A 227,377-nucleotide genomic window follows, 5' to 3' on the forward strand; every position below is an offset into this window, starting at 1 on the left:
GGCGTGTTCGCCCTTGGCGCCGCCCGTGGAGGCCAACACGCCACGAGTCAACGGAATGCGAGGTCCGGGCGTCCTGGCGTGGCTTGGTCGTGCCTGGTCCGGTGTGCTCTCCGGTCGGAGCCGCGCCAGTCCGCGTTCAAGCCTCCGACGGGTCCCTGCTCGCCACGCGTTCTCTGGAGGCCCGCAGCCGTTGGGCGTGGTCTCGATGAGGTTTCAGCCGCCGGCCTTCTTGTGGTCGGCGGCGGAGCCGTCGCCGGGTTTCGGGTCGTGGGGACGGAGGGTGCCGTCCCAGCGCGCAGAAGCATGCCCTGTTCATCGGCGGGCTTCCCGTGGTGGTTGGGCCGCGGGGTTCGGGAAGCGGGATTTTCTTCTGAACATGCTGTAGTCGGGTTTGGCTACAATCCTTCGGTTAGGTGGGGTTTCTCTCGCCTGTGGTGGGCACGCAGTCGCGCTCTGTTTCGCCTGAGTGACAACGCCGCCTCTTCACCAGCCCTCCGTAAGGAGCCTGTCCATGCCGGTGGAACCGGAGCAGCACATCGCCGCGGCGAGGCCTGTGATCGGTGACGCGGAGATCGAGGCCGCGGTGCGCGTGCTGCGCAGCGGCCGGGTCGTCCAGGGTCCTGAGGTCGCGGCGTTCGAGGAGGAGTTCTCCGAGGTCGTGGCCGGACGGCACTGCGTCGCGGTCAACTCGGGGACCTCGGCCCTCCAGTTGAGCCTGCTGGCGCTGGGGATCGGGCCCGCCGACGAGGTGGTCGTCCCCTCGTTCACGTTCGCGGCCTCGGCCAACGCCGTACGGCTGGTGGGCGCCGAGCCGGTCTTCGTCGACATCGAGCCCGGCTCGTTCTGCCTCGATCCGGACGCCGTCGCGGCGGCGATCGGCCCGCGCACGGCGGCGATCATGCCGGTGCACCTGTACGGGCATCCGGCGGCGATGGACCGGATCGGGCCGCTCGCGGAACGGCACGGGCTGGCCGTCGTGGAGGACGCCGCCCAGGCGCACGCGGCTGCTTTGAACGGGATTCCGGCCGGGGCCATGGGGACGGTGGGCTGCTTCAGCTTCTACCCGACCAAGAACATGCACGCCCTCGAAGGCGGCATGGTCACCACGGCGGACGCGGAGACGGCGCGGACGCTGCGGTTGCTGCGCAACCAGGGCATGGAGCAGCGGTACGCCAACGAGATCGTCGGGGCGAACATGCGGCTCACCGATGTTGCGGCGGCCATCGGGCGCGTGCAGCTGGAGAAGCTGGCCGGGTGGACCGACCGGCGCCGGGCCAACGCGGAGTTCCTGGACGCGAAGATCACTGGGGCCGTCACGCCGCCGGTGGCGGCCGGCGCGCGGCACGTCTACCACCAGTACACCGTCCGGATCCGCGGCGACCGCGACGCCGTTCAGAAGCACCTGGACGAGCGGCAGGTCGGCAACGCCGTCTACTACCCGACTCCGGTTCACCGGCTCAAGCCGTACCTGAAGGACGGGCTGCCGGATCCGCGGTGGGACCTGCCCGAGACCGAACGGGCCGCCGCCGAGGTCCTGTCGCTGCCGGTGCACCCGGCGGTCACCGAAGAGGAGCTGGTCCGCGTGGCCGACGCAGTGAACGAGACCGGAGCCGCTTCGTGAGCGTCCGGTTGCGCGCGGGCCTGATCGGGCTCGGCGTGATGGGCCGCAATCACGCCCGGGTCCTGAACGGGCTGGACGGCGTCGACCTCGTCGGGGTCGTGGACCCGGCCGGACGTCCTGACTCCGCGCCGCACGGCGTACCGCTGCTGGCGACGGTGCCGGATCTGCTGGCGCTGGGCATCGACTACGCGGTGGTGGCCTGCCCGACGGCGCTGCACGAGGAGATCGGCCTCCAGCTGGCCGAGGCCGGTGTGGGCGCGCTGATCGAGAAGCCGCTGGCGGAGTCGGTGGAGGCCGCCGAACGGCTCGTGGCGGCGTTCGAGTCGCGGGGTCTGGTCGCGGGCGTCGGCCACATCGAGCGCTACAACCCGGCGCTGCAGAGCATGCGGACCCGGCTGGAGGCGGGCGAGCTGGGCGAGGTGTTCCAGGTGGTCACGCGCCGCCAGGGACCGTTCCCGCACCGGATCGCCGACGTCGGGGTGGTCAAGGACCTCGCCACGCACGACATCGACCTGACGGCGTGGGTGACCGGCGAGGCGTACGTGTCGGTCTGCGCGCACACGGTCGCGCGCAGCGGCCGTCCGCACGAGGACATGGTGGCGGCCGTCGGGCGGCTCACCGACGGTTCCATGGTCAACCACCTGGTGAACTGGCTGAGCCCGCTCAAGGAGCGCACCACCGTCGTGACCGGTGAACGCGGCTGCTTCGTCGCCGACACGCTCACGGCGGACCTGACGTTCTACGCCAACGGCGAGGTGAGCACCGAATGGGAGGCGCTGCGGGCGTTCCGAGGTGTCTCCGAGGGGGACATGATCCGGTACGCGATCCCCAAGCGGGAGCCGCTGCAGGTCGAGCACGAACGATTCCGCGATGCCATGGTGGAGGGGACGGGTGACATCGTGACGCTGCGCCAGGGACTCCGTACGGTCGAGGTCTCGGCCGCTGTGCTGGAGTCGGCCCGACTCGGAGAGACCGTCACGCTGAAGGCGCCGGAGGTGCTCGATGCCGTCTGACCGAGGTCCGGAGCGGAGCGCCAGCGGAGCGGGCGTCGTTGACGTCACTGTGGTCGTGGCCGTTTACAACACGATGCCCTACCTGACCGCCTGCCTGGACTCGCTGGTGGGGCAGAGCATCGGCGCGGACCGCATGGAGGTCATCGCGGTCGACGACGGTTCCACCGACGGCAGTGAGGCCGAGCTCGACCGGTACGCCGAGGCGTACCCGGATGTGGTGACGGTGCTGCGCCAGCCCAACTCGGGCGGTCCCGCCGGTCCCAGCAACCGGGCTCTCGACGTGGCCACCGGCCGCTACGTGTACTTCGTCGGTGCCGATGACTATCTGGGCCTAGAAGCGTTGGAACGGATGGTCGCGGCCGCCGACGAGTACGGCTCGGACGTGCTCATCGGCAAGATGGAGGGCGTCAACGGGCGGATCGTGCAGCCACAAATGTTCGTCGCCAACGAACCCGACATCGACCTGCACGACTCTCATCTGCCGTGGGTGCTGTCCAACTGCAAGCTCTTCCGCCGCGACCTGGTGGAACGGCACAAGCTGCGGTTCCCTGAGGACATGCGGATCGGCAGCGACCAGCCGTTCACCATCGAGGCGTGTGTACGGGCCGAGCGGATCTCGGTGCTGGGCGACTACACCTGTTACTACGCGGTGCTCCGCGAAGACGGCGGCAACATCACCCAGGGTTCCGTGGAGATCTACACCCGGCTGGAGTGCGCCGAGCATCTCTTCGCGTTCGTCGCGCAGCTGCTGGAGCCGGGACCGCGCCGGGACGCGATCGTGCACCGGCATGCCAAGTGGGAGCTGACCAAGCCGGTCCGCGAGAGCCTTCTCGAACTCGACCCTGCCGCGCAGCGGGACGTGTGCGCCCGTGTCGGCGCGCTCGTCGACCGGCACGTGACCGACGAGGTGCTCGGCCTGCTGCCCATCAAGCGGCGGGTCAGGCTGCGGCTGGCGCAGCACGGCCAGGTCGACCGGCTGTGCGCCGCGATCCGGGACGACGCGGCGGAACGGGCCTACCCGATCATGCTCAAGGAGGGCCGGGCCTACTTCGCCTACCACGGTTTCGAGGATCCCGAACTCGCCCTTCCCGACGGCCTGTACGAGATCACCAAGGGCATGCGCCGGCGGCTCACGGAGGAGGCGCGGACGGTCGAGGCGCGGCGGAACGGCGACACCCTGCAGATCACGGTCCGGACGCCGTTCGTGGGCCCCGACCGCGAGGATCCCGCCGTCGCCCGCCTCACGGCCACCCCTCACGGCGGCACGGAGGCCGCGCTCGAGCCCGCCCAGCACCGGCTTCCCGGCGAGCAGGGCATGGAGCTGATCGCCGAGGTCTCCCTGGAACGGCTCGCGGCCGCCTGCCGGAACGGCAGGAGCCGGTACGGGCTGAAGCTGGCACTGAGCGCGGGCGATGAGACCTACGAGGTCGCCGTGCCCACGTCGGTGCCCCCGCTGAGAGAACTCGTCTGGTACCGGAACCGGCCTTACCGGCTGACGGTGAGCGGCGACAAACGGCGGCGAACGGTGATCGACTTTGCCGCGGTCCGCCCGACCCGGGCCGTCGCCCGGCGGATCCGGCGCGTGACATCCCAGCTCGGAGGTAAGTAGCACATGCGGATCTGCGTGGTCGCGCTCGGCAAGATCGGCCTCCCGCTGGCGGTGCAGTTCGCCCGCAAGGGGCACCAGGTGATCGGCGCCGATGTGGACGAACGCGTCGTCGCCGACGTGAACGCCGGGCGCGAGCCCTTCCCCGGCGAGGCGGATCTGGGCCTGTACCTCGGGGAGACCGTCGGAGCCGGGCTGCTGTCGGCGACCACCGACACGACGGCGGCCGTCGCCGAGTCCGACGCGGTCGTCGTGGTCGTCCCGCTGTTCGTGGACGAGACGGGAACGCCCGACTTCGGGTGGATGGACGCCGCGACCCGTTCGATCGCGGCGGGGCTCCGGCGCGGAACGCTCGTCAGCTACGAGACGACGCTGCCGGTCGGTACCACCCGTGATCGCTGGGCCCCGATGCTCGAAGAGGGATCGGGCCTGACCGCGGGCGGCGACTTCCACGTGGTGTTCAGCCCGGAACGCGTGCTGACCGGGCGGGTGTTCGCCGACCTGCGGCGCTACCCGAAGCTCGTCGGCGGCATCGACGGCGACTCCGCCCTGCACGGCGTGGACTTCTACGAGCAGGTCCTCGACTTCGACGAGCGTCCGGACATGACGCGTCCCAACGGGGTGTGGGACCTGGGTTCCGCCGAGGCAGCGGAGCTGGCCAAGCTCGCCGAGACCACCTACCGCGACGTCAACATCGGCCTCGCCAACCAGTTCGCGCGCTACGCCGACAAGGTAGGGGTGGACGTCAACGAGGTCATCGAGGCCTGCAACACCCAGCCGTACAGCCACATCCACAAGCCCGGCATCGCCGTCGGGGGCCACTGCATCCCGGTGTATCCGCGGATGTACCTGTGGAACGACCCGGACGCGACCGTGGTGCGGTCCGCCCGGGACGCCAACACCGCGATGCCGGAGTACGCCGTCGGTCTCCTCGCGGACGCCTACGGGGATCTGACCGGTGCCGGCGTCCTGGTGCTCGGCGCGGCGTACCGTGGCGGCGTCAAGGAGACGGCGTTCTCCGGCGTCTTCCCGGCCGTCGAGGCGCTGCGGGAACGCGGCGCCGTCCCGTACGTGTCCGACCCGATGTACACGGTGGCGGAGCTCCAGGCCCTGGGCCTCCCCCCGCACCGGGACGAGCCGGTGACCGCCGCGATCGTGCAGGCCGACCACGCCGCGTACCGCGCGCTGGGTCCGGCCGACCTGCCGGGCGTCAAGGTCCTGGTCGACGGGCGCCGGATCACCGAGCCCGACCGCTGGGCCGGTGTGGAACGGATCGTCATCGGAGGCCCCACGCGACCGCCCGCCGAAGGGTCGCCGGCCCGGTGAGCGAGGTTCCCGACCGGAGCGTCGCGATCGTGACCCCGTGCTACCCGGTCCCTGAGCGGGTCTTCGCGAGCAGCTTCGTCCAGGCGATGGTCGAGGCGCCGGGGCCGCTCCGGCCGGCCTTCTACTCCGTCACACAGAGCGGAGCCGGCTAGGACCTGGCGGCCCGCATGCCGGCCCCCGCCACAGAACTTTCGCGAACCGAGACCGGACCGTCCGCAGGGCGGTGGAGGAGAACCGAATGCAGGTCGAAGACGGCACCAGCACCGCGTCGCCGCGGGGCCGTATCGTCATGATCGTCGATAACGGGGTCACGGCGGACTCCCGGGTGCAGAAGGCGGCGCAGTCGGCCGCCGAGGCCGGCTGGGAGGTCCACCTCATCGGTCGCGCGCCCGGCAAGAAGCCGAGTTCATGGATGCTGGGCGGTGCCCACGTGAGCCTCGTACCGGTGCCGATGATCCTCTCCAAGCCATGGCACGTGCTCCCGCGCACCCTGTTCCGCCGCCCCTTCGCGTACTCGCACACGGAGATCGCCGAGTACCGCCGGCGGCTGGTCCAGTCCAGGAGGGCCGACCTGGCCGCGCGCCGCGCCGCGTTCACGCTGGAGCCGTCCCGGCGCCCGCTGGGCACCGCCTGGCTGGCGGCGCGGCGGATCGTGGTGAAGGTCCAGGACAAGTGGGTCTCCTTCCGGGAGGGCCGGACCGCCGCCCTGACCAAGGCGAAAACGAATCCGAACTCGCCGATCGAACGGCTCGCCGTGAAGTTCTGGAAGGCGCTGCTGGGTGACCGCTCCTGGCGGGTCCTGGACCGTGGCCTGTGGGACTGGGAGATCCCGTACGGGCGGGCCATCGACAAGCTGCAGCCCGACATCATCCACGCCAACGACTTCCGGATGATCGGCGTCGGCGCCCGCGCGGCGCAGCGCAGGCGCGCCAAGGGCGGGACCGTCAAGCTGGTCTGGGACGCGCACGAGTTCCTGCCGGGCATCAGCCCGTGGCGTGCCGGCCCGCGGTGGCATCCGGCGATGTGCGCGCACGAGGCCGAGTACGCCGGGCACGCCGACGCGGTGATGACGGTGTCGGAGGAGCTCGCCGAGATGCTGGTCGAACGGCACCACCTGCGGGACAAGCCCACCGTCGTCCTCAACGCCCCGATCGCCGTGTCCGAGGAGCAGGCCGCCGAGCCCGTACCGGACCTGCGGGAGCTGTGCGGGATCGGCCCGGACACGCCGCTGGCGGTCTACAGCGGCGCCGCCGCCGCGCAGCGCGGGCTGGACATCATGATCGAGACCCTGCCGCGGACGCCCGGCCTGCACGTCGCGCTCGTGGTGTCCAAGCCGAAGTCGGACTACGTCAGGAGCGTCATCGACCGTGCGGCCGAGCTCGGCGTGGCCGGCCGCGTGTCGGTGCTGCCGTACGTGCCGTTCTACCAGATCGTGCCGTTCCTGTCGGCGGCCGATTTCGGGGTCATCCCGATCCACCACTGGCCCAACCACGAGATCGCGCTGATCACGAAGTTCTTCGAGTACTCGCACGCGCGGTTGCCGATCATCGTCAGCGATGTGAGGGCGATGGGCGACATGGTGCGCGGAACCGGGCAGGGCGAGGTGTTCCGCGCCAAGGACGGCGACGACTACGTCCGGGCCGTGCAGGCCGTGCTCGCCGACCCGAAACGGTACCGCGAGGTGTACGAGAACCGCTCCGACCTGCTCCACGAATGGACCTGGGAGGCGCAGGCCGAGGTCATGGACGACGTCTACGCCGGGCTGCTGCCCGCGGGCTCGGGCTCGCCGGAGCCCGCCAGGGCGACCGTCTGAACCGGATGCCGTGCGGCGCCGTCGCGCGCCCGGTCCTGGCGGATCGGGCGTGCGACGGCTGCGCTAGCGGCTCATCCTGACTTCTCGGTGAGGACGGGCTCGTCCGTTCCGTCTCCGGCGGCGGTCTCGACGTAGACCGCGCCGGTCCGCGGGCACTCCCAGGCGCCCGGCTCGTCCGGCCGCGCCGCCAGCCGGACCCCGGCCCTGCCGACCCAGCCGATCCGGCGGGCGGGGACGCCCACCACGAGGGCGAAGTCGGGGACGTCACGGGTCACGACGGCCCCGGCGGCGACCATGGCCCAGCGGCCGATCCGTACCGGCGCGACGCAGACGCTGCGGGCACCGAGCGAGGCGCCCTCGGCGACGTGCACACCGACGGCCTCCCAGTCACCGCCGCGCTTCAGCTTCCCGTCGGGATCCACCGAACGGGGCGCGCGGTCGTTGGTGAGGACGACGGCCGGGCCGACGAACACGCCGTCCTCCAGCACCGCGGGCTCGTAGACGAGCGCGTGGTTCTGCAGCTTGACGTTGTCGCCTATCCGCACGCCCGCTCCGACGTACGCGCCGCGTCCCACGATGCAGCCCGCTCCCAGCCGGGCGTCCTCGCGGATCTGGGCGAGGTCCCACACCGTGGTCCCCTCGCCGAGTTCCGCGGTCGGGTCGACCTGGGCGCTCGGCGTGATCCGGTGATTCATTCGCCGCCTTCCTTCGCGGGGTGGCCGGCCTCGGTCCGAGGCCGGGGTTCTGGTCCGGTGCCGGGTCCAGCCAGGGGTTCGGTCAGGGGTCCAGCCAGGATAGGCCGTTGCCGCTTCAGAGCAGTTCCTGCAGCGGCGCGGCCGGCGAAAGGACAGCGGCGTGCATGGTCGACCGGGGTCCGGCCGCGGCGAGCGCGTCGACGGCCGTGGCGAACCGCGTCATCGCGTCCGGGTGCTCGGGGCCCAGCAGGTAGTCCCTGAGCTTGCGCCGCTCCTCGGCCAGCGGGTCGGAGCCGCGCGCCTCCGCGACGGGAATGATGCCGGCCAGCTCGGCGCAGTCCGGGCCCAGGAGGTACGCGGCGGACGCGGACGGGAACTCGGCCTTGAAGGCGCTCTCGTCACTCCCGCCGGGGTTGGCGACCACGTAGGGCTTCAGGCTCGGCATGTAGTCGGAGATCACGCTCGAGATGTCGGTGATGAGCATGTCCGACTGGTTGAAGCAGTCGTGCAGCGAGGCTTCCGCCCCGGTGACCACGCGGTGATCGACGCCGCCGCTCCGGTTCGCCTGCTCGATCAGCTTGATGACGCGATGGTGCGCGGCGAGAGCGGCGGCCGTCCGCGTTCCCGTGTACGGGTGCGGCCGGTAGATGACGCGGAACCGGTCGCCCTGCTCCAGCAGCGTGCGAATGATCTTCTCGCCCATCGGGAGCAGGGAGCTGTAGCTGTGGTCGCTGTCCCAGCCCTCCCACGTGGGGGCGTACAGCACGGTCGGCACCGGGTTCCCGGACGGCTCCGCGGTGATGCCGGAGAGCTGGGGGCGTCCCACCTCGACGATGGCCTCGTCGCGTACCCCGGCATCGGAGTTCAGGTAGCGGTCGCGGCCGGCCGGTCCGGCCACCCAGACCTCGTCGAAGACCTTGCTCACCGGGTTGGAACTGGAGTCCTTGTCGCTGTCGCCGTGGCCGATGAAGACATGCTTGATGTCGGGTTCCCGGAGGAGGTGGAGGTTCTTGCCGGTGTTGCCGGTGTAGAGCGCCACCCGCACGGTCGACCAGTCGAAGTTCATGATGTCCTCGCCGCTGGTCACGCAGACGACCGGCAGCGACGTGGGAGCCAGTGCCCCGACGACCTCCGGCGCGCGGACGAGGACCATCGCCTTGCGCTCCAGCCGTTCCATGGTGTTCAGCCACATGTTGGCCTGGTAGGCGTTCACCGCCGTACCGGTGAAGTACAGCAGGACCTCGGGCTTGTAGGCGGTCACCCGGCGCTGCACGTCGCGCGCGACGCGCGCGGAGTCGAGCAGGGGACGCATCCGCCGCAGCCGTCCGGCCTGCCCGGCGAAGATGATCGATGTCCCGACCGCGGTGATCAGCAGTCCGCCGGGCACCAGCGCGGGCACTCCGACGATCACCCCGGCGGCGCCGAGAAGGAGGGGGGCCGCGTCGGCGTGTCCTTCGACCATGCGGAACAGCCACGCCTGCCAGGCGGACTCGGCCGACGGGGTCGCCCACTCGCTCGGGCCCAGGTCACGTGTGGCGAAGGGAAGCCGATTGGTGTTGCGGAGTCCGGCCCCGCTCGCCAGTACCAGGGTACGGAACCAGTCGAGGAGGAAAAAGCCGGTGGCAGCCGCCGCCACCGTCCAGTCGGCGACGTCACCGGCCTGGACGAGCAGCACGACGAACGCGGCCTGCCGCGTCAGCACCCGCATGCCCGGCCCCATCTGCCCGCGGCGCAGCGCCTTGCCGGCGTCGGGCATCCGCTGTTCTACAGCCAGTTCGACCAAGTGGCACAGGATCGCGGCGCCGAGGAACCAGCCGGGGCCACCCGCCAGGGCCGCCGCGAGCAGCAGTCCCAGAGTGACGGGCAGGAACAGGGCCGGGGAATTCTCTAGGAGCGTCGGATAACCGGGGAAGGAGCGCCGCACGGCCGCCTCCGTCTGATCAGCGCGGCTCTGGAGGGAGCGGCGGATACGAAGGGTAACGGACATCTGCCGCCTCCGATGGCGGCAGATGTTCTGCAAGGCGATGGGGGTCAGCCGGAGCGGCCGCCGAAGCCGGCGAGCGGGTCCTCGCGGCGCACGTCGATGACCTGCCCGGTGAAGTCCGAGAGCAGCACGTTCAACGAGGTCCTGGCGACCTGGTCGGCGCTGAGCAGGCTGTTCGGCGGCTCCTGGCCGAACGCCACGGTCCGCATCGGGGTGCTGGTCCGCTCGGGGTTGATGCAGTTGATCCGCACGCCGTCGGCGGACCACTCGTCGGCCAGCGCCTGGGTCAGGTTGACCGTGGCGGCCTTCGCCGAGGAGTACAGGCTGTACTCGGCACGCCCGCGCGTGTAGGAGCTGGAGGTGTAGAGCAGCAGCTGGCCGCCGGTCTTGGCGAGGTACGGGTACGCCGCGCGGGCGATGTGGATCGGCGCGAGGTAGTTGACGCGCAGCGTCTCCTCGATGGCCTCGACGTCGATCGTGTCGAGCCGGCCGATCTTCAGCACGCCCACGGTGTTGACGACGAAGTCGACGCGTCCGGTCGCCGAGTACGCCTGCGCCAGCGCGGCGGCGACGTCGGCGGGCCGCTCGGCGTAGGTACGGGTCGCGCCCCGGCTGTAGCCGAAGACGCGCGCGCCGAACCGCCGGCCGAGCTCGGCGACGGCCTCGCCGATGCCCTGGCTGGCCCCGAACACGACCACGGTCTTTCCGGTGAGCGCCTCGGTGTACTCCTCATCGGCCAGGTCAGGAGCGTTCCACGAGGCCAGCTGGAACAGCTTGTCCGCGACGAACATGTCGACGGGCGCGGTGACCTTCATGTTGTGCTCGTCGCCGGGGACGACGTAGATCGGCGTACCGGGCAGGTACTTCAGCACGACCGAGCAGTCATCGGTCGCCTCGAAGTCCTCGTCCTGCCACGCCTTCTCGTACGCGGCGCGGATGGTGGCGAGCCGGAAGCCCTGCGGGGTCTGGCCGCGGCGCAGGTTCGCCCGGCGCGGTACGTCGACGATCACGTCGCCGTCGACCTGGATGATCGTGTCCGCCGACGGGATGGCCACGTCCACGGCCAGGTGCTCGCCCAAAGCGGCCACGCAGTCGCTGATGATGCGCGGCGACAGAAGGGGGCGCACCGCGTCGTGGAAGAGCACGTTGGTGGTCTCGGCCGGGTGGTCGGCGAGGGCGTCCAGCGCGAGCTGGGTCGTCGCGTTCCGCGAGGTCCCGCCGGTGAGCACGCGGCTGACCTTCCGGCAGCCGGCCTTCTTCACGCACGCGTTCGCATCGTCGAGGAAACCGGGGATCATCAGCAGGACGATCTCGTCGACCTCTGGTGCCCCTTCGAAGACGGCGAGCGTGTGCTCCAGCATCGTCTTACCGCTGATCTTGAGCAGCTGCTTGGGAGTGCTCAGGCCCATCCGCTGCCCGCTGCCACCCGCCAGGATGACGGCAACGGTGCGATGCTCGGCCCGCGGTGCCATGACCACGCATTTGTCCTTTACCTGTGCGGCGGCCGTCCGGCCACCGGGGTTGACCCTGCGATCACCAGTGGGATCGGTGCGGCGCGACTGCGTCGCAGCGTGGAGGGGTGCTCGTGTTGAGCAATGACACGTGCGGGGGCACTGGCGAGGGTTATGGTACCCGTTCTGGGGGTATATGAGGGCTTTTCTTGTTTCCAGCGGCCGGGCCGTGACGGAATGGCCGACCGCCGCCGCGGACAATGCGCCTGGTCAACGGGTAATCACCACAGGCGGCCGGTCAGATGCCGCGGACGCACCGGTGGCGGCGCGTCGCGACCCTCTTGTCACCGCTTGGTGAACAGCGGCCGGATATTGGGCTCGACGGCCCAGCGGGTCACGCGGCAGACCGGGCGAGTGCTCAGCAGTATGCCGATCCCGAAGAACGCGACCACCGTCACCAGCACGCCTGGAACGCTCTGGAGAACGTCGAGCCCGTCCCAGCCCATGTACGTGAACAGCCGGGCGGGGAAGCCGTGCAAGAGGTAGGCGTACAGCGTCGCGGCACCAAGGGCGGTGTACCAGGTGCGGCGGGACGGGACGACGGCGAGAAAGGCGGCGCTGAGCACGAGGGCCAGGACGAGCAGTGCCATCCGCATCAGCGTGCCGGTCAGCTCGTCGACGCCCAGCTCGCCGTTGGCGGTGTCCCAACGGAGCCAGGCCACGTTCATGTGGTCGTAGGTGAAGTAGGCGAGGACGAATCCGCCCAGCAGGATCACGGCGCCCAGGATCCGCGCGGCGGGACGACGGACGATCTCCAGCATCTCGGGCCGGAGCGTGAGCCCGAGGACGTAGAACGGCAGCAGCCCGATGATCCGGTGCAGATCCAGTGTGTTGCCGATATCGCTCATGAACACCAGAAGGGACACGAGCACGGCCGCCGCCACCGGATACCGCAGCCGTCGCCAGATCGGGGTGAGCAGCCGCCACACGAACAGTGCCACCAGGAACCAGCACAGGAAGAACGGGTCCAGCAGGTCGATCTGGAAGGACCGCCCGCCGAGTTGCCAGGCGAAAAGGGCATAGGCGGTCTGGAAAAGCGCGTAGGGGGCGAGGGTCGAGCCGACGAGCCCCACGACCTTGTCGTCGGTGAAGGTGAACCTCTTGGAGAGGTAGCCGCTGACCACCACGAACACCGGCATGTGGAACATGTAGAAGTAGTTGTAGATCGCGGCGCCCAGCGGGACTTCCCGCAGGCCCGCGACACCGTGCCCGGCCACCACGAGCATGAGCGCCAGGAACTTGGCGTTGTCGAGGTGCGGATCGCGCCGGCGCGGAACCGCGCCCTTCGGCTGCTCCGGCGAGCGCTGGGGGGAACGCTCCTCGACGATCTCGCTCGCGACGGGCGGCTCGGAAGTCTGGGTCATAGAAGAATCTGCTTCTTTGGAAGGATTCGGGAGCATACCGGAATGGCCGATCAGTCGTTCGGCGAGCCGGGCAGGCCGGTCGGATCGTCCCGAGAGGTTCACCCGCTCCCTTGAGCACCGCCACCGCGGGCGGTCAGGACCAGCGGCCCAGCAGCACGCTGTTCACCTCGCGCCGATCGTGCAGCTCCGAAGTCGGGCGCCCGCCGGATACCGCGAGAAGGCCCTGCAGCGCGTCGGGTGACTTCCAGTGGCGGGTGAACCGCTCAGGGCTCTGACAAGTCGCGCGCCGAACACGCTCCAGGAACGGCGATGAAAACGCCTCGGCGGCCCTTCAAAATCTTCGCACCGGCCAGGGGATCGACAAAGGAGAACGCGCGAGACCGCACTCCTCTCCGTGGGGCCGGACGCAAAATTCCGCTTCCTCGAAGGGACACTCCAGCCGATGCGAAGACCGTTCCAGCTGATTCTGGCGATGGGCGCGCTCATCGCCGGATTCATGACCATCCCTGCGGTTCAGGCCGCGGCCAATCCGTACGAACGGGGTCCGGATCCGACCGAATCCAGCGTCACGGCCAAGCTGGGCCCGTTCGCGATCGATTCCAAGAAGGTCACCGCGTTCAGCCACCCGGGCATCCGGGAGGGCACGCTGTACTACCCGAGGGACACCAGTCAGGGGACGTTCGGTGCGGTCGCGGTGTCGCCCGGCTTCATCTCGCCCGAGGCACTGGTGTCCTGGTACGGCCCGCGCCTGGCCTCGCAGGGCTTCGTGGTCATGACGATCGAGACCACGACCGGGTTCGACCTGCCCGAGGCACGGGCCGCGCAGCTGCTGTCGGCGCTGGACTACATCAAGAAGGACGCCACCGTCAGGAACCGCGTCGACCCCGCGCGGCTGGCCGTCATGGGCTGGTCCATGGGTGGCGGCGGTACGCTCCGCGCCGCGCAGCAGACGCCCAGCCTCAAGGCCGCCATCCCGCTGGCGCCCTGGGACCTCGGCGTCAACTTCGGTTCGATCACCGTGCCCACCTTCGTGATGGGCGCCGACAACGACATCATCGCCGGGACCGGCGCGCACTCCGAGCCCTTCTACGAGCAGCTCCGCATCGAAAAGGCCTACATGGAGCTGGAGAACGCCGGCCACTTCACCTTCACCAGCGACAACAACACCATCGCCAAATACGCGATCTCGTGGCTGAAGCGCTGGGTCGACGAAGACACCCGCTACAACCAGTTCCTCTGCCCGCCACCCGCCGGTAATAGCTCGACGATTCAGGAGTACCGCGCGACCTGCCCGTACTGACCCATCGACCGAGCGCGGCCGTCCAGTGGACGGCCGCGCTGCGTTCCGGGTCCGTAGTCTCGGCGCATGGATCTTCGCCGGTTGCGCTACTTCCAGGCCGTCGCCGAGGAGCGGCATCTGACCCGGGCTGCCGAGCGGCTCGGGATGCGCGGGACCTCGCTCAGCCAGCAGATCCTCGCTCTGGAGCGCGACCTGGGCGTCGACCTGTTCCGGCGTACGCCCGGCGGGATGGTCCCGACCGCGGCGGCGCTGGCGCTGCTGCCCCGGGCCACCGTGCTGCTGGAGGCGGCCGACCAGGCGGCGCAAGCGGCGCGGGATGCCGCAACGGGACAGCGGGTGCTCCGGATCGGTGTGACGCCTGGGTCACCGCCGCAGATCGTTCCGGCCCTGTGGAAAGCCGCGAAACAGCTGGACGTGGAGCCGCATTTCCTCGATCTGCCCACGTCGCGGCAGCCGGATCTCATCCGCGCGTGCGGCCTGGATCTGGGGATCGTGGTCCTCCCTGCGGACGCGGCGGGCCTGGAGACGGCACCCGTCGGGGACGCGCCGCTCGGAGTTCTGGTCGCCGATTCCCATCCGTACGCGCGTCGCCGGACCCTTGGCCTGACCGACCTGGAGGGTCAGGAACTGCTGTGGTTCGCACGGGAACTCGCGCCCGGCTACCACGACGAGGTGCTCGCCGCGTGCCGGGCAGCGGGATGGACGCCGAGCCGCGTCCGGGAACGCGACGCTAGGGAAGGGCTGTTCGCGGCCGAGCTGCGCTACGAGCGTGACCTCGTCGCTCTGCGCCCCGCCTGGTCGGCGCTCGATGGCACGGTGTGGATTCCGCTCACCGGCAAGCCACTGCGTGTACGCCACGTTCTGGCCCACCGCGACTCCGACCTCGTACGTGACCTGCTGCAGGAGGCGTTCCCTCTCGGGCCGTAGGCGGCACCTCGTGGACAGGACTCCGGCTGATCACCTTGGCTGGGCCCGTACACGAGCACGGGAGGATGGTCCACATGGCCCTCACGCACTGGGGTTTCATCTACACGGCGCCGGGAGTCGATCCGGAGGGCCGGTGGTCGACGGCCGACACCGATGGATGCCGTACGGAGCTGGTCGCGCTCCGGTCCGTCGAGCAGGCACCGGACGCCGCGCGGCGGCTGGCCGACCAGGGCGCGCAGCTGATCGAGCTGTGCGGGGCGTTCGGTCCGGTGTGGACGGCCCGGGTCATCGAGGCGGTCGGCGGCCGTGTCCCGGTGGGTGCCGTCGGGTACGGGCCCGAGGCCGTCGACCAGGTCCACGCGATCTTCTCCTGAACGGACCCGCCGGTCAGGACGCCTGCGCGGGCTCCGTGGTGGCGACGTAGACGGTGTTGGTCGCCGTACCGCCCTGGACGGGGTTGGGGAATTCCACGATGTGCGCGGCCGACTCGTGGAAGACCTCACCGAGCAGGGCGTTGAACGCGGCGTCCGGCGGGGAGTTGGACCACAGGGCGAAGACGCCGCCGGGATGGAGCTGCCCGGCCAGGATCCGCAGCTTCTCGGGCCGGTAGAAGGACTCGTGGCTGCTGTTGAGCACGTGTTCCGGCGAATGGTCGATGTCGAGCAGCACGGCGTGGAACCGCCGGTCGCCGTCCCGCGCCAGGCCGGACGGGGTACCGGCCAGCGCGAAGAAGTCGCCCTCGACCAGCTCGCAGCGGGGATCGGACGTCAGCCGCTCGCCCAGCGGGACCAGCTTCTTGTGGTGCCACTCGATCACCTCGGCGAGCGTCTCGACGACGGCGAGGGAGCGCACGCGGGGATCGTCCAGGGCGGCCTCGGCGGTGTAGCCGAGGCCGAGCCCGCCGACCACGACGTCCAGGTCGGTCCCCGGCAGGGCGGCCAGGCCGAGGCGGGCGAGTTCGACCTCCCCGAGCGTCCACAGGCTGGACATCAGGAAGTCGTCGTCGAGCTTGATCTCGTACACCTCGGTCCCCGACAGGGGATCCCGGCGGCGCCGCAGGCTGACGGCGCCCAGCCGCGTCGGGCGCCAGTCGAGTTCTTCGAACAGTGCACCCATCCGGCTCCTTCCCAAGGTCGAACAGCGACTCTACCCGGGCGTGAGGGTAAAACGAGGAGATAGGCTCGGGAGTCGCCGAGCCGGACGGCTCGCGCCCGGACCGCCGGCACTGGCCGGCACGGACCGGCGCGGACCGGTCTCCGAGGAGATGCGGTGCCCTCCCGGCCCGCGGGCCCTACGGCCCCTCGGCCCGGGAGGCGCGGCCCGGTCGGCGACCTAAACGTACCCTAACGTAAGGGTAGAGTGCTGGGCGCCCAGGGCGGGCCGGCGCGGTGCCGCGCCGGCCGGGCGAGGCGGAGTACGGAGGGAAGCACGGTGACGTCAGGCAACGAGAAGGCCGGCGCGTCCGCGGACGTCGTGGCGCAGGCGGCACGGCGCCGGACGTTCGCGGTGATCAGCCACCCCGACGCGGGCAAGTCGACCCTGACCGAGGCGCTGGCGCTGCACGCGGCGGCGATCGAGCAGGCCGGCGCGGTGCACGGCAAGTCCGGGCGCCGGGGCGTGACGTCGGACTGGATGGAGATCGAACGCACCCGGGGCATCTCGATCACCTCGTCGGTGCTGCGGTTCGAGTACGGCGGCGCGCTGCTGAACCTGCTGGACACCCCCGGGCACGCCGACTTCTCCGAGGACACCTACCGGGTGCTGGCGGCGGTGGACGCGGCGATCATGCTGCTGGACTCGGCCAAGGGCCTGGAGACCCAGACGCTCAAGCTGTTCGACGTGTGCCGCCACCGCGGCATCCCGGTCCTCACGTTCGTCAACAAGTGGGACCGGCCGGGCCGCGAGCCGCTGGAACTGCTGGACGAGGTGGAGCAGCGCATCGGCCTGCGTCCCGCGCCGCTGAACTGGCCGGTGGGGATCGCCGGCGACTTCCGCGGCCTGATCGACCGCGCGAGCGGCACGTACACCCGCTTCCGCCGTACGCCCGGCGGCGCCACCCGCGCCATCGCCGAGGAGATCCCCGCCGAGCAGGCCGCGGCCGAGGAGGGCGAGGCCTGGGAGACGGCGCAGGAGGAGCTGGCGCTGCTGGACGAGATCGCCGCCGACCTCGACATGGCGGCCTTCCACGCCGGGATCTGCACGCCGGTCCTGTTCGGAGCCGGTCTGCCGAACTTCGGCGTGGGCTCGCTGCTGGAGGCCGTGTGCCGGCTGGCGCCGCCGCCTTCGGCCCGTCCGGCGGCCGACGGGACCTCGCGTCCCGTGTCGGCACCGTTCTCCGGCCAGGTGTTCAAGGTGCAGGCGGGGATGGACCGCGCGCACCGCGACCGGCTGGCGTTCGTCCGGGTCTGCTCGGGACGGTTCGAGCGCGGCATGTCGCTCGTCCACGCCGAGACGCGCCGCCCGCTGGCCACCAAGTACGCCCAGACGGTGTTCGGTCGGGACCGTTCGACGCTGGACGCCGCCTATCCGGGCGACGTGATCGGCCTGCCGAACGCGTCCGGGCTGACGGTCGGCGACACCCTGTACGCCAAGACCCCGGTCGTGTTCCCGCCGATCCCGGCGTTCGCGCCCGAGCACTTCATGGTGGCGCGGGTCAAGGACAACGGCCGCGCCAAGCAGTTCCGGCGCGGGATCGACCAGCTCGGCAGCGAGGGGGTCGTCCAGGTGCTGCGCAGCGATCTGCGCGGTGACCAGGCGCCCGTGCTGGCCGCCGTCGGGCCGCTGCAGTTCGATGTGGTCACCGCCCGGATGGAGCACGAGTTCAACGCGCCCGTCGAGCTGAACCGGCTGGACTACACGACCGCCCGGATCACCGACAAGGAGTCGGTCGAGGGGCTGACCGGCAGGCGCGGCGTCGAGGTACTGACCCGCGCCCTGGACGGCTCACTGATCGCGATCTTCGTCGACAAGTGGCGGATGCGCGCCATCGAGCGCGAGCAGCCGGAGCTGACCCTCACCCCCATGCTCGCCGCGGACATCGCCGGCTGACCTCGGCAGGCGGCCGGCCGGCCGCCGGTGTGATCGTCGTCTCGTACGGCATATCCGACTCTCCTGTCACGTTAGAGTAGAGATCGCGGCCGCCGGATACGCGGCGCCTCTCTGCCGCGACCTCCCCGTGTCCGGAGTGCACCGTGTCCGGGCTGCACGGTGTCCGGAGTGCGCGAACCCCCTTGTCTGGAGTGTCTTGTCCCTGCCTGCCGTCATGGCGCGCCGCCTGAAGCCCGCCCATCCGATCACCGCCAAGCTGCTCCGTACCGAGGTGCTGGCCGGCCTGGTGGTGGCGCTGGCGCTGATCCCCGAGGCGATCTCGTTCTCGATCATCGCCGGGGTGGATCCGAGCATCGGCCTGTTCGCCTCGTTCACGATGGCCGTCACCATCGCGATCGTCGGCGGCCGGCCCGCGATGATCTCGGCCGCGACCGGCGCGATCGCGCTGGTGGTCGCGCCGCTGTCGCGCGAGCACGGGCTGGGCTACCTGATCGCCGCCGTGATCCTGGGCGGGGTGTTCCAGATCGTCCTGGGCTCGCTGGGGGTGGCGCGGCTGATGCGGTTCGTGCCCCGGTCGGTGATGCTCGGGTTCGTCAACGCGCTGGCCATCCTGATCTTCATGGCCCAGGTCCCCGAGCTGCGGGACGTCCCGTGGCCCGTCTATCCGCTGGTCCTGGCAGGGCTGGCGCTGATGATCCTGTTCCCCAGGATCACCAAGGTGGTCCCGGCCCCGCTGGTGTCCATCGTCGCGCTGACCGCGCTCACCGTCGGCGCCGGCATCGCCGTCCCGAACGTCGGCGACAAGGGCGCTCTCCCCTCCTCGCTACCGGTCCCCGGCCTCCCGGACGTCCCGTTCACCCTGGACACCCTGACCCTGATCGCGCCGTACGCGTTCGCGTTCGCGCTGGTCGGGCTGATGGAGTCGCTCATGACGGCCAAGCTGGTCGACGACATGACCGACACCCACTCCAACAAGACCCGCGAGTCGATCGGGCAGGGCATCGCCAACGTCGTCACCGGCTGCTTCGGCGGGATGGGCGGCTGCGCGATGATCGGCCAGACGATGATCAACGTCAAGAACGGCGCCCGGACCCGGATCTCCACCTTCCTGGCCGGGGTGTTCCTGATGGTGCTGTGCATCGTCTTCGGGCCGATCGTGTCCGACATCCCGATGGCCGCCCTGGTCGCGGTGATGGTCCTGGTCGCGTTCGGGACGTTCGACTGGCACTCGGTCCACCCGGCCACCCTGAAGCGGATGCCGATCGGCGAGACCACCGTCATGGTCGTCACCGTCGCGGTCGTCGTGGCCACCCACAACCTGGCCATCGGCGTGATCGTCGGCTCGCTCACCGCCATGGTGATCTTCGCCCGGCGGGTGGCGCACCTGGTCAACGTCTCGGCGGTCACCGATCCCGAGGGCGGCCACGCCGTGTACGCGGTCACCGGCGAGCTGTTCTTCGCCTCCAGCAACGACCTGGTGTACCAGTTCGACTACGCCGGCGATCCCGAGCACGTCGTCATCGACCTGACCGGCGCCCATATCTGGGACGCCTCCTCGGTCGCCGCGCTGGACGCCGTCACCACCAAGTACGCCTCCCGCGGCAAGACCGTCGAGATCATCGGCCTGAACGAGGGCAGCGCCCGGATGCACGGCACCCTCAGCGGCGAACTCGCCGGCAGCCACTGAACCACCCCACCCACCGGCAGCCACTGAAACCACCGCACCCGCCGCCAGGAAGTGATGGCAAGCTTGGCCGGACGGAATCGGTCATCGCCCGCCGGTGGCCCCGGAAGGAGCTCGATGGGCGCCACGCGCATGCAGATCGGCGAGGTCGCCGACCGTACGGGGCTGAGCCTGCGCACCATCCGGCACTACGAGGAGGTCGGGCTCGCCCCGCCCTCCGCGCGTTCGCAGGGCGGGTTCCGCCTCTACACCGACGACGACGTCGCCCGCCTCCTCGTCATCAAGCGGATGAAACCGCTCGGCTTCACGCTCGAAGAGATGCGTGACCTGCTCACCATTCTCGACGAGCTCCAAGCCGGGGAGCCCGAGGACACCGACCGTACGGACCTGACCAAGCGGCTCACGCTCTACCGGGCCCTGGTCGAGGAGCGCTGCGACAAGATGCGCACCCGGCTCGCCGACGCCGAGCAGTTCTCCGCCGAGCTGGCGACCGAGCTCCGCCGTCACTCCCCCCAACGTTGACTCGTGGCGTGTTCGCCTCCACGGGCGGCGCCAAGGGCGAACACGCCACGAGTCAACGTAGTTGAGAGCCGGGTGTCAGTAGCCGGGGCCGCTCAGCAGGCCGCCGTCCACGAGGATCTCGGTGCCCGTGCAGTACGCGGACTCGTCGGAGGCCAGGTAGACGGCCGCTCCGGCGATGTCCTGCGGCTGTCCCCAGCGGCCGAGCGGCAGCGCCTTGAAGAAGGCCTCACCATCGATGTTCGTCGCCTCGGAGTTGGCCGGGTCGAGCGCCAGCTCGGTGGCGACGCCGCCCGGGTGTACGGAGTTGACCCGGATACCGAACGGTCCGAGCTCCTGCGCGGCGGCCTTGGTGATGCCGCGCACGCCGAACTTGCTGGCCGCGTACGCCGACAGGCCGCCGGCCGCCGCGTACCCCTCGATCGAGGAGGTGTTGACGATCGAGCCGCCACCGGCCGCCTTCATCGGCTCGATGACCGCCTTCATGCCGAGCCAGGGGCCGATCAGGTTGATGTCGAGGACCTGGCGCAGCTCCTCCTCGGTCATCTCGGCGACGGTACGGAAGCGCAGGATGCCCGCGTTGTTGACCAGGACGTTCAGCTTCCCGTGCAGCTCGACCGTACGGTCGACGGCCGCCGTCCAGGCGGCGGAGCTGGTGACGTCCATCCGGATGAACGTCGCACCGATCTCGTCGGCGAGGGCGGTGCCGCGCTCCTCGAGGATGTCGCCGATCACGACCTTCGCGCCCTCCGCGACGAAGGCGCGGGCGTGCGCCTCGCCGATGCCGCGCGCGCCGCCGGTGATCAGGGCGACCTTGCCGTCAAGCCGTGCCATGGGACCTCATTCGGGGTAGTCGATCTTCACGTGGCCGTCGCGTACCGCCTGCTCGATGGACGCGCGGAGGGCGGCGCAGTGCCGGACCCGCGCCGCGTACTCGCCGCCCGCCACCCGCGCGGCGATCTCCGCGCAGGCGACGGCGGCGTCGCTCGTCCACTGGACGGTGGTGTGCGGCGGGCTGTTCTTGTGGACCAGGACGCGGGTTCCGCAGGTCCGGCAGCCGACCGGGTCCATGCTCAGACCCGCAGCGACCGGGGGATCATGGAGTGCGAGACGCCGTTGGCGACGTTCTCGGCGACCTCCTTCTTGCACACCTCGACGGCCCGCTCGGTGTCGATCTCGAACTCGAACCGGTCGACCATCTCCGGGGCGATGTCCGCGACGTCCACGTAGAACTGCTCGTACCAGCGGCGCAGCTGGTAGACCGGGCCGTCCTGGTCGCACAGCAGGGGGTTGTCGATGGCGGTCTTGTTCTTCCAGATCTCGACGTCCTGCATGAAGCCGAGCCCGACGCCCTCGGCGACCTGCGCCGCCATCGCGTTCGCGTCCTCGTCCGACATCCCGGGGAACTTCTTCACGACCGCGCCCCACTGGAGCATGAAGGCGCTGTCGCTGATCGGGTAGTGGCAGTTGATCAGGACGGTCTCGACGGACATGCCGGCCGCCTCGTTCCACAGGTAGTCGATCATGTAGGACGGGCCGTAGTAGGCCGCCTCCGACCGCTGCGTGATCTGCTGCGTCTCCGCGCCGGGCACCAGGCCGAGGGACGCGTCGTCGCGGGAGACACCGTCGAAGTACTGCGTCGCGACGTGGCCCTCGAAGACGTTCTTGAAGTACGTCGGCAGCGCGTAGTGCACGTAGTAGAAGTGCGCCATGTCCACGACGTTGTCGACGATCTCCCGGCAGTGCGAGCCGTCCACGCGCAGCTGGTTCCAGGTCCACGACGACCACTCGTCGCTGAACGCGCCCTCGATGCGCGGGATGGTCACCTCGGGCGGCGGCGGGTTGCCCTCGGGGTCGTTGTAGACGAACAGCTGCCGGTTCTCCTCCATCGCCAGCCACGCCTTGGTACGCGCCGCACGCGGGACGCGCCGCGCGTACGGGATGCCGGCGCACTTGCCGTCGCCGACCCAGCGCCAGTCGTGGAACGGGCAGGCGATCGCGTCGCCCTTGATGGTGCCCTGCGTGAGGTCGCCGCCCATGTGGGGGCAGTGGCCGTTCAGGACCTTCAGTTCACCGTCGCCGCCCTGGAAGACGACGAGCTTGGTCCCGAACGCCTCCACGGCGTGCGGCTTGCCGTCCTTGAACGAGTCGGCCAGGCCGAGGCAGTGCCAGCCGCGGGCGAACCGGGTGGGCGGCGGCGCGGCTTCGATGACGCGGTGGTTCATGCCGAAACTCCCTGAGCTTTGTGCGTGGCCGCGATGTGGGACGCGGCGACGTAGCCGAAGGTCATCGCCGGGCCGAGCGTGGCGCCCGGACCGGGATAGGTCTCGCCGGTGACGGCGGCCGAGCAGTTCCCGGTCGCGTACAGGCCCTCGATCACCGAGCCGTCCGGCCGCAGCACCCGGGCCTCGGGGTCGGTGACCAGGCCGCCCTTGGTGCCGATGTCCCCGGGGACGACCGGGACGGCGTAGAAGGGGCCCTTCATCGGGCGGAGGTTGGGATTGGGCAGCGTCGGGTCGCCGTAGTAGTTGTCGTAGGCGCTGTCGCCCCTGCCGAAGTCCTCGTCCTTGGCGCGCCCGGCCATCTCGTTGAAGCGCTCGACGGTCGCCTTGAGCCGACCGGCCGGGACGCCCATCTTCCCGGCGAGTTCCTCGACGGTGTCACCGGACTTGAGGAAGCCGTCCTTCCAGTCCTTGGGGAAGGACTGGCCGGGGAAGAGGCCGACCCAGATGTACTTCTTGTGCGCCCACTCGTCGATGATCATCCACGAGGTCATCGCCTTCTCGCCGTGCGCGTACATCGCGTCCAGGAACTCGTGGTACGGCAGCGACTCCCGCGCGTACCGCTCGCCCTCGGCGTCCACGATGACCATGGACGGGATGGCGCGGTCGGCGACGAGGAAGAACAGCCGCCCGTCCGGGGTCGGTACCGACGGCGCTCCCCACACCTTGTCCATCAGGTCGGTCGCGGCCCCGGCCGCCAGTCCGGCGCGCAGCGTGTCGCCGGTCTGGCCCTCCGAGGCGTGCGACCAGTCCGTATTGGTCGGCTTGGGCAGGTGCTCCTCGCGGAGCTGCTGGTCACGGGAGAAGCCTCCGGCGGCGAGGATCACTCCGCCGCGCGCACGGACCCGGACCGTTTTGCCGTTCCGGACGACCTTGATGCCGGTGATCCGGCCGTCCTCGACGACGAGGTCCTCGAACGGCGCGTTCAGCCACAGCTCGCCGCCCGCCTCCTGGAGCGCGAGCCGCAGCCGCGCCACCAGGGCCTCGCCGAGCGACAGCAGCTTCTGGCCGGTGACCAGGGCCTTCACGGCCCGGAGGCCGACGAGCAGGGACGTCCGCTTGCCCTTCCAGGTCCGCATGACCATGTTGAGCTTGCCGAAGTCGGCCGACGTCATGGTCAGGCCGTAGGTCGGCAGGCCCGCGCGGCGCATGTTCGGGAACTCGGGGCCGAGCTTCTTCCCGTTCACGATGCACGGCTCGACCGAGCGTCCCTGCGGCCGTCCGCCGGGCGCCTCCGGGTAGTAGTCGGAGTAGCCGGGCGTGTACATGAACCTGATCCACGAGGTCTTCCGGTCGAAGAACTCGACCATCTCGGGGCCGCGCGCGAGGTAGGCGTCCTTGCGCTCCTCCGGTACGTGGTCGCCGACCGTGGCATCGAAGTATTTGCGGGCGTTCTCGACGGTGTCCCGTTCGCCGGCGCGTTCTAGGTAGACGTTGTTCGGGACCCAGATCGCACCGCCGGACAGCGCGGACGAGCCGCCGTACTTACCGGTCTTCTCCACCACCAGCGCCGACAGCCCGCGCAGCCGCGCGGTCGTCGCGGCGGCCAGGCCGCCGGCACCGGAGCCGACCACCACGACGTCGTACTCGTGGTCCCAGCCGGGCGGGGTCATTTGTGGCCCCAGTACGCGTCCTCGGTGATCTCCTTGACCGTCCAGGTGGCGTCGTCCACGAGGATCGCGTCGTAGCCGTACTCGACCTGGAACGGGCCGGGCGTCGCGGCGTAGAACGACACCATCTTGTCGTTGGTGTGCCGGCCGAGGGACTGCTGGATGTCGTACCCGGCCTGGTGGAACCGGTCGAGACCGCGCCCGACCGCGTCCAGCGTGGTCAGCTCCAGCATGAAGTGGAAGATCATGCCGGGCAGCGGAACCTCGCACAGGCCGAGGCTGTGGTGGCGCGGGTTGACGCCCAGGAAGCGCACCCAGTTCATGTCGCCCTCGGGCCCGCCGAACGCGGCGGCCGGGAAGCGCAGCGAGTCGCGGTGCCGGAAGCCGAGCAGCTCGGTGTAGAACGCGAACGACGCCTCGATGTCGGCGGCCGACAGCACGATGTGGCCGAGGCCGAGCCCGTCGGTGACGAACCGGTTCCCGTACGGGTTGGCCTGCGGCGCGTGGTTCATCGCCGGGGAGTAGTAGATCTCCAGGTGGTTGCCGTTCGGGTCGTCCACGTGGGCCAGGCCCTCGACGCGACGGTCGGCGGCCTCCTCACCCGTACCGGCCGAGACGGTGTGGCCGGCCTTCTCCAGCCGTTCGACCGTCTCCGCCAGCGCCTTGGCGTTGGCGACCTCCCAGCCGGCGGCGAGCAGCCGGTCGGTGTCGCCGGGGACGAACGTGAAGCGGTTGGCGTACTCGTCGTGCCGGAAGTACAGCGCGTCCGCGTCCGGTCCCTCGACCTTCTCCAGGCCGAGGACCTCGGAGCCGAACGCGCTCCACTTGGCGAGGTCGGCGGTCTCGAAGCGCAGGTAACCCAGGGAAGTGATCATGATCGGTGCTCCAGTTCGTCCGGGAGGATCGGCAGGGGTTTCGTGATCACAGCATCACGTCCGTCACCTCGAAGCCAAGGGCGCCCTGGCCGTACATGGCCAGCGCCCGCTCGGGGTCGTTGGCGGCGTGTACCCGGCCGGCGTGGGCGTCGTGCCAGGCGCGCTGGATCGGGTTGCCCGACTTGAGCGCGCGGCCGCCCGCGTTCTCGTACAGCATGTCGACGGCCTTGATCGAACGCTGCGTGGCCATCACCTGGTCGCGCCGGGTGGCCAGCCGCAGCTTCAGCGAAAGGGTCTCGCCGGCCGCGGTCACCCGCAACTGCTCGGCGATGTTGTGGCTGAGCTGGAGCCATGCCGCGTCGATCTCGCTGGCGGCGGTGGCGATGCGGACCTGCGCGTACGGGTCCTCGGCCACCTTCTGGCCGCCGTAGGAGATCCGGATCCGCTCACGGGTCGCCGTCAGGTACGCGTCGAGCGCGCTCTGCGCCATGCCGACGACCGGGACGCTGACCGTGGTGGTGAAGACGGCGGCGAACGGCAGCCGGTAGAGCGGCGCGGTGTTGACCTCGTTGCCCGGGCAGTCCAGCGCGCTGGTGTCGTTGAAGCTCAGCGTCCGGTACTCGGGGACGAACGCGTCCTCGACCACGATGTCGTTGCTGCCGGTACCGCGCAGGCCGATGGTGTCCCAGACGTCGTCGATCCGGTAGTCGGAACGGGGCAGCAGGAACGTCCGCATGTCGGTGGGGACACCGTCGGCGTCCATGACCAGGCCGCCGAGGAAGACCCACTGGGCGTGGTCGCAGCCGGACGAGAAGTTCCATCGCCCGCTGACCCGGAAGCCGCCCTCGACCGGGGTGATCTGGCCGGTCGGCGCGTACGACGAGGAGATCCGCGCGTTCTCGTCCTCGCCCCAGACGTCGCGCTGGGCCTGGTCGGCGAAGAGCCCCAGCTGCCAGGGGTGCACCCCGACGACGGAGGCGACCCAGCCGGTGGAGCCGCAGGCGGCGGCGATCTCCTTGACCGCGGTGTAGAACAGCACCGGATCGGCCTCGTACCCGCCGTACCGCTTGGGCTGCAGCAGCCGGAAGAACCCGGTGCCGGCCAGCTCCTTGATCGTGGCCTCGGGGACCTTCCGGGCCTCCCCGGCCTCGGCGGCGCGCTCGCGGATGGCGGGAACGAGGGCCCGCACGGCCTCAAGAACCTGTTCGCTCAACTCATGCTCCTTGCTCGTGTGCCGCTCGTGCGCCGCTGGGGGAAACTCGTGTGACCCGGCTCACGGACGAGTTGCGTGTACGTTAAGCGGGATGTTCCTATTAGAAATAGGAAAAATCCCGGTGAGCGGGAGACCGGCGCGCACGCCCGCCGACGCGACGAACTGGAGGACGCCATGGCCGTTCCCGCCGCCACCGCAGCGGAGCTGGAGTCGTCGATGCTGGCCAGGGCCGCGCGGATCCTGTACTCGTTCACCGTCGCCTCGCCCGAGCTGTCGATGACGGACGTGGTCCGGCGGACCGGCCTGCCGCGCTCGTCGGTGCACCGGATCATGGACCAGCTCGTCCAGCTGAGGGCCCTGGAACGCGCGGGCGGCAAGTACCGGCTGGGCCTGGGCCTGATCGAACTCGGCGCCCTCGCCGCGCACCAGAACCGGCTCCGCGAGGCCGCGCTCCCCCACCTGCACCGGCTTCAGGCCACCACCGGGGCGCTGGTGCACCTGGCGATCCTGGACGGCCACGAGATCGTCTACCTGGAGAAGATCGGCGGCTCGCCGAACGGCCGGATCCCGTCCCGGCTGGGCGGCCGGCAGCCCGCCTACTGCACTGCCGCGGGCAAGGCGATGCTCGCCTTCGCCGACGAGGACGAGTTGGCCGCCGCACTTGAGGCCGGCACGCCCGCGCGTACCCCGTTCACCATCACCGGCCCGCAAGCACTGCGGCGGGAGCTGGCGCTCATCCGCGAGCGCGGAGTAGCCCTCGACCGGGAGGAGAACTACCGGGGCATCTCCTGCGTCGCCGCACCCCTGCGCGACGCCACCGGACGCCCGGTCGCAGCGATCTCCCTCTCAGGCCCCCCCGAACGCATCAACCCGCGAGCCCTGACCCCGACCCTCCTGACGGCGACCCGCGCCGTATGGCGTGCCCTCTACGTCCCAGCCCGCCGCCGCCCCGCCCTCCACCCCAGTTGACTCGTGGCGTGTTCGCCCTTCCAGGGCGGGAGAACAGGCGAACACGCCACGAGTCAACGTCATGGGCGGCTCGCTTTAGGGGCATATGCGGGACCAGACCCATTTGCCTCCACTGGGGTCGTGTGTATACCCACAGGCTGTGGACAGCGCCTGTACGAGCGGGAGGCCCCACCCGCCGTTGTCGTCGAACGATTCGGCCGAGAGATCGAGATCCTCGAGGGCGAGTTCGACGACGGGTTTGGGCTTGGGCAGCCGCCGGCTGGAGTCCCAGACGGCGATGATGATCCCCTCGACATCGCGGCTGACCTGAAGACGGATCTCGCGGAGCGGGGTCGCCTCGGCGGCATTGGTCACCAATTCTGCGACGACAAGAAGAGCGTCGTCGAGAATGTGGAAATAGTCCCATTTGCGTAGCCGGTGATCGGCCAATGTGCGCGCCAAGCCGATCGCGGCCGGGGTCCCCAGCATCGACAGGAACAGGTCTCCTGTCTTTGGCGTCACCATTGTCGCCTCCTCGACACAGTTTTCGATTTCCATGCCAAGGATCGGGCTTTCGCCTTAACGTTGGGTGTATCAACTGCAACTTCATACACCGGAGGACCGATGACGCTCGTCCGCGACCCCCTCGATCCCAAGATCTCCATGTGGCACTTTCTCGCGTACTACCTGCGGTTCGTCCGCGAGAAGGAGGGGCTGTCACTGGCGCAATGGGGAAAGATCATCGGAATGGCGCGATCAAGTGTTTCAAACATCGAAGCCGGGCGCGCCAAGCTCCAGGTCGACTACGCCAGGCGGCTCGACGTCAAGTTCGAGACCGGCGGGCTGTTCGAGCTGCTCCTCTGGTACGCCCGTATGGCCCACGATCCAAACTGGTTCCGCCAGTACAGCCAGCAGGAGAGGCAGGCGGCCGAGATCAGGGTCTACCACGGGCAGATCGTGCCCCTGCTTCTCCAGACCGACGACTATGCGAGAGCCTTCGGCCGGATCAGCACGGCCCGGGACCGGGAGGCGGTGTTGGCAGGGAGGCTCGCTCGAAAGCGTGAGCTTCTGGAACGTGACGAGCCTCCATACATCTGGGCATTGCTGGACGAAGGCGTCCTGGCTCGCCAGGTCGGAGGCCGAGAGGTGATGAAAGCTCAACTGCAGCACCTGCTGGAACTGTCAGAACGCTGGTACGTGATCCTGCGGATCGTGCCGTTCTCGGCCGGAGAGCACCTGGGGGCCGAGGGATTCTTCCAGCTCATCGGTCTTGAGGACCGGGACGTCGCTTACGCGGGTGCCCAGGGTGGCGGGCGCCTGATCGAAATGGCGGACGAGGTCAAGGCGCTTGCTGATACGTTCGAACGTATCGGCGCAAAGGCCGAATCTCAGGACACTTCGCGCGAGATGATCAAGATGTACTTGGAGAGATACGGATGACCGTGCAGTGGCGCAAGAGCTCTTACAGTGGCAGCGCTAACGATGACGTCTGCATTGAACTGGGGCAGCTTGCGCAGGGTGTGGGAGTCAGAGACTCCAAAAACCCGGCTGGTGGCCACCTGAGCCTGTCCGCTGATCAGTTCGCCGGGCTGCTCGAACAGATCAAGCACCGCACGTCCACCCCCTGACCCCGCCCCAGCCCCGCCCCCCGGTCCGGCCGGCGCCCGCCCGTTGACTCGTGGAGTGTTCGCCTTTCCACGTCCGGGACAGGGCGAACACGCCACGAGTCAACGGGAGGCGGATCCCGGATATGTGGCTGGTCGGTGACTTTGTGTGAAGATTGGGTGTTGTGGATCTCCATTGGCGACAGAACCGGTGGTATGCCACGTCATGGGAACCACGTGCCCGACAAGTTGCTGTCCGGTCCGTTCCGGGGAACGCACGCCCTGCGTCTGGGGATCACCAAGGATCAACTCGCCGGTGGACACTTCCGGCACCTTCACCACGATGTCTATGCGCCGGCGGACATGCCCGACTCGGTGGAACTTCACTGCCGTGCCGCTGACCTGGTGTTACCCGAGGATGCCGTCTTCTGCGGGGTGACGGCGGCACGCCTGTACAGGCTCGCCGTACCGCGGAACGATCAGGGCATCCATGTCGCGGTGCCCGCGAAACTGCCGACGGCGCCCCGCATCAAACGGCTGCGGATCCACCAGTACGCGATCCCGCCCGAGCAGATCGGTACGTACGGCGGCTGGCGGGTCGTCAAGCCCGAACGGCTCTTCCTGGAACTGGCGCACGCCCTGCCGCGCTTCGACCTGATCGCCGCCGGTGATCAACTGCTTCGGCGCGGGCTCACCAGGCGCGAGGCCCTCACCGGCTTCCTGAACGACTGCCACCGCAGGCGCGGCGTGCAGCGGGCTCGGGACGCGGTACCGCTCCTGAACGGGCGCGCGGACTCCCCTCCCGAGACCCGGGCGCGGATCCTCCTGACGGACGCGGGACTCCCCACACCGGCCGTCAACCAGGACGTCGTGAACGCGTGGGGCGTCTGGCTCGCGCGTCCCGACCTCTCATACCAGGACCCCAAGATCGCGATTCAGTACGAGGGCGCCCACCATCAGGAGGACCCCACCCAGTACGCGTACGACATCGAACGCGATGGCCGCCTGATCGACGAAGGCTGGATCGTGATCAGGATCGACAAGGACATCCTCTTCCACCATCCGCACCTGCTGATCAACCGGGTCCGCCGGGCACTCGCGCGGCGTTCCGCCTAGCCGTTGACTCGTGGCGTGTTCGCCATTCCGCTGCGGCGGCGAGGCGAACACGCCACGGGTCAACCGGGTGCGACGGGGTCAGCTTTGGGCGGTTACCTGGTCCAGCATGACCACCTCGCCTGCGGTCCAGCCGCCGTCGACCGCCAGTTCCGCGCCGGTGACGTACGACGCGGCGTCGGAGATGAGGAACGAGACGGCCGCGCCGATCTCGTCGGGGACGCCGACGCGGCCGAGCGCTGCCAGCGGAAACATCCCCTCGCCGACCTGCGCGCCGTGCTGGGACGTCATCGCGGTGTAGGTCATGCCGGGGTGGACCGAGTTGACCCGGATCCGGTACGGGCCGAACTCCAGGGCGGCGATCTTGGTGAGGCCGCGGACGCCCCACTTGGACGAGCCGTACCCGGCCGTCCCGGGCAGCGCCGTCAGCCCGGCCGCCGAGGAGATGTTGACGATCGAGCCGCCGCCGGCCGCCTTCATCGGCTCCAGGACGGCCTTGAGGCCGAGGAAGACCCCGGAGAGGTTGATCTTCAGGACCTTCTCGAAGTACTCCAGGGACTCCTTCTCGATCAGCAGGTTGGAGGCGACCCCGGCATTGTTGACCAGGCCGTCGATCCGGCCGTGCGCCTCCAGCGCCGCCGCGACGACCGCCTGCCAGCTCTCCTCGCTGGTCACGTCGTGCTTGACGAACAGGCCGCCGTGCTCGGCGGCGGTCTTGCGGCCGTCCTCCTCCAGCAGGTCCGCGATCACGATCTTCGCGCCCTGCCCGGCCATGGCGGCGGCTGCCGACGCGCCGATGCCGCGGGCGCCGCCGGTCACGATGACGACCTTGTCCTTCATGGGTGACTCCTTCTGCCTGTGCCTTGAATGGGCTGATCTTGGATGGGCTTAGGGTTGCGGTCATGGCCCGTACCGCCGACTCCGGCAAGCTCCCCGCGACCGCGTGGGCGGTGCTCGGGATCCTGTCCTTCGGTGAGGAGATGACCGGGTACGCGATCCGGCAGTGGGCCGACCACGTGCTGCGCTTCTTCTACTGGAGCCCGGCGATGAGCCAGATCTACTCCGAGCTCAAGCGGCTGGAGCGGCTCGGCTACGCGGTCTCGCGGGCGGCGGTCGCCGACGACGGGCGAGGTAAACAGGTCTACACGATCACCGAGCCGGGACGGGCCGCACTCGCCGAGTGGGCCGCACATGCCCCGGTCGAGCCCCCGGTGCTCAAGCACGGCCCGATGCTGCGCGCCTGGCTCGGTCACCTGTCGAGCCCCGAACTGCTGCGCGAGCAGCTGGAAGAGCACCGGTCCGACGCCGAGCGGACGCGCGCGGAGGCGGAGTACTCGCAGTCGGTGTCCGCGCAGGTCCCCGGCTGGGCGTACCCGGAGCTCGTCACCCGCTGGGCGACCCGGTACTACACCGCCCAGCGCGATCTCGCCGACCGGATGCTCGCCGATCTCGACGACCTGGCGCGGCGCGAGGACGGCCAGGGCGAGCCGGAGCCGGAGCGGATACCGAACGGGTCATGACATCCTCCGGAGTTCCTGCTTGAGCACCTTGCCGCCGGCGTTGCGGGGCAGCGCCTCGACGACATGGAAGCTGCGCGGGACCTTGAAGTTGGCGAGCCGCTCGCGCAGCCAGGCGGTCAGCTCGGCGGGCTCGATCGGGGACCGTACGACCAGGTAGGCGGCGCCGACCTCGCCCAGCCGGTCGTCCGGGACGCCGATGACCGAGGCGTCGGCGACGGCGGGATGGGTGACGAGCACGCTCTCGATCTCGGCGGGATAGGCGTTGAAGCCGCCGACGATGAACATGTCCTTGAGCCGGTCGGTGATCGACAGGTAGCCGCGGCCGTCGAGTACGCCGACATCGCCGGTGTGCAGCCAGCCGTCGGCGTCGATGGCCTGGGCGGTCGCGGCCGGGTCGTCGAGGTAGCCGTGCATGACGTTGTGGCCCCGGACGAGGATCTCGCCGGTCGCCTCGTCGATCCGTACCTCGGTACCGGGCAGCGCTGGGCCGGTCGTGGTGGCGACGGTCTCGGCGTCGGCGTCGACCGGGCAGACCGAGACGACACCGCACGACTCGCTGAGCCCGTAGCCGGTGAAGACCGACGGCACGCCCAGCTCGTCCCGGATCCGGCGGATCAGGTCGACCGGGACGTTGGCGGCGCCCGTCCCGGCGAGCCGGATCGCGTGCGCGGGCCGTTCGGGCAGCTCCAGCAGCGCGTAGAAGATCGTCGGCGGGCCCATCAGCACGCTGATCCGCTCCTCGGCCAGCCGCTCGACGACCCGGGCCACATCGAAGACCGGCTCGGGGACCATCGTGACGCCGTTGAGCAGGCAGGCGAGGATCCCGGCCTTGTACCCGAACGTGTGGAAGAACGGGTTGACCAGTAGGTACCTGTCACCGGGACGGAGCGTCACGACGCTCGACCAGTCGGCGAAGACGCGCAGGTTCTGGCGGTGCGTGGTGAGGACGCCCTTGGACTTGCCGGTCGTGCCCGAGGTGAAGATGACGTCGGAGAAGTCGTCCGGCGATACCTCGGGAAGCGGGATCTCGGAAGCGGTGTACGCCTCGTCCAGCAGCACGATCGTGGCCAGGTCGGGGAGATCCTCGCCCTTGAGCAGGCTCGGGTAGTCGACGCCGAGGAAGCCGTTCACGGTGTAGAGGGCGGTGGCCCGGCTGCGGCGCAGGATGTCGGCCGCCTCGGCGCCCTTGTACCGGGTGTTGAGCGGGACGAGCACCGCGCCGGCGCAGGCCAGGCCGATCGCCTGGACGATCCAGTGCCGCCCGTTCGGTGCCCAGATCCCCACGCGGTCGCCGGGCCGTACACCGCGCGCGACCGCCGCGCGGGCGGCACCGCGCACCTCGGCGGCCAGTTCGGCGTACGTCCAGCGGACGTCGCCGTCCACCAGCGCCTCGCGGTCGCCGTGGGCGGTGGCGGCGTACTCGACGAGCGCCGGGATCGTGTCCGGAACCATGCGTCCCTCTCTCCGTCGCCGGGACATGTCCTTGACATCGAACCACACCACTGCTTCTAATCGGAATATTCCTAAAAGAAATAGTTGGAGGTTCCGGTCATGACGATCACCGCTCCCGAGGTGAACCCGGACGAGATGCGGCGGGTCCTCGGCACCTTCGCCAGCGGCGTGGTCGCCGTGACGGCCCTGCTGGACGGTGCCCCGGTCGGCATGGCGTGCCAGTCGTTCTGCTCACTCTCGCTGGAACCGGCCCTGGTGACGTTCTGCCCCGGCAACGGCTCGTCGAGCTGGCCCAAGATCCGGGCGGCCGGGCGGTTCGCGGTCAGCGTGCTGGCCGCCGACCAGCTGGAGGTGTGCCAGTCGCTCGCCGGGCCGCGCAAGTTCGACGGTGTCGAGTGGGTGGAGGGCGCCAACGGCTCGCCCCTGCTGCCGGGCGCGCTCGCCTGGATCGAGGCCGATCTGGCCACCGAGCTGCCAGGCGGCGACCACAGCATCGTCATCGGGGCGGTCACCGCGCTCACCGCCGAGCGCGACGCCGATCCGCTGCTGTTCTTCCGTGGCTCCTTCGAGAGCATCGCCTGAGCCGGACGGGGAGCCGGTCGGCGTGCCACCTCTCCAGGCCGAGCTTCTCCCCTTCCAGGTCGGGCTTCTACCTCTCCCGGTCGGGGTGCGACTTCTCCAACTCGGGGTGCAGCTTGTCGAGATCGGCGACGGCCCCGGCCTCGGGCTGGGGACGCGGATGCCGCGCGAGGTCGTCCAGGTCGTCGAGCATCTGCTGGGCGAGCTCGCGCTCGGACTCGTAGTACCGCTGCGACCAGCGCAGCACCATCTCGGGATAGGCCCACTCGGGTACCTCGGCCGCGCCCGTGGCGTCCGCCTCGGCGAGCCGACGCATCCGGTCGGCGTAGTCGCGGTGCTGCTCGATCACCTCGCGCAGCCGTTCGGGCCCCATCAGGTGACCGAGCCACACCCGCAGCATCACCCCGTGCTTGAGGATGGGCGGCTCGACCGGGGCGTCCCTGGCCCAGCGGGTGACCGCCTCGCGGCCCGCGTCGGTGATCGCGTAGACCCGCTTGCCGCGCGTGCTCTCGGTCAACTCGACCCGCGAGAGCGCGTACCCCGCCTTCTCCAGCCGCTTCAGCTCGCCGTAGATCTGGCTGTACGAGGGGCTCCAGTAGAAGAACTTCAGGCTCCAGTCGGCCCACTTCTTCAGGTCGTATCCGGACAGCTCCTGCCCGAACGAGAGCAGGCCGAGCACGGCCCAGCTGGTCGGCGGCAGGTTCGGCGGCTCCTGTGTCACACCCGGCAGCGTACCGATGGCGGCACGGCTCCCGACCGTGATATACCTATTAGAAATATACCTAACCGGAATATAATCGCCCCGGAAATCCAGCCCGGCACCCAGGGAGGCTCCCGTGCAGTTCTCGATGATCTTTGAGGCCCAGCTCACCGACCCGACGCCCGAGCGCGAGCGCCAGGTCCTCCTCGACTCGGTCGACCAGGCCGTCTACGGCGAGGAGATGGGCTTCGACCGGGTCTGGGCGGTCGAGCACCACGGCCTGGAGCGGTACGCGCACATGACCGCGTCCGAGATCTTCCTGACCTGGGTGGCCGCGAAGACGTCCACGATCCGGATCGGCCACGGCGTCGTCTGCATGCCGTTCAACTACAACCACCCGGTGCGCGTGGCCGAACGGGTCGGCATGCTCGACGCGCTGTCGGGCGGGCGGCTCGACGTCGGCGGCGGCCGCGGCTCCACCCGGATGGAGATGGGGATGTACGGCGTCAGCGCCGCCGACACGTACCCGCAGATGATCGAGAGCCTGGGCTTCCTGGCCAACGCCTGGCGCAAGGACGAGGTCGACTGGCACACCGAGACGCTCGACGTCGGTCCCGCCAAGATCCTGCCGCGTCCCGTCCAGACCCCGCACCCGCCGCTCTACATGGCCTGCTCCAAGCGCGACACCGTGAAGCTCGCCGCCGAACTGGGCGTCGGCGCGCTGGTCATGGGCTTCGCCGGCCCGGAGGAGGTCAAGGAGATGTACGACCTCTACCACGCGACCGTCCGCACCCGTACGCCCGAGCGGCTCGTCTCCACCGACACCAACGACAAGTTCGTCGCGCTGTGCCCGACGATCGTCCTGGACGATCCCGCGAAGGCCCTGAAGATCGGCGCGCGCGGCCAGCGCTTCTTCGCCGAGGCCATCGCGCACTGGTACGGCAACGCCCCCGCCCCCCGCGAGGACACCGAGGACGACGACAACATCGCCGCCCTCGCCAAGGACAAGGAGGACCTGGTCGCGCGGCTGAACGAGGCCAACATCCCCGCCCGTCCCCAGGACACCGGCGCGTTCAACGCCGAGCACGCCTACGGCACCGCCGACCAGGCCATCGAGTACGTGCAGCGGCTCGCCGACATCGGCGTGGACGAGGTCATGTGCCTCATCCAGATGGGCACCGTCCCGCAGGAGGCCTGCATGGAGACGATCAAGCAGTGGGGCGAGAAGGTCATCCCGCACTTCCGGAACGGCGCCTCCGCGTGACGTCCGGTATCCCGGCGCTCGACGGCAAGGTCGCGATCATCACCGGAGCGGCGCGCGGTCAGGGCGAGGCCGAGGCCCGGCTGTTCGCCGAGGCCGGCGCGAAGGTCGTGCTCACCGACGTCCTGGAGGAGGAGGGCCGCGCCGTCGCCGAGTCGATCGGCGGCAGTGCGGTGTTCGTCCGGCAGGACGTCACCTCCGAGGACGACTGGGCCGCGGTCGCCGGCACCGCGACCGAGCGGTTCGGCGGGCTGGACGTCCTGGTCAACAACGCCGGGATCTGGCGGACGGCCCCGGTCGAACGGCAGTCCCGCGAGGGCTTCGAGCAACTCCTGCAGATCAACCTGATCGGCCCGTTCCTGGGCATCCAGGCCGTCGCGCCCGCGATGCGCGCGGCAGGCGGCGGCTCGATCGTCAACATCTCCTCCACCGCGGGCCTGGTCGGCATCGCGGGGCACGCGGCGTACGGGTCGAGCAAGTTCGGGCTGCGGGGCCTCACCCGTTCCGCCGCGCTCGACCTGGCCGGCGACGGGATCCGGGTCAACACCGTCCATCCCGGCGTCATCGACACCCCGATGATCGCGGAGTTCACCGAACGCAGCGGGGGCAGGACACCGAACGTCCCGCTGTGCCGAGCCGGGATCCCGGGGGACGTGGCGAGCCTCGTGCTGTTCCTGGCCTCGGACGTGTCGTCGTACATCACCGGCACCGAACTCGCGATCGACGGCGGCCTCACCACCGCCTGATCCCTAATGAGGTAACGAAGAGGTAACGGAGCCGGGGCGAGGAAATACCCCCGGGGGGTACATGGTTGGTGTGGTCACAGGCGGAACGATCACATCGGAGGAACCGGCGATGACGACCACGGCGCGCGACACCCACGCAGCCCACACCGACCACGCGGCTCAGACCGGCCACGCAGCCCACGGCGGCGGTACGCCCGGCGGGCTGCTCATCTCGCAGGACGGCTACACGCTCGCGCCCGACACCGCCATCCTGCGGCCCGGGGCCACCGAGTTCAGGTTCCGGATCCTGGGTCCCGGCGGTGAGCCCGTACGGGAGCTGGCGACGATCCACGACAAGAAGCTGCACTTCATCGTCGCCCGCCGGGACCTCACCTCGTTCTGGCACCTGCACCCGGTCGACAACGGGGACGGGAGCTGGTCGGTACCGCTGGACCTGCCGGAGGCCGGGACGTACCGGATCTTCACCGACGTCGCACCCGAGGCGCTCGGCCGCACCCTGACGCTGGGCGCCGACCTGCAGGTCGGCGGCCCGTTCACGCCCCGGCCGGTCCCGGCGCCCGCCAGGGTCGCCGCCGTCGGCCCGTACGAGCTCACCCTGGACGGCGAGCCCACGCACGGCGAGGGCCGCCGGATCACCGTCACCGTCCGCGAGAACGGGCGGCCGGTCACGGACCTGGAGCCTTACCTCGCCGCGTACGGGCACCTGGTCGTCCTGCGCGCGGGCGACCTGGCCTATGTCCACGTCCACCCGGACGGTGAGCCCGGCGACGGGCGCACCGAGCCCGGCCCGGAGATCGGCTTCCACATCGAGCTCCCCGGTCTGGGCACGTACCGGCTGTTCCTGGACTTCAAGCACGGCGGTACGGTCCGTACCGCCGACTTCACCGTCACCACCGGCTGAGCGGGACGAGTCATGAGGAACCTCCCGGCGCTCACCCCCGCTGAAGCGCCCGCCAAGTCCCGCGAACTGCTCGACGACATCATCGGACGGCACGGCGCCGCCGGCGAGATGATCAGCACGATGGCGCACTCGCCGGCCGTGCTGCAGGGCTACCTCGAGTTCTCCCGGGCGATGAAGCGGATCAAGATCCCCCGCCCGCTGAGCGAGAAGATCTCCCTGGCGCTCCAGGAGTGGATCGGCTGCGGTACCTGCTTGGCCGCGCACACCGAGGCCGGACGGGCGGCGGGGCTGACCGAGACCGACATCGCCCTGGCCCGGCAGGGGACCTCGACCGACGCGCGCGAGGCGGCGCTGGTGGAGTTCGCCGTCCGCGTGCTGACCGAGCCGGCCTCACTCACGGGCGACGACGTCGCCGCGCTGCGCGCGCACGGATGGAGCGACCGCGTCATCGCCGAGATCCCCGGCCTGGTGAGCCTGAACCAGCTGACCGGATCGTTCAACCTCGTCGCCGGGATCCAGCCGTCCACCGGATGACGAGCCTCAGGGGAGGCGGGCGACGCCGCACAGCATCGAGACGTCCTCCACCGACGGCCGCTTCTCCGGCGGTACGTCGGGACGCCAGTCGACGACCGAGCCGATGCCGGGAGGAAGCAGTTCGAGCCCGGTGAAGAACCGGGTGAACTCCTCCAGGCTGCGGAGCCGGAACGGTACCCCGCTCCGCGCGTTCGCCGTCTTGCTCTCGGCGTACTGCTCGGGGGTGAGATGGTCGCCCGTCGCGTTCGTCAGCACGATGTGGCTCCCCGGCGGCAGCGCGGCGAGCAGCCGCTCGACGATGCCGTACGGGTCCTGGTCGTCCTCGATGAAGTGCATGATCGCGACCAGCATCAGCGCGACCGGCCGGGACATGTCCAGCGTCCGCAGCAGGGCCGGGTCGGTCAGGATCCGGCCGGGTTCGAGCAGGTCGGCGTGGAGGTAGGCGGTCCGGCCGGCGGGATCGCTCGGCAGCAGCGCGCGGGCATGGGCCAGCACGATCGGGTCGTTGTCGACATAGACGATCCGCGCGGCCGGCTCGATCGACTGCGCGATCTCGTGCACGTTGCCCGCCGAGGGAAGCCCGGTGCCGATGTCGAGGAACTGGTCGATCCCCACCTCCCCGGCCAGATGGCGCACCACCCGTCCGAGGAACGCGCGGTTCTCCCGGGCGGACAAACCGACCGTCGGGAACACCGAGGCGACCGTCTCCGCCGACTCCCGGTCGACCGCGAAATTGTCCTTGCCGCCGAGCCAGTAGTTGTACCGCCGGGACGGGTGCGCCTTCGTCGGGTCGATCCCGGGCGGAACCGGCTCAGTCTCCATGGCGACCTCGATTCGTTGCCCGGTACGCGACCGCGCCGGCAGTCGCGACCGCGCCGGAAGTGAAGATCACAAATCCTATTGTGCATACGGACCCGACCGATACCCGCATCGGGTCCCCGGGTATTCGCCCGTTCACTAAGCGTACAGAACTCCCGGGGACCACACCGTTATCGCGAAAAGGGTGGCGGGCGGTCCGGATAAAGATCAGGATCGTTCCGCAGGTATGTGACGACCCGGAAGGCAGGCATGGATCTCTTCTACAGCCCCTTTGACTTCGCGATCCAGGACGATCCCTACCCGGTGTATGCGCGGCTGCGCGAAGAGTCGCCGGTTTACCGGAACGAGAATGACGATTTCTGGGCGCTGTCCCGGCACGCCGACGTCGTGGCGGCACTGAAGGATTCCAGCCGTTTCTCCAGTGTCAACGGCCTCCGGATCGAAGCCGCCTTCTGGGGACCCGACGCAGAGAAGTTCTTCTCGTTCGTCGCCATGGACCCGCCCCGGCACAGCCGGATGCGCGGGCTGGTGTCGCGCGCCTTCACCCAGAAGCGCATTCAGGAACTCGGCCCCCGCATCCGCGAGATCGCCCGTGCCTGCATCGAGCCGCATCTGGAGAACGGCACGTTCGACCTGATGACCGACTTCGCCGCCCGCTTCCCCACCGACGTGGTGTCGGAACTGGTCGGCGTCCCCGAGTCCGACCGCGCGCTGGTGCGCGATCTGGGGATGGCCATCATGTACCGCGACGAGGCCGCCGGGCCGGGCGACGACCTGCCGCCGGAGGCATTGCAGGCCATCGGTGCCCTGGTCGGCTACTACACCGAGCTGACCATCGCGCGCAGCAAGGAGCGCCGTGACGACCTGCTGTCCGGGCTGCTGGACGCCGCCGAGGACGAGGACAGGCTCACCCCCGAAGAGATCGTCGGCGTCCTGATCCTGCTGGTCGGCGCCGGTATCGAGACCACGATGCTGATGCTCGGCAACGCCTGGCACGCCGCCTGGACGCACCCCGAGGAGCGGGCCAGGGCGTTCGGCGGCCGGGTCGAGGACTGGGTGGAGGAGACGCTGCGGTACGACCCGTCGACCCAGGCGCTCGCCCGTTCGACCACCGAGGAGGTCGAGCTGCACGGCGTCACGATCCCGGCGGACGCGCGTGTCCTGCTGCTGACCGGTTCGGCCAACCGGGACGCCGGCGTCTTCACCGACCCCGACCGGTTCGACCTCGACCGCGACACGAGCGCGTCGCTGGCGTTCGGCAACGGCCGGCACCACTGCCTGGGCGCCAACCTCGGCCGCCTGGAGGCGCGCATCGCGCTCCAGGAGGTCATCGACGTCGTCGCCGACTACGAGATCGACGCCGACCAGGCGAAGCGCGTGCGCTCGTCCAACAACCGCGGCTTCGCGTCCCTGCCCACCCGCATCACCGCCCGCAAGTAAGCCGTCCCGACCGGTACTGTCCCGTACCGGCGCGCGAGCGCGTCCGCGTCCGCGCGCCGGTACGGAGCGGTCACGCGGTGTACGGGTCGTCGCCTGCCAGGAGGCGGTTGGCCATGCCCTTCAGGGTGTCCAGGGCCATGAGGTACGGCATCGGCCCGAACGAGATGCGGGCCACGCCGAGGGCCGCCAAGCGGGCCGGGGTCGCGCCACCGGGGAAGCTGTTGGTGTTGATGGGCCCGGGGATCTCCTTGGCGAGGACGGCGATGTCGTCCTCGGCCGAGACCGCGATCGGGTAGATGCAGTCGGCGCCCGCCTCCAGGTAGAGGCGGCCTCGTTCGATGGCCTCCGCGACCGGCTCGGCGACCTTGTTGACGAAGACGTCGGCCCGGGCATTGATGACCAGGTCGGTGCCGGCGGATTCGGCGGCGGCCCGTACGGCGGCGATGCGCTCGGCCTGCTCGGCGGCGGGGACGAGGGCACCGGTCTTGTGGTCGGTGTCCTCGAGGTTGCAGCCGACGGCGCCCATGGTCACGAGCCGTTCCACCAGCTCGGCGGCGGGCAGTCCGTAGCCGGCCTCGGCGTCCACGGTCACCGGAACGCGCACCGCGCGGACGACGCGGGCGGCGGCGGCGAGCATCTCGTCCGCCGGAGCGCCCTCATGATCGGGGTAGCCGAGCATCGCGGCGATCGCGGCGCTGGCGGTGGCCACGGCCGGATACCCGGCCTCTTCGAGGATGGTGGCGCTCGCGGCGTCCCAGGCGTTCGGCAGGATCAGCGGCTCGCCGGGACGGTGCAGCTCGCGGAGGCGTGCGGCATTGGCGTTGTGGTCGGTCACGGTGTCTCCCTCTGGTGGGCTGCGTCCTGAGAGCCTTCAGCAAGGGGGCTGCCCTGCGGCGCATTTCGTGACAAGAAGCCCGGTGTGACAGCGGGCCCGGGTAACAGGCAGGCAGGCCCCCGGCGGACGGGCATGGCGTGGAGGCGAGTCGCACGCCCCCACGCCACGATCTCGGAGGTCTTACGCCTCGTCCTCGAACGTCTTCTTGCCGCCGAACTTGGCCTGCAGCTCGTCGTCGTACTTGTCGGCCGCACCACTGATCAGCGCGCAGGCCCGCTCCAGCTCCTCCGCCTGCAGGGTGTCGGCGAGCAGATCGGAGCTGAAGATCACCCGGCCGTTGCGGAAGTAGGCCTGGATGCCGTAGATGCCGGCGTTGATCTCGTTCAGCGCGCGGAGCAGCTCGAAGCTCTCCTCGACGCCGCTCAGCACCGTGGACACGATCTCGACGCGGTACGGCTCGGTGCGCCCGATGCGGACGTAGTAGAGCGCGCTGCCACGGCGGATCGGTACGTCGCCCTCCTCGTCGTAGACCACCTCGTCGGTCTCCAGGTAGGCGGCGAGGATCTTGTCGACGTGCGCGACGGACATCTCTCGGCTCATGTACGGCCTTTCCCCGTTCGGTTCCACTCGGTTTCGCGGGCGCCGGCGACCGGACGGACGCGGCGCCAACGGGCGGAGGCTAGCAGATCCGGACCAATCACCACTTGCCGATTGGCGATTCGGCCGGGTGAATTCCGGCACCTCCAGCAATAGTCGTCGCCGGTTCACCGCCATCCAATTAGCCGGATGTCAGCAAAGGCCGCGGCGGCCGTGGTGATCACTTCGGCGGGCGCATCGGTTAGCGTCGGGGGACCGGACACCGTGGAAGGAGCATCGCATGCTGCCCTGGTCCGCCGAACTCGCCGGCCGCGTCGACGAGCACACCGTCGTGAGCGAGACGCTGCGCGGCAACCCGCTGAGCGATCCGCACGAGCGCCCGCTGTGGGTGTACGTGCCGCCCGGATACGACGACGATCCCGGCCGGCGCTACCCCACCGTGTACGTGATCATGGGCTTCACCGGCCATGTCGCGATGTGGCGCAACCGGACCCCGTTCCGCAGGCCCTTCCCGGAGACGGCGGACGAGGTGTTCGCGCGCGGCGACGCGCCGCCCGCGATCGTGGTGTACGTGGACACCTGGACGTCCTACGGCGGCAGCCAGTACCTCGACTCGCCCGGCACCGGGCGCTACCACTCCTACCTCTGCGACGAGATCGTCCCGTGGGTGGACGCGCGGTACCGGACGCTCGCCGAGCCCGCGCACCGGGCCATCACCGGGAAGTCGTCCGGCGGATATGGCGCGATGATCACGCCGATGCTGCGGCCGGATCTGTTCGGCGCGCTGGCCACCCATGCCGGGGACGCGCTATTCGAATACTGCTACCTGCCCGATTTTCCGGCGGCCGTCCGCCATTTGCGGGCCTATGACGGCGACATCGCGGCATGGTGGGACGACTTCAATTCGCGGGTCCCGCTCAGCAAGCAGGAGGACTTCAAGCTGCTGGAGGTCCTCGGCTACACCGCCTCCTATTCCGCGCGCGACGACAGCACTCCCGAGTTGCCGTTCGATCCCGTCACCGGGGTGCTGCGGCCGGAGGTGTGGCAGCGCTGGCTGGACCGGGACCCGGTACGGATGGTCCCGCGCCACGCCGAGGCGATGCGGTCCCAGCGGGCCATCTGGATCGACGGCGGGACCCGTGACGAGTGGTATCTCGACGTGGGCGCCCAGGCGTTCCGGCAGGCGTTGATCGACAACGGCGTCGAGGAGAAGGCGATCCACTTCGAGCTCTTCGACGCCGCGCACGGCGGCATCGACTACCGCTACCCCCTCTCGCTCGCCTGGCTCTGCGAGCGCATCGCGCCCCCAGTCCGTTGAAGTGAACGGTGGCCGCCCTCGGACGGGGCGGGTGTTCGGGCTGCCCAGGCGCCGGTTTCCGGAGTTCGACAGGCCGGATGTCAAAACTTGAAAATCCAGTCTTAAGTGGATTCATTGACACTTCTCGGCCACTGGGTTGCACTTCTGGACAACTCAGTCGGACGTGGTGGCCCCGCACCAACGACATCCCCCAGCCCTCGCGGGGACGCCCCGTCCCAGCCCCCCCCCGTTCACCGCCGGGCGGCCGACCGGCCCCCGATCCGTGGAGCACTCCCACAAGGAACTTCGCGGCACGGAAACCGCCCGGCCCCTGGAAGGAGCTCCCCCCGTGCGACACCAGACCGCGCTGGCGGCCGCGGCGATCACCGCAGGCCTCGCCGTGTCGATGTCCGCTCCGGCCACCGCCACCACCGCCCGTACCGCTCCCCCGTCCCCCTCCCCCTCGCCGAAGGCCGCCGCGGCCTCGGCCGACCGCCTGGTCGCCGCCCGAGCAGCCGCCGTCCACGCCTCACCGAAGGACGACATCGTCCGCCGGGGCGTCACGACCGGGGCCGGCGGCCTGCAGTACGTCGCGTACGACCGCACCCACGCGGGCCTTCCGGTACGCGGCGGCGACTTCGTCGTGACGACCGACGCCGCCGGGAACGTTCTCGGCACGACGGTCAACCAGAGCGCCCCGATCGAGGTCTCGACGACGCCCAAGGTCGCGGCGGCCAAGGCAGGAACGGTCTCCCGTGGCCGTCTCGCCAAGCCCACCCGTACCTCCGCCCCGGCCCTCACCGTCCTGGCCGAGGCCACCGGCACGGGACGGCTCGTGTACGAGACCGTCGTCGACGGCACGAACGCCGACGGGCGGCCGAGCCGCCTGCACGTCCTGGTGGACGCGAAGACCGGCAAGGTCGCCCAGCAGTGGGACGAGGTCCGGGACGTCGACGACGACCGGAGCTACTACCACGGCGGCAGCCAGCAGCCCACGAACATCGCCACCACCGCGTCCGGCGGCACGTTCAGCATGCGCGACCCCGGCCGTCCCGGCATCAGCTGCGGCAACCAGAGCGGCACCGTCTACTCGGGCAGCGACGACGCCTGGGGCAACGCGGGCGGCAGCAACCTCGAAACCGCCTGCGTCGACGCGATGCGCGGCGCCCAGGCCGAGTTCGACATGGCCAAGGGCTGGCTGGAACGCAACGGACTCACCGGCACCGGACGCGGCTGGCCCATGCGCGTCGGCCTCAACCAGGCCAACGCGTACTGGAACGGCAGCTACGCCAACTTCGGCCGCAACAGCTCGGGGACCCGCCAGGCCACGCCCACCGACGTCGTCGCGCACGAGCTCGGGCACGGGATCTTCCAGGTCACCCCGGGCGGTTCCGGCGGTTCCAACGAGAAGGGCGGCCTGAACGAGTCGACCGGCGACATCTTCGGCGCGCTGACCGAGTGGTACCTGAACGAGCCGCGCGTCAGCGAGCAGATCTCCGGGACGACCGCACTGCTGAACTACGACCCGCCCGACTACCTGGTGGGCGAGGAGGTCGACCTGGTCGGGAGGGGCCCGATCCGCAACATGCCCAACCCCTCGGCGATCAGCGGCCACCCCAACTGCTACAGCTCGTCCGTCCCCAGAATGGAAGTGCACGCGGCGGCCGGCGTCCAGAACCACTGGTTCTACCTGCTGGCCGAGGGATCCAACGCCAACGATCCCGGCAACGGCCGTCCCAACAGCTCCACCTGCAACGGCACCTCCATCACCGGGGTGGGCGTGCAGAAGGCCGGCCGGATCTTCATGGAGACCCTCAACCTGAAGACCACGACCTGGACGCACACCACCGCGCGCCGCGCGTCCCTCACGGCGGTGCTCAACCTGGTACGGGTCGGCAAGGCCACCTGCACCGACTTCACCACGACCCGGGCCGCTTGGACCGCTGTCAGCGTCCCGGCCTCGAGCGGTGAGCCCACGACCTGCACGGGCTGACCTCTCGATGGCGGCCGTACGGGGCGCCCTTTCTCGGCCCGCCCCGTACGGCCGCATCTCCTCCCAGAACGGCGGGGGCTGCGGACCCCAGACCGCAGCCCCCGCGCCCCCAGCGGGCCCCGCAGCTCGCACTCCCAGGCAACTTCCAGAGGAGCCCCCCGTGAAAACCCGCCTGCTCGGCTTCGCCGGAGCGATCGCTCTGGCCGCGGCCACCCTGACCCCCATCGCGCCCGCCTCGGCCGCGGCGGCGCCGGACATCCCGATCGCCAACGTCAAGGCCCATCTGAGCCAGTTCCAGTCGATCTCCAACGCCAACGGCGGCAACCGCGCGCACGGCCGTCCCGGTTACCGCGCCTCGCTCGACTACGTGAAGGCCAGGCTGGACTCCGCCGGGTACCAGACGAGCATCCGCTCGTTCAGCTACAACGGCGCCACCGGCTACAACCTGATCGCGGACTGGCCTGGTGGCGACGCCAACCAGGTCCTGATGGCCGGCGCCCACCTCGACAGCGTGCGCTCCGGAGCCGGGATCAACGACAACGGCACCGGCTCCGCCGCCATCCTGGAGGCGGCCCTGGCCGTGGCCCGCAGCGGCTACCAGCCGACCAAGCACCTGCGCTTCGGCTGGTGGGGCGCCGAAGAGCTGGGCCTGATCGGATCCAGCCGGTACGTGAGCAGCCTGACCGCCACCGAGCGTTCCAGGATCAAGGGCTACCTCAACTACGACATGGTCGGCTCGCCCAACGCGGGCTACTTCGTCTACGACGGCGACAACTCCGACGGCGTGGGCTCCGGCCCCGGCCCGGCGGGCTCCGCCCAGATCGAGAGCACGATCAACTCCTACTTCTCGGGGATCGGCGTCACCACCCGGGGCACCGACTTCGACGGCCGATCCGACTACGGTCCGTTCATCCGGGTCGGGATCCCCGCCGGCGGTACGTTCACCGGCGCCGAGGGCCGCAAGACCACCGCCCAGGCCCAGTTGTGGGGCGGGCAGGCCGGAGTCGCCTTCGACCGCTGCTACCACAGCTCCTGCGACACGACGTCCAACATCAACGACACCGCACTGGACCGCAACTCCGACTCGATCGCGCACGCGATCTGGGCGCTGTCGGGTCCCGCCTGAAAGCCGGATGACGAATCGTCGGACCCGTTGGTGACAATGGGGGTATGTGCCGCAGCATCAAAACACTCCGACCCACGCCCACCGCTCCAGAGACCGTGACCCCCGACGAGATCAGGGCGGCCGCGCTCCAGTACGTGCGCAAGGTCTCGGGCTTCCGTGCCCCGGCCGCGCACAACGCCGAGGCGTTCGACCGCGCCGTCGAGGAGATCACCCGCAGCACCGCCGAGCTGCTGGCATCCCTGGAGATCAGGGGAAGACGGAGTGCTTAAAAAGACCCGGCCCAGGATGCTCGCCTGGCGGCTCGCACCCTGACCGGTTCTTGTGCGAGCGCGGCATCGCTTCGCGATCTGCCCGGGTGAGGCTCGCCTTCGGCTTCGCCTCACCCGGGCAGGTCACGCGCTCGCGCGGTGGTTGAGGCCCGTTCGCCCGCGCGGTGGTTAAGGCCGTTCGCTCGCCGGTGAAGGCCCTTGAGAGTGGCTGAGGCCCGTCGAGACAGGCCCTGACCGTGTTGAGACAGGCTTAGGCCGTTTCGGCCGCGAGTTCGGCGGCGACCAGCTCGGCGATCTGGACGGCGTTGAGCGCGGCGCCCTTGCGCAGGTTGTCGCCCGAGCAGAACAGCGCCAGCCCGTTCTCGACGGTCTCGTCCTTGCGGATCCGGCCCACGAAGGTGTCGTCCTTGCCCGCCGCCTGCAGCGGCGTGGGAACGTCCGACAGTGCCACGCCGGCCGCGCCGGAGAGCAGCTCGGCGGCGCGCTCCGGGCTGATCGGCCGCTCGAACCGGGCGTTGATCTGCAGCGAGTGCCCGGTGAAGACCGGGACGCGCACGCAGGTGCCCGAGACCTTGAGGTCGGGGATCTCCAGGATCTTGCGGCTCTCGTTGCGGAGCTTCTGCTCCTCGTCGGTCTCGGCCAGCCCGTCGTCGACGATCGAGCCCGCCATCGGCAGCACGTTGAACGCGATGGGCCGTACGTACACCCGCGGCTCGGGGAACTCCACCGCGTCACCGGAGTGGGTCAGCCGGTCGGCGCCCTCGACGACCTTGCCCGCCTGCTCGTACAGCTCCGCCACGCCCGCCAGCCCGCTGCCGGAGACGGCCTGGTAGGTGGACACGACCAGCGCGGCCAGCCCCGCCTCGGCGTGCAGGGGCTGCAGCACCGGCATCGCGGCCATCGTGGTGCAGTTGGGGTTGGCGATGATCCCCTTGGGCCGTACGGCCACCGCGTGCGGGTTGACCTCGGAGACGACCAGCGGCACGTCCGGGTCGCGGCGCCAGGCGGAGGAGTTGTCGATCACGACCGCGCCCGCGGCCGCGACCTTCGGTGCCAGCTCCTTGGAGCTGGCACCGCCGGCGGAGAACAGCACGATGTCCAGGCCGCTGTAGTCCGCCGTGGCGGCGTCCTCGACGGTCAGCTCGGTGTCCTGCCACGCCAGCTTGCGCCCGGCCGAGCGCGCCGAGGCGAACAGCCGCAGCTCGTCCAGCGGGAACCCGCGTTCGGCCAGGATCCCGAGCATCACGCTCCCGACCTGTCCGGTGGCGCCGACGATCCCGATTCTCATGCCGCTCCCTCTGTCGCCTGTCGCGTACGCGTCGTCCGTCATTCCCGGCCATCGCTGACCTGGGTCAACGAGTCTGCCCAGGTGACGGCCTCACGTCCAATCAAAAATCCTTCCATACAACCTTAAGCACACCTTCACCCTTCCCCGGCACACAAGCCGGGGCGGTGCCCCCTCTGGTCAGCGGAAGGCGTCCAGGCCGGTGATGGCCTTGCCGAGGGTGAGCAGGTGGATCTCCTGCGTGCCCTCGTACGTGAGGACGGATTCGAGGTTGTTCATGTGCCGGATCACCGGATACTCCAGGGTGATCCCGTTGGCGCCGAGGACCGTACGGGCCTGGCGGGCCACGTCCAGGGCCGCCCGCACGTTGGAGAGCTTGCCGAACGAGACCTGCTGCGGGGTGACCTTCCCCTCGTCCTTGAGGCGCCCGATGTGCAGCGCGACCAGGCCCGCCTGGCCCAGCGCGACCTCCATCCAGGCGAGCTTCTCCTGGGTGAGCTGGAAGGCGCCGATGGGCTTGCCGAACTGCTCGCGGGTCTGCGCGTACCGGACGGCCGTCTCGTAGCAGGAACGGCCCGCGCCCACGGCGCCCCAGAGGATCCCGTACCGGGCCTCCGACAGGCAGCCCAGCGGGCCCTTCAGTCCGGTGACCTCGGGCAGGACGGCGTCGGCCGGGAGCCGTACGTCGTCGAGGACCAGCTCGGACGTGACCGAGGCCCGCAGCGACAGCTTCTGGTGGACGTCACTGGCGGAGAATCCGGGCGTCCCGGTGGGGACGACGAAGCCCTTGATGCCCTCGTCCGTCTTCGCCCACACGACCGCGACATCGGCGATCGAGCCGTTCGTGATCCACATCTTGGTGCCGTTCAGCACCCAGTCCGTGCCGTCCCTGCGGGCCCGCGTGAGCATGTCGCCGGGATCGGAGCCCCGGTCGGGCTCGGTCAGCCCGAAGCACCCGAGGGCCTCCCCGGAGGCCATCCGGGGCAGCCACTCCTGCTTCTGCTGCTCCGATCCGTACTTGTAGATCGCCGCCATCGCCAGCGAGCCCTGCACGGACACGAAGCTCCGCAGCCCCGAATCGGCGGCCTCCAGCTCGCGGCAGGCCACCCCGTACGCCACCGCGCTCGCCCCGGCACACCCGTACCCCTCCAGGTGCATCCCGAGCAGTCCGAGTTTTCCCAGCTCGGGGGCCAGTTCGCGAGCGGGGAACGTCCCGTCCTCGAACCATCCGGCCACGTTCGGCTCGATCCGCTCGGCCACCAGCGCCCGTACCGAGTCGCGGATCATCCGCTCCTCATCGGTCAGCCTGTCATCGACGCGCAGCACGTCCATCCGGGGCATCCTTTCGCCGGGGCGGGGTATCGCCGTCAGGGTACGTCGGGGAAACGAGGCTCCCGGGATCAGGGGTCCGCTCAGGGGCGAATCAGGGCGAATCCCGATATCGAAGCCACCATCGATTGGGCAGGATCTAAGCATGGACATGGAGAAGAGCACCCAGAAGCAGTTGCGCCGCACCCACGACGGCCGCATGGTCGCCGGAGTCTGCTCGGGCGCCGCGCGCTACCTCGGCGTGGACGCCAACATCATCCGGCTCGGCCTCGGCATCTTCACGATCTTCGGCGGCGCCGGGATCGGGATCTACGCGCTCGGCTGGGTGCTGATCCCTGAGGAGGGCCGCCCCACCTCGATCGCCGAGGACCTCTTCAAGAAGGCCAACGAGAACCCCAAGGTCCAGGAGACCATCCAGAAGACCAAGGACGGCCTCAACAAGAACACCCAGAAGGACTCCACCCAGGACTCCAAGGACCACATGCACATCTGACCCGTGGATTCCCCTCGGAGCCCGGGACCGGCCGAGCCGGGCGGCTCGACGAGAGCCCGCCCGGCTCCCGAACTCCTCAGGGCGTGGGGCTCAGGGGGCGGGGGCGGAGCGGCGGGCGCCGCGCGGCGGCCTCTCGGAGCCGCCGTCGTCTCGTCCCCCATGCCGTCCGTGCGTGGCGTGGCCACCACCCCTGGCCGGCCAGGGCACCTCGATGTCGGCGTCGAGGTGCGCGTCGACAACCTGCGGATCGCCGTTCACGCCGGTGCGACCATCGGTCTCGGCCACCGTCGGCTCGCTCGACTCGTCCGCCCCTCCTAGGCCGCCCGGACCGGCCGGCTCGCTGGGTACCGGGACGGGTCTGACGGCCTGAGTCGCGCTGTGAGCGGCCTCGGAACGGGCGTACATCGCGGCGATCACCCCGCCGCAGGCCCGGTTCCACGACAGCGTGAGGATCGCGGCCAGCGACAGCCCCAGCGCCCCGGCGAACGCGACGACCGTCTCGGGGCCGAGTAGCTGGGCGGCCGCACCCGCGATCAGGATGCCCAGGCCCTGTCCGGCGAGGATGCCGGACTGCGCCAGCCCGAACGCCTGCCCGCGCCCGGCCGCGGGCACGGCGGCGACGAACGCGGCGTTGGCCGCGAGCTGGTAGGCGCTGCCCGCCCCTGAGAGCGCCCACAGCGCCACCACGGCCCACAGCGGGGGGTGGAGGGCGGCACCGAGCAGCGGGGCGCAGGCCAGCATCGACATCCAGCCCATGGACCGGATCCGGTTGGTCGGCCGGACGCAGCGGCTGAACACGAACGCGCCGATGACCATCCCGGTGGGCATCGCCGACATCAGCAGCCCGACCGTCACCGCGCCGCCGTCGAAGGTCGCCGCGTACGGGGCGGCCAGGCCCTCCGGCACCACGTAGAAGCCGCACAACCACGCGAACGACACCAGCGCGCGCAGCGTCGGGTCGCCGAACACCAGCCGGCCGCCGTCCACGGTGCCCTTCCACAGCCCCAGCGACTCGCGCTCGCGCCGCTTGGGCGCCGGTCTGCGGCGCAGGCCGGCGACCAGGACCAGGGCCGAGACGGCGAACGTGGCCGAGTTGAGTGCGAGGGCCTCGCCGGTGCCGACCATCGCCACGATGGCGCCGCCGGCCAGGAAGCCGAGCATCTGGGCGGCCTGGTGGGTGATGTTGTTGATCGCCGAGCCCGCCACGTACCGGTCGCCGGTCAGCACGTCCGGCAGCACCGCCGCCCGGGCCGCGCTGAACGGGGCGCCCAGCAGGACGGTGAGGAAGACCAGCGCGCACAGCACCCAGAACGGCATGCCCTGCACGGCCATCACCGCCATCAGCCCGGCCCGGATGACGTCGCAGATCACCATGACCCGGCGGCGCGGGAACAGGTCGGCCAGCCCCGACAGCACGGGACCGCCCACGATCGGCGGTATGTAGGTCAGGGCGTAGGTGAGGGCGGTCAGCAGCGCGGAGTTGGTCGCCTCGTACACCAGCACCGCGAGCGCGACCTGCGCCAGCTGGTCGCCGATGAACGAGAGCGCCTGGGCGAGCCAGAGCGCGCGGAACTCGCCTACCGCGAAGACCTCGCGGTAGGTGGCCTGCGACTCCGGTGGGCGACGATGCCGACCCGTCTGCCTCTCAGCCACGCGCGCTCCAGTTCGGTCCGCCCGGTCACGGACGACCTCTCTATTAACTCACGCTGCGTGGCAGTTACGTAACCTACAGTGCCCAATTCATGAAACTCTCTGCGACGGCTCAGTAACCCAGCTCGTGCAGCCGCCGGTCGTCGATCCCGAAGTGGTGCGCGATCTCGTGTACCACCGTGATCCGCACCTCGTCGACGACGTCGCGCTCGGTCTCGCAGATCCGCAGGATCTCGTGGCGGTAGATCGAGATGTGATCGGGCAGGACCCCGCCGTACCAGTCACCCCGTTCCGTCAGGGGTACCCCCTGATAGAGACCGAGCAGGCCGGGCTCGGGCGCGTCGTCCTCAACGACGATGACGACGTTGCGCATGTGCGCGGTCAGCCCGGGCGGGACGGTGTCCAGGGCCTCGCCGACGAGTTCCTCGAACGCCTCTCGCGTCATCTCGATCACGTCATCATTGTGCTTGACGGAAGGAGACATCGTGCTCGTCGCGCACATCCGGACCGTTCTCTCCAGGGTCCGGCTGCCGCGCCTCCCCGAGGGCAGCCCCGCATGGCTTCGCCGCCCGCGACTCCCCCCTCGACTGCGCAGCCGCCTCCACCCGCCCGGTCCCCGTACCCGCCGCTGGGCCGGCGCCCTCGCGGTGCTCGCCGCCGGACTGGCCGGCGGACTGGCCGGCCTCCTGCTCGGCGGGCGCGTCGAGACGCCCGTCGGCCCCACCGACGTCTCCCTGCTGCTGCGGCCCCAATGGGGCGGCGGTACGACGATCCAGATCCCGCCGCTGGGCGCGCTCCACCTCGACACGCACTGGGGGCCGCTCGCCCTTGAGGCCCGCGTCACCGAACTGCGGCCCGAGCCCGCCCGCGAACTGATCGAGAGCGACACCGGCCTGGACCAGATCACCGACCAGATCACCGACCAGCTCCGGCACGGCGTCCTGATCCTGCTGCTGCGCGCCACCGCGCTCGGGCTCACGCTGTCGTTCCTGGCGGGCCTGCTGCTCTTCCGTTCCTGGCGCAAGGCCCTGGCCGGCCTCGGCTGCAGCGTCGCGGGAATGCTCGTCCTGGTCCTGCTCACCTGGTCGACGTTCAATCCGCAGGCCATCGCCGAGCCCCGCTACACCGGGATCCTGTCGAACGCGCCCCAGCTCGTCGGCGACGCCCAGAGCATCGTCGAGCGCTTCTCGGCGTACCGCGCCCAGCTCGCCAAGCTCGTCGGGAACGTCTCCGAGCTGTACGCGGCGACCTCGACCCTCCCGGAATACGAACCCGACCCGTCCACGATCCGCGTGCTGCACGTGTCCGACATCCATCTGAACCCGGCCGCCTTCTCGGTGATGCGCTCGGTCAGTACCCAGTTCAAGATCAACTTCATCGTCGACAGCGGCGACCTGACCGACCACGGCAGCGAGCCCGAGGAGAAGTTCGCCGACGAGATCGAGTCGCTGAAGATCCCGTACGTCTTCGTCCGCGGCAACCACGACTCCCAGGGCATCCAGGACGCCGTCGACGACCAGAAGAACGCCATCGTCCTGGACGACGAGCTCCAGGAGGTCGAGGGCCTGCGCGTCTACGGCACCGGCGACCCCCGCTACACCCCCGACAAGACCACCCGCGACGACCATCTGGGCGTCACGCAGCTCCGTACCCTGGGCTCCCAGCTGGCCCAGAAGCTCCGCAACGCCGGTACGACCCCCGACATGGTCGTCTCGCACGACCCGTTCGAGGGCGAGGGCTTCACCGGAACGACCCCCATCGTCCTGTCGGGCCACGGCCACAAGCGCTCCACCCGGCTCCTGCCCACCGGCACCCGCCTCTTCGTCCAGGGCTCCACCGGCGGTGCCGGCCTGCGCGGCCTCGAACACGAGGAACCCACCCCCATCGAGCTGTCCGTCCTCTACTTCAGCCGCGCCACCCACCGCCTCCAGGGCTGGGACGACATCCGCCTGGGCGGCCTCGGCCTCACCTCCGCCCAGATCGAGCGCCACCTGGAGCCCAAGCCCGACCGCACCATCGGCCCGCCCGCCACGCAGCCCCCGACCAACTCCCCCACGTTCCCGTCGCTGCCCCCGTCCCAGTGGCCCACCGAGAGCCCCACACCCAGCCCATCCGCCACACGCCCACCAGAAGGGGACTAACCGTTTGTGCGTCCGGCCAGCTTGTCCCCTATGCTGGAGCGGTCGCGTGGCAGCCGTCGCTGCCACCCAGGGCCCCCTTCGTCTAGCGGCCTAGGACGCCGCCCTTTCAAGGCGGTAGCGCCGGTTCGAATCCGGTAGGGGGTACATCACAGACGGCTTCATGATCATCGCCAGTCGCGGGCGGTTGGTCGCCTAGCGCGGTGGCCGCTGCGTCCCGCTGGACCTGGATGATCTCGCGTGCGACGGTCACCTGGCAGTGCACCTTCCGAGTCGTGCGGTCGTAGCGCATCTGAAGCCGGAACGCATCGAACAGCTTGCGGAGAACCGGCTCGGGGACCGTGGCCAGATCCACGCTCCCCGCTGGCAGCTGGTCGAGCAGATTCGGACACTGGCGAACGGGCTGTGTGCTCTCCAGCTCCGCGAGACGGGCCCTCTTCTGATCGCGGTCGGCGCTGAGTTGGGCAGCGCGAGCGTTGACGTCCCGGGTGAACTCGGGGTCCGGCACCTCCAGGTGCTCCAGGCTGCCGATCAGGCGTTCTCGTCGCAGGCTGATGTCCTGGACGGCCTTTCGAACAGCGTTTATGGCCGCCTGGTGCTCGACCGCTGCCTGGTTGGCGGCCTCGATCATGAGAACTGACAGCCGCGAACGACGGTGTGGACCGAAGACGTTGCTGGCGAAGAAGTCTGAGAGTCCCTTAAGCAAGAGTTCCTCCCGAACCCAGTAGCTCTTCGGGTGCCCTTCGGGGACGTAGCCCTTCGGCGGCTTGCAGACGTAGTAGGGCGTGCCCGTGGGGTTGGTCTTGCCGAACAGTCGACGGCTGCATTCGTCGCAGGTGATGTAGCTCCGTAGAACGTACGTCCGTCGCGTACCCGCACAGCTGTTGCGTTCCTGGGTGCTTCGTGATCGTTCGCGACGACTGCCGGTCTGGCGCGCTGCCAGGAAGGTCTCCACAGACACCAGGGGCTCGTGAGAGGGGACGCTCGACCAGACCCACGCTTCGGGCGGGTTGCAGCTCCCTCCGTCGGATTTGGTGGCCCGCCGGTTCCACACCATGTAGCCGGTGTACTTGGGGTTGCGGAGGATCTCGCGTACTGAGGAGTGTGTCCATCGCCCCACCGCCCGCCCGGGGTCCACCGGCTGTGGAGGCGGGTAACGGTCGAGGTCGGTATTGAGGCGATTGGCAATGGCCTCGTAGCCCATGCACTCCCCGACCCGCCACTCGAAGAGCGACGTGACGACGAGCCCGCGCTCGGGATCAGGAACCAGCCGATGCTTGGACGCTCCCTCGGCTCGTCGGGCCGGTACGGGATGAGGAATCTTCAGCGCGGCGTAGCCGTACGGCGGCTTGCCGATGTTGAATCCCTGCTCGGTATGAACCTCGGTACCGCCCCAGGACTTCTCCAGGAGCTCTAGGACGTACCACTCGGCGACGCCTTGCTTCACGCGCCGGGTCAGGACCTGCGTCGCCCGGTTGCCGCCGAGGGCGATGGGCTCGTCTGCTGCGAAGAGCGGGACGCCTGCCTCTTCCAGGCGGTTCTCGATGAGAGTTCCGACGTAGGTACGTCGGGCGATGCGCTCGATTGACTCGCAGATCACCGCGTCGAATCGCCGATCTGGTCGAGTGGCCTCCTCTAGCAGATCTTGGATGCCGCCTTCGCGTGGCACGGGGATTACGAACCTTTCGTGCCCCTTGCCCCTTCCCCGGGCAGCGAGGTCCTTCCGCCCCGATTCCACGTCGTAGAAGTGGACGGAGATCACGGCTTGTGCGGGCAGAGCTGCCCGGCAGGAGTTGAGCTGCCGAGGGATGGACAGTGTCGGGTCCTGCTGGTCCTCGGTTGAGACGCGCGCTGCGAAGGCGACCCGCAACGGTCCTGGAGCGCGATGTCCGCCGCCGGGTCCGGTCAGCCGGGTCCGGCGCCCTCCCCGGGATCCGGCTCTGAGGAGATCGGGCGAGATCGGTGCTGCTTTGCTACCCATGCCAGTACCTCGTTGATCGCACGTGCCTGCGCACGTTCCAGTTGAACGGCCACATCGCCTTCAGCAGCCATCACCGTCCAGACGAACTCAGTCGGTTCCTCTGGCTGGATGTCTTGCTTCCGGTCTTCGCGGGTCACCGCTCGCCCCGTGACGAGTCGGTGTCTCGCCGCCACCAGTCACGGTTGCGGGGATGTGTCCCGCCCGCGCGGTGGTGGTCCCGATATGACCGCTCATCTCGGCACCGAAGATCAAGGCTGGGACTCGCCGCCGGTCTTGACGGGATGAGGGTGACGGGCGAGGAGATGTGCTGGGCGTGGCCGGCGGGTGTGGTGAGGTGCCACCAGTCCCCGCACCGGTAGGCATGGAACTTGATTCCCGATGCAGCAAGCTTCGCGGCCCGGCGCGCTTTGCAGCGAGTTCGGTAGCGGGCTCGCCCGCATGCGCCACAGGTCCCGAGTTGCAGGCGTTCGAGGGTCTCAGCGGCTCGGTTTCGTCCCGGTGTGACCTGGAGTCGGCTGATGAGCCGGTGGATCATCGGTGGTCCTCGTTCAGGTCGCGGGCGGGCATGAACAGCAGGAGATCTTCATGGGCTGTGGCGCAGGCCGGGATGCCGCGTTCTCGGGCACGGCGGGTCTCCAACATCTGAAAGAACGAGGCCCGGTTGACCAGTTCGCCATCGCGGAGGCCGCATAGCAGCGCGGCGAGCCGGCCAGTGAGCACTAGCCCGGCTTGGTGGGCGCTGTCGGCGACCAGGCCGGGGAGGTCGATCAGCTCTCCCTTGACCCGGATCGGCCGGACCGTGACCGCGACCATTCCTCTGGGCCGCAACAGCTCGGCGCTACTGGCAAGGATCCGCGCAAACCCCTCCAGCAGTTCGTCCAGGCCCTGGTGAGCTAGGTTGCCGCGGTCGGTGGAGTAGCGGTGGTTCCACTTCTCGACCCGTCCGCTGCCGTCTCGGGTTCCGGAGCGCACATGCCCATGGGTGCGCGGGCCGTACGGAGGCGAGGTGAGAACCAGCGCGGCCTTTCCGCACAGAGGCGCGTAGGCGGTGGCGATGTTGCGGGCGTCTCCGATGGTGAGCTTGGCCGGTCCAGTGGCGCCCTGCCGCTGCGCAAGGAGCACGTTGCCAGCCGCGAGTTCCACCCAACTGGCCTCGTACTCCATACCCGCCGCGTCACGGCCCAGGTGGATCGCCTCGACAAGGGTGGTACCGATCCCGCACATCGGATCGATGACCAGCTCTCCAGGACTGGTGAACGCCTCGATCACACAGGCGGCGATGGCGGGCAGCATCTTTCCGGGATGCCGCATCGACTCGGCGGTGTAACGCCCCTTACGCTGAACCCGCGAGGGCTGTTGCCCAGTCGCCAGCACCGACGACAGGCCTTGACGACGAAGAGCGGCGAAGTGGGATGGCACGCTCACCGGCGACCTTCCTTCGGCTCGTCTGAACCTGTGGCTGGGGCGCCAGGTCGGGTGAACAGGCACACGTCGGCGTGCACACTCACCACAGGCGGCAGAGCCCTGGAACGGACATCACGCAGCTCAGCGAGGTCTGTGGGGCCGCTCTGCACGAGCAGCGCTTCACCTTTCACGGGCACGCGCAGGGCGATGACGTGTTGGCTGTAGCGAAATCCGACCTGGCTGGCCTGCCGAACGATGCGCGGGGCAGGGTCGATCAGGCGCGCGCCGTCATGCCGCGCGGTAGTGATTACAGCGAGGTGACCGCCGGGACGCAGGACACGCCAAGAGGCGGTCAGGAACGCGCCGAGCTGCTGGCCGTTGAGCATCCACAGATCGGCACGGCAGGCAGGGCAATCCCGAGTCCCGGGGCCCTTGGGGACCCGGCCACTGACCTCGTACGAAGGCGGCGCGGCGATGACCAGGCTGACCTGGCCGGCCTGATCGGCCATCCCGCGGTGCATCTGATCCGGTCGGCAAGGGCGCATTGCCACCCTCCGCAGCTGAAGCTCAGTCAGTTCGGTGCGGAGCTGTGGGCCGATGTGCTGGGCGAGCGGAAAGTGCGGCACGCACGCCAGAGCGCGCCGTCCCCGCCGCGCGGCGGTCGCCAGGGTGGTCTCGCTGGTGGTGAACGCCTCGGCGACGGTGTCACCTTCGGCGGTGCAGGTGTCGATCAGGTGGGCGGCCAGCTCCCGTCCGACCGCTTGCTGATGCTGCGGGCACGTACGAGCCGCCGCAGCACGCCCCGCCGCTCCATCTACCGTGGCGCGTCGCCGTGTTCCGATCCGGCGATTCTCATCACCGGAGTCAGGCTTGCTGTCCGAGCACAGCCACACCGTCAACGGCAGTAGCCGCCGGGTCTTCGCGCCCGTGTTGAAGCTGTGCCGGTCTGCGCCGGAAGCTCCTGGGTTGGAAGGCGTGTTGTTCATCGTGGGTGACCCAAGACGGCCACCCGGTCCCCGTTCACCTATAAAGCACCGTGATGAACCCGGATTTCGACAGCAGTCTCCTTAAAGATTCGACAAGCCGCCAGCCCTACCGAGCATCCACCAGGCGTTTCCGCAGGTAGAGCCGCTCATGGGTAGGTCGGCAGCCAGGGCCTCCGGGAGCAGTTGGGTGCCGCCAGGCGGACCCATCGTGATGCTGGGAGCCGGAGAAACCCTCGTCCCGCCGGAGGCTGTTGCCCTGATCTATCGCGGGGCCGAAGTTGTCAGTGGCGCATGCGACGCTACGGACATGCCGTACTGCGAGTGCTGCAAGAACCCCAACGCCATCTTCCAGGCCCCTAAGGTTCCGGATGGTCTACCGGCTAGGTCCACGACGCTGTGCGGCGTCTGTATGCGTCACTGGGGAGACAGCCCAAGGCTGGTCAAGCAACGGGACATCGACCATCACGGCATTTGGCAGGACGAGCTTGAACAGCTGAAGGAACATCACGCTGATGAAGTGGAAGAGCTGCAGGCCATCATCACCGACCTTCGAAACGAGGTCCGTCGCAAGCAAGAGTTGCTGGACAGCCGCCCCACTCGGATCGTAGAGAAGAACCTTGACCAAGAGACTGTTGACGCTGCCTTGGCGGACCAGTGGCGAGCATACCGCGCTCGAGACTGGGCATTTATCCGACTTTGTGAAGTTCATGTTCTGCACCGAGATGTCGGTGATGGCGACTGCAAGTGCGGAAAGAAGATAAGTCGATGCAAGGAAGCCGGGGTCGTTGACGGCTATCGGCAGCTCAAAACCTGGGAAGAGCGTGAGCTGCTGCGGCAACGGCAAGGACTTTCCCACAAGCTTCCAGATGACCACCCGGGGGTAATTAGCCATCGCTGGTCAAGTGGCGTAACAGAGGAAGAAGCAGAGGGATTTGACAATTTGTGGTGATGGTGGCGATACCCACCACAAGGGCAGGTAGGCGGCCAGCCCGCTACCTCGGCTAGGAACACCAAGAGCACTGGGCACATGGAGCCTTGGCGCTTCTTTGCCAAATAGATCCGTAACCAAGCTTCTGCCTAGGTCACGGACGATGTGAGTACTCTTCCTGCCCTTTACTTTAGCTGTGAGCTCCAGCCATCTTGCCGAGTTTGGCCTGGTCAGCGGCGTCCTCAGTAGTCGGCGCTAGCGTCGGCAGTGAGAAGCGACCTACCTGCGTGGCACCGGGGTTCGACTTTCTGGGCGTGCAGATCTGAAGGCGACCGATCCGGCCTCGAGCTTCCCGGGGGTTGCCATGAGCACCAAGCACGTCCGTCCGCACAAGCGTCGCGACGCCGCACCTGCGCGCTGCCCCAGCCTCGTTCCGATGCGTGAGGGCAACGCGTTGTCCGTCGCAGAGTCGACGTTCCAGCTTCTTGCCGAAGGGCCGGGCGCGCTGGCGCTCGACGGCCAAGCGCTCGGACTTGGGTTGCCAGCCCGGCTGATCGACCTGGCTGAGCTCCGCGGTCTTCTCCTGAACGGCGCAACCGATGAGGCCAAGGACGCGGTGTGGGCGGAACTGGTACGACGCGCCCGCACTGGCGATCCGGCCTGGGTAATCGGGTGCGTAGGTGTCGCGATGCCGGGCCTCAAGAACATCTCGGCTCGGGCCATCCGTACGGCACCAGAGCGGCTCGCCGACGACATCGTTTCCGAGCTGATCACCGAGTTCGTCGCCCAACTGCAACGGGTGGATCTGGACCGACGCAACATCGCGCCACGGCTGCTGCTGTGGGCTCGCAAGGGCGCGCTGCGCGTCCAGGGCCGCGAGTCACGCCTCGTCCCGACGGACCCGACAGAAGTTCCCGCCGCCCCTGCGGTGCCCGAGGCCGAGCCCGTTGGGCTGCTTGCGGAGGCGGTCGAGCAGGGCGTCATCACGAGGGCTGAGGCTGCCTTGATCGCCTCGACAAGGTTGGACGGCGTCACCCTCACCGAGCATGCGCGGGCATGCAAGGAGCCAGAAAAGCGGCTCTATAAGAGACGTGAACGAGCCGAGGCGAGAGTGGCCGCAGCTTTGAGGAACGGTCAAGTCTCGGCAATCTCTTCCGTCTCGGCGTCGAAAAACGGCTCCTGAGCGGTGCTTTAAGGGTGCCAGAGGATCACGGGCCGGTGCGGAGTTCGGGCGGACGGTTCACCCGGTCCCCACCGAAGCCACCATCCGTTCTGAGTCCTTGAGGAGGACACCCAGAGCCCGGCCGTACCGGCCCGTGATCCGACCTGGCAGCCAGTTCGCCCGTTCTCAGAATCGGAGACGCTGTCATGCGCCCGCCTTACCGTCCTCGACCCTGGATCCGCTGCACCTATGGGAGCGCCGTCCGCCGACCCTGCGGAAAGCAGCGCAGGAGACTGCATCACCCGAATACCCGCCGCCGTCTGATCGCTTCGGTCCTTTGGACCTGCGGATGTGCGGTAACCGCGTTGATGGTGCCCGGGATCGCCGAGGCCGCCTCGCAACTGGCTGCCCCGGCCTCGCTGAAGCAGGTCATCACCAACCTGCGCAACGTCATCGTTGGGCTTCTGGTTGGGCTGGCCACCTTGTTCGCCACCATCGGTGGTGTCCGGTACATCCTGGCCGGAGGTGACCCTGCCGAGGTCGAGGCCGCAAAGAAGACGCTGCGATACGCCGCGATCGGCTATGGCGTGGCGGTCCTGGCGCCTGTGCTGGTCAAGATGCTTCAGCAGATCGTCGGCGCCTAGCGATGCGAATTCGCCATCTGCGTCTCCGGCGGGTCAGGCCCTGGCTGCTCCTTGCTATGGGCTTGGCCGGAGCCGTCCTGGTCTTGGGGCCGACGGTGCTGATCGACCAGCCGGAGTCACAATCGGTCGCCTCGTTCTCCGGAGCCAGTCCACCACCCGTCCCTGAGCCAGATCCAAGCGGAGCCCAGACACCGCAACCTACGACTACGAGTGGTTCACCAAGGCCTTCTGCATCACCGTCGGCAGGCGGGCAGTGCCCGGGGCGGCAGAAGACCATCATCGCGCCGGGGGCGGCTACACCGGGGGTCCTGTGTGAGGTGTCGCCTGGACGATGGGAACCAGCTCCGACCTCGCCCACCCCGTCGCCGCAACAGAGCCCGGCGCCAGGTACGAGCCCAGACGAGGACTGTGGGTTTACTGACCTGGGTTGTCACGGCAAGGAGGCGGTGAACGACTGGCTTCAGGAGTTGATCGAGGCGGCGGCCCGGCCCGTGTTCAACATGTTGGGCTCCACGGTGCTAGGCACGCCCGAGCTGAAGTCTCAGGACATGGCGCGAGCACGGCAGTTGTGGGGCGTGTCGCAGACCATCGCCAACACGTGCTTCGTGCTGGTGGTCTCGGCCGCCGGGATCCTCATCATGGCCGGGCAGTCCCTTCCCGGGGAGCTCACGCCTCGCCAGTTGCTACCGCGGGTCGTGTTGGCCTTCCTGGCGGCGAACCTCAGCCTGACCTTCCTGGGGTACGGGGTCTCGCTGGCCAATGGCCTGGCCCAAGCGTTCCTGGACGGCGGTCCCGAGAAGATCAATGCCCGGGTGCTCGCCGACACTCTCGTCGGCAGTGTTCTCACATCGGTGGCCACCGGTGGGGCGTTCCTGCCGCTGGTGGCTCTGGTGGTGATCGGGCTCGCGGTGTGCGTGGCCTTCATCTACGTCGCCCGGCTCGCGATCACGATGGTTCTCGTCGCGATCGCGCCGCTGGCCTTGATGTTCCACGCCTTGCCGATGACCGATGGCCTGGCGCGGTTCTGGTGGCGGGGCATCTCCGGAATCCTGGCGATCCAGGTCTGCCAGGCCCTCGTACTCGTCACCGCGGTCCAGTTGCTCTTCACCGAGACCAAGGACACCAGTGGTGACTTCGCCGGTGTTCCGACCAAGAACGACCTGACCGACCTTCTGCTTGCCATCTGCTTGTTGTGGGTGCTGATCCGCATTCCGGCATGGGTGGCGCGAACGATCTGGCGTCCGGCGCAGCCTCGGATGCTCGGCCAGATGGCCAAGACATTCCTGATCTATCGCGGAGTCGGTGCGCTGATGAGCAAGGTCGGCCGCTCATCGGCGCTCAGAAGCGGGGCCGACCAGCGCCCTGGGCGCGGCAGGGCAGTACCGATCGGCACCAGGGAGCGCAAGCGGCGTAGACCTGCCCCGCTTCCCACGAATCCGCGTTCCCCTTCAGCTCCGCAAGGGCCATCTCCCTCCGGCGGCCCTGAGACCACACCGACGCCCGGAGGACGCCCCGTGCAACTGACCTTGCCAATCCCGCACGATTCCGAGACCAAGCCCACCGCCAAGAAGCGGCCGGTGCAGTTGGCTCTGCCGATCCCTGCTCCGCGCGTAGCGCCACGGCCCGCGCCACCACCGCTTCCGACTCGGCCGTCCGTGCGGTCCCGGCAGCTGATGTTCCCCGGCATGCCGAAGCGGCCCGTGCCGCATCGGCAGATGGCCTTGCGGCTCGACCCGCCCAAGCGAAGCCGGGGGAGGAAGCCGTGACCCGTCAAGAAGATGAGGCCCTGACCGCGAAAATTCCGGCCGACGTCGACCAGCCGGACAAGATTCTGTACGGGTTCACCGCCCGGCAGTTGGCCGTTCTAACGAGCACTGGACTCGTCGCCTCGGGCCTGTATCTGGCTGTGCACAGCTGGCTGCCGTTCGCCGCCGTGATCGCCTCCGTTCTTCCTGTCGTGGCGCTCGGATGTGTGGTGACCGTCGCGCGGCGCGACGGCATGAGCCTGGATCGGTATGTCCTGGCGGCTCTCAGGCATCTCCAGCTGCCTAAGACACGGGTCACCACAGAGTCGGAGGTAGTGGAACCCCCGCCTGGATGGTGTCGGGCACGCGGCCGTCTGCCCTCACCGCTTCGTCTCCCCGTACGCGCCGTTCGCCATGACGGCGTCATGGAGCTGGCCGAGGGCGGGCTCGCTGTCCTGGTACGCGCTGGCACGATCCCCTTCGGCCTGCAAACCCCTGCAGAACAGGCCGCCCTGGTGGCGGTGTTCGGGCGGTGGCTGAACTCCTTGGACGTTCCAGTACAGATCTTGGTCCGTACCCGGGCGGTAGATCTGTCCGGCCTGAGCGAGCACTTCGCCACTGCGGCCGCCGGTCTGGCGGAGCCGGCCTTGGAGCGCGCCGCCCATGATCATGCTGGCTTCCTCGCCGAACTGAACCAGGTACGAGATCTGCTGATCCGCGAGGTTCTCATCGTTCTCCAGAGCGGCGCCGGACAACAGCCTTCCGCCGCGCTTCCGTCATGGCGGTCTCGAAGCCGGAAGAGGCTCCGGGATTCCGGTGCAGCCGTGGTGATGCGTCAGGCCGAAGAGGCCGCTCGTGCCCTCTCCGTACTCGGCTTGACCACAGGTGTGCTGGACGCCTCCGAGTGCGTCGGCGTGCTGGCCGAGGCGCTATCCCCAGGCGGGCCCCACCCTGTGGATATCGCTGGCCCCGACGAAGTGATCACCGCCGAGGAGGCCAACTCATGAAGCTCTTCAGCACTCTCCGTTCGGAAGCGCAGCCGCCCGCGGACCTCACCGCCGGATCCGAGACGGAAAGCGCAGCGAGCGCCGAAGGGGTACCCGGACCATCAGCGCTTCGGGTTGGCGCCAAGGTCGTGGAGTTGCCCGGCGGGGTGTGCAGCTCCTTCGCGGTGGCCGGCTACCCGCGAGAAGTCAGCGCGGGCTGGCTGGAGCCCTTGCTCACCTATCCCGGTCGGCTGGATGTCTCGCTTCACATCGAGCCGATCCCGCCACTCGTGGCGGCGCAGAGGCTGCGGCGCCAGCTTGCCCGCCTGGAATCGACGTCCCGTACAAACGCCGAACACGGCCGCTTGGCCGATTTTGCCGCAGAGGCCGCCGCCGATGACGCCGCCGACCTTGCAGCATCTCTCGCGCGCGGCCATGGCCGCTTGTTCCGCGTCGGCCTGTATCTGACGATCCACGCTGCCGACCGCACCGAGTTGGAGGCGGAGTCGCAGCGGGTACGGGCGCTGGCTGCCTCGTTGCTGCTGGACGCCCAGCCCACCACCTTTCGCGCGCTTCAAGGTTGGGTCGCCACGCTGCCGCTGGGGACCGACAGGGTGAAGACGCGGCGCGCCTTCGACACTGCCGCGTTGTCGGCCGCCTTCCCGTTCACTTCGCCCGACCTCCAGCCACGGGTGCAGGAAACGCCGGTGCTGTACGGGCTTAACGCGCACTCGTCGGGGGTGGTGCTGTGGGATCGGTTCGCCCAGGACAACCACAACTCGGTGACGATCGCGCGTTCCGGAGCGGGCAAGTCCTACTTCACCAAGCTGGAGATTCTGCGGCTGCTCTACCAAGGCGTCGAGGTCGCCGTCATCGACCCCGAAGACGAGTACCGTCGTCTGGCCCACGCGGTCGGCGGGACCCACATCGGTCTCGGCGCCCCGCAGGTGCGTTTCAACCCGCTCGACCTTCCGCTCAGGCAGGACAGCGACACCCTGACGCGGCGGACACTGTTCGTCCAGACGCTGGTGGCCGCGATGCTCGGCCAGGACCTGACGCCTGCTTCGCGAGCGGTGCTGGACCGGGCCCTGATCGCCGCTTACGCAGCGCGCGGCATCACCAACGATCCAGCCACCTGGGAACGCCCCGCCCCACTGCTCGCCGACCTGGCCGCCCAACTCGACCTTGCTGTTCAAACGGGCGACCGCGAAGCGGCAGACCTCGCCGCCAGGCTCGCCCCGTACGTCACCGGTTCCTACAGCGGGCTGTTCTCCGGCCCGACCACCACCCAACCGAACGGGTCGCTCATCGTGTTCTCGCTGCGCGACCTTCCGGACGAAATTCGGCCTGTCGGAATGCTGCTCGCCCTCGATGCGGTCTGGCGGCGCGTGGCCAATCCGGCCGACCGGCGCAGACGGCTGGTGGTCGTGGACGAGGCCTGGACCCTCATGCACCACCCGGCGGGCGCCCAGTTCCTCTACCGGCTCGCGAAGTCGGCACGAAAGCACTGGGCGGGCTTGGCGGTGGTCACCCAGGACGCCGCCGACCTGCTGTCCTCCGACCTGGGTCGCGCGGTGATCGCCAACTCCGCGACCCAAGTCCTGCTGCGCCAGGCGCCGCAAGTCATCGACGAGATCGCGGCGGCCTTCGACCTGACCGAAGGGGAGAAGGCGTATCTGCTGGCCGCCGACCGAGGCGAGGGCCTGCTGTGCGGCTCCGGCAACAGCAGCGATCGGGCGGCCTTCTGCGCCCAAGCGAGCGCCTACGAGAACGCACTCGCCACCACCGATCCCGCCGAGCTGGCCGACATGGACAACGATGAAGGAGCCGACCCGCTGTGACCTTTCACTCGCGTTCCCTCACCGGTGCCGGCCCCTGGGTCGACCTCATCGAGGACCTGATCGATGATCCCGGCCACCTGGCCGCCCGCGCTTCCTGGTACAGCCTGGTCCTCATCGTGACGACCTTCACCGGAGCCGCGGTACTCGCCGGAGTACGGTCACTGCTCTGGCGCTGGCGCAACAACCGCCTCACCGAAGGCGCACGGTTGATCGAGATCGCCCTACCGCCGAACGTGGAAGAGAGCAGCGCCGCCGCCTGGTGGTCCCACCTGGCCGGGCTGGCATCACCCTGGTGGAAACGAGCGCTGTACGGCCAGCCGCATTTGGCCTGGGAATTCGTCGCGGACGTCAAGGGCCTGCGCGTCCAGATTTAGGTCCCCGGCACGGTCCCGCCCGGCCTGGTGGAGAAGACCATCCGCTCGGCTTGGCCTGGAGCCACCCTGACCACCACGCCCTCCGCTGCGCCGATCCCGATCGACGCATCCTCGACCGGCGGGCGCCTGGTAGTGGCCCGGCCTGAGCATTTCCCGCTGAACACCGAGCACAAGTCCGACCCGTTGCGGGCACTTCTTGGGGCCGCATCCGGCCTTGAGCAGGGCGAACACCTGGCCGTACAAGTGCTGGCTCGACCGGCCACCGGGCGGCGGTTGTGGCGCGCGCACAGAGCCGCGTCCGCCCTGCGCGGAGGTCGATCGACCGCGCTGCAAGGCGCTGCGTTCGACGTCCTCGTCCCAGGCGGCTCCGGCCATAGGCAGCCGGGTGAGCTGGCTCGGGTACACCCCGAACGCGCCGAGCAGGTACGCGCGATCCTCGCCAAGGCGAGCCAGCCGCGATACGAAGTCCAGATCCTTTACGCGGTGGCGACCAGCCGCCGCCAAGACCGCGCTGCCCAGGGTTGGCTGCGCGGTCACGCACACGAACTCGCCTCGACGTTCGCCCTGTTCACCTCGGGCAACCAGTACCTACGCCGCAGGCGAGTGCACGAGCCCTCAGCCCGCCTCGCAGCCCGCCGTCTGGGCCGCGGGTATCTCCTGTCGGTAGCCGAGCTGGCCGCGCTCGCGCACCTTCCCTATGACCCGAGCGCTCCGGGTGTGACACGCGCGGGCGCTTCTCCTGTCGCGCCGTCACCTGCCGTTCCGTCCACTGGCACCAACGGCCAAGAGGCGGTGCGGATCCTGGGCGATGCGGAGGCCGGGGCGCCTCGGCCGGTCGCGCTCACCGTCGCCGGCGCCCGCCAGCACTTGCACGTGATCGGCCAGACCGGCGTAGGAAAGTCGACCTTCCTTGCCAACCTCATCTTGTCCGACGCTCACGCTGGCCGCGGTGCACTGGTGATCGATCCCAAGGGCGATCTGATCAGCGAGGTCCTCGACCGGCTGCCTGAACGGGCGATAGGGCGGACAGTGGTGTTCGATCCTTTGCAGGCTGGTCCGCCACCATGCTTGAACGTGCTCGCCGGACCCGATCCTTCGTTCGCGGCCGAGTCGATCGTCACCACGTTCCGCCGTTGCTTCTCCTCGGCCTGGGGACCGCGGCTAGACGACCTCATGCGCTCGGCGTGCCTCACCCTCACGCGAGTGCACGGCGACAAGGCGACCCTGGCGCAGGTGCCCCCGCTCCTCACCGACTCCGGATTTCGGCGCGAGGTGACCGGCAAGCTGAAAGACGAACTCCTGTCGGGGTTCTGGGCCTCCTATGACGAACTGTCCCCGGCTGCGCGCGCGGCGGTGGTGAGCCCAGTCATGAACAAGCTCCGCGCGGTCCTACTACGCCCGTTCGTACGCGACGCGCTCTCCGGCACGGCCTCCACCGTGGATCTCAGGCGAGTCTTGGAGGGCGGCGGCCTCGTACTGGCCCGGATCCCCAAGGGCGTCCTCGGGGAAGATGCGGCCCGATTGTTCGGCTCATTGCTGCTCGCCCATGCGTGGCAGGCGATAACGCCCCGCGCCAAGCAAGCGGAGCACGCGCGTAAGGACGTCGCCGCCTACGTCGACGAGGCGCACAACTTCCTCAACCTGCCGGGCTCCATCTCCGACATCTTGGCCGAGGCTCGCGCCTACCGCTTCTCCCTCGTCCTGGCCCACCAGCACCTCTCGCAGTTGCCCAAGGACCTGCGAGAGGCCGTGTCGGCCGATGCGCGCAACAAGATCTACTTCGCCGTGTCGCCCGAGGACGCGGCGACTCTCTCCCATCACGTCTCGCCCTTGATCTCCCAGTACGACCTATCCCATCTGGGTGCCTACCAGGCGGCAGGGCGAATCGTCACCAACAGCGCCAGCTCTGCGGCGTTCACCTTCCGCACCCGTCCGCTGGCCGATGCGGTACCCGCACGAGCCGAGGCGGTAAGGGCCGCGTCGGCTGAACGGTTCGCCGCACGGCCTGAACGCCTGCTGCCGACGGCTCGACCTCGCACGCTCACCGACCGCGCGGAGGAGGAGTAATGCCCAGGCCCGCCAACCGTCTACGAGGTGTTCGGCGCCGTCCGCCCAGAATGACCCCCGAGCTGTTGGCCGATGTGGCCTGTCGGCTCACCAACCGGGATCGAGCCATCCTCGACCTGGTGTGGAAACACCGCGTTCTCACAACGCAGCAGCTCACCGCTTACTTCTTCCCGAGCCAATCTCGATGCCAGCAGCGGCTTCGCGTACTGCACCGGCTCCACACCATGCTGAGGTTCCAACCCTGGGCACCGGTCGGCGCAGAGCCCGCGCACTGGGTGCTGGGTCCGGCAGGCGCTCACATCCTGGCCGTACAGCGCGGGTTCCGCCCGCGCGAGCTGGGCTACCGCCAAGACACCGCCCTTGACATCGCGGTATCTCCCCGGTTGGGCCACCAGATCGGCGTGAACGACTTCTTCGTTCGCCTGCACGCCTACTCCCGGCACCGCGCCGACGGGTCCGCCCTGCTCAAGTGGCTACCTGAACGCGAGTGCGCCTCCGTCCACGGAGATCACGTCCGTCCCGACGCTTTTGGCCGCTGGTCCGAGGTAAGAGACCGCCGGTCGCCGGCCGCCCCGCCAAGGCGATTCGAGTTCTTTCTCGAACACGACACCGGTAGTGAAACCCTTGCCCGGGTCACAAGGAAGCTCGACGGATACGTCTCGCTCGCTCAAGCCACCGGCTCCATCACGCCCGTCCTGTTCTGGTTGCCCAGCCCGGCCCGCGAGGCCAACCTCCGCCAACTCCTCGCCACCCCTCGTATCCCGGTCGCCACCGCCGTACACACCCCTTCAACGTCAGCCGAAGGGCCAGCCGGTGCCGTATGGCTTCCGGCTGGGATCTCCGGGCCGCGACAACGGCTCGCCGCGCTCGCCGATGCCTGGGAGTACGCGCCGAATCCGACCGGCGCCTTCCCTGACGAAGACTGATGCCGCTGATCATCGGCGTCATCGTCGCCGTGTTCCTCCTCCTGGTCGTCTTCATCAGCGCGCTCGGAGCCGTCACCTCGGGCGGCGGGGACTCGATCTGCCAACCCGGACCCGGCAGCGCGGCCACCGACGACATCCCGCCCGCCTACCTGGCGCTCTATCAGAAGGCGGGAACGCAGTACGGCATCGGATGGAACGTCCTGGCGGCGATCGGAGACACCGAGTCCGACCACGGCCGAGGCCGAGAGCCAGGCATCCGATCGGGAACCAACGAGGCCGGGGCGGCAGGGCCGATGCAGTTCATACCGGGTACCTGGCGCGCCTACGCAGTGGACGGCAACGGGGACGGACACGAGAACATCTATGACCCGGCAGACGCGATACCGTCCGCCGCCCGACTGCTGAAGGCCAACGGCGCGCCCGCCCGGATGGAACGCGCGCTCTTTCGCTACAACCATGCGAACTGGTACGTGAAGAAAGTCCTGCGACGAGCCGCCGAGTACGCACGTGACGGTGATTCATCGGCCTGCGCGGGCGGGCTGATCCCCGCCTCGGGACAAGCGAGGGTGGCGGTACAGGCGGCCCTTCGCTGGATCGGAACGCCCTACTCGTGGGGTGGCGGTGGCCCTGGCGGCCCGTCGGAAGGCTTCGGGAGAGGTGCTGGCATTGTCGGTTTCGACTGCTCCAGCCTTGTCCAGCACGCTTGGCACAAGGCGGGGATCTCCATCGCGCGTACTTCTCAAGAACAGTGGCGGACCTTGCCGCACGTGCCGACCGGACAAGCACAACCCGGCGATCTCGTCTTCTTCGCAGGTTCTCTGGGCAGCCGCAACGCGCCCGGTCATGTCGGGATGGTGATCGGTGGTGGCCGCATGGTGGAGGCGCCCCGTACGGGCCTACGCGTCCGTGTCGCCACCATCGGCACCCGCTCTGACCTGGTCGGCTATGCCCGACCCGTACAGCGCCGCTGACGGCCTTACGGGGCCGCCACCGGGGCGGCGCCGGTGCGCACCGCCCAGCCTCGTCAGCGCGCGTACGCGGCGGTCACGGTGCCGGTCTGTGGAGAGCCGGACGGCGCCCGCCGCATCGGGCGGACGCCGACATAGAAGGGGTATTACCAGGCCACCGGCCTAGTAGCGGTACGGCTCCGTCATGTCGCCTTTGGGCTGGTGATCTCATCCAGATGCGCGGTCGCGCGGTAGAAGGCCCGAGTGGCCTCGATCCGGGCGCGCGCGAATTCCTGCTCGATCGGGCACGCATGACGTGGAATCGACTGATCGATCAACGCACGGCGGGCGGCATCACGCGTCCGAGCCAGGGCCTCGGCAGGATCGGCGCCGTCGTTATCGATCAACGAGACGGCCCGCTGCCACCATCCGGCGACCGTGCGCGCGGAAACCACCGTCACCACGGCGACCGCCTCCAGCGGGTCGCCGTTGTCCAACGTCGCGACCAGCCGTGCCTCGGCCTGACCGCGCGAATCGGCCGTCTCGTCGGCGCGGTCACGTACGTACTCCTCGTAAACCGGCATGCCGGTTTCTCCTTTCGGTTCTTCCGTGTGATGGGAACGGGCGGGCTCGGGGCCGCCGCCCGTAGGCGGGGGCTCGGGGACCGCCACGGCGCCCCGTCGGATGCCCGTTCCGATGGGGCCACCGGGTTAGCGCCATGACGCCGTGACGTCCGCTGACATGGCCATACAGGCCCGTCATGCGGTAGGGGCGGAACCGGTCACCGGTCCCGCCCCTACGGTCACGTCAGGCGTCCTGCGCCGCGCGCGTGTCGGCGGCGGGACCGGCCTGGGCGGCGGCGCCGTTCGTTGCGGGTGTGGCGGCGCGGTAACGGGCGGGGCGTTCGTTGGTCAGGACGGCATCGCCGTTCTTGACCAGGGTGTCCAGGGCGTTGGCAACGGCACCGGACGACCGGTCCAGGACTTTGGCGATGTCGCCGGGGGTGAAGTCGGCGTCCGGGTGGGCCTTCAGGTGGGCGATCACCTCGGGCCGCAGCGGGCGGGGGGCGGCACGGTGCCCACCGTTACGGGTACCGCCGTTCCCGCCCCCGTTGCCACCCGTGCTGGTGCGGGCGGGGGTGGCCTTGGACGCGCGCCGGACGTTGCCGGTCTCGGCGAACACGCGTTCCAGCCCGGCCTCGGTGGCCGCGTCATCCCCGGCCACCACCGCCGCGTAAGTGGTGGTGACCGCCGCTAGGAGGTCGGCCAGCGCCCGGCGGGTGTCCTCGGCCGTCCGGCGCTGTGTCAGCTCGGCCAGGACCTTGGCGCGCCGCGCCTCCTCCTCGGCCACCGCTGCGCGCAGTTCGGCCTCGGCAGCCGCCCGCCGTTCGGCCTCTTCCTGCATGATCCGCATCGCTTCCGCGATCGCCTCGGGGGACACACCCGCCGCCGCTTCCTCTGGGCTGTCGGTCTCGGTGTGCTGGTCGCCCGTGTCCGCCGGGGCGGCGGGTGCCCACGTGTCCGGCAGGGCGCGGCCGTTCTCGGCCTTCCCGCCCGCCGTACGCGTCACGTGCCCGAGGGCGTCCAGGGATGCCAGTTCCGACTTCACGACCGCCCGCGTTAGCCCGGTCGTTTCGGCGATCTTCGGAACGGTCGCGCCTGGGTCGGACGCCACGGCGCCCCACACGGCGGCGCCCGTACCGCCCAACCCTGCGGGGGTGGCCGGGGCGGTTGCGGCGCCGTCAGCGGGAACGGTGGCGGCGGCGGTCGCGTCCGTGGCGGTGGTGATGTTCTTCGCGGCCATTTCATGACTCCTTTTCGTTGTACCGGCGGCGGCATTTCCGCCGCCGGTATTCCGTTGCCGTGTTCTGTTTTGTTGTCACCACCATTTCTCGACACGGAATCGACCTCAAGCCCCGCGCCCCGATTTTTACATCACCCCACTGGCTGAACAGCCTTACCGATTCCGCAATTCAAAACCGAATTTACCTAGAGGTCGCATGAGCGCCTTGACATCGCACGCTGGGGCGGATTTGCCGCGCGGCCGCAATCACGACCGACCTTCTTCTCCGCGATCGCGGCACCTTCGACGGCGACCGTGGGACTCGACCCACCTCAGACAGGAGCGGGACTGCAACTGCTCTGAGCGCCGGCGTTGGGGAGGGAGGATGGGAGTGGATGGACAGAAACGACCGCTGCCCGAGGGGAGGGAGCCTGGAGTGTCCCTCGAATCGCACATCACATCGCATTAGGACTCACCTGTATTGGCGAGTCGGGCCCACGGGACGGATACCCAGATGGCCGCCACCCTGCAGAGACGCGGGCCGCCGGGTGTCCTCTTCATAAGGAGGAGCCCGGACAGGAGACCGAAGAGGAGACGGAGAAGGAGACCCGAAAACGAAGATCAGAGGGCCTCGGCCTGCTTCTGCCCACAAGGGGAGAAGCAGCCCAGATAAGGAGAAGGCTCCGCCCGTCTCACTGACGGGCGGAGCCTCGGGGCGGGGCTCGTCTATCCTGAACCCCGAGGACCCAGCCTGGTATCGACAGGCTGGGCCCTCCTATGACACCAGCGAGATCTCCTGGTCGACGTCGGTCTCACCGGTGGCGGTGAGGCTGACGTCAGCCCAGACGGTGTGTCCCAGCTGGGCGCTCCCGTGCGTACCGATCGCCACGGCGAGCTTGGACACGATCAGCAGGCCCTTCCCTCCGCATTGGAGGTCCGTGTCCGTACGCTCCGTGCAGACTGTGGGGACACCCCCGCCGCCCAGGTCGGTGACGCCGATGTACGCCAGCTCGGCCAGCGTGACTTCGAGGCCGAACCAGCCATGATGCTCGCCTGAGCGCGTATGCCGGATGGCATTTGCTGCCAGCTCGGCCACCACCACCGCCACATCTTCCTCACGCCCGCTCCCCGCGAAGAGGGACGCCGCGAACACCCGCGCCGAGGTCACCTGATCAGGCCGCCCCGAGTACGCCCGACGCCACCGCATCGGCTCCGCCGACCACAGCCATTCAGCCGCAGAGCCCTGGCGCCACTTGTGCTGTCGCATTCTCGCGATTCCTCCTTTTCATTGCCGCCCGCCGCCGAAAATCGGCCCGATTGACACGCGCGGCCCGGAATCCATCAACCATCAACTCGCACCGGGAGGTCAAGTCCAGCATTCTCCGGCTTTTCTGCATCACAAGCCAGGCAAACGCAGCTGGCATATCCGCTGGCCTCCCGTTGGAGGCCACGCTTGCCCCTCCTCTACAAGGAATGGTGGCCGAGTGTTCGAGCGACTTGTTCACGTACGAGCTGATCAGGGCTGGCCTATTGGCTCGCCGGGTTCCAGGTGACGTATGAGCCCTACTTCCTCCGTCTGAGGCACCTTCGAAGGAGGGCGAACAGCACTGTTCAAGCCGGAACAGGCTCCAGTTCGGCCCAAACGACTTTTCCGCCCTCCGTAAGGGGGCGGGTTCCCCAGCGCGTCACGAGTTGCTCCATGAGCAGGAGCCCCCGTCCCGACTCGGCGGCGTAGTTCGCGGGCTGGAGCACGGGGAGCGCGTCGCTGCGATCCCAAGCCTCTACCACGGGCTGACCGGCCAGCAGGTACGCCCTGACGATCACGAGGTCGCCTTTGGCGGAGCCGTGCCGGACGGCGTTGGTCGCGAGCTCGCTGATCACTGTTCGCGCGATGTGGTCTTCGAGGCCCCAGGCTCCGAAGACCTTCGCGACGAAGTCGCGGGCCTGCTTGATCGCCTCGGGGATGGCTTGGATCACGATGGATTGCGGTGCGTCAGACGTCTCGATCATGAGGGGCCTTCGGTCGGTCGGCTTTCATGAACATTCAGCCACTCGACCTATGCCCTGCGTCACAAAGCGCAGGTGACACACGACAACCTTGCCGAGGTGAACCTCTCCTAGTTGGTAGCCAGTTGAGTGCGGCTTGAGAGACGATGACGCCATGACACCGCGTCGCAACAGGGCGAAGGTCAGTCACACCCTCCTGGCGTTCGGCCGCCGGTTCCGCAAGTACCGCGAAGCGAAGGGCTGGTCACAGGAGAACGCCGCCAAGCGGGCCAACAACGGGCAGGGCGTGACACCTCAGTACATCGGCATGGTCGAGACGGGCCGGACACGCTGCACCTACGAGTTCGCCGAGACCATGGATCAAGAGTTCGGCGCTGAGGGAGCGCTACTGGATCTGTGGGACGACCTGGTGAAGGACGCGGCCTTCCCGGTCTGGTTCGACTGGCCCAGCATCGAGGAGACGGCCGACGAGCTCGTTTCCTACAGCCTGTCGCTCGTGCACGGCCTCCTTCAGACTCCGGACTACGCCAAAGTCCTGCTGTACGGCGACCAAGAGGCAGTGGACGCCCGCATGAGGCGGCAGGAGATCCTCGTCAGGAAGGAACCGCCCCCGCCTGGTTGCACGTTCCTCATCGACGAGGGGGTGTTGCTGCGCGAGGTCGGCAACCCCAAGATCATGAAGGAGCAGCTCGAGCGCCTGGCACTCGCCCCCGAAGGGTCCGTATCGGTGCAAGTCGTACCTATGCGGGGAGACCACCTCGGTAACATCGGCTCGTTCACGATCGCCAACCTGGATGACCTGCGGGAAGTCGCCTATGTGGAGAGTGTGGCGCGCGGCTTCACCATGGAGGACAGTGACGACCTGTCCACGATGCGACGAGCGCTCCGAGAGATCCGCTCGCGAGCGCTTCCCACGAACATGTCGATTGATCTGATTCGCAGAACGGCGGAAGAACGATGGAGTTGAACAACGGCCAGTGGCGTAAGAGCAGCCACAGCGGCGGCAACGGCGGCGAGTGTGTTGAGCTGGCCGGCCTCCCCCACGTGGTGGCCATCCGTGACAGCAAGGACCCCGACGGTCCCAGGCTCGCACTCGACCGGAACGTCTTCCGGGCGTTCCTGGCACACATCAAGCAGTAACCCCCGTGACAGAGCGCCCAGTCCTCGATAGGGCTGGGCCTCTGCTTCTTTGATCGGTGCCACATTTACCTATGGGCTCGACTCCCTCAGGGGGGTGCATCACCATAGGCGCCATGACCTTGGCGCTGCACTGGTGGAGGCGCGTGGCTACACCAGCATCAGCATGGCTGTTGGTTGCAGTCGGCCTGCTTGTTGCCGTGGTGTTCCTCCCCCGAATGCTCGTCACGATCGACGTGGGAGGCACGCAGGCCACCCAGATGCCTCCAACTGCTAAAGCGACCGCGGTCAACCAAGCCCGTAGCGCCCTCCTGCAGGTGATCGGAGGCGCGGCGCTGCTCGCTGGCGCGTACTTCACCTGGCGGCAACTGCGACACACGGTGAGCGACAGCCGCGATCAGCGCACACTTGAGCGCCAAGCGCACACCACATCGCTGTTCAACAGCGCCGTTGAGCATCTCGGCAGCAGCGAGCCGCAAATCCGGCTCGGGGGGGTCTACGCCCTGGACCGGATCGGGCGTGACTCAACTGCTGATCGCGAGGCGATCGTGAATATCCTGGCCGCCTACATCCGGACGCGGTCACAGTGGCCTCCACCTGCGCAGGACCGCTTCGCAGCCGAGCGTCCCATAGACCAGGTGCCACCCCTGAGGGTCCGCGCGGTGGACGTGCAAGCAGCGCTCGCAGTCCTAGGAAGGTGGGGCCCCGTGGAAGCAGACCATGACGACTGGCCGACCGCCGATCTGACGGATACCGATCTTCGCATGGGCAACCTCGCAGGAGCCCACCTCTGGCGAGTTCGCCTGCGCGGCGCCAACTTGGCTCGGGCCAACCTTCGCGGTGCAGACCTTCGCGGCGCCGATCTGGAAGAAGCGGTTCTTGACGAAGCAGATGTTCGGGATGCCATAGCGGATGAGACGACATGGTGGCCTGCAGGATTCAGCCCAGAAACCGCTGGCGTGCAAATCAACAGCAGGTAGTACGGCCAGCGAGCCGTTGCAAACGCCCTCGTCGTCGACTTCGCCCTCGAACGTGACTCGCCCGTCACTGGCATCGACACCGGGACGATCCGCCGGATGGCTCGCGAGGGGTTCATGACCTTGGCCGCAGCCATCATCCGCTCCCGGCCGATCAGGTGACCTGACTGTCTATCTTGCTCAGGCCGATCCAGCATCCGCAAAGGACCCGATGACACCGTCCGCTCTGTCCTGTTCGCGCGAAACTGTCGGTGTTCACTCGGACCCGTCGGTGCTCGTGTCGGTGTCCACGTCAACCTGTCGTGTGATGACCATGACCTCCGAGCATCGCTGTTGTCGGCGGATCTGTTGTCCTGGGGTTGGCGGACCTTCTGTCCAGTAGTTGGCGGAGTTGTTGTCCGGTCTCCACGAACCTGGCCACGTCGCTTCGAAGCTCGCCACATGCGCGCAACAGCGCGGAGTCTTTGTCAGTGGGTACGCAGACTCGATGTCAGCGATGTGCCGTCGTACCATCCGCGCTCGGCGGTGCGGGCGGACGTTGTGCGGGGAGGATCTCGTCGCTCAACGATTGGTTCGTCAGCGGCGGCCGCTACCGTCACGGGACATGACGGACAGGGAGGCACGCCAGCAGGCGCATCGGGAGTGGACCGCCCGGCTGCGCGCCTGGGCAGACACGCAGGGCATCAGCATCAACCAACGCGGCCGGATCCCCGAGCAGGCCAAGGCGGCCTACATCGAGGCGACCGGCGACGACATCAGCGACATCCTCGCCCGGCTGCCACCGCCGCCTGCACCACCTGCGGCGTACGCCTGGCTGACCGAGACCTTCCACTGGCAGGCCTGGTACGGCGCACAGACCCATGCACTGACCTGGATCAGCGGCGTCGACCCGGCCGAGGTGTTCGCTGCGTATCCCGCCGCCGAGCACCTCGGCGAGCATCGGCTCGCCGACGTGGAAGCCATGCAGGGCCGCGGTCTCGCCGGCGGCGCCCGGATCGGTGATTGGACCTTCCTGTACCTGCCGGGCGAATGGCGAACGGCCTCGCTGGAAGACGCACCCCGCATCAGCCGGGAGCTGGACGCCACCGTCGTCACGTTCTGGCAGATCGGATCCCACCGTGACCGGTTCGGCTACGCCCGCGACGGAGACCTCAAGGTCGAGTTCGACCCGTTGTTCCCCGACGACCGGTACGGAACCGAGCCGAACCTGCTGACCGAGGAAATGAACCAAGCGGGCCTGCTGCCGGTCATCGAGGGCGAACCCCCCAACCACTCACCCCTGAGAGCCTTGGAGGTGGCTCGGCTGATCACCGGAGTGCACATCGACCCCGAGGTGCTCGACGGGCGGTTCCAATGGGCGCTCCTCCTAGCCAACGACAGAGGTGGCCGCTGACGCTCGTTCGAGGCACGAGACTGACGGAATCTCGACGTTCAACACCCATCCTGGTCCGCCTGCCTTGGACCGCGCCTGCCCGACCTGAACGCGAAGGACCCTCCGCGATGAGTTCACTCCTGGCCGCCTCAACGCGCGTCTCCGCGCTTCGGCTCGTCACCATCGACACGTTCGCGCGGACGACGGCGCTCGGCGTTGTTCAGCTCAACCTGTCGGAACTCAGGTCGGCGCATCCCGGCTCGACAGCTTCAACCGGAACGGACACGCTCAACCGCGGAACCGTCCGTCCGGTCCGTTATCTTCCGCACCGAACGGCGCCCTGATCTACCAGCCATGCCACCGACCTTCCCGGAGGAGCCATGCCCGAGGTGACGCGCGACGACGTCGAGTGGGTCGATGACGATGAGACGCTCGGCGAGGTTTTCTGTCTCACCTTCATCAAGGACGTCGACGAGACCGAGGCGCTGTCACGCTTGGGTGCCCTCCCAGACACGCTCCGCCCCCGCACCCTGGAGGAGGCGCGCGAAGCGAATGGCTCCTACGAGGCGGGCTACCCGGAGTTCGCGTTCGCGCTGAACCTCGGCACCTGGACGGTATTGATCGAGCCCGACGGCTGTCTGGGCTCGCTCACCGGGCCCTTGACGGCGCTGTCCCGGGGCACCGAGGCCGTCTCGGTACAGCGGCACGAATACGATGAACACGCCTTCCGCTACGCCGTCGACGGCACGCTGGTCACCGGCTTCGAGCCCACCTGGCCCCATCACCGCTGGGGCAGCGAGCCTGACCGCCTGCTCGGGAAGATGCGCGTGGCAGGCCTGGACCCAGACACCAAAGACGACGCCGAAGACGACTACGTGTCCAGCCCCTACGTCCCGGCCCTCCTCCTGGCGGGCCTGATCACCGGCGCCGTCCCGCATCCGGACGTCCTGGCCGCAGAGCCCCTGTCCGCCGAGATCGAACCCTGGTTCAGCACTGCTCCACCCTCGCTCTCTCTCAGCGATCCAGCCATGATCGCGGCCCTTGAAGCCGCCCCGCCGCACCTGCTCCGCACCGTCGCCGCACGCGAGATCATGCGCCTGGCCACCCTCCTCGACCTCGACGGCACCCCCGGCCTGGCTGAGACTGTCGCCGCAGCCGAGCGCGGCGAGCCCGTCACCGTCTCCCCCGACTCCGAACTCGGCACGCACGTCCGCTCCTGGCTGACACGCTCACGTCAGGCAAGCCGATCACTCAACGACTTCGCCCGCCCCAAGATGAGCGACGACGAGCGGATCGCCACCAACATGCTGGGCTGGTTCGCCGGCGCGTTGAAGGCTGCGTTGTGGCCCGAACCGCACGCCGCTGCCCGCGCCATGCTCTACCCGCTCACCCAGGGCCCTCCCCAACTCCGTGACCCCGCCCAGGAGACCGTCACCCTGCACACCCTCCGCAGCAACCCAGACCCGACGTAGCTGCAAACCCGCTGTCCAAGCCCCCACGCAAGCCCGCGTGCGGGCACTCGGAACGTGGCACGGCGAATTCGTTCATCTTCCGTACCTACGTTGCGATGCACTCGGTCGCAGCGCCGCCAGCCCCCGCCGAATACGACACGGTCGAATACAACAGGGCACCGGTCCGGCGGCGGCGCGGTTGTCGAGCTGGTGGTGCGCGGGCGCGTCGCCGGCGGACGCTGGTCGGCCTCCTGGTGCCGCTCCCGGCCGCCCCGCCGCGCGCCGGAAAATACCGGGACGGACACGAGAAGATCAGCGCGGCGGGGCGGCCCGGGGGCGGCTACGGTGCGCGGACCAGACGGGCGCCGGTGCTCTGGCCGAGCTAGGTCCGACATAACGCATATCTGTTGGCGACGCCTCGTCCGCTGATTCTGGCTGGGACCTGCCCAGGATTCGCGGAACACCCACTGGCTCTGCCTGGCTGACGTCACCCCATCGCGCTGAGCTGTTGGTAGAGGTCTACCGTCCGGCGTTCGGGCTTGGCGGCTCGGTGCTTGAGGACCTCGGATAGCTCGTCAAAGCAGTGATGTACGTCCAGGACGCGTCCGAGATCGGCGTAGAGCTGCATCCGGGAGCGGTAAAGGTGCTCTGCGGTGTCCTCGATGCCCGTTGCCTTCTCCAGATGTGACAGCGCGCGTTCGGGATCGGTCTCGGAGGCGGCCAGCTGGCTCAAGATCCGGACCATGTCGCGGGCTACCCGACGTGAGGCCGCTTGTGCCCAGGCGTGAGGTAGGCCAGCCAGATACGGGCCTGCGTACAACTCGGCGGCGGCCGCGAGCTTCGTGTCCTTCTCGCCGGGGCCGGCGGCGCCCGAGCTGGCCACCAGATCGCGGAACACCCACACATCGCAGGTGATCAACTCGGGATTGAGGCGGTAGCCGTTGGTGGCGATGTTCTGAATCACGAGCTTGCCGTGGCTCGTCGGGCGGCCGAGAGCCTCGCAGATGCGGGCTCTCGCGTCCTTGAGCACGTTCGGGAAGCGATCCGGGCTGAGCTGGACAAGCTCGGGCCAGAGCCGATCCTGCGCATGCGTCCGGGTCACCAGCGTTCTGCGGTTCTCAGCGAGAAGGCCGAGCAGTGCCCGGAGATCCTCACTGCGGGTATGGGCAAGGCCGTTCGGTCCTTCGACCTGGTTCACGCCCATCAGACGGACACGCCCAGGTGGGCTCGGCTCCGCCGTGGCTCCTGCACGCTCCGCAATTTCAGCATCGTCCACGGCGTCGCTCTTCTCGCCGTGTTCTGGTACGGCCACGCGTATGTCTTGCTCGACAGCTGCGCCCATCGCGTGCGGGGTTCGCGGCTCGACGATGCTGGCGTCCTGCTCATCTTCTTCAGGTTCCGTGTCGCGCACATCGTTCTGCTCGGGCTGAACGACAACGGTCCCGGAACGGTCCGCGGGACGACGGCGCCAACCGGTACCGCCGAGCACAATCAGCCCGCGAGAGTTCAGCAGTAGCCAGCTCCCGGCCACCGCGGCTAGGCCGACCATGGTGACCCGGCCAAGTTCGGGCACGTTCTCACCCCTCAGGGCCGAGAACGGTTTCATCCACCCCGCCCCCGGAGCATCCTCTCGCTTGTCCCCAGCGGTGCGAGCCGGAGCCGAGCCAGAAGGGACCGGGGCCGCCCCTGCCGACGAGGAAGGCCTAGGTGACGGCGGAACACCAACTCGGTCCTTACCGTCCCGCCGTGCCTGTCTCTTCTCATGTCCATACGCGTGACCATGTGGGATTGCGGCCTGCCCGTGCGGGCTGGTCCCGGCCGGCCCACGCCGCTTCGGCACGCCAGAACGCCGATTGGTCGAAGCTCGTTGAGAACCGCCCGACGCTCGTTGAGGACGAGTGGAGCGACGAGGTTTCCGGACCGAGTTCCTGGTGGCTGCGCCATAGTCCGCGGGCCTGCCGGTCTGGTGGCTCTTCTTGGTCTCCTGGTCGAGGTTCCGGCACAGCCTGTCCCGGTCATAGAACGTGGCCGCAGCGCCCCCAAGGTTCGGGCACGCGTGCCTCGCCGTCGCACTCGCCTCTGCGGGCGGCATGGCGAGACAAAAGAGCACGCCGCCGACCACAACCCACGAGAGACGCCTCGCCTCAGCCATGAGCTGCACCGGCTCCAGCCCTCACGTCCCCCGCTGGAACGACCACCGGCCGCCTCGGCGGCAGCGCCTTCCCTGATCCCACGGTCACCACAGGGCCCAGCTTCGCCAGGAGCATCCACGATGTGGAGACTGACACACCCTTCTACGGTCCACAGAAGCGCAAATTTCGGGTGGAGCTGATGCGTGTCCTCCGCTGGTAACCACTACTCCCTGGCGTATCGGCGGTGGAGACGGAACCTGGCAGCGGGCCGCAGGCGAGGCAGTGGCCTGCGGGACTGCGGCCCGCGTGGTGCTGGATTCCCTTCTAATGGAGTGGGCTACTCATCGAGGTAGAGCAGTGCGGTGATGGTCTTCTTGCAGATGTCGCAGTGCATCGGGGCTTCCTCGGAGGCGAGGTCGCATTCGACGGTGGTCACCCGGTCGATGACACCCGTCGCGGCCTCGGTGTTCCATGCCTCAGCCCAGCGGCGGGTGTTGGCGAGTAGGTCGTCGACGTAGACGGAGGTCATCTCGTAGAACGCACGGACGCCGTGCTGCTTCATGTAGCGCCAATTGAACTGCAGCGACAGCAGCGCGATCGGGAACGGGTGCTCCACGAGCCCGCGCGCCCACCGTTCGGACACGTCGTCGATGTTGAGACGGGCGGCGCGCTCGTCGAGCAACTGCCACATGCCGCTCTGGTCGTACTCGGCCAGGATGTCATCGAGAAGCTTGCGGGCGGTGGACAAGTTGCCGGTCTTGAGCCGGAACAGCTCGTCGATCGTGGCCGTGGTCTCGGGGTCGGTGCCCTTGCGGGCGGTATCGATGGCCTGTTTGAGCTGGACGGCGTAGGCCGATTCCCAGGACAGACATTCCCCGAAGCTGGACCAGGGGTCGGGGAAGCCTTGCTGCTTGATCGTGGCGAAGATGCGGTCGCCTTGCACACCCATCGGTCACGGACCTCCTGACAGAACTACCCTGTCGGCGCGCACCTCCGGACGAGGTACGCGGCAAGCTCGGCCGCGGGGACCTGCTCCTGTTCACCCAAGTCCAGGTCCTTGACCGCGACAACCCCCGCTTCCCTATCGGCCGCCCCGTAAATCACCGCGAACCGCGCCTTACGGTCGGCGGCCCACTTGAGCTGCTTGGCCAGCTTGCGACTGGCAGCCAGATACACCTCTGTTCGCAGCCCCGCGTCCCGCAGCGCCGAGGCGAACCCCATCACTTCGGCCGCCGTCTCCTCTGCGATCACCGTCAGCGCGACATCCGTTCGCTCAGCCACAACGGCGGCATCTCCCAGCAGCCCGATGATGCGCTCCACCCCCAGTGAGCCGCCGCAGGCCGGAACATCCGGACCGCCCAGAGCGGCGATCAGGCCGTCATAGCGGCCGCCGCTCGCGATCGAACCGGGCATGCCCTCGGCGACCACCTCGAAGATCACGCCGGTGTAGTAATCCAAGCCCCGCACCAGGCTCGGAGTGAACGCGATCCGCGACCGGCCGACCTTGGGGGCAGCCAGCTCCAACAGCCGGCCGATCTCCTCCAGACCGGCCCGGCCATCCTCGCTGTCCTTCAGAACGGCGTGCATCCGCTCCACCGCGTCTTCTGCGGTCAGGTCACCTACCAGCGCCTTGGCGATGTCGGCCGACAGCGACCGGGCCTCGACCAGTTCGGCGGCCACCTTCTCCGGGGCGAGCTTGTCAAGCTTGTCGAGGGTAATCAGCACACCCCCACCCAACTCGGCCGGCACCCCGTACACCTCCAGCAGGCCCATCAGCGCTCGCCGCGAGTTGACCAGCACCTTGAACTCGCCGACCCCGACCGCATCCAGCGCATCGGCAAGGGCGCACACGATCTCAGCATCAGCCAGCGGCGAGGCCGAGCCGACCACGTCCACGTCGCATTGGGCGAACTCGCGGAACCTTCCCCTTCCGGGACGGTCGGCCCGCCACACCGGGCCCATCACGTACCGCTTGTACGGCGTCGGAAGCTGCGAGCCGTAGTTGGCCACCACCCGGGCCAGCGGCACGGTCATGTCGTACCTAAGCGCCAGGTCAGCTTCACCACTGGCCTCGCGCTCGCCCCGGCGCAAGATCTTGAAGATCAGCTTGTCGCCCTCGTCGCCGTACTTGCCGGTCAGCGTCTCCAGCCGCTCGAACGCCGGCGTCTGCAACGGCTCGAACCCGTACCGCTCGAACACCTCACGGATCCGCGCGAACACATGCTCACGCGTCCGCAAGGCACCCGCAAGGAAATCACGGGTACCTGACGGGGGCTCAAACTGTTGTGAAGCCATAGCAACTCCTGACACCGTAACCGAGCATCGTGAAGGCGTCAGTCATGGATACGTCCACATCCGGACGCCCCTGGACCAGCGCCCTTCGATGCTATCTACGCTGTTGGCGGCGTTTACGCTGAACCGCCGCAACATCGACCCTTTACTGGAGAGCAAGCAGGGACCTCGATGAACAGCCGGGCGACCGCGTTACCGTAGGTGCAGACTGCCGACGCCCTGAGCGGCTACGCCCAGATAAGGGCCTTCGTCCTCTTCCTCCAGCGCGCACGTAGCGCGGCAACGGCTGGGCGATCAGCTGCGCAAGCTCTAACCAGACCGCTGCGGGTAAATCCGGAGGACCTCACTCACAGGGCCGGTTGGCGGCGCTCCGCGATCGAACAGGCCGCACCCCTGGCATGGGCCGTACACCTGTGGTGTGCGATCGTTCGCCAGATCTACGCCATCACCGGCAGCGACCTGCCGGGCCCTCCCGTGACCAACACCTTGATCAAGGTCCTTGCGGCCATGGCGTTGCGCCACTATCCACCGCAGCTCCCGCCTCGACCGGGCATCCAGTCGTCGAGATCCAGGACGCTCTTGCCCATCGCGGCCAGTTGACGGACTCTGGCCGAATCGACGCAGGACAATCCATACCTTTCCATCCAAAGCTGATCTTTTCGCTCCAGACTGTCCTCCCCCTGGTCGATACTGGGTTTGCGACTGGTAGCCGGGCCACAAAGCGGGGATGTCGGATGGACGAGCGGGTCAAGGAGCTAGCCGAACGGTCGCCCAACTTCGGGTTTCTGCTGCCGCATGAGCCGCTGCTGGTGGTGTACGGCGCCGGGGCCGAGGCAGCGATCTTCACCGATCCGAACGTCGCCCTGTTCAAGGCTCGCCAGTTCGGCGAGGTACTGGCCACCTACCTGGTGCGCCGCGGCCGGGTCCGGGTCGACGGCGAACGGCAGGTCGATCGGCTCCGTGCGCTCGACCGGGAAGGGTATCTGCACGGCAAGGTCAGCCAGGCGTTCGACCATATCCGGGGCGTCGGCAACCAAGCGGTGCACGCTGGCTTCGCGGTCGACAACAGCCCAGCCGCCCAGCGGACGGCCTTCGAAACCGCCCGGACCTGCTTCCGGTTGGGCGTATGGTTCCATCGGCTGCTGACCGGCTCCCGCGAGCAGATCCCGTTCGTTCCTCCGCAGCCGCCAGATGTGGACGCGGTGGGAAACGCGGCTGAAGCCGCCGACGTCAAGGCGCTCCGCCAAGACATTGAACGCGCTCAGGAGGCACTGGCCCAGGCCCGGCTGACGTACGAGGCGAAGACGTCAAGGCTCCAGGCTGAAGAGGATGCCCGCCGTGCGGCCGAAGCGGAACTGGAGCGGGCGCGCGCCGCGCAGGCCGATCTGACCGTGCTGATCGAGGCCATGCGCGACGAACTGGCCGCCGTTCGCCGCGAGTTTGACCGCAGCAGGCCCACTACGACCCTGGAGCAACGCGAGGAACTGCTTGCCAACGCCGAGAACGCCGCCCGCGAGCCGCTCACCGAAGCGCAGGTCCGCGAGCACCTAGACAGGATGCTGGCGGACGCGGGCTGGTCGGTCCAGAATTCCGGCGTTGGGCTTGACTTGTTCGCGCGCCAGGGCGTCGCGGTGCGCGAGGTCACCACGAAGGTCGGGCGCGCCGACTACATGCTGTACGTCAACCGCAAGCTAGTGGGTGTGATTGAAGCAAAGCGGGAGGGCTCCGACCTTGCCGCCGCCGAGGACCAGGCCGACAGGTACGCGACCAGCCTGACCACCGGCCAGCGGCGGGTGTCCTGGCGACCCGAACTCCCGTTCCGCTATGCGAGCGACGGCGGTGTGACGTGGTTCCGCAACGTCCTCGACCCCAACTCGCGGTCGCGCGTGGTGTCGTTCTTCCATCAGCCGAAGACTCTCGCCCGATGGATGCACGATGCCGACGATGACCCACAGGCACCCACCTACCGGGCCAAGCTACGGCTCCGCCTACCCGAACTGATCACCGCGGACCTGCGTCCCGCGCAAATCGACGCGATCCACGGGTTGGAGCGGTCGCTTGCGATGGGTCGAGAGCGGGCCTTGATCCAGATGGCGACCGGGGCTGGCAAGACCTTCACTGCGGCAACGTTCTCCTACCGTCTCCTGAAGTTCGCCAAGGCGGAACGGATCCTGTTCCTGGTCGACCGCAACAATCTCGGCACCCAAGCCCGCACCGAGTTCGAGAACTACACCACCCCCGACGACGGCCGTAAGTTCACCGAGCTGTACAACGTGCAGCAACTCACCGATAGCGACATGCTGGCCTCCTCCAAGGTGGTGGTGTCCACCATCCAGCGCCTATACCTGGCCCTTTCCGGCAAGACCATCCCGCAGGGAGAGGACCCGGACCTCGACTCCTACGAAGTGGATGACGACCTGGACGTCGCCTACAACCCGCAGTTCCCCCCCGAGGCCTTTGACCTGATTGTCGTGGACGAATGCCACCGCTCCATCTATGGCAAATGGCGGACCGTCCTCGAGTACTTCGACGCGCCGCTCGTCGGCCTCACCGCGACGCCGGTAGCGCAGACCTTTGGGTTCTTCCAGCAGAACCTTGTCAGCGAGTACACCTACGAGCAAGCAGTCGCCGACAACGTCAACGTCGACTTCGACGTCTACCGCATCGAGACTGAGATCTCCGAGTCGGGTGCGCTAATTGAGGCAGGTACCCGGGTACCGGTTCGTGACCGCCGCACACGCATCCAGCGCTACCGCGATCTGGACGACGACTTTCACTACAGCGGTCGCGACGTCGGCGCACGGGTGATCAGCAAGGGTCAGCTCAAGACCGTCATCGAGACGTTCCGCGACCGGCTCTTCACCGAGATTTTCCCGGAACGTGTCAAGGTCCCGTCCGACCGTCGCATGGTGCCGAAGACGCTTATCTTCGCTAAGAACGACGAACACGCTGAGGAAATCGTCACCGCGGTGCGGGACGCCTTCGGCCGCGGTAACGATTTCTGCGCGAAGATCACTCACAAGGCGCGCAAGCCGCACGAACTACTGGCCGCGTTCCGCAACTCGGCGCAGTTGCGGATCGCGGTCACCGTCGACATGATCGCCACCGGCACGGATGTTAAGGCCCTGGAGTGCCTGATCTTCCTGCGGGACGTGCGGAGTTGGGCGTACTTCGAGCAAATGAAGGGACGCGGCGCGCGCACGGTCCCCCTCGCCGAGTTCCAGGCCGTCACCCCCGATATCGGGGAGAAGACCCGGTTCGTCATCGTCGATGCGATCGGCGTCACAAAGAACCCCAAGGTCGACGCTGCCCCGCTCGACCGCGACCCCGCCAAGCGAGAGAGCCTGGCCAAGCTGCTCGCCAAGATCGCGGCTGGTGCCTACACCGATGCCGAGGTCTCCACCCTTGCCTCCCGGCTCTCCCGGCTGGATAAGCAACTGGCCGACCGGCCCACCGACCGCACGGAGATCGAGAAGGTCGCTGGTCGCCCTCTGCACACCATCGTGCGCGGCATGGTCGACGCCGTGTCCGTGGACGCCCAGGAGAACGCAAAGCGTGCCGGCGGAAACGAGGCGGTTCGGAACCTCGTCGAGCAGGCGGTCGAACCTCTCGCCCGAAACCCCGAACTGCGGAAGCGCCTGTTGGAAATCCGCCGGGCCATCGACCTGCTCTACGACGAGGTCAACGCCGACAAGGTCACCCACGCTGGCGCAGTCGTAGATGCCGTGGAAGCCAAGTCGACCATCACGAGCTGGCGAGAGTACCTTGCCGAGAACCGCGACGAGATCACTACTTGGCACGCCGCGTTCGCCCAGCGCGCCAAGCCCCCGCGTGAGGTCTTCGAACAGCTCAAGGCAATCGCCGACCGCATAGCTCGTCCTCCGCGCAGGTGGACCCCCGAACGACTGTGGAAGGCATATGAGCGAGCTGGCCTCGCCGCCCCCCGAGGAGGCGCCCGGCACAGTGTGGCGGACCTGGTCTCCCTGATCCACTTCGAGCTCGGGCTGGACGAGCAGCCGCGCCCCTACGCCTCGGTGGTGGAGGAGCGCTTCGCCAACTGGCTTGCCAGACAGGAGCAATCAGGAGCGCGCTTCACTGCAGACCAGCTGTGGTGGCTGGATAACATCGCCCGGACGACCGCCATGACGGTACGCTTCGACACGGCGGACCTTGACCACGTGCCGTTCAGCAGCCGCGGAGGCACGGACGGCTTCCTCGCCACCTTCGGCGATGACCGGGCTGTGAATATTCTCGATGAACTGGACCGGGACCTGACCGCATGAGCGAACTTCCATATGCATGGACATGGGCAACAATTGGAGAAATTTGCGCAATCAACCCACGCCAATTCAGTGAACCCATTGCCGACGACGAACTCCTCTCTAAGGTCCCTATGGCCGCCGTCCAGGCAGAAACCGGCAAAATGGACGGCACGCAAATCGTCAGATACGCCGACATCAAAAAGAAGACACTAACTCCATTTCAAGAAGGCGATGTACTTTTTGCTAAGGTCACACCGTGCATGGAGAACGGAAAAATTGCTCTCGCTACCAGGCTCCATGGAGGGCGAGGTGTCGGAAGTACCGAATTCTTCGTGCTTCGAAGTCGTGGAAATGTAGATCCGCGTTACATGATGTATTTCCTTCTTCAGCAAGGTGTTCGCAGCGAAGCAGAGCGGAGCATGACCGGTGCCGTGGGATTGCGGCGCGTCCCTAGGCCTTATCTTGAAAACTTGAAGATCCCAATTCCGCCAATGCCGGAGCAGCGACGCATTACTGCCGCAGTCGAAGATCACCTCTCTCGTCTCGATGCAGGGTTGGATGGCGTCGACAGGGCAAAGCGACAGGTGCCTGTGCTTTGGGAGGCGCTGCTACGCCAAGCTGTTGACGGCGAGCTTAGTCAGGTAGCAGATGCTGACGCAGCTGACTACTCTACTGGACAAATCAAAGAAGCCCGCAGGAAGATGGCACGCAATAGTCGACGGCCGGCGGCGCCTGCCCCTATTAGCGATTACTCGCTGCCCGCAGGATGGAGACTGGCCAGTCTGGATGAAATCTCTTATGCCTCTGGATATGGCACTTCGACCAAGTGCGATTATGGTGGCCTAGGTGCACCCGTGCTCCGGATCCCAAACATCCGGAGTGGAGAGATCGAATTCTCTGACCAAAAAAACGCCGTGGATGCCACGCTTGATCTTAGTAGACTGTTTGTCACTCCGGGCGATCTTCTCTTTATTAGAACGAACGGCAGTCTCAATCTGCTGGGTCGTGCTGCGGTAGTACGCGAGGCGTCGGATACCGCTTTTGCCTCATATCTGATTCGCTACAGGCTTCTATCTGAGGTTGTAATTCCCGACTGGGTGAGACTTGTTGTTGACAGTCCAAAGTGGCGACATTACATCATGGATCATGCCGCCTCCTCGGCTGGCCAGTACAATGTCAATCTGAAGGTCCTGGGAGCCATGCCAATTCCGATACCACCACTGGAGCAACAGCGCCGCATTTTGGAAGATTTGAAGAGTCAACAAACTCTCGTAGCTAGGTTCGAGGTGTCAACTCAGCAATCAATCGAGCGGGCGTCTAGCCTCCGTGAAGCTGTCTTGAGGGGGGCATTCTCCGGTAAATTGGTGCCGCAGGATTCGACCGACCGACCTGCGTCAGTGCTCCTTGAGCGGATTCAGGCGAAACAGACAGCCGTACGGCAAGGCAGTCGCAGGCGACACAAAGGAGCCGCGGCACCATCTCAGGAAGAGTTGCCACTTTGAGTGCGTCCCGCGAGCGTGTTGATCCGCGAGGGTTGGTTAACCGGCTATGGAGCTACTGTGAGTTGCTGCGACACAGCGGCGTCTCGACGCTGGACTACGTAGAGCAACTCACCTATTTGCTTTTCCTGAAGATGGCTGACGAGCGGGCCAACCGTCGGCTGAATGCAGAGCGTATATTGCCGGACGGACTTGACTGGCTGAGCCTGATCAACAAATCTGGCGATGCTCTGTTTGACCAGTACGAGCATATAATCGCCCAACTCGGCTACGAGCGCGGCATGTTGGGGGCAATCTTCAAGGGGGCGAAGAACAAGATCCAAGAGCCGGCCATCCTTGAACGGCTGGTGCGGGACCTGATCAATCCGTACCACTGGGGGAGCGAGAACACCGACGCCAAAGGCGACGCCTACGAGGGGCTGCTGCAGCGGGGAGCGGAAGACCGCAAGACCGGTGCGGGGCAGTACTTCACCCCGCGTCCGTTGATCGATGCCATGGTGGAGTGCGTGCAGCCGGGCCCGAAGGACACGATTGTCGATCCTGCCTGCGGGACAGGCGGGTTCCTCATCGCCGCACACGCCTACATCGTCGAGCGACATGGTTCTGAGTTGGACAGCGACCGGCGCAGGGCACTTGACTCCGGGGCCATCCGAGGCATCGAGTTGGTGCATGAGACCGCGCGCCTGGCTTCAATGAACATGCTGTTGCATGGGATCGGCCGGGCGAACGGCCGAGAGCTGATCGAGATCAGGGACGCATTGGCCAAACCCCCAGTGACCCACGCGGATCTTGTGCTGACCAATCCGCCGTTCGGCGTAGGCACGGTCACAGGAGAGAATTACGCCAAGGCGCGACAGGACCTGTGGACAGAGACGACCAACAAGCAACTCAACTTCGTCCAGCACATCTACACGATGTTGAAACTACACGGTCGGGCCGCTGTAGTCGTCCCGGACAACGTGCTCTTCGAGGCCGGAGCTGGCGAGACAGTCCGCCGAGAGCTGCTTCAACGGTGTGACGTGCACACATTGCTACGGCTGCCGACCGGTATCTTCTACGCTGGCGGGGTCAAGGCCAACATACTGTTCTTCGACAAGAAGCCGCCTAGGCCCGATGGCGCCCCGGCCACCAAGAAGCTCTGGGTGTACGACTTCCGCGCTGGCCAGCACTTCACGCTGAAGCAGAGGCCGCTCAGCCGGGAGCATCTAGACGACTTCGTGAAGTCCTATCGCCCTGGTGAACGCCAGGAGCGCATCGAGAGCGACCGGTTCAAGGCCTATAAGTATGCCGAACTGGTCGCCCGCGACAAGGTCAACCTGGATCTGACCTTTGTCCGGGACAGCGCGGAGAGCGAGGCGCTGGAGGAGCCTGACGTCATCGCGCAGGAGATCGTCGATGAGCTGGAAGCGGCGCTGACCGAGTTTTCGGCGATCGCTGAGTCGCTGCGCGCGCTAAAGTCGTCCCATGAGGATACCGACATGTCGGATTAACTCCTTCTGTTGCGATGGCTCCCGGAAGCTCCCAGCGCCAGGAGCTGGACCGTGACTGGCGCGCGACAGATCTTCGAGTCACTCTGGCGCTTCTATGAGCGCAGGCTCAGCGCGGAGAGCGTCTCCGCGTTCGAGTTCGTCGAGCAGGTCACCTACCTGCTCTTCCTAAAGATCGACCACGAGCGAGCGACGCGCCACATCAACCCCAAGCGGGTCGTGCCGGAAGGCCTGGACTGGCCGACGCTCGCCTCCAAGTCCGGGGCGGGGTTGGAGGCGCAGTACACCTACCTCATCGGGCAATGCGGCATGCCTGACCCTCGTGCGCCAGCGGACGAGCTGACCATGCGGACGGTATTCGCTAAGGCCACACCAGCGATTCGGAGCGCGGCCGCGCTGACCGCATTGATCCGGGATGAGATCGGCAATCGTTCCTGGAGCGCTTTGGTTCCGGCCGTGACGGGGCAACTGTACGACCTGCTGTTGAACAAGGCGAGCGCCCAGTTCAGGATTGATGCAGGGCAGACGCTCACCCCTCTTCCGTTCGCCTCCGCGGTGATCGATTGTCTGCGTCCCACCGCGGCGGACAAGGTGCTCGATCCCGCCAGCGGCACCGGGTCGCTGCTGGTCCGGGCTCATGCGGCGATGGCATCGGAACAGACGCGATTGGCTGACGATGCGCTCGTCGGGCTCGACCTTGACGAGCGCATGTGTCGGCTGGCGACCATGAGCCTGCTGCTACACACCGGCCGACCATTCAGCGCCCCACCGTCAATCAAGATGGCTGACTCGCTCGCGGACCAGGCAGATTTGCGGCCGACGCTGATCGTCTGTAACCCACCGTTTCGCAGCACCGCCCCCGCCCCGAGTGGGCGCAGCGATCTCATCGCCACGACCACCAACATCCAGCTCAACTTCCTGCAACACATCGCCAAGACGTTGCCGATCGGCGGTCGGGCCGCAGTGTTCGTACCCGACAACGTCCTCTTCGGTAGCGGGGCAGCGAAGACAGTCCGCTCGTGGCTGTTCCACGCCTGCAACGTACACACGCTGCTGCGTCTGCCCACGGGCGTCTTCGAACGGGGCGGCGTAAAGACGAACGTGTTGTTCTTCGACATGGTTGGGCCAAGGAATGATGGCTCTCCCACAACCGAGCGCCTGGATGTCTACGACTTCCGCACTGGAAAGCACTTCCAGGCCAAGCAGGCTCCGTTGACCCGCGGTGACCTCGATCATTTTGTCGAGTGGTACAACTCGGACCGTACCCCTTCACCCAACGATGCTGGAGAGGAGCGGTGCCGCTCCTTCACTTACGCAGAGCTAGCGGCCAGAGACCTGAACATTGACATCACCTGGCGTCAGCAGGAGGAAGCAAACGTGCTCGTCTCCCCTCGGCTACTCGCCAGGGAGATCGCCGACGAACTTGCTTCCGCTGCCCTGGAGTTCGACGCGCTGGCCGACGCCCTACCAGAGGATCCCGCGCCGACGGAAGACCAATAGTCATGACCGCACCGCAGCAGAAGAAGCCATTCAAGCAGTTTGAGGAGAACATCCGGTATACCGAAGGGCTCGTCACCGGCGGTAGGGCCCTCGAAGGTATCCGAAGCATCTCCGGCCCGAACTTCGGGGACTTGTCGGCGGCCCATCCGGAAGACCTATATCGCGCCGCCTGGAACCAGGCTGTCTCCGCGCTGGACCACTGGCTACACCGCGAGATCATCGACCGCGCGGTCACCCTGATCAGCGATTTGGGAAGGGAACGTCCCGCCGCACTGCAACGTCTTCAGATGCCGTTCGAGACGGTGGAGCGGATGCGCAATGCATCCATGCAAAGAATCTTCCGCGAGCATCTGGAGAACGAGCTTAGCCGGGTCACCTACCAGAGATGCCTGCGGATAACCGAGGGTCTGAGACTGGTGCTGACCGACACTCCCTCCCAACTCTGGAACAAGATCGGCGCGGACCTCGCCATGGCGCCCTCCGATGTGAAAACCCGCCAGGACTCGATCATCGATCGTAGAAACCGTATCGCGCACGAGGCTGACCTGGATGCTCAAGGCAACCGCACCCCAATGACCGCCGGCGAGGCCCAAGACACCATCGCCTGGATCCACAGCTTCGCAACCGCGGTGGCGCAGGTATTGGACCCATAACTCAAATCACCGATCCGCTTTGGCTCAACGGTCCACTTCAGAGGAAGCTAGTCCTTCAGCTGCAATACCAACTCCTGGGGTGACTCTGTCCAGATTTAGATCGGGGCGGTGGCCCCGCATAAGCCAGGGGGCACGTGCATCAGCACCGCTCGGTGGCGCGATGCAGATGAGAGCCGAGCAGGCAGTGCTCAGCGCGCTGATCTCGATCATTCCAGCTGACGTTCCGGGCCGGCCAACTTCACAGAGCGCGCCGACCAATGATTCAAAGAGCGCAGACGTAACGTACAGCCTACGACGGGCTTTAGATCAGTTACACCGACCTGAGCATCGACATGAAAGGACGCGAAACCTACCGTGTCTTCCCGCCGTACCGCTTCTAATCCTGGTTGCGAATCTCCTACAGCCATTCCCTCTGGCTCTGCTCGTAGTCGTCCAGCCATCCCGAGTGCACAATGCACAACAGGTGTGCAATTTGGTGCAACTCATTATCCTGTTCATAGAAGTTGATGTTGGTCTGAGCCGGCCTAGCCGGGGTCATACTTTCCTTGGCGAACCATGGTGTACCTGTAGCTCTGGCCCCTGCTGTCCTCGCTGTCCAGCCAATCCAGGTACCGGTTCAGGCGGTCCCCTAGCTTTCTGACGTTGTGGGTATTGCTCAGCCATGCATCCACCTTAGCGGGGCTCAGATTTTCCTACCCCGAGTCCCCGTCGCGTCGGGCACAGCGCGCTGCCATCTGGATCAACCACTTTAAAGACCGTGCAATGCTGTGTCGGTACAGGTAGGATGCATCACGCTGGGCCGCGATGATCTCTCTGATCTAGTAGTGGGTCCGCCGATCCGTTGGGTCGTACCCATCTGCTCTCGCCAACCGACCGCTTGAACTCCTTTAACACAGACAACACCGGGCGTTACGATTCGTAGATGACCTACATCGTGACGCTGCCAGGGCCAGAGTTGGCATTCATCCGCAGCAAGCTACGGATTGAGCAGCGGTTGACTAAGGCTCTCCCGAAGACGCGCTTCGCTAACGAGGGTCCTCGTATGGTCTTGGTACTAGGCGATCTCGGGGCAGACCCACAACTAGGGACAGCTCAGCGACGGCTGCAGTTGGAATGGATGGGCGTTGTTGCAAAGGTGGGTACGGTCGGCGCGGTCGATGCCAGCATCACTATCTACCCGCTGAGGGAGTGTCGAACGCCGATCGATTTCGACGGTCCTGAAGGATTGCTGAATACCCTATCGCGTCCTATCTACGAAGACTTCAACCAAGCCATCATTCCTGGCAGTGTCGGCCGCTGCGGCCACGAGACTTGGACAGCGGTGGAGACAGCTCTTCGGCAGGAGCGGCCAGATCTGGCAGATCTTCTCGACTGGCTGTTGGCCCAAGCGGTAGCGCCCGGCTTGGACCCCGACGACGCAGCGGAGCTTCGGTGGTTGGAGCAGCAGGACGCGCTGCGCAGTATAATGCGCATCTCCGACTTTCCATTGTCCGCGGCAGCTGCGTGGCGACGCCCGGCATCTCCGGACGCCCCTTATTTGGCGGGTCTAATTCCTCAGCCGGTCGAGCACAGTCTCATCGACCATGACATCCGCATCGCTGGTCAGCCGTTCGAAATGTTCGCCGAGTGGCAGGGCTCTACTCGTACTCGATGTGACGTCCACATTCTCGAAGATGCCCAAGGACGTCGACTGGAAGTCGCTAATGTCAACGCTACACCGGTAGAAGCCTGCTTGGGCACCGACATGATTTACTATCACGAACCGACCCATAGCTTCGTCCTCGTTCAATACAAACGCTTGGATCCCAAGGGCCGGTCGATCCGTGTTACACCCCAATTGAGGCAGCAGATTTATAAGCTTGAACAGGTCGAGAAGCTAAGTAAATCGCCAACCTCACCCAGCGATTGGCGGATGGGCAGCGACGCATGTTTCCTCAAGCTCGCCCATTGGCCTGCCGACACCGCTACCCAGCCGGTCGACGGGCTCGTGCCAGGCCTATATTTGCCGTTGTCCTACATCCAGTTGTTGTTGGCCGATGACCGTACTCGCGGCGTCAGATCTGGGGCTCAGGCGCGTTATCTAGGATATCAGCAGGTGGAGCGACATCTGGTCGGGGCGCAATTTGTGGAGCTGGTCAAACATGGTTTGGCCGGTACGGTCCAAACCTCAGTGGAGGAGTTGCGCGCCCTTGTCGAAGGCAGGTTGGACGCTGGCCAGGGCATCATGCTCGCTGCCGAGCGCAGCGGGGAGTCGGGCAAAACGCGGCAGGCACGCATCCGCAAGAGAGGCTCCAAAGCCCAACGCTACAAGCATGACATCGCTGACCAAGAGAGCCTTTTCTAGGCCCTACGGTTTTCCCGCCCGTGACAACCGAAAGGACATAGGGGACGTGCGGTTGCCTGATTGATCACGGTGTCGGCATACACGGATTTCCAAAACAGGTCGACCGCATCAGCGCTGCGGACCGAATTCGCGGGCCGCTGTACCAGCCAGGTGATGGCATGGACCTGTGGGAAACTGGGACGTTCGCCCCACCGTAGCGCGCTGCAAGCGCTGGTGACGTCGGCCCGAAGCCACGAAGCTTCTTTGGCCGAATACCCGGCGCTGACTGACTACGCACGGGCAAGGTCGAAGCTGCCGGTGATCGTGACGGTGCACCCAAGGGTGGGTTGTCCCAGGGTGCAGCCGTCTGTGATGTACCCCCTAGGGGGTACAGAAGGCATGGGCGCAGCGACGTCCCGGCAGCGACGGCCATGGTGCGCATCTGATCCCCGTGGCCTATGCCTGGGACGGCTCGGCCCTGTATACCGCGACCTTTGCCAAGAGCCGCACCGTCGCCAACATCAAAGGACACCCACAAGCGCGGCGCATGCGTAAAATGCCGTCGAACAGCCGCTGAGGTACTGGAGAGCGGACTTGGGGTCATATGTACCGGACCGCTATACCGACAAGGGCGATCGCGTCACCGTCTGGCTCTGGCGAATCGGTACGCCCTTTGTCGCAGGCCTCGTGCTCATCGCCGCGTCCATGGACGTGGGTTACGCCTACAGGGCGCGATTCGGATCCGGTACGGCGGGCACCTTCACGGCACTGGAACACCACTGCGGCGGACGTGAGTGCACCTGGTCGGGTGACTTCGTCTCCGACGACGGCGGCCGGACGCGCAGGGACGTCCGCCTGATCGGAGCCGGGCCCGAAGATCCAGGGGACAGGGTCGCCGCCGTCGACAGCGGCCACCGCCACAGCGTCTATATCCGCAGCGGCTCGTGGGATTGGCTGCTGATCACGATTCTCAGCATCATCAGTATCGCTTTCCTCGTCGTCTGGGCCTTTTCCCTGATCCTGGCCGTCAGCAGGCGCCGTCGGTAGCGTCGGCGGTACGCGGCGCGGGCGGGTCGATGGTGCTGGCGTTCCGGCCGGCGGTGGTCCAGCCGGGTTCCGCCCATCGGGCCTGGAACACCTCGTGGGGGATGCTGTCCTTCCACCGTCCATGGACGGCCAGTCCGGCGGTCAGCCGCCCGATCTCGTCGGCGGCCATGGCGCCGCGCTCGCCCTCGACGGCGATGACGGTGCGCTCGTCGACCATGTCGATGTAGGGGCGTTCGGTCGGGGTGGCCGAGACCATGCAGGGCCGCGTCCGCGCGGGACCGAACTTCTGGCCGGGCATCAGGTCGCTCAGGACGGCGAGGGCTTCGCCGATGTCCTCCCGGCGGCCGCCGGTACGGACCCATGCGCCGATCTCCTCGGCGGTGTCCAGCGGGTTGTGCAGCAGACTGCTGCCGGCGACCTTCACGTACCACTTGCCGTCGGGATAGCGCAGCGGGGGCATCACGATGCCGCCGAAGACCGCGCTCGCGTCGCGGTACTTGAGGTACATCGTGGCGGGCATGTCGATCGCGTCCGGCCCGTCCACCTCGACCAGGACGATCGTCGCTCCGTAGGTCGGCATCAGTAGCGGGCGGGGCAGCAGGCCGGTGGCGTTGCTGGCGGCTCCGGTGGCCAGGACGACCCGTTCGGCCAGCCAGGACGCCCCGGAGCGGGCGGTCACGCGGACCCCGCCGTCCACCTTCTCGGTGCGTACGACCTCCTCGCGCGCCAGCGTCGCCCCCGCCGCGGTGGCCGCGGCCAGTTCGGCTTCCACCAGCCGGCGGGGGTTGAGGATGAAGGCGTCACGCTGGACCAGGGCGACGTGCTTCGGCTCGAAGGTGAGCGCCGGGTACTGCTCGCGCAGGTCGTCCTCGTCCAGCTCGGACACCTCGACGCCGAGGTCGCGGGCGTTCCGGGCCAGGATGTCCCGGTCGAACCAGTCCGCGCCGGATCCGCCGGCCATCGTCCGGGGCATGACCGACAGCGAGTGGGCCGGGACGGTGAACGTGACGCCGGTGCGCTCGCGCAGGTCCGCGAACCGGCGGATCGAGCGCATCGCGAGCAGGGACGTCATGAGCGGGACTTCCAGTACGTGGGCGAGCCGGCCCTCGTCGTAGTGGCCCGCCCAGAGGCCCCTGTGGTCCTCGAACCCGGCGGGCTCGTCAGGGCCTGTCACCAGGGTCGAGTGCCCGCGATCCGCGAGATGCCGGGCCGTGGCGGACCCGATCGGGCCGGCCCCCACCACGATGACGTCGTACAGGTCGCGCACGTGCTTCTCCTCGTTCGGCGAAAGGGGACCCGTCCGAGGGCGGCCGCCGTCCGGCCGTCGCGGGATCATCGGCCCGGACGTCTAAAGTGGACACTATGTGATGTTAAGGATCTGTTTCAATGGCCTGGAAAAATCTTCGGTCCAGGCCCGGGGCCCGCGCTGGCGCGGGAGTGAGAGGTGAGCACTCTGAGTCCGGACGGCCGGCGCGCTTCCGACGAGGCCCAGGCCACCCAGCCCGCGGGCCGCGTCCGTACCAGGACGGGCGGCCGCAGCGAACGGGTCCGCCGCGCCGTCGGCGATGCCGTGCTGGCGTTCCTGGAGGCCGGAAAGATCGACTTCACCACGGTCGAGGTCGCCGAACGAGCCGAAGTCAGCCGGCACACCATCTACCGGTGGTGGCCGACCCACCACGACCTCCTCGTGGAGGCGCTCTCCCGCCACGTTCGCCGTGTCGAGCCGCCCGATACCGGCTCCTGGGAAACCGATGTGCGCGCGTTCGCGCACACGGTGGCCTCGTTCGCCGCGGAACCGGTCGAGATAGCGATGTCCGGCATCATGGCCGGCCGCCGCTTCCCGGAGTTCAACGCCCTGGTCATCGAGCAGTACAGGCCCGTCCTCGACGCCTGGCGGCAGATGGCCTCGCGCGCCGTGGCCCGCGGCGAGGCCAACGACACCCACACTTCGCAGACCGTCGTGGCCATGCTGGCGTCTCCCCTGTTCCTGGCCCCCTTGATGCTGGGCCACCCGCCCACCGAGGACGAGATCGACAGGATCGTCGCGTTCGTCCTCGCGGCGACCCGTACCTGACCGAGGCCGTTCCCGCTCTGGCGGGACGCCGCTAGGCGGATCTTCTGCGGACGACCAGGAGTGCCTTGTCGTCCGCCAGACCGCCTCGTGCGTACTCCTGCAATTCATGGTGGACGGTCGGTGCGATCTCATCGGGCGGCAGGTGTCTCCAGGAAGCCACGCGCTCGTCCAGCGGGTAGAAGGCGCCGGACGGGTCCCGGGCCTCGGTGACGCCGTCGGTGCACAGCAGGAGTGTGGAGCCGGGAGGGAAGTCGAACCCTTTGACGGCCCGCGGTTCCGGGCTGAGGGAAGCCAACCCGAGCGGAAGGGCCCCCTCCCCAAGGGGCACCTGGCCGGTACGTTCCTCCTCCAGCAGGTAGGGCGGGATGTGGCCGCAGTTGATGGCCTGAACGCGCGTCTCCGGACCGACGCCCAAGATGAGCGCCGTGACGAATCGTGGTTCCTCGCCCGTCTGGAAAGCGAAGGAATTGTGCCGCAGTACGGAGTTCTCCAGGGCGTCCACGACGGCGGGGAGCGTGGGTTCCGCCAGGGCCGCCTCGCGGAACGAACTGAGGACGGCGAAGGCCGCGCTGATGGCGGGCAGGCCCTTGCCCTGGACATCGGCGATGAAGATCCGGCTGCCGTACGGCGTCGGCAGGACCTCGTAGATGTCGCCGCCCACCAGGCTGTCCTCCTCGACCGGCTCGTACAGGCCGTGGACGAGGAGTTCGTCGGTGACGAGGGGGAACGGGCGCAGGATCTGGCGCTGCAGGGCCGCCGCCGCGGAACGGAGCCGGCTGATCTCCCCTTCCTGGCGGACGCGCCGGATCGCCTGGACCACGCTCAGGCCGTTGAGCGCGACGGCGAAGGCGATGACGCTCACGTTGGCCGCCGGGGTGTCCAGGGGGCTGCGGACCAGCGATCCGGCGATGACCAGGGTCGCCCATACGGAGGCGACCACGGTCTGCCGGACGGTACCGCGTCCGGCGATCAAGGTGGGCAGGAAGACCAGGAACGGGGCCAGGCCGGTCTCCCTGCTGAGCGCGATGCCGACCACCGCGAGGACCGTCGTGATCCCCACGAGCCACACCGCCACGACCAGCCAGGTGAGCGGGGTGGCACGTCCGCGGCGCCTCGTGCCGGCGTTCGGACCGTCCGGATCGTTCGAGATGCGCATCCCTCGCCCCACCGAGAGCCATTACTTCCGTGATCATTAGAACACGAACCGTGACCATCGTCGGCCCGTCGGCGGGCCGCCGACGATCTCCCCACCGACTGAGAATCCGCGGTTTCCCAAGCCGTGCCGGGCCGTCACCCTGGCCGTTCTTCCTGCTGAGCGAGATGCCGGCCACCGCGAGCCATCGTTCTCGTGATCATGGGAACACCCACCGTGATCTCACCCGAGGAACGGCTCGCCCAAGACGGCCTGCGTCGCAGGCACTCACGAAGGAAGGCGACACATGAGTTCAGTCAGCCTGCAAGGAAAGTCGGCCATCGTCACCGGAGGCGCCAGCGGCATCGGTGGCGCCATCACGAAACTGTTCGCCGCACGCGGCGCCCGGGTCGTCGTCGTCGACCTGCAGCAGGAGGCCGGGGAGGCGCTCGCCCGTGACCTGGGCGACGCCGTGCTCTTCCTGCGCGGCGACGTCTCGGACCGGGCCGTCGCCGACCTCGCCGTCGCGACGGCCGTCGAGCACTTCGGGACGCTCGATGTCCTGGTGAACAACGCCAGCGTGTCGCGCCAGAAGCCGTTCGAGGAGCAGACGGACGACGACTGGAACCTCGCCATGGACACCGGCCTGTACGCCACCCGCAACTTCATGCTCGCCGCTCTGCCGGAACTGCGGAAGACGGGCAACGCGGCGGTCATCAACTTCGGCTCCGGCGCCGGGCTCGACGGCCAGCCCAACCAGGCGTCCTACGCGGCGGCGAAGGAGGCCATCCGCGGCCTGAGCCGGGTCGTGGCGAACGAGTGGGCACCGCTCAACATCCGCGTCAACGTGGTCTGCCCGATGGCCCTGACGGCGGGCGTGGCCCAGTGGGCCGAGGCGCGCCCTGAGCAGTACGCGCAGTCCGCCGCCAAGGTACCCCTGGGCCGCTTCGGCGACCCCGATCGGGACGTCGCCCCTATCGTCGCCTTTCTCGCGAGCGACGATGCCCAGTACATGACCGGGCAGACGGTCATGGCCGACGGCGGAGCGATCAAGCTCCGCTGACCGGAAGGGTTCGACCGGCCCAAGGCAGAGGACCGAAATCCGAATCCCGCCCGGATAGGCGACCGGGGCGGACGGCCGGACGGCCGGCGTCGTCAACGGCCCCTGCCAGGGCGGCCTCTGCCATGGCGGCGTCTGGACGGTGGCCGCGATCGGATGTCGGGCAACGCCCACGGTGGCCGGCCGTGCCGCAAATTGCCGGCGAAGAGGGATCCGATCTCTTTCGGCGAGAAAGCGGCGTCGTGGATGGCATCCGGGGTGACCTCGATGCCGTCCCAGAAACAGCCACCGGGCGCCGGGGCACCGAAATCCGGAAGGGTGTCGTGCTCGCCGGTGTGCGCGACGAAAACGTGCTCGTCCTCGGCACCGGTTCGGGCTATGTGGATGAGCGCCCCGATCGTCACCTCGGCGTTCAGTTGCCGATGAAGGATGTGCCGCAAAGTGTCGTCGAACGGCTCGTCGGACTCTCCGATCCCGCGGCCGGGCAGCAGATGGCGCCGGCCGCCGTCCGGCATGGGTCGCCGCAGGGCCAGCAGGAGTCCGTCCGGCGTCCTGATGACGGCACTCAGGCGCATGGTCACCCGGTCTCAGTAGTCCTTCAGGGTGATGGCGGTGGCCGCCTTGTGGATCGGCGCGATGACCTTGGCCATCATGCGGTCCTTGCCCGGCATCCGCCCCATGATCGTCAGGAGGATCATCGAGAACCGGACCTGGCCCTTCGAGCGCATCACCATGCGTTTCACGTTGGCCGGCCCGAGCTTCTGGTTCTGCTCGGCGAACGGGCGCATCAGCCGTTCGTACGCACCGTACCCGGCCCGGTGGTCGCCGTCGGCGGCGGCCAGCTCGCCCGCGAGGACGTAGGCGCCGACCAGGGCGAGGCTCGTTCCCTGGCCGGACGCGGGAGAGGCGCAGCAGGCGGCGTCGCCGAGCAGTGCCACCCGGCCCTCCGACCAGCGGTCCAGGTGAACCTGGCTGATGGAGTCGAAGTAGAAGTCCGGCGAGTCGCTCACACCCTTGAGCAGGCGGGGGACCTCCCACCCTTCGCCGGCATAGGTGTCCGCCAGGAGCCGTTCCTGCTGGGCCCGGTCGCGGCGGTCGTACTCCAGCGATTCCGAGGCGAACAGGAACATCGCCTTGGCGCCGGCCTCGCGCGCCGTGCTGTAGGTCAGCGCGGTCCTGCCGGGGCCGACGTAGGTGAGTTCCTCCCGGTCGAGGTTCAGATGGTTGGGCACGGTGAAGATCGAGACGTGGTAGCCGAGGTCGCGGACGAACCGCTCGTCCGGGCCGAAGACCAGCGCGCGGGTGGCCGAGCGCATCCCATCGGCGCCCACCACCAGATCGAACGTGCGCGTCTCGCCACCGGTGAAGGTGACCGTCACTCCGTCGGCGGTCTCCTCGAGTGAGGCGATGGAGTCGTCGAAGCGATACTCGACCTCCTCCTTGGTCCGCTCGTACAGGAGCCGGTGCAGGTCGCCGCGGAGCAGTTCGGCGTCCCCGTGCACGCGCCCGCCGAAGGTGTCGCCGTCCATGCTCGCCACCCGCTTTCCGGCGGCGTTGACGACCGACCCGCTTTGCACGTGGGTACGCATCCGCCGGACGTCCTCCATGAGGCCCATGCGCTCGACCACATCCAGCGCGGCCCCCCGGATGTCCACCTTGTAGCCGCCCTCCCGGATCGCGGGCGCCTGCTCGACCACCGTGGGTGCGAAACCATGGCGCCGCAGCCAGTACGCCGCCGAAATGCCCGCGATACCTGCGCCGGAGATGAGAACGCTCGGGTTCTTCATGGGACTCCTTGCGAATGGTCCGACTTGCAGCCAATCACAGATCTTTGCGAAATTTGCAGCAAAATCCGATCGGCAGGTGACGGCTACCCGGTCTCCACCGTGAAGGAGTCGAAGTCGGCCGCCGCCTCCGGAACGTCGCGGGCGTAGGCGACGACTCCGACGGCGCCCGGCCCCAACGGCGCGGTCCTGTCGGTCACGGTGGCGACCTTCTTGCCGTTGACGGTGAGGACCAGGCGCACCCCGTTCCGCCGGCCCTGGCAACGCGCCTCGATGTGGTTGACGGGCGCGGGCAAGAAGGCGGGACGGAACGGCCGCAGTTCGGTACTCTGCCCGTTCGCGGCCCTTTTCACGATGGCCGCTTCGCCTGTGCCTGCGGCGTAGAACTCGTACTTGGCGAGTGGACGCTTGGCCGGAGTGCCTCGGCACCACACGCCGTACGCGCCCGTTCCGCTCGCCCTCGCGGCCACGACCACGCCGTCGCGGCGGGAGGTGTCGACATTCGCCGAGGCGGGGATTCCGGCCTGGTTCGGCAGGCGGGACGGATTGGAGACCTTCAGGCGGTAACGGCCGTCGACCAGTTCCGCCGACGCGGTGATCGGGGTGGTGTACCGGCCTTCGGGCCACCAGTAGCGGCCGCTGAAATCGTCGTGGCGCAGCAGTTTCTGGGATGACGGCACGAAAAGGACGGCCGAAACGGCGGCAATTGCTGCAGCCACAACGCCCACTGCGAGAAGGGCACGTACGCGGCCGCTCCGCCATCGCCCGGGTACGGGCGGCGCTGGCGGCACGGTCGTGATGGGCGCCGGTGGCGGGACGGTCCGGTCCGGAAGGGCGATCTCCTGGGTGAGCTGGAGGCCCGAGCCGGTCATCTCCTTCAGGAGCTGGGCGACCGACGGGCGCGCTGCCGGGTCCACGGCCAGCGCCGCCCGTACGAGCGGGGTCAGCCGCTCGTCCAGGCCGTCGAGGTCGCGCGGGCTGTTCATGGTCAGGAAGCGGACCGCCTCGGTGCTGCTGGAGCCGAACGGCCAGCGCCCCGTCCCCGCGTACGCCACGACGCAGCCCCAGGAGAAGACGTCCGAGGCCGCCGTCGCCCGCTGCCCCTGGAACCGTTCCGGCGCGATGACCGGCGGCGTCCCGAAGACGAACGGGCCCGTCCTGCCCTCGGTGTTCTCGATCTGCGCGATGCCGAAGTCGATGACCTTCGGGCCGTACGGCGACAGGATGATGTTGCCCGGCTTGAGGTCGCGGTGGACGATGCCCGCGTTGTGGATGGCGCCGAGGGCCACGGCGGTGCCGACGGCCACCGATTCCAGGCGGCCGCCGTCCAGGGCCCCGTCCATGGCCAGGACGGCGGCCAGCGTCTCGCCCTCGATGTACTCGGTGACGAGGTAGGCCGGCTCGCCGAACGAGGCGTCCAGCACCGCCGCCGTACAGAAGCGCGCCACCCGCCGCGCCGCCTCGGCCTCGTCGCGGAACCGTTCCAGGAACTCCGGCTGCGTGCTCCACTGCGTGTGCATGACCTTCAGCGCGACGCGCTTGCCGTCGGGGGCGTGGGCCAGGTGGACCACGCCCATGCCGCCGCTGCCCAGGAGCCGTTCCAGCCGGTACGGCCCGATGCGCTCAGCCACTGCTTGCCAGCTGCTCGGGTCCGGACTTGAGCGGCAGTTCCTGGCCCGCGACGGTCACCGTCTTCTGGCCCGGCTTGATGGGCGGGGCCGGCTGGTTCACCCCGTTGAGGGTGACGGCGCCGACCTGGTCGCCGTTCGGCAGCACCACCCAGCCGGCGACCAGCTGCCCGTTCGGGGACTGGGCCCGGTAGAGCCCGGCGGTCTTGTCGACCGGGGCCGCCTGGAACGTCCGGAGCCGGCCCTCGATCCAGAACGAGCCCATGCCCTGCAGCGTGTTGAAGAAGCCGACGGGCTTCTTGCCGTCGGGCCCCGTCAGCGTCGCGACGCCGTCCTTGCCGACCGAGCCCTCGAACCACGCCTCGTCGTTGTCGTCGCAGACGAAGGCGCGCGCCCGGTCCCCCATGACCGCGATGGCGAGGTAGTTGTCGGTCTCCTTCACCACCCCGGCGAATCCGGCGAACCGCTCGGCGGGCGCCGACCGCCCGGGCTCCGGATCGGCGGCGCAGCCGGTGATCACAAGCGCACTCAGGGCCCCACCGACCAGCAAAGAGCGTCGCATAACACTTCCCCGTGAGAGTTGGTCGTTTACTGGTTAGATGCGGGATCTCACGGAAAAGATGCATTGGCCCCAGGACAGGCGGTGCCGGCGGTGTCCCGTTCCCCCGCTCCGGCGCCGGTGATCAGTGCTCTGAACTGCCCCGATGGCGATCGCCATCGGGGCAGGTTCAACGGAGCGATGGCCGACTGTGGAAGCCGGGAATCGTGCTGCTCACACGGTTTCGTCGAGAACCTCGCGCAGGGAACGCATGACGTTGGACCGCCATCCGCTGCTCATCCCGTGGAACGCGAAGGTCTGAGCCGGGTCGTCGAGGTCGAAGCCCGCGTGCTCGACGAACAGGCGGGTGCCGTGGCCTTCGGAGACCAGCCGCCAGGTGACGGTGGTGTCCAGGCCGCCACCGGCCCAGCTGATCCGCAGCAGTCGCTCCCTGTCGAGTTCGAGGACCTCGCAGGCGATGATCCCGTCGAACTCGACGTTCGGGATCGGCTTGGTGGTGAAGGTGAACCGATGTCCCACGACGGGCTTGAAGTCGTTGGGCATCAGCCAGCGGGCCAGCAGGTCCGGCTCGGTGAGCGCCCGCCAGACCTTGGCGGGCGGATGCGGCAGGAACTCGTCGACCTCGATCGACGCGCGGTCACCGTTCACGTTGCTCTCCGTCCTGGTCACGGGTGTCATCATCGGTCTCCTCGTCCAGCAGTTTCCGCAGGTCGGACAGCTTGTGCCGCCAGAACCGCTCGTACGGGTCGAGCCATTGCGACAGTTCCATCAGAGGCTCCGCCTCCAGCCGGTAGATGCGGTGCCGGCCGCTGCGCTGCTCGGTGACCAGCCCGGCGTCCCGCAGCACCTTCAGATGCTCGGAGACGCTCGGGCGGCTCATCTCGAAATGGGAGGCCAGGTCGTTCACCGAGCGCGGCCCGTCCAGCAGCAGCGCCGTCAGCTCGCGCCGCACCGGGCTGGCCAGCGCCCCGAAGACGTCGGTCGTCCCGGCCTTGGCGGTCATGGCCCGGTCGGACCGGACAGCACGATTCCGTTGCCGTCCGGATCGGTGAACGTGGCCTGCCGGCCCCACGGCAGGTCCTCCGGCCCCTCCACGGCCACTCCGGTACGGCGCAGCCGCTCGCAGTCCGCGTCCAGGTCGGAGCTCTGCAGCAGCAGTCCCTGCACGCTTCCGGGCGACATGCCGGGCAGGTGGTTCGCGAGGACCACGCTCGTCTCGGCGCCCTTGGGCGCCAGCTGGAGCCAGCGCATCGGCCCCATGGACTGGTCGGTCATGACCTCGAACCCGAGCGCTTCGGCGTAGAACGCCTTGGCGGCGTCCTGGTCGGTGACCGGGACGGTCAGCGTCTGTACGTGCGTGATGTTCATAGGGCCGAAGATACGTAGGCGACTCCCTACATGTCAAGCGTAGGGAATCGCCTACACGTCAGCGGAAGTCGTCGGCGTGGTCGGCCGCCCATTCGCGGAACGTGGCCGGCGGAACCCCCGCGACCTCCTCGAACGTCGTGGTGGCCGGGGCCGGATCGTCCACCAGAGAGGCGTAGCCGTCGAGCATGACGTCGATGAACTCCGGCGGCAGACCCTGCGCGGCCTTCTTCCGCCAGGCGGCCTCCCGGGAGATCTCCTCCCAGCGCACCGGGCGCCCGATCACCTCACCGATCGTCCGCGCGTACTCCGCATACGACAGGACCTCCGCCCCGGTGAGCACGTACTTGCTGCCCGCATGCCCGTCCTCGGTGAGCGCGCGTACCGCCACGGTGGCGATGTCCCGCTCATGGATCAGCGGCATGGACGCGGCCCCGAAAATGTCCCGTACGACACCATCGGCACGGATCTCCGGCGCCCAGGCCAGAGCGTTGACCGCGAAGCCTCCCGGGCGCAGGAAGCACCACTCCAGGCCGGACCGTTCGATCGGCCGTTCCAGCTCGGCGTGGAGCGCCCCGATGGGATCGGTCTGCTCCTCGACGTCGTCCCGTACGGCGATCGAGGAGAGCAGCACGACGCGCCGCGCATACCGGGCGATCGTCTCCACGACCGCAGATGCGTCCTCCGTCGTAGGGAACGGCCAGACCAGGAACACGCTCTCCACACCGTCCAGGCACTTCTCCAGAAGGGCGACGTCGGCGTGGTCTCCGCGTACGACATCGACGCCGTCCGGCAGGCCGGCCGTTTCGGGTGAGCGGGTCAGGGCGCGCACGTCCCGGCCCTGCGCCACGAGACCGTCCACCACATGACGGCCGACATTGCCGGTCGCACCGGTCACAAGAATCATCACAGGCTCCTTCGCAACATCTCGCCTTGGTCAGCGGCCGCCGAGGGATCGGTACGGCCGGAACCGCTTGATCCGGCGCGTTCCGGCGTCGCCCTCGGAGGCGTCGAAGGCCTCCTGGGCGGTCCATTCCGAGTAGTCCAGGATCCGGCGGCCGTCCGAGCTCACATGGAGACCGGCGGCGACAAGCCCGGACGGCCTCGCCCGTTCCCGGGCGTCCGCCAGGCCGTCGGCCTTGCGGTAGGCGTCCTCGAGCCCCTCGGCTTCGATGAACTCGGTGACGACGATCCCCGGCTCCGACCGTTCGCCATCGGCGGCGAAACTCCGGTGCAGGCGGTAGAACGCCAGGTCATGGCGCTCGATCCCCGGCACGGCGGCGTCGACCCGATCGACCCGCGGCTTGCGCCCGCTCTCGGTGAAGTCCCGGAAGGCCTGGTCGTCCTGCCACTGGGAGTAGTGCAGCAGCGTGGAGCCGTCCGTACCCAGGTAGAAGCTGTAGGAGTACAGCCCCTCCGGCCAGGACGCCTCCGTCCACACGTCGACCAGGGTCTCTACGGTCGTCCGCTGCCGTTCCGGGGTCCGTACGGTCCACTCGCTGGACATGACCGTCCCGACGCCAGTCCGTGCGATATCAGGCAGTGCGTTCGCTATGTCGTTCATAGGAACGAAGCTACGAAGCCCTGCCCCAACGGGAATCCGTCAACCGACTGGCCCGACAACCGTCCACGCCCAAACCGCCACCTCAAGACGGCCCAGACGGTGGGACACCCCCGCGAAGACACCGAGACAAGGCAGAGGGTGCGCGGGGAACGACTCCCCCTCTTTTCAGGCATGCCACGTCGTGCTCGTTAGGGAGCGAGACATCCTCTCGTAGAGCATCTCGAGTGGCGAGAGCTGCTTGAAAGCGCTCGTGCTGCTCTGGATGGTGGTACGGGCGTAATCCTCGCTCTGCAGCAATCCCGGCACCGTATTGCGAGCAATCGGCAGGATTTTGTTTGGGCGCAATAGCTGAACCTCGTCCGACCGGGGCGCGTTTTCGAGGCCCAAGTCATCGTCCGATAAAGCCAAGTCGTCGTGCGATAAAGCCAAGCCGTCGTCCATGTGCCTTTGGGTCTCATCGCGCTGAGCGCACAGAAGAACGCCCAGCTACATCGCCTGCCGGTCAACCAGGCACATTGACCGTGACCAAGGCGCCGGCGCCCGCTCGTGCCTTTGATGCCGGCAGCCCTACGCGGAGGCGGCGGACCAGGTGATCAGGGGTGGACGTACGGCGGCACACAGCGGCTGTCCCGATGTGTCGGTCAGCCCGAGCCTGGCGACCAGGACGCCGGAACGGGCGGCGTTCTCGAGGATGCCGGGCTCGATGCCGTCGAACATCAGCTTCGCCCGCCGGAACATCGTGAAGGTGTTGTCCTCACCGACCCTGCCCCACGACAGATAGATGAACCGCTCTCTTGGGCCACCCTGGACATGGCGTCCGGTGATGTCGCCGTCCTTCGTGTCGCATTCCAGTGTCCACACCGCAGATGGGGCATCGCCCGGGTGAAGGCCGAGCAGCTCATCTGGACGGCCTCGCGACTGAACACCGATGTGGACGTTCTCCTGCGTACGTCCAGGCAGGTCAGTGGCCTCGATCCGGATCAGCACGTGGTCCTCCCTCCGGCGAGGTGGTGGGCTATGCGGCGTAGTCGGGTGGCGTAGCGGTGCTGGAATTCGGGGGAGTCCGGTGCGAGGCCGTAGACGGTCCGGATCATGTGCGGCATGACGGCGGGCATCGTGACCATGGCCATCGTCAGCAGCATCACGGCCTCGGGCTCCAGGTCGTCCGCCAACTCTCCGGCGGCCTGGCGGCGGCGCAGGTCGGAGAGGTCCTCGCGCTGCTCGTCCGGGATCTCGGCGAGGTCCTCGGTCAGGCCGCGCCAGACGTTCAGCCGGCCGCCGCGGGGGTCGGCCTGCGCGTCGCGGAAGTAGCGGAGCCAGAGTTCGCCGAGCGGGGTCTCGGGGGCGTTGAGCTCGGCCTCGCGTGCGAGCCACTGGCGGCCGATCTCGCGGTAGAGGCCTTCCTTGCCGCCGAAGTAGTAGCTGATCAGCTGCTTGTTGACGCCGGCGCGGTCGGCGATGTCCTGGACGCGGGCGCCCGCGTAGCCCTTGGCCGCGAACTCCTCCAGCGCGGCGTCGAGGAGCAGCCGGCGGGAGCGCTCGGCGTCCAGCCTGCGCTCCTCGGCCTTGGGCGAGCGCCGGGGCGGTCTCGTCGTCCTGTCCACGGCCTCATCGTAGCCAGGAGCTCATCCATCCAGTTGTCTGACAAGTTCATCCGTTTGGTTGACGATGGCGCACAGTCGAACAGAGGAGAAGGCATGATCCTGGTGACCGGCGCCACCGGAACCGTCGGCCGGCCCGTTGTGGCCGAGCTGGTCCGAGCGGGCCACAAGGTCCGGGCGCTCACCCGTACGCCCGCCACGGCCGACCTGCCGAGCGAGGCCGAGGTCGCGAGCACGGCCGACCTGCCGCTGGACGGCATCACGTCGATCTTCGTCAACCCGGCCGTGTTCTGGACGGGCCTCGACGAGCTGCTCGCGCGGGCCGCCGGGAACGGGGTCCGGCGCATCGTGCTGCTGTCCTCGCTCGCGGCGGCGGACAGCGCGCCCGGCAACATCATCGGCGAGCACCATCTGGAGAAGGAGCGCGAGACCGAGGTGGAACAGATCACCGGACGGCCGGGACGTACGTTCGCCGAATGGGCCGCCGATCACGCCGCCGACTTCATCTGACCCCGTGGCCCGGCCGGTCGATCCGATGCCGCTTGTCCCCCGGGAGAGCTACCGCCGGGTGTCCGCTCCAGCGGGATGGCGGGGCCTGCTGCGCTCCGTAACGTCTGGTGTGCCGCTTGGCAGTCGCCGCGGATACCCAGCCGAGAGGATCGGAATGATGGCAAGCACGGACCATTTGGACGGCACGCTTCAGGAGGCCGGACCGTCCATCGGCCGGCGCCGGTTGCGCACGTTCCGCGTCCCCGTTCTCCTGGTCACGCTGATCTTCGTGATGGTGGCGACCGGCGGTGTCAACCAGCTCGTCGCGTCCGTCCCGATCCTCGCGCTGCCGGTGGGCATCGGTCTCGCCGTCGCCGGTCTGGCCTGCTATCGCTGGCTGACCCGGACGGTCGAGCTGCGGACGGCCGTCCCCGAGCTCGAGCCGGCGGGCAGGTGGTCCCTGCTGGTACGCGGGGCGCTGCTCGGGGCGGGCGCGTTCATCGCGTTGATGCTGCTGATCGGGATGTTCGGTGGCTGGAAGGACCTGTCCTGGGGCTCCGTCGGCGGGCTCGTCGCGACCGCCGGCATGATGGCGGGCGTCGCGGTCACCGAGGAGACGCTGTTCCGCGGGGTCGTGTTCCGCATCCTGGAGGAACGTGCCGGGACCGTGGCCGCGCTGGCCGTGTCCTCGCTGCTGTTCGGCGCGATCCACCTGGTCAACACCAACGCCACGCTGATGGGCACGCTCTCGATCGCCCTGACGGGTGGGGTCATGCTGGCCGCCGCCTACGTCGTGACCCGCTCGCTGTGGCTGCCGATCGGCCTGCACTTCGCCTGGAACTTCACCCACGCGGGGATCTTCGGTGTGGTGATCTCTGGCTCGGACATGCCGCCCAACGGCCTGCTCAACACCACACTGTCCGGCCCGTCCCTGCTGACCGGTGGCACGTTCGGGCCGGAGGCCAGCCTGCTGGCGCTGCTGGTGTGCCTGGTGCCGACCGTCCTCCTGCTGCGGCACGCCGCCCGCACCGGCCAGATCCGGCGCCGCCGCACCGAGGCCGTGTCCGCTTGAACGCCCACGATCAGCGGGCGCCGGTTCCCCATCCCGGCAGCAGCGACGGAAGGTCCGCGAAGGGCGGGCGGGGGCGCTCGGGCGCGGAACTCTCGCCGTCGTCACCGTCCCAGTTCCGGCCGTACTGGTCGGGCAATACGCCCCATCCCTCGTACGGAACGGGCCGGCTGGGCATGCCGCCGAGCTCATCGAGCGGGTCGACGCGCTGTTCACTGACGGTGCACAGGTGCGTCCAGTCGTCCCCGAAGTCGAAGACGTAGGCGAACCGCTCGCCGGTCTTCAGGCGGCTCAGCTTGGTCGTGTCGCTGTCCACGGTTCCTTCCGGGGCGTCCCCGTCCCACCACTCCAGGAAGCTGACGTGCGTTCCGCCGGAAAGGGTGAACATGTGCAGGTGTGCCAGGTCCCAGCGGGCGAAGCTCATGTCGATCGCCTCGGCGAGCTGGGCGAACGAGTGGGTACGGGCGGCGGCGAAGACCCGTCCTGGCCGGGGCCAGAAGTCCGCTCCATGGCCGGACACCAGCTCCACACGGATCGACAGCCACGTACGCGCCATCGCCGACGCCCCCTCAGATCAAGCGTTCAGAGTCCAGAGCGAGATTAGTGCGGCCCGTGCCGTACCGGCCATGCGTCTCGATGGACGGGCGGCCTCGCCAGAACCACATTCTGAAAGCGCCCCCGGGGCCGTCCTCGATCTCGGAACAATGTCGGGCATGCCGTACACATTGCCCCTCGTCCTGCCTGATTCCTTGGTGGACGCCCACCAGCTCGATCTGACCGCGCCCTACTCGGCGGGTTGGGGCGTCCATGCGTACGACGTCGTAGCGGCCCCCAACGGGGAGACGTACGCGCTGTACAGCGTGTCTCGGTACACGCCGACCGTCGACAGGAAAGAGCCCGACCCTGCCATTGCGCACTTCACCTACCGGGTCATCACGCGGTACTCGCCGGACGGCGTCCCGCAGGCCACCGCGCTCTGCTGTCCCTGGGCCCCGAACGAGTGGGCGTCGGCTGTGGCCAACGGGAATGACATGACGCTGTGCGTGCTGCCGGACGGCCTGCTCACGGCGAACGCTCACCCGGACCGCACCACGTTCATCGCACCTGATCTGAGTGAGGTGGTCGCCACCTACGAGACGGAAGGACGGCGCTCGTTCGAGGAGTTCGTGCCGGGCGATCCGTTCGCGGGCTCGATCAGCACGACGCCGTCCGGGCGGCTGCTCTGCGTGACCAGCGAGTACGGGGTACGCGGGTACGGCAACTCTCTGCCCAACATCGTCGGGCTCGCGGACGGCGCACTGACGCCGGACCACAAGCCCTCCATCCGGGCGATCGCCTCCCTCGATCCGGAGCCGGCCCGTCAGACCGAGGACGACCTGCGACCCCATGTCCGGTTCGAGGGGCGGCCAGTGGGCCTGGACAACCGGCCGAGACCGTCGCTGACCGAGACCTTCGAGCCGGGGGCGCTGGTCAGCCGCTTCGGCCTGGACCAGCTCGGCCGGCCCGCGCCGCTCTCGGACGACCTGTTCGTGGTGCCGGCCATCGCCCGTCGCGGCAGCAGGGGCGGCTCGTTCGTCTTCGCTCTCGTCAACGACGAAGCGGAGGTGACGGGACCCTTGCAGGGGATGGACAAGTGGGGTGACAGCCCGTTCACGGGCGAGTGCTTCAACGTGGCGGCCGGTCACGGGCACGCCTTCCACCTCAACCGGTACGGCCTCTACGCCTGGGACTCCGATGGGCAGCTACAGACCAAGCTGAGCACGCAGGACAAGGCGTTCAAGCCCCTGAAGAACTTCACGCTGATGACCTGTTCGCCCGCCGGTGAACTGCTCCTCGTCCACGCCAGGCAGCACCTGGTGCTGCGCGTACCCGTACCTGGGAACCTCGATCAGCTGGGAACGGCCGTGGAGGCGGCTCTACGCGGCTACACCAAGGAACGCACGGCCCTGAAGAACCTGTGGGCGCCGACCGAGTGGCACTGGGTCCAGCCGGACGCGCAAGCGCACCGGCTCTAAGGAAACCAGGGCCGAAGAAAAGTCGTCGGTGGCGGTCACATCTGTCTCGTCGGCTTCGTCAGGGGGGTGAACGGATCAACCGGGAGGGACCGAAAGGCCCCGCTCCCCTTTTGCGAAGGAAGCCCATCATGAACGCCTCCCCTGCCACCTCCGACTCGCTCGTCTCGCGGCTCCCCAACCCCCAGCAGCTCGTCCCGGACCTGGGTGCGGTCGCGGGTGCCCTGTTCAAGGCCGTCGGGAACGGCTCGGTCCCGCAGACGACCGTGAGCCTGGTGCAGCTGCGCGCCGGGCAGATCGTCGGCAGCACGTACCTGACCGTTCTGCACACCGGCAACCTGCGCAAGGCCGGCGAGGCGGAGGAGCGGATCACCGCCGTCGCGACCTGGCGGGACGCGCCCGGCTTCACCGGTGCCGAACGAGTCGCGCTGGAACTGGTGGAGGCGGTGCTCACCCCGGCCTCGCACGGTGAGCGCGTTCCGGACGAACTGTACGCGCGAGCGGCCGAGCACTACGAGGACAAGGCGCTGGCCACCCTCATCATGGCCATCGGCCAGGTCGGCTTCTTCATCCCCCTGGCCCTGATCGGCAAGCCGCGCCCGGGTGTGTCGCCCGAGCAGCAGTGGCGCCCGGCCACGGCCGAGTAGCGCACGAGACCGTGTCCCGGGGCGGCTGCCGCCATCGAGCCCCGCCCCGGGACCGCCTTTCTCCTCCTCTCTTTTCCTCCCGCTCGGGACCGGCGCGTGCGTGACCACTCCCCGCGCCGATGACATTTCCGTTCGCGGACTCTCATCGAAAGAAGTGAATTGCTGATGACGCATGCCCTCCGGCGGGGGCCGGCGCTCGCGCTGCTCGCCGCCACACAGTTCGTCCTGGTCCTGGACGCCTCGATCGTCGGTGTGGCGATGCCGTCGATCGGCGCCGACCTGGATTTCGCCCCCGACGACCTGTCCTGGGTGGCCAACGCCTACATCCTCACGTTCGGCGGACTGCTGCTGCTGGGAGGCCGTACGGCCGACCTGGTGGGGCGCCGCCGGATGTTCATGGTCGGCATGGCGCTGTTCACCGCCGCCTCCCTGGTGGGCGGGCTGTCGGTCGACGCCGGGATGCTGGTGGCCGCCCGAGCGGCCCAGGGCGTCGGCGCGGGGCTGGTGTCCCCCGCCGCGCTGTCGCTGCTCATGACGGTCTTCGCGGCCGGGCCCGAACGCAACAAGGCGATGGGCGTGTTCGGCGCGGTCGCCGGGGCGGGCGGCGCGGCCGGATCGATCCTGGGCGGCATGCTGACCCAGTGGCTGGGCTGGGAGGCCACCCTGTACGTCAACGTCCCGATCGGGCTGGCGGCGATCGCGCTGGCACCGCGGTTGTTGCCGGAGGCGTCCGACCGTACGGCCCGCGGGTTCGACGTGCCCGGCGCACTGACCGCCACCGGCGGCCTGGCACTGCTGGTGTTCACCCTGGTGGAGGCCAATGACGCCGGATGGGCCTCGGCGCGCACGCTGGGCCTGGGCGGGCTGGCGCTGGCGCTGGTCGCACTGTTCTTCCTCATCGAGACGCGGGCCGAGCAGCCCTTGGTGCCGCTGCGCGTGTTCCGTCAGCCGACCCTGCGCGGCTCCAACATCGTCGCGCTGCTCGCCCAGATGGCGATGGCTCCGCTGTTCTTCTACCTGACCTTCTACATGCAGCAGGTACTCGGCTTCGACGCCGTCCCGGCCGGGCTGGCGCAGTTGCCGCTGGCGCTGGGCATCGCCACCACCGCCGCCACGGCGGGCACCCTGATCGCCCGGCTGGGGCTGCGGACCACGATGGCGTCCGGACTAGTGGTCACGGCCGCCGGGTTGGCCTGGTTCTCCCGCATGTCGGCGGACGGCTCCTTCACCGCCGACGTGCTCGGCCCCACGCTGCTGATCGGAGTCGGCGCGGGGCTGGTGTTCGTCACCACCACGGTCGGCGCGACCTCCGGTACCCGCCCCGAGCAGGCGGGGCTGGCCTCCGGCCTGTTCACCACCGCCCAGCAGTTCGGCGGCGCGCTCGGGCTGGCCGCCGTGGTCGCGATCTCCACCGCCCGTACCGCCGGCGCCGGAGGTGCCGCGACCGTCGCGCTCACCGAGGGCTACCGCACCGGCATGCTCACCGCCGCCGCGTTCGCCCTGGCAGCGGGCCTGCTCGCCGCCCTCCTCATCCCGGGCCGTTCCGCCACCCCCGCCAGCGACTCCCAGCCCGGTAGCGACACCCTGCCGGCACCCGAACCCGTCGCCAGCTGATCCACCGAACGAACAGCCGACTCGGCGGCCGGATCGCCTACCCCGCAAGGGCACCGATCCGGCCGCCGAACGACTCCGGCACCCCGCCATCCGTGGCCGTGCCCGGGGCGTTGACTCGTGGCGTGTTCGCCTGGAACGACATGGCCAGAGGCGAACACGCCACGAGTCAACAGAAGCGAGCGGCACGGCGAAGGACCGTGGTCACCGCACTAGGGAGGAGGGACCGAGTGGATCAGCGATCATGCAGGAAAAGGTCGGCGGTCCCGGACGGCCGGCGGCCCGGCCGGGTAACGCTTCGGGCGTCCTCCGGCCGGGCCGGTGTCGGGGCCCCGCCTGCGCCTGGCGACCCGGTCCAGGACCGGGCCGTGCGGTCGGGGTCAGGGTTGCAGGTGGGTGAGGTCGAGGGCGGCCAGCCGGTCGGGGTCGGACAGGATGTCGATCTCGGCGATCCGGCCGTCGGCGACGGTGAAGCACATGATCGAGAAGAGGTCGCCGTCGATGGTGTTGACCAGCCCCGCCGCCCCGTTGACCAGCGCGGGACGGGCGGTCGCCGCAGTGGCCATGCGCTGGAAGACCGCCAACTGGCCCGACACCGCTGCCACGCCGTCCAGCACCCGCATACCGCCGGGCACCAGCGTGCCTGCGTCGGCGCGCAGCACGACATCGGGGGCCAGAACGGAGACCAGTGCCTCCATGTCGCCGCCGCGCGCGGCGGCCAGGAAGGCGTCCACGACCCGGCGCTGGACGACCGGGTCGGGATCGGGCACCGGGGCCGTGCCCTGGACGCGCTGCCGGGCACGGCTGGCCAGCTTCCTCGCCGCGGCCGGGCTGCGGTCGACGATCAGGGCGATCTGCTCGAACGGCATCCCGAACATGTCGTGCAGCACGAACGCGAGCCGTTCGGCCGGGTTCAGCGACTCCAGCACCACCAGCAAGGCCAGCCCCACCGAGTCGGCGACCAGAGCGTGCCGTTCGGGATCGGCGCTCTCATCGCTGACGACCGGGTCCGGCAGCCGAGCCTCCAATGGGTGCTCACGCCGCTGCCGCCGCGAACGCAGCATGTCCAGGCACACGCGGCCCACCACCGTGGTCAGCCAGCCGCCGAGATTGTCGATGTCATCGGAAGGCGAGGCCGCCAGCCTCAGCCAGGACTCCTGAACGGCGTCATCGGCTTCGGACAAAGACCCCAGCATCCGATAGGCCACCGCCCGCAGGTGCGAACGGTGTTCCTCGAACAGGCCGGCCAGAAAGTCATGCTCTTCCACGGTCACTCCTCAGACAGACGACGCTCACCTCGATGACGAATGGAACCGGAGCGATGTGACCGCAGCCCGTCCCGCTCCCCATCGACGCCGCGCCCGAGCCCGAGTCCGGCGGCATCGCCGGCTTCACCGGCCCGGCGGTCACCACCACCCGAGACCGGCAGGAGCCGTTGACGGCCGAGGCCGGCCGCGAGGGGTCGTCAGCCGAGCTGCTCGGACAGCCCGATGATGATCCCTTCGGGGCCTCGGATGAAGCAGAGCCGGTAGCTGTCCTCGTACTGGGCCACCTCGCCGACGAGTTCGGCTCCGTGCGTGCGCAGGCGGGCGATGACGTCGTCGATGCCTTCGACGAGGAACATGATGCGGCGCAGGCCCAGCGTGTTCGATGGTGCGTTCCGCGGCTCGCTGCTGACCGCCGCCGGCGAATGGAACCTCGACAGTTCGACCCGCCCGTGGCCGTCCGGGGTCCGCATCATGACGATGTCGGCACGGACGCCGTCGAGCCCGATGACACGGCCGGCCCAGTCTCCCTCGACGATCGTCTTGCCCTCCACCTCCATGCCGAGTTCGGTGAAGAACGCGATAGCGGCCTCGAGGTCGTCGACATTGATGAGGATGTTGTCCATCCGCAGGATCGTCATGGTGATTCCTTCCTCGTCGCGCGGCCGTCGTGGCCACTGATGTAGCTAGGACGGAGCCGACGCCGCAATCTCGACACGGGAAGCGTGCTGATGTTGGGACCTGCTTCTGGCCGTCACCGCCTGGGCTTCCCCATGCTGCCGGACGAGAACACGCCGGCACACCTATCCCCGGTGATCTGGGACGAGGTGGTGGAACGACCTGTCAGGCGTCGGCCCGCATGGGCTCCCGCGCCAGGCGCTCCACGTCGGGACGCAGCGGCATGTCGAGAACGCGGTCGGGCGCGAGCCCGACGATCAATCCGGCGGCTCGACGGTCGGTCCGGCGGCTCGATACATCCTGTGCTTGGAGCGTGGCTCCCGGCACATCCAGGATCGCAAAAGGTACCCGTATCCAGGTGAGTACGGGTACTCAAGCGCATCGTCGCCCGGCGCGCGACGATGCTATGCATGGAATGGAATGGCTTTCCGCCGCTGTGGGCCGATATCGCGGTCGCGGTCGGGCTGCTCGCCGTCGATGCCGTGTTCCTCCTGGGTCCCGTGATCGCCTTCCTTTTGAACCTGGGCTGGTTCCCCTCGAAGATCCGCGTTCGGGAGTTCCTGCGGTTCAACTGCGGGTTCGCTTCGGCTTCTGGTGCCGCCGCCGTGGTGACCGGCGGTGGAATGCTGGCTCTGGGTTTCTGGATTACCGGCATCGTTCAGATCGCCCTCTTCGGCGGCCTTGCATTGTGGGGTGCCGTTTCCATTCCCTTCAAGCTCTGGGACTGGAGAAAGAGCGAACGACCTCGTTCATCCTGACCGAACGCCAGGCCGCGGGAGAACCCGGATGGGCCGGGCCAGAGCCCCCGATGCCCTCCCTCAGCAGGTCGGCCCGCGCGGCGATCTCTTCGCGGAAGCGGTCGGGCGTGGCGTCCCAGTAGGGGTCAGGCGTGGACTCGCATGTGCTCCCGCGCCCATTCCTCGAAGCTGGTGAGCGGGATGCCGAGGTCCCTCGCGTACTCCGGGCGGCCCGGCTGGCCTGCCACGTTCAGCCACTCGTGCGAGGCACCCATCGGTGGCATTCCGGCGGCGAGGGCCTCCTCCTCGGTCATGTCCGGCGCGGACAGCCGCGTACCCAGAGCATGGGAAAGGACCTCGGCGATCTCCGTCATGGACAGGTGCTCGCTCGCCAGTTCCAGTTCGATTCCGTCGAATCGCTCCGGCGCGGCGATGGCCGCGGCGGCCGCCGTGCCGATGTCGTCCACCGCGACCAGGGACAGCCGGGTCTCGGGGTTCAGGACGCTGACCAGGCCGCCCTCGATGCCCCGCGGGAACAGGAACGCCATGGACGGAAGGAAGTTCTCCATGAAGAAGCCCGGCTTGAGGAGCGTCCAGTGGGGGAAGCCGGCCGAGCGGAGCCGGTCCTGGATCGCGCTCTTGGCGGTCATGGTGGGTTCCATCGAAGCCCAGCGGCCTTCGGCCCAGCCGGGAGTCTCCGTGTGCCGGCCCGCGCCGGTGACGGACGTGTGCACGAACTGCGGCACACCGGCGGCCTTCGCGCCCTCGATGAGGTTGACGCCCTGGGCCACCTCCCCCGCGAAATCGAAGCCTTCTGTGGTCATGCCGGGCATTTGCACGGAGAAAACGGCGCGAGCGCCTGCGGCCGCCCGGATCACCGAATCGCGGTCGTGAAGGTCGCCGGTGACCACTTCGGCGCCGAGCGCCTCGACGGCCTTCGCCCGTTCGGTGGCCGGGTCGCGTACCAGTGCACGGACGGGTACGCCCGCCGCTCGCAGGGCACGGGCGGTGGCCCCGCCCTGCTTGCCGGTGGCGCCGGTGACCAGGACGGGTGCGGAAGCTGCGGACATGGCACTCCTCGGGACGGGACAGCTAAACGGCGGGGCCCGCCGTTTCTGTTCGGGTACGATATGGCGGGCCCCGCCGTTTAGCAAATCTGGAGGTGACGCCATGCCCGAGCGCCTGCGCTCCGACGCCCGGCGCAACTACGCGCGCATCCTCGCCGTGGCCGAGGAGGAGGTCGCCGCCCATGGCTCCGGCGCCTCCCTCGAACAGATCGCCCGCACTGCGGGGGTCGGCTCAGCGACGGTACGGCGGCACTTCCCCAGCCGCCACGCACTGCTGGAAGCGGTCTCCAGAAAGCGCATCGATGCCCTGTGCGTCCGCGCCCACGACCTCACCGGGAAGGGCGATAGCCGGGACGCGCTCCTGGAGTGGATGAGCGACGTCGTCGCCTACTGCGTCGCCGCCCGTGGGCTGGCTGCCGCGCTGTCCTACGACAGCGCCGGGTCCGACCTCGTGCACGAGAACTCCTGCTCGGCGGCACTGGAACAGGCGGCGGAACCTCTACTGCGCCGCGCCGTACAGGACGGCGCGGTGGCGGAAGGCGTCACCGTCGCCGACCTGATCACGCTGGCCGTCGGCATCACCCTCGCCACGGAGCACCACCCCGACCCCGCCGCCCAGGCGGACCGGCTGTTCCGGCTGGCCGTGGCGGGACTGAGCCCGCAAACCTGACCAAGGCGCACGCACGGCCGGCAGAGCCGAGGACGGGCCGCATTCGCCATCTCGCCCAGGCGAAGAAGGCGCGAGGCGGAGCCTTCCCCGATCGGGACCCGACGTTCCACTGAAGCCGACACCGCTTACCCGTGCAGATAAGACAGATACCCCAGGATTTGCGCCTTCCAATAGTCAGGCCATGGCGATCGCAGCGGGCATTGTGCTTCTCTGGTTTGGCCGGAAAAGACCAACACATTTGCCGTTCGATCGAAGCGGGGCCCGACACTCCGGCAGCGTCGGATACACCGCTCCTCTGACGGGGAAGGAGTCGCCGGGATGCGCAGCGCCAAAGAGAGGTTTTCGCTGACGAGGAAGAGGGCGACCGTTTACACCCTGGGAGCCGCCGCCACTACCGTCCTGGTGGGAGCGTCAACGATCGTCCCAGCACAGGCCACGGCACCACTGCCCACACGGGCCGTCGCGTCCGGCGCCCAGGCGCTTCCGTGCCGGGTGGCCGCTTCGAGGCTCGTTTTCTTCAGGGCGCTGGAACTGTCGAAATGCAGCGACGGATACTACGGAAGCTGGAACGGGATCCCGGGCGATCAGCTCTACCTCAGAAGCGCCAATGGCACGATAACCCGCCTGATGACGGTGACCAGAAACGGCATCTCTGACACTTCTCCGGCCGTTGGCGACTATGGAGGGCCATGGGCGGCCTGCGCCTACCTCCCGTCGCTCAGGCAGACGCATTGCACCGCGCACGCCTGGTGACTCCAGCGATCATGGCGGCCGGTGCATCAGGCTGGTGACGTGCTCGTGGGACCGCTCGACGAGCAGGCGGCTCGGCTTCGACCGGCTGAGCGGTCACACCTGCCGGCGCGGGATGGTCGTGATAGTCGCGTGAGGCCACGATCTCCTGCCCGTCTCCCTGCGAGATGAGGGGAACGGTGATCAGTCCGGTGCCGTAACGATCGGTCCGAGCGGGGCCGGGAGCGCCGCGAGGTCGCGAAGCCGTTGGGGAGGGAAGTCCGTCCACTGGTCCTGCGGGTCGCGGGCCGCGTGCAAGTGCCGGTCGAGGAATCGCTGCCAGCGCCGTAGCCCGTCGATGGCAGCGCCGATATCGAGTTCGCCCGCTTCGATCGCGTCCGCGAACTCGTCCAGGTCGAGCAGTCGCTGATGGCGTCCATCGGTCGGGACCATGACGTCGATGTACAAATCCCTGACGATGATCGAGTCTTCTTCTGCGCTGACATGGACGAGGTCGACGTACCAGGTATCGGGTCCGCTCTTGTCCCGGTCGACGCCCCCTGTGGAACGCCAGGCAGGCTGCGACATGCTCACACCGAGGTCGAGCAGCACGAATACACGTTCAAGACGGGTACGGCCTGGCCACGGCGTGAAGCGGGCCGGCAACTCGAACTCGTAGGCGAGCGTGTCGTCCAGGCGAGCACCGGGCAGCGGCCCGAACAGCGGGTCCGGATCCCCATGGCGGCCCCGCCACACCTCAACCTGCTCCACGAGTCCTCCTCGGGTCCGTTGGGCTCGGCCGCGACGCTCAAGCGGTCGCTCATCCTCCGCAAGTCCGGGTGCTCACCCAGCCCGCATCCCTGCCACCTGGCCGGACGAGCTCACTGATCACACGCAGTCCCAGTAGAAACGCCCCTCGCGCCCGTCGGGGCTGAGGAAGGCGTAGCCGGTGCCGCCGCCGAAGTTCAGGGCGTACGGCTGGCCGTCCCACCCCTCCTGCCCGTGGAGCTGGAAGAAGAATCGCCATGGTGACGGCACCTCTATCCGGGGCTGCCAGAGGTTGGGTCGCCCGCCGAAGTAGCTACGCGGCGGGAAGATATCGGTCTCCGGGAGATCGATGAACTCACCGGCCCGTTCGGCTTCCCAGCAGGCGATCTCTTCTTCCAGCACTCGTTCCTCGGCTGGATCCAGCGGGGAGGTCTCGATGTGCAGCTCGACCGGCACATGCTCGTCCCAGCTCGTACCGCGTCGCCAGAGGGAGGGGCCTGTCTGCGCGTCGGTGACGTTCAGGAATTCGGGGATCCTGCCGCCGGGCTGGACGAGCAGGGCGTTGTCCCCGCCCTCGGGGGCGAAAGTGGCCGCGGTGCCGTCATCGTCGGCGACGAACAGATAGGCCATCCGCTTCTCATCGCCCGGAACCGGGAACTGCCCGACGAACATCATGGGAGTGCCGTACGCGCTGGACGACGGCCAGCAAGGATCGTCCAGCCACACCGGTTGCCCGCCCAGTTTGGCGGCCGGCTCGCAGATCGGCGACGCCGCAGGTCGGAAGGCCATTTGCAGTCGTGGTGAGAGCCAGGCATCACCGGGGCCAGAGGCGTCGCGAAGCTCTTGCCGCCTCTGGCTTACGTTCCCCTGCTCGTCCACTGGTTCCGTCTCCCTTAGAGCGCTCGACGAGTAGTGGATCTTACTTGCGGTGGCGCCTTTCCGGTGGCTTGTGGCGAGGAGCGGTGAAGGGCGCCGAAATAAGTTGATCTCCAAAGTGGTGTCGGACAGGCTGCTTGCCGGAACGGCCTGGCCGGGTGGCCGGGCGTCCGAGCACGACGGAGGTCAGGAGCCGTGTCGTACCCGAAGATCCCGCAGCGGTTCGGCGACAGGCCGTTGCCCGGCGGGAACTGGGTGGCCGAAGAGAAGATCCACGGCGCGCATCTCGCGCTGGTCGGTGACGGCCGTACGGCGCGAGCGGCCGGGCGACGCGGACTGCTGGACGAGGATCGGCTCGAGTCGTTCTTCGGGGTGACGCGCTTGTGGCCGGTGCTGGCGACAGCGACGGCGGCAGCGGCCCGTGCGACCGGGCACGAGGTGGTCTTGTACGGGGAGCTGGCCGGCGGCGGATATCCGCACCCGCAGGTACCGCCGGTCGAGGGCGTCAGCCCGGTGCAGGCCGGCGTTTGGTACGGCCCCGACCTGGTGTGGTTGGCGTTCGACTGCGCCGTCCGTACACCGTCGGGACCGCGCTGGATGGGCCGCGCCGAGCTGGCGGACCTCGTGGCCGAGGTGGGCTTGGCATGCGTGCCGCTGCTGGGCCAGGGCCGACGGCAGCAGCTCGGAGATCTGAACGTGGACTTCCCGACGCTGGTGCCCCGCACGCTGGGACTCCCCGACCTGCCCGACAACCGCGCCGAGGGCTATGTCCTCAAGCCCGCCGGATCTTGGGAGGCAGGGGAACGGGGACAACGGCCGGTAGTGAAGGTGAAGCATCCCGACTTCGCCGAGGACGCCCGCTACAACGGCGCCCGGCCGTTCGTGCCGCCGCCTGGCGGCGTCACGGGCGTACCGGCCTGGTTGCTGACAGCCGCAGTCGACCGGCTCACCCCACCACGAGCGGACGCCGCCCGCAGCAAGCTCGGCCCAGGCGCCAACGCCGCCGAACTGACCGCCGAGGTGGTGGCCGACCTGCTCAGCGATCTCGATGACGACCTGGGCGGCCTGCCCGAGCCCGACCGCGAACGCCTGGCCGCCGCGCTCACACCCGCGGCCCACACGCTGGTCACACTCCAAGGTGGTCCGCCAGCCGGTGCGGCTGTCCTATCCGGTGAGCTCTGAGAGCGCGGGCCACACCTGCACGGCCGCGAAGGCGCCGGGGAGGGAGGACACCAGCCGGCCGTCCGGGGCGAAGGTCATGGTGCTCATCGGGAACCAGCCCGGCCCTGGCTCCGGCCCCATCACCGCGAACGGTCGCCCGCCCTGGTCCAGGAAGAATGCGCGTCCGCCGTAGTCGACGGCGACCGTCCCGTCCGCTGGGTTCACCGCTGCCAAGCAGGTGTGCACCATGTCCTTGCTCGGAATCATGTTCACTCTTTCGTGCCGCGGGATCGTTCCCCAGCTCGCAAGGCGGCGACCGTTCTCAAGACCGCCCGCGCACAGGTGGCCGTCGGCCGCCAGCACGCGATCGCGCGCGGAGTCCACCAGCACGGACCGGATCCAGACCCCGCGGTCGCTTGCGGGCGACCTCAGGGCGGGTACCTCGCGGTCGGCGTCGCGCAGCGTCCGGATCGGTGTGCCTTGGCGCAGGTCCCACACCACGACCGAACGGTCCCAGGCCATCGTGACCACCCGGCGCTGGTCGGGGGTCACCGCGATCCACTTCACCTCCTCGGTGCCCGGCAGCACGAACCTGCAGTAGCCCGTGTCCAGATCCCACACCCGCGTACCGTCCCTGGCCGCCGTGACCACGACCTGACCAGCCGCCGAGATGGCCTGGATCGGGTGGGCGTGCCCGGGCAACTCCGCGATCACCGTCCAGTCGGCCGTGCCCCAGATCCGGATGCCGTACTGCCCGAAGGCGTGCATGCTCGTGGCCAGCCGCCCACCGTCCGGCGTCAACGAGGTCAGACCGACCCCCGGCGCGCCCGCTTCCACCCGGGCCTGCTCACTGGTGGACAGCGAAACGGTGAACAGCCGGCCGTAGGCGTCAACGACCACGCAGGTATCCCCATCAGGGAGAACCGCACGTGCCTCGGGGATGTACGCCCGCCGGATCTTGATCGTGCGACGTGGTGTCAGGACTTCGATCACGGCCGGCTCTCCAGGGTCAGTGTCAACGCGCCGACCGCTGAGACGTCCGGCGCCCGCCAACGATCTGACGATCAAGGCCCGCCGACCATAACGGCCGAGATCGACCGAGGCCCCGGGTTCATCGACATCGACTTGCAGGCACCCTCGGACGCCTCGAACTCGATGGCGAGAAGCGGCTGATGCCCGCCCGCTCAGCGTGAGGCATCACAGGCCAGAGCGTTCCGCTGCCTCGTCACTGACGAGGGAGCCTGAGCCGGAGGCGAGTACAGCCGTCGAGCATCTGCCCGTCCGTCCTCGCCCATTCGGGCCGCCTGGCGGCGTCACGGGAGTACCGGCCTGGTTGCTGACAGCCGCAGTCGGCTGGCTCACCCACCAAGAGCGGACGCCGCCCGCAGCAAGCTCGGCCCGACCGCCGACACCACGGAACTGGCAGCCGAGGTGGTGGCCGACCTGCTCAGTGACCTGCCTAACGCGACTCTTCACTTCAGCCAGCCGAGAGCCCGCGCTGGCTTCGCAGGGCCAAGACCGCCCTGCTCAGTCGAGAACGTCGCCCTTGAGGCGTACGGGGGCTTCGGAGGACGAGCCGGAGAGATGACCAGCCGCAACGCTGACCCGACCCCTACAGCCCCTTTGCCCGTTACTCGCCTGGGCGGGACAGGTTGTCGGCTGGCTGGAGTCCTTCGATGAAGGCGCGAAAATCTGTGGCGAGGTGCAGCTCGCTCTTCATTTCATTGTCGATCCAGGTGACGTGTGGCTGGTGATGGGCGCGGTAGTCCAGGGCGATCCAGCAATGGCCGTCGCCGGACAGCAGTACGAGCCCGGGCGGCAGGCCCCATTCCTTGACCAGGTAGGGGGTGTCGAGGAGTGCGACGGTGTGTTCGGCGCGCCCGATCCCGAAGAGATCGGTGAAGGGGACGTGGTCAACCGCCCAAAAAGTGGGTTGGCTGGTAGGAAAGGCGTCCCACCTGTCGCTCACCGGTCCACCGTTACGAATGCGTAGCAACTCCAGCAGTTCCGCAGGGAGGGCGACGCCGAGGTGTCGTTCCGCCTCCTGCACCAGGTACTCGGTCAGCGGTGGCTGAACGCCGTCAGTACCGCTTCCCCAGAAAGAGGCCTTAACCTGCTCGAACGGCGTCATGAGCCGCATCCTATGCATTGTCGCGGGAGGGGCGGTGACGAGCGTGGTGAACAGCGGGATCGTAGGGCGTGCCGTTCCTGAAGCAGGTGTGGATGACACGGAGCCACCCGCGGCCGAGAATCCGTGCTCCAGCCACGGGCTCGATCTCACGTCTGGATCATCACCGCATGCTTAGCGGATGGCGGTGTCGTCCTTGATCTCCTCGAAGAACGCCTTCCATTCTGCGCGGCTGAACGCCAGCACCGGGCCGGACGGGTCCGTACTGTCCCGTACGGCCACATCTGCGAGACCGAGCCCAGCCACCTCAACGCATTCTCCCTGGTGGCCACTGTGGGAGCTCTTCCGCCACGCGAGAGCAGACGGGTCATGAATCAGGGGCATAGTTCGCGCTCTCCATAGACATGTCACAGGTCTTCTACTGTTGCGGCAATCAAGTCGAGGGTATCCCGAGGACTGAGGGCAACAGCGTTCAGGCGACGAAACGCCAGCTGATAGTGGCGCACCTCCTCCGGCTCTTCAAGGAAGAGTTCGCCAGCGATCGTCTCTACGTAGACCGCGTCCGGATCCGAGTCCTCCAGGAACGACAAGATCGAAAATGCACCGGTCATGCCTGGATGCGCTCCCGCCGCGTAGGGAATCACTTGGAGGGTCACCCGGGGAAGCTCCGTCATGGCCAGCAGATGCTGGAGTTGCGCACGCATCACCTCCCGTCCACCGATCTGCCGCCTGATCGCAGCCTCGTCGATGACGCCCCAGAGCTGTGGTGGCTGCGACCTCGTCAGAAGTTCCTGACGTTCGGCACGGATCTCAATCTTGCGTTCGACCTCCTCAACAGTGGCCTCGTCAGGCCCTCCGATGATCAAGGCGCGAGCGTAGTCAGCGTTCTGGAGAAGACCCGGAATCAGCAGCGGCTGGAACGTGAGCAGCGATGACGCTTCGACCTCTAGGCCGATGTAGGTGCTGTACCGCTCACTGAGCATGTCCTTGTAGGCGTGCCACCACCCGCGCTGGCGCCCCTGCCTCGCGAGCAGAACCAGCGCCTCCCGCTGCCGCTCGTCAGCGACCTCGTACACGTCCAGCAGGTCAACGATGTCCCGCGGATTCGGCCGCTGCCACTCTCCACGCTCCATACGAGTGAGCTTGCTGGTCTGCCAGTCGAGTCGCTTGGCCACCTGCGTCGCCGTCAGTCCCGCTTCGTCGCGCAAGCGCCGAAGCTCAGCAGACAGGCGCCGGCGCCGCAACGTCGGACTGTGCCGGCCATCTGCCATGCAACCTCCTTGGGTCAAGCGGTGAGCAGATCGTAGAGCACATGGCTGATCGCGGAGCGAAACCACTCATCAACAGACTTATAGTACGCGAACCAAAATAGGTATTGCGAATCGAGCGACCTCGCGCAAGGATGCGGATGAGTAGTCCACAGCAGTGGGGCCTGGCCATGCACCACCACGGACAGTAACGACCTGAATCCGGACCAGGCTTTGTACGTCGTCACCATCGGCGTCCCTGACTGCTGACCGATGCCCCCGTCCGCTCGCTCTGGAGACGACATGCCTTCACTCCCGTTCGACGCCACCTCCCCTGCCAATGGCAAGCCACCGAGCCTTCCTTACGGCGGGGCGTACGGCTGGCAGCTCCCAACAACAGCGGCATGCGCGTCCCAGGCACGGTCCGCTCTGGCTTCGGCCATGACGGTCCTGGGCTACTCCCATGACGTGATCGACGACGGGATGCTCGCGGTCAGCGAGCTGGCCACGAACGCCTACCAGCACGCCGCCCGCGTCGGCCCGTACGGCGCCATCACCACCCCTGAGCTCTGGATGTGGGCACGCACCCGACCTCAGAACGAGCTGGTGGTCACGGTCTTCGACGCCTGCCGGAACGCCCTCCCGCAACCCAACGGGCGCGAACTGCTGGACGAGCACGGCCGCGGGCTCGGCATCATCGACGCCCTGTCCTCCTGCTGGGGCTGGCACCCCTCCCGTGCCTGGATCGGCTCACCACAGACACAGGGCAAAGCGTCCTGGTTCGCACTCCCGCTACCGGCCCGCTGGCCGATGACAGCTCGGCCAATCCCACCGGCGACAGCAGCGGAGCGCCTTCTCCTCGTACTCCGCTCACGCCACGTCCGCTGCGTCCGCCGTAGCGACGACATCGGCATCTCGCTCCTCACCGCGGGCACCCTGAACATCTGGGTCAAGCCGGCCTCGTTCTCCTGGCGGCTGAACGGCGACGACTACGCCTCCCACCCCCTCATCGACGTGCAGGAAGCCGCCGAACACATCGTCCAGACCCTCGAAGAGGCCGAGCGTCCCGTCCCAACGTGACCGCCACCGGGCCCACCAAGCCGAAAACCCTTCATGCGCAGCCGAGGTGCGCTCCCCAGCCGCCACCAAGTCCCCCTACATCAGGCATGGAGACCAGAGTGTCCACAGCAGCCAACCTCTACGTGAGAGACCCCCGCCGCACGCGCGTGAACGCGCATATCCTGCTCCTCTTCCTCCGCCACCTGTTCCCGGGCTGGGAGTTCAGCCTCGACCACCACGGCGTCTGGCGCGCCAACGGAACGATCCTCATCAGCGCTACCAGCGCCGACGACCTGCTCGAATGCCTCGCCGTCGCGGCACCCGACGCCTACACCCGAGCGCTCAGCATCTTGAACGACGCGGACGCGTAACCGCGCAGCATCTCAACAGCCCGAAAATTCGGTCGGTCGCCACACAAAGCCCTACATAGGACACCGCACAAAATGTCATCAGAGGTCAGCCGTACTCGCAGCCCGGGCTCCCCGAACACCGCAATGCAGCCTCTACTCGCTCTGTACGACGTATCCTCCAGCCGCCATTACGGAACCATCGACGCGATTCGCTGACCCCTTGCTTTCGAACTTCCGAGTTCTACAAACGCAATGGTTGCCACTGAACGAGCGGTGATCCGTCACCACGTACTCCGAACGACGGTCGCAGACCAATGACGCATTCGGGGACGATCTCCGGGCCCCTGCCGATGGCACCGTGTCTGATGGAAGACTGGCGAAGCCACCCTGTTCGCCTATTCCACTGGCCGGGCTCGCGCCCAGCATCCCGGCTCGGGAGGGACGCCCCCCATGCCCCTCAAGCCACGGTTCCGTCAGGTCGGCGCGCTGCATCGCCGGTTCGTGGATCGGGAGTCGCTGCTGGAGGCGTTCATCCAGGAGCTGCACAGGCCCGGCGGCTCCCCGCGCGTGTTCAACACCTTCGGCGTCGGTGGCATCGGCAAGTCCCGGCTGCTCCTGGAGTTGCGACAGCGCTGCACCGAGACGCACCGTACGGCGGTCATCGACCTGCAGGTCCCGGCGATGCGCCAGCAGGAAGACGCGTTGGCCGTACTGCGGGTCGAGCTAGGCCGCCAAGGCGTGAAGTTCGACCGGTTCGATATCGCGTACGCGGTGCTCTGGCAACGTTTGCACCCCCACCTCCGGCTCTCCCGGAACGAGCTGCCTTTCGCGTCCGAGAGCGAAGCGCTCTCTCAGATCCTCGACGGAGCGGCCGGAGTCCCGGTGTTCGGTACAGGGGTCGGGCTGGTACGGCTCGTTGAGAAGGCGTCGACCGGAGTACGGCAACGGCGCCGGATCAAGGTGGACGAGACGCTTCGTACGCTCGATGACCTCACCAACACCGAGCTGACCGATGCGGTCACCTACCTGTTCGCCGAGGACCTCCGCGAATCCTGTGCGGATGGAGACCATCCCTACGTGGTCTTCGTGGACGCCTACGAGGCGCTGGTTCCGCTCGCCGGGAACTCGGGACGCGCGGCGGCTCAGGATGTCTGGCTTCGTGATCTGATCGCCCAGCTAGATCAGGGCCTGGTCGTGGTGGCCAGCCGGGAACCCGTCGACTGGCAGGCACATGACCCCGGGTGGGCAGAGGTGATCCGGCACCATCCGCTCAACGGCCTGCCCATGCAAGCGCGGCTGGAGTTGCTCCACGAGGGCGGGATCGCCGACCGCACCGCCCAGCACGCGATAGCCGTCGCCAGCCAGGGGCTCCCCTTCTACCTGCACCTGGCCGTCGACACCCAAGTCACCGCCCGCGAAAGCAGAGTGGTGTCGTCCGAGGAGATTCTTCAGCGGTTCCTGCAGCATGTCGCCCCGGACGAGATCCGTACCCTAGAGCTCCTCAGCATCGCCCGGATCTTCGACTTCGAGATCTTCCAGACCGTGGCGGACGCCTTCGACCTTCCCCACCACCGGCCGGCTTGGGAGTCGCTCACCGCGTACTCGTTCGTCTATTCGGCTGGGACGAACGGACGCCGCCTGCACCAGTTGATGCGCGCGGCCCTAAACCAGCGGTTGTCAGAGGCCACCATCCGCGACGTACAGACCATCCTCCAGCGCGTATGGGATCGCCGTACCGACCAGGCCTCGGCCCCCGCCTCGGCGGACGGAACCACCACTCAAGCTCGTGCCGTCCGGGAAGCGGCGTTCTGCGCCCTTCACACCGGCACGCTCGACGGCGCTGGTGTCCTGACGTACGCGGACCGCGCCATGACTCGTGGTGGAAAGCAGGCCTCGGACGGGGTGCTGCGCGACCTGCAGGAGTACTTGCACGCGGGCTCCGGAGACTCGGACCTGGCACAGGCGGCCTACTGTCTGGAGGCCGAAACCGCGGTCGTCCTAGGGGACGCCGACACAGCCAACCGGCTGACCCCGGTCATCGACTGGCCCCTAGACCATGTGGTTGGAGCCCGCCTTGCTCTTGCAGGGGCACACGGACGCCGCATCGCCGGAGCCACCAGCCAAGCCCAGCACCTCTTCTCCAAGGTGTGGCGAGAGCACGCCGGGCCCGTACGCCTGCGGGCCGGCTACTGCATGGCCGACCTGGACATGTGCCAGGGCCGCTTCCGCGCCGCACAGGCCACCGCTGAACAGATCCTTGCGAACGCCCCTGCCGAAGACCTCGTTCTCCAGGGCGACGTCGTACGACTGCAACATCTCGGCCACCGCTTCGCGCTCGATATCGACTCTTCCTGGCGTGCTCTGGAACGGGCCGCGCTCCTGTACGAGCGGGCAGGGGCCGTTATGGAGCAGGCCAACGTCAAGACCAATCGAGCCGAACTCCTCGCTTGGAGCACCCCGCTCCGTGCAATCGACGCAGCGGCCGAGGCCATCGAGGCGCACTCGGAGCTCGGTGTCCAACACGAACTCGGCAAGGCCTACACAGCCCTAGCCATCGCGCAGCTACGCCTACGCCAGCACCACGAAGCCGCGGTCTCGTTTCAGACCGCTGCCGAAGCACTCGAACGCGCCCAATATCGCTCAGGACGCGCTCGCGCCGAACTGTTCCGCGCGTTCCTGTACGTGCGGACCAATGACCTTGAACGGGCAGCCACGTCGGCTCGCTGGGCGGTCCACGAACTACTCGAAGCCGAGGTCTACCCCACATTGGTCATGCTGGCCGCACAACTTCTGAACGCCATCGGTGCCCCCGACGAGCACGTCACCATCGCCGCGCATTCCGCACGCGGGCAGCTAGACCCCCTGGACTCGACAGCCGCACTCGAAGCCCGTACGGAAGCCTTGGTGATGGCCCTGCTGGAGGACAGATGACGTGGGTGGACCTGTACGAACGAGCCCGCGCTCGCCCTGATGCGGCCGCTGGCTACTACAACCACAACATCCGCATCGACACCGCTGACGGGCCCGTCATCGTACGGATTCCCATCCACGGCGCCGACATGATGGACCTCCGGCTGTGGCCTGAGGATGAGGTTCTCGCAGCTATCGCGCCGTACGTTCAGCACGCCCCACGTCTGCTGCATGCCTCCACCGACCCGCCGTTCCAGGTCCACGAGTTCATTGATGGCGACCTCCTCAACGACATCGCCCCTCGCGGCACCGCCGTCCCGTCCCATGTCCCGGCTGACGTGGCCCAATTCTTCGTTCAGCTAACTCACGTCCCCAGGGAAAAGCTCCCGCCCTCCCCAGAGGGCTGGCCTCCCGACGGCGACACCACTGCCTTCGCCCAGCAGCTCTCCACCTTGACCCAACGGGTGTACGACACGTACCGCGGTGACTACGCCGACCTCTACGCCTCGTTCGGCATCCCGACCGATCCGCTGGCTCCCATGGACGCGCTCTGGCACAGCCTCACCCGACGCCCCTTCGTCTGCGTCCACGCGGACGTCCACCGCCGCAACATGATCGTGAACGGCGGAACGAGCAACATCCTCGACTGGGAACTCGCGCTGTGGGGCGACCCTGTCTACGAGTTGGCCGTCCACCTCCACAAGATGGACTACCTACCTGCCGAACGCGACGCCCTGCTCGCCCACTGGCTCAATCACATGCCGGCCGAGATCATCGTCGGTTGGGAGGAGGACCTGGACTGCTACCTCACCCACGAGCAGATCAAGTCGGCCATCGTCGACTCCGTCCGCTACGCCCAACTCTTCGCCCAGGGCGGCCCGTACCCGTACCCGCCCGACCAGCTCGTGGCCTCAATGACCGCCAAGCTCAACGCCGCCCGCCCCCACTGGGACATCCCGGTACAGCTCAGCATCGATGTGGTGAAGACGTCCCTTCTCGCCTGACCCACAGCACCTACTTATAGAACTAACCGGACAAGCCGGAACAGCTTCCCAGATACCAGCTTTTGCGGAAGAATCTGGCCATGGCACCCTCAGCAAGGCTCGCTATTGGTCAAATCGTGCGATACCCCGACCCGCCTGTCGTCGATCCCGAGTACATCGATGAATACCGCAACTTCTTCAACCTGACCGCTGCACCGAACACACCACGGCTCATCATGAACCGTGGGATTGACCGTCCAGCCTTGACAGAAGCATCGGACGGAAAAAGAAGAGCCGTAATTCTCATTCGTTCAAACCCGATTCAGGCTGGAACGACTAAGACTCCGTGGCATGATGTATTCAACATGCGCGAGAGGCGCCTAACTTATTACGGGGATCACAAAGTTAACACGGTGCAGCCACTGGGAAGCACCCTGGGAAACGCCTCCTTGCTGGAAACGGCGGAAGCGCATGAAGCCAACTCCAAATCAGCTCGGAGTTTGGCCGTACCCCTGCTGGTCTTTAGAACAGTCGAGGTTGGAAATCAAACCAAGGGATATGTAGAGTTCTGTGGCCTAGGGGTCATTGAGCAGTTTCAGGCTATTCAACAAGTTGATCCGCCCACGGGAACACAGTATCCGAATTACGTGTACGAGATCAGGTTCTTGGACTTGGCCGCTGAGGGCGACCAACTTGATTGGCGATGGATAAACGCGAGGCGAGACCCGAGCCTGTCCATTGAGCAGGCGAACGCACTGGCTCCCTCATCCTGGCTGGCATGGGTAGATACGGGACAGGTTCGATTCGAAAAGAACGGGCAGCCTGATCCTGACGACACAGAGAACAAACCAAAATCACCCGACTGGGCATGGGATGAAATCGTCTTGGCGTGCGCACTTACATACAAAAACGACTGGCGCGAGGTCAAGAGAAGCGACCCACGAGCCATGGAACTTTCAGACCTGCTTCAACTGTTGCCCGTACACCCACACTGGGCACGCGGGGATGATTTCCGAAATTTCAATAGTGTTCAGCGCAAAACAGCAGATATCGCCACGGCCCATCCGTCCTACCGCGGAAAGGCCACCAGAGGTGGCCAACTAACGCGGCAGGTAGTGAATGAATTTATCAAAAACCCCGAGCGAATGCTGGCGACGGCGGATCAAATCAAGAACACCATTGCATCAGAAGACACTGCTCTTATCGAGAAAATCGCTCAGACGAGCACAGCCGAGGAGGATGTTTCCGCAGACGAAGGCCAGGTACTGGAACGTTTGCATCGCGTGCGGGAACGTGATCCCGGTCTAAGGAGAGCAAAGATACGCGCCTCCGCCACGCTGGCATGCGAGGCCTGCGATTTTGACTTTTCAAAGCAGTACGGAACCCACGGTGAGGGCTACATCGAGGTACACCACATAGTGCCACTCCATCAGGCTGGACCGTCCAAAACAAGACTCGCGGACCTCGCCCTGCTCTGTTCAAATTGCCACCGAATGAGCCATCGACGCCTGAACAGCACAGGCGCATGGCCTACTCCTCAGGAGCTGCGTCACATTGTGGCTGTTCAGGTTCGAACTCCACGTTCAACCAGCGATTAGAACAGCGGAAGGTTAAAGGTGAGCAAGTACACCCGATTGATTGTAGCCTGGTTCATCGAGTTCGCGTTTACGACGACCGTGTGCGGCTTTTCCCCATCGTGCCGCTCAGGGCCAGAGACATTTATCGTGTACGGCGCCACTGCTCCTACCTCCAGGACGATACCGGTCAGGCGTTCGCCGAATCCTCGGGCGCACCAGCCGGGAGCGTGTCCAGGAGATACTGGCCGGCCAACTCGTGCAGGCGCATGAGTTGGGCTGGGTTGATGGTCTTCAAAGACAGGCTACGGGCTCCGTCAGCAGCATCTCGGCGTGCTTGAGCTGTGCTTCAAAACTCTACCCGCCGATGACTCGGTGGCCATCGCCTTCAGCCCGGCGACGTCATCACGTGGATCCCCTCAGGGCACGACCGGAACGATGGTCACGTCCGCCCCACGCTCACAGAACCACGCTTGAAGGTCAGCGTCGGCGAGCCGCTGATCCTCGGCGACATCGCTCGGCCCGACCAGCGTTCCGGTTGCTCCCGCGAGTTGAACACCAAGGATTCGACTCGAAATGAAGAGGGTCCGCTCAAATTTGGCACTGCGGAAGTCAGCGCCTTCCAGGTTGGCACCATCAAAGCCTACGCCACGGAGAGAGGCCTGTTGAAAGTTCGCTTCCCTAAGATCGGCGTTCAACGCTTCAAGGCCGGACAACCAAGCATTGACGAACGTCGCCTTCTTTCCGAGCACGCCGTACAAATCCGCTCCTATCATCTCCACATCGTCGAAGCACGCGCCCTGGAGGGAGGCATCGGTAAAATCAGCACGATTCAGCGTACAACCACGGAACGAGACACCATCGAGGCAGGCTTCAGCGAAATTGGCACCATTCAATTTAAGCACTTGGAGGATCGCTCCGCGAAAGTCGAGCCTGTAGCCGTCGAGCTTACTTTCCTCGCCGTGCTCGAGTCGTTCAAGGTGGGCGCGTAGCGCCAACGCGGCCGACTCGTTGTCCGGCCAACGATAAACTCCGGATTCAGGCGCCGACATCTTTATCGTGGACGGTCGCGCGCGATCTATTCCATGGCTGCAAGCGATAATCAATGGTTGTTCTGCTCATAGTTTCTTCGCACCTTTTTGTAGGCCTTAACAAGGTGCTCCCCAGCCCTGTCTCGAACGGCGAGCCTGAGCACGCTCAATGGCACCATGGACACGGAATCGCCTTGAGCGGCATATGACTTGATGTACGGGTTCTTGTGATACGGGTTATCGACGGCGTTCTCAACTTCCTGGTCTTGATACCGCCAGAAGGCGTAGCCGGGACGAACCAGGGATTCACCCAGGTACCTGATCGCACCTTGAATGAAAGCGCTCTCCTTTTGTTCCGTGACCTCTTCCCGGGTTTGGAACCGCTCAAGCACGATTTTTTCCAGCTCTTCAAGAGACCCTCGAGAGAAGTCGAACCTGAAGACACCTGGAAGGTGGCGCCCGCGCCACGCGGAGAGTTCGGCATCCATGCCGGTCTTTCAACGTTCGAGAAAGAGAGCCTCAGCGTCGTTGAGTTTGGGCTCGTTGAGTTGTCCGGGACTGGCAGCAGCGGTAGCCGGGACCCGCTGCTTCCCATGGTGGGACACGTACTGCTGGGCGGTGCCGTCGAAGACTGAGGTCAACTCATGGCCTGTGCGCCTTGAAGCGAGAGAAGCTACCAGATATAGGGGGGCTACTGGAACGTCGGTGCCATCGTCGTTGACCAGGTGAGGTACACCCGCGAAAATAGCGTCCCGGTCAGTGTGGTAGCGCCACTCTCCACCGAAGTTCCGGATCAGCGTTTCGCCGATATATCGCGCACATCGATCAAGGAAGTCTCGGTGGTTGACCGCATACACAGATCGCCTTTCTGCGAATGTGTCGAGCAGGATTTCCTCGAGGCGAGCCAGCGAACCCCGCGAATAGTCGAACGGAAAGTCCCGTGGCAGGAGGAAGTCTGCCAGGCCGGCCAGCCTGGGGTGCATCGCCTCCAGCCACTCCTGGAAGACCCCATGGCCGGCGAGCGGAGCGTCCTGGCAACCACCATCTGACGCTTGGCCCTGGCCAGGAGTCGAGTTTGTCATGCACAGAATCCTCTACGGCGTAGACCCGTACTGGTCAGGTACTGCTGGTCTCCAAGTCCTCGCGCATGCCGTCGTAGTCTTCGGTGAACGTCTCCCCTGTGCGCTGCTCGACGGCGACCTGGATGGACCATAGGGGGACGCAGTCAAAGGGCTCATCGGGTGGCGGAACGTTAGATAGGACGTAAGGAATGCGGTGGTACACGTTCTCTGCCGGAGCGTCGTCGCCCCAGTCTTGGTAGTGCCAGTGCGCGAAGCCGGCACGGACGAGGGTCTCGCCGAGATAGCGGACCGCGCCCTCAACGAAGTCCGCGTTCGACTCATGAGTGACTTCATCCTCGTCGCGGAAGCGGTCAAGAACGACCTGCTCCAAGGCCGCGAGCGAGTCCTTGCTGAAGTCGAGTACGATATCTTCTGGAACGAACCCCGCGCGCCACTGCTCCAACTGCTCCGGCATCTGGCGCTGCCAACGCTCCAGGAAGGCACGAGCCGCGTCGGAGAGGTCTGGTGCCTCCGCCGTGCTTTCTTTAGCAGGTCCCTGTACGGGATCCGTTCCCGCCTTCGCCTGGTAGGCGTCGTAGTACTCCTTCGTGCCGTCGAAGACGTGCGCGAGTTCGCCGCCTGTACGTCGCGTGAGGAGCGATGTGATCAGGTGCAGGGGAACCACGCCGACGTCCGTGCCGTCGTCGTTCACCACATAGGGATACCCCGAAATCGCGGAATCAGAATCCGTGCTGTAGCGCCATTCGCCACCGAAGTTGCGGATGAGGCTCTCGCCGATATAACGAACGCATCGGTCCAGGAAGTCCTTGGATTCGGCGGCGTAAACGGCTTCCTTGTCGGGGTACTCCGACAGAAGGATCCTCTCAAGATAGACAAGCGATTCCCGTGAGTAGTCGAATGGGAAGTCCGCCGGGAGCGAGAAGTCCTCCAGGCCCGCAAGGCGGGGGGACATGGCGGCCAGCCACTCGTCGAAGACCTCCCTTGGGGTGATCGTCTCGGGCGTGGGCCGCTCGGGAAAGTCCGCCATGACACCTCCTTGGAACTCCGGTCGTCAGGCCACGGACACGAGGCCAGCATACCCAGATCAGGGAACCGGGCTGCCCTGTCCATGCCATACCTGGTAGGGGATGCCGGCTTCGTTCAGTTTCTTGATGTCCGCCGCGGAGGGCGGTTCGCCGAAGATATAGACGATCTTCCAGCCCTTGGCGGCCAACTGCTTGTCCTTGTCGAGCTGTGTCAGCCCGGACGCGTCTTTCTTCGGATCGAGCGAGTTTCCTGACTTGAGTTCGTAGGCCAGTCTTTCCTCTGGATTGACGATATCGTAATTGCGCTTGACGCCGGTCAACTCCTTCAGGTCCGTGTTGGTCACCCAGCCATCGGTATCCTTGAAGCCGTGGTCGCCATAGAAGGCATTCTCGTACGCGTCACCCTTGGGCTTGCGGCCCAAGTTGTCGATGTAGTAGTTGTCGCGCCAGAAGTCCCAGGACTTGGCATTTGTCGGATGACTCTTGAGGTATTCTTTCCAACGGGCCAGCATGTGCTCGCGAGTGCCGGGCTCGTAATTCTTGTGGTTCTTGATGCCCCGAAGGTCCTTGGGATCCGGCTGAGGCTCATTGCGGAACTGCTCGGCGGGGTTCTTCCATGAGTATTTGCGTGGGTTGTCGGGAGTTCCTCCCTTGAGTGGGTTGCCATCCATGCCTGGCGGCTTCTCACTGTTGGGCGTGGACTTCTTGCCCTTGCCGAAGAGGTCGTCGACCCACTTGCGGAGCTGGGGGCCGAGCCTCTTGAGCAGGGGCGCGAGGAGGCGGCCGATGCCGGCGCCGACCAGGCTGAGGGCGGCGCCGATCAGGCCCTGGGTGAACAACTCCTTACCGCTGATCTTGCCTTCGGCCCAGTCGACGGTGTTGCCGAGGAAGTCGCCCGCCCCGAACAGGATGGCGCCGGCGGCGAAGATCCCGCCCAGGGGTAGCTCGGCGAGCCAGCCGAGGACGGGGATGAAGGCTGCGGCGATCATGGCGACGGCGGCGATGGCCATGATGGCGCCGCCGACCCATTTGAGGGCGGTGGCGATGAAGCGGAAGACGTCGGCGTGCTCCTTGATGAAGCCCTTGATGTCCTGGATGCGGTCGCCGATCCAGTTGCCGGTCTTCTCCAGGCCGCGCTCAAGCCAGTTCTGGTCGCTGGTGGGCGAGGTGCGGCCTGCCGCTCGGATGGCCTGGCCGGCCCGGGTGGCGGCTTCGTTGGCCTGGTTGCGGAGGGCGGCCGCCTGGGTGAGGTGCTGCTGCCAGTTCCCTTCCAGGCCGGAGAGTCGACCGTCCAGCTGGGCCTTCTGCTGGTCGTAGGCCGTCTTGGCCGTCGGATCGTCCTTGGTCTGGGCTTCGGTGGGTTCCTTGAGGTTGGATTTGGCGTTCTCGGCGGACTTCAGGGAGCCGAAGGTCTGCTGGGCGTCCGAGCGCAGGGTGCCCATCCGGGACTTGAGGGAGTCGAGCTCGTTGGCGAAGCCCGTCAGGGCTTGGGAGACCTGGCCGAAGGCGGTGTGGGCGGTGTCGTAGTGCGGGGGAAGCTGTGCCACACCGGTGCGGAAGAGGTCGCCCTCGCTGCCGATCCATTCACCTGAGGACAGGTTGCGGATGTCGCTACTGGCCTGACCTGCCGCGGTCGAGAAACGGCCGTATTTTCGGGCGCTCTCTCGAATTGTTTCGGGCTCGCCCTCAACCTCGAAGGCCGCCGCGGGGAAGTTGAGAACCGTCATGGCACGTACCCCTTGTGCACAGGAACGGGAATGGTTCGGATGATAACCTAGATGGTGACTATCCTGACTTCGGTTTGTGTGCCAAAGGGGGTGGTGATGGCCTCGTCGTACTTCAGCGTGCGTCTGTCGACGTTGCAGCACTTGGGAAGCAGGCTGCAAGAGGTCGGCAAGACGGTGAACTCGGGGGCGACTTTCGGAGACGCCAACGGTGCGGAGAGTTACGGAGAGATCAATTCCGCGCTGGGCGACTTCAAGTCGGACTGGGAGAATGCCACGAAACGCCTGGTAGAGAAGACCGGGACGTGGGGGCAGAAGACCAGTGCCGTCGGTCAGTTCATGGGCGAACATGATCAGGCGATCGCGGCGGCCTTGCGAGGCGAGAAGGCGTGACCGCTTCCGGCCACATCCATCGGCCTCCGTTCGCTTTTCGTGTCGAGGTGCCCGATGACTGGACGGTCTTCGATACCGCACCAGAGACGTGGCGGCACAGTGCGAAAGCGCTGGTCAGTGGTGGGGAGTTGACCCCTGCTCAGCGTCGCGGCGCGATGCGGATCCTGCAGGATGTGGCCGAGTCCGCCCAATTGGTGGGCGTCTGCGTTTCGGCGGTGAAGCTGGCCAGAGATCGGGAGCGCCGGATTTTCTGGGGGACGCTCTCGCTGACCTGGTACGACTCGAAGCCGATCGAGCCGGATCTCGCCTTTCTCGAGATCGTGGTCGGCAAGCGGGATCGGCGGCAGATCTTCGAATGTGATCTCGCGGCGGGCCTGATCATTCGCGGCCGAACGGTCTGGGCGGATCCGCTACCCGGAATCATGACCGAGGGTCGCACGTACGACACGCAGATCTATCTGCCCATGCCCGGCACCACATGGACCGCGCTGTTCAGCGGGAGTACGGCCGCGGCCGCTCATGCCGATCTCATGGAGAAGCTGGTCAGGCGAATGGCGCTCTCACTGAAACCGGATCTCCCCGTACGCAACCCCAAGAGCGGTCCTGAACGTATATCAGAGGGAGCGGACGCCTTGCGCGAGCGGCTGCGGTCGGCGACGCACGGCGATAAGCGATCTTGAAAGGAGTCTTCGTGGGAACCAAGTTCTCGATCACCGGCAACGCCGTCAACAAGCACGCCACCAATCTCGATACCTCGGTCAACAACCTGAACGCCAATCTTCGCCAGTTCCTGTCGGCGATCGAAGGCCTGCCCACGGTGTGGCGGGGCGCGGCCTTCCAATCGTTCAACCAGTTGTCGAACCGCTGGGCGCTCGCCTCGCGCGACCTCAACGGCGCACTCACCACGATCCGAGGCCGGGTGGGCAACGCCGGGCATCTGTACGACACCTACCACGCCGAGCAGGCGAGCAACCTCAACCGGACGATGGCAGGAGCCAACTGGGACGGCGCCAAGTTCCGCGCCTGACGCGCCCGCGCGCCCGCCGCGCCTGGGCACGACCGACGAGCTTGAGAGGAAGAACCGTGGGAGAAATCTACAGTTATGACTCCGGGGTCGCGCGTGACTCCGAGGGCGGGCTGGCCGCGACCATCGCGGCCCTGGAGGGCAACCTGGCCGAGCTGGGCGGGTTCGTCGCCAGTGTTTCCGCGAACTGGGAGGGCGACGAGCAGGGCATCTACCGCAACGTTCAGAACCAGTGGGACAACGGCGCCAACCAGATCAGGGAGATCCTCGCCCAGGTCAAGACGGCGCTCGGGCAGACGACCGAGTCCGTGGACACGATGCGGGGGCGGGTGCGCACCACCCTGCAGGCGTGATGGATGGATGATCGGCAGAGGCTGGAAGAGCACGGCCTCGGGCGGCAGCGGCTGGTGGCCGGTACGGTCCATGGATCATCGTGGCGCGACCGGCGGCGGCGTGGGGCCGTGCGGCCCGTTCTGGGCGGTCTGCTCCTGGCCGTGCTCGTCGCGGTGGGATTCGGGGTGGCCGCGTATGTCGCCGATCAGCTGGAGAAGCAGCGGCGTTCGCGGTCACAGTCGATCGTCCAGGTAGGCGGTCTGGACGAGCAGCGGACGCCGGCCGCGACGTACGAGGGCGCCGCGCCCGGGAGGTTGTTGCGCGGGGTAGACGCCGGGCCAGAGCTGCCCTTCCTGACGATCGCCGCTCATCACGAACCCGGTCGCGCCCAGTTCGCGCAGGCGCTGCAGGAACGGCTCGAACAGGGCTCGGCCCACGCCGCCGGCGTGCCGGGCGAGGAGGAAGTGCAGACCGATGTCGCGGGCCTGCGGGAGGAAGTCCATCAGGGGCGCGAGCGGGTTGCCTGAGCCGCTGGGAAGCAATTCGTAATCGTCGATGACGACGACGATCTGTGGTCCCTGCCACCAGGAGCGGTCACGGAGCTGCTCGGGGGTGACGTCCTCCGGCGGGAGGCGGTTCTTCAACTCGCTGCTCAGCCCCACGGCGAGGCCGGAGATGGCGTCGGGCGTTCCGGCGTAGGCACCGAGGTACGCGTCGGGAACGAAGCCGAGCAGGGAGCGACGCGGGTCGAAGACGGCGAAGACGACGTCGCCGTCGGTATGGGTGTCGATGTACGACCGCACGACGCATTTCAGCAGCGAGGTCTTGCCGCTCCGCCCCTCGCCGAAGATGAGCAGATGCTCGTCCACTCCGAAGAGATCGATGTTCACCGGGCGGAGGTCGGTCTCTCCGATGCCCAGCATCAGCCGCCCGGAGATGAAGTCGACACGCGGCGGCAATAGGCGAACCGGTGGTACACGGGGTCCAGGCCAGGTGTGGTTGATCTGGCTCGCGGCGTCGAGCAGCGCGTCGTACAGGCCGGCGGTACGGGCGTCTCCGTCGAGGCGGGGCAGCGCGATCTGGGCCAGGTTGCGGTCTGCGGTCAGGCAGCGGCCCGGCTGGTCGGAACGGATGTTCTCGACATGCTTACGCGAGATCATGGAGTCCATCGGGTCGTTCAGCCGGAGCTCGATCCGGCCACCGATCGCGGGCTGCAGGTTGGTCCGCAGATCGTGCCAGCGCGGCGCGGTGAGGATGAGATGCACGCCGTACGCGAGGCCGCGGGCGGCGATGTCGGCGAGCACGTCCCCGAGATCCTCGTAGTCGCTCTTGATGGTCATGTAGTTGTCGATCACCAGGAAGACGTCCGCGACCTCCAGTTCGGGCAGCTCGCCCGCCTGCCACATGCGCCGCATGGTCTCGGGTGAGTCGATGCCCTTGGCGCCGAAGATCCGCTCGCGATCGTCCAGTAGGACGGCGGCCTCGCCGATCGTCCGGCGTACTCGTTCGGTGTCCAGACGGCCGCAGACCGTGCCGACGTGCGGCAGGTCCGCCAGCCCGGCCAGCGTCCCGCCGCCGAAGTCGACGCAGTGGAACGCCACCTCGCCCGGGGTGTGTGTGAGAGCGGCGGCGAGGATGAGCGTACGGAGCGCGGTGCTCTTGCCGCTTTGCGGCGCGCCCAAGATGGCCAGGTGCCCGCCGGCGCTCGAGAAGTCGTGACACAGGTCGTTCTGGCGCTGCTCGGCCGGTACGTCCAGTAGCCCGAGGGGAACGCGCAATCCGCCGTAGCCGTGCGCGCGGAGGCCCAGCCGGGGGTCGTGTACGGGCTGCCCGGTGATGGCGTCCAGGGTCAGCTCTCTTGGCAGGGGCGGGAGCCAGACCTGGTGTACCGACCCGCCCATGGCGGCTAGCCGCTCCACGGTGACGCCCAGAACGGTCGGTTCGTCGCCGTCGTCGTCGAACTCGCCCTCCTCGCTCTCCAAGGCGGACGGTTCGCGAAGGGGCTCGTTCCCGGGATATGTGGGGAACGCGACGAGGGGCACCTCTTCGTCGTCGGTCGCCATCTCCACGCCCCGGTACGGGCCGGAGACATAGGCGCCCTTGAACCGTTCGAACATCGTGGTGTCGACCTTGAGATACCCGGAGCCCGGCACCGGGGGCAGTTCGTAGGCGTCCGGTGCGCCGAGGACGGCCCGGCTCTCCTCGGCATTGAAGGTCCGAAGTGCCAGCCGGTACGAGACGTAGCTTTCGAGGCCGCGCAGGCGTCCTTCCTCCAGGCGTTGGCTGGCGAGCAGCTGGTGCATCCCGATGGAACGCCCGATGCGGCCGATCGCGATGAACAGTTGGATGAAGTCGGGCTTGGCGGCCAGCAGCTCGGAGAACTCGTCCACGATGACCAGGAGGTTCGGCAGGGGCTCCAGGCGCTGTCCCGAGTCGCGCCGCCGGTTGTACTCGGCGACACCGGACAGGTTGCCCGCGTCCATGAGGATCTGCTGGCGCCGCTTCAGCTCGCCGAACAGTGCCTCGTGCATGCGGTCGACCAGGCCGAGATCGTCCGAGAGGTTGGTGATGGATCCGGCCGTGTGCGGCAGGCCCTCCAGACCGGCGAAGGTGGCACCGCCCTTGTAGTCCACGAGGACGAAGGCGAGCCGTTCCGGAGAGTGGGTCATCGCGAGGGCGAGCACCAGCGTGCGCAGCAACTCGCTCTTGCCCGCTCCGGTGGCGCCCACGCACACGCCGTGCGGTCCCATCCCGCCCTGCGCCGATTCCTTGAGATCGAGGATCAGTGGGGTGCCGTCGGCGGTCACGCCGATCGGGACCCGCAGGAAGTCGCGGGTCGTGCGCGGCAGCCAGGAGATCGGCAGATCGCCGATGTCCTGCGCGCCCAGCAGCTTCGCGAGATCGAGGTCGGCGACCAGCGGTTCGTCGGCGCCCGCCGTCCCATGGACAAGGCGCAGCGGCGCCAGGGCACGGGCAAGGGCCTCGGCCTCCGCGCCGCTCATCTCGTCCAGGCGAGCGGTGAGCGCGGGCCTGCGGTCGGCCGCGTCGTCGCCGAGGTCGTCTCTGAGGTCGTCGACCTCGGCGACCTCGTCGATCGACACCCGGACATCGACATGGGACGGCTCGGTTTCCCGGTCCGGTACGAGGTGGACGACGCAGACTCCGAGATCACCGAGGGTCAGGGACGCCTCGGGCGAGCGCAGTTCGGCGCGCCCGTCGAGGCCGTTCTCGTCGACGATGACGACCAGGCGCTCGCGCGGTGGCGTCTTGGCCCCGAGGCGGACCGACCGGTTGACATACGCGGTGCGCTCGGCGAGTTCGCGTTCCAGAACCGTGCGCAGCGCGTCCGCGGAGTCGGCCAGGTAGCGGCGTGGGTCAGGGCCGCCCGTGGCGGGAGCGAGGCAGTGGGGCAGCCACTTCACCCAGCGCCAGAGCGGCTCGGCTTCACGGGCGAAGCACAGGGCGAGCCGTACGTCGTCGGGGGCGTGCAGCGCGGCGGTCTGCGCGATGAGGAGCCGGGCGACCTCGCGTGTCTCCTCAGGAGAACCGACGACGGAGACCGTACCGCCGATCCCGAGCGGGACGGTGATCGGCTGGTTGTGCAGGACGGTGTAGTTCTCGACCAGCCGCTCGGCAGCGCGGTGGCAGATCGCGTCGGGGACTTCCAACGGGTTGCCGCTGGGGCGCAGCGTCGCGCGGAGGGCTCGCTCGACCGTTCCCAGGCCGATGCGTACGTGGAGGAAGTCGGCGTCGCCGGGGCGGCGTTCCCAGCGGCGGGCGTTCTGGCGGGAGAAGTCCAGGAGCGCGCCCGGCGGCGGATGAGCGAAGGCGGCGGCCTCGCTCTGGGCCCGTGCCGCCTTCCGCAGTTCCTCGCGCAGATCTTCGAGGTAGGAAAGGTAAAGCTCGCGCGTGCTCGCGGCCTGACGGCGTGCGCCGGTGCGCTGGCCGATGAACATCAGTACCCCGCCCGCGACCATTGCCGTGATCATGACTATTCCGGCCAGCAGGAAAATGGGATTTCCGCCGGCGATCATGAACATGACCATGCCGAGGCCGCCGAGCGCCGGCAGCGCCACCTGCATCGTGCTCTGCAACGCGCTCGGCGGGCTCGGACGCTGCGGGATCGCCGCCAACTCCCGCCGGCCGGACGGAACGGCGGGCGGACGCGTCCGCGCTGGACGATGTACGACGACGTGGCCCATAGGTCCCCAAGAATGCGTCACTAACTCATGCCGTCATGGCCTCGATGGGAACATGTCATATTAGCGACATCCAATGTCATGTCAGGCGATATGTGAGGTCCAGGTGAAACGGTCATGACCGGGGCGTTCACGCGACTCACCGTGGCCGGCCCCGCGGCACGAGTGGACATGTCCATTCCCGGTGACGTCACGGTCGCCGAGACACTGCGTCTGATCGGCGCCCCGGACGCGGAACGGCCGCGCCGGTGGGTCCTCGAACACCCGGTCAAGGGTCCGCTGGCGCCCGACAGTTCGCTGAGCGCGGCCGGAGTCCTCGACGGCGAGACGCTCTACCTGCGGCCGGACGACGACGGGCCGCTCGCCCCGTACTCCGAGGACGCGGCCGAAGACGCGGCGGCGCTGGCCGACGCGGCGCCGGGGGCCTGGAGTCCCGCACTGACACAGGCGACCTCGGCGGCGATCCTGGCCATCTGGCTCGGGCTTTTCGGGCCGGTGCTCATCTGGAGATACGGCGCAACGACCCAGGTGATGACCGCGATCGGCACCGTCGCCGGGATCGCAGCCGGCACCGCCGTCTCAGCGCGCCGGCTGCTGCGCATCCCGTTCGCGACCGGGCTCGCGTACGGCCTGATCGTCCTCGTCGTCTCGTTCGCGGTGGCCGCCGCCGAGTTGATCGGTCTCGAACGATCGGGCGCCGTCTGCGCCGGCGCCCTGGCCTTGGTCGTCGCCGTCGTACCCGCGTTGTGGCTCGGTCCCCCGCTGGCGCCCGTGACAGCGGGGACGGGATGCGCTGCGCTGTTCGTCGCGGCGTGGTCGGGGCCCGTCGCGCTCGGCCTGCCGGTGGTACGCGGCGCCGCCACCACGGTCCTGCTCGGGATCGTGGTGGCCGGATTCCTGCCGCGGGCGGCCGTCGAGGGAACGGGGCTCGGGCGGATCGCCGACCAGGTCATGGCGGGTGGCGCCGTCCGCCGCAACGATGTCAAAGCGGCCGCGCGGCATGCCCGTACCACGCTGGCCTGGACCTTGGCCGGCCTCGCCGTTCCCTGTGCCGTCGCGCTCGCCGTCCTGGCCGGCGCGTCCGGACTCTGGCCGCTCGCGACCGCGGTGACGTTCGCGTCGGTCCTGTGGCTGCGGGCTCGTACCTTCGGCCACGCGTCCCACATCCTGGTGCTCACGGCGGCGGCCGTCATGGGCCTCCTCGCCGTCGCCTTCGCCCAGGTCCAGCACGTACCGGGTCCGGCGCTCCCCACCGCGATCGCGCTGGCGGTCGGGCTCGTACTGACGATCTGCGCGGCCGTACGACTCCCGGAGATCACCCGCATTCGCCTGCGGACGATCCTCGACCGGGTCGAGTTGCTGGCGATGATCGCCTGTGGCCCGCTGCTGCTGGGTGTCTTCAATGCCTACGCCTGGGCGGCCGGGCTCGGCGGTTCCTGAAAGGCAGGCCATGGGCGGTGTGGACCGGACGACCGGCGACGTTCCGTCGTTGTTCTCCATCCTGACCGGCGCCCTCGACGCACGGGACGCCGGCTTCGACGCGAGCGCGGTCAGCGATGGCTACGCACCCGATACGACGATCGCGCCTCAGGCGGCCGAGCCCGGGCCCGCGCTGAACAAACCGGCCGGACCCGGATCTGGACCCGGAACCAGCAGACCGGCCGCACCTGCACCCAGCAGACCGGCTGCGGTCACGGACGTCCTGCTCATCGGTCCGACCGCCCGGCCGCCCGCGGCTTCCGTGGGGACTCGGGCGCCTCGCCTCCCCGATCCCCGCCGGGCCGAGTACGTGAGAAGGATCAAGGCTCCGGTCGGACATCACCGGCGGGTCATCGTCCTGGGCGTTCGGCCCCGGTCGGGAGCGACGACCCTTGCCTATTGCCTTGGAGACCTCCTGGCGTCGCTCCGCGACGATCGAGTGATCGCACTGGAACTGTGTCCCGGCGATCGTGGGCTGGTGCGCGGGCACGTTCCGCGCGCCTCGCGTACCGCCCAGGACCTCGCACGGTACGGCGCCATGGTCAGGGAACCGCTGGATGTGCAGCACTTCACGTCCTCGACCCCGCACGGGCTGGATCTCCTCCGCACCGGCTCCACGAGCGATCTGCACCCCACCGAGTACGACACCCTCTCCGCTCTCGTCGAGCGTTCTCACGCCATCAGCCTCATCGACGCCGGTTCAGGCAGGACACCCGTCGCGCTCACTCGAGCGGCCGAGATCGCTGATCGGATGGTGGTCACCGGCCTGCCGACGGCCGTTCAGCGGATGCCGCTCGTTCTCGACTGGCTCAGAACCATCGGCCGCGCCGACCTGGCCGCGTCGGCCATGGCGATCCTCATGCCGGAGAGCGACGAGCAGATGCGAGCGCGGCTGCGGGCCACCTTCCCCCACGTCCTGGCGATGCCGCACGATCCCCATCTGGCCCAGGGTGGTGTGGTCGACCCTGCGCTGGTCAGCGTTCCGGTCAAGGACATCTTGCTAGAGATCGCGGCGGTGCTCCTTTAGAGAAGATCGCTGGTCATCTCGTACAGGCGCATGGCATTGGTGGGGTTGAGGGTCTTCAGGGACGGGTCTACGGGCTTGCCGCGGTCGTAGGCCAAGAGGCGGCTCTCTGGCGGGTTGGCGATGAGATCGATGATGGGCTCGATGGCTTTCGCTGGGGACTTGGCGGCGACGCGGGCCAGGAGCTTGATGGCGGTCTTGAGGGGCTGGCTGAGGGAGTCGGTGCCGCTGTCGGTGAAGCCCGGGTGGAAGAGCAGGTAGCGCGTACGGCCGTCTGGGTGGAGCTGGGGGTACGCGACGCCTTGGAGCTCCGTGGCTCGGCCGCCTTGGAGCATGGCTCGGAGGGCTCCGTAGTTGTTCTTCAGGGTCAGGTCGTCCCAGTGGATCTCGCCCTTGGTGACGCCGAGGCCGCAGATGTTGACGATGACCGGGTCCGCCCCGTTCTCCAGCAGGTCGGTGAGGCCGTGGCTGAGGAGGAAGCGGCTGACGTAGTAGAGCGAGAAGACTCCTTCGTAGCCGTCCGGGGTCTCGACGCGCTTGGGGAAGTGGCGCATGGCCGACAGGACCAGGGCGTCCAGGGAGTCGTGGCGGGCCGTGACCTCCATGATGACCCGGCGGTTTTCGGCGACGGAGGTGAGGTCGGCCTGGATGAACGCGGCGCGGTCGGTTGAGGCCTCGTCCAGGAAAGCTTGGCCTTTGGCGGGGCTGCTCCCGATGACCGATACGCGGGCGCCCTTGGCCAGGTAGTGCAGGGCCAGGGCTCGTCCCATGCCTGTGGTGCCGCCGGATACGACGAGGTCCTTCATGCGGGCTCCTAAGTCATCGATCGCTGACTTAGGACGCTAGCACCATGCCCCGCTACTATGTCAACGGTCGATGACTAGGAGAGTTCATGACGCGGAAGCGGGATCGGGCCGCTACCCGGGAGCGGCTGCTGGAGGTCGCGCGGCTGCGGTTCGCTCAGGGCGGGTTCGACGCGACCAGCGTTCGGGACGTGGCGCGTGAGGTCGGGGTCGATCCGACGTTGATCTTTCGGTACTTCGGGTCCAAGAAGGGGCTGTTCGACGAGGCCATGGCCGGGGACGAGCCGGATCTGCTGGACGGGCCGGCGGAGGAGCTCGTCGCTCGGATGGTCAGCACCGTCATCTTCAAGGACTGGTCGAGTCATGGGGGCGAGCACCCGCTGGTCGCGATGTTGCGGTCGAGCGCCCATGAAGATGCCCGGCTGCGCATCCGTGAAGAGGTCTGCAACACCTACGTGAAGGCCTTGGAAGAGCTCGCCGAGGGGCCGGACGCGGAGCTGCGGGCTGAGTTGTTGAGTGCGTGGTTGGTCGGACTGGGGATCTTGCGGTCGGTGGTCGGCACACCCGCGTTGAGCGAGGCTGAGGCCGGTGACCTGGCTCCGCATGTTGAGGCTGTCGCCAGCGCCTTGCTAGGACGGCCCATGTCGGGGAGTGCTTGAGGCCCCGGGTCAACCGATCTGGACGGCCATTCGTGCGGCCGCGGCCACTTGGGCGGGATGGGTGAGCTGGGGGTTGTGGCCGGCTCCCGGGATGGTTGTCACCACGGCGGCGACGACGTCGTGGGTGAGCGGGTCGAGCTCTCCGGTGATGATGCGGATCGGCACCGGGCAGGTGGCGAGCAGTGCTTGTAGCTCGGCGCGCTCGGTACGGCGTTGTGCGCGGTCGAGCCATCGCGCGGTGCGGCGGGCGACACCTGGACGCCGTAGTTGTGCGACTGCTTCGTTCAGCGCGGGGATGTCGGTGGCTGCGGAGCCGAGCAGGAGCTTGGCGAGCCGCTGCGGTGAAGCCGTCCGGAGTACAGGGCCGACGAGCGCGGGTGTGCGCAGGTGCCACCGGGGGCGGCGCTGGAGGAAGTACGGCGAGACGAGGACCAGGCCGGCGACCCGTTCCGGATGGGCGTGTGCGTAGCGCAGGGCCGGTGCGGTGCCTGCCGAGTGGCCGATCAGGACCGGCCGGGTCTGTACGGGAGCAAGCAGCTCGGTGAGCCAGTCGGCTGAACGTGGGGACGGGGACGGGGACGACCGGCCGAGCCCTGGGAGATCCGCGATCAGGGCGGTGCCGTCCAGCTCAGGCAGTACGCCTTGCCACGCTTCGGCGTTGAGTGGCAGGCCGTGGAGCAGGACGTACTCGGGAGTGATGCGATCACCGGCGAGATAGGTCTGCGTTCCGGAGATGGCGTGGAGTGCTCCGTTCAGCGGCGGCTGGGCGCGGCCGAAGCGTTCCGCGACGAGCCGGTCTGCCCACCGGCGAAGTGCGTCCTGAACGGGCGGGTGGCTGAGTCCCAGGGCGTCGGCGGACGAGGTGTCGTAGCGGTCGTCGGACAGGAACGGCAGGGTCTCGGGGTCCAGCTTGGTGAGCGCGCGGGGCAGCCGTCGTACGAGGCCGGTCGGCACGACCAGGCGTGGCGCACGCACGCCGAGGTGCTGGGCCAGGAGCGCGATCAGGTCGGGCAGATCCGGCGTCGCGTCGTCGAGGACCCAGTGCGCGCGGTACGGCTCCTGGTCGTGCTCGGGTACGGCGGCCAGGAAGCGGGCGAGGTGATCGACCGTCACCACGGGGATGAACGTACGCCGCGTGCCGGCCAGTGCCGGGAGCCGTCCGTTCCAAAGCTTCTCGACCATGTCGGCCAGGCCGATGTACTGCCCGGCCTCACCGGTGACCGAGTGCCCAATCACGGTGGCGGGGTTGACCACGGTCAGGGGGATCGCTTCCTGCGCGGCCGTGGCTTGAACTGCGGCGTGAGCCTCGCGCTTGGACGCCTCGTACGCGCCGTAGCGTCGGTAGAGCTTGCTCAGCTCCTCCTCGGAGTCAGGGAAGGGAACGGCCTCGTCCATCCCGACGCGGTAGCCGGATATGTGGACGAGGCGCCGAAGGTGTGGGCGCGTACCGGCCCAGCGCAGAACGTTCAGGGCGCCGTCGACATTGGCTTGCCGGGCCTCGTCGCGTCCCAGGCCGAAGCGGTACACGCCGGCGACGTTGAAGACGTCCCGTACGGAACCCAGCTGGTCCTGGTCGCCTGGGGCGAGTCCGAGCTCCGGCTGGGTGAGGTCGGCCGTGATGACGGTGAGCGCGTGCGTGTCGATGCCGTGCTCACACAGCCAGGTACGCAGTTCATCGCCGCGGGCGGGCCCGCCTCGGATCGTCACGGCGACGGAGCGTCCCTGTGCGAGTAGCTCCGCCGTCAGCCATCGGCCGATGAGGCCTGTGCCGCCGACGACCAGGGTGTCGGGTTCGTTGGCCATGAGGTTCTCCTAATAGACCGGTCTGCATATTTTGTAGACGTGCGAAGACGAGGGCCTTCATAACGTGGGATTCAGGCGCCGAGCAGGACGGCCGCGGAGCGTCGGGCCCGTTCGATGGGCACCCGGCTACGGCTGGCACGGGCCAGGACGAGCGCTCCCTCGATCAGCGCGAGCAGGGAGCAGGCCAGGTCATCGGCATGATCGGGGGCGTGGCCATCGACGACCAGGCGATCGGCGAGTGCCCGCTGCCAGGCTTCGTACACCTCCGCGCAGACCTTCTGCAGCGGGTCATTGGTGGCCGCCACTTCCAAGGCGACCGTGGCGATCGGGCATCCCTTGGCGTAGCCGGCCTCTTCCATCCGGTCGGCCAGCGCGTCCAGCACCGCCTCGATCAGGTCCGTGGCGCTCGGGGCGTCGTCCGCGAGGCTCCGGACCAGGGTGTCGATCTCCTCACCCGACACCGCGAGGGCCTCCGCGATCAGTTGATCCTTGCCGCCGGGGAAGTGGTGGTAGAGCGAGCCGCGGGGCGCCTTGCCCGCCTGGATCACCTCGTTGAGGCCCGTACCGAAGTAGCCCCGCGTCTCGACCAGCGAGCGCGCGGCGTCGATCAGCCGCGCCCGTGTCTGATCTCCCTTGACCGCCATGCGCTCAAATTAGACCGGTCTGCATAATTTGTCCAGCCGGACCCACCGGCACCGCGAGAGCCAAGCCGGTCACTCCATGCCCTTCTTACCTGGAGTCCAGAACGGCTTGGTGAGGACTGACCGCCTGTCCCAGCCACGATCGTTGACGAGATGTGCCCGTACAGCCTGAACGGTACGAGCCTCGCCCGCGACGTACGCGATACCAGGCTCGGCAGGCAGAGCAAGGTTCCGGACGGCTTCGACCAGGGGCTCCGACGACGCGGCCGAGGCGCCTTCGCGGTAGAGCCATTTCACGTCCTTGAGAGGCAGGCACTCGTCCGGACTGTCCACCTCGATGACGGCATGAACAGGCGAGCCCTCAAGCGAACGGAGCATCGGCCCGAACGCGACCGAGGCCGTCTCCTCCCCCACGAACAGGTGGTACGGCGCCGGGCGCGGGATCATGGAGCCTTCGGGCTTGGTGAAGATGAGTTCTTGGCCCGGCTCCGCCGTACGAGCCCAGCGCGCCCCCGGGCCGTCACCGTGGTCCAGGACGCACAGCTCGAGCCCGTCGTCGTCGCCGTCCCAGATCGAGTACGAGCGGCGGGTCATCAGGCCGTCCACACTGATCCGGATCTGCTGGCCAGGTTTCCAGGACTGGGCAGGACAGGCGATCCGCAGCCGGCGCATCCGGCCGGCGAGGAAGCCGGTGCTCTCGATGGTTCCGGTGACGAAGAACAGGTCGCGCAGGCGCACGGCACACCCTCCAAGATGCGATATGTCGCGTAACGAAAAGTCACGATACATCGCGTCTTACCGCCAGGCCAGGGCCAGTCCGCAAACGTCTCCGCCGGCGAAGGCGTCAGCGAACGCCGCGCGGGCGGAACTGGATGCTGATCCGGGGTCCGGTGGCGCGGGTGCTCTTGGGTACGGCGTGGTCCCAGGTTCGCTGGCAACTGCCGCCCATCACGATGAGATCCCCGTGCCCGAGTTCATGCCTGATCGCCGGGCCGCCGGAACGGGGCCGCAGCAGGAGAGCGCGTGGGGCGCCGACCGAGATGATCGCGACCATCGTGTTCTCGCTCTTGCCGCGCCCGATCCGGTCGCCGTGCCAGGCCACGCTGTCGCGGCCGTCCCGGTAGAGGCAGAGGCCGGCGGTACGGAACGGCTCCCCCAACTCCTCCTCGTAATGCGCGTTGAGAAGCTCTTTCGCCTGGTCGAGCGAGGGGTCGGGAAGCGGGGCGTCCTCGTCGTAGAAGGAGAGCAGGCGAGGCACGTCCACGACCCGGTCGTACATCCGGCGGCTCTCGGCCCGCCACGGCACCGTCTCCGACAGCCGCTCGAACAGGGCGTCGGCGCCCGCCATCCAGCCGGGACGGGTGTCGATCCAGGCTCCATGGGACAGCGTGGTCCGCTGGACGGTCGAGCCGAGCTCGCGCGGGCCCGTCTCATCGTCCCAGCAGTCGAGCAGCGAGCCCTGGAAAGCGCCGTTCATGACCCCACCCTACCCACCGAGTCAAACATACGTTCGATCAAATGCCCGCCAGGTCCTCGTTCCGCCATGCCCGTCTGACTGGGTGCGTCAGCCAGCCGGTTCACCCCCCGAGTTGGCCGACCCGGGGGCGTTCCTTCGATCACCGTCGAAACGACCTCGGCCTATGGTCGCGAACGTGCAGAAATTCACGCGATATGCCGAGGTGACCGCGGTCCTCGCCGATCCGGGCTTTACCGTCGTCGGAGCTGATGGGGGCGGCGGCCCGGGCACGTTGAACTGGCTGCGTCGCACGGTGTGCCGCTTCAGCGAGGGCGAGACCCACCGCAGGCGCCGCGCCATCGTGGAACGCGAACTGGCCCGTGTCGATCCGGCCGATCTTCGCCGTGCGGCCCGGGCCCGCCCGGATGCGGTCGCCGTCCTCGGCCGTGCCCTCGGCGTCACCGATCTGGACACGCTGACCGCCGCGGTTCCGGTCGCGGCCGCCGGCTATCTGACCGCCGACGATCGCCCCCCGGGCGCCGACACGGCGGTCGCGGCGCTGGTCGAACTCCTCGGGCCGGGACCGGAGGAGACCGTGGCCAACCGCATCGCGATCCTCGTGCAGGCATGTGAAGCGACCGCCACACTCGTCCAGACCACGCTCGCACTCGGCCGGGAAATTTCTGGCCCGAACCAGTGGGACACCGAGTCGCTGGTCGGTGAGACGCTGCGTTTCGCCCCGCCCGTTCCCGCGCTGCGCCGGATCACCGCGGGCACTCCCGTGGTCCTGGACGTGCGGAGCGCGAACCGGGATCCGGCCGTCTTCACCGAGCCCGAACGATTCGATCCAGGCCGGAGCGGGCCGACCCATCTCACCTTCGGCTCGGGTCGGCGACCCTGCCCAGGCGCCGTCCACGCCGTGCAGATCGCCGCTGGAGCCGTGGAGGCGATGCGATGAGCCTGGGCTTTCGCGTCCTCGGTCGGTCCGAGGGCGAGTACCTCGCCGGCTTCCCTGAAGCCTGACTTCCCGACTTTTTTCGCCGTTTCCCTGCCCGCATGTCATGGATGGCCGGGCTGTCTCGTCTCGGGTTCTGAGAAGGACACACCATTTGCAGCAGGGAGACGGCCATGAGCGAGCACGCGCCACACCAGAAGATCGCGCTGGTCACCGGAGCGAACAAGGGGATCGGCCGTGCGGCTGCCGAGCAGCTCGCCGCGCTGGGCATGACGGTCCTGGTCGGGGCCAGGGACCCGCGGCGCGGCGAGGAGGCCGCTGCGGAGTTGCGCGCGGCGGGCGGCGACGTGCATGCGGTCACCCTGGACGTCAGCGACCAGGCCACCGCCCGGGCGGCCGCGAGGCTGGTCGAGGAACGCTTCGGCCGCCTCGACGTGCTGATCAACAATGCCGGCATCACCGGCTCCGGGCAGGTCTCGCCGCAGAACGCTTACGATCAGGTCCCCAGCTCCGTCGATCTGGACATGGTCCGGACGGTCTTCGAGACCAACGTCTTCGGGGTGATCGCGGTGACCAACGCCATGCTGCCGTTGCTGCGGCGGTCAGCGGCGCCGCGCATCGTCAACGTCAGCAGCCACGCCGCGTCGCTGACCCTCACCAGCGACCCGGACGGGCCCTTCGCCGCACTGATGCCGTCGGCCGCGTACACGCCCTCCAAGTCCGCGCTGAGCGCGCTGACCGTGCAGTACGCCAACGAGCTGCGCAAGGACGGCGTCCTGGTCAACGCCGTCGCACCCGGCTTCGTCGACACCGACAGCAACGACCACAGCGGGCACCTGACCCCCGCGCAGGGCGCCGCGGTCGTGGTGCGCCTCGCCACGCTCGGCGCGGACGGGCCGACCGCCGGCTTCTTCAGCGAGGACGGCCCGCTGCCCTGGTGATTGTGGCCCGGGCACCTGGTGGTGGCAGCGATGCAAGGAGGAGCCGGCTTGACCAAGACCGAAGAGTTCCAGGAGCTGCGGCCGCTGCTGTTCTCGATCGCCTACCGGATCTTGGGCAGTGTCGGCGAGGCTGAGGACGCGGTCCAGGAGTCCTGGCTGCGCTACCAGGCATCCCCGGTCCAGCCCGCGTCGGCCAAGGCGTTCCTGTCGACCGTGGTCACCCGGATCTCGATCGACGTACTGCGTTCGGCCCGCGTCCGGCGCGAGGAGTACGTCGGGCCGTGGCACCCCGAGCCGCTGCTGACCGATCCCTACCAGGACCCGGCGCGGTCGGCGGAGCTGGCCGACTCGCTGTCGATGGCGGCCCTGCTCCTGCTGGAACGGCTGACCCCGCTCGAACGCGCGGTCTTCGTGCTGCGGGAGGTGTTCGCCTTCGGCTTCCCGGAGATCGCGTCGGCCGTGGGGCGATCGGAGGCGGCGTGCCACCAGCTCGCGGTGCGGGCGCGGCGTCACATGGACGCGGGCCGGGTCCGGTTCGAGGCCGACCGGAAGGAGCGCGAGGAACTCGCCGAACGGTTCTTCGGCGCCTTCCGGGAAGGGGACGTCGACGGGCTGGCCGAGCTGCTGGCCGCCGACGTTCACATGATCGGCGACAGCGGCGGCAAGGCCCCGCAATGGGAGCCCGTCATCCTCGGTGCCGTGAACGTGGCCCGGGTGCTCGCGGCGTTCGTCCCGATGGTCGTCAGGGGCGGTGGCATCGTGGAGTCGCAGCAGGTGAACGGCCAGCCGGGCGCGATCTTCCGCGCCCGGGACGGCCAGGTCCTCAGTACCTGGGCGCTCGACGTACTCGACGGGCGGATCCAGACGATCCGCACGGTGAACAATCCGGACAAGCTCGGGCACGTCGGTCCCGTAGCGGACGCCTGGGCGGCCCTCCGCGAGGCGAGCCAGGCTCACCGGCCCCTAGATTGACCGGAGAGCCGACTGCGCTCCAGGGCCGGCGGGCCGGGTTTCGAGAGGGGACGACATCTACAGAAGCGATCAGACCCGCGAGAACCTGGAGTTCTGGAACGGCGTGGGCATCGATCCGATCCGGATCGCCACGGCAGACGGCGACTTCTATACATTGCGCTGCTACCTGCGTGATGCGCCGGTGTTCCTGGGCTCGCAGGGCCGCATCGAGGTCTTCCGTACCGAACGAGGACTGGCGGCCTGGATCGCGAACTGGGGGGCGACCGGGCACGATCTCGAAGCCGCATCGACCTGGCCCAAGGTCATGCGACCTGCCAGGGCGGGTGAGTTGGAGATCGAAGTGGACGACATCAACGCCTATACCCTGGCCGGCATCGAGGAGTACTTCCTCTCCGGGGACCTGGTCGCCCTTACGCCGAACTCGTGGGCGACAGGACGCCGGGATCCGTACTGGCCCGCGCAGGCATGTGAGCTGCTCCTCGACGCGGGTGCCTGGGCGGGGGACGACTCGGCACGTCAGGCGCTGGACCCCGCCCAGCCGCTCGGCCGGCTGATGTCGCCCCTCCTCGACCCCTCTGCCGAACTGCCCGCTCCGGCGCCCCGGCCCGCGGAAGCCGCGCTGTTGCGAGGACTCGTCGACAAGCTCACGTCCCGCTTCAGCGTGCACGAAGAGCCACGTCGCTGACCGGCCCGAACAAAGACAGGCGAAAGAAACGAGCCTGGGATGTCGAGGACGTGTCGTCCGCTCCGACCAGGGGATGAGCGGCCACGATCGGAGGGCCGCCAGGACCACGTCGCGCGGACGGCTGAACCGGCGGCGGACAACGGTAGGAGACGGTCGAGATGAGCAAGGTCACCTGTGACATCGGGATGTCCCTCGACGGCTTCGTCGCGGGGCCGAACCAGAGCCTGGAGAACCCGCTCGGCGAGGGTGCGGAGGAGTGCCTGCACCGGTGGATGTTCGAGGAGCCGGAGGCCCACGCCGAAGTCATCAAGGGCATCACGGCGGCGGGCGCGTACATCATGGGACGCAACATGTTCAGTCCCGGGCGCGGTGCCTGGGACCTGGACTGGACCGGCTGGTGGGGCGACGAGCCGCCGTACCACGCGCCGGTGTTCGTCCTCACCCACCACCCGCGCGAGCCCGTGACGATGAAGGGCGGGACGGTCTTCAACTTCGTGACGGACGGGATCGAGTCGGCGCTGGAGCGGGCGCGAGAGGCGGCCGGCGAACGTGATGTCTCGGTCGCCGGTGGCGCCCACACGGTGAACCAGTACCTGGCCGCCGGGCTGCTCGACGAGCTGCGGCTGCACGTGGCGCCGGTCGTCCTCGGTGCCGGCGAGCGGCTGTTCGTCGACGTCGGCGACCTGGACCTCGTGCCGGTCGGCATGAGCGGTACCGAACTGGTCAGCCACCTGACCTACCGCGTGCGCTAGGACGAGGCTCCCCCGGCCGGGCTTCAGCGACCGGGCTTTAGCGGGCCAGGCGGCGGCGATCAGGCTTCAGCCGACCAGGGCTCGGCTGCGGCCTCAGCGGCCTCAGCGGTCGGCGAGGATCCGTTCGATGATCTTCGGCGTCTGCTCGGGCGGTGCCGCCTCGGTGACCAGGGTGTTGAACATGTGCCAGTGCCGCTCGATCTCGGCCTGCCTGCTCGGGTACGTCCCGTCCAGGTGGACCAGGTCGGGCAGCCCCACCTGCGGGAACCGGACGAGCGTGAGCGGGCGGGCCGCCGGGACGCTGTCCCTGATCTTGTACGGCGCGATCTGGACGGTGACGTTGGGACGCCAGCAGATCTGCGTGAGGTGGATCAGCTGGTCGCGCATCGTCGCGGCGTTGCCGACCGGCCGCCACAGCACGGCCTCGTCCAGGACGACCCACAGGTTCAGCGGGCGCGGTCGGCGGCGCAGGAAGCGCTGGCGCCTGGCCAGCAGGTCCACGTGCCGGGACGTCGCGCGCTCGGACGCCGCGGAGTGCCCGTTGCGCAGCAGTTCGCGGGCATAGGCCTCGGTCTGGAGCAGGTCGGGAACGTACCGGTCGTCGAAGCAGCGGACGAGCCGTGCGCCCTCCTCCGCGCTGAGGTAGCGGCGCATGGACGGCGGCACGGCGTCGCGGTACCGGTACCACCAGGCGCGGGCGTCGGTCTGCTCGGCGATGGTGAGGAGGGTGGAACGCTCGGCCTCGTCGTGGAGCCCGTACGCGGCGAGCAGTTCGGCGACGTCCTCCGGGCGGGCCTGGGAGTCGCCGCGTTCGAGGCGGGTGACCTTGGACGGGGAGGCGCCGACGCGCATGCTCACTTCCGCACGGGAGAGGTCGCGCGCCTCGCGCAGCTCGCGCAGCCGCTTTCCCAGCAGCATGCGCGGGACCAGCGGGTCGCCCTGGGCGAGCGAGGAGGCCGGCGACGGACGGCTTCCGCTCGGCGCGCCGCTCACAGTCGTTACGGAGACCATGGCGGCTCCTCAAATGGGGACGACTGGTACAGAACCTCATTCACTATAGCTTCGCGGCATGCGCCGGCCGCGCCCACGACCCTACGCACCACGAAGATCTATTGCGACGGTCTGAAAAACTCGTACCGGTCGCTCCGCCGAGAGTGTCGGCTCCTGCCTGCCCCTTCAAGGGGCATGGCGGTCTTAACGCTTGAAAGCCACCGCCCTCTTACCGTTCGAACACCACCGCGCGCCTCTCGTTCAACAAGCACCTATCGTCCGACGCCACCGAGCCTTTATCGCTTGAGTGCCACCGCGCACAATGTGGGGTCGTCCTTCGCGTCGAACGCCTCGACCTCCGGGCGCCACTGCAGCAGCGGGACGATGCCCGGGTCGACGGGTTCCAGTCCGCCGAAATAGGCCCTGATGAATTCCGAACGGCGCAGCCGGTACGGAACGGCGCCGGTGTCGTCGTAGCCGCTCTGGGCCTCGTTGAACGTGGGATTGTCGTCGGTCGAGTCGGACATCGTGAGGTAGCTGCCCGGAGGCAGGGCCGCGACCAGGCGGCGGACGATCGACTGCGCCTCGGCGTCGTCGACGATGTGGCCCATGACGCCCATCAGCATCAGCGCGACCGGCCGGGAGAAGTCCAGCGAGGCTCGGGCCCGTTCGATGATCTTCTCGGGCTGGTGCAGGTCGGCGTCGATGTAGGTGGTGCTGCCCTCGGGAGTGCTGGTCAGCAGGGCACGGGCGTGGGCCAGCACGAGCGGGTCGTTGTCGACGTAGACGATGTGCGAGTCGGGGGCCACCTGCTGCGCCACCTCGTGGGTGTTGTCGACGGTGGGCAGGCCGGTGCCGATGTCGAGGAACTGCCGGACGCCGGCCTCACCGGCCAGGAAGCGGATCGCCCTGGCCAGGAAGTAGCGGCTGGATCTGGCCAGCTCCACGATCTCCGGGAACACCGCGACGTACTGGTCCCCGGCGATCCGGTCGACCTCGTAGTTGTCCACGCCGCCGAGCCAGTAGTTCCAGATCCGGGCGGAATGCGGTATCTCGGTGTTGATCTTCGAGGGAAGATCCTTGTCGTCGGGAGGATCCTGCGCGGGGCGGGGAGTGTCGTCCTGCACGGTCCGACATCTCCTTCCAATCCGTCGTGTCGCCTGATGTCCCCAACCTAGGGGGCATCAGGCGGGTCCGCCGAGAATCGTCGATTCGGACCGTCGGCGTGGACCTTTCGGCACCTTCCCACGGCCGCCGGGAGTTCAAATACCTCCCGGTACGTAAGAAAGACGTTCCGTATCGGCCGACCATAATTCGGCTTCCTCGGTCAGCCGTTCTGGCGGCTGCGGACGGCCTCTACCGCGAGGTCGCGGACCTGCCCCTTCGCGATCTTCGCTCCCGACGACTGCGGCAGCTCGTCCAGGATCAGCAGATGCTCGGGCAGCAGTTCCTTGGAGACGCCTCGCCCGAGGAGATGTCCGGCGAGGGCCTCCAGGGTGAGGTCCGCTCCCGGAAGCAGGGACACGACCGCGCAGGCGCGCTCGCCGTACAACTCGTCCGGTACGGGAACGACGGCGACGAGCCGGACGGCCGGGTGCGTGCCGACGGCCTCCTCGACCTCGGCCGCGCTGATGTTCTTCCCGCCGCGGATGATGATGTCGGACTTGCGGCCGACCAGCCGCAGGTAGCCGTCGGCGTCGATCGTCACCAGGTCGCCCATCAGCAGATGGCCGTCCTCGGTGTAGAGCTGCGCGTTGGCCTCTTCGTCGTCGTAGTAGCCCGCCGACAGCAGCGGGCCGAGGCCGCCGGGCTGGCCCGGCCCGCCCGTCCCGGTGATGTCGCGTCCCTCGTCGTCGTACAGGCGCACGTCCATCTCGGGGATCACGCGCCCGCCGGTACGGAGCCGCTGCTCGCGCGTGTCGTGCCGGCTGGTGTGGCTGAACGCGCCGCTCTCGTTGGAGCCGAAGAAGTTGAGCACGACGGCGCCGGTCCGTTCCTCGAACTCGGCGGCCGACTCGTACGGGATCGCCTCGCCGCCGGTGAACAGCGCGCGCAGCGAGGACAGGTCGGCGGTCCCGGCGAGCGGCGACTTCAGCAGCATCCGGAACTGGGTGCTGACCGCGCACAGCACCGTGGCCCGCTCCCGTTCGATCATGCGGATCATCTCGTCCGCGCTGAACGCCGGGAGCACCACGACGGGTGCGCCGAGCATCGTGGGCGCCACGTGCGCCGTCCAGATCCCGAATCCGAACGGCGCGGGGACGGCACCGAAGAACACGTCGTCGGGCCCCAGGCCGGCGGCCTCGAAGGCGAGCCGGCTGAAGTACATCCAGCGGTTCTGGTACTGCGTGACGCACTTGGGCAGGCCCGTCGTACCGGACGTGGAGTTGAGCAGCCACAGGTCGTTCGGCCCGATCCGGCGGCCGGTCACCGGCTCCGCGCGGTCGTTCAGGTCGTCCAGGACGAGGTGGGTCACCAGGCCGGTCGCGCCTTGCTCGCGCAGCGCGGCAGGGAGCCCGGCCATGTCGCGGCCGCGATGCTCGGCGAGGGTGACGAGCGTTCGGGCTCCGGTACGGCGGACGAGGTGCGCGATCTCGGCGTCCCCGGCGCGGGATCCGATGCCGACCGCCACGGCTGCGGCGCGTTCGGTGCCCAGCAGGGCGACGTGGAAGTCGGCGGAGTCGGGGAGCAGCAGCGCCACCCGGTCACCGGGCGCGACACCCGCGCGGACGAGGGCGGCGGCCACCGCGTCGCCCCGGGCGTCGTACCGGGCCCACGTCGTGGTGCGACCCGGCTCGATATAGGCCGGGGCGTCCGGACGGGACGAGGCGTGCTCGCGGATCATGTCGCTCAGCGAGCGGTCGGACCACCAACCGGCCTCGGTGTAGCGCGCGGCCATTCCGGAATCGACGATCACCTCCCAAAGATAGAGAACACCCCGGCGACGAGAAACCCGCACCGGCGCCGCCCACCCATGTTGACTCGTGGCGTGTTCGCCGTTCCGGGACGGTGAGACAGGCGAACACGCCACGAGTCAACGGAGCTGGGCGGATATCGCGTCGAGGAGGTGGGACGGGATCTTGCCGGCGTTGTTGAGGGAGATCCGGTCGAGGAGGCCGGTGTAGCGTTCGGCGATTCTCGCGGCCAGCGCGTCCGGCTCTGCCACGACGCCGATGGTGTGGACGACCTCGTCCGGTACGAGCCGCGCCATCTCCTCCCAGCGGCCGGTGCGTTCCGTCTTGGAGAGAGCGTGCAGCCGGTCGGCCAGGTCTCCCCAGCCGTGGTGTGCGAGTACGGGACGGTAGGCGGGAGTGCTCCCGTAGAAGGCGACCCGAGCCCGCAAGGCCTCGACCGACTCCGCGAGTTCGGCCTCGTCCCGTCCCGTGGCCACCATGACCGATCCGGCGATTCGGAAGGCGTCCAGGCTCCTGCCGTTACGGGCAAGGTTCTCTTCGATGCGCGGCCTTGTGGCCTCGCGCAGGTAGTCGGGGCCGCTGAACGGATGCACCAGCAGCCCGTCGGCCTGCGCGCACGCCAGTTCCGTCATCGCGGGTCCGACAGCGGCGAGCAGTACGGGCGGGTCCGGATGGTCGTGTGCACGGGGCACGAACTCCGGGGTCATGAGCGTGTGCGTGTAGTACTGCCCCTCGTGGTGGAGCGGGGTGTCCTCTCGCCAAGAAGACCAGATGGCCCGGAGCGCGTCCAGGTAGTCGCGCATCCTGGCGACAGGCGCGTCCCATCCCATCGAGAACCGCCGCACGATATGGCCCCGTACCTGCGTACCGAGGCCCAGAACGAACCGTCCACCGGTCAGGGCCTGCAGTTCGTGCACCGTGTAGGCGAGCGTCATCGGTGAGCGCGCGAACGCGACGGTGACCGACGTTCCGAGTTCGATGCGTTCCGTGCGACCGGCCGCCAGGGCGAGCGGCAGGAACGGATCGGAGTCGCTCTCCCTGCTGAACGTCCCCGCGTACCCGGCGGCCTCCTGCCGTTCCGCCACTTCCGGGGCGTCCGCCAGAGCCCCGTGCAGCCTGGTCTCGACGAGCATCGGCGCGCTCACCACGACTTGGCCGCCGATGCCGAACCCGCCGTCTGCAGGCCGTCCTGGCTCTTCCCCGCACAAACCCATGGCCTCACGTACTGCAACTCCTCGATCGTGAACGCGTCGTGCAACTCCATCACGGCCGGGTTCCGTTCGCGCACGTGGGGGAAGGGAAGGACGGCCATCTTGCGGAAGGACATCCTGCGGAAGGAGCGGCGATGAAAGCCGTCCGGGTTCACCAGTACGACAAGGCGCCCACCCTCGACGACGTCCCGGACCCTTCCGTGCAAGGGCCGCACGACGTCGTCGTCCAGGTTCAGGGCGCCGGGGTCTGCCGTACCGATCTGCACATCATCGAGGGGCAGTGGGCAGAGAAGAGCGGCGTCTCACTGCCCTACGTGATCGGGCACGAGAACGCCGGCCGGGTCGCCGAAGTCGGCCCGGCGGTGACCAACGTCGAGGTCGGCGACAAGGCGATCCTGCATCCGCTGGTCACCTGCGGACTCTGCACGGCCTGCCGCGCGGGCGACGACGTGCACTGCGAGTCCTCGGCGTTCCCGGGCATCGACACCGACGGCGGCATGGCCGAGTACCTGCTGACCAGCGCCCGCAGCGTGGTCAGGCTCGACCCGTCGCTCGAGCCCGCCGACGTCGCGGCGCCGGCCGACCTGGACCAGGGCAAGGTGACAGGCCGCGCCATCCTCGTCCCCTGAGGGCACTCCCCTCGTTGACTCGTGGCGTGTTCGCCTCATTCCGCGCAGGGAAAGGCGAACACGCCACGAGTCGACGTGAGGCGCGTGGTGCGGGTGTCAGTGGCCTCGGTCGATCCATTCCTGCAGGTGCGGGGCCTCGGCACCGATCGTGGTGCTGTCGCCGTGCCCGGTGTGGACGACGGTCTCGGGCGGCAGCGTCAGCAGCCGGTCCCGGATCGAGGCGACGATGAGGTTGAAGTCGGAGAACGAGCGTCCCGTCGCCCCCGGCCCGCCCTGGAACAGGGTGTCGCCGGTGAAGACGACGCCGAGGTCAGGGGCGTAGAAGCAGCACGCGCCCGGGGCGTGGCCCGGTGTGTGGATCACTTCGAGGCGGGTGCCCGCGATCTCGACCGTCTGGCCGTCCCTGAGCTCCTCGTCGGCCCGCCGCTCGGCATGGGTGAGCCGCCAGACCAGCAGGTCGTCCCGGTGCAGGTAGATCTTCGCGCCCGTCGCGTCGGCCAGTTCCGGTGCGACCCGTACATGGTCGTCGTGGGCGTGCGTGGCCAGGATCGCCACCAGCCGCCGGTCACCGACCAGCCGCTGGATGGCCTCGGCGTCGTGCGGGGCGTCGATGACGACGCACTCGGCGTCGTCCCCGACCACCCAGACGTTGTTGTCCACGTCGAACGTGTCACCGTCCAGGCTGAACGTGCCCGACGTGACGGCGTGATCGATCCGGGCGGTCATTCGAACACCACCACCGAGCGCAGCACGTCGCCGTGGTGCATCTTGGTGAACGCGGCCTCGACCTCGTCCAGCGCGATGGTCTCGGACACGAACGCGTCCAGGTCCAGCCGCCCCTGCCGGTACAGGTCGATCAGCATCGGGAAGTCGCGCGAGGGCAGGCAGTCGCCGTACCAGGACGACTTCAGCGCCCCGCCGCGCCCGAAGACGTCCAGCAGCGGCAGGTCCAGCCGCATCTCCGGCGTCGGCACGCCGACCAGCACGACCGTCCCGGCCAGGTCGCGGGCGTAGAAGGCCTGCTCGTACGTCTCGGGCCGGCCCACCGCGTCGATCACCACATCCGCGCCGAACCCGCCGGTCAGTTCGCGGATCGCCTCCACCGCGTCGACCCCGGAGGAGTTGACGGTGTGGGTGGCGCCCAGGCCCTTGGCCCAGTCCAGCTTGCGGTCGTCCAGGTCCACCGCGATGATCTTCGCGGCTCCGGCCAGCCGGGCTCCGGCCACCGCAGCGCTCCCGACCCCGCCGCAGCCGATCACCGCGACGCTGTCACCGCGCCCCACGTTCCCGGTGTTGATCGCCGCGCCGAGCCCGGCCATCACCCCGCACCCCAGCAGCCCGGCCGCCGCCGCGCTCGCCTCCGGGTCCACCTTGGTGCACTGCCCGGCGGCCACCAGCGTCTTCTCCGCGAACGACCCGATCCCCAACGCCGGCGACAGCTCCGTACCGTCGGCGAGGGTCATCTTCTGCGTCGCGTTGTGGGTGTCGAAGCAGTACCACGGGCGGCCGCGCTTGCAGGCCCGGCACTGCCCGCACACCGCCCGCCAGTTCAAGATCACGAAGTCGCCCGGCGCGACGTCGGTGACGCCCGCGCCGACCGACTCCACGATCCCGGCGGCCTCATGGCCGAGCAGGAACGGGAAATCGTCGTTGATCCCGCCCTCCCGGTAGTGCAGGTCGGTGTGGCAGACACCGCACGCCTGCACCTTCACCAGCGCCTCGCCCGGCCCCGGGTCGGGTACCAGGATGGTCTCCACCGAGACCGGCTCCCCCTTGCCCCTGGCCACCACTCCGCGTACTTCATGCATCATCGACCGTTCACTCTCCTCGCTGGGCCTCATCGCCGCTGCCCACGATAGAGATCACCGCGAGTGCGGGTCCCCACTCCCTCCACTGTGCGGAAATCTCGTCCAGGTCCCTCGGTGATCGGGTCCGCTCGCCGCGATGAGGTGGCCGGACGGTTTCTTGTCGCAGGTGAGAGCGATCATGATGGGGTGTCCGTGAGCTGAGGAGGCATCGTATGACCGATCTGACCATCACCGGCGCCCTGGTGTTCGACGGCTGGGCGGAGGAGCTGCGGGAGACCTCGCTGTACGTGCGCGACGGGGTCATCGCCGAGATCGGTGACCGGGTCACCCGCGCCGATCAGGTGATCGAGGCCCGGGGCCGGACGGTGACGCCCGGCCTGATCGACGCGCACTTCCACGCGTACGGGATCTCGCTGCACAGCATGGAGATCGACTCCGGACCGCTCAGCTACCTCGCGCTGAAGGGCGCGGAACGGCTGAGCCGGGCGCTACGCCGGGGCTTCACGACGGTACGGGACGTCGCGGGCGGTGACCCGGGCCTGGCCAGGGCCATCGGCAGCGGCCTGATCGAGTCGCCGCGCTACCTCTACACCGGCCCGGCGCTCAGCCAGACCGGCGGCCACGGCGACAGCCGCCCCGGTGACCTGGACCTCTGCCTGCACGGGCACCACTCGAACGAGGTCGTGGACGGGGTGGACGCGCTGCTGGTCGCGGTCCGGAACCGGTTCCGGCGCGGCGCCCACGCGATCAAGATCATGACGTCGGGGGGCGTGATGTCGCCGACCGACCCGCTTCGCCAGCCGCAGTACTCCCCCGAGGAGATCAGGGCCGTGACCGGGGAGGCCGCCCGCCGCGACAGCTACGTGGCGGCGCACGCCTACTCTCCCGAGGCCATCCGCCACTCGCTGGTCAACGGCGTCCGTTCGATCGAGCACGGCAACCTCCTGGACGCGGCCACGGCCCGCCTGATGGCCGAGCACAACGCCTATCTCGTCCCGACGCTCGCGACGTACGACGCGATGAGCCGCAGGGCCGATGAGGTCGGCCTGCCCGCCGTCGGGCGCGCCAAGAACCAGGAGGTCCTGCACGCGGGCAAGACCGCCATCGAACTGGCCCACAAGGCCGGCGTCCCGGTCGGGTTCGGGACCGACCTGATGGGCGACCTGGAGAACGAGCAGCTCAACGGCCTGCGCCTGCAGACCGAGGCGGCCGGCGCGCTGGCGTGCCTGCGTTCGGCCACCTCGGTGAACGCCAGCCTGCTCAACCGCGACGACCTGGGACGCGTCGAGGTCGGTGCGCGCGCGGACCTGCTCGTGCTGCCCGGCAACCCGCTGGAGACGCCCGCCGTCCTCTGGGGCGACGCCCGCCTGGTCATCCAGTCCGGCGTCCCCGTTCAGAACGGCGAGTGAACACGGGGCGCTGAGCGGAATACACGAAGGGCGCCGGGTGGAATGTCCGGACATTCCGGCCGCGGCCACATCCGGCATGGACTCGATCGACATAGTGGTGTTGCCAGAGGGAACACTCCTGTGCACGATGTGAAGTCCCCGCTCGGGATCGGGCCATGCTTGCGTCCATCCTGCTCACGCCCATCGCCCGCCCCCTCCCCCGTGACCCCAATTCATGGCCTCCCATACGGACGCACAGCACCGCTCCTTCCTCTGGGTCGACATCGTCGGCTCCAGCAACCCTGAGATCAGCGATCGGGACCGCCAGGCGGCCAAGAGAGGCATGTACCGGTCCCTGCGCAGGGCGTTCCGGCGCGCCCGGCTGCCGTACTTCGCGTGGAAGAACCTTTTCCACCGCCATCAGGAGGACCGCGGCGACGGCGCGTTCTGGCTGTTCCGGCCGTCCATTCCCAAGAGCCGGCTGCTGAAGGCGCTCCCATTCCTGGTCACCGCGGTGGAGGCGTACAACAGGAACGCCTCCAGGGACGCGTCCATCCGGCTCAGGGTGGCGCTGAACGCGGGCGAGGTGAACTTCGATCCGCACGGCGTCAGCGGCGATTCGCTGAACCTCACCGCGCGCCTGCTCGACTCCGGCGAGTTCAAGGACGTGGTCCGCGGATCCGGCGCGAGCGTGGGCGTCATCGCCTCGGACTGGTTCTACGACAACGTCATCCGGCACGGCCCGCCGGCCGTGGCGAAGGAGTTCGAGCCGCTGAAGGTGCAGGTACGGGACGTCGGGGAGGTCACCGCCTGGGTGGGCTTTCCGGCCGGTGCCCGCGAGACCGGCGGCGTCCTGGAACGCCTGCGGCGGTGGGTCGGGATGATTCCGTTCCCTCCCCTCCTGCGCAGGCTGCTGGCGCTGGTGGTGCTGGCCGCCGCGCTCCTCTGCGTTCCTGGAGAGGTACGCCCCGTGGCCTGCGACGAGCATCCCGTCCAGCTGCGGGTCCGCGTCTCCGCCGAGAAGGAGGCGCTCGTACGGGCCCTGGCCCTGGAGTTCGAGCGCGAGACGCGCGACCAGGACGGCTGCCGCAGGGCCGCCGTGAACGTCGTCGCCGCGTCATCGCCGGGCGGCGCCCGGGAGGCACTCCGGCAAGGGTGGCTGATGCGCGACCCCAAGGAGACCCTGGACGAGGCGGACGTGTGGCTGCCCGACTCGTCGCTGGACGTCGAGCAGGCCCGCGAGGCGCTGCGCGTCAACCGGATCGGCACCGTGGGGCTGCGGGTGCTGGGTCCGGTCACGACCTCGCGGCTCGTCGTCGCGGTACCGGCCGCGATGGCCGACGGCCTCTCCCTGTCCGGGCACACCATGACCTGGGACGCGATGCTCGGCTGGCCCCGGCAGGACTACTTCTTCGGACGGGCCAGCCCGCGCGCGTCCAGTACCGGTCTGGCCGCGACGGTGGCGCTCTACCAGGCCGCGCTGAACGCCCGCGTCCTCAATCGCGAGGTACTGACCAGGGGCGACGCCGCGAGCCGGCTGCACACCGTGGAGAAGTCGATCGCCCGGGAGGACGACGAGCCGGGCAAGCTGCTGTGCGCGATGCGCGAGTCGCCGCCGGACGGCGAGCTGCGCCGGACCGCCCTGCTGGTCTCCGAGAAGTCGCTGATCGACTATCGCGGCGACGCGCCGCTGGGCGGCGGGGTCTGCGGCGGCGCCACCGCCGGGCAGCCCGAACTGCGGCCCTTCTACGCGGAGGAGGGGATGCCGCTGCTCGACCACCCCTACGTCGTGATCTCCCGTACGCCGCAGCCCGGTCCGGAGCGCCGCCGCATCATCGAGGACTTCTACCGGTACCTGCGGCAACCCGGTGCCCAGGAGTACCTCAAGAAGGCCGGATACCGCGACGAATCCGGAACGACCACCGAGCGGCAGGACGACATCCCCTCCCTGCTCCCCCCGATCGACCTGACCGGGCAGGTCCACGGCGAGCCGCTGCTGGACGCGTGGAACACGGCGCGCAAGTCCGCGCAGGTGCTGTTCGCCGTGGACGTCTCGCGCTCGATGGCCGCCCCGTTCCCGTACAGCAAGGGCACCCGGGTGGCCGCCGCCGCCGACGCGATCGGGCTGGCCCGGCCGCTGATCGGCGCCCACGACCAGATCGGGCTCTGGGAGTTCGCGGACGGCGTCGACGGTGACCGCGACCACCGTTCACTGGTCCCGGTCGGCGCGCCGGACGAGAAGCGGATCGAGCGGCTCACCGACCGGCTGGCGGGGCTGCGGCCGTCCGAGCACGGCACCGGCCTCATCTCCGCCCTGCGCGCGGCCATCCGGGAGATGCGCGAGCGCGACGGCGGCGATCCGGACGAGACGACCCGGGCGGTCATCGCGATCACCCATGGCGTCGACTCCGGCCGGGCGGCGGCCGAACTCGCCGGGGAGATCGGCTCGGGCGAGCCGGTCCGGGTGTACGTGATCGCGTTCCATCCCGAGAGCTGCCCGGCCGGGCTCGACCAGGTCACCCAGGCGGCCGGCGGCGCCTGCTACGAGATCGACGGCATGTCCGCGATGCGGCAGGCCCTCGACGGCATCGCCACCGGACTCTGGGGGACGCCGCCCTGACCGTGATCCGCCCCGCCCCGCCCCGTCCCGTCCACTCCGCCCCGTTCACGATCTTGGAGGACCGTATGGATCCGGGCCCGTCGCGCGCAGCGGTGGCCGTCGTGCTGGCCGCCGCGCTCCTCACCGCCTGCGGTTCGGGAGAGGATCGCGACGGTACGGGCCCCATCGTGTTCGCGGACTCCCGGGACACCAGCCGCGGCGCCCAGATCGAGCGGCTGGTCAAGGCCTGGAACGACCGGAATCCGCGCGAGCAGGTCGAGATGGTGGAGCTGGCCGAGTCCAGCGACGACCAGCGCGCCCAGGTGGTGGCGCGAGCGCAGGACGCCGAGGCGGCACCGGAGGGCGAGCGTCCCTCGTGCTTCGACGTCACGACCGTCGATGTCATCTACACGGCCGAGTTCGCCCGGTGGGGATACATCGAGCCGCTGGACGAGGACGAGTTCGACCACGAGGCGTTCCTGAGCAAGCCGCTCGACAGCGTGCGCTACAAGGGGAAGCTGTGGGGCATCCCCCTGCGTTCCGACGTCGGCCTCCTCTACTACCGCAAGGACGCGCTCACCGCAGCTGGCGTCACGGCCCCTGGAACCTGGGACGAGTTGCGCAGGCAGGCGCAGGCCATCGCGCCCGCACGGAAGATGCAGGGCTACGTCACCCAGCTCGACCGGTACGAGGGCTTCACCGTCAACGTCCTCGAACAGATCTGGGACACCGGGGGCGGGGTCCTCGGCACTGATGGCGAGGTCGTCGCCAAGCCCGCCGCCCTAAGGAAGGGGTTCGAGCGCCTGCTTCAGGGCGTGCAGGCGGGGTGGATCCCCAAGGACGCGACGGATTACAACGAGGAGCGCAGCCGCAGCACGTTCCAGGACGGCAATGCGCTGTTCATGCGCAACTGGACCTACGCTTACGAGTTGCTGAGCGCGGACGACTCTCCCGTGGCGGACACGTTCGGCGTCGCCAAGCTGCCGACACCGTCCGCGCTGGGTGGATGGAACCTCGCCCTGTCGAGCTGCTCGACGAACCAGCGCACCGCACTGCGGTTCATGCGTTTCCTCAGCAGCGAGGCAAGCGAACGAGCACTGTTCACAGGCGCCGGGTTCGCGCCCAGCCGGAAGGCCCTGTACGAGGACGCCGCCCTACAGAGAGCCCACCCGCACCTGAGCGTTCTGCGCGCGAGCATCGAAGACGCGCGCAATCGCGGCACCAGCCCGTACTACCACCAGGTCTCCGCGACCTTCCAGGCGAACCTGCACGACGTCCTGACCCGCCCCGACCGGCTCGACCAGGGCCTGGCCGGCCTCAGGGAGAACCTCTACCGCGCCGCCGAAGGCCGTTGACTCGTGGCGTGTTCGCCCCCCCAACCACGGAGGAAGGCGAACACGCCACGAGTCAAGGGGAGGGGAGGGCGCGGCGGAGGAGTTCGGCGAGGTGGAGGGCTCGGTCGCCGGTGCCCTGGGCGATCTGGGTCCGGCAGGAGAAGCCGTCGGCGAGGATCAGCTCACCATCGCCCGCGTTCCGGACCTTGGGATACAGCTCCCGCTCCGCGCACGCCTGCGAGACCTCCCAGTGGCCCGGCTCGAACCCGAAGTTGCCCGCCAGCCCGCAGCAGCCCGCGCCGATCACGTCCGCGGTGACGCCGAGCCGCTCCAGTACGGCGCGGTCGGGATCGTACGAGCCCTTCGCCTCCTGGTGGCAGTGCACCTGCGCGATGGCCTCCGCGTCCAGGCGGCCGAACGGCCAGTCGCCCTCGTGCGAGACGACCAGCTCAGCCAGCGTCACGGTCTGCGCGGCCAGCAGTTTCGCGCGCGGGTCGTCCGGGAGCAGCTCGGGTGCCTCGTCCCGCAGCATCACCGTGCAGGACGGCTCCAGGCCGATGACCGGGAGCCCCGCCTCAAGCGCCGGCTCCAGGATGTCGAGGGTCTGCCGCAGGACCTTCTGGGTCACCTTGAGCTGCCCGGTTGAATGCCAGGTCAGCCCGCAGCAGACCCGGCCCGGCGGCATCAGCACCTGGTAGCCGAGGGCCTCCAGGACCTCGACCGCCGCCTTGCCCGCCGCCGGCTCGTGGAAGTTGGTGAACGTGTCCGGCCAGAGCACCACCTTCTTGCCCCGTGCCTTCCGCTTCAGGCCCGGTGCCTTCCGCTTCAAGCCCGGTGCGTTCCGGCGTTTGCGGAACCAGTCCCTTAGCGTCTCCTCAGCGAAACGGATCATTTCGCGACGCGGTTCCACTCCCGCTAGGCGCTTGGCGAGGTCGGCCACCGGTCCCAGCCGCAGCGCTGTGTTGGCCGAACGCGCCGCGCCGGGAGTCCCCGCGACGAGCCGGGACCATAGGGGCAGCCAGCCCATCGAGTAGTGGGCCAGGGGCCGGAGCCGTTTCGCGTAGTGCCGGTGCAGGAATTCGGCCTTGTAGGTGGCCATGTCGACGTTCACGGGGCAATCGCTGGCGCACGCCTTGCACGACAGGCACAGGTCGAGCGCGTCCCGTACCTCCGTGGAACGCCATCCGTCCCGCAGCGTCTCCCCGCGCAGCATCTCGGCCAGCACGCGGGCACGCCCGCGCGTCGAATGCACCTCGTCGCGCGTCACCTTGAACGAGGGACACATCGCCCCTGTCTCCAGGTTCCGGCAGGCCCCGACGCCCACGCAACGGTGGACCGCCGCAGTGAACGAGCCGTGGTCCCTAGTGAGCGCATGCACGGGTGTGAGGGCGAGAGCGTCCCGTCCAGGCCCCGGCCGCAGATCCGCGTCCATCCGGGCCGGATCGACAATCACGCCAGGGTTGAGCATGCCTTTGGGATCGAAAACGGCCTTGAACGCCCCGAACGCTTGCAGCAGCTCCGGGGAGTACATCTTGCTCAGCAGTTCTGAACGGGCGCGGCCGTCCCCATGCTCGCCCGAGACCGTTCCACCGTACGAGACGACCAGTTCGGAGGCCGCCTCGATGAAGGTCCGGTAGACGGCCAGGCCGGTCGGGTCGTCCAGTTTGAAATCGACGCGCAGGTGCAGGCAGCCCTCGCCGAAGTGCCCGTACGGCACTCCCCTTAGGCCGTGCTCACCCATCAGCCCGTACAAGCCCCGCAGGTAGTCGCTGAGCCGCTCGGGCGGTACGGCCGAGTCCTCCCACCCGGGCCACGCCTCACCGCCATCAGGCAGCCGCGTGACGATGCCTGAGCCGGCCTCGCGGATCCACCACAGCGCCCGCATCCGTACCGGGTCGTCCACGACCACGGCCGTCGCGCCAGGGAAACGGCCGCGAACGACCTCGACGAGCCCGTGCGCGGCTTCCTGCGCCTCCGCGAGGGTCTCGCCACCGACCTCGCAGTAGAGCCATCCGCCGCCTGCCGGCAGGTCGGCTCCTGCGTTCGCGCGCCCCGGCTGTGTCCGCAACGCCGTGAGCAGGTCGGAGGCCATGCCCTCCACCGTCAGCGCGCCGGCCCTCGCCGCGAACGGCGCGAGCTCAGCGGCCGTGTAGACATCGGGGAACCCCAGCACGGCCAGCGCCCGGACCGCCGGAACGGGTACGAGCCGTACCGTCGCCTCGGTGACCAGGCCGCACGTGCCCTCGCTGCCCACCAGCGCCTTGGCCACGTCGAAGCCGTTCTCCGGCAGCAGGTGATGGAGCCCGTAACCCGACACCTGGCGGCTGAACCGTCCCAGCTCCGTCCGCAGCGGCGCCAGGTACGCGTCCCGCAGCCGGGTCAGCTCGGCATCGATCCGCTCGTCCCCGCTCGTGCCCCGCCCGGCCCGCAACTCCCGCCCACCCGGCAGCACCATCCGCAGGCTCTCGACGTTGGCCGACGTGATCCCCCACGCCACGCTGTGCGACCCGCACGCGTTGTTGCCGATCATGCCGCCGAGCGTGCACCGCGAGTGGCTGGACGGATCGGGCCCGAACGTCAGCCCGTACTTCCCCGCCGCCGCGCGCAGATCGTCCAGGACCACTCCCGGCTGCACCACGGCGGTGCGGGCCTCGGGATCGATGCCCACGATCCGATCGAAGCGCCGCGAGGTGTCGACGACGATCCCCGGCCCGACCGAGTTGCCGGCGATCGACGTCCCGCCGCCACGGACGGTCACCGGCAGCCCCTCGGCGGCGGCCAGTTCCAGGACCCGGGCGAGATCGTCCGCCGACCGCACCTCGGCCACCGCCACCGGCACCTGCCGGTAGATCGAGGCATCCGACGAATAGGCCGTACGGGTGGTCAGATCGGTACGGAACACCCCGGGCAACGCCTCGGCCAACCGCCTCCCGACCGTCGGCTCACGCCCGGCCGCCGGCTCGCGCTCGCCCGCTCCGGATGACATCCCCCGAACCGTTCCCACGACGGCCGCCCCTTTCCCGCCCACGCTGGATCAACCCCAGGCTACGGCGCTCTCCACGTTCACTCGTGGCGTGTTCGCCCCTGGCGTCGCCCGTGAAGGCGAACACGCCACGAGTCAACGTGAGGGGGCTACGCGGTGCAGTCGCGCATCGCGCGCTGGCGAAAAGGCGTTCCCGGCATAGCGGATCCATGCGAAACGGCGGTCTCGTGCCCGAACCCCGGATGGTCTCCCTACACCTGGGCCCATCCGGAGCCCGCGCGGAAACGGTCGCGAAAGCGGCGACCTCTCCGAACACGAGAACCGTGTGTTGCCTTCACACACGGCGCGCCTTCACGCGTTGAGTCCGCTGACTCAACGCGCCTCCGCGTCACCATCGATGATGCGCCGCAAGAAACCACGCCACTGGGCGGGATCGAGCTCGATCACCCGCGCCGAAGGGGCATGGGAGTCCCGGACCAGCACCGACCTCCCGCTGGCCGCCACTTCGACGCAATCCGTTTGTTCAGCACTCGCGCTGCTCTTGCGCCAGTTCAGCGCGTTCCCCCGGTTCGGCCGTTCGACCATCCAGCAACCCTCCATCCATTGCTGGCGGGTCCGTCTCGCCTCCGAACAGGCAAGAGCACCCACCGAGCCAGAGCTGAGCAGGGCATAACAAACCACGACCTTGTGGAAAATTTCCCGTTCCTGAGTGTAAACGGTTCCAGTTATTCCGCCTACACCAGGGACACAAGATCAGGTGGATTGCTATGAAAGCCCGGTGGCCTTGTGGGTGCCGATCGGGGCTGTCACCTCCTGTGATGATCGATACGGGGGTGGAAGAGGTCAGTCCATGAGGTCCTCGGCCGTCTGGCGGATCAGTGCGATCGACTTGTCGGCCGGCAGCGCCACGTCCAGAAGCGTCTCGAAGTGGTCCCGGTAGTCGGTGACCTGCTGATCGTCTCCAGTGACCATCACACTGGTACCGGGACGGCCCTCCATATAGAGGACGTCGCTCAGCCCGCCCTCGAACTCCAGCAGCGTGAACGGCCCGTACAGGCCGAGATGGGCGCCGACACTGAACGGGACCACGCGGATCATCAGATCGTCGCGCGCCTCGGCGCCGTCGGCGATCTCCTTCAGCTGGACGGGCATGATCCCCGGGTCGACCCCGACACCGACATGGCGGCGGATGGCGGCCTCGTCGAGGATGTAGTGCTGGCGCGGCGGGTTGTCCCGGCGCGCGAGCTCCTCCTGGCGCTGCATACGCACCCGGACGGCCAGGCTGCGCTCGCTCTGGCTGACGATCCCGGTGCTCATGACCTCGGCGTACTCGCGGGTCTGCAGCAGTCCGGGAATGAGGGTGCCGTGAAAGCCCCGGATATAGGACGCGCCCGCGCTGTAACCGACGAACGTCAGGAAGGCGTCGTCGATCTCGCCCTTGTACTTGTTCCACCAGGCCGGCTCGCGTGCCCCGCGAGCGAGCGTCTGCAAGCGCTCCTGCCGGCTCTCGGACGTCACGTCGTAGGCCATCAGGAGGGCCTGGAGATCGGTGCGGGTGATGGCGTTCTTGCCGCCCTCGACGCGAATGAGCTTGGACGGCGACCACTCCAGCGTCCGGGCCACCTGCTCCTGCGTCATCCCCTTCTCTTTGCGGAGTCTGACGAGTTCGGTGCGCAGCAGTGCGCTCTGAACGATGGGCCCCTGGTCACTTGCCATCTCACTCACTCTGTGTAATCGGTGCCACGAGCTCGGATGCTACATAGCAGATGGATACCTGACACGATAGATGGTGCCACCTCGACACGTAACGTCGGGCCGGTTCCGGCTATGTCAGCGATCAGCGGATGACGAGCGGCGAACCGGCGGGCGAAAGTTGCATTTCCACGTTCCGTCGTGCTGCATGTCGGCTATCTATGTTGTACCGTGCTAGGTAGCAGATTGGTAGGGGCCGCGCTGACACCGAGCGTACCGGATGCTAGAGTGGCCAAATGATCTTGACGCTGGGTGATGGGGCCGGGCAGCGCCGCCGGGCCGTTCCTCGCGCAGTGCCGACCCCTCGGATCGGGAGGCCGTGACCGAAGCCCAAGCCAAGCCGGCCCATGGATAAACCACTGGGCACAGCACAATTCAATAAAATAGAGTCGCCCTCACTCCCTCCTCTGATCACCGGTAGCCAGCCAGGCGGATCAAAGGAAAGCGGAGGGCGACCCCTTCGGGCCCGCCAGGATCACCCCATGGTCGCCGAGGCTGCTCGCACGCTCGCGAAACAGATCGTTGACCAGGGAAAACGACCCTAACGGACTCACCCAGTCTAACCGCGCCCCCGCGGTTCAGGCCATAGGTGATAGCGACTTCCGCCCGGTGCACCGCTCCAGAAGGGCCGGTGGACCGCCGGCCAGGACAGCACCGCCGGAATCGCATTCGAGCATGGGGTTCTGAGCATGCACGCAGAACTGAATTCCACCCCGACCACCGCAATCCACCCCACGACCGGCCATCGGCCGTCCCTCAGGAGAGCGAACCTCACCCTGGGAAAGGGGGCTCCATGATCGCCGGACCGGCGCATCGGCACGACCCCGACCGCCTCGGCCGCACTCCCCGGCGGCAGCCGCCCGATCCGGGGCGCCCGTCGCCGAAGTCCGGACGCGACCGTTCCCACAAGCACTCGCGTTCGGTGCAGCGCACCGCCCCGCACCAGGTACGCGCGCGGCCCGGATCCCTCGCACGGGGCTTCTGGCAGTCGCTCACGCACGAGGAGCGGCACGCGCTCGTCACCGCCGCGTCGCGGATCGCCTACCCGGCCGGCACCGCCCTCTGGGAGGAAGGCCAGGTCGCCGACCACCTCGTCCTGATCTTCGACGGCTACATCAGGGTCTGCGTCGTCCGCGACGGCCTTGAGCGGCTCATCGCCACCCGGGGCCCGGGCGACATCATCGGCGAGCGCGCGGCCCTGCAGCTGCGGCAGCGTTCCGCCTCCGTCGTGGCCCTCACCCCTGTACGCGGCCTGCGCATGACCACCGGCGAGTTCGCGGCCTTCCTCACCGACCACCCCCGGGTGGTCGCCATCCTGGAGAAGGAGCTGTACGAACGCCTGACCGAGGCCGGTGCCCCGGCCACCGACGCCTCGTCGCACGGCTTCGAGGTCGCGCACGTACCAGTGGCCCTGCCCGTACAGGCGCCCTTGCCGGCGGCCTTGCGCGCGCCCGAGCCCGCGCAGATCGCCGCGCCGGTGGCGACCACCCCCTCGTGGGCCGGGCAGATGTGCTCCATCATGTTCGCCGACATCGCCGGGTTCAGCGCCCACGTCCGCAACGACGACGACCGGCTGGAGATCCGGCAGATCATGTACGGCCTGCTGCGCGAGGCGTTCGAGAACTCGGACGTTCCGTGGGACGCCTGCTACCGCGAGGACCGCGGCGACGGCGCCCTCATCGTCGTCCCGCCCGAGATGCCCCCCCGTTCCGTCATCGACCCCATGCTGGCCCTCCTAGCCGCGGGCCTGCGCCGCCACAACCACCGTTCCAGCGACGCCCTGCGCATCCAGCTGCGCCTGGCCCTGAACGTCGGCCCGGTCATGCCCGACGCCGAGGGCGTCTCGGGCTCGGCCATCATCTACACGGCTCGCCTGCTCGACGCGCCGGTCCTCAAGGCGCGGCTGGCCGAGACCCGCTCCGACCTCGGTTTCATCGCCTCCGGCTTCGTGTACAAGAACGTGGTCGTGCACGCACCCGGGTTCGTGGTCCCCGACAGCTACCAGAAGGTGTGCTGCACGGTGAAGGAGACGGAGTTCACCGGCTGGATGCACCTGTCCGGCGGCTCCGCGCACTGACGCGCGACGATCGCAGGCCGGGCCCCCGCCCCGGCCCGCCTCTCGCCCCGCCCCCCGTACGGTCAGGGCCGGCGGGGCAGCCTGAGGACGAAACGGGCCCCCGTCGTACTGTCCTCCAAGGTCAGGCTGCCCTTGTGCATGCGGGCGATCTGGCGGGCGATCGGAAGGCCGAGGCCGGTGCCGCCCTTGTCGCGCTCGCAGGCGTCCTTGAGCCGCGCGAAACGCTGGAACACCATCTCGCGGTTCTCGGGCGCGACCCCGTTCCCGTCGTCGAGGACCTCCAGGACCGCGACGTCGTCCTCGGCCCGGACGGTGACGGTGATCTGCTCCGCCGCGTGCCGTTCGGCGTTGTCCAGCAGGTTCGTCATCAGCCGGGACAGCCGCAGCCGGTCGCCCCGTACGACCACGTCCCGCTGCAGCCGCGACACGACCACCTTGCTGCCACGCGGTGAGCGTTCGAGCTCGGCGCTGACGAGTTCGGCCAGGTCGATCGGATCCGCCTCCTCGGCGGCGGCGTTCTGCCGGTCGGCCTCGGTGTCCAGGCGGGCCAGCTCCAGCAGGTCGCTCACGATCGCCTCCAGCCGGTCCAGGCTGCCCAGCACCGTACGGGAGACCCGCGCCCACTCGGCCTCCTCGGGACGGAGCATCGCCTCCTCGAGCTGGAGCCGCGCCGCCGTGATCGGGCTGCGCAGATCGTGCGAGGCGTCCGAGGTGAAGCGGCGCTGCTGCTCCAGCGCGGCGTCGAGGCGGTCGAGCGTGGCGTTCGCGGCCTCGGCCAGCAGCCTGATCTCGTCCCGGTTCTCCGGTACGGGCACGCGGCGGCCGGACTCGGTCGCGGTGATCTCCGCCAGCTCGGCCCGGATCGCGTCCACCGGGGCCAGTGCGTGATCGACCGTCCGCCAGGTCCGCAGTCCCGACAGCAGGCTCACCAGCACCGAGATCGAGAACAGGAACGTGCACAGGCCGCCGCTCACGTACCAGGGGACGGCCTCATCGGCGGCATAGACGAGGCGTTCGCCGCCCGGGCGGTAGACCCGGAACGCGATCACCCGCATGCAGCCCCTCATCCCGGGGGCCGAGCAGACGGTACGGGAGGCGTACTTGCTCTCCTGGGGAGGCATGAACGCCGCCATCCGCGGCAGGCCGCGCAGATCCGGCGTCGCGGCGACCACACCGCCCCGCATGTCGAGGACCTGGACGGCCACGCCCTCGACCCGCGGCAGCACGGCCGGCAGCCGGCCCCGTTCGACCATCGAGACGATCTCCAGGGCCGCCGTGCCGGTCTGCTGCGCCTTGAAGTCGACCGCCTGGTCGCGGATCCCGATGATCAGCATGGCGTTCATGATCAGCGAGACCATCGCCGTGATGATCCCGGTCCGCAGCGCCATCCGGACCCGGATGGACCTCGTACTCCGCCTGATCACCCCACCCCCCGCTAGGCGAGGTAACCACCCTGCGGGCGGATGGGCGATCGAGGGACGGGCAAGAGACGACAAAGATCGTCGTCAAACGGCCGCGGTACCGATCGATCCCTACCGGTCACCGGTCCCGCCGGCTCCGACTCGGCCCTGCCCTGGGTGCCGTCAGGGCGGTTCGGCAGGACCATGGAGCGCGCCTCGGAACTGGAGTCCCCGACGGCGATCTCCGTCCCGGCGGGCGGGTCCAGCCCGAACTCGGCGAGCACGGCGCGCGGCTCCCGTACTCATGGGACGACGCCACCCCGGCGTTCAGTCGTCGTCTTCCTCCTCGTCCCCGCGCTTCTGCACGAGAACGTCGCTGAGCCTGCCGGGCTCATTGGTGATGATGCCGTCCACCCCGAGGCCGATGGCGCGCCGCATCGAGGAACGGCTGTTGACCGTCCACGTGAAGACCTCCATCTTCAGCTCATGAACGCGCTTGACGTACGCCGATGTCAGCCGGCCGTACGGAACATTGATCTGTTCCGCGTATTTGGCCAGCTTCGGCAGGTCGCCCTTCACCGGCGTCCCGATAAGCCCGATCGGTGCCTTCGGCATGAGCCTGTGGAACCGCCGCATGGAGCTGAAGTCGAACGACTGCACGACGAGGCGGTCCGTACCGGCGGACGGCAGCCAGTACGGATTGGCCCGCAGTTCCGCGACGATCCGGCGTTCGATGCCCGGGTAGAGCCGCGGCGACTTGACCTCCAGCAGCAGGCCCAGCCCGCTCCCCTGCACGGCACGCAGCGACTCCCGCAGCGTGGGGACGCGCTCGCCCTTGTACCGGTTGCCGAACCACGAGCCGGCGTCCAGCCTGCGGATCTGCGCGAGCGTGAAGTCGGCGACCTTCCACGGCCTGCGCTTGGGATAGACCGATTCGACGTTGGTCGTACGGGACAGCGTGGTGTCGTGAATGACGACCAGCTTGTGGTCCTTGGTCTCCTGCACATCGAACTCGAGCCGGTCGGCGTCCTGCCGCCGGGCCAGCCGGAACGCCGCGATCGTGTTCTCCGGCGCGTCCCCGGAGGCGCCCCGGTGCGCGACGTTGTCGACGCCGGCGGCCATGGACGCCGCCGCCGGTACCGTTCCGGCGGCCGCGCTCACCGCGGGGCCGGCGATCGCCGTAGCGGCCACGACCGCTGCGAGGGGAAGTCCGAGTCGACGCAGCATGTGTCACCCTTCGTGGTAGGTGATGTTCATTCCCACCTTCGGGGCGCATGGTGACACGGAAGTAACAGGGCGATAGCAGATCGTGTACTCCCGATGACGTTAGGCATCCGCTTTCGCCGCACCAATAATGAACTATTAGGTCTGTCGGCTTTCTGGCGGCATGACATTAGATTCCGGACAATCCGGTGGCACCTCGAGATCCCGCCGGACGATCCTCGGGAACGGAATCGAGGGCCGGAGCAGAATGCGGCGGGCCCGGATCCGCGGCCGGGGAAGGCGCAACCGGCGCGCGGCCGACACCGCGGCCTCCGGCACATCCCCGTCGGTCCGTACCGGCTCCACCAGCACCGAAGGGCGCGGCGTCACCAGCCGCGTCTGCCTGCGGCGCCCCCGCAACGTGACCGGCTTGCCCACGTCCCACTCGCCGGCCTCGTCCATATGGGCCAGCCCGTGCACCGTCCCCGAGGCCAGCACCCGCCCCGGCGCGACCTTGGCCAGATCGCTCAGCCGAGCCGCCTCGTTCACCGGATCGCCGATCACCGTGTACTCGAAGCGCTGCTCCGCCCCGATGTACCCGGCCACGACCGGACCGGCCGAAACACCGATCCCCGCGTCCAGCAGCGGAACCTCCGCACGCAGCCTCCGCGCCAACTCCCGGGCCGCCCCCAGCGCACCGCCGGCCGCGTCCTCGATCTCGGTCGGCGCACCGAAGATCGCCAGCGCCGCGTCCCCTTCGAACTTGTTGATCCACCCACCGTGCGTGGCCACCACGTCCACCACGACACCGAAGAACATGTTGAGCAGCTCCACGACCTCACCGGGCGTGTGCGTCTCGGCCAGCCGCGTCGACCCGGTCAGATCCACGAACAGCACCGCGACCTCGCGGTTCTCACCGCCGAGCTCGATATCACCCTGCTCGATCGCCAGCCCCGCGACCTCCTCGCCCACATGGCGCCCGAACAGATCGCGGAGCCGCTCATGCTCCCGCAGCCCGGCCACCATGTGGTTGAAGCCCACCTGGAGTTGCCCGACCTCGCTGGCGTCGTACACCGGCACCCCGGTCCCCAGATCGCCGCGCTCCACCCGCGCCATCCCCGTCCGCAGCGACTTGATCGGATCGGCGATGGCCTGCGTCGCGATGTACGTCACGTACATCCCGACCGTCAGCGCCACCCCGCCCAGCCCCAGGATCGTGATGGCCAGCTTGGTGGTGTTGATATCGGACGCCGCCAGCGCCGCGATCGCCACGCAGACCAGACCCAGCACCGGAAGGGCCGTACCGAGCGCCCACGCGAGCATCACCCGAGTCGTGACACCCGGCAGCCGGATCTGCCCGTCCTGCTCGCTCGCCAGCACCAGCGAAGCCGCCGGCCGCATCAACCGTTCCGACAGCAAATAGATGATCGTGCACGTCGTCATCGCCCCGAGCAGCGCCGTCAGCCCGGTCTTCACCGCGAGCCGCGCACTGAACAACGTCACATCCAGCACGGCCCAGCCGGCCGCGCCGATCACCCACAACCCACCGACCAGCAACGTCAACCGAAGCGGCCCCAGCAGAACGGCACGGCGCTGCGACCGGTCAGGTACGCCGCCCTCGCGTACGAGCCGTACGACGGGACGCCACAGATACAGCCCGAACACCAGCGCGAAAGGCCCCGCGAACACCGGATAACTGAAGAACGCGACCGTGTTCACCAACCGGACCCGACCAACGTCCTGCAGCGGCGGATCAGGCACCACGAACGTCGCGAACAGCAGCACGACCAGCGAGCCACCGAGATTCGCGACCACCACCACCACGAGCAGCACCCAGCGCACCCGCAGCTCGAGCATCGTCCGGGGAACACCGTGCATCAGGGGAAGACCGTCCAGCCGGGCGCTGATACCGCGCCCCACCGATCTGCCGGTCACATGCGCCTCCAGCCCTCACACGGGTCTGCGGCTCCCAGACGCCCACAGCCGACGCCCTTGGGGCTCACCGTACTATCGACGGTCGCCACAGGCATGCGGCCCCTAGATATATCACCGCACTCCCTCCCGCCCCAGGCGAAACAACCGGCCCTCCGCCCGAACGCCCCGGGGGTACCCGAGAACGAGTTGGCGCTCCTCTCTGCCATCACGTATGCTTCCGGACGTCGCCAAGAACCGGTTCCGCCGGTCGGAGGACACCTCGAGAGCCGATAGGCTCGGAGACGCAAGGTCCTGTGGAGCAGCTAGGAGTGCTCGCCACCCTGTCAAGGTGGAGGCCGCGGGTTCAAATCCCGTCAGGACCGCCAGACGTGCGGATGCGCGTCGTGGGCAGGTAGCTCAGTCGGTACGAGCGTCCGCCTGAAAAGCGGAAGGTCGGCGGTTCGACCCCGCCCCTGCCCACCACATCTGACCAGCCAAAAGGCCCGGACCGTAATCGGTCGCGGGCCTTTTTGACAGCAGTGGTGACAGCAACGGCCTCAGCCGAGCGCATCCCCCAGCTTCCTCAGCGCCGCCCGCTTCTCATCCAGCGCCGCGTGAGCGTAGATCGTCATGGTGACCCCAATGTCGCTGTGGCCGACGATCTCCCGGACCACGTGCGGCGGCACGCCGAGGTCCAGCAGCAGCGAGACGCACGTATGCCGCATGTCATGGAACCGCATCACGCCGAGCCCCGCCGTCTCCCGAACACGGCCCCAGCTACGGCGAAGGTTGTCCGGCTCCATGGGCGTCCCGATGCGGGACGGGAAGACAAGCCCGTGATCCTGCCAGGTCGACCAGGCGTCCGCCCTCTCTGCCTCCTGGCGGACCTTGTGCTCACACAGGGCCGCGATACATAACCTCGGAAACGGAACCGTGCCCGATCGACTACGAGATCACCCAAGCCCGCGCACGACCCCAGGTCGCCTGACCCCACAACAAGATCAACCGATCCAACACGTCTCTACGCTTTCAGGGGATGGACATGTAGGCGGCAACGCCCGCTGTCGCTCAGTTCGTTCTGGTAATGGATCAGTCCCGATCGATGCTCGACGTTTGCTCTAGGTCGCATCACCAACGGGGGCTACCAGGGGTGGCAACTGACATGATTGGGGTCGTCGTCTCGCTCGCTTTCGTCGGACAGGTCCGGCAGTCTTTGGAAGGCGGGTGGAGAGCACAGCCAGCCGAAGAGGAACTCGGTCATCGAGATGTGGCCGATGACGCCGTCTTCTAGTTGCCTGCCCCAGACCCCAGACCCCAGACCGCAGTCGGCCAGCGGTCCGGTTCACCCTGAGTCAGCCAGCCGAACCGGTTGCCGTCGATGTCGATGCCCCAGCCCGAGGACTCCCCCTGTTCTGGCCAGGCCGCCAGCGGGCTGGACTCCGGGAACTGCTTCCTCATCGCCCGGTACTGGTCGCCCAACTCGCTCCAGAGTTGGTGGTGCGGTGGATCCCGGGGGTCAGCGATCACGAGGTACTCACCGATCTCGCAAGATCCGTAGGTGTCGATGAACTCGGCGTAGTCCGCTGGCAGAGCAGTCCCCAACTCGGTGAAGACCTGCTGCCGGCTCTCATCCCCGTGTCGCGGTTCCGGCGGAGGCGAGGTCCGCGCCATGATCTTGCAACACTCTGATTAGAACTTTTATTACGGTTTTAAAGGCGCCCCGCTTCGCGTGGCGCCGGGCGGCCGCACCCGACTCTGCGCGCCGGGCATGCGGCCTGTCCCGTCCGGTCCCGCCACGCAGCCCGGCCACGGCCGCCCCAGTGCATACACAGCCCGCCTAGAAATGTGACACACATCACGATAAAACTTGCCCTAATGTGAGCCAAGCCTTCTACCAGCTAGTTTCTTCTGTTTTTGTTTCCGAACCAAGCGCTCATTTACTAGCGCCAGTGGTAGCAAATGAGCGCTTGGTTGGGGAAGTGAGTACTTGGAAGCGCGTTAGTCTCCCGGAGACGAAACGGCCACCCCCGGTTGCTGTGGAAAGTCCCCGGGAGTGGCCATCCTCTCGACTCCGAGGAGCCGTGGTGGCGACCCTACCTCGACAAGAAAGTCCGGCTCTGATCCTGATCATTGCTGCCATCTCGATCAACACATTCTCCGCGATGGGTATCGAGGCCGAGCAGATCCACGTGATCATTGGTGATCTGACGAGCATGATCGCGATCTACTTGCTCCACTCGGCGCAGAGCAACAACGGCTGAGCGTGCCCGAAGCGGGGGCTTCGCAGTCGCCAGCCCCCCGGCGAGCCGGAGTACTCGTTCGCGCGAAATGGTCTGTCACATCGTCTCGCCGCTCGCGCGAACGAGCACTCCGGAGCGGGTCGCGGTGCGCTGAGCGTGCTAAGACCTCGGACGGCCATGGAACTGCCGGGTGCCGGGGGAGGGCTCCAGAGCAGGTCACCGAACAGATCTGGACGGGCGTGGACCTTGCTCGTAAGACTCGCAATGAACCGGTGTGTTCGATCCTCGGCGAGATCAATCCCCAGGCGCCTGATCACGGAGGGCGACGTCGATCCCGTCCATAGCCCGTAGCGTCGTGATCTCGTCCCCTAACGGTGTCGGGCCCGTCCACCAGGCGGTGCATGCCCCTCCCACACTACAAAGGACATCCTGCGCGGTTTACAGTCTCTCTGGCGATGCGGCCAGCTCTCTGGAGCACCCTCCGCTTTTCCTCATCACGGTACTTGGTGGTGTAGTTCCCCGTTGCCCTCAGGTGCTCGACCATCGACGCCGCGATCTCAACGGCCTGCATTACGATACGAGGACGAGCCGACACCGTTCCCCGAACCCATCACAGCGCGCAGCCCCAAAGCCCCGGGCCTGATGGCTCCGGGCGTTTGTGCTGGTCAAGTGTGATGGGCAGGGGCGGGGTCGAACCGTCGACCTTCCGCTTTTCAGAAGTAGCGTTCACCCTGCCGCCGGCCCATCTGCCGAGGTCGGACGGTGCTGGGCGTATGTCGATGGCTGCCAGTGGTTTGGGGCTGTTGTCGTCAGCCTGCGGCTTCCTGGCCTGGCCTTTCGGGGCTGGGCATGGCCGACTGGCTGGGTCGCCCATCGATGCGGTCGTTGCCAGCAACATCCGTCATCAAGAAGGCGGACGGCCAGCCACCGGTATGAGCTACAAGTTATATTGATGGGGTGCCATGGGACATCATCCTCCTCGAACCGGTCGAGAGCTGGTTCCTCAAGCTGTGTGAGTCCGATGTGGACACCGCAGCCTTGATCGAGCAGGCCATCGACAGGCTGGCCGCGGTCGGCCCGACGCTGGGACGGCCGCTCGTCGACACCCTGGAACACAGCGAGCTGCGCAACCTCAAGGAACTGCGACCCGGCAGCAGAGGACGATCCGAGATCCGCATGCTGTTCGTCTTCGATCCAGACCGTGCCGCGATCTTCCTCGTAGCCGGAGACAAGGCCGGGCAGTGGTCACGATGGTACGACGAGGCCATCCCGCTGGCCGAAGCCCGCTATGCCGAGTACCGGGCTGAGAAGGACAAGGAGGCCGGACGATGAGCACTGGACGCCGCTGGCAGGATGTCAAGGCCGAAGCACACCGCCGCAACCCTGAACTGGCCGAGCCCGAACGCCAGGCCCGGGCTCGCGCCGAACTGGACTCCTACGTCGCCGGCCACCACCTCAAGGAACTTCGCAAGGCCATCGGCAAGACGCAAGCCGAGGTTGCCCAGATCCTCGGCGTCTCCCAGTCCCGTGTCTCTCAGATCGAGAACGGCGACCTCGAAGCCATGGAACTGGAGACACTCCGCGCCTACGCCACCGCACTAGGCGGCCATGTAGACATCACCGTCAGCGTCGGACCCCACTCGATCAAGGTCGCCTGACAGCATCGCCGGATGACGGCAACCGTGACGGCAACGTCTACGAACGGTGGACACCACGAGCGCACGTCAGGCACCGTCCGACCTCGGGAGACGCGGCGGCGGCAGGGTTAACGCTACTTCTGAAAAGCGGAAGGTCGGCGGTTCGACCCCGCCCCCTGCCCACCACATCTGACCAGGAAAAAGGCCCGGGCCGATATCGGTCGCGAGCCTTTTTGACGACAGTAGTGACGACAACGTCATCAGCCGAGCGCATCCCCCAGCCTCCGCAGCGCCGCCGCTTGTCGTCGAGCGGGGTGTGAGCGTAGATCGTCATGGTCACCTCGATGTCGCTGTGCCCGACCCCGCGTCACCGGTCGACTTCACCCCACCTTCGATCGGTCGGCCGTCCCGGTAGCGGACGCGATGGCCGCCCCGTCCTCCTTCGGCCGCCCGCCCGCCTCTGCTGCGGGTAAGAGTGACGAACGCGGCCGGATGCGCGGTCACCGTCTCGGGCACACCCACGGTCAGGCCCGCCCGAACGAGTTGGGACACGGTGTGCGCGGTGACGCCGGATCGGCTTGGGCCACTCCGCGCGGGTGACAGCAGCGGCCGCCACCGGAGCCCACCACCGGCACACCTGGAATACGGTCCAGCCTCGGCGGACTCCCTCTGGGCAGGCTGGTCGTTCTAGCTGAGAAGCGGACCGTCGCTTCATAGCGAAAACTCAGGTCCAAGAACTGAACCACGGAATCGGGTCCGGATCTTTCGGTGTCCCAAGGTGGCTGTGACGGGTCGTCAGCGACGGCCAGGACTGCCGGCGACATGGGGACCGTTCTCTGAGCAGTTGTCGGCTACGCATGCTTAGCTGCCGTTCATGGAAGATGAGCAGTTATTGGCTGCCGTGGCCCGCCTCATGCAGATGAATCTCGATGGCCTGACATGCGATGAGACCGGGCATCCGGGCGGGCATACGTGCCTGCCGGTCACCAGTGGCGTGGACGTGGACGGTCTGGTCAAAACGCTCACCAAACGGTACGCCGGCCCGTTCACTCAAGCCGACGGGCTGCGGCCACTGGTCGCGGGGGAGCAGGTCGGGTGGACGCACGCCTGGGTATGGGATGCGCGGGCGGTCGCGCTCGGCCAAGAGCCGGACGGCCGAACGGTCGTGGCCGTCACAGAGCGGAACCTGCCGGACCCGGGCGAGTTGCCCGTGGGGATGCCGTGGCTGGAGCGGCTGATCGCGATCACCGCGGGGACGGCGCCACTGGTGCCCAGGTTCGACTGGGCAGCGGTCGAGTCCCGCCTGGGCACGCCTCTGCCGAGCGATTACAGGCGGCTCGTCGAGACGTTCGGTTGCGACGGCGCGTTCGACGCGTTCTTCAAGGTCTTCACCCCGGAGGAGCTGATCTGGCATGTCGGGTTCCACGCCGGAAAGGGCGGAAGCGAGCATCCGCATTTTCCGGCCTCGGCCGGGGTGATCCCCTGGTCGAACAACGAGCACGAGGAGACGATCTTCTGGATCAATGAAGGGTCCGACCCCGATCGGTGGCCAGTCTATGCCGTGGACAGCCTCAACGAAGGGAGCCGTTTCGAGTGCACTGCGACGGAGTTCCTGTTCCGGCAGATGACCGATCCGGACCACCCATTGACCACTACGTCGGACTACTGCGGGCACTGGTTCATGAAGTCCGTTCAGCGAGAATCGTGACCTGTATCCGCATCACGTGGATGGGCTCGGCCAGGGTCGGGCTCGCTGCTGCGTGGCTTGGATGCTCGGGGCATGGACGTACGTGACCCGTCCCCGGACGGTGTTGATGTCGCACACAGGTGGTATGGGACCGGAGCGTCCGCGGTTGAAGATCGTGGCCTCCGCACCTTGGCTGATCGCGGCAGGAACGATCTTCCGCTCGACCACCAGGATCCGCCCACGACGGGTCTGTCCGGTCAAAAGCTCCGTCGCTCTTGTCCGTACAGTCCCCCTAGTGGCTCGACATGGCCGGTTGCCCAGACCCAGGCGGCGATGCCGACTCGGTTACGGGCGTTGAGTTTGGCCTGGATGCTGGCCATGTGGGTTTTGACGGTGCCCGGTGAGATGAACAGATCGGCGGCGATCTCCGCGTTGGTCTTGGCGTGCGCGACGCCGCGGGCGATGTCGAGCTCACGCGTGGTCAGCACGCCGGCGTCGGGCCGGGTGGCGGCCGGCGGCGGGGTGAGACGGCGGAGCAGCCGTACGGTGATCTGCGGGCTGATCATCGTGTCTCCGGCCATGGCCGCGCGGGCCGCCTCGATGAGCAGCATGGGGCCGGAGCGTTTGAGCAGGAATCCGCAGGCTCCGTTGTGCAGAGCCCTGGTGACGTAGTCGTCGAGGTCGAAGATGGTCATGACGATGACGCGGATCGGGTCGGATACCTGCGGTCCGGAGAGCTGCCGGGTGACCTCCAGTCCGTCCACGCGAGGCATGCGGATGTCGGTGAACACGATGTCGGGCCTCAGGTGCCGGGCCATTTCGATCGCCGCCGCGCCGTTGGCGGCCTCACCGACGACGGTCATGTCGGGCTGGGCGTCCAGCACGAGGCGCAGGCCGCTGCGTACATCGGCCTGGTCGTCGGCGATCAGGATGCGGGTCGTTGCCGAGGTCATGCGGTCCTCACCCGATCGCGGAGTCGGAGCCGGTCAGCGGCAGGAGGGCGGTCACGCGCCAGCCGTCGAGGGCTCGGCCGCAGCGCTGGCTGGAGTACGGCCCGGCGGTCAGTGTGCCGCCGAGTGCCTGCACCCGTTCGGTGAGGCCGGCCAGCCCGAAGCCACCGTGGCGATCGGCTCGCGGCACCGACGCCCGGACGGGGGAAGTGCCGTCGTTGATGACCGCGATCTCCAGTGCTGAGCTGTCCGAAGGCCGGATGGTGGTGGTGACCGTGGTCGCGGTCGGGGCGTGGCGCCGTACGTTCGTCAGTGCCTCGGCAACGATCCGGTACGCCGTGGCGCTCAGGTCTCCTGGTAACGAGGCGGCGAGATCAGGGGCGAGATCGAGCCGGACGGTCGCCGTCCCGGCCGCCGAGAACCGTTCGGCCAGTTCGGACAGGTCCGTCAGGCCCGGTAGGGGTGCGTGAGCAGGTGCATCGCCGGGGACGGCCGCCGATGCTTCCCCGATCGGCGTGCGAGGGCCGGGGTCGTGGAGCATGTGCACGGTCCGGTCCATCGACGCGAGGGCTCGGAGTCCGGCCACCTCGATGCGTTCCAGGGCGGCGAGCGCCCGGTCGAGGTCGTGGTCCTGGTCGGCGACGAATCGGGTCGCCTGGGCTTGGACCACGATGCCGCTGATGTCGTGTGCGACGAAATCGTGCAGATCCCGGGCTATCTCCAGGCGTACGGCCTGGTGGGAGTGCGCCACCGCGCGGCGGCGGCGCGCGTCGGTCCACCGTAGGCAGCCGCCGATGAGTGCCGCGCCGATCGAGAAGACGGTCCAGAGCGCGCTCCAGGCCACCGCCTCGAGCATGGTCGACGATGGCGTCTCGTCGTCGAATCGCCACACCCACACGCCCACCGCGACGCCCAGCAACGTGCCGGAGACGGTCGCCTGACGCCGCGGCGCCACACGGACCACGACGGCGATGAGGGTAAGGAGCGCCACCGCCTCCGCCGTGGCCTCCGCCCGGGCGGTGTGCCCGAGCGCCGGCCTGTAGACGATGACGGCGGCGGTCGCCGCAATGGAGACGGCGGCCACCGATCCCGCGATCCACGCGATCTTGGGCCGAGCACGCAGGTGCCGCCACGGATGTCGGTCTCGCACATGGCCGAGAGTAACCGGACGGTGAGCGCAGCCCCTCCCCCGATCGGGGGAGATGACCGCGGCACACGGACCCGGAACCTCCCGAACGGCAGATGGTCGTGTGTATCGGTGGCCACCGAGGGTTGAGTCATGAGCAGCACAGAAGAGATGGCGTCGCGTTCAGGGACCTCGGCGCGGTCCCCGTCGGCCACGGTCGGCGACTCGGCCGGCGGCTCATCCGGGGTCCGCTCCGGGTGGGCCGCGTACGTGGCGGCGGGCTGGTCGCTGCTGTATGGCCTGCTCGGGTTGTACTGGTGCTTCGGTGGGGCGGGCTTCCCGTTCGGGACGGTGGACGATCCGCTCGGCGCGAAGGTATCGATCCTTGCGTCGGCCCGGCGGGACGGCGGCGCACCGGTGATCGCCGCCTTGGGACTGGTGGGTGCGCTGTCGGCGATGCTGATGGCGCGTACCCGTATGCGATCGCTGCCCGGTGCGGCGCTGCTGGGCTTGGCCTGGACGGCGGCGGTGACGCTGACCTTGCTGATTCCGGATTACCGACCCCTGGCCGCGGTCGGTCGTACGCCGGTGCTCCTGGTCGGCCGGTCGTTGTTCGATTGGCCGAAGGGCGTCGAATTCTTCGGGCCCGGCATGTTCGAATGGCCGGTTCTCAACCAGTTCCTGCTGATCGGTGGCGGGCTGGCCTGGGCGGCCACGGCGGTCGCCTACCGGCGCAGGGTCCGCGGCGCGTGCGGTCGCTGCGGCCGTATCGGGGACGTCCTGACCGGGTGGACGACACCCGCCGGCGCAGCACGGTGGGGACGCTGGGCGGTCGGGGTCGCGGTCGCGATTCCCCTGCTGTACGCGCTGACACGGTGGGCCTTCGCCCTGGCCATCCCGCTCGGCTATGCCACCGAGGACATCCGGCGGGAGGCGCGTGAGTCTCCCGGTATCTGGTGGGCCGGTGCGGGGCTGGCGACATTCGGGATGGCGGGCACGGTCCTCACGCTCGGCCTTGTCCAGCGCTGGGGCGAGATCTACCCGCGCTGGATCCCGTACCTGCGTGGCAAGCCGGTGCGGCCCCGCACGGCGATCATCCCCGCCTCGCTGGTCACGGTGCTCGTGACGGAGGCGGGACTGCTGTTCAACCGCGCCCTGATTCTCGGCCACGCCCCCACCGACGGCGTTGCTGACCTCGTGCTCTCCGCGCCCAGCCAGCTCTGGACGCTGTGGGGCCTCGCCCTGGGCGCCGCGACCCTCGCGTACTACCTCCGCCGCCGCGGCCGGTGCGGCTCTTGCGGCCGCCACTAGCCCGCCGCCGGCCTGCCTGTTCCCACGGTCACTCGTCCTTCGATCCACGTCACACGTCGACTCGCAAAGGGGTCATCAAAATGATCAAGTCATATCGCCGGCGCGGCGCGGCCACCATCGTGGCCGCCGTGGCGCTGATGTCGTCGGCCACCGCCCCGGTGGCCAACGCACTGGAGCCTCGGAGTCCTGCTCCGGCGCACCGGCCCGCCGGCACGTCCAACGCACTGGACCGCGCCCTGGACGCCGTTCATGCCGCCGGTATGCCCGGGGTGATGGCGTCCACCGGCAACGGCGAATGGACGTGGAACCGCGCCTCCGGGGTCGCCGACCTCCGCAGCGGCCGCCGGATGCGCCCCGACTACCCGCACCGGGTGGCCAGCGTGACCAAGACCTTCACCGCCACCGCCGCGCTGCAACTGGCTGCCAAGGGAAAGATCGACCTGGACGCACCGGTGGGCCGGTACCTGCCGACCGTGGTTCCCGGAGATCGAGGCCGGCGCATCACCGTACGGATGCTGCTCAACCACACCAGCGGCATCGCCGAGTACGGCTACCTCGCTGTGCCACCCGGCCCCGACGAGGACGAGGTACGACGCGCCAGGCTGGAAGCGCTCCGGTTCTCCCGGCTGCAACCCGAGGACTCGGCCAGGATCGGGCTGGCCAAGCCGCCCACCAGCCGGCCGGGGGAGCGTCAGGAGTACTCCGACACCAACTACATCCTGATCGGCATGATCATCAAAACGGTGACCGGACAGGACGCCGAACGCTACATCGCCGAGCACGTCATCCGGCCGGCCGGACTCAGGCACACGTTCTTCCTCGGCGATCGCGCTCACATCCCACGCGCGCACGCCAAGGCCTACACAGGAAGCGACGCCCAGCACATCACCGGGGAATACAGCGTCTTCCGGATGCGCTGGGACTCCACCGCCGGCGGCCTGCTCTCGACCCCGTCCGACCTGGCCATCTTCTTCCGCGCCCTGCTGAGCGGACGGTTGCTGCCACCGTCCCTGCTCGCCGAGATGAAAGAGATCGTTCCGCTGTCCTTCGAGCCCCCGCCCGGCATGACCATGCGCGGGTACGGCCTCGGCCTGATCAAGAACGAGATCCCCGGCTGCGGACGGTTCTGGGGCCACAACGGAGCCTTCGCCGGCACCCACACCGACGTGCTGGTCAGCGACGACGGCCGACGCCATTTCACCTATGTCCTCACCTTGAGCGGCTACCACCAAGTGGACTCGAACGGCAACGAAGTCCCGACACCGATCAGCCGGTCAATGAAGAACCTCCAAGACCAAGCCGTCCGCCAAGCGCTCTGCCCGCCCCGGTGACGACATGAGCGCTCCTTGAGCGTCGCCGCCTCGGCCCACGTTCGCCGGTCGGTGATGGTGGCCGACTCCCCGCCGGGTCCGGGACCGTTCTCCGCGAGGTGACGGATGGTCCGTTCCGCACGAGCCCCCTCAGGGGGTGTGTGAACATCGTGGATCATGACGGATGATGAAGTGGGCGAGCACCGGGTTCTCTACGTTGATCCAGACTGGCTGGACGATCCCGACGCCTATGACGGCCCTGAGGTCGACACTGATGACCAGCCCGACTTCGCCTCAGGCATTCACGCCATCGCGGCGACGTCGGATCTGCGCCGTTTCGCGCTGACCACCGAGTCCCAGGGCAACACCGAGAGCGGCCGGATGTGCCAGGCCGTCGGCTTTCAACGCGCGCCGCCCGCTGCGGTACGACGTCACCGCTCACGCAGCCCGCTCGCCCACCCATCGCGGTAGACCTGTCCCATGGACGTTGCAGCCCTCCAGCAGGCACTGGACGAGATCTTCGACGGTGCCGTCATCCGGCACGGCTTCGTGGATTACATGCGCGATTACGAGGTCATCGTCTACCTCGCGGCCGCCTTGTCCGCCGACAGCCCGTCGACCGAAGTGCGCTACCTGTTCCGCTACTGCGTCCAGGCGCACTGCGACACGTCCGTTCCCCCGGACATCTGGACCAGGTCTCTGGACGACCGCCTGACCGACTACGCGACCGGTGTCGACCTGGACGGCTTCGTCTGGGGAGTCAGGTGGCACGACCTTTACCCCGGAGCGACGATCGTCGCCCGCTCGCCCACGGCCGAGCGCTGGAGTTCCGCCCTGGGCATCGACTTCCACGAAGTCCACATCCAGACCAACGCTCACAACCTGACCCTTGTCTTCTCAGAACTGCACGTCGAACCCATCACACCAAGCCCAACCGTGCCCGGATGAGACGCTCGGCGGTGATGCGTGATGTACGGCGGCTGGTTGTGTCTCGGGTCAGGAACGCCGGCGCCTGCGTGCCCTGTTCCACGTGAATCGCACCATGGTCACTGCCAGTACGAAGAGTCCGACCTGAGCGAATTGTTGCCAGGGGGCCACGCGGATGGAGTATCCGAAGAAAAGTGCTGCGACGGCTAGACCCGTGAACACTGAGCCGACGATCAGGATCCCGAAGCAGTCGAAGAAGTGGTTCATATAGAGGCTCAGGGAGTCGGGGCGGCCTCGTTCCGGTGGCGAACGCAGCCTCGACACCGCCACGCCGACCATGATTACGCCGCAGAGCCCGAAGAGCGCCTGCACTGATACGGCCCACATGGCACCGCCCCTCCCCGTTCACCGACATTCTCGGTGCCCTTTGCCGGCAGGACAAGACGGTCGGCAGGGCGGGCAGGGCTGGTTATCGGGCTACGGCTTGTCGATAGGTCTCGTTGGTGCTGAGGAGGTTGCGGTGGGTGTCCTCCGTGGTGATGGCGCCGTCGTCCAGAACGAGGACCCGGTCGGCGGCGTCCAGCAGGGCCGGGCTGCTGGTGATCACGATGGTGGTACGGCCCCGGCGCAGTTCGGCGATGTTGCGGGCGATGAGCTGTTCGGTGACCGCGTCCACGGCGGTCGTCGGGTCGTGCAGGACGAGGACGTCGGTGTCGGCGGCCAGGGCTCGGGCCAGTGACAGCCGTTGGCGCTGGCCGCCGGAGAGGTTCGCGCCGCGGTCGCGGACGGCGTGGTCGAGACCGGCGCGGTGGAGGGCGACGACGTCGGTGAGCATGGACGCCGCGACGGCTTCGGGGATCATCCGGCTGGTGCCCGACGGGTCGATGTTCGTGCGGAGGGTGCCCGCGAAGATCTCGCCGTCGTACGGGTTGACCAGCATGTGCTCGCGGAGCGCCTCGATCGACAGGTCCGTCGCTCGTTGTCCGCTGATCCGCACCACGCCCTCGTACGCGTCGGGCGGGACGTTGGCGGCCAGGATCGATACGAGGTCGGCCGCCGTGCGGGGCTGGTAGGCGGCGATCGCGACGAATTCGCCGGCGGGCACATGGAACTTCAGTTTGTGCAGGGTTCCGTAGTCGACGCAGTCCAGTTCGATATCGCCGCCCGTTGCCGGGCGTTCCGGACCTGGGGTCTGCGCCGGTGGCGCGGCCAGGACCAGGGCCATTCGTTCGGCCGACGCGCGCGCGATCATCACGTACTTCGGCATCTCCGAGAACAGCTTGAGCGGTTCCATGATGAACTGCGCCAGGCCCACGGCCATGACGAGTTGTCCGATGGTGATCTGGCCCTGGAACGCGAGCCAGCCCGCGGTCAGGGTCACGGCGGTGGCGAGGGTCGCGTTGATGGCCAGGGCGGTGCCCGCGTACGCGCCGTTCACTCGGGCGACCGTGATGGCCTGGTGCTTCGCCTCTGTGCTGACCTCCCGGTAGGACCGGAACGCCGCGTGGTTGCCGCCGAAGCCGTGCAGGGGGCGGAGGCCGGTGATCAGGTCGGCGACCTTCGCGCCCGCTCGTGCCACACGGGCCTGCTGCTCGCGGGTGCTCGTGCCGATCCGCTTGGACATCACGCTGAGGATCGTCAGGATCGCGGCGGTTCCCAGGATCACCAGCAGGCCGAGGCGGATGCTGGCCATGCCCAGCGCGATGGTCGCGATCAGTACCGCGACCAGCGAGCTGACCAGCAGCGGTACGACCTCGATGATGTCGGCGGTCTGGTCGGCGTCCTCGGTGGCGATGGTCAGGACCTCGCCGGACTTGAGGTCGACGTCCCTGGCCACCGGCTGGAGCCCGCAGGCCGCGACCCGGACGCGCCAGCGGTGCGCCTCGGTCGTGTTGGCCTTCTGCAGGATGCGCATCCCGAACCGCCACGAGAACGAGACGGTCGTGATGATGACGGCGAGCGCGACGATCGCCAGGCCGAGCGAGTCGAGGCTCCGGTCCCGCATCGTGTGCTCGACGATCAGGCCGAGCGCGATGGGGAAGGCCGTCTCGCCCGCCTGGTACATGCCCATGAGGACGGTGCCCGACGTCATGGCGCCGACATTGCGGCGCAGTGTCGTCCAGAGGATCTCGGACCCCGTACGGGGCCGCTGCGTGTCAGGAGTCGTCATCGAGGGGTGCTGCCCTCTCGCCAGGCCTGCCACAGTCGGGCGTACCGGCCGTCCAGGGCCACCAACTCTTCGTGCGTTCCCTGCTCCACCATGCGTCCCGCGTCCAGTACGGCGATCCGGTCGGCCGTCATCGCCTGGCTGAGCCGGTGCGCCACGAACAGCGTGGTACGGCCCTGGCACGCGGCCAGTACGGCCCGTTCCAGTTCGGCTGCGCCCTGGCTGCCCGCTTCGGCGGTCGACTCGTCCAGCACCACCACTGGTGACCGGCCCAGTGCGAGGCGGGCGAGGGCGATCTGCGCGGCCTTGGTGCCGTCCAGGCGTTCGCCGCCCTCACCGACCATGGTGTCCAGCCCCTCGGGCAGCGCGTCGACCCAGTCGTCGGCACCGACCGTGCGGAGGGCGTCCATCAGCTCGGCGTCGGTCGCCGCCGGCGCGGCCAGCCGCAGGTCGGCGGCGAGCGGGCCGGAGAACACGTGCGTCTCCTGCGTCAGGATGCTGACCAGGGCCCGCGTCCCGGCCTCGTCCAGGCCGGCGAGGTCGGTGGACCCGATGCGCACCGTTCCGGACTGCGGCGTCCCGAGGCCCGCGATCAGCGCGGCCAGGGTCGTCTTGCCCGCACCCGTCGCCCCCACCAGCGCGAGCGAGCCGCCGGCCGGGATCGTCAGGTCGATGTCCCGGAGGACCGGTTGCTCGCTGTCGGGGTAGCCGAACGTCAGCCCCTCGACCGTCACCGGGTACGCCCCGGCGCCCGCCGGCGCGACGGCCGTGTCGCCCACCAGCCGGTCCTCCGCGGCCTCCCCCAGCACTCCGACCAGGCGGGTCAGGCTCGCGCCCGACTTCTGCGCCTCGTCGAAGGTGAACATGATGGAGCCGAGGGGGTTGAACAGCCGGTGGAACAGCAGCGGGGCCGCCGACACCTCGCCCAGGCTGGCGGCGTCGGCCTCCAGCAGGGCGTACCCCACCACGATGATCAGGACCAGCCCGATGAACTCGGCACGGTTCTCCCTGCCGACGAACCGGCCGAAGAACCGGAAGACCTCGATGCCGAGATCGCGTACCCGCCAGGACTCAGTGGTGACCTTGTCGCGGAAGGCGTCTTCAAGGCGGTACGCCCGGACCGTGTCGATCCCGTTCAGGCCGCTGATCAGTGCCTGCGCCCGGTCCGCTTGGACGGCCCGCTGCTTCTGGTAGAGCGGGGCGGACCGGGGGAGGTACCAGTGCAGGGCGAGCGCGTACGCGGGCAGGGCTCCGGCGCCCGCCAGGCCGAGCCGCCAGTCCAGGCCGAACATGCCGACGGTGGCGATGGCGACCAGGACGCCCGCCGAGAAGATCGTGGGGACGGCCGTCCGGATGCCCTTGGACAGCACGGCCACGTCGTCGCCGACCCTGGAGAGCACGTCTCCCCGGCCGACCTGCTCGATCCGTGCGCTCGGCATCCCCAGCACCGCCCGGACGGCGCTCTCCCGCAGCCGCGCGAGCAGGTCCGCGCCCAGCCGCCCGATCAGGTACGTCGACGCCGCGGTGGCCGCCGCGCCGAGCAGCGCGGCGGCCACCATCAGGGCGCCGATCGTGACCAGGAGCGACTGCGGTTCGCCCTCGACGACCCCGTCGACCACCCGGCCGAGCAGGAGCACCGGCAGCACCTGGAGCGCCGCCCCGGCCACCGTGGTGAGCACGCTCGCGGTCGCCAGCCAGGGCACTTGGCGGCAGTGCGCGGCGACCCATCGGGTGGCTTCCCGACCGGTCGCCGTGCGCAGGGTCGCCGGGGAGGCGCGCGTATCAGTGATGCTCACACCTAGCCGACCGACTTGACCATCTCGTCGATCGCGTACGGCAGGGACAGCAGGGTGCCCTGGGACATGGCCGCGCCGACCGCCGGGCCCTCACTGTCCAGCAGGTACGACACCTTGCCGCCCTTGACCGCGGCGAGGTTGGTGAAGAGCTCGAACTTCTTCAGCGCTTCCTGGTCCGCCTTGTCGTTGATGACGAAGATGCGGTCGACGTCGATGAGGTCGATGCGCTCGGGGGACAGCGTGGTGAAGAACTTGCCGCCGGCGATCTTGTCGATCTCGGTGGCGCCCTTGAAGCCGATGCCCGAGATCAGCCGTCCGCGCACGTCGGTGGTGGTGAACGGCGCGACCGAGTCCTTGTACCAGGACAGCGCGACGGCGGTCTGGTTCGCGAACTCCGGGTGCGCCTTGCGAGCGGCGTCGAGCTTGCCCTGGATGCCCTGCACCAGCTTGGTGCCCTCCGCCTCCTGGCCGAGCGCCTTGGCGATGTGCACCGCGTTGTCCTGCCACGGCGCGCTGAACGGCTCCTTCTCGGCCTTGGTACGGCCCACCGTCGGAGCGATCTTGGAGAGCTTGCCGTAGCCGGCCTGGTCGATCTCGGAGTAGACCGCGATGATCAGGTCCGGCCGCAGCGCGGCGATCTTCTCGTAGTTCGGGCCGGAGTCGCCGTTGTTCATCACGACCTCGGGACGGGTGGCGCCCCACTTGTCCTTCACCCAGGGCCACTGGGTGTTGATGTCGGGGGTCTTGCCGGGCGGGTTCGGGTACTGGTCGACCATGCCGACCGGCTTGATGCCGAACGCCAGGATGGCCTGGTCGTCGGTGTAGCCGACGGAGACGACCCGCTGGGGGGCCTTGGTGACCCGCGTGGACCCGAACGCGTGCTCCACGGTGACCGGGAACGCGCCGGCAGCGGCGGCCGGGGCGTCACCGCCCGGCTTGTCCGTCGAGTCGGAACCGCATCCCGCGAGGAGGCCGGCGCCGAGGGTCGCGGCGGATACGACGGCCGCCCACCGCCGCCAGGATTTCGTCAGAGTCGTTCGATGGAGGGGCAACAGAAATCCCTTGCTTTCACGGTATCCACTGCGGCCCCGGCTGGGGCAGGCAAAACTTTAGCATGCAAAGATAAGGTTAGCCTTACCTAAACTTGACCTTTTTCGGCCCGTCCCTTGCCGGGCGGCGCCTCGTCCGATTGGACGTGGGTCCGGCCGATCGGCACGATCAGCGGCCGGTCGCCCACCGGGTCGTCGATCACCTTGGCGCGCAGGCCGAACGCCTCGTACAGCAGCTCGGCGGTGACCACGTCGCGCGGATGCCCCTGAGCCAGGATCGCCCCCGCGCGCATCACGATGAGGTTGTCGCTGTAGCGCGTGGCCAGGTTGAGATCGTGCAGCACCATGACCACGGTGCGCCCCGACTCGTGCAGGTCGTCCACCAGGTCGAGCACGTCGATCGCATGCGCCAGGTCCAGGTAGGTGGTCGGCTCGTCCAGCAGCAGGAGGTCGGTGCCCTGGGCCAGGGTCATCGAGATCCAGACGCGCTGGCGCTGGCCGCCCGACAGCGAGTCGACCGGGCGGTCCGCCAGGTCGGAGACCCGGGTCATGGCCAGCGCGCGCTCCACGACATCGGCGTCGTCCGACGACCACTGCCGCATCCAGTTCTGGTGCGGATGGCGGCCCCTGGCGACCAGGTCGGCCACCGTCAGCCCCTCCGGCGCGACCGGTGCCTGCGGCAGCAGGCCGAGCTTCTTCGCCACGTCCCTGGTCCTGAGCTTGACGATGTCCTCACCGTCCAGGACGACCGTGCCCCTGGCCGGCTTGAGCAGCCGGGACAGGGTCCGCAGCAGGGTCGACTTCCCGCAGCCGTTGGGCCCGATGATCGTGGTGATCACTCTGGGCGGGATCGCCACATCGAGGTCGTCGATGACCGTCCGGTCGCCGTACCCGACCCTGACCCCTCTGGCCGCCAGCCGTACGGCGGTACCGGCCCCGGAATCGATCGCGATGCTGCGCTGCGCGGCCACAAGATCCACTGTACTTAGCCTTGCCTAACTTTTACAGAGCCATCCCTGGACATCCTTGCCAGATCTGACGGACTATCTGAGGTTCGCCCGTACCAGCAGGTAGACGAGGAAGGGGCCGCCGATCGCGGCGGTGACCACGCCGACCGGGAGAGTGACCGGCAGCGCCGTGCGCGCCACCAGGTCCGAGCCGTTCAGCAGCAGCGCGCCCACCAGACCGGAGGCGACCAGCGGCGGCGTCGGGAACCTCGCCAGCCGCATCGCCACCTGCGGCGCCACCAGCGCGACGAACGGGACCGGGCCGGCCGCGCTCACCGCCACACCGGCCAGCAGCACCGCGCACAGCAGCATGACCGCCCGCACCAGCGAGAACCGGACGCCCAGGCCCGCGGCGACCTCGTCGCCGAAGTGCATCGGCCTGAACTGGAACGCGACGCCCGCCACGACGGCCAGGAGGACGAGCGTGCAGCAGAGCGCGATCCAGACCTCGTCCCAGGTCCGGCCGTCCAGCGAGCCGATCAGCCACGCCTGGGCCCGGGCCACGTCCCGGATGTCGGCCGTGACCAGCAGCCAGTTCGTGATCGCATGCATCGCGGCGCTCACCGAGATGCCGATGAGGATGAGCCGGAAGCCGTCGATCCCGCGGCGCCACGCCAGGAAGTACACCAGCAGCCCCGTGCCGAGACCGCCCGCGAGCGCCGCCGCGGACAGACCCACCGTGCTGACGACCGCCGCGGCGGTGCCGCCCGACACCGTCACCAGGAACACCGCGACCGCGCTGGCGCCCCCGGTGATCCCGAGGATGTCCGGACTGGCCAGCGGGTTGCGCGCGATGGACTGCGTGATCGCCCCGGACACCCCCAGCGCGATCCCCACGATGAGCCCGGCCAGGGCGCGCGGCATCCGCAGATCCATGATCACGAACCGGTCCACCTGCTCGCCGCCGCCGAGGATCGTGGCGATCACCCGGGGCAGCGCGATGGGGAAGTCCCCGGCGCCGATGGACAGGCAGAACGTCAGGAAGGTCGCCGCCGCCAGCAGCAGTGTGACGAGGACGAGCCAGGGCCTCCACACGAACGACATGTGGCCGAGCCGTACGCCCGGCGGTACCGGACGCTTCACATCCGTCTCGTTCATGCGGCCTTGAACTTTCCGCGCCACACCAGAACCGCGAAGAACGGGGCGCCGAGAAGGGCGACGACGATGCCCGCGTCCAGCTCGCCGGGCCGTACGACCACGCGTCCCACGATGTCGCAGGCCAGGAGGACGACGGCGCCGAGCAGCCCCGCGTACGGAACCAGCCAGCGGTAGTCCGGGCCGGTCAGGTAGCGGGCCACATGGGCGACCATCAGCCCGAGAAAGGCGATGGGGCCGCACGCGGCCGTCGCCGCACCCGCCAGCAGGGTGATGGCGACGATGGCGACGGTCCGGCGCAGCGCGATGTTCACCCCGAGTGCGCGCGCCACGTCGTCACCCAGGTTCAGCAGGTTGAGAGCCGGCAGCGTGGACAGCGCCAGGACCAGGCCGACCGCGATGAACGCGGTCACCGGCCAGATGACGTCGAAGCGGACACCTGCCACCGAGCCCGCGTTCCAGAACCGCAGCGCGTTCAGCGACGCCTGGTCCGAGAGCGAGACCGCCGTGGTCATCGCGATCAGGAACACCGTGATCCCTTGACCGGCCAGCACGAGCGTCAGCGGGTTGCCGGCTCCCCGCCCGATGCTCGCCAGCCCGAACACGACGACACCCGCCACCGCCGCCCCCAGGAAGGCGAACCAGACGTACTGGAACGGGTCGGTGAACCCGAACAGGGCGATCGCCGACACCACGGCGAACGAGGCGCCGGAGTTCACTCCCAGCAGTCCCGTGTCGGCGATCGGGTTGCGCGTGCAGCCCTGGATCAGCGCCCCGCCGACCCCCAGGGCGATGCCCGCCACGATCGCGAGCACCGTACGGGGCACCCGCACGGTCTGCACGATGAGCCTGATCTCGGTGAGCCGCTGGTCGGGGCCCGGCGACGCGAACAGTCCGCGCCAGACCTCGCCGGGGCCCAGCGCCCGCGCGCCGACGGCCAGCGAGGCCGCTCCCGCGAGGACGAGCACGGCCACGAGCACGCCCAACCCCACGATCCGCCGCCGCCGGGCCGCCGCGACTCCGGACGCGGGCCGCGACTCCGTGAGCGTGCTCATCCACGTCCGTCAAGTCGGGCAAGCACCACGTTCCCCCGGAATCGCCGCCAAATAAGGGGAGCCTAACCTAAACGGCCCGGCAGCCGATCCGGCCGCCCCCTTGCGTTGACTCGTGGCGTGTTCGCCTCGCCGGGCGATGCCCGGGGCGACCACGCCACGAGTCAACGGGGAGCAGCGCTAGGTCGCCTGGTGAGCGATCTGGATGAGGTTGCCGCAGGTGTCGTCGAGCACGGCCGTGGTCACCGTGCCCATGTCGGCGGGCTCCTGGGTGAAGCGCACGCCGAGACCGCGCAGTCGCTCGTACTCGGCCTTGACGTCGTCGACGGCGAACGAGGTGAACGGGATGCCGTCGGCGACGAGCGCTTCCTTGAACGGCTTCGCCGCCGGGTGCCCGCTGGGCTCGAGCAGCAACTCGACGCCGTCCGGGTCCTGCGGGGACACCACGGTCAGCCAGCGGTCCTCGCCGCCCATCGGGACGTCGTGCTTCTTCACGAACCCCAGCACGTCGGTGTAGAACCGCAGCGCCTTCTCCTGGTCGTCGACGAGCACGCTCGTCAGGTTGATCCTCATGTCGATCCCCCTTCCGCGCCCGCGCTGCCGTCAGGGCGGGCGCCGACGCCTGTGTCGGTCGTGTCGGTCGTGGTGGGCTTGCCGGTCCTGGCGAGCCACCGCTCGATGATCGGTTCGAGCGGTCCGGTGTTGATGTGGTGGAACTTGTACCGGCCCTCGCGCCTGGTCTCGACCAGGCCGGCGGCCTCGAGCACGTCGAGGTGCTGCGAGATCGCCTGCCGCGACGAGCCCAGCTGGTGCTTACCCGTCAGGCGGGAACAGATCTCGAAGAGCGTCTGACCGTCGCGGTCGGTCAATTCGTCGAGGATGGTGCGCCGCGTCGGGTCGGCCAGGGCTTTGAAGACGTCTCCCACGAGTGGAGACGTTACGCAAGTCTGTGCTTGCCTGTCAAGATAAGTCGAGGTACGGGACGGCCGGCGCCCGCGACGGGGCGGGCGCCGGCCGGCTGCCGTGCGTTCCGGTCACGGGGCACCGGGGGCTCCATTCCGGGGCGGCGGCGGCGGGGGCTCGGCGCCGACGAACAGCAGCACCTGGCCTTTCGCCAACGGCGTCGCGTCCCGTACGTACCAGGTGGGCTGGACCTGGTCAGCCGGGATGTCCGTGCTCTGGTTCGCGTCCTCGTAGCGGAACTCGGGCACCGTCACCTTCCGCTTCTCCAGCGCGGCCAGGACGTCGCTCACGCGGTGGCCACGGAAGGTCATTCCGTGCATGATCTCGCCCGGTGCCGTCACCGGCGCGGTGCTGGTGTACCGCTCGCCCGGGCGGGCGGCCCGGCCGAAGGCGATCATGGTGCGGCCCTCGTAGGTGGTCCGGACCCGCACGCCGACCGGGCAGGCGTCGCCTCCGCCGCCGGTCTCGCACTCGCCCTTGGCGGTGATCGTCGTGATGTCGCCTTCGGCGGAGTCCCCTTCCGTTTCCATCATCACCACGGTGCCGACGATGGAGGGGGAGGCCGGCACGAACGTGAGCTCGACGTTGAGCCCGTGGGCGGCGAACTCCGCCTTGTACCGTTCGGGATCGGCCAGCGGGTCCCGGACCCGCACGTTGATGAAGTCGCCCTGGCGCTTGAACGTCAGTGCCGAGGCCAGCCTGATGTTCGGGCTCCGCGTCGGCTCGGCGGTGCTCGGCGCCGGACGGAGGCCGGGCCGGTCCTCCTGGGCGACCACCGCCACCGTCACGGCGGCGCAGGTCACTCCAGCGGCGGCCAGCGGAAGGCCGATGACCACGCGCAGCGAGCGCCTGGGCTCCTCGGCGGAACGGACGAAATCGGTGGCGGTGATGCGGTCGGCCAGATCGGCGGCCAGCGTGGTCCGGCGCCGCTCTCCGCGGTGGTGGTTGGCCAGCACGCGCCGCGCCACCCCGTACAGCCACAGCCGCGCCTGCCCGTCCGGCGGGACGTCGTCCAGCCGCCGCCAGGCCGTCAGGAACGTCTCCGCCAGGACGTCCGCCGCGTCCTGCGGGTCGGCGGTACGGCGCAGCGCGTACCCGAGGATCCGGGCCCGGTTGGACGCATAGATGTCCTCGAACCGGGCCCGTCTGTCATCGGGCGGGTGGGGATCCTCCACAGGGGATGGCACGACCTCTCCTCTCGTCGCACGCCTCGGAGAGGCGAAGGGACCAGACGAAGGAACATGTCCGCACATCGCCGAGCATTTCACCCGGTCGCCTCGCGGCACCGAGAAGGAGGCCGAGGCCTGCTCGTGGTCAGGCCGGCTGAACGCCCGGGCGGCGGTCCTCCACGACATAGGAGGCGCGCGTCGTCACGGGTGCGCCCGGCTTCTGCACGTACGGCAGGACGCGGAAGTCGCTCTGCCAGCGCTCGCGGTCGACGTTGACCCGCACGTAGCCGCGCTGCGCGTTGAAGAACTTCATGTGCGGGTTGGCCGCCAGGAGGGTCTTCCCCTCGTTCGTCATGTCCGCCCCGTCACCGCTGCTGCTGACCGAGGTGCCGACGAACTCGCTGGCGACCGTGGGCGAGTCCGGGTCGTTGAAGTCCCGCTTGAGGTCGCAGGCGTAGTTCTGGTGGCGGTCGCCGGTGATGGCCACCAGGTTGCGTACCCCGCGGTCGTGCGCGGCGCCGAGTACCGCCGCCCTGTCCGCGGCGTAGCCGTCCCACGGGTCCATCCACAGCTGCTTGCCGGGCTCCAGGCTCCAGTCGCCCTCGGCCATCGGGGCCTGGTTGCCCAGGATGTGCCAGCGCGAGCCGGACCTGCTGAAGCCGTCCAGCAGCCAGTCGCGCTGGCGGTCGCCCAGCAGGGTCCGGTCCGGGTCGAGCCGCTCGTCACAGCCGGCGACCGGCCCGAGCACACCGCAGGCCTGGGTGTCCCGGTAGCTCTTGGTGTCGATCATGGTGAGGGTCGCCAGCTTCCCGTACGACAGGCGCCGGTGCAGCCGGATGTCCGGGCCGTCCGGCATCTGGGCCCGCCGTAGCGGCAGGTTCTCGTAGAAGGCCTGGAACGCGGCGGTCTTGCGGGCGGCGAACGCCTCCGGTGACGGGTTGGGGTGGCGGCCGAGGATGACCGTGTCGCCCGCCCAGTCGTTGACCACCTCGTGGTCGTCCAGTGTCACGATCCACGGGAACCGGGCGTGCGCCTTCTGCAGCGGTGCCTCGGACTTGTAGAGCGAGTACTGGAGCCGGTACCGGGCCAGGTCGAAGGCCTCGGTACCGAACTGCGCCGGCACCTGCACCCCGCGCCGGTTGGAGTTGGTGATCTCGTACTCGTAGATGTAGTCCCCGAGGTGGACGACCATCTCGATGTCCTCGTCGGCGATGTGGTCGAACGCGGTGAAGTACCCGTCCTGCCACGCCTGGCAGGAGGCGAAGGCGAAGCTGAGGCTGCGGGGGTTGGACGTCCGCGGCGGCAGCGTCCTGGTACGGCCGGTCGGGGAGACCTGGCCGCCGGCGCGGAACCGGTAGAAGTACTCGCGGCCGGGCTGGAGCCCCTGGATCTCCGGGTGCACCGAGTGCCCGAGCTCGGGCGTCGCTACCGCCGCCCCGCTGCGCACCACGTGCCGGAAGCGCTCGTCGCGGGCCACCTCGTACTCCACCTTGACCGGCCGGTGCGGCATGCCCGCCTTGCCGTCGGGCGCGAAGGGATCGGGCGCCAGCCGCGTCCACAGCACGACGCCGTCCGGCAGCGGATCGCCCGAGGCGACCCCGAGCCTGAACAGGTCGCGGCTCTCCGCGAAGGCGCGGGCGCCGGACGCGCCCCAGGCGCCGGTACCGACCACCATCGCGGTGGCCGTCGCCCCGCCGAAGCCGAGGAACCCGCGCCGGGACATCCGCGACGCACCAACTGGACCCATGGGGCCTCCTGACCTTGATCGACCGGCCGCCAGCAAACCATCACGGAGGAGTCGCCGTCGATAAGCAGAGCGTGATCATCACACATCTGTTTGTGATCTGCACAGAGGAAGACGTTATAAAAGTCATGATCTTCCCATCGATGCGGCACGACCCACATGCGCCGTCACAGCCGGTCGCCTTCACGATCGGTACGGGGAGGCGGGCTGAGCCGACCGGTGCGTTCAGGGGTGGGCGAGGTTGCGTTCGATCGCCTGGCGGGCCAGTTCCAGGACGGCGGCGCGGCCGGGAGGCGGCGGTGCCGGCGCGCGGGCGGGGGTGCTGATCGCGGGTGCGTCGGGGGCCTGGGCGGCCGCGGCGTCGATCAGTGCGGCCGGAGCTCCGTCGCCGAGTCGGCGAAGGAGGTCGGCGAGGTTGCGCAGGGTGGCCCACAGGTGGGTCCAGTTGCCGCTGCGGGCGAAGTAGTCGATGACGTCGCGGTAGCCGCCCAGCGCCTCGTGGACGCGGCCCGCGGTGGCGCGGACGGACAGGAGCCCGACGGTGGCGACGCCGACGAGGAAGGTCGCGCCCGAGTCGCGGGCCAGGTCGATGGCGCGGAGGTAGTGGCGCTCGGCGGCGTCGCCGTGGCCCGCCAGGTTCTCGATCTCACCGGCGACGTAGGCGCCCCACGAGTGCATCGTGGGCGACACCGCGCCGGTGAGGCCCTGGTCGTTCAGGGTCCGCGCGGCGTCCAGGTCGCCCGCGTAGGCCGTCGCGAGGGCGGCGATGCCGAGGTTCTCCCGGTGTGGGCCGGTGAGGACGGCGGCGGTCAGGGAGTGCTCGACCACCTCGCCGTAGGCGCCGCGGGCGAGGGCGGCCACCGACAGCACCATGAGGCAGGACGATGATCCGTCCTTGTCGGTCGCCATCGCCAGTCCGGTACGGGCGAGCCGGTCGGCTTGGCGGTGGTCGCCGCGGTGGTACGCGGCCTCCGCCGCGGTTCCGAGCACGGCGGCGGCACGAGGGTGGCCGGCGAGCGCCGGGTCGCCGGCCAGTTCTTCCGCCCAGTCCCGCAGCTCGATCAGGTCGCGGTAGGCGACCGCCTGGTAGAGCGCGATGACCATCGCCGCGGCGTCGTCCAGGGACTCCTGGCCGCGCGCCGACCGCCAGGCGGCGCGCAGGTTCGGCAGCTCGCGGCGCAGGACGGCGTCGGCCTCGGGCTCGCGCTCGGTGGTCATGGTGGCGCCGATCCATCCGGTCAGCTCGACCGCCCAGGCGAGCAGGTGCCGGGCGGAGGCCTTCTCCTCGCCGGCGGCCGCGAGCCGATCCAAAGCGAAAGCCCGCAGCGTCGCCAGCATGCGGTACCGGGCGGCTCCCTCGAACGAGGCGTCGATCATGGACGCGTCGACCAGGCGGGCCAGCACGCTGCCGGGATCGCTCTCCAGGCCCAGGCCGGCGGCGAGCCGTTCGGCGGTGTCGAGGTCGACCCCGTCCGGGAAGACCGACAGGTGCCGGAACAGCCGCCGCTCGTCCTCGGTGAGGAGCCGGTACGACCATTCGATGGTCGCGCGCAGGGTCCGGTGCCGGGAATCGGCGCTGGGCCTGCCATCGCCGAGCAGGTCGAGAGAGCGGTCGAGGCGGTCGCGCAGGTCGGCGATGGAGAACGTGGACAGCCGGCCGGCCGCGAGTTCGATGGCCAGCGGCATCCCGTCGAGGCGCCGCACGATGTCGGCGACCGTACGCGGGTCCGCCGGCGAGCCGGGGCGTACGCGGCGGGCCCGGTCGAGGAAGAGCGCCACGGACGGAGCCTGCGAGGGGTCCTGATCGGGACGGGGCAGCGGGAGCGGTGCCAGCCGTGAGACGTGTTCGGCGGCCAAGCCGAGGGGTTCGCGGCTGGTGGCCAGCAGGGAGATGCCGGGACAGGCGGAGAGGATGACGTCCACGGCGTCCCGGACGCCGTCGAGCAGGTGCTCGCAGTTGTCGATCAGGAGGAGTCCGGGGCGGTCGCCGAGAACGGCGACGCAGGCGGAGAGGACGTCGCCCTGGTCCACCCTGAGGTTGAGAGCGGCCGCGAGCGCGTGCGGGATGGCGGCGGGATCGGTGACCGGTGCGAGCAGCAGCACCGTCGCCGTATCGCTCTGCCGCGCGATCTCGACGGCGACCCTGGTCTTGCCGACGCCGCCGGGGCCGACGATCGTGACCAGGCGTTCGGCCGCCAGCAGCCGGTGCTGGGCCGCGACCTGCGACTCGCGGCCGATCAGCCGGGTCGCCGGGCGGGCGGGCTCCTCGGTACGGGGCGGCGCCGGCCCGCTGAGGATGTCACGCTCGGTCTCGTTCAGCGCGGGAGAGGGATCCAGGCCGGTCTCGTCGGCCAGCCGGCGCCGATGGTCGCGTCCGACGCGCAGCGCCTCGGGTGCTTGGCCGGTCGCCGCCAGCGCCCGCATGTGCAGGAGGATCGCGGGCTCCCGCAGCGGGTCGGCGGCCGATGACGCGGCGGCCAGGCCCAGGATCGCGCCGGCCTGTCCTGCGGCGACGGCGGCGCTGATCAGCGCGTCGGTCACCTCGCGGCGCAGGTGCGCGTAGTCCTCGATCGCGGCGGCGATGGGCGCGATCTCGGTGAGGTCGGCGAGAACCGGCCCTCGCCATAACCCGTGCGCCTCCTGTAGGAGGGGAAACGCGTCGGCGGGTCGGTGCCGTGCGGTGGCGAGCAACGCTCGCGCCTGGGCCACGTCCAGTTCGTCGCGTTCGAGTGCGAGCCGGTAGCCGTCGTGGCGCGTCTCGAGGCGGGCCGCCGCCGGACCGAAGTGCCCGCGCAGCCGGGACACGTGATTGTGCAGGGCCTGGCGTCCCGATTCGGGCACTTCCGACGGCCACAGCGCGTCCACGAGGCGGTCGGCCGTCACGGTCCGGCCTTCGGCGAGTGCGAGCAGGGCGAGCACCGCGCGCCGCTTCGGGCCCGGTACGTCCACTGGGGCGCCGTCGATGAGAAGCCGTAACGGCCCGAGAACCTCCAGCCGAACCGGTGGCGTCACGTGCTCGACTGCCATGGCACCCCCAGGTGCGACCGTCCGCGACAAGGGTCGGGCTCGGCCTGTTAGCACGAAGATAGCCCGTGCGAGGGGCGTGACAGGGCGCGCGCCGACCCTTCTGTTGTGACCGGCATGGGCCGGTCCGGCAGGAAGGGGACCACAGATGGACCACGAAAAGGTGAACGCGTTCATGGGCCAGGTCACGCTCGATCTGGGGGCGACCGACGCCGCCGGCTCGGTCGTGATCGGCCACCGGCTGGGGCTCTACCGCTCGCTGGCGACGGGGCCCGCGACGCCCGCGGAGTTCGCCGAACGCACCGGATGCCACCAGCGGTACCTCACCGAGTGGCTGCGCGGGCAGGCCGCCGGCGGGTACGTCACCTACGAGCCGGAGAGCGGGCGGTTCTCGCTGACGGAGGAGCAGGCGTTCTGCCTGGCCGACCCGAACGGCCCCAACGTCCCGGCGGCGTTCCTCACCACGCTCGGCGCGCTGCGGGCCGAGCCGAGGATCACCGAGGCGTTCCGTACCGGTGCCGGCGTCGGCTGGCACGAGCACCACGAGGACGTCTTCGTCGGGTGCGACGCGTTCTTCCGGCCCGGCTACGCGGCCGAGCTGGTGCCGACCTGGATCCCGGCGCTGGAGGGTGTCGACGCGAAGCTGGCCGCCGGGGCCCGGGTCGCCGACATCGGCTGCGGGCTGGGGTCGTCGTCGACGCTCATCGCCGAGGCGTACCCGAACACCACGGTCACCGGCTCCGACTACCACGACGACTCGATCGCGCTCGCGCGCAAGCGGGCCGCCGAGGCCGGGCTCACCGACCGGGTCGGCTTCGAGGTGGCCACCGCGCAGACCTTCTCCGGGACGGGCTACGACCTGGTGACGATGTTCGACTGCCTGCACGACATGGGCGACCCGCTCGCGGCCGCCCGGCGGGTACGGGAGGCGCTGGCCCCGGACGGGACGTGGCTGCTGGTGGAGCCGTTCGCCTCCGACAAGGTCGAGGAGAACCTCAACCCGGTGGGGCGGCTGTACTACAGCGCCTCCACGCTCCTCTGCGTGCCCAACGCCCTCTCCCAGCCGGGCGGCCACGCGCTGGGGGCGCAGGCCGGTGCGGCGGCGGTCCGCGAGGTGGTCACGCAGGCGGGCTTCACCCGGTTCCGACGGGCCGCGCAGACCCCGTTCAACGCGGTCTACGAGATCCGGCCGTAAGGCGGCGGGCGGCGGTCGCGGCCTGCCCGTGACCGCCGCCCGGCACGTCCCGCCGCTCCTTTGGGACTTTCTTGGTCAACCGGCCACGTGATCGTTTACTCCGGCGGCCCTAGCGTGGCAGCAGGCCCGAGGGGAGGTGGACGCATGCCCGAGGTGACGTCGTACGCGCCGGGATCGCCCAGTCTGATGGAACTCAGCAGTCCCGACGTCGAGGCGTCGAAGGTCTTCTACCGCGGGCTGTTCGGCTGGGAGTTCTACACCGTCGCCGATCCGCGGCTGGGCGAGTTCATCATGTTCACGCTGGGCGGGACGGCGGGTCCCGAGACGGCGGGGCTGGCGGCACTGGCCGACGACACGATGCCGCCCACGTGGACGTGCTACTTCACCGTCACCGACATCGCGTCGGCGGTCGCGGCGGTCCGCGAGGCGGGCGGGACGGTGTTCGCCGACGGGACCGATGTCGCCCATCTGGGACGGATGGCGCTCGTCGCCGACTCGCAGGGGGCGGGGTTCGGGCTCTGGCAGCAGTACACCTTCCCCGGCGCGGCGCTGGTCGACGAGCCGGGCGCGATGTCCTGGGCCGAGCTGACCTGCCCGGACATCGAGGCGGCCGCCGCCTTCTACAGTCATGTGCTCGGCTGGGAGGGTCTGGAGGACCTCCGCGGCGTGGAGGGCCGGACCTACCTCGGCTGGCGGATCGGCGGCCGGCCCGTCGCCGGTGTGGTGCCGCCGGAAAGGCGCCTGCTGAAGCCCGGCACGGCGCACTGGATGCCGTTCTTCGGCGTCACCGACTGCGACGCCTCGGCCAACGAAGCCGAACGGCTGGGCGCCAACGTGCTGCTGAAATGCGCCGATACGCCGCACGGCCGGTTCGCGATGATCTGCGATCCGACCTCGGCGCTGCTGGCCGTCCTGCACCCGGCGCGCCCGCTGGTCGGCTGAGGTCCGCTCGGGCGTTCGGCGGTCCGGCGGTCCGGGCCGTTCGGCGGTTCGAGCGTTCGGGCATTCGACTGCGTCGCCGCTAACCCGACCCGTCGAAGAGGCTGCCGGGGCGCTCGCCGCGAGTGGTGGGGGCGGGGGGCGGGGGCTCGGCCTGGTAGGACCGGCGGCGGTTCTTCGTGAGGTCCTCTTCGGGCGGGTTGACCGCGATGATGAGCAGCAGCAGCAGCGCGACCAGGCTGATCCCGACGATCAGCGGCCCGATCAGCTCGGCCACCTGGGCACCGCCGACGGCGGCCACCGCCGGGTCCGGGTGCACGTGGACGGCGAACATCCCGGTGTAGTGCATCCCGGTCACCGCCACGCCCATGATCGCCGAGGCGGCCGTGATCGCCAGGAGCCCGCGCGCGTGGACCGCGAACCAGAGCGCGGCGGTCGCCGCGGCCAGGGCGATCGCCACCGACGCGGTGACGGTCAGCGGCGCGTAGTCGATATGTCCGGGCATGTTCATCGCGGACATGCCGAGATAGTGCATGGCGGCGACGCCGGCCCCGGTGAGCAGCCCGCCGCCCAGCAGCGCGCTCAGCCGGAATCCGCCGTACGCCACGATGAACAGGCCCGTTCCGACGACCACGACCGAGACCAGGGCGCTGAGCAGGGTGAGCGGGACGTCGTAGCGGATCTGCATCCCGCTGACCCGGAACCCCAGCATGGCGATGAAGTGCATCACCCAGATCCCGGTGCCGCCGATCGCCAGTGCGGCCACCGCCAGCCACTTGGCCCGCGAGCGCCCCTCGGCCTCCCTGGCCCGGGTCATGCACAGCAGCCCGAGCAGGGAGCCCATGCAGGACATCACGTAGGCGAGGACCGGTGTCAGCGCCCCGTACGAGAAATGATCGACGTGCCCCACGTTCGCTGTCCCCCACCATGGATCGCCTCGCCGCAGACCGACGGCATGAAACACCACATCTGACTACAGCGGTGACCCCTGGTGCATCCGTTTCGCCCGCTTCTGGCCAGACAAATCAGTACAAGGTGGTTTGGAGTCTCCCATGGTGCGTCACCAGTTGGATAGGACCGAAGTCTGCACGCCCAGCGCCAGTACTGCCTGGGCCGCCAGCCACTTGCGGGCGGGTGGATCGTGCTGGGCCGCGGTCAGGACGATCCAGGCCGCGTAGGGCACCCAAATGCGTTCCACCTCGCCTCTGGTCACGCCTGATACGTCCAGTGCGAAGACTCCCACGAGGGCGGCTCCTACCAGCCAGGCCAGGGGACGGCGGTCGGAAAGGACCGCCGGGAGAGCGTGCGCTGTGGCGGGGCCTGTGAGCAGGCCGAGTACGGCGATGTTGGCGACGACGAAGTAGGCGTAGGAGCGCTGTGCCGAACCACGGCTGACGAGATAGGTCTCTTGGGTGGCCGCCACACCGTCGAACCACCAGAAGCCGCCCAGTGTGAAGGCCATGGGGACGATGGCGGCGCAGCAGAGCAGGACCATCAGCACCCTGCGGCTTGGACGGAGCAGGATGACGACCGCCAAGGGGACCGCGAAGAGCGGCAGCAGGCCGTAGCTGAGATACGGCAGTGTGCCCAGCAGCAGCCCGCCTCCGGCCGCCGCCAGAAGCCCGGAGCGCTTGGCGGCGATGGCGACGAGAGCGGTCGCCCACGCGCCGACGCCGAGGAAGAAGGCGTCCATGGACGTGGCGATCCACAGCGTGAGCGGGGCCAGGACGAGGAACGGCAGGGCCCGGCGGGCGGTGGCCTCGCCGGCGACGCACCGGACGGTGAGCGCGATCGCGACCACCGACGAGGTCCCGGCGGCGATGATCAGCGCGGCGGACCAGCCCGTACCGCGCAGGCCGGTCTCCTCCAGCGCCCAGAGAACGAGCGTCGGCAGGGGCGGGTGGCCTCGTATGTGGGTGGTGTAGCCGCCGAGCTTCTCGGTGAACGTCCGGAGCCAGCCGTGGGGGTCGGCCCGTACGGCGTCCAGTCCGGCCGGGTATTCGGTCGGCGCGTCCAGGGGGCGGTGTAGCGAGTCCAGGCCATCGCTCAAGGCGAGCGCGACCGTCCACAACGCGGCTGCGGCCCAGGAGACCGGTAGCAAGAACCGCCAGGGCAGACGCTGGGCCAGTGGCGGCAGTACGGCCACCGCCAGAGCCGCGACACAGGCGGCGGGGAGGATCTGCCAGGTGAGCAGCCGGAAACGGGCGTGGAGTGGGGGGAGTTCGTCTTCGGTGGCGAGACCGGCTTGGCGGAGCACGTAGCCGATGAGGAACACGGCTGTGATGAGGAGTGCCCATGTGGCGACGGCGATCCGACCGCTGCGCCTACTTGCCGCCATCTGGGCGCTTTCCAAGACTCCTACGAAGCTTCCCAAGGCGAAACCAACGGCGGTGGAGGACGGCGGCCACTGCGATGAGGACGAGAACGAGAAGGAGGTTCCGTCCGTATGGGAGGGGCAGCAGGGACGCGTTGTCGGCACGTCTGCCTAGCCCGAGGGCAAGGGGGAGCGCCACCAGTGTCACCACTCCGCCGACCATCAGTGCAGCCTGTACGCGGCGCCGGTACGAGAGGGGCAGCCGTGTGGTGAGGGCGCCGATGAGCAGGACGCAGGGAACGAGCACAGCGTCGTGGACGACCGCCGCTCCCCCGAACCAGAGGGCCCAGCCGGCCGGATTGGAATCGGTCGCCGTGAGAATGCCCCACAGGCCGATGGCGATGAGCACGCCACCGGCCGTGTAGGCGGTGATGCGCGCTTTCATGCGACCACCACCCTGTGGACCCATTTCGTTTGGTCCACTCCAGGACGGTTGGGCGCGATGAGGCGGCACGGGTATCCGTGGTCGATGTCCAGCGGCGACCCGTTCAGGCCGAGGGCGAGCAGCGTCAGCGGGTCGTGCCAGTGGGGAGGGACCACCCAGGACGTTCGGTAGAGGCCGCCGGCCTCCATGGACTCGACCCGTACGCGGGAGTCTTCGGCGGCGCCTGCCATCCGGAGGACGTCGCGCAGGCGTACTCCTTCCCAGGTGGCGCTAGCGCTCCAGCCCTCGACGCAGGCGATGGGAAGGCGCACAGCGTGGGAGGAGAGTGCGTGTAGGTCGGCCAAGGACAACGACAACTCGCGGTCGACTCGACCCAGGACGTGTAGGCGCCATGACGAATCGGCTCGTGTGACACCTGCGGCGTACGCGGACTTGTTGACCGGCAATCCTTGTGGCCCGACCCCGGGTCGTCGTGGCGCAAGCACCGCGAGCTTGGCCAGAGGGGAGAACGCTTCGCCGACCGTGGTGAGCGCTACCGCTCCCCCTGCGGCGGCGACGGTCAGCAGGAATCCGCGACGCCCGATGCCGTCTTCCGGGCGGGTCATGACCGTACGGCGGACCTTGGCCCATTCGTTGGCCACATGGATGACGAGTGCGCCGATGAGGATGTACGACGTCCAGTAGTGGGCCGTCGGGAAGAAGAAAGGGAACGGGTAGTAGTACGCGATGTTGAACAGCCCGGTGACGAGCTGGAACAGGGACGCCCCGACGAGAACGAAAAGCAGTACCCGTTCCACCGCATGGCCTACGGAACGTACGGGCGGCCACTGCAGCAGCTTGGGATAGACCGTCCACAGCTTGGCCAGCAGCAAGGGGATGGTGGCCAGCCCGCCGATGACGTGCAGTCCCTGAGTGAACCGGTAGAGGTTGACCGGACGGGACGGCCAGACCATCCAGCTCGGGGGATGCTGCATGAAGTGACTGATGAGACCGGTCACGAACGCCGTACCGAACGAGACGCCCAGCCCTATCCCGAGCCAGGCCGCCACACGCTCGTCGTGCAGGCGACTCGTGAAACGTCCGTTCAGGCGACGCGTGAAACGTACGGGCGACTGCTTCAGTGACACGCGTTTCAGTGGTATAGGGCGACGAACCATCGGTCCGCCTCCTCCCAGATCTCGGTCACCGTCGCCCCGCAGCCGGTGGCGAGCACCGCCATGTCGTCGGCCGACACCCAGGCCCAGGGGAACCACTCGCCGACGGCCTGTCCGGTACGGAGCCGTACGCGTTCCGCGTGCGAGCGCGTGCCCGGCCCCATCACCTCCACCAGGACCCGGCCACCGGGTGCCAGCAGGTCGAACGCGCGGCGGAGCAGCGCGGCAGGGTCGCCGCCGATGCCGATGTTGCCGTCGGCCAGCAGGACCGTGGTCCAGATCCCGGCGCCGGGCACCCGGTCGAACACGTCCCGGCGCAGCGCGGGCCCGCCTGCGGCCACTGTGAGCGCCACCGCGTACGGGGCGATGTCGATGCCGAGGGCCAAGAGTCCGCGTTCGGTCAGCGCCACGGTGAGCCGCCCGGGGCCCGATCCCACGTCCAGGGTGGGGCCGTCGCAGCGGTCGAGCAGGGCGGAGTCCCCGGGCCGTAGCGCCATCCACTCCTCGACGGGGAGCGGACGGCGATGGCCCGTACCGTCCTCCACCTCGACCAGGTCGCCGTCGCGGCCTTCGAGGGCACGCTCGTAAAGCTCGCCGATCACGACGTCCCCACCCGTACGCGCCCCGTTACCTTCCGGGGGGCGTGGGGGGTCGTCCCCCCACAAAGACAAGCTTCGACCGCTGCGGCGAAGCGGCCGTGCGGTGCCAGTGCGGCGACCTGGGCGGCGTCGGCGGCGGTGTCCACGTCGGTGAGCGTCGGCAGCAGCGCCACGTCCAGCCCGGCGGCGCGCAGCCGGTCGAGCTGGATCCGCCCGGTGTCGGGACGCGACATCGGGACGCCGCGCAGCAGCCGGGCATCGGGACGGGCCAGCCCGAGCAGCCAGAAACCGCCGTCGGCCGCCGGGCCGAAGACCGCGCCGGCGGTTCGCAGCGCGTCGCGGGCCTGCTCCAGGAGTGCGGGCGTGACCTGCGGAGTGTCCATTCCGATCAGCACGATCGGGTGCCCGGCGTACGCGTCGTCGAAGGCGTGCGCGAGCCGTTCGTCGAGCCCGCCGCCGCGCTGCGGGATCACGCGCACGCCCGGCGGCAGCCACGGACCCGGACGCCCCCGCAGGGCCAGGGTCCGGGCTCCGGCCGGGGTCGCGGCGACGGTGGCCAGCGTGTCGGCGAGCGCCGCCTCCGCAAGCCGGGCCGCCTCCTCGGCCGTGTAGCCGGGCATCAGCCGGGTCTTCACCCGCCCCGGGACCGGCTCCTTGGCGATCACGAGCAGATCGGCCCTCACCTGGCCACCTCGGTCAGCACGCGGCGCATGTCCCGTACGGCCCGGACCGTCCCGCCGACCGTTCCGGTGACCTTGGAACGGCCCCGGCGCGGACGGTACGTGACGTCCAGTTCGGTGATCCGCCAGCCCGCCTCGGCGGCCTTCAGCACCATCTCCAGCGGGTAGCCGAAGCGGCGATCGGACAACTTCAGTGCGAGCAGGTCGGTCCGGTGTGCCGCGCGCATGGGGCCGAGGTCGTGCAGGACGGTGTCGGCACGCCGGTTGAGAGAACGCGCCAGTACGGAGTTTCCAAGACGTGCGTGTAGGGGCCAGGCACCACGACCGGACGGGCGACGCCGTCCGAGCACCAGCGCCGGCCCTTCCCCTAGGGCCGCCAGTGCGTCGACCATGCGAGGCAGTTCGCCTGGGTCCAGGGACGCGTCGGCGTCCATCACGCACACCACGTCCGAGGCCGCCGCCAGCAGTCCGGCATGGCACGCGGCTCCGAAACCGCGCTGCGAAGCCTCGACGACATGCGCGCCATGGCGGGAGGCGATGGCCGCCGAGTCATCGGTGGAGGCGTTGTCGACCACGATGGGACGGAACCCCTCGGGCATACGCGTCAACACCCAGGGCAGGGCCTCAGCCTCATTGAGGCAGGGCAGGATCACATCAACCATTGGGCCCCGCCCCTACGGTCGCGTTGGCGAACCCAGCCATCCCTTCGGCGAACGGCACCTCGGCCACGTAACCGAGTTCCCGTCGTGCCCGTTCAGGGCTCGCCACGATGTGCCGTACGTCGCCCAGCCGGTAGCCGCCGGTCACTTGGGGAGCGGGCCCGCCATAGACATCGGCCAACGCCTCCGCCATGTCGGCAATGGAACGAGGCTCCCCGCTAGCGATGTTGTACGCACGAAGCCCCGTGCCCGAGCCCGCGATCCGTTCAAGAGCCAGAACGTTGGCTCGTGCCACGTCCCGCACATGGACGAAGTCACGCCGCTGCCGCCCGTCCTCGTACACCAGTGGGGCCTCTCCACGCTCCAGTCGCGACCGGAAGAGTGCGGCCACTCCCGCATAGGGCGTGTCCAGCGGCATTCGCGGCCCGTAGACGTTGTGGTAGCGCAATGCCGCGACCGTGCCTCCGGTCATGCGCGCCCACGAGGCGGCGATGTGTTCCTGCGCCAGCTTGGTGTCGGCGTAGACGTTCCGTGGGTCGAGAGCCGTTTCCTCTCGTACGACCCCAGGCGCCATGGGCTTCCCGCACTCAGGGCATTGGGGCTCGAACCGTCCCGCCAGCAGTTCACCCTCCGTACGGGGGCCTGGCCGTACGTCCCCATGGCGTCGGCACGAGTACGCGCCCTCGCCGTACACGACCATCGAGGAAGCCAGCACGAGCCGGTCCACCCTGGCCCGCGCCATCTCGGCCAGCAGTACCGCAGTGCCCTGAACGTTCACGCCCGTATAGGCGGGCAGGTCGAAGACGTCCACACCGAGACCGACCATCGCGGCCTGGTGGCAGACCGCGTCCACGCCGCGCAGGCGGCGGGCCACGGCGTCCGGGTCCCGGACGTCTCCGGCGTCCGCGCCCGGCCGCAGATCGAGCCCGCGCACCTCGTGCCCCGAAGCCGTCAAGGCCTCGGCGATGTGCGAACCGATGAATCCGGCCGAGCCGGTGAGCAGCACTCGCATGCGACCGACCGTAAGTCGCGAAACGTGCCCGGACATCGCTTGAGCGCACCCTGTAGGCACCTCGTAAGATTTGGCCGATGACCTCCGTACCCGGCCTGCCGGACGAGGCGTACCGGCATGACGGGCAGCTCACCAAGCGTGAGGTACGCGCGATCACGCTCGCCCGCCTGGCACCCGCCCCCGGCGAACTGCTGTGGGACGTCGGCGCGGGCGCGGGCAGCATCGCGATCGAATGGATGCGCGCCCATCCGGAATGCCGGGCCATCGCCGTCGAGGACCGTCCGGAACGCGCGGACCGCATCGCGGCCAACGCCACCGCACTCGATGTGGTGCACCTGAACGTCGTCATCGGCCAGGCCCCGGCCGTGCTCGCCGGTCTCGACTCCCCCGACGCGATCTTCATCGGCGGCGGCCTCACCGCGCCCGGCATGGTCGAGACCTGCTGGAACGCGCTGCGCCCCGGCGGCCGGCTGGTGGCCAACACGGTGACCGTCGAGGGCGAACGGGTCGTTCTCGACGCGCATCAGCGGCTGGGCGGCGACCTGACCCGGATCGCGATCGACCGCGCCGCCCCCCTAGGCGGCTTCACAGCCTGGCGCCCCCAAATCCCCGTGACCCAATGGACCCACGTCCGTTGACTCGTGGCGTGTTCGCCGTTCCGCACCCCGGAAAAGGGCGAACACGCCACGAGTCAACCGGGGGTGGGGTGGGGGGCGCGGCCTACGATCGTGCCGGAGCGGTCGATGACCACGATGTCGACCTCGACGGGGGCACCGCGCAGGACGTCCAGTGCGACGGTACGGGCGCGTGCGGCGACGAGGTCGCCCAGGGGGAGTCCGGCTTCGGCGCAGATCTGCAGGGCCTCCAGAGCTGTGCCGGCGGCACGCACCCGCTCCGCCGTCTCCGGGTCCCCGTCGATCAGGCCCGCGAGTAAGGCGAAGTCGACCTGCGAGCGCTTGGAGTGCAGGTCGAGATGGCCGGCCGCCAGCTTGGCGAGCTTGCCGATGCCGCCGGCGATGGTGAGCCGGGGGACCGGATGGCGGCGCACGTACTTGAGCACCGCGCCCGCGAAGTCGCCCATGTCCAGCAGCGCGTCCATCGGCAGTCCGTACAGCTCGGCGACGGTCTTCTCGGACGTGCTGCCGGTGGCGCCCGCGACATGCGTGCGCCCTGCGGCGCGGGCGACGTCCACGCCTCGGCGGATGCTGTCGATCCAGGCCGAGCAGGAGTACGGGACAACGACGCCGGTCGTCCCGAGGATCGACAGGCCGCCGAGGATGCCGAGCCGCGGGTTCCAGGTCCGGCGGGCCAGCTCCTCGCCGCCGTCCACGGAGATCTCCACGACGGTGTCGGCGTCCCCGAGCACCTCGCGCATCATCCGGCGGGGCACCGGGTTGATCGCCGGCTCGCCGACGTCCAGCGGCAGGCCGGGCTTGGTGACGGTGCCGACGCCCGGCCCGGCGCGAAACACCACGCCCGTGCCCGGAGCACCGTGCCGTACGGTCGCGCGGACCAGCGCGCCGTGCGTGACGTCGGGGTCGTCGCCGGCGTCCTTGACGATCCCGGCGGTGGCGGCGCCGTCCGCCAGTTCCTCGACGGCCAGCGCGAACGCGGGGCGCTGCCCGCGCGGCAGGACGATCTCGACCGGGTCCGGGAACGTGCCGGTCAGCAGCGCACCGTAGGCGGCCTTGGTCGCCGCGGTCGCGCAGGCGCCGGTGGTCCACCCGTACCGAAGAGAGCTCACCGCCCTACCATGCACCCCGTGCGCGTACTGCTGCTGAGCGGCACCGGCGAAGCGCGGCGGCTGGCCGGGCTGCTCGCCGATCGGCCCGGGTTCGAGGTCGTCAGCTCGCTGGCGGGCGCGGTCGCCGAGCCGGCGGAACGAGCCGGGACGACGCGGACCGGCGGCTTCGGCGGCCCGGACGGGCTCGCCGCCTGGCTGGCCGCCGAACGGATCGGCGCGGTCGTCGATGCCACGCACCCGTTCGCGGCGGCCATCACCGCATCGGCCGTGACCGCGACGCAACTCGCGGGCGTGCCGCTGCTGCTCCTCAGGCGGCCGGGCTGGACGGAAGGCCCCGGCGACGATTGGCGGCGCGTCCCCTCTCTGGCGGACGCGGCGCGCGCGCTTCCCGGTGAACGCGTCTTCCTCACCATCGGACGCAAGGACCTGGCGCCCTTCGCACAGGACGATCGCCGCTGGTTTCTCGTTCGGTCGGTCGATCCGCCGGAGCCGCCGATGCCGCCGCGCGTACGGGTCGTTCTGGCGCGCGGCCCGTTCACCGTTCAGAACGAGCTGGCGCTGATGCGCGAGCACGCCGTGGACGTGCTCGTCACCAAGGACAGCGGCGGTTCGATGACGGCGGCCAAACTCACCGCCGCCCGCCGCCTCGGGCTCCCCGTGGTGATGGTCGACCGGCCGCCCGTACCGGACGTTCCCACGGTGGACGGCGTCGCTGAGGCGCTGTCCTGGCTGGCGGCCCTGGAACGGGCCTGAACGGCTCTGAAGCGGGCCTGAAGCGGGCCGGACAGAGAAAAGGAACGATCCAGATATAACGCCCTTTTCACCATTAGTACCGGCAAGCCCGGCGCTCTACCGCAAACCCGGTCGAAGGTGTATGACTTACGCACGCTGCTCCCTCTCACGATTCGGCGAAATGAGGACGGCCGTGAGCGGACCCCATCACCTGGGCGGATCCGGGGACATGGGCACCAGGAACACCGGGGGCTTCGGGATCTCCCCCGGCGGTGACGGACGGCGATCGGCAGGGCGCGTCCGGGGCAGGGCCGCGTTCCTCGGGCCGCTGGCCGGGGCCGTCGCGCTGGCCACGCTGCTCGGCATCGGCGTGTACGCGTTCGCCATCAGCGGCGGCAGCTGCTCGGGCGAGGGGACGATCACGCTGGACGTCGCCGTCGCGCCCGGCATCGAGCCGGCGGTCATGAAGGCCGCGAAGCGGTTCAACTCCGGCCGCAACCCGGTGCGCGACAGCGCGGCCGCCACGCCCACCCCGGGCCTGCAGCAGCGCATCGGACGGGGCGGCGGGCGCTGCACCAAGGCGGTGGTCCGCAAGGCCGATCCGGGCGCGATGGCGGCGCTGCTGGCGGGGCAGGGCGTCCCCGGGCGGACCGACCGCAAGCCGGACGTGTGGATCCCCGACTCCTCCCTCTGGACCGCGATGGCCGGTCGCGGCGCCAAGCCCGCGCCGATCGAGGTCACCCGTACCTCGGTGGCGCGCAGCCCCATCGTCGTCGCGCTGCCGCGCACGCTGGCCGCGGGGCTCAAGGCCAGGGGCGTCACGGCCGCGCCGTCCTGGGACAACCTGCTCCAGGCCGCCGGGGGCACCGCCGGCGGGGCCGTGACCAAGAACCAGATGATCCCGCCCGGCTCGGTCCGGCTGCTGGTCCCCGATCCGGCCCGCGACGCCAGCGGGATGACCGCGCTGGTGATCACCGACATCCTGCTCGCCAACGACCCCAACAAGGGCTCGATCTTCACCGGCATCGTCCGGACCGTACGGGAGAGCACGCAGCCGAGCGTCCAGGCGCAGTTCGCGCAGTTCAAGCCGCAGCGGACGGGCAAGCGGCCGATCGCGATCGCCGCCGAGCAGGCCGTGTGGGCGTTCAACCGGACCGGTCCGGCCGAGCCGGCCGTCGCGCTCTACCCGCAGGAGGGCACGCTCTCGCTCGACCATCCGGTCGCGATCACCACCGCCGATCCCGGCCGGCGGGCCGCGGCGCGGCTGGTGGAACGGGCACTGGCCACCGAGGCGACCCGCGCCGACGTGCGCGAACTGGGCTTCCGCTCGCCCGACGGGAAGGCGCCCGGCACGTTCGGTGAGGCGAGCGGGGTGAGCCCGCAGCGCCCGCGCGACCTGCCCGCTCCCAAGCCGGCCACCACCCGGCAGGTCATGCAGGCCTGGTCGAAGCTGTCGCTCGGCATCCGGATGCTCACGCTGATCGACATCTCCGGCACGATGACCGAGCCCATCGCCCCCGGGACGACCCGGCTGCAGGCCACCGCGCGGACCGCGCAGGGCGGGCTGAGCATGATGGCCAACGACACCGAGCTGGGCGTCTGGGCGTTCTCCACGAAGCTGCGCGGTGACCAGGACTGGCGCGAACTGGTCGAGCTCGGCCCGCTCGGCGAGCGGATCGGCTCGGCCACCCGGCGCCAGCTCGCGCTGTCCGCGCTCGGCGCGGTCCGTCCCAAGCCGACCGGCGACACCGGCCTGTTCGAGACGCTGACGGCCGCGTACCGGGAGATGACCAAGACCTACAAGCCCGAGTTCGGCAACACCGTGCTGCTGTTCACCGACGGCAAGGGCAACGACGACCCCGGCGGGCCGTCGCTGGGCGAGACGCTGGCGGAGCTGCGCGAGATCACCGATCCGGAGCGGCCGGTGCAGATCATCATGATCGGCGTGGGCCGGGACGTGGACACCCGCGAGCTGCGCCGGATCGCCGGCGCCACCCCGGGCGGGGTGTACGTCGCCGAGTCGCCGGACCAGATCGTGAAGATCTTCCTGCAGGCGCTGTCGAACCGCATCGGCGACTGACAACAGGCGAAACCGGGCGAAATCCGCCGACCGCCTGCCGCGACGGGTGATTACACCGATGTGCGCCACGGCACCCCGCTCCAACAATTGCGGCACGTCGATCCCCGTGGGGGCGGCGCCGCATCCCAGTTGATCCGTCGGCGCGGCCTCCCCTACCCCGAACAGGAGTGCGTCGACATGCATCCCCGGAACACCCCTTCTGAAGACGCCCCGTCCCTCACGACCGGGCAGTACCTCAGAGCCGGGCAGCGCCACCCCCGCGCACGCGGCGGCAGGGTCGCGACCAAGGCCGCCCTCGCGCTCGCCCTGGCCGGCGGCACCATCGCCGTCGCGCCGGCCGTCCAGGCCGCTCCGGCCGCGCCGGCGACCGCACGGGTCGCCGCGAACCCGTACGAGCGCGGCCCGGCACCGACCGAGTCCAGCATCGAGGCGGCGCGCGGCCCGTACTCGACGTCCCAGACCTCCGTCTCCTCGCTCAGCGTCACCGGCTTCGGCGGCGGAACGATCTACTACCCGACCAGCACCAGCGACGGCACGTTCGGTGCCATCGCGGTCGCGCCCGGCTTCACCGCCGCGCAGTCCAGCATGTCCTGGTACGGTCCGCGGCTGGCCTCGCAGGGCTTCGTCGTCTTCACCATCGACACCAACTCGCGCTACGACCAGCCCAGCAGCCGCGCCGACCAGCTCGGGGCCGCACTGGACTACCTGACCCAGCGCAGCTCGGTGCGGACCAGGATCGACGCGACCCGGCTCGGCGCGATGGGCCACTCGATGGGCGGCGGTGGAACGATCGAGCTCGCCCAGGACCGGCCCGCCCTGCAGGCCGCGATCCCGCTCACCCCGTGGCACCTGACCAAGAACTGGTCCAGGGTCCAGGTCCCGACCATGGTCATCGGTGCCGAGAACGACTCGGTGGCATCCGTCGGCTCCCACTCCGAGCCGTTCTACAACAGCATCCCGGCGTCCTCGGAGAAGGCCTACCTGGAGCTGGACGGCGCCAGCCACTTCGCGCCGAACACCTCCAACACCACGATCGCCAAGTACAGCATCTCGTGGCTCAAGCGCTTCATCGACAACGACACCCGCTACGAGCAGTTCCTCTGCCCGAAGCCGAACGACCGTGAGATCTCCGAGTACCGGGACACCTGCCCGCACGCGTAGTTCTCAGCAGCAGTCCGTAGTTCTCAGCAGTTCAAGACCCGATGGCGGCCGCGCGCGCGGCCGCCATCGGCGCGTTCCGGGCATCCGCACGTACGAGCACAGGCACACGAGCACCGGCATGTACGAGCACCCGCGCGCACGAACAGAGGCAGCACGAAGGCCCGCGGGCTTCCCGTCCCCTTCTTCTGGGACGAGAGCCTGCGGGCCTTGGTGACTCAGCAGGTGATCCAGCCGGTGGCTCAGCCGTCGGAGCCGGGGCCCGGTCCTGGAATGGTGTCGAGCAGCCGGACCGCGCTCAGCGCGAGCACCACCTCGGTGAGGTCGCCCGGCTTGGCCAGCAGCCGCCCGGTGAGCTGCTCGATCCGGCGCAGCCGGTTGAGCACGGTGTTGTGGTGGCAGTACAGCCGGGCCGCCGCGCGGGCCGCCGAGCCGTCGCACTCCAGCCAGACGGCCAGCGTCGACAGCAGGACGTCCCGGTAGGCCGGGTCGATCTCGTACAGGGGACCCAGCACGGCACGGCCCAGCCGGCCCGCCAGCCGCGGCTGCGAGACCACCAGCGCGCCCGGCAGCCGCCGGTCGAGCAGCGCGATCTCGGGCTCCTCGGACCAGCAGGTGCGCAGCGCCAGCTCGGCCAGCCACCGGGCCGTGCCCAGCTCTGCCAGCGTGCACACGACCGGGCTGACCCCAGCGTGCGCACGTACGTGCGGCCGCAGCGTCTCGATCAGCTCGTCCAGGTCGGCGGTGCCCAGCGCGACCAGCGCGACCTGGGTGTCCGCCCGCATCCGCCAGATGAAACGCACCGAGCCGGACGCCGTCAGGCCGTCGCCGCCGCCGTCGATCAGGGCACCGCCGGCGCCACCGGGACGGTCGGGCATCTCGGACTGGCCGAGCACCACCACCGCGTACCGGCCCTGCTCGGGCAGCCCCAGCACCTCGTTGGCGGTGGCGAGCAGCCCGCCGTCGACGCCGTGCCCTTCGAGCAGCGCGTCGACGACCGCCTGCATCCGCTCCTCGCTGCGGCGCAGCAGGTCGTACTCGGTGCGGTGGTACGCGGCGGCGGCCGTGCTCGACTGCTCGTCGATCGTGTACCAGGTCCGGGTCGCGTGCCTGACCAGCGTCGGCACGTGCTCGGGCTCGTCCTGGGCGACCGCCTCGACGACGGCCTCCCAGAACACCATGCCCGCCAGCCGGTACGACCGCAGCAGCTGGTCGAGCGGCTGGCCCTGCTCGGCCCGGCGCCGGCCGAGCCGTTCGGCCCACTCCAGGTCCGTCCGGCCGCGGCCGGGATCCAGGATCGCCTCCATGCCGTGGCCGAGCCCGACATGGCAGACCTGCCAGAGGTCGTCGCGCAGCCCGGACGGGCGCTCCCAGTCCTCGCCACGCAAGATCTCCGCCACCAGCCGGTCCGCCATGTCGGGCAGCCGGTCGGAGAGCCGGGCGACGGCCTTTCGCAGGATCGCGGTTCCGCTCCGGTCCGAAGACGTCGTCATGATCGCCACACGCATCCTCCACCCCAAGGGTGGCGCCATGGTGCCACCGAGGTGCGGGATGTGGCCAGACGCGTACCGCTCACAACGCCCGGATTGTTGCCGCTCACAATCCGGGGCACCGCCCGTTGCGTCGCCTCCCTCAATTAGAACGTCGCTCTAGACCGGCCTCCGGGACACGTGCTGATGTTTGGCTCCCCCGACTCCCCAGCGGGGCCAGAGGAGGCACAAGGTGCGCGTTCAGCGACGCGGGCGCGGGAGGACTTCCGGATGAGTCCACCGGCATTGACCGTGACCGATCTGACGGTCGACTACGGCCCCGTCCGGGCCCTTCGGGAGGTCTCCCTCCTGGTCCCCGAAGCCGGCTTCGTCGCCGTCCTCGGCGGCAACGGGGCCGGCAAGTCCACGCTGCTGCGCGCCGTCTCCGGCGTGCTGTCGTACCACGGCGGCACCGTACGGTCCGGTGCCGTCTCGGCCGGCGGCACGACCCTGACCGGCCGCCGCGCGGACCAGATCGTCGGGCGCGGCGTCGTCCAGGTCCCCGAGGGCCGCGAGGTCTTCGCCCGGATGTCGGTCGGCGACAACCTGCGCGCGGGCGCCCTCGGCGCCCGCGACCGCAAGTCGGTCGCGGCGGCCCGCGAGCGCGTGCTGCGGCTGTTCCCGGTGCTGGCCGAGCGCGAGAAGCAGCGCGCCGGCCTGCTGTCGGGCGGCGAGCAGCAGATGCTGGCGATCGGCCGCGCGCTGATGGCCGAGCCCAGCCTGCTGCTGCTGGACGAGCCGTCCCTCGGCCTGGCCCCGATCATGATCGGCCGGATCGCCGAGACGATCCGCGCGATCAACGGCGAGGGCATCGCGGTACTGCTGATCGAGCAGAACGCGGCGCTGGCGCTCGAGCTGGCCTCGTACGCCTACGTCCTGGAGGTCGGCGCGGTCGCGCTGGAGGGCTCCGCGAGCGAGCTGGCGTCGTCCCCCGAGATCCGGGACCGCTACCTCGGCATCTCCGAGGAGGCCACCGAGGACGAGATCGCGGCGGCCGGCCCCGTGCGCACGCTCACGAGGTGGACCGGATGAACGTCGCCCAGTCCAACGGGCAGCGGTCGGCGGCCGAAGAGTCCGGCCGGCCCGCCGTCCCCGAGCTGGTGGTGCGGGGGCTGACCGTACGGTTCGCCGGCCTCACCGCGCTCGACGAGGTGGACTTCACCGTCGCGCCCGGCAGCCTGCACGCGTTGATCGGACCCAACGGGGCGGGCAAGTCGACCTGCTTCAACGTGCTGTCGGGCGTGTACCGCGCCACAGCCGGAAGCGTCCGGCTCGGCCGCTCCGAACTGACCTCGCTCAGCCCGCACCGCATCGCCGGGCTCGGCGTGGCCCGCACGTTCCAGAACATCGCGCTGTCGCAGCGGCTGAGCATCGCCGACAACCTCATGCTCGGCCGGCACCGGCTCACCCGGACCGGCTTCGTGTCGGCCGGACTGCGGCTGCCGCACGGGCGCCGCGAGGAGCGGCGGCACCGCGAGCGGGTCCGGGAGATCGCCGAGTTCGTCGGCATCGCCGAGCACCTGGCCACCCCGGCCGGGCTGCTCCCGTACGGCGTGCAGAAGCGCGTCGAGCTGGCCCGCGCGCTGTGCCTGGAGCCCAGGCTGCTGCTGCTGGACGAGCCGGTCGCCGGGATGAACGGCGGCGAGCGCCGGCAGATGGCGGCGCTGCTGCGCCAGGTCAGGACGGGCCTCGGGCTGTCGATCCTGCTGGTCGAGCACGACATGGACATGGTCGCGCGGCTGGCCGACGAGGTGACGGTGCTCGACTTCGGCAAGCGCATCGCCGGCGGCCCGCCCGCCCAGATCCAGCGCGACCCCGAGGTCATCCGCGCCTACCTCGGCACGGGCACCGGCGACCCGAGCCTGACCCCGTCCCCGACCACCAACCACGAGCAAGGGGGGACACAACCGTGACGGCATTTGCCGAGGTCCTGGTCAACGGACTTTCCAGCGGGGCCGTCTACGCGCTCATCGCGCTGGGCTTTGTGATCATCTTCAAGGCCACCGAGGTCATCAACTTCGCGCAGCCGTCGCTGCTGCTGGCCGGCGGCTACGTGATCGCCGAATTCCACGACGACATCGGCTTCCCCGCCGCGCTGCTGGCGGGCATCGCCACCACCGCGGTGCTGGCGGCGCTGGTGGAGATCCTGATCCTGCGCCGGCTCAAGGCCAGCGCGGCGGGCGGGCACTCCACGCTCAGCATCGTCACGATCGGCGTCGACATCATCCTCACCGTCGAGCTGACCCGCCGGATCGGCACCCGGGTGCTGCCGCTCGGCGACCCGTGGGGCAACAAGGTCGTGGAGATCGGCGGCGTCACGATCGCGCAGACCCGGCTGGCGGCCATCGCCATCGCGTTCGTCGCGATCACCGCGTTCCTGCTGGCCTTCAAGTACACCTCCTGGGGTGTGGCGATGCGGGCCACCGCCGAGCGGCGCGAGACCGCGGCGCTGATGGGCGTGCGGCTCGGCCGGGTCTCGGCGGGCGCGTGGGCGGTCGCCGGGGCGTTCGCCGCCCTCGCCGCGCTGTTCCTGTGCGTGTTCCCCACGCCCGGCCTGGACCGTACGACGTCGTACGCGGCGCTCAAGGCGCTGCCCGCCGCGGTGATCGGCGGGATCGACTCCACCACCGGCGCCCTGGTCGGCGGGCTGCTGATCGGGATCACCGAGTCCGCCGTGGTGGGCTACCAGAACGACTTCGCGATCCTCGGCGGCGGCTTCGCCGACGTCGCCCCGTACCTGCTCATGACGCTGGTGCTGCTGGCACGGCCCGCCGGGCTGTTCGGAACGCGGGAGGCCGCCCGTGTCTGAGAAGCCTGTGTCCGACAAGCCCGTGTTCGAGAAGCCCGTGGACGACGTGCCCGTGGACGACAGGCCCGTGGTCGACGCGCAGGCACCTGAGCCGCCGGCGCCTGCCCAGCCGGCACCGAAGCGCACGCGGTTCGGGCCGCCGGCGATCCTGCTGGGCGCCGGACTCGCCGGCCTGCTGGTGCTGCCGTTCTACGCCGACTCGTTCTGGCTGCAGGCCGGGCTGTTCGCGATGTCGGCCGCCGTCGGCGCCATCGGCCTGAACGTGCTCACCGGCGCGGCCGGCCAGCTGTCCATCGGGCACGCGTTCTTCCTCGCGATCGGCGCGTACTCCTACGTCTGGCTGGCGGCCGAGCCGGAGAAGGTGTCCGGCCACGAGCTGACCGGCATGGGCCTGCCCACCTGGCTCGCCGCGCTGGCGGCGGTCGTGGTGGCCGGGCTGGCCGGCGGGGTGTGCGCGCCGCTGGCCGGACGGCTCAAGGGCGCCTCGCTCGGCGTGGCCACGCTCGCGCTGGTCTTCATCGGCCAGCACATCCTGTTCCGCGCCGAGCCGGTGACCGGCGGCGTCAACGGCCGCGCCGTACCGCCGCTGGAGCTGTTCGGCATCCGGTTCGCCGACGTCCCCGACCCGGCGCTGATCCTCGGCGTGCCGTTCGGTGCCCTGGAACGGCTCTGGTACCTCGGGCTGGCCGTGCTGGTCGTGGCCGCCTGGTTCGCGCGCGGAGTGCTCCGCTCCCGGCCCGGCCGCGCGCTGAACACCGTCCGCGACAACGAGATCGCGGCCGGCGCGCTGGGCGTGCCGGTCAGCCGCTTCCGGGCGTCCGCGTTCGTGCTGTCGTCGATGTACGCGGGGCTGGCCGGGGTGCTGCTGGCCCTGGTCTTCCAGCGCACCGTGCCCGACTACTTCGGGCTCGCGCTCGCCCTGGACTACCTCGCCATGATCGTCATCGGCGGGCTCGGATCGGTCGGCGGTGCCGTGCTCGGCGCGGTCTTCGTCTCCATCCTGCCCCCGCTGCTGACCCGCTACGGCGGCAGCCTCCCGCTGGTCGCCGAGCCCGGCTCGGCGTCGGGCCTGGCCCCCGCCGAGGCGGCCCGGCTGGTGTACGGCGCCGTGTTCGTGGCCGTGCTGCTCTTCCTGCCGTACGGCCTGCTCGGCCTGTTCACGCGCATCCGTCCCCGCAACCGCCACCGCACGGGCCCGCCCCGGCGCGGCGGCGCGCACGGCCCTTCCAACAGTCATGACCTCGAGGAGCGAAAAGCATGAAGCAACCGATGTACCGGCGGCGGGTCACCGCGGTCGCGGCCGCGGCCCTTTCCCTGACCGTCGCGGCCGGTGCCGCCGGCTGCAGCGGCAAGTCCACCGGTGGTGAGGGGGCCGACGGCGTCAAGGTCGGGCCCGGCGTCACCAAGGACACGATCACGCTGGCCGCGCTGACCGACATGACCGGGCCGTACGCGCCGCTCGGCAAGGGCGTCACCCAGGCCCAGAAGCTCTACTACGACCAGCTGAACGCCGCCGGCGGCATCTGCGGGCGCAAGATCGAGCTGAAGGTCAGGGACCACGGCTACGACGTGCAGAAGGCGCTGGCCGCCTACAGCGAGATCGCCCCGGGCTCGGCGGCGATCCCGCAGGTGATCGGCTCGCCGATCACGGTCGCGCTGAAGCAGCGGCTGGAGAACGACCACCTGCTCACGATCCCGCAGGCCTGGGCGCACACGCTGCTCGGCAGCAAGCACGTCCAGATGACCGGCACCACCTATGACCTGGACATGGTCAACGGCGTCGACTTCCTGACCCGGGAGAAGGGCGTCAAGAAGGGCGACAAGATCGGCCACCTGGTCCTGGAGGGCGACTACGGGCAGAGCGCGCTGGCCGGCGCCAAGTACGCCGCCGGCAAGGTCGGGCTCACCCTGGTCGAGCAGCAGGTCAAGGCCACCGACGCCGACATGACCGCGCAGGTCGGCGCGTTCAAGAAGGCCGGGGTCAAGGCGATCCTGGTCAGCGTCAGCCCCAAGCAGGCCGCCTCGCTGGTCGGCGTGGCCGCGGCGACCGGCCTGAACGTGCCGTTCGCGGCGAGCAACTCCGCCTTCGCGCAGCAGCTGCTGGCCACGCCGGTCGGCCCGGCCTTCCAGAAGGACTACTACGTGATGACGGCCGCGCCGCCGTTCAGCGTGGACACGCCGGGGATCAAGAAGCTCGCGGGCGAGTACCAGATGGCGTACAAGGGCCAGCCGCTGGACGCCTCGGTCTACTCGGGCTACACCACCGCCGCCGTCGTGGGGGAGGCGCTGAAGAAGGCGTGCGCCGCCAAGGACCTGTCCCGGGACGGCATCGTCACCGCGCACCGCTCGACCAACGCGTTCGAGATCGGCCTGGGCGGTGCGCCGATGGACTTCACCCAGACGAACCGTCCCGCCGCCCGGGCGAGCTACGTCGTGAAGCCCGACAAGGACTCGCTCGGCGGCACCAAGCTCGAAGAGGAGGCCAAGGAGTCCGAGCTCGCCAAGGGCTACAACCCGCCGGCCGGATAGTGACCTCATGACCCGGCTCAACGGCTTGACGCAATTCAACGGCGGCCGTCGCCTGTGATCGCCCACCGCCGCGCCTCCGGGCGCGGCGGTGGGACAGGCGGCACTCATATCTCGGGGGTTCGTGCGCCCGCTCGACACGAACGGAGAGTGTGACGTGGTTTCCGGTACAACAACCGTCCTGCCCCAGCCCCGCACCATCCCTGTCCGGCCCGGCCTTCCCGCGGCTCCGCGAGGCGCAGCCCCGCCGGCCGTCGCGTACGGCCGGGACCGCGAGCTGGAGACCCTCGGCGAACTGCTCGGCGACGCCCACGCCGGGCGCGGCGGCGCGCTCGCCATCGTCGCCGGACCCGGAATGGGCAAGAGCGCCCTGCTGGAGATCGCCGCCGGCCGGGCCGGCCGCGCGTTCCGCACGCTGCGGGCCCGCGGCATCCGGCAGGAGAGCGCGGTCCCGTACGCGGGGCTGCACCGCCTGCTGCGCCCGGTCGCGAACGTGATCCCCAGGCTCCCTCGCAACCAGGCGGCCGCGCTCGCGCTCGTCGCCGACGGCGGCGGCACCGCGACCCCGCCTTTCACCCTGTACGCGGCGGTCTGCTCCCTGCTGTCCGAGGCCGCCGCCGACCGTCCCGTGCTGT

At 68.7% G+C, this 227,377-nt stretch carries 210 protein-coding genes, 3 tRNA genes and 2 pseudogenes (1 of these 215 cut by a window edge); 108 read left to right on the top strand and 107 right to left on the bottom strand.

Features of this window, described 5'->3' with window-relative positions:
- The first annotated feature begins 511 nt into the window (after positions 1-511).
- The 6 genes from ACH34Q_RS20210 to ACH34Q_RS20235 all read left to right on the top strand — a co-directional run bounded on the left by ACH34Q_RS20210 (position 512) and on the right by ACH34Q_RS20235 (position 7,379).
- A complete protein-coding gene (locus ACH34Q_RS20210) occupies positions 512-1,621 on the top strand; it encodes a DegT/DnrJ/EryC1/StrS family aminotransferase (RefSeq protein WP_395984534.1) in 1,110 nt (369 codons plus the stop codon).
- A complete protein-coding gene (locus ACH34Q_RS20215) occupies positions 1,618-2,634 on the top strand; it encodes a Gfo/Idh/MocA family protein (RefSeq protein ID WP_395984535.1) in 1,017 nt (338 codons plus the stop codon). The genes ACH34Q_RS20210 and ACH34Q_RS20215 overlap by 4 nt, the downstream gene beginning before the upstream one ends.
- A 55-nt stretch (positions 2,635-2,689) precedes the next feature.
- Positions 2,690-4,243, top strand: a complete 1,554-nt coding sequence (locus ACH34Q_RS20220) for a glycosyltransferase family 2 protein (protein ID WP_395984536.1) — start codon at positions 2,690-2,692, stop codon at positions 4,241-4,243.
- A 3-nt stretch (positions 4,244-4,246) separates the two neighbouring features.
- Positions 4,247-5,566 carry a nucleotide sugar dehydrogenase gene (locus ACH34Q_RS20225; RefSeq protein ID WP_395984537.1) on the top strand — a complete coding sequence of 440 codons (1,320 nt, stop codon included), beginning with the start codon at positions 4,247-4,249 and terminating at the stop codon, positions 5,564-5,566.
- Positions 5,563-5,718, top strand: a complete 156-nt coding sequence (locus ACH34Q_RS20230; RefSeq protein WP_395984538.1) for a hypothetical protein — start codon at positions 5,563-5,565, stop codon at positions 5,716-5,718. The genes ACH34Q_RS20225 and ACH34Q_RS20230 overlap by 4 nt, the downstream gene beginning before the upstream one ends.
- Positions 5,719-5,804: 86 nt before the next feature.
- Positions 5,805-7,379, top strand: coding sequence for a glycosyltransferase family 4 protein (locus ACH34Q_RS20235; RefSeq protein ID WP_395984539.1), 1,575 nt, complete (start codon positions 5,805-5,807; stop codon positions 7,377-7,379).
- A 71-nt stretch (positions 7,380-7,450) separates the two neighbouring features.
- On the opposite strand, the gene ACH34Q_RS20240 is transcribed toward ACH34Q_RS20235, so the two are convergent.
- From ACH34Q_RS20240 to ACH34Q_RS20255, 4 genes are all read right to left on the bottom strand, one after another.
- Positions 7,451-8,074: an acyltransferase gene (locus tag ACH34Q_RS20240; protein WP_395984540.1), complete on the bottom strand. Its 624-nt coding sequence runs from the start codon at positions 8,072-8,074 to the stop codon at positions 7,451-7,453.
- A gap of 115 nt (positions 8,075-8,189) precedes the next feature.
- A complete protein-coding gene (locus tag ACH34Q_RS20245) occupies positions 8,190-9,998 on the bottom strand; it encodes a CDP-glycerol glycerophosphotransferase family protein (protein WP_395984541.1) in 1,809 nt (602 codons plus the stop codon).
- 107 nt (positions 9,999-10,105) lie between these two features.
- On the bottom strand, positions 10,106-11,530 hold the full coding sequence (locus ACH34Q_RS20250; RefSeq protein WP_395984779.1) for an SDR family NAD(P)-dependent oxidoreductase: 1,425 nt from the start codon (positions 11,528-11,530) through the stop codon (positions 10,106-10,108).
- 323 nt (positions 11,531-11,853) lie between these two features.
- On the bottom strand, positions 11,854-12,933 hold the full coding sequence (locus ACH34Q_RS20255; RefSeq protein WP_395984542.1) for an acyltransferase family protein: 1,080 nt from the start codon (positions 12,931-12,933) through the stop codon (positions 11,854-11,856).
- Between the two features lie 442 nt (positions 12,934-13,375).
- Between ACH34Q_RS20255 and ACH34Q_RS20260 the strand changes: the two genes are divergently transcribed.
- The 3 genes from ACH34Q_RS20260 to ACH34Q_RS20270 all read left to right on the top strand — a co-directional run bounded on the left by ACH34Q_RS20260 (position 13,376) and on the right by ACH34Q_RS20270 (position 15,534).
- Entirely contained in the window at positions 13,376-14,233 is an 858-nt protein-coding gene (locus ACH34Q_RS20260; RefSeq protein WP_395984543.1) for an alpha/beta hydrolase, read from the top strand.
- Positions 14,234-14,299: 66 nt separating this feature from the next.
- Positions 14,300-15,160, top strand: a complete 861-nt coding sequence (locus tag ACH34Q_RS20265; RefSeq protein WP_395984544.1) for a LysR family transcriptional regulator — start codon at positions 14,300-14,302, stop codon at positions 15,158-15,160.
- A 74-nt stretch (positions 15,161-15,234) separates the two neighbouring features.
- Positions 15,235-15,534: a DUF6506 family protein gene (locus ACH34Q_RS20270; protein WP_395984545.1), complete on the top strand. Its 300-nt coding sequence runs from the start codon at positions 15,235-15,237 to the stop codon at positions 15,532-15,534.
- A gap of 13 nt (positions 15,535-15,547) precedes the next feature.
- Here the strand turns inward: ACH34Q_RS20270 and ACH34Q_RS20275 are convergent, their stop codons facing one another.
- The gene (locus ACH34Q_RS20275; protein WP_395984546.1) at positions 15,548-16,276 is read right to left on the bottom strand and encodes a spermidine synthase; all 729 of its coding nucleotides are present in this window, start codon (positions 16,274-16,276) and stop codon (positions 15,548-15,550) included.
- Between the two features lie 315 nt (positions 16,277-16,591).
- Between ACH34Q_RS20275 and ACH34Q_RS20280 the strand changes: the two genes are divergently transcribed.
- The 3 genes from ACH34Q_RS20280 to ACH34Q_RS20290 all read left to right on the top strand — a co-directional run bounded on the left by ACH34Q_RS20280 (position 16,592) and on the right by ACH34Q_RS20290 (position 20,414).
- Positions 16,592-18,208 carry a peptide chain release factor 3 gene (locus ACH34Q_RS20280; protein WP_395984547.1) on the top strand — a complete coding sequence of 539 codons (1,617 nt, stop codon included), beginning with the start codon at positions 16,592-16,594 and terminating at the stop codon, positions 18,206-18,208.
- A gap of 214 nt (positions 18,209-18,422) precedes the next feature.
- The gene (locus ACH34Q_RS20285) at positions 18,423-19,895 is read left to right on the top strand and encodes a SulP family inorganic anion transporter (protein ID WP_395984548.1); all 1,473 of its coding nucleotides are present in this window, start codon (positions 18,423-18,425) and stop codon (positions 19,893-19,895) included.
- Between the two features lie 114 nt (positions 19,896-20,009).
- The gene (locus ACH34Q_RS20290; RefSeq protein WP_395984549.1) at positions 20,010-20,414 is read left to right on the top strand and encodes a MerR family transcriptional regulator; all 405 of its coding nucleotides are present in this window, start codon (positions 20,010-20,012) and stop codon (positions 20,412-20,414) included.
- A 75-nt stretch (positions 20,415-20,489) separates the two neighbouring features.
- Here ACH34Q_RS20290 and ACH34Q_RS20295 read toward each other — a convergent pair whose 3' ends face one another.
- The 6 genes from ACH34Q_RS20295 to hsaA are packed head-to-tail and all read right to left on the bottom strand — an operon-like array spanning position 20,490 to position 26,391.
- Positions 20,490-21,245: an SDR family NAD(P)-dependent oxidoreductase gene (locus ACH34Q_RS20295; protein WP_395984550.1), complete on the bottom strand. Its 756-nt coding sequence runs from the start codon at positions 21,243-21,245 to the stop codon at positions 20,490-20,492.
- Positions 21,246-21,251: 6 nt separating this feature from the next.
- Positions 21,252-21,482 carry a hypothetical protein gene (locus tag ACH34Q_RS20300; protein WP_395984551.1) on the bottom strand — a complete coding sequence of 77 codons (231 nt, stop codon included), beginning with the start codon at positions 21,480-21,482 and terminating at the stop codon, positions 21,252-21,254.
- A 2-nt stretch (positions 21,483-21,484) separates the two neighbouring features.
- Positions 21,485-22,636, bottom strand: coding sequence for a Rieske 2Fe-2S domain-containing protein (locus ACH34Q_RS20305; protein WP_395984552.1), 1,152 nt, complete (start codon positions 22,634-22,636; stop codon positions 21,485-21,487).
- The gene (locus tag ACH34Q_RS20310; protein ID WP_395984553.1) at positions 22,633-24,306 is read right to left on the bottom strand and encodes an FAD-binding protein; all 1,674 of its coding nucleotides are present in this window, start codon (positions 24,304-24,306) and stop codon (positions 22,633-22,635) included. The genes ACH34Q_RS20305 and ACH34Q_RS20310 overlap by 4 nt, the downstream gene beginning before the upstream one ends.
- The gene (locus ACH34Q_RS20315) at positions 24,303-25,178 is read right to left on the bottom strand and encodes a VOC family protein (RefSeq protein ID WP_395984554.1); all 876 of its coding nucleotides are present in this window, start codon (positions 25,176-25,178) and stop codon (positions 24,303-24,305) included. The genes ACH34Q_RS20310 and ACH34Q_RS20315 overlap by 4 nt, the downstream gene beginning before the upstream one ends.
- A 46-nt stretch (positions 25,179-25,224) precedes the next feature.
- Positions 25,225-26,391, bottom strand: a complete 1,167-nt coding sequence (gene hsaA, locus ACH34Q_RS20320) for a 3-hydroxy-9,10-secoandrosta-1,3,5(10)-triene-9,17-dione monooxygenase oxygenase subunit (RefSeq protein ID WP_395984555.1) — start codon at positions 26,389-26,391, stop codon at positions 25,225-25,227.
- A 75-nt stretch (positions 26,392-26,466) separates the two neighbouring features.
- On the opposite strand from hsaA, the gene ACH34Q_RS20325 reads away from it, so the two are divergent.
- Positions 26,467-27,360: an IclR family transcriptional regulator gene (locus tag ACH34Q_RS20325; RefSeq protein WP_395984556.1), complete on the top strand. Its 894-nt coding sequence runs from the start codon at positions 26,467-26,469 to the stop codon at positions 27,358-27,360.
- 75 nt (positions 27,361-27,435) lie between these two features.
- Here the strand turns inward: ACH34Q_RS20325 and ACH34Q_RS20330 are convergent, their stop codons facing one another.
- The gene (locus ACH34Q_RS20330) at positions 27,436-27,897 is read right to left on the bottom strand and encodes an ATP-binding protein (RefSeq protein ID WP_395984557.1); all 462 of its coding nucleotides are present in this window, start codon (positions 27,895-27,897) and stop codon (positions 27,436-27,438) included.
- A 66-nt stretch (positions 27,898-27,963) separates the two neighbouring features.
- Here ACH34Q_RS20330 and ACH34Q_RS20335 point away from each other — a divergent pair, with 66 nt between their 5' ends.
- From ACH34Q_RS20335 to ACH34Q_RS20345, 3 genes are all read left to right on the top strand, one after another.
- The gene (locus tag ACH34Q_RS20335; protein WP_395984558.1) at positions 27,964-28,779 is read left to right on the top strand and encodes a helix-turn-helix transcriptional regulator; all 816 of its coding nucleotides are present in this window, start codon (positions 27,964-27,966) and stop codon (positions 28,777-28,779) included.
- Complete coding sequence (locus tag ACH34Q_RS20340) at positions 28,776-28,967, top strand: DUF397 domain-containing protein (protein ID WP_395984559.1); 192 nt, start codon at positions 28,776-28,778, stop codon at positions 28,965-28,967. Before ACH34Q_RS20335 ends, ACH34Q_RS20340 begins: the two co-directional genes overlap by 4 nt.
- 213 nt (positions 28,968-29,180) lie before the next feature.
- The gene (locus ACH34Q_RS20345; RefSeq protein WP_395984560.1) at positions 29,181-30,059 is read left to right on the top strand and encodes a hypothetical protein; all 879 of its coding nucleotides are present in this window, start codon (positions 29,181-29,183) and stop codon (positions 30,057-30,059) included.
- Positions 30,060-30,137: 78 nt separating this feature from the next.
- On the opposite strand, the gene ACH34Q_RS20350 is transcribed toward ACH34Q_RS20345, so the two are convergent.
- Positions 30,138-30,896 carry a glucose 1-dehydrogenase gene (locus ACH34Q_RS20350; RefSeq protein WP_395984561.1) on the bottom strand — a complete coding sequence of 253 codons (759 nt, stop codon included), beginning with the start codon at positions 30,894-30,896 and terminating at the stop codon, positions 30,138-30,140.
- Between the two features lie 62 nt (positions 30,897-30,958).
- Here ACH34Q_RS20350 and ACH34Q_RS20355 point away from each other — a divergent pair, with 62 nt between their 5' ends.
- A complete protein-coding gene (locus ACH34Q_RS20355; protein WP_395984562.1) occupies positions 30,959-31,576 on the top strand; it encodes a PadR family transcriptional regulator in 618 nt (205 codons plus the stop codon).
- On the opposite strand, the gene ACH34Q_RS20360 is transcribed toward ACH34Q_RS20355, so the two are convergent.
- Positions 31,571-33,028 carry a FadD3 family acyl-CoA ligase gene (locus ACH34Q_RS20360; protein WP_395984563.1) on the bottom strand — a complete coding sequence of 486 codons (1,458 nt, stop codon included), beginning with the start codon at positions 33,026-33,028 and terminating at the stop codon, positions 31,571-31,573. The genes ACH34Q_RS20355 and ACH34Q_RS20360 overlap by 6 nt on opposite strands.
- Before the next feature lie 99 nt (positions 33,029-33,127).
- Here ACH34Q_RS20360 and ACH34Q_RS20365 point away from each other — a divergent pair, with 99 nt between their 5' ends.
- Entirely contained in the window at positions 33,128-33,610 is a 483-nt protein-coding gene (locus tag ACH34Q_RS20365) for a flavin reductase family protein (RefSeq protein ID WP_395984564.1), read from the top strand.
- Positions 33,611-33,677: 67 nt separating this feature from the next.
- Here the strand turns inward: ACH34Q_RS20365 and ACH34Q_RS20370 are convergent, their stop codons facing one another.
- Positions 33,678-34,328: a helix-turn-helix transcriptional regulator gene (locus ACH34Q_RS20370; RefSeq protein WP_395984565.1), complete on the bottom strand. Its 651-nt coding sequence runs from the start codon at positions 34,326-34,328 to the stop codon at positions 33,678-33,680.
- 115 nt (positions 34,329-34,443) lie between these two features.
- On the opposite strand from ACH34Q_RS20370, the gene ACH34Q_RS20375 reads away from it, so the two are divergent.
- From ACH34Q_RS20375 to ACH34Q_RS20390, 4 genes are all read left to right on the top strand, one after another.
- Positions 34,444-35,571, top strand: coding sequence for an LLM class flavin-dependent oxidoreductase (locus ACH34Q_RS20375; RefSeq protein ID WP_395984566.1), 1,128 nt, complete (start codon positions 34,444-34,446; stop codon positions 35,569-35,571).
- A complete protein-coding gene (locus tag ACH34Q_RS20380) occupies positions 35,568-36,314 on the top strand; it encodes a glucose 1-dehydrogenase (protein ID WP_395984567.1) in 747 nt (248 codons plus the stop codon). The genes ACH34Q_RS20375 and ACH34Q_RS20380 overlap by 4 nt, the downstream gene beginning before the upstream one ends.
- A 109-nt stretch (positions 36,315-36,423) precedes the next feature.
- Positions 36,424-37,215: a hypothetical protein gene (locus ACH34Q_RS20385; protein WP_395984568.1), complete on the top strand. Its 792-nt coding sequence runs from the start codon at positions 36,424-36,426 to the stop codon at positions 37,213-37,215.
- 12 nt (positions 37,216-37,227) lie between these two features.
- A complete protein-coding gene (locus ACH34Q_RS20390; protein WP_395984569.1) occupies positions 37,228-37,749 on the top strand; it encodes a carboxymuconolactone decarboxylase family protein in 522 nt (173 codons plus the stop codon).
- A gap of 6 nt (positions 37,750-37,755) precedes the next feature.
- Here the strand turns inward: ACH34Q_RS20390 and ACH34Q_RS20395 are convergent, their stop codons facing one another.
- Positions 37,756-38,571 carry an SAM-dependent methyltransferase gene (locus ACH34Q_RS20395; protein WP_395984570.1) on the bottom strand — a complete coding sequence of 272 codons (816 nt, stop codon included), beginning with the start codon at positions 38,569-38,571 and terminating at the stop codon, positions 37,756-37,758.
- A gap of 246 nt (positions 38,572-38,817) precedes the next feature.
- Between ACH34Q_RS20395 and ACH34Q_RS20400 the strand changes: the two genes are divergently transcribed.
- Entirely contained in the window at positions 38,818-40,008 is a 1,191-nt protein-coding gene (locus ACH34Q_RS20400; protein ID WP_395984571.1) for a cytochrome P450, read from the top strand.
- Positions 40,009-40,078: 70 nt separating this feature from the next.
- Here the strand turns inward: ACH34Q_RS20400 and ACH34Q_RS20405 are convergent, their stop codons facing one another.
- Positions 40,079-40,843, bottom strand: a complete 765-nt coding sequence (locus ACH34Q_RS20405) for an isocitrate lyase/phosphoenolpyruvate mutase family protein (RefSeq protein WP_395984572.1) — start codon at positions 40,841-40,843, stop codon at positions 40,079-40,081.
- A 180-nt stretch (positions 40,844-41,023) separates the two neighbouring features.
- Positions 41,024-41,431, bottom strand: coding sequence for a T3SS (YopN, CesT) and YbjN peptide-binding chaperone 1 (locus ACH34Q_RS20410; protein WP_395984573.1), 408 nt, complete (start codon positions 41,429-41,431; stop codon positions 41,024-41,026).
- A 289-nt stretch (positions 41,432-41,720) separates the two neighbouring features.
- Between ACH34Q_RS20410 and ACH34Q_RS20415 the strand changes: the two genes are divergently transcribed.
- The 4 genes from ACH34Q_RS20415 (at position 41,721) to ACH34Q_RS20430 (ending at position 46,125) form a co-directional block, all read left to right on the top strand.
- A complete protein-coding gene (locus ACH34Q_RS20415; protein WP_395984574.1) occupies positions 41,721-42,758 on the top strand; it encodes an alpha/beta hydrolase-fold protein in 1,038 nt (345 codons plus the stop codon).
- A 328-nt stretch (positions 42,759-43,086) separates the two neighbouring features.
- A complete protein-coding gene (locus ACH34Q_RS20420; protein ID WP_395984575.1) occupies positions 43,087-44,730 on the top strand; it encodes a M4 family metallopeptidase in 1,644 nt (547 codons plus the stop codon).
- A gap of 160 nt (positions 44,731-44,890) precedes the next feature.
- Positions 44,891-45,856 (top strand): M28 family metallopeptidase, encoded by a 966-nt coding sequence (locus ACH34Q_RS20425; RefSeq protein ID WP_395984576.1) that lies wholly within the window; start codon positions 44,891-44,893, stop codon positions 45,854-45,856.
- 44 nt (positions 45,857-45,900) lie between these two features.
- On the top strand, positions 45,901-46,125 hold the full coding sequence (locus tag ACH34Q_RS20430) for a DUF2277 domain-containing protein (protein ID WP_395984577.1): 225 nt from the start codon (positions 45,901-45,903) through the stop codon (positions 46,123-46,125).
- A 250-nt stretch (positions 46,126-46,375) separates the two neighbouring features.
- On the opposite strand, the gene ACH34Q_RS20435 is transcribed toward ACH34Q_RS20430, so the two are convergent.
- Both ACH34Q_RS20435 and ACH34Q_RS20440 read right to left on the bottom strand, forming a co-directional pair.
- Positions 46,376-47,413, bottom strand: a complete 1,038-nt coding sequence (locus tag ACH34Q_RS20435) for an aspartate-semialdehyde dehydrogenase (protein WP_395984578.1) — start codon at positions 47,411-47,413, stop codon at positions 46,376-46,378.
- Between the two features lie 177 nt (positions 47,414-47,590).
- The gene (locus tag ACH34Q_RS20440; protein WP_395984579.1) at positions 47,591-48,742 is read right to left on the bottom strand and encodes an acyl-CoA dehydrogenase family protein; all 1,152 of its coding nucleotides are present in this window, start codon (positions 48,740-48,742) and stop codon (positions 47,591-47,593) included.
- Positions 48,743-48,884: 142 nt separating this feature from the next.
- Between ACH34Q_RS20440 and ACH34Q_RS20445 the strand changes: the two genes are divergently transcribed.
- Complete coding sequence (locus ACH34Q_RS20445) at positions 48,885-49,232, top strand: PspC domain-containing protein (RefSeq protein WP_395984580.1); 348 nt, start codon at positions 48,885-48,887, stop codon at positions 49,230-49,232.
- A 90-nt stretch (positions 49,233-49,322) separates the two neighbouring features.
- Here the strand turns inward: ACH34Q_RS20445 and ACH34Q_RS20450 are convergent, their stop codons facing one another.
- Both ACH34Q_RS20450 and ACH34Q_RS20455 read right to left on the bottom strand, forming a co-directional pair.
- On the bottom strand, positions 49,323-50,885 hold the full coding sequence (locus ACH34Q_RS20450; RefSeq protein ID WP_395984581.1) for an MFS transporter: 1,563 nt from the start codon (positions 50,883-50,885) through the stop codon (positions 49,323-49,325).
- Positions 50,886-50,994: 109 nt separating this feature from the next.
- Entirely contained in the window at positions 50,995-51,327 is a 333-nt protein-coding gene (locus ACH34Q_RS20455; RefSeq protein WP_395984780.1) for a metallopeptidase family protein, read from the bottom strand.
- A 40-nt stretch (positions 51,328-51,367) separates the two neighbouring features.
- Here ACH34Q_RS20455 and ACH34Q_RS20460 point away from each other — a divergent pair, with 40 nt between their 5' ends.
- The 3 genes from ACH34Q_RS20460 to ACH34Q_RS20470 all read left to right on the top strand — a co-directional run bounded on the left by ACH34Q_RS20460 (position 51,368) and on the right by ACH34Q_RS20470 (position 53,660).
- On the top strand, positions 51,368-53,023 hold the full coding sequence (locus tag ACH34Q_RS20460; RefSeq protein WP_395984582.1) for a metallophosphoesterase: 1,656 nt from the start codon (positions 51,368-51,370) through the stop codon (positions 53,021-53,023).
- A gap of 71 nt (positions 53,024-53,094) precedes the next feature.
- A tRNA-Glu gene (locus tag ACH34Q_RS20465) sits at positions 53,095-53,167 on the top strand.
- Between the two features lie 112 nt (positions 53,168-53,279).
- Positions 53,280-53,660: a hypothetical protein gene (locus ACH34Q_RS20470; RefSeq protein ID WP_395984583.1), complete on the top strand. Its 381-nt coding sequence runs from the start codon at positions 53,280-53,282 to the stop codon at positions 53,658-53,660.
- 294 nt (positions 53,661-53,954) lie between these two features.
- Here the strand turns inward: ACH34Q_RS20470 and ACH34Q_RS20475 are convergent.
- From ACH34Q_RS20475 to ACH34Q_RS20490, 4 genes and pseudogenes are all read right to left on the bottom strand, one after another.
- Positions 53,955-55,001: pseudogene (locus ACH34Q_RS20475) on the bottom strand (recombinase family protein); the annotation flags it as partial.
- A complete protein-coding gene (locus ACH34Q_RS20480; protein ID WP_395984584.1) occupies positions 54,926-55,138 on the bottom strand; it encodes a hypothetical protein in 213 nt (70 codons plus the stop codon). The pseudogene ACH34Q_RS20475 and the gene ACH34Q_RS20480, both read right to left, overlap by 76 nt.
- Before the next feature lie 394 nt (positions 55,139-55,532).
- The gene (locus ACH34Q_RS20485; RefSeq protein ID WP_395984585.1) at positions 55,533-56,426 is read right to left on the bottom strand and encodes a TRM11 family SAM-dependent methyltransferase; all 894 of its coding nucleotides are present in this window, start codon (positions 56,424-56,426) and stop codon (positions 55,533-55,535) included.
- On the bottom strand, positions 56,423-57,391 hold the full coding sequence (locus ACH34Q_RS20490; RefSeq protein WP_395984586.1) for a hypothetical protein: 969 nt from the start codon (positions 57,389-57,391) through the stop codon (positions 56,423-56,425). The genes ACH34Q_RS20485 and ACH34Q_RS20490 overlap by 4 nt, the downstream gene beginning before the upstream one ends.
- Positions 57,392-57,599: 208 nt before the next feature.
- Between ACH34Q_RS20490 and ACH34Q_RS20495 the strand changes: the two genes are divergently transcribed.
- The 10 genes from ACH34Q_RS20495 to ACH34Q_RS20540 all read left to right on the top strand — a co-directional run bounded on the left by ACH34Q_RS20495 (position 57,600) and on the right by ACH34Q_RS20540 (position 69,035).
- Positions 57,600-58,340, top strand: a complete 741-nt coding sequence (locus ACH34Q_RS20495; RefSeq protein WP_395984587.1) for a hypothetical protein — start codon at positions 57,600-57,602, stop codon at positions 58,338-58,340.
- A gap of 343 nt (positions 58,341-58,683) precedes the next feature.
- A complete protein-coding gene (locus ACH34Q_RS20500; RefSeq protein WP_395984588.1) occupies positions 58,684-59,502 on the top strand; it encodes a hypothetical protein in 819 nt (272 codons plus the stop codon).
- Between the two features lie 347 nt (positions 59,503-59,849).
- Complete coding sequence (locus tag ACH34Q_RS20505) at positions 59,850-60,125, top strand: pilin (protein ID WP_395984589.1); 276 nt, start codon at positions 59,850-59,852, stop codon at positions 60,123-60,125.
- A 446-nt stretch (positions 60,126-60,571) separates the two neighbouring features.
- Positions 60,572-61,891 carry a hypothetical protein gene (locus ACH34Q_RS20510; protein WP_395984590.1) on the top strand — a complete coding sequence of 440 codons (1,320 nt, stop codon included), beginning with the start codon at positions 60,572-60,574 and terminating at the stop codon, positions 61,889-61,891.
- Positions 61,888-62,877 carry a PrgI family protein gene (locus tag ACH34Q_RS20515; protein ID WP_395984591.1) on the top strand — a complete coding sequence of 330 codons (990 nt, stop codon included), beginning with the start codon at positions 61,888-61,890 and terminating at the stop codon, positions 62,875-62,877. Before ACH34Q_RS20510 ends, ACH34Q_RS20515 begins: the two co-directional genes overlap by 4 nt.
- A complete protein-coding gene (locus tag ACH34Q_RS20520; RefSeq protein ID WP_395984592.1) occupies positions 62,874-64,697 on the top strand; it encodes a VirB4 family type IV secretion system protein in 1,824 nt (607 codons plus the stop codon). The genes ACH34Q_RS20515 and ACH34Q_RS20520 overlap by 4 nt, the downstream gene beginning before the upstream one ends.
- Positions 64,694-65,071, top strand: coding sequence for a hypothetical protein (locus tag ACH34Q_RS20525; protein ID WP_395984593.1), 378 nt, complete (start codon positions 64,694-64,696; stop codon positions 65,069-65,071). The genes ACH34Q_RS20520 and ACH34Q_RS20525 overlap by 4 nt, the downstream gene beginning before the upstream one ends.
- 27 nt (positions 65,072-65,098) lie before the next feature.
- A complete protein-coding gene (locus tag ACH34Q_RS20530; protein ID WP_395984594.1) occupies positions 65,099-67,138 on the top strand; it encodes a type IV secretory system conjugative DNA transfer family protein in 2,040 nt (679 codons plus the stop codon).
- A 50-nt stretch (positions 67,139-67,188) separates the two neighbouring features.
- Complete coding sequence (locus tag ACH34Q_RS20535; protein WP_395984595.1) at positions 67,189-68,064, top strand: replication-relaxation family protein; 876 nt, start codon at positions 67,189-67,191, stop codon at positions 68,062-68,064.
- Positions 68,064-69,035, top strand: a complete 972-nt coding sequence (locus tag ACH34Q_RS20540) for a C40 family peptidase (protein WP_395984596.1) — start codon at positions 68,064-68,066, stop codon at positions 69,033-69,035. The genes ACH34Q_RS20535 and ACH34Q_RS20540 overlap by 1 nt, the downstream gene beginning before the upstream one ends.
- A gap of 179 nt (positions 69,036-69,214) precedes the next feature.
- Here ACH34Q_RS20540 and ACH34Q_RS20545 read toward each other — a convergent pair whose 3' ends face one another.
- The 4 genes from ACH34Q_RS20545 to ACH34Q_RS20560 all read right to left on the bottom strand — a co-directional run bounded on the left by ACH34Q_RS20545 (position 69,215) and on the right by ACH34Q_RS20560 (position 72,803).
- Entirely contained in the window at positions 69,215-69,595 is a 381-nt protein-coding gene (locus tag ACH34Q_RS20545; RefSeq protein WP_395984597.1) for a hypothetical protein, read from the bottom strand.
- A 223-nt stretch (positions 69,596-69,818) separates the two neighbouring features.
- Positions 69,819-70,814 (bottom strand): hypothetical protein, encoded by a 996-nt coding sequence (locus ACH34Q_RS20550; protein ID WP_395984598.1) that lies wholly within the window; start codon positions 70,812-70,814, stop codon positions 69,819-69,821.
- A 754-nt stretch (positions 70,815-71,568) separates the two neighbouring features.
- Complete coding sequence (locus tag ACH34Q_RS20555) at positions 71,569-72,060, bottom strand: ATP-binding protein (protein ID WP_395984599.1); 492 nt, start codon at positions 72,058-72,060, stop codon at positions 71,569-71,571.
- Positions 72,061-72,404: 344 nt separating this feature from the next.
- On the bottom strand, positions 72,405-72,803 hold the full coding sequence (locus ACH34Q_RS20560) for an ATP-binding protein (protein ID WP_395984600.1): 399 nt from the start codon (positions 72,801-72,803) through the stop codon (positions 72,405-72,407).
- A gap of 151 nt (positions 72,804-72,954) precedes the next feature.
- On the opposite strand from ACH34Q_RS20560, the gene ACH34Q_RS20565 reads away from it, so the two are divergent.
- From ACH34Q_RS20565 to ACH34Q_RS20590, 6 genes are all read left to right on the top strand, one after another.
- Positions 72,955-73,767: a Scr1 family TA system antitoxin-like transcriptional regulator gene (locus tag ACH34Q_RS20565; RefSeq protein ID WP_395984601.1), complete on the top strand. Its 813-nt coding sequence runs from the start codon at positions 72,955-72,957 to the stop codon at positions 73,765-73,767.
- On the top strand, positions 73,758-73,940 hold the full coding sequence (locus ACH34Q_RS20570) for a DUF397 domain-containing protein (RefSeq protein WP_395984602.1): 183 nt from the start codon (positions 73,758-73,760) through the stop codon (positions 73,938-73,940). Before ACH34Q_RS20565 ends, ACH34Q_RS20570 begins: the two co-directional genes overlap by 10 nt.
- Positions 73,941-74,053: 113 nt before the next feature.
- A complete protein-coding gene (locus ACH34Q_RS20575; RefSeq protein ID WP_395984603.1) occupies positions 74,054-74,917 on the top strand; it encodes a pentapeptide repeat-containing protein in 864 nt (287 codons plus the stop codon).
- A gap of 601 nt (positions 74,918-75,518) precedes the next feature.
- Positions 75,519-76,307 (top strand): DUF6461 domain-containing protein, encoded by a 789-nt coding sequence (locus ACH34Q_RS20580; RefSeq protein WP_395984604.1) that lies wholly within the window; start codon positions 75,519-75,521, stop codon positions 76,305-76,307.
- Between the two features lie 107 nt (positions 76,308-76,414).
- Positions 76,415-76,630, top strand: coding sequence for a hypothetical protein (locus tag ACH34Q_RS20585; protein ID WP_395984605.1), 216 nt, complete (start codon positions 76,415-76,417; stop codon positions 76,628-76,630).
- A 36-nt stretch (positions 76,631-76,666) separates the two neighbouring features.
- Positions 76,667-77,758, top strand: coding sequence for a DUF6461 domain-containing protein (locus ACH34Q_RS20590; protein ID WP_395984606.1), 1,092 nt, complete (start codon positions 76,667-76,669; stop codon positions 77,756-77,758).
- Between the two features lie 466 nt (positions 77,759-78,224).
- Here ACH34Q_RS20590 and ACH34Q_RS20595 read toward each other — a convergent pair whose 3' ends face one another.
- The 3 genes from ACH34Q_RS20595 to hisS form a co-directional block, all read right to left on the bottom strand.
- The gene (locus ACH34Q_RS20595) at positions 78,225-79,343 is read right to left on the bottom strand and encodes a BTAD domain-containing putative transcriptional regulator (protein WP_395984607.1); all 1,119 of its coding nucleotides are present in this window, start codon (positions 79,341-79,343) and stop codon (positions 78,225-78,227) included.
- Between the two features lie 863 nt (positions 79,344-80,206).
- Positions 80,207-80,818: a hypothetical protein gene (locus tag ACH34Q_RS20600; RefSeq protein ID WP_395984608.1), complete on the bottom strand. Its 612-nt coding sequence runs from the start codon at positions 80,816-80,818 to the stop codon at positions 80,207-80,209.
- 23 nt (positions 80,819-80,841) lie between these two features.
- Entirely contained in the window at positions 80,842-82,164 is a 1,323-nt protein-coding gene (gene hisS, locus ACH34Q_RS20605; RefSeq protein WP_395984609.1) for a histidine--tRNA ligase, read from the bottom strand.
- Positions 82,165-82,895: 731 nt separating this feature from the next.
- Here hisS and ACH34Q_RS20610 point away from each other — a divergent pair.
- The 7 genes from ACH34Q_RS20610 (at position 82,896) to ACH34Q_RS20640 (ending at position 94,932) form a co-directional block, all read left to right on the top strand.
- Positions 82,896-86,444 carry a DEAD/DEAH box helicase family protein gene (locus ACH34Q_RS20610; protein ID WP_395984610.1) on the top strand — a complete coding sequence of 1,183 codons (3,549 nt, stop codon included), beginning with the start codon at positions 82,896-82,898 and terminating at the stop codon, positions 86,442-86,444.
- Positions 86,441-87,925 (top strand): restriction endonuclease subunit S, encoded by a 1,485-nt coding sequence (locus tag ACH34Q_RS20615; protein WP_395984611.1) that lies wholly within the window; start codon positions 86,441-86,443, stop codon positions 87,923-87,925. The genes ACH34Q_RS20610 and ACH34Q_RS20615 overlap by 4 nt, the downstream gene beginning before the upstream one ends.
- Before the next feature lie 32 nt (positions 87,926-87,957).
- Positions 87,958-89,412 (top strand): N-6 DNA methylase, encoded by a 1,455-nt coding sequence (locus ACH34Q_RS20620; protein WP_395984781.1) that lies wholly within the window; start codon positions 87,958-87,960, stop codon positions 89,410-89,412.
- A gap of 51 nt (positions 89,413-89,463) precedes the next feature.
- Positions 89,464-90,909, top strand: coding sequence for a class I SAM-dependent DNA methyltransferase (locus ACH34Q_RS20625; RefSeq protein ID WP_395984612.1), 1,446 nt, complete (start codon positions 89,464-89,466; stop codon positions 90,907-90,909).
- A 2-nt stretch (positions 90,910-90,911) separates the two neighbouring features.
- Positions 90,912-91,562, top strand: a complete 651-nt coding sequence (locus ACH34Q_RS20630) for a hypothetical protein (RefSeq protein ID WP_395984613.1) — start codon at positions 90,912-90,914, stop codon at positions 91,560-91,562.
- 922 nt (positions 91,563-92,484) lie between these two features.
- Positions 92,485-93,906, top strand: a complete 1,422-nt coding sequence (locus ACH34Q_RS20635) for a hypothetical protein (protein ID WP_395984614.1) — start codon at positions 92,485-92,487, stop codon at positions 93,904-93,906.
- Positions 93,907-94,572: 666 nt separating this feature from the next.
- Positions 94,573-94,932 (top strand): hypothetical protein, encoded by a 360-nt coding sequence (locus tag ACH34Q_RS20640; RefSeq protein WP_395984615.1) that lies wholly within the window; start codon positions 94,573-94,575, stop codon positions 94,930-94,932.
- On the opposite strand, the gene ACH34Q_RS20645 is transcribed toward ACH34Q_RS20640, so the two are convergent.
- Positions 94,913-96,199: an NAD(P)/FAD-dependent oxidoreductase gene (locus ACH34Q_RS20645; RefSeq protein WP_395984616.1), complete on the bottom strand. Its 1,287-nt coding sequence runs from the start codon at positions 96,197-96,199 to the stop codon at positions 94,913-94,915. The genes ACH34Q_RS20640 and ACH34Q_RS20645 overlap by 20 nt on opposite strands.
- Positions 96,200-96,376: 177 nt before the next feature.
- Here ACH34Q_RS20645 and ACH34Q_RS20650 point away from each other — a divergent pair, with 177 nt between their 5' ends.
- Positions 96,377-97,006 carry a TetR-like C-terminal domain-containing protein gene (locus ACH34Q_RS20650; protein ID WP_395984617.1) on the top strand — a complete coding sequence of 210 codons (630 nt, stop codon included), beginning with the start codon at positions 96,377-96,379 and terminating at the stop codon, positions 97,004-97,006.
- Between the two features lie 31 nt (positions 97,007-97,037).
- On the opposite strand, the gene ACH34Q_RS20655 is transcribed toward ACH34Q_RS20650, so the two are convergent.
- The gene (locus ACH34Q_RS20655; protein WP_395984618.1) at positions 97,038-98,162 is read right to left on the bottom strand and encodes a PP2C family protein-serine/threonine phosphatase; all 1,125 of its coding nucleotides are present in this window, start codon (positions 98,160-98,162) and stop codon (positions 97,038-97,040) included.
- A 283-nt stretch (positions 98,163-98,445) separates the two neighbouring features.
- Here ACH34Q_RS20655 and ACH34Q_RS20660 point away from each other — a divergent pair, with 283 nt between their 5' ends.
- Positions 98,446-99,201, top strand: a complete 756-nt coding sequence (locus tag ACH34Q_RS20660; protein WP_395984619.1) for an SDR family NAD(P)-dependent oxidoreductase — start codon at positions 98,446-98,448, stop codon at positions 99,199-99,201.
- Between the two features lie 92 nt (positions 99,202-99,293).
- Here the strand turns inward: ACH34Q_RS20660 and ACH34Q_RS20665 are convergent, their stop codons facing one another.
- The 12 genes from ACH34Q_RS20665 to ACH34Q_RS20720 form a co-directional block, all read right to left on the bottom strand.
- On the bottom strand, positions 99,294-99,779 hold the full coding sequence (locus ACH34Q_RS20665; protein WP_395984620.1) for a hypothetical protein: 486 nt from the start codon (positions 99,777-99,779) through the stop codon (positions 99,294-99,296).
- Between the two features lie 6 nt (positions 99,780-99,785).
- On the bottom strand, positions 99,786-100,985 hold the full coding sequence (locus ACH34Q_RS20670) for an FAD-dependent monooxygenase (RefSeq protein ID WP_395984621.1): 1,200 nt from the start codon (positions 100,983-100,985) through the stop codon (positions 99,786-99,788).
- Positions 100,986-101,068: 83 nt separating this feature from the next.
- On the bottom strand, positions 101,069-102,613 hold the full coding sequence (locus tag ACH34Q_RS20675; RefSeq protein WP_395984622.1) for a serine/threonine-protein kinase: 1,545 nt from the start codon (positions 102,611-102,613) through the stop codon (positions 101,069-101,071).
- Positions 102,606-103,172, bottom strand: a complete 567-nt coding sequence (locus ACH34Q_RS20680) for a hypothetical protein (RefSeq protein WP_395984623.1) — start codon at positions 103,170-103,172, stop codon at positions 102,606-102,608. Before ACH34Q_RS20680 ends, ACH34Q_RS20675 begins: the two co-directional genes overlap by 8 nt.
- 210 nt (positions 103,173-103,382) lie before the next feature.
- The gene (locus ACH34Q_RS20685) at positions 103,383-103,838 is read right to left on the bottom strand and encodes an SRPBCC domain-containing protein (protein WP_395984624.1); all 456 of its coding nucleotides are present in this window, start codon (positions 103,836-103,838) and stop codon (positions 103,383-103,385) included.
- On the bottom strand, positions 103,807-104,172 hold the full coding sequence (locus tag ACH34Q_RS20690; RefSeq protein WP_395984625.1) for an ArsR/SmtB family transcription factor: 366 nt from the start codon (positions 104,170-104,172) through the stop codon (positions 103,807-103,809). The genes ACH34Q_RS20685 and ACH34Q_RS20690 overlap by 32 nt, the downstream gene beginning before the upstream one ends.
- A complete protein-coding gene (locus tag ACH34Q_RS20695; protein WP_395984626.1) occupies positions 104,169-104,537 on the bottom strand; it encodes a VOC family protein in 369 nt (122 codons plus the stop codon). Before ACH34Q_RS20695 ends, ACH34Q_RS20690 begins: the two co-directional genes overlap by 4 nt.
- Before the next feature lie 58 nt (positions 104,538-104,595).
- Positions 104,596-105,441 (bottom strand): NmrA family NAD(P)-binding protein, encoded by an 846-nt coding sequence (locus ACH34Q_RS20700; protein ID WP_395984627.1) that lies wholly within the window; start codon positions 105,439-105,441, stop codon positions 104,596-104,598.
- A 30-nt stretch (positions 105,442-105,471) separates the two neighbouring features.
- On the bottom strand, positions 105,472-106,041 hold the full coding sequence (locus ACH34Q_RS20705) for a hypothetical protein (protein WP_395984628.1): 570 nt from the start codon (positions 106,039-106,041) through the stop codon (positions 105,472-105,474).
- A 222-nt stretch (positions 106,042-106,263) separates the two neighbouring features.
- The gene (locus tag ACH34Q_RS20710; protein ID WP_395984629.1) at positions 106,264-106,539 is read right to left on the bottom strand and encodes a hypothetical protein; all 276 of its coding nucleotides are present in this window, start codon (positions 106,537-106,539) and stop codon (positions 106,264-106,266) included.
- Positions 106,540-106,665: 126 nt separating this feature from the next.
- Positions 106,666-107,085 carry a DUF5990 family protein gene (locus ACH34Q_RS20715; RefSeq protein WP_395984630.1) on the bottom strand — a complete coding sequence of 140 codons (420 nt, stop codon included), beginning with the start codon at positions 107,083-107,085 and terminating at the stop codon, positions 106,666-106,668.
- A complete protein-coding gene (locus ACH34Q_RS20720) occupies positions 107,079-107,702 on the bottom strand; it encodes a TetR family transcriptional regulator (protein WP_395984631.1) in 624 nt (207 codons plus the stop codon). Before ACH34Q_RS20720 ends, ACH34Q_RS20715 begins: the two co-directional genes overlap by 7 nt.
- Positions 107,703-107,795: 93 nt before the next feature.
- On the opposite strand from ACH34Q_RS20720, the gene ACH34Q_RS20725 reads away from it, so the two are divergent.
- Both ACH34Q_RS20725 and ACH34Q_RS20730 read left to right on the top strand, forming a co-directional pair.
- Positions 107,796-108,209: an SDR family oxidoreductase gene (locus ACH34Q_RS20725; RefSeq protein ID WP_395984632.1), complete on the top strand. Its 414-nt coding sequence runs from the start codon at positions 107,796-107,798 to the stop codon at positions 108,207-108,209.
- 157 nt (positions 108,210-108,366) lie between these two features.
- Positions 108,367-109,260 (top strand): lysostaphin resistance A-like protein, encoded by an 894-nt coding sequence (locus ACH34Q_RS20730; protein WP_395984633.1) that lies wholly within the window; start codon positions 108,367-108,369, stop codon positions 109,258-109,260.
- A 10-nt stretch (positions 109,261-109,270) separates the two neighbouring features.
- On the opposite strand, the gene ACH34Q_RS20735 is transcribed toward ACH34Q_RS20730, so the two are convergent.
- Positions 109,271-109,813: a hypothetical protein gene (locus tag ACH34Q_RS20735; protein WP_395984634.1), complete on the bottom strand. Its 543-nt coding sequence runs from the start codon at positions 109,811-109,813 to the stop codon at positions 109,271-109,273.
- A gap of 157 nt (positions 109,814-109,970) precedes the next feature.
- Here ACH34Q_RS20735 and ACH34Q_RS20740 point away from each other — a divergent pair, with 157 nt between their 5' ends.
- The 3 genes from ACH34Q_RS20740 (at position 109,971) to ACH34Q_RS20750 (ending at position 113,530) form a co-directional block, all read left to right on the top strand.
- Positions 109,971-111,272 carry a hypothetical protein gene (locus tag ACH34Q_RS20740; RefSeq protein WP_395984635.1) on the top strand — a complete coding sequence of 434 codons (1,302 nt, stop codon included), beginning with the start codon at positions 109,971-109,973 and terminating at the stop codon, positions 111,270-111,272.
- Positions 111,273-111,400: 128 nt separating this feature from the next.
- Complete coding sequence (locus ACH34Q_RS20745; RefSeq protein WP_395984636.1) at positions 111,401-111,916, top strand: carboxymuconolactone decarboxylase family protein; 516 nt, start codon at positions 111,401-111,403, stop codon at positions 111,914-111,916.
- Between the two features lie 165 nt (positions 111,917-112,081).
- Positions 112,082-113,530 carry an MFS transporter gene (locus tag ACH34Q_RS20750; protein ID WP_395984637.1) on the top strand — a complete coding sequence of 483 codons (1,449 nt, stop codon included), beginning with the start codon at positions 112,082-112,084 and terminating at the stop codon, positions 113,528-113,530.
- A 377-nt stretch (positions 113,531-113,907) separates the two neighbouring features.
- Here ACH34Q_RS20750 and sigJ read toward each other — a convergent pair whose 3' ends face one another.
- Both sigJ and ACH34Q_RS20760 read right to left on the bottom strand, forming a co-directional pair.
- On the bottom strand, positions 113,908-114,795 hold the full coding sequence (sigJ, locus tag ACH34Q_RS20755) for an RNA polymerase sigma factor SigJ (protein ID WP_395984638.1): 888 nt from the start codon (positions 114,793-114,795) through the stop codon (positions 113,908-113,910).
- A 197-nt stretch (positions 114,796-114,992) separates the two neighbouring features.
- Positions 114,993-115,433: a VOC family protein gene (locus ACH34Q_RS20760; RefSeq protein WP_395984639.1), complete on the bottom strand. Its 441-nt coding sequence runs from the start codon at positions 115,431-115,433 to the stop codon at positions 114,993-114,995.
- 447 nt (positions 115,434-115,880) lie between these two features.
- On the opposite strand from ACH34Q_RS20760, the gene ACH34Q_RS20765 reads away from it, so the two are divergent.
- Entirely contained in the window at positions 115,881-116,228 is a 348-nt protein-coding gene (locus ACH34Q_RS20765) for a hypothetical protein (RefSeq protein ID WP_395984640.1), read from the top strand.
- Positions 116,229-116,353: 125 nt separating this feature from the next.
- Here the strand turns inward: ACH34Q_RS20765 and ACH34Q_RS20770 are convergent, their stop codons facing one another.
- Positions 116,354-117,277, bottom strand: a complete 924-nt coding sequence (locus tag ACH34Q_RS20770) for an NmrA family NAD(P)-binding protein (RefSeq protein WP_395984641.1) — start codon at positions 117,275-117,277, stop codon at positions 116,354-116,356.
- A gap of 100 nt (positions 117,278-117,377) precedes the next feature.
- Between ACH34Q_RS20770 and ACH34Q_RS20775 the strand changes: the two genes are divergently transcribed.
- The gene (locus tag ACH34Q_RS20775) at positions 117,378-117,944 is read left to right on the top strand and encodes a TetR/AcrR family transcriptional regulator (RefSeq protein ID WP_395984642.1); all 567 of its coding nucleotides are present in this window, start codon (positions 117,378-117,380) and stop codon (positions 117,942-117,944) included.
- 933 nt (positions 117,945-118,877) lie between these two features.
- On the opposite strand, the gene ACH34Q_RS20780 is transcribed toward ACH34Q_RS20775, so the two are convergent.
- Together ACH34Q_RS20780 and ACH34Q_RS20785 are read right to left on the bottom strand one after the other, a co-directional pair.
- On the bottom strand, positions 118,878-119,444 hold the full coding sequence (locus tag ACH34Q_RS20780) for a DUF402 domain-containing protein (RefSeq protein WP_395984643.1): 567 nt from the start codon (positions 119,442-119,444) through the stop codon (positions 118,878-118,880).
- 117 nt (positions 119,445-119,561) lie between these two features.
- The gene (locus tag ACH34Q_RS20785; RefSeq protein WP_395984644.1) at positions 119,562-120,320 is read right to left on the bottom strand and encodes a hypothetical protein; all 759 of its coding nucleotides are present in this window, start codon (positions 120,318-120,320) and stop codon (positions 119,562-119,564) included.
- 192 nt (positions 120,321-120,512) lie between these two features.
- Here ACH34Q_RS20785 and ACH34Q_RS20790 point away from each other — a divergent pair, with 192 nt between their 5' ends.
- Positions 120,513-121,499, top strand: a complete 987-nt coding sequence (locus ACH34Q_RS20790; protein WP_395984645.1) for an RNA ligase family protein — start codon at positions 120,513-120,515, stop codon at positions 121,497-121,499.
- Here ACH34Q_RS20790 and ACH34Q_RS20795 read toward each other — a convergent pair.
- The 4 genes from ACH34Q_RS20795 to ACH34Q_RS20810 all read right to left on the bottom strand — a co-directional run bounded on the left by ACH34Q_RS20795 (position 121,482) and on the right by ACH34Q_RS20810 (position 124,877).
- Positions 121,482-122,378 (bottom strand): WD40 repeat domain-containing protein, encoded by an 897-nt coding sequence (locus ACH34Q_RS20795; RefSeq protein WP_395984646.1) that lies wholly within the window; start codon positions 122,376-122,378, stop codon positions 121,482-121,484. The genes ACH34Q_RS20790 and ACH34Q_RS20795 overlap by 18 nt on opposite strands.
- Before the next feature lie 730 nt (positions 122,379-123,108).
- A complete protein-coding gene (locus tag ACH34Q_RS20800; RefSeq protein WP_395984647.1) occupies positions 123,109-123,609 on the bottom strand; it encodes an SMI1/KNR4 family protein in 501 nt (166 codons plus the stop codon).
- A 171-nt stretch (positions 123,610-123,780) separates the two neighbouring features.
- Positions 123,781-123,990: a DUF397 domain-containing protein gene (locus ACH34Q_RS20805; RefSeq protein ID WP_395984648.1), complete on the bottom strand. Its 210-nt coding sequence runs from the start codon at positions 123,988-123,990 to the stop codon at positions 123,781-123,783.
- A 23-nt stretch (positions 123,991-124,013) separates the two neighbouring features.
- The gene (locus ACH34Q_RS20810) at positions 124,014-124,877 is read right to left on the bottom strand and encodes a helix-turn-helix domain-containing protein (RefSeq protein ID WP_395984649.1); all 864 of its coding nucleotides are present in this window, start codon (positions 124,875-124,877) and stop codon (positions 124,014-124,016) included.
- A gap of 279 nt (positions 124,878-125,156) precedes the next feature.
- Here ACH34Q_RS20810 and ACH34Q_RS20815 point away from each other — a divergent pair, with 279 nt between their 5' ends.
- The 5 genes from ACH34Q_RS20815 to ACH34Q_RS20835 all read left to right on the top strand — a co-directional run bounded on the left by ACH34Q_RS20815 (position 125,157) and on the right by ACH34Q_RS20835 (position 131,753).
- On the top strand, positions 125,157-125,933 hold the full coding sequence (locus tag ACH34Q_RS20815; protein WP_395984650.1) for an ATP-binding protein: 777 nt from the start codon (positions 125,157-125,159) through the stop codon (positions 125,931-125,933).
- A gap of 98 nt (positions 125,934-126,031) precedes the next feature.
- Positions 126,032-126,283 (top strand): hypothetical protein, encoded by a 252-nt coding sequence (locus ACH34Q_RS20820; protein ID WP_395984651.1) that lies wholly within the window; start codon positions 126,032-126,034, stop codon positions 126,281-126,283.
- A gap of 429 nt (positions 126,284-126,712) precedes the next feature.
- Entirely contained in the window at positions 126,713-129,193 is a 2,481-nt protein-coding gene (locus tag ACH34Q_RS20825; RefSeq protein ID WP_395984652.1) for a hypothetical protein, read from the top strand.
- The gene (locus ACH34Q_RS20830) at positions 129,190-130,176 is read left to right on the top strand and encodes a phosphotransferase family protein (protein WP_395984653.1); all 987 of its coding nucleotides are present in this window, start codon (positions 129,190-129,192) and stop codon (positions 130,174-130,176) included. Before ACH34Q_RS20825 ends, ACH34Q_RS20830 begins: the two co-directional genes overlap by 4 nt.
- Positions 130,177-130,256: 80 nt before the next feature.
- The gene (locus tag ACH34Q_RS20835; protein ID WP_395984654.1) at positions 130,257-131,753 is read left to right on the top strand and encodes an HNH endonuclease; all 1,497 of its coding nucleotides are present in this window, start codon (positions 130,257-130,259) and stop codon (positions 131,751-131,753) included.
- A gap of 395 nt (positions 131,754-132,148) precedes the next feature.
- Here ACH34Q_RS20835 and ACH34Q_RS20840 read toward each other — a convergent pair whose 3' ends face one another.
- Genes ACH34Q_RS20840 through ACH34Q_RS20860 form a run of 5 tightly spaced genes read right to left on the bottom strand, consistent with a single transcriptional unit; the run spans position 132,149 to position 136,594 of the window.
- Positions 132,149-132,781, bottom strand: coding sequence for a pentapeptide repeat-containing protein (locus tag ACH34Q_RS20840; protein ID WP_395984655.1), 633 nt, complete (start codon positions 132,779-132,781; stop codon positions 132,149-132,151).
- A 50-nt stretch (positions 132,782-132,831) separates the two neighbouring features.
- On the bottom strand, positions 132,832-133,248 hold the full coding sequence (locus tag ACH34Q_RS20845) for a hypothetical protein (RefSeq protein ID WP_395984656.1): 417 nt from the start codon (positions 133,246-133,248) through the stop codon (positions 132,832-132,834).
- A gap of 9 nt (positions 133,249-133,257) precedes the next feature.
- Positions 133,258-133,842, bottom strand: coding sequence for a hypothetical protein (locus ACH34Q_RS20850; RefSeq protein ID WP_395984657.1), 585 nt, complete (start codon positions 133,840-133,842; stop codon positions 133,258-133,260).
- 34 nt (positions 133,843-133,876) lie between these two features.
- Entirely contained in the window at positions 133,877-134,869 is a 993-nt protein-coding gene (locus ACH34Q_RS20855; protein WP_395984658.1) for a hypothetical protein, read from the bottom strand.
- Between the two features lie 57 nt (positions 134,870-134,926).
- The gene (locus ACH34Q_RS20860) at positions 134,927-136,594 is read right to left on the bottom strand and encodes a WXG100 family type VII secretion target (protein WP_395984659.1); all 1,668 of its coding nucleotides are present in this window, start codon (positions 136,592-136,594) and stop codon (positions 134,927-134,929) included.
- 51 nt (positions 136,595-136,645) lie between these two features.
- On the opposite strand from ACH34Q_RS20860, the gene ACH34Q_RS20865 reads away from it, so the two are divergent.
- Genes ACH34Q_RS20865 through ACH34Q_RS20880 form a run of 4 tightly spaced genes read left to right on the top strand, consistent with a single transcriptional unit; the run spans position 136,646 to position 138,361 of the window.
- A complete protein-coding gene (locus ACH34Q_RS20865; protein WP_395984660.1) occupies positions 136,646-136,984 on the top strand; it encodes a hypothetical protein in 339 nt (112 codons plus the stop codon).
- Complete coding sequence (locus ACH34Q_RS20870; protein ID WP_395984661.1) at positions 136,981-137,664, top strand: hypothetical protein; 684 nt, start codon at positions 136,981-136,983, stop codon at positions 137,662-137,664. Before ACH34Q_RS20865 ends, ACH34Q_RS20870 begins: the two co-directional genes overlap by 4 nt.
- 11 nt (positions 137,665-137,675) lie before the next feature.
- Positions 137,676-138,011, top strand: a complete 336-nt coding sequence (locus ACH34Q_RS20875; protein ID WP_395984662.1) for a WXG100 family type VII secretion target — start codon at positions 137,676-137,678, stop codon at positions 138,009-138,011.
- Positions 138,012-138,067: 56 nt separating this feature from the next.
- A complete protein-coding gene (locus ACH34Q_RS20880; protein WP_395984663.1) occupies positions 138,068-138,361 on the top strand; it encodes a WXG100 family type VII secretion target in 294 nt (97 codons plus the stop codon).
- 213 nt (positions 138,362-138,574) lie between these two features.
- Here the strand turns inward: ACH34Q_RS20880 and eccCa are convergent, their stop codons facing one another.
- A complete protein-coding gene (gene eccCa / locus ACH34Q_RS20885; protein ID WP_395984664.1) occupies positions 138,575-142,474 on the bottom strand; it encodes a type VII secretion protein EccCa in 3,900 nt (1,299 codons plus the stop codon).
- 183 nt (positions 142,475-142,657) lie between these two features.
- Here eccCa and ACH34Q_RS20890 point away from each other — a divergent pair, with 183 nt between their 5' ends.
- Positions 142,658-143,980 (top strand): EsaB/YukD family protein, encoded by a 1,323-nt coding sequence (locus tag ACH34Q_RS20890; protein ID WP_395984665.1) that lies wholly within the window; start codon positions 142,658-142,660, stop codon positions 143,978-143,980.
- Positions 143,981-144,497: 517 nt separating this feature from the next.
- A complete protein-coding gene (locus ACH34Q_RS20895) occupies positions 144,498-145,046 on the top strand; it encodes a hypothetical protein (RefSeq protein ID WP_395984666.1) in 549 nt (182 codons plus the stop codon).
- On the opposite strand, the gene ACH34Q_RS20900 is transcribed toward ACH34Q_RS20895, so the two are convergent.
- Entirely contained in the window at positions 145,043-145,849 is an 807-nt protein-coding gene (locus tag ACH34Q_RS20900) for an SDR family NAD(P)-dependent oxidoreductase (protein ID WP_395984667.1), read from the bottom strand. The genes ACH34Q_RS20895 and ACH34Q_RS20900 overlap by 4 nt on opposite strands.
- Before the next feature lie 86 nt (positions 145,850-145,935).
- Here ACH34Q_RS20900 and ACH34Q_RS20905 point away from each other — a divergent pair, with 86 nt between their 5' ends.
- The gene (locus ACH34Q_RS20905) at positions 145,936-146,505 is read left to right on the top strand and encodes a TetR family transcriptional regulator (protein WP_395984668.1); all 570 of its coding nucleotides are present in this window, start codon (positions 145,936-145,938) and stop codon (positions 146,503-146,505) included.
- Between the two features lie 9 nt (positions 146,506-146,514).
- On the opposite strand, the gene ACH34Q_RS20910 is transcribed toward ACH34Q_RS20905, so the two are convergent.
- From ACH34Q_RS20910 to ACH34Q_RS20925, 4 genes are all read right to left on the bottom strand, one after another.
- Entirely contained in the window at positions 146,515-148,308 is a 1,794-nt protein-coding gene (locus ACH34Q_RS20910) for an alpha/beta fold hydrolase (RefSeq protein ID WP_395984669.1), read from the bottom strand.
- 71 nt (positions 148,309-148,379) lie between these two features.
- Entirely contained in the window at positions 148,380-148,952 is a 573-nt protein-coding gene (locus ACH34Q_RS20915) for a TetR/AcrR family transcriptional regulator (RefSeq protein ID WP_395984670.1), read from the bottom strand.
- A 69-nt stretch (positions 148,953-149,021) separates the two neighbouring features.
- Complete coding sequence (locus ACH34Q_RS20920) at positions 149,022-149,687, bottom strand: siderophore-interacting protein (protein WP_395984671.1); 666 nt, start codon at positions 149,685-149,687, stop codon at positions 149,022-149,024.
- Positions 149,688-149,793: 106 nt separating this feature from the next.
- A complete protein-coding gene (locus ACH34Q_RS20925; protein ID WP_395984672.1) occupies positions 149,794-150,426 on the bottom strand; it encodes an alpha-ketoglutarate-dependent dioxygenase AlkB in 633 nt (210 codons plus the stop codon).
- Between the two features lie 175 nt (positions 150,427-150,601).
- On the opposite strand from ACH34Q_RS20925, the gene ACH34Q_RS20930 reads away from it, so the two are divergent.
- The 5 genes from ACH34Q_RS20930 (at position 150,602) to ACH34Q_RS20950 (ending at position 154,710) form a co-directional block, all read left to right on the top strand.
- Positions 150,602-151,363, top strand: coding sequence for a cytochrome P450 (locus tag ACH34Q_RS20930; protein ID WP_395984673.1), 762 nt, complete (start codon positions 150,602-150,604; stop codon positions 151,361-151,363).
- A 170-nt stretch (positions 151,364-151,533) separates the two neighbouring features.
- On the top strand, positions 151,534-152,301 hold the full coding sequence (locus tag ACH34Q_RS20935) for an SDR family NAD(P)-dependent oxidoreductase (protein WP_395984674.1): 768 nt from the start codon (positions 151,534-151,536) through the stop codon (positions 152,299-152,301).
- A gap of 48 nt (positions 152,302-152,349) precedes the next feature.
- Complete coding sequence (locus tag ACH34Q_RS20940; RefSeq protein WP_395984675.1) at positions 152,350-153,273, top strand: RNA polymerase sigma-70 factor; 924 nt, start codon at positions 152,350-152,352, stop codon at positions 153,271-153,273.
- Positions 153,274-153,376: 103 nt separating this feature from the next.
- Positions 153,377-153,958 carry a hypothetical protein gene (locus ACH34Q_RS20945; protein WP_395984676.1) on the top strand — a complete coding sequence of 194 codons (582 nt, stop codon included), beginning with the start codon at positions 153,377-153,379 and terminating at the stop codon, positions 153,956-153,958.
- 158 nt (positions 153,959-154,116) lie between these two features.
- The gene (locus tag ACH34Q_RS20950; RefSeq protein WP_395984677.1) at positions 154,117-154,710 is read left to right on the top strand and encodes a dihydrofolate reductase family protein; all 594 of its coding nucleotides are present in this window, start codon (positions 154,117-154,119) and stop codon (positions 154,708-154,710) included.
- Between the two features lie 102 nt (positions 154,711-154,812).
- On the opposite strand, the gene ACH34Q_RS20955 is transcribed toward ACH34Q_RS20950, so the two are convergent.
- The 5 genes from ACH34Q_RS20955 to ACH34Q_RS20975 all read right to left on the bottom strand — a co-directional run bounded on the left by ACH34Q_RS20955 (position 154,813) and on the right by ACH34Q_RS20975 (position 159,942).
- Entirely contained in the window at positions 154,813-155,721 is a 909-nt protein-coding gene (locus ACH34Q_RS20955) for a helix-turn-helix domain-containing protein (protein ID WP_395984678.1), read from the bottom strand.
- A 275-nt stretch (positions 155,722-155,996) separates the two neighbouring features.
- Positions 155,997-156,827, bottom strand: coding sequence for an SAM-dependent methyltransferase (locus ACH34Q_RS20960; RefSeq protein WP_395984679.1), 831 nt, complete (start codon positions 156,825-156,827; stop codon positions 155,997-155,999).
- A gap of 200 nt (positions 156,828-157,027) precedes the next feature.
- Positions 157,028-158,617 carry a class I adenylate-forming enzyme family protein gene (locus ACH34Q_RS20965; protein ID WP_395984680.1) on the bottom strand — a complete coding sequence of 530 codons (1,590 nt, stop codon included), beginning with the start codon at positions 158,615-158,617 and terminating at the stop codon, positions 157,028-157,030.
- A 117-nt stretch (positions 158,618-158,734) separates the two neighbouring features.
- On the bottom strand, positions 158,735-159,748 hold the full coding sequence (locus ACH34Q_RS20970; protein WP_395984681.1) for a TIGR03617 family F420-dependent LLM class oxidoreductase: 1,014 nt from the start codon (positions 159,746-159,748) through the stop codon (positions 158,735-158,737).
- Between the two features lie 8 nt (positions 159,749-159,756).
- Positions 159,757-159,942, bottom strand: coding sequence for a hypothetical protein (locus ACH34Q_RS20975; protein WP_395984682.1), 186 nt, complete (start codon positions 159,940-159,942; stop codon positions 159,757-159,759).
- 18 nt (positions 159,943-159,960) lie between these two features.
- Here ACH34Q_RS20975 and ACH34Q_RS20980 point away from each other — a divergent pair, with 18 nt between their 5' ends.
- Positions 159,961-160,455, top strand: a complete 495-nt coding sequence (locus ACH34Q_RS20980) for an alcohol dehydrogenase catalytic domain-containing protein (RefSeq protein WP_395984683.1) — start codon at positions 159,961-159,963, stop codon at positions 160,453-160,455.
- Between the two features lie 96 nt (positions 160,456-160,551).
- Here ACH34Q_RS20980 and ACH34Q_RS20985 read toward each other — a convergent pair whose 3' ends face one another.
- Together ACH34Q_RS20985 and ACH34Q_RS20990 are read right to left on the bottom strand one after the other, a co-directional pair.
- Entirely contained in the window at positions 160,552-161,181 is a 630-nt protein-coding gene (locus ACH34Q_RS20985) for an MBL fold metallo-hydrolase (protein ID WP_395984684.1), read from the bottom strand.
- Positions 161,178-162,266, bottom strand: a complete 1,089-nt coding sequence (locus ACH34Q_RS20990; RefSeq protein WP_395984685.1) for an S-(hydroxymethyl)mycothiol dehydrogenase — start codon at positions 162,264-162,266, stop codon at positions 161,178-161,180. The genes ACH34Q_RS20985 and ACH34Q_RS20990 overlap by 4 nt, the downstream gene beginning before the upstream one ends.
- Before the next feature lie 209 nt (positions 162,267-162,475).
- Between ACH34Q_RS20990 and ACH34Q_RS20995 the strand changes: the two genes are divergently transcribed.
- From ACH34Q_RS20995 to ACH34Q_RS21005, 3 genes are all read left to right on the top strand, one after another.
- Positions 162,476-163,672, top strand: coding sequence for an amidohydrolase family protein (locus ACH34Q_RS20995; RefSeq protein WP_395984686.1), 1,197 nt, complete (start codon positions 162,476-162,478; stop codon positions 163,670-163,672).
- A 214-nt stretch (positions 163,673-163,886) separates the two neighbouring features.
- Entirely contained in the window at positions 163,887-166,271 is a 2,385-nt protein-coding gene (locus ACH34Q_RS21000; protein ID WP_395984687.1) for a substrate-binding domain-containing protein, read from the top strand.
- A 65-nt stretch (positions 166,272-166,336) separates the two neighbouring features.
- Positions 166,337-167,605 carry an ABC transporter substrate-binding protein gene (locus tag ACH34Q_RS21005; RefSeq protein ID WP_395984688.1) on the top strand — a complete coding sequence of 423 codons (1,269 nt, stop codon included), beginning with the start codon at positions 166,337-166,339 and terminating at the stop codon, positions 167,603-167,605.
- 52 nt (positions 167,606-167,657) lie between these two features.
- On the opposite strand, the gene ACH34Q_RS21010 is transcribed toward ACH34Q_RS21005, so the two are convergent.
- From ACH34Q_RS21010 to ACH34Q_RS21020, 3 genes are all read right to left on the bottom strand, one after another.
- Positions 167,658-170,570 (bottom strand): FAD-binding and (Fe-S)-binding domain-containing protein, encoded by a 2,913-nt coding sequence (locus tag ACH34Q_RS21010; RefSeq protein ID WP_395984689.1) that lies wholly within the window; start codon positions 170,568-170,570, stop codon positions 167,658-167,660.
- 369 nt (positions 170,571-170,939) lie between these two features.
- The gene (locus ACH34Q_RS21015) at positions 170,940-171,152 is read right to left on the bottom strand and encodes a DUF397 domain-containing protein (protein WP_395984690.1); all 213 of its coding nucleotides are present in this window, start codon (positions 171,150-171,152) and stop codon (positions 170,940-170,942) included.
- Between the two features lie 258 nt (positions 171,153-171,410).
- A complete protein-coding gene (locus tag ACH34Q_RS21020; protein ID WP_395984691.1) occupies positions 171,411-172,283 on the bottom strand; it encodes a helix-turn-helix domain-containing protein in 873 nt (290 codons plus the stop codon).
- An 829-nt stretch (positions 172,284-173,112) separates the two neighbouring features.
- Between ACH34Q_RS21020 and ACH34Q_RS21025 the strand changes: the two genes are divergently transcribed.
- Entirely contained in the window at positions 173,113-174,396 is a 1,284-nt protein-coding gene (locus ACH34Q_RS21025) for a cyclic nucleotide-binding domain-containing protein (protein ID WP_395984692.1), read from the top strand.
- A 62-nt stretch (positions 174,397-174,458) separates the two neighbouring features.
- On the opposite strand, the gene ACH34Q_RS21030 is transcribed toward ACH34Q_RS21025, so the two are convergent.
- The 4 genes and pseudogenes from ACH34Q_RS21030 to ACH34Q_RS21045 all read right to left on the bottom strand — a co-directional run bounded on the left by ACH34Q_RS21030 (position 174,459) and on the right by ACH34Q_RS21045 (position 178,934).
- The gene (locus tag ACH34Q_RS21030; RefSeq protein WP_395984693.1) at positions 174,459-175,784 is read right to left on the bottom strand and encodes a sensor histidine kinase; all 1,326 of its coding nucleotides are present in this window, start codon (positions 175,782-175,784) and stop codon (positions 174,459-174,461) included.
- 47 nt (positions 175,785-175,831) lie between these two features.
- A pseudogene (locus ACH34Q_RS21035) lies at positions 175,832-176,086 on the bottom strand (nitrile hydratase subunit alpha); the annotation flags it as partial.
- 37 nt (positions 176,087-176,123) lie between these two features.
- On the bottom strand, positions 176,124-177,023 hold the full coding sequence (locus ACH34Q_RS21040) for a glycerophosphodiester phosphodiesterase (protein ID WP_395984694.1): 900 nt from the start codon (positions 177,021-177,023) through the stop codon (positions 176,124-176,126).
- A 135-nt stretch (positions 177,024-177,158) separates the two neighbouring features.
- A complete protein-coding gene (locus ACH34Q_RS21045) occupies positions 177,159-178,934 on the bottom strand; it encodes an adenylate/guanylate cyclase domain-containing protein (protein ID WP_395984695.1) in 1,776 nt (591 codons plus the stop codon).
- A 287-nt stretch (positions 178,935-179,221) separates the two neighbouring features.
- Here ACH34Q_RS21045 and ACH34Q_RS21050 point away from each other — a divergent pair.
- Positions 179,222-179,299 (top strand) — tRNA-Asp (locus ACH34Q_RS21050).
- Between the two features lie 20 nt (positions 179,300-179,319).
- Positions 179,320-179,396 (top strand) — tRNA-Phe (locus tag ACH34Q_RS21055).
- Between the two features lie 74 nt (positions 179,397-179,470).
- Here ACH34Q_RS21055 and ACH34Q_RS21060 read toward each other — a convergent pair.
- Together ACH34Q_RS21060 and ACH34Q_RS21065 are read right to left on the bottom strand one after the other, a co-directional pair.
- On the bottom strand, positions 179,471-179,824 hold the full coding sequence (locus ACH34Q_RS21060) for a tyrosine-type recombinase/integrase (protein WP_395984782.1): 354 nt from the start codon (positions 179,822-179,824) through the stop codon (positions 179,471-179,473).
- Between the two features lie 376 nt (positions 179,825-180,200).
- Positions 180,201-180,584 (bottom strand): hypothetical protein, encoded by a 384-nt coding sequence (locus tag ACH34Q_RS21065; RefSeq protein ID WP_395984696.1) that lies wholly within the window; start codon positions 180,582-180,584, stop codon positions 180,201-180,203.
- A 413-nt stretch (positions 180,585-180,997) separates the two neighbouring features.
- On the opposite strand from ACH34Q_RS21065, the gene ACH34Q_RS21070 reads away from it, so the two are divergent.
- The 4 genes from ACH34Q_RS21070 (at position 180,998) to ACH34Q_RS21085 (ending at position 184,498) form a co-directional block, all read left to right on the top strand.
- Complete coding sequence (locus ACH34Q_RS21070; protein ID WP_395984697.1) at positions 180,998-181,174, top strand: hypothetical protein; 177 nt, start codon at positions 180,998-181,000, stop codon at positions 181,172-181,174.
- A gap of 936 nt (positions 181,175-182,110) precedes the next feature.
- The gene (locus tag ACH34Q_RS21075) at positions 182,111-182,485 is read left to right on the top strand and encodes a type II toxin-antitoxin system RelE/ParE family toxin (protein WP_395984698.1); all 375 of its coding nucleotides are present in this window, start codon (positions 182,111-182,113) and stop codon (positions 182,483-182,485) included.
- Complete coding sequence (locus tag ACH34Q_RS21080; protein ID WP_395984699.1) at positions 182,482-182,811, top strand: helix-turn-helix domain-containing protein; 330 nt, start codon at positions 182,482-182,484, stop codon at positions 182,809-182,811. Before ACH34Q_RS21075 ends, ACH34Q_RS21080 begins: the two co-directional genes overlap by 4 nt.
- A gap of 853 nt (positions 182,812-183,664) precedes the next feature.
- Positions 183,665-184,498, top strand: a complete 834-nt coding sequence (locus ACH34Q_RS21085) for a hypothetical protein (protein WP_395984700.1) — start codon at positions 183,665-183,667, stop codon at positions 184,496-184,498.
- A 236-nt stretch (positions 184,499-184,734) separates the two neighbouring features.
- Here the strand turns inward: ACH34Q_RS21085 and ACH34Q_RS21090 are convergent, their stop codons facing one another.
- Together ACH34Q_RS21090 and ACH34Q_RS21095 are read right to left on the bottom strand one after the other, a co-directional pair.
- Positions 184,735-185,430, bottom strand: coding sequence for a response regulator (locus tag ACH34Q_RS21090; protein WP_395984701.1), 696 nt, complete (start codon positions 185,428-185,430; stop codon positions 184,735-184,737).
- Positions 185,431-185,437: 7 nt separating this feature from the next.
- Complete coding sequence (locus ACH34Q_RS21095) at positions 185,438-186,577, bottom strand: sensor histidine kinase (RefSeq protein ID WP_395984702.1); 1,140 nt, start codon at positions 186,575-186,577, stop codon at positions 185,438-185,440.
- A gap of 129 nt (positions 186,578-186,706) precedes the next feature.
- Between ACH34Q_RS21095 and ACH34Q_RS21100 the strand changes: the two genes are divergently transcribed.
- From ACH34Q_RS21100 to ACH34Q_RS21115, 4 genes are all read left to right on the top strand, one after another.
- Positions 186,707-187,864, top strand: a complete 1,158-nt coding sequence (locus ACH34Q_RS21100) for a hypothetical protein (RefSeq protein ID WP_395984703.1) — start codon at positions 186,707-186,709, stop codon at positions 187,862-187,864.
- An 80-nt stretch (positions 187,865-187,944) separates the two neighbouring features.
- Entirely contained in the window at positions 187,945-189,195 is a 1,251-nt protein-coding gene (locus ACH34Q_RS21105) for a serine hydrolase domain-containing protein (protein ID WP_395984704.1), read from the top strand.
- Between the two features lie 156 nt (positions 189,196-189,351).
- Positions 189,352-189,645 (top strand): hypothetical protein, encoded by a 294-nt coding sequence (locus ACH34Q_RS21110; protein WP_395984705.1) that lies wholly within the window; start codon positions 189,352-189,354, stop codon positions 189,643-189,645.
- Positions 189,646-189,654: 9 nt separating this feature from the next.
- Entirely contained in the window at positions 189,655-190,122 is a 468-nt protein-coding gene (locus ACH34Q_RS21115; RefSeq protein WP_395984706.1) for a hypothetical protein, read from the top strand.
- A 448-nt stretch (positions 190,123-190,570) separates the two neighbouring features.
- Here the strand turns inward: ACH34Q_RS21115 and ACH34Q_RS21120 are convergent, their stop codons facing one another.
- The 11 genes from ACH34Q_RS21120 to ACH34Q_RS21170 form a co-directional block, all read right to left on the bottom strand.
- Positions 190,571-192,271 (bottom strand): ABC transporter ATP-binding protein, encoded by a 1,701-nt coding sequence (locus tag ACH34Q_RS21120; protein WP_395984707.1) that lies wholly within the window; start codon positions 192,269-192,271, stop codon positions 190,571-190,573.
- Positions 192,268-194,064 carry an ABC transporter ATP-binding protein gene (locus ACH34Q_RS21125; protein ID WP_395984708.1) on the bottom strand — a complete coding sequence of 599 codons (1,797 nt, stop codon included), beginning with the start codon at positions 194,062-194,064 and terminating at the stop codon, positions 192,268-192,270. Before ACH34Q_RS21125 ends, ACH34Q_RS21120 begins: the two co-directional genes overlap by 4 nt.
- Before the next feature lie 2 nt (positions 194,065-194,066).
- On the bottom strand, positions 194,067-195,116 hold the full coding sequence (locus ACH34Q_RS21130) for an iron-siderophore ABC transporter substrate-binding protein (protein ID WP_395984709.1): 1,050 nt from the start codon (positions 195,114-195,116) through the stop codon (positions 194,067-194,069).
- Between the two features lie 86 nt (positions 195,117-195,202).
- Positions 195,203-196,084, bottom strand: a complete 882-nt coding sequence (locus tag ACH34Q_RS21135) for an ABC transporter ATP-binding protein (protein ID WP_395984710.1) — start codon at positions 196,082-196,084, stop codon at positions 195,203-195,205.
- Positions 196,085-196,156: 72 nt separating this feature from the next.
- A complete protein-coding gene (locus tag ACH34Q_RS21140; protein ID WP_395984711.1) occupies positions 196,157-197,218 on the bottom strand; it encodes a FecCD family ABC transporter permease in 1,062 nt (353 codons plus the stop codon).
- The gene (locus tag ACH34Q_RS21145; protein WP_395984712.1) at positions 197,215-198,270 is read right to left on the bottom strand and encodes a FecCD family ABC transporter permease; all 1,056 of its coding nucleotides are present in this window, start codon (positions 198,268-198,270) and stop codon (positions 197,215-197,217) included. The genes ACH34Q_RS21140 and ACH34Q_RS21145 overlap by 4 nt, the downstream gene beginning before the upstream one ends.
- A gap of 177 nt (positions 198,271-198,447) precedes the next feature.
- Entirely contained in the window at positions 198,448-198,840 is a 393-nt protein-coding gene (locus ACH34Q_RS21150; RefSeq protein WP_395984713.1) for a VOC family protein, read from the bottom strand.
- Positions 198,837-199,193: an ArsR/SmtB family transcription factor gene (locus tag ACH34Q_RS21155; protein ID WP_395984714.1), complete on the bottom strand. Its 357-nt coding sequence runs from the start codon at positions 199,191-199,193 to the stop codon at positions 198,837-198,839. Before ACH34Q_RS21155 ends, ACH34Q_RS21150 begins: the two co-directional genes overlap by 4 nt.
- A gap of 108 nt (positions 199,194-199,301) precedes the next feature.
- Positions 199,302-200,417, bottom strand: a complete 1,116-nt coding sequence (locus ACH34Q_RS21160; protein ID WP_395984715.1) for an RNA polymerase sigma factor — start codon at positions 200,415-200,417, stop codon at positions 199,302-199,304.
- Between the two features lie 127 nt (positions 200,418-200,544).
- A complete protein-coding gene (locus tag ACH34Q_RS21165; RefSeq protein WP_395984716.1) occupies positions 200,545-202,146 on the bottom strand; it encodes an alkaline phosphatase D family protein in 1,602 nt (533 codons plus the stop codon).
- 222 nt (positions 202,147-202,368) lie between these two features.
- Positions 202,369-205,170, bottom strand: coding sequence for a BTAD domain-containing putative transcriptional regulator (locus ACH34Q_RS21170; RefSeq protein WP_395984717.1), 2,802 nt, complete (start codon positions 205,168-205,170; stop codon positions 202,369-202,371).
- A 145-nt stretch (positions 205,171-205,315) separates the two neighbouring features.
- Between ACH34Q_RS21170 and ACH34Q_RS21175 the strand changes: the two genes are divergently transcribed.
- Positions 205,316-206,362, top strand: coding sequence for a class I SAM-dependent methyltransferase (locus ACH34Q_RS21175; RefSeq protein WP_395984718.1), 1,047 nt, complete (start codon positions 205,316-205,318; stop codon positions 206,360-206,362).
- Between the two features lie 144 nt (positions 206,363-206,506).
- Positions 206,507-207,304 (top strand): VOC family protein, encoded by a 798-nt coding sequence (locus ACH34Q_RS21180; RefSeq protein WP_395984719.1) that lies wholly within the window; start codon positions 206,507-206,509, stop codon positions 207,302-207,304.
- Positions 207,305-207,383: 79 nt separating this feature from the next.
- Here the strand turns inward: ACH34Q_RS21180 and ACH34Q_RS21185 are convergent, their stop codons facing one another.
- The 8 genes from ACH34Q_RS21185 to ACH34Q_RS21220 all read right to left on the bottom strand — a co-directional run bounded on the left by ACH34Q_RS21185 (position 207,384) and on the right by ACH34Q_RS21220 (position 214,164).
- Complete coding sequence (locus ACH34Q_RS21185; RefSeq protein ID WP_395984720.1) at positions 207,384-208,211, bottom strand: MHYT domain-containing protein; 828 nt, start codon at positions 208,209-208,211, stop codon at positions 207,384-207,386.
- Positions 208,212-208,361: 150 nt separating this feature from the next.
- A complete protein-coding gene (locus tag ACH34Q_RS21190) occupies positions 208,362-209,639 on the bottom strand; it encodes a hypothetical protein (RefSeq protein WP_395984721.1) in 1,278 nt (425 codons plus the stop codon).
- Positions 209,626-210,060, bottom strand: coding sequence for a hypothetical protein (locus ACH34Q_RS21195; protein WP_395984722.1), 435 nt, complete (start codon positions 210,058-210,060; stop codon positions 209,626-209,628). Before ACH34Q_RS21195 ends, ACH34Q_RS21190 begins: the two co-directional genes overlap by 14 nt.
- Positions 210,057-211,109, bottom strand: a complete 1,053-nt coding sequence (locus ACH34Q_RS21200; RefSeq protein ID WP_395984723.1) for a molybdopterin-dependent oxidoreductase — start codon at positions 211,107-211,109, stop codon at positions 210,057-210,059. The genes ACH34Q_RS21195 and ACH34Q_RS21200 overlap by 4 nt, the downstream gene beginning before the upstream one ends.
- Before the next feature lie 83 nt (positions 211,110-211,192).
- On the bottom strand, positions 211,193-211,816 hold the full coding sequence (locus ACH34Q_RS21205; RefSeq protein WP_395984724.1) for a methyltransferase domain-containing protein: 624 nt from the start codon (positions 211,814-211,816) through the stop codon (positions 211,193-211,195).
- Complete coding sequence (locus ACH34Q_RS21210; protein WP_395984725.1) at positions 211,813-212,496, bottom strand: TIGR04282 family arsenosugar biosynthesis glycosyltransferase; 684 nt, start codon at positions 212,494-212,496, stop codon at positions 211,813-211,815. Before ACH34Q_RS21210 ends, ACH34Q_RS21205 begins: the two co-directional genes overlap by 4 nt.
- Positions 212,493-213,155 carry a glycosyltransferase family 2 protein gene (locus ACH34Q_RS21215; RefSeq protein ID WP_395984726.1) on the bottom strand — a complete coding sequence of 221 codons (663 nt, stop codon included), beginning with the start codon at positions 213,153-213,155 and terminating at the stop codon, positions 212,493-212,495. Before ACH34Q_RS21215 ends, ACH34Q_RS21210 begins: the two co-directional genes overlap by 4 nt.
- Positions 213,148-214,164 (bottom strand): NAD-dependent epimerase/dehydratase family protein, encoded by a 1,017-nt coding sequence (locus ACH34Q_RS21220; protein WP_395984727.1) that lies wholly within the window; start codon positions 214,162-214,164, stop codon positions 213,148-213,150. The genes ACH34Q_RS21215 and ACH34Q_RS21220 overlap by 8 nt, the downstream gene beginning before the upstream one ends.
- A 77-nt stretch (positions 214,165-214,241) precedes the next feature.
- On the opposite strand from ACH34Q_RS21220, the gene cbiT reads away from it, so the two are divergent.
- On the top strand, positions 214,242-214,802 hold the full coding sequence (cbiT, locus tag ACH34Q_RS21225; protein WP_395984728.1) for a precorrin-6Y C5,15-methyltransferase (decarboxylating) subunit CbiT: 561 nt from the start codon (positions 214,242-214,244) through the stop codon (positions 214,800-214,802).
- A gap of 53 nt (positions 214,803-214,855) precedes the next feature.
- On the opposite strand, the gene ACH34Q_RS21230 is transcribed toward cbiT, so the two are convergent.
- Positions 214,856-215,908, bottom strand: coding sequence for a cobalt-precorrin-5B (C(1))-methyltransferase (locus ACH34Q_RS21230; RefSeq protein ID WP_395984729.1), 1,053 nt, complete (start codon positions 215,906-215,908; stop codon positions 214,856-214,858).
- Between the two features lie 18 nt (positions 215,909-215,926).
- On the opposite strand from ACH34Q_RS21230, the gene ACH34Q_RS21235 reads away from it, so the two are divergent.
- From ACH34Q_RS21235 to ACH34Q_RS21245, 3 genes are all read left to right on the top strand, one after another.
- Positions 215,927-216,661, top strand: coding sequence for a cobalt-precorrin-6A reductase (locus ACH34Q_RS21235; RefSeq protein WP_395984730.1), 735 nt, complete (start codon positions 215,927-215,929; stop codon positions 216,659-216,661).
- Positions 216,662-216,833: 172 nt separating this feature from the next.
- The gene (locus ACH34Q_RS21240; RefSeq protein ID WP_395984731.1) at positions 216,834-218,720 is read left to right on the top strand and encodes a substrate-binding domain-containing protein; all 1,887 of its coding nucleotides are present in this window, start codon (positions 216,834-216,836) and stop codon (positions 218,718-218,720) included.
- Positions 218,721-218,897: 177 nt separating this feature from the next.
- The gene (locus tag ACH34Q_RS21245; RefSeq protein WP_395984732.1) at positions 218,898-219,881 is read left to right on the top strand and encodes an alpha/beta hydrolase family protein; all 984 of its coding nucleotides are present in this window, start codon (positions 218,898-218,900) and stop codon (positions 219,879-219,881) included.
- 239 nt (positions 219,882-220,120) lie between these two features.
- On the opposite strand, the gene ACH34Q_RS21250 is transcribed toward ACH34Q_RS21245, so the two are convergent.
- Positions 220,121-221,371 carry a PucR family transcriptional regulator gene (locus tag ACH34Q_RS21250; RefSeq protein ID WP_395984733.1) on the bottom strand — a complete coding sequence of 417 codons (1,251 nt, stop codon included), beginning with the start codon at positions 221,369-221,371 and terminating at the stop codon, positions 220,121-220,123.
- Positions 221,372-221,638: 267 nt separating this feature from the next.
- Here ACH34Q_RS21250 and ACH34Q_RS21255 point away from each other — a divergent pair, with 267 nt between their 5' ends.
- The 6 genes from ACH34Q_RS21255 to ACH34Q_RS21280 all read left to right on the top strand — a co-directional run.
- Positions 221,639-222,439 (top strand): ABC transporter ATP-binding protein, encoded by an 801-nt coding sequence (locus ACH34Q_RS21255; RefSeq protein WP_395984734.1) that lies wholly within the window; start codon positions 221,639-221,641, stop codon positions 222,437-222,439.
- Complete coding sequence (locus tag ACH34Q_RS21260) at positions 222,436-223,320, top strand: ABC transporter ATP-binding protein (protein ID WP_395984735.1); 885 nt, start codon at positions 222,436-222,438, stop codon at positions 223,318-223,320. The genes ACH34Q_RS21255 and ACH34Q_RS21260 overlap by 4 nt, the downstream gene beginning before the upstream one ends.
- Positions 223,317-224,216 carry a branched-chain amino acid ABC transporter permease gene (locus ACH34Q_RS21265; RefSeq protein ID WP_395984736.1) on the top strand — a complete coding sequence of 300 codons (900 nt, stop codon included), beginning with the start codon at positions 223,317-223,319 and terminating at the stop codon, positions 224,214-224,216. The genes ACH34Q_RS21260 and ACH34Q_RS21265 overlap by 4 nt, the downstream gene beginning before the upstream one ends.
- Positions 224,209-225,477, top strand: a complete 1,269-nt coding sequence (locus ACH34Q_RS21270; protein WP_395984737.1) for a branched-chain amino acid ABC transporter permease — start codon at positions 224,209-224,211, stop codon at positions 225,475-225,477. The genes ACH34Q_RS21265 and ACH34Q_RS21270 overlap by 8 nt, the downstream gene beginning before the upstream one ends.
- Entirely contained in the window at positions 225,474-226,745 is a 1,272-nt protein-coding gene (locus ACH34Q_RS21275) for an ABC transporter substrate-binding protein (RefSeq protein WP_395984738.1), read from the top strand. Before ACH34Q_RS21270 ends, ACH34Q_RS21275 begins: the two co-directional genes overlap by 4 nt.
- 154 nt (positions 226,746-226,899) lie before the next feature.
- On the top strand, positions 226,900-227,377 hold the 5' end (the start) of the coding sequence (locus tag ACH34Q_RS21280; protein ID WP_395984739.1) for an AAA family ATPase. The gene runs 2,369 nt beyond the window's last position; 478 of the gene's 2,847 nt are visible here — the first part of the coding sequence; it begins with the start codon at positions 226,900-226,902; its stop codon lies beyond the right edge, outside the window.

Origin of the sequence: Actinomadura sp. 9N407 (genome assembly GCF_044326315.1) — a bacterium.
Classification (GTDB): domain Bacteria; phylum Actinomycetota; class Actinomycetes; order Streptosporangiales; family Streptosporangiaceae; genus Spirillospora.

Bases quoted from the DNA above. Each gene is read 5' to 3' on its own strand.
- ACH34Q_RS21090 (WP_395984701.1), bottom strand. From the start codon at position 185,430: ATGACCTCGGCAACGACCCGCATCCTGATCGCCGACGACCAGGCCGAT.
- ACH34Q_RS20540 (WP_395984596.1), top strand. From the start codon at position 68,064: ATGCCGCTGATCATCGGCGTCATCGTCGCCGTGTTCCTCCTCCTGGTC.
- ACH34Q_RS21215 (WP_395984726.1), bottom strand. From the start codon at position 213,155: ATGGTTGATGTGATCCTGCCCTGCCTCAATGAGGCTGAGGCCCTGCCC.
- ACH34Q_RS20250 (WP_395984779.1), bottom strand. From the start codon at position 11,530: ATGGCACCGCGGGCCGAGCATCGCACCGTTGCCGTCATCCTGGCGGGT.
- ACH34Q_RS20435 (WP_395984578.1), bottom strand. From the start codon at position 47,413: ATGAGAATCGGGATCGTCGGCGCCACCGGACAGGTCGGGAGCGTGATG.
- ACH34Q_RS20725 (WP_395984632.1), top strand. From the start codon at position 107,796: ATGATCCTGGTGACCGGCGCCACCGGAACCGTCGGCCGGCCCGTTGTG.
- ACH34Q_RS20445 (WP_395984580.1), top strand. From the start codon at position 48,885: ATGGACATGGAGAAGAGCACCCAGAAGCAGTTGCGCCGCACCCACGAC.
- ACH34Q_RS20660 (WP_395984619.1), top strand. From the start codon at position 98,446: ATGAGTTCAGTCAGCCTGCAAGGAAAGTCGGCCATCGTCACCGGAGGC.
- ACH34Q_RS21105 (WP_395984704.1), top strand. From the start codon at position 187,945: ATGATCAAGTCATATCGCCGGCGCGGCGCGGCCACCATCGTGGCCGCC.
- ACH34Q_RS21145 (WP_395984712.1), bottom strand. From the start codon at position 198,270: ATGAGCACGCTCACGGAGTCGCGGCCCGCGTCCGGAGTCGCGGCGGCC.
- ACH34Q_RS20300 (WP_395984551.1), bottom strand. From the start codon at position 21,482: ATGGACCCGGTCGGCTGCCGGACCTGCGGAACCCGCGTCCTGGTCCAC.
- ACH34Q_RS20520 (WP_395984592.1), top strand. From the start codon at position 62,874: ATGAAGCTCTTCAGCACTCTCCGTTCGGAAGCGCAGCCGCCCGCGGAC.
- ACH34Q_RS21025 (WP_395984692.1), top strand. From the start codon at position 173,113: ATGATCGCCGGACCGGCGCATCGGCACGACCCCGACCGCCTCGGCCGC.
- ACH34Q_RS21005 (WP_395984688.1), top strand. From the start codon at position 166,337: ATGGATCCGGGCCCGTCGCGCGCAGCGGTGGCCGTCGTGCTGGCCGCC.
- ACH34Q_RS20415 (WP_395984574.1), top strand. From the start codon at position 41,721: ATGCTGCCCTGGTCCGCCGAACTCGCCGGCCGCGTCGACGAGCACACC.
- ACH34Q_RS20610 (WP_395984610.1), top strand. From the start codon at position 82,896: ATGGACGAGCGGGTCAAGGAGCTAGCCGAACGGTCGCCCAACTTCGGG.
- ACH34Q_RS20340 (WP_395984559.1), top strand. From the start codon at position 28,776: ATGACCGTGCAGTGGCGCAAGAGCTCTTACAGTGGCAGCGCTAACGAT.
- ACH34Q_RS20900 (WP_395984667.1), bottom strand. From the start codon at position 145,849: ATGAAGGACCTCGTCGTATCCGGCGGCACCACAGGCATGGGACGAGCC.
- ACH34Q_RS20955 (WP_395984678.1), bottom strand. From the start codon at position 155,721: ATGGTCTCCGTAACGACTGTGAGCGGCGCGCCGAGCGGAAGCCGTCCG.
- ACH34Q_RS21190 (WP_395984721.1), bottom strand. From the start codon at position 209,639: ATGGCGGCAAGTAGGCGCAGCGGTCGGATCGCCGTCGCCACATGGGCA.
- ACH34Q_RS21150 (WP_395984713.1), bottom strand. From the start codon at position 198,840: ATGAGGATCAACCTGACGAGCGTGCTCGTCGACGACCAGGAGAAGGCG.
- ACH34Q_RS20925 (WP_395984672.1), bottom strand. From the start codon at position 150,426: ATGAACGGCGCTTTCCAGGGCTCGCTGCTCGACTGCTGGGACGATGAG.
- ACH34Q_RS20700 (WP_395984627.1), bottom strand. From the start codon at position 105,441: ATGATTCTTGTGACCGGTGCGACCGGCAATGTCGGCCGTCATGTGGTG.
- ACH34Q_RS20980 (WP_395984683.1), top strand. From the start codon at position 159,961: ATGAAAGCCGTCCGGGTTCACCAGTACGACAAGGCGCCCACCCTCGAC.
- ACH34Q_RS20285 (WP_395984548.1), top strand. From the start codon at position 18,423: ATGGCGCGCCGCCTGAAGCCCGCCCATCCGATCACCGCCAAGCTGCTC.
- ACH34Q_RS20775 (WP_395984642.1), top strand. From the start codon at position 117,378: ATGCCCGAGCGCCTGCGCTCCGACGCCCGGCGCAACTACGCGCGCATC.
- ACH34Q_RS21220 (WP_395984727.1), bottom strand. From the start codon at position 214,164: ATGCGAGTGCTGCTCACCGGCTCGGCCGGATTCATCGGTTCGCACATC.
- ACH34Q_RS20265 (WP_395984544.1), top strand. From the start codon at position 14,300: ATGGATCTTCGCCGGTTGCGCTACTTCCAGGCCGTCGCCGAGGAGCGG.
- ACH34Q_RS20630 (WP_395984613.1), top strand. From the start codon at position 90,912: ATGACCGCACCGCAGCAGAAGAAGCCATTCAAGCAGTTTGAGGAGAAC.
- ACH34Q_RS20915 (WP_395984670.1), bottom strand. From the start codon at position 148,952: ATGGCGGTCAAGGGAGATCAGACACGGGCGCGGCTGATCGACGCCGCG.
- ACH34Q_RS20330 (WP_395984557.1), bottom strand. From the start codon at position 27,897: ATGGAAATCGAAAACTGTGTCGAGGAGGCGACAATGGTGACGCCAAAG.
- ACH34Q_RS21245 (WP_395984732.1), top strand. From the start codon at position 218,898: ATGCATCCCCGGAACACCCCTTCTGAAGACGCCCCGTCCCTCACGACC.
- ACH34Q_RS20500 (WP_395984588.1), top strand. From the start codon at position 58,684: ATGAGCACCAAGCACGTCCGTCCGCACAAGCGTCGCGACGCCGCACCT.
- ACH34Q_RS20365 (WP_395984564.1), top strand. From the start codon at position 33,128: ATGACGATCACCGCTCCCGAGGTGAACCCGGACGAGATGCGGCGGGTC.
- ACH34Q_RS20535 (WP_395984595.1), top strand. From the start codon at position 67,189: ATGACCCCCGAGCTGTTGGCCGATGTGGCCTGTCGGCTCACCAACCGG.
- ACH34Q_RS20770 (WP_395984641.1), bottom strand. From the start codon at position 117,277: ATGTCCGCAGCTTCCGCACCCGTCCTGGTCACCGGCGCCACCGGCAAG.
- ACH34Q_RS20760 (WP_395984639.1), bottom strand. From the start codon at position 115,433: ATGACGATCCTGCGGATGGACAACATCCTCATCAATGTCGACGACCTC.
- ACH34Q_RS21040 (WP_395984694.1), bottom strand. From the start codon at position 177,023: ATGCTGCGTCGACTCGGACTTCCCCTCGCAGCGGTCGTGGCCGCTACG.
- ACH34Q_RS20830 (WP_395984653.1), top strand. From the start codon at position 129,190: ATGACGTGGGTGGACCTGTACGAACGAGCCCGCGCTCGCCCTGATGCG.
- ACH34Q_RS21085 (WP_395984700.1), top strand. From the start codon at position 183,665: ATGGAAGATGAGCAGTTATTGGCTGCCGTGGCCCGCCTCATGCAGATG.
- ACH34Q_RS20455 (WP_395984780.1), bottom strand. From the start codon at position 51,327: ATGACGCGAGAGGCGTTCGAGGAACTCGTCGGCGAGGCCCTGGACACC.
- ACH34Q_RS21100 (WP_395984703.1), top strand. From the start codon at position 186,707: ATGAGCAGCACAGAAGAGATGGCGTCGCGTTCAGGGACCTCGGCGCGG.
- ACH34Q_RS20575 (WP_395984603.1), top strand. From the start codon at position 74,054: ATGACCTTGGCGCTGCACTGGTGGAGGCGCGTGGCTACACCAGCATCA.
- ACH34Q_RS20835 (WP_395984654.1), top strand. From the start codon at position 130,257: ATGGCACCCTCAGCAAGGCTCGCTATTGGTCAAATCGTGCGATACCCC.
- ACH34Q_RS20995 (WP_395984686.1), top strand. From the start codon at position 162,476: ATGACCGATCTGACCATCACCGGCGCCCTGGTGTTCGACGGCTGGGCG.
- ACH34Q_RS20810 (WP_395984649.1), bottom strand. From the start codon at position 124,877: ATGGCAGATGGCCGGCACAGTCCGACGTTGCGGCGCCGGCGCCTGTCT.
- ACH34Q_RS20440 (WP_395984579.1), bottom strand. From the start codon at position 48,742: ATGGACGTGCTGCGCGTCGATGACAGGCTGACCGATGAGGAGCGGATG.
- ACH34Q_RS20855 (WP_395984658.1), bottom strand. From the start codon at position 134,869: ATGGCGGACTTTCCCGAGCGGCCCACGCCCGAGACGATCACCCCAAGG.
- ACH34Q_RS20295 (WP_395984550.1), bottom strand. From the start codon at position 21,245: ATGGCACGGCTTGACGGCAAGGTCGCCCTGATCACCGGCGGCGCGCGC.
- ACH34Q_RS21175 (WP_395984718.1), top strand. From the start codon at position 205,316: ATGGACCACGAAAAGGTGAACGCGTTCATGGGCCAGGTCACGCTCGAT.
- ACH34Q_RS21115 (WP_395984706.1), top strand. From the start codon at position 189,655: ATGGACGTTGCAGCCCTCCAGCAGGCACTGGACGAGATCTTCGACGGT.
- ACH34Q_RS21000 (WP_395984687.1), top strand. From the start codon at position 163,887: ATGGCCTCCCATACGGACGCACAGCACCGCTCCTTCCTCTGGGTCGAC.
- ACH34Q_RS20845 (WP_395984656.1), bottom strand. From the start codon at position 133,248: ATGGATGCCGAACTCTCCGCGTGGCGCGGGCGCCACCTTCCAGGTGTC.
- ACH34Q_RS21255 (WP_395984734.1), top strand. From the start codon at position 221,639: ATGAGTCCACCGGCATTGACCGTGACCGATCTGACGGTCGACTACGGC.
- ACH34Q_RS20505 (WP_395984589.1), top strand. From the start codon at position 59,850: ATGGTGCCCGGGATCGCCGAGGCCGCCTCGCAACTGGCTGCCCCGGCC.
- ACH34Q_RS20750 (WP_395984637.1), top strand. From the start codon at position 112,082: ATGACGCATGCCCTCCGGCGGGGGCCGGCGCTCGCGCTGCTCGCCGCC.
- ACH34Q_RS20635 (WP_395984614.1), top strand. From the start codon at position 92,485: ATGACCTACATCGTGACGCTGCCAGGGCCAGAGTTGGCATTCATCCGC.
- ACH34Q_RS20670 (WP_395984621.1), bottom strand. From the start codon at position 100,985: ATGAAGAACCCGAGCGTTCTCATCTCCGGCGCAGGTATCGCGGGCATT.
- ACH34Q_RS20595 (WP_395984607.1), bottom strand. From the start codon at position 79,343: ATGAAACCGTTCTCGGCCCTGAGGGGTGAGAACGTGCCCGAACTTGGC.
- ACH34Q_RS20275 (WP_395984546.1), bottom strand. From the start codon at position 16,276: ATGGGTGCACTGTTCGAAGAACTCGACTGGCGCCCGACGCGGCTGGGC.
- ACH34Q_RS21170 (WP_395984717.1), bottom strand. From the start codon at position 205,170: ATGGCAGTCGAGCACGTGACGCCACCGGTTCGGCTGGAGGTTCTCGGG.
- ACH34Q_RS20255 (WP_395984542.1), bottom strand. From the start codon at position 12,933: ATGACCCAGACTTCCGAGCCGCCCGTCGCGAGCGAGATCGTCGAGGAG.
- ACH34Q_RS20805 (WP_395984648.1), bottom strand. From the start codon at position 123,990: ATGCCCCTGATTCATGACCCGTCTGCTCTCGCGTGGCGGAAGAGCTCC.
- ACH34Q_RS20740 (WP_395984635.1), top strand. From the start codon at position 109,971: ATGCCGTACACATTGCCCCTCGTCCTGCCTGATTCCTTGGTGGACGCC.
- ACH34Q_RS20395 (WP_395984570.1), bottom strand. From the start codon at position 38,571: ATGGAGACTGAGCCGGTTCCGCCCGGGATCGACCCGACGAAGGCGCAC.
- ACH34Q_RS20355 (WP_395984562.1), top strand. From the start codon at position 30,959: ATGGCCCGTACCGCCGACTCCGGCAAGCTCCCCGCGACCGCGTGGGCG.
- ACH34Q_RS20705 (WP_395984628.1), bottom strand. From the start codon at position 106,041: ATGTCCAGCGAGTGGACCGTACGGACCCCGGAACGGCAGCGGACGACC.
- ACH34Q_RS20745 (WP_395984636.1), top strand. From the start codon at position 111,401: ATGAACGCCTCCCCTGCCACCTCCGACTCGCTCGTCTCGCGGCTCCCC.
- ACH34Q_RS21140 (WP_395984711.1), bottom strand. From the start codon at position 197,218: ATGAACGAGACGGATGTGAAGCGTCCGGTACCGCCGGGCGTACGGCTC.
- ACH34Q_RS20850 (WP_395984657.1), bottom strand. From the start codon at position 133,842: ATGACAAACTCGACTCCTGGCCAGGGCCAAGCGTCAGATGGTGGTTGC.
- ACH34Q_RS20950 (WP_395984677.1), top strand. From the start codon at position 154,117: ATGAGCAAGGTCACCTGTGACATCGGGATGTCCCTCGACGGCTTCGTC.
- ACH34Q_RS20430 (WP_395984577.1), top strand. From the start codon at position 45,901: ATGTGCCGCAGCATCAAAACACTCCGACCCACGCCCACCGCTCCAGAG.
- ACH34Q_RS20865 (WP_395984660.1), top strand. From the start codon at position 136,646: ATGGTGACTATCCTGACTTCGGTTTGTGTGCCAAAGGGGGTGGTGATG.
- ACH34Q_RS20730 (WP_395984633.1), top strand. From the start codon at position 108,367: ATGGCAAGCACGGACCATTTGGACGGCACGCTTCAGGAGGCCGGACCG.
- ACH34Q_RS21110 (WP_395984705.1), top strand. From the start codon at position 189,352: ATGACGGATGATGAAGTGGGCGAGCACCGGGTTCTCTACGTTGATCCA.
- ACH34Q_RS20985 (WP_395984684.1), bottom strand. From the start codon at position 161,181: ATGACCGCCCGGATCGATCACGCCGTCACGTCGGGCACGTTCAGCCTG.
- ACH34Q_RS20840 (WP_395984655.1), bottom strand. From the start codon at position 132,781: ATGTCGGCGCCTGAATCCGGAGTTTATCGTTGGCCGGACAACGAGTCG.
- ACH34Q_RS21195 (WP_395984722.1), bottom strand. From the start codon at position 210,060: ATGAAAGCGCGCATCACCGCCTACACGGCCGGTGGCGTGCTCATCGCC.
- ACH34Q_RS21020 (WP_395984691.1), bottom strand. From the start codon at position 172,283: ATGGCAAGTGACCAGGGGCCCATCGTTCAGAGCGCACTGCTGCGCACC.
- ACH34Q_RS20565 (WP_395984601.1), top strand. From the start codon at position 72,955: ATGACACCGCGTCGCAACAGGGCGAAGGTCAGTCACACCCTCCTGGCG.
- ACH34Q_RS20360 (WP_395984563.1), bottom strand. From the start codon at position 33,028: ATGGTTCCGGACACGATCCCGGCGCTCGTCGAGTACGCCGCCACCGCC.
- ACH34Q_RS20905 (WP_395984668.1), top strand. From the start codon at position 145,936: ATGACGCGGAAGCGGGATCGGGCCGCTACCCGGGAGCGGCTGCTGGAG.
- ACH34Q_RS20315 (WP_395984554.1), bottom strand. From the start codon at position 25,178: ATGATCACTTCCCTGGGTTACCTGCGCTTCGAGACCGCCGACCTCGCC.
- ACH34Q_RS20655 (WP_395984618.1), bottom strand. From the start codon at position 98,162: ATGCGCATCTCGAACGATCCGGACGGTCCGAACGCCGGCACGAGGCGC.
- ACH34Q_RS20910 (WP_395984669.1), bottom strand. From the start codon at position 148,308: ATGGCCAACGAACCCGACACCCTGGTCGTCGGCGGCACAGGCCTCATC.
- cbiT (WP_395984728.1), top strand. From the start codon at position 214,242: ATGACCTCCGTACCCGGCCTGCCGGACGAGGCGTACCGGCATGACGGG.
- ACH34Q_RS21030 (WP_395984693.1), bottom strand. From the start codon at position 175,784: ATGGCGCTGCGGACCGGGATCATCACGGCGATGGTCTCGCTGATCATG.
- ACH34Q_RS20335 (WP_395984558.1), top strand. From the start codon at position 27,964: ATGACGCTCGTCCGCGACCCCCTCGATCCCAAGATCTCCATGTGGCAC.
- ACH34Q_RS21180 (WP_395984719.1), top strand. From the start codon at position 206,507: ATGCCCGAGGTGACGTCGTACGCGCCGGGATCGCCCAGTCTGATGGAA.
- ACH34Q_RS20490 (WP_395984586.1), bottom strand. From the start codon at position 57,391: ATGAACAACACGCCTTCCAACCCAGGAGCTTCCGGCGCAGACCGGCAC.
- ACH34Q_RS20680 (WP_395984623.1), bottom strand. From the start codon at position 103,172: ATGCGACGCTCTTTGCTGGTCGGTGGGGCCCTGAGTGCGCTTGTGATC.
- ACH34Q_RS20210 (WP_395984534.1), top strand. From the start codon at position 512: ATGCCGGTGGAACCGGAGCAGCACATCGCCGCGGCGAGGCCTGTGATC.
- ACH34Q_RS20590 (WP_395984606.1), top strand. From the start codon at position 76,667: ATGCCCGAGGTGACGCGCGACGACGTCGAGTGGGTCGATGACGATGAG.
- ACH34Q_RS20270 (WP_395984545.1), top strand. From the start codon at position 15,235: ATGGCCCTCACGCACTGGGGTTTCATCTACACGGCGCCGGGAGTCGAT.
- ACH34Q_RS20765 (WP_395984640.1), top strand. From the start codon at position 115,881: ATGGAATGGAATGGCTTTCCGCCGCTGTGGGCCGATATCGCGGTCGCG.
- ACH34Q_RS20975 (WP_395984682.1), bottom strand. From the start codon at position 159,942: ATGTCCTTCCGCAAGATGGCCGTCCTTCCCTTCCCCCACGTGCGCGAA.
- ACH34Q_RS20350 (WP_395984561.1), bottom strand. From the start codon at position 30,896: ATGAAGGACAAGGTCGTCATCGTGACCGGCGGCGCCCGCGGCATCGGC.
- ACH34Q_RS20410 (WP_395984573.1), bottom strand. From the start codon at position 41,431: ATGTCCGTCGCGCACGTCGACAAGATCCTCGCCGCCTACCTGGAGACC.
- ACH34Q_RS20310 (WP_395984553.1), bottom strand. From the start codon at position 24,306: ATGACCCCGCCCGGCTGGGACCACGAGTACGACGTCGTGGTGGTCGGC.
- ACH34Q_RS20545 (WP_395984597.1), bottom strand. From the start codon at position 69,595: ATGCCGGTTTACGAGGAGTACGTACGTGACCGCGCCGACGAGACGGCC.
- ACH34Q_RS20970 (WP_395984681.1), bottom strand. From the start codon at position 159,748: ATGCTCGTCGAGACCAGGCTGCACGGGGCTCTGGCGGACGCCCCGGAA.
- ACH34Q_RS21015 (WP_395984690.1), bottom strand. From the start codon at position 171,152: ATGGTCGAACGGCCGAACCGGGGGAACGCGCTGAACTGGCGCAAGAGC.
- ACH34Q_RS20260 (WP_395984543.1), top strand. From the start codon at position 13,376: ATGCGAAGACCGTTCCAGCTGATTCTGGCGATGGGCGCGCTCATCGCC.
- ACH34Q_RS20225 (WP_395984537.1), top strand. From the start codon at position 4,247: ATGCGGATCTGCGTGGTCGCGCTCGGCAAGATCGGCCTCCCGCTGGCG.
- ACH34Q_RS21275 (WP_395984738.1), top strand. From the start codon at position 225,474: ATGAAGCAACCGATGTACCGGCGGCGGGTCACCGCGGTCGCGGCCGCG.
- ACH34Q_RS20600 (WP_395984608.1), bottom strand. From the start codon at position 80,818: ATGGGTGTGCAAGGCGACCGCATCTTCGCCACGATCAAGCAGCAAGGC.
- ACH34Q_RS20825 (WP_395984652.1), top strand. From the start codon at position 126,713: ATGCCCCTCAAGCCACGGTTCCGTCAGGTCGGCGCGCTGCATCGCCGG.
- ACH34Q_RS20390 (WP_395984569.1), top strand. From the start codon at position 37,228: ATGAGGAACCTCCCGGCGCTCACCCCCGCTGAAGCGCCCGCCAAGTCC.
- ACH34Q_RS21120 (WP_395984707.1), bottom strand. From the start codon at position 192,271: ATGACGACTCCTGACACGCAGCGGCCCCGTACGGGGTCCGAGATCCTC.
- ACH34Q_RS20935 (WP_395984674.1), top strand. From the start codon at position 151,534: ATGAGCGAGCACGCGCCACACCAGAAGATCGCGCTGGTCACCGGAGCG.
- ACH34Q_RS20860 (WP_395984659.1), bottom strand. From the start codon at position 136,594: ATGACGGTTCTCAACTTCCCCGCGGCGGCCTTCGAGGTTGAGGGCGAG.
- ACH34Q_RS20710 (WP_395984629.1), bottom strand. From the start codon at position 106,539: ATGGACGACGGCTTGGCTTTATCGCACGACGACTTGGCTTTATCGGAC.
- ACH34Q_RS20690 (WP_395984625.1), bottom strand. From the start codon at position 104,172: ATGACCGCCAAGGCCGGGACGACCGACGTCTTCGGGGCGCTGGCCAGC.
- ACH34Q_RS21260 (WP_395984735.1), top strand. From the start codon at position 222,436: ATGAACGTCGCCCAGTCCAACGGGCAGCGGTCGGCGGCCGAAGAGTCC.
- ACH34Q_RS21065 (WP_395984696.1), bottom strand. From the start codon at position 180,584: ATGGCGCGGACCTCGCCTCCGCCGGAACCGCGACACGGGGATGAGAGC.
- ACH34Q_RS20990 (WP_395984685.1), bottom strand. From the start codon at position 162,266: ATGATGCATGAAGTACGCGGAGTGGTGGCCAGGGGCAAGGGGGAGCCG.
- ACH34Q_RS20290 (WP_395984549.1), top strand. From the start codon at position 20,010: ATGGGCGCCACGCGCATGCAGATCGGCGAGGTCGCCGACCGTACGGGG.
- ACH34Q_RS20235 (WP_395984539.1), top strand. From the start codon at position 5,805: ATGCAGGTCGAAGACGGCACCAGCACCGCGTCGCCGCGGGGCCGTATC.
- ACH34Q_RS20400 (WP_395984571.1), top strand. From the start codon at position 38,818: ATGGATCTCTTCTACAGCCCCTTTGACTTCGCGATCCAGGACGATCCC.
- hisS (WP_395984609.1), bottom strand. From the start codon at position 82,164: ATGGCTTCACAACAGTTTGAGCCCCCGTCAGGTACCCGTGATTTCCTT.
- ACH34Q_RS20385 (WP_395984568.1), top strand. From the start codon at position 36,424: ATGACGACCACGGCGCGCGACACCCACGCAGCCCACACCGACCACGCG.
- ACH34Q_RS20555 (WP_395984599.1), bottom strand. From the start codon at position 72,060: ATGCGACAGCACAAGTGGCGCCAGGGCTCTGCGGCTGAATGGCTGTGG.
- ACH34Q_RS20550 (WP_395984598.1), bottom strand. From the start codon at position 70,814: ATGGCCGCGAAGAACATCACCACCGCCACGGACGCGACCGCCGCCGCC.
- ACH34Q_RS21165 (WP_395984716.1), bottom strand. From the start codon at position 202,146: ATGGGTCCAGTTGGTGCGTCGCGGATGTCCCGGCGCGGGTTCCTCGGC.
- ACH34Q_RS20890 (WP_395984665.1), top strand. From the start codon at position 142,658: ATGACCGGGGCGTTCACGCGACTCACCGTGGCCGGCCCCGCGGCACGA.
- ACH34Q_RS21250 (WP_395984733.1), bottom strand. From the start codon at position 221,371: ATGACGACGTCTTCGGACCGGAGCGGAACCGCGATCCTGCGAAAGGCC.
- ACH34Q_RS20570 (WP_395984602.1), top strand. From the start codon at position 73,758: ATGGAGTTGAACAACGGCCAGTGGCGTAAGAGCAGCCACAGCGGCGGC.
- ACH34Q_RS20240 (WP_395984540.1), bottom strand. From the start codon at position 8,074: ATGAATCACCGGATCACGCCGAGCGCCCAGGTCGACCCGACCGCGGAA.
- ACH34Q_RS20560 (WP_395984600.1), bottom strand. From the start codon at position 72,803: ATGATCGAGACGTCTGACGCACCGCAATCCATCGTGATCCAAGCCATC.
- ACH34Q_RS20305 (WP_395984552.1), bottom strand. From the start codon at position 22,636: ATGAACCACCGCGTCATCGAAGCCGCGCCGCCGCCCACCCGGTTCGCC.
- ACH34Q_RS20585 (WP_395984605.1), top strand. From the start codon at position 76,415: ATGAGTTCACTCCTGGCCGCCTCAACGCGCGTCTCCGCGCTTCGGCTC.
- ACH34Q_RS20815 (WP_395984650.1), top strand. From the start codon at position 125,157: ATGCCTTCACTCCCGTTCGACGCCACCTCCCCTGCCAATGGCAAGCCA.
- ACH34Q_RS21080 (WP_395984699.1), top strand. From the start codon at position 182,482: ATGAGCACTGGACGCCGCTGGCAGGATGTCAAGGCCGAAGCACACCGC.
- ACH34Q_RS21010 (WP_395984689.1), bottom strand. From the start codon at position 170,570: ATGTCATCCGGAGCGGGCGAGCGCGAGCCGGCGGCCGGGCGTGAGCCG.
- ACH34Q_RS20800 (WP_395984647.1), bottom strand. From the start codon at position 123,609: ATGACGCCGTTCGAGCAGGTTAAGGCCTCTTTCTGGGGAAGCGGTACT.
- ACH34Q_RS20580 (WP_395984604.1), top strand. From the start codon at position 75,519: ATGACGGACAGGGAGGCACGCCAGCAGGCGCATCGGGAGTGGACCGCC.
- ACH34Q_RS20695 (WP_395984626.1), bottom strand. From the start codon at position 104,537: ATGAACATCACGCACGTACAGACGCTGACCGTCCCGGTCACCGACCAG.
- ACH34Q_RS20615 (WP_395984611.1), top strand. From the start codon at position 86,441: ATGAGCGAACTTCCATATGCATGGACATGGGCAACAATTGGAGAAATT.
- ACH34Q_RS20735 (WP_395984634.1), bottom strand. From the start codon at position 109,813: ATGGCGCGTACGTGGCTGTCGATCCGTGTGGAGCTGGTGTCCGGCCAT.